At 28.4% G+C, this 215,710-nt stretch carries 216 protein-coding genes; 81 read left to right on the forward strand and 135 right to left on the reverse strand.

The features are described 5' to 3' along the window. Positions 1-407: 407 nt before the first annotated feature. From FDK22_RS07165 to sucD, 3 genes are all read left to right on the forward strand, one after another. Positions 408-1,436 (forward strand): TRAP transporter substrate-binding protein, encoded by a 1,029-nt coding sequence (locus FDK22_RS07165; protein ID WP_138152241.1) that lies wholly within the window; start codon positions 408-410, stop codon positions 1,434-1,436. Between the two features lie 135 nt (positions 1,437-1,571). After that, positions 1,572-2,741 carry an ADP-forming succinate--CoA ligase subunit beta gene (gene sucC, locus FDK22_RS07170; RefSeq protein ID WP_138152242.1) on the forward strand — a complete coding sequence of 390 codons (1,170 nt, stop codon included), beginning with the start codon at positions 1,572-1,574 and terminating at the stop codon, positions 2,739-2,741. Continuing rightward, entirely contained in the window at positions 2,741-3,613 is an 873-nt protein-coding gene (gene sucD / locus FDK22_RS07175) for a succinate--CoA ligase subunit alpha (RefSeq protein WP_138152243.1), read from the forward strand. Before sucC ends, sucD begins: the two co-directional genes overlap by 1 nt. Before the next feature lie 37 nt (positions 3,614-3,650). On the opposite strand, the gene FDK22_RS07180 is transcribed toward sucD, so the two are convergent. Further along, positions 3,651-4,073, reverse strand: coding sequence for a DsrE family protein (locus FDK22_RS07180; RefSeq protein ID WP_138152244.1), 423 nt, complete (start codon positions 4,071-4,073; stop codon positions 3,651-3,653). 148 nt (positions 4,074-4,221) lie between these two features. Between FDK22_RS07180 and FDK22_RS07185 the strand changes: the two genes are divergently transcribed. Together FDK22_RS07185 and FDK22_RS07190 are read left to right on the forward strand one after the other, a co-directional pair. Further along, positions 4,222-4,956 carry a phytanoyl-CoA dioxygenase family protein gene (locus FDK22_RS07185; RefSeq protein WP_138152245.1) on the forward strand — a complete coding sequence of 245 codons (735 nt, stop codon included), beginning with the start codon at positions 4,222-4,224 and terminating at the stop codon, positions 4,954-4,956. Further along, positions 4,949-7,054 (forward strand): helix-hairpin-helix domain-containing protein, encoded by a 2,106-nt coding sequence (locus FDK22_RS07190; protein WP_138152246.1) that lies wholly within the window; start codon positions 4,949-4,951, stop codon positions 7,052-7,054. Before FDK22_RS07185 ends, FDK22_RS07190 begins: the two co-directional genes overlap by 8 nt. 21 nt (positions 7,055-7,075) lie before the next feature. Here FDK22_RS07190 and FDK22_RS07195 read toward each other — a convergent pair whose 3' ends face one another. The 9 genes from FDK22_RS07195 to FDK22_RS07235 form a co-directional block, all read right to left on the reverse strand. Continuing rightward, complete coding sequence (locus FDK22_RS07195; RefSeq protein WP_138152247.1) at positions 7,076-7,450, reverse strand: phosphate-starvation-inducible PsiE family protein; 375 nt, start codon at positions 7,448-7,450, stop codon at positions 7,076-7,078. 164 nt (positions 7,451-7,614) lie between these two features. Next, entirely contained in the window at positions 7,615-7,998 is a 384-nt protein-coding gene (locus tag FDK22_RS07200) for a RidA family protein (protein ID WP_138152248.1), read from the reverse strand. Positions 7,999-8,013: 15 nt separating this feature from the next. Then, positions 8,014-8,709, reverse strand: coding sequence for a sensor histidine kinase (locus FDK22_RS07205; RefSeq protein ID WP_138152249.1), 696 nt, complete (start codon positions 8,707-8,709; stop codon positions 8,014-8,016). 244 nt (positions 8,710-8,953) lie between these two features. Continuing rightward, positions 8,954-9,709, reverse strand: coding sequence for an NUDIX domain-containing protein (locus FDK22_RS07210; protein ID WP_228711657.1), 756 nt, complete (start codon positions 9,707-9,709; stop codon positions 8,954-8,956). Between the two features lie 8 nt (positions 9,710-9,717). Further along, positions 9,718-10,335, reverse strand: a complete 618-nt coding sequence (locus FDK22_RS07215; protein WP_138152251.1) for a LysE/ArgO family amino acid transporter — start codon at positions 10,333-10,335, stop codon at positions 9,718-9,720. Then, positions 10,332-10,952: a MarC family protein gene (locus tag FDK22_RS07220; RefSeq protein ID WP_138152252.1), complete on the reverse strand. Its 621-nt coding sequence runs from the start codon at positions 10,950-10,952 to the stop codon at positions 10,332-10,334. The genes FDK22_RS07215 and FDK22_RS07220 overlap by 4 nt, the downstream gene beginning before the upstream one ends. Continuing rightward, positions 10,953-11,918 (reverse strand): amino acid ABC transporter permease, encoded by a 966-nt coding sequence (locus FDK22_RS07225; RefSeq protein ID WP_138152253.1) that lies wholly within the window; start codon positions 11,916-11,918, stop codon positions 10,953-10,955. It abuts the gene before it with no gap. Positions 11,919-11,921: 3 nt separating this feature from the next. Continuing rightward, on the reverse strand, positions 11,922-12,731 hold the full coding sequence (locus FDK22_RS07230; protein ID WP_138152254.1) for a transporter substrate-binding domain-containing protein: 810 nt from the start codon (positions 12,729-12,731) through the stop codon (positions 11,922-11,924). Positions 12,732-12,746: 15 nt separating this feature from the next. Further along, positions 12,747-13,475 (reverse strand): amino acid ABC transporter ATP-binding protein, encoded by a 729-nt coding sequence (locus FDK22_RS07235; RefSeq protein WP_138152606.1) that lies wholly within the window; start codon positions 13,473-13,475, stop codon positions 12,747-12,749. A gap of 159 nt (positions 13,476-13,634) precedes the next feature. Between FDK22_RS07235 and FDK22_RS07240 the strand changes: the two genes are divergently transcribed. Next, positions 13,635-14,513 (forward strand): DMT family transporter, encoded by an 879-nt coding sequence (locus FDK22_RS07240; protein WP_228711658.1) that lies wholly within the window; start codon positions 13,635-13,637, stop codon positions 14,511-14,513. Positions 14,514-14,546: 33 nt separating this feature from the next. Here FDK22_RS07240 and FDK22_RS07245 read toward each other — a convergent pair whose 3' ends face one another. Then, a complete protein-coding gene (locus FDK22_RS07245) occupies positions 14,547-15,713 on the reverse strand; it encodes an iron-containing alcohol dehydrogenase (protein WP_138152255.1) in 1,167 nt (388 codons plus the stop codon). Positions 15,714-15,863: 150 nt separating this feature from the next. Here FDK22_RS07245 and FDK22_RS07250 point away from each other — a divergent pair, with 150 nt between their 5' ends. Further along, the gene (locus tag FDK22_RS07250) at positions 15,864-16,976 is read left to right on the forward strand and encodes a glycosyltransferase (protein WP_138152256.1); all 1,113 of its coding nucleotides are present in this window, start codon (positions 15,864-15,866) and stop codon (positions 16,974-16,976) included. Between the two features lie 36 nt (positions 16,977-17,012). Here FDK22_RS07250 and FDK22_RS07255 read toward each other — a convergent pair whose 3' ends face one another. The 4 genes from FDK22_RS07255 to FDK22_RS07270 all read right to left on the reverse strand — a co-directional run bounded on the left by FDK22_RS07255 (position 17,013) and on the right by FDK22_RS07270 (position 20,326). After that, the gene (locus FDK22_RS07255) at positions 17,013-17,555 is read right to left on the reverse strand and encodes a dihydrofolate reductase (RefSeq protein WP_138152257.1); all 543 of its coding nucleotides are present in this window, start codon (positions 17,553-17,555) and stop codon (positions 17,013-17,015) included. Positions 17,556-17,564: 9 nt separating this feature from the next. Continuing rightward, positions 17,565-18,428, reverse strand: a complete 864-nt coding sequence (thyA, locus tag FDK22_RS07260; RefSeq protein WP_138152258.1) for a thymidylate synthase — start codon at positions 18,426-18,428, stop codon at positions 17,565-17,567. A 331-nt stretch (positions 18,429-18,759) separates the two neighbouring features. After that, complete coding sequence (locus tag FDK22_RS07265) at positions 18,760-19,332, reverse strand: TetR/AcrR family transcriptional regulator (RefSeq protein WP_138152259.1); 573 nt, start codon at positions 19,330-19,332, stop codon at positions 18,760-18,762. Positions 19,333-19,348: 16 nt separating this feature from the next. Continuing rightward, entirely contained in the window at positions 19,349-20,326 is a 978-nt protein-coding gene (locus FDK22_RS07270) for a hypothetical protein (protein WP_138152260.1), read from the reverse strand. Positions 20,327-20,503: 177 nt separating this feature from the next. Here FDK22_RS07270 and prpB point away from each other — a divergent pair, with 177 nt between their 5' ends. From prpB to prpF, 4 genes are all read left to right on the forward strand, one after another. After that, the gene (gene prpB / locus FDK22_RS07275) at positions 20,504-21,388 is read left to right on the forward strand and encodes a methylisocitrate lyase (RefSeq protein ID WP_138152261.1); all 885 of its coding nucleotides are present in this window, start codon (positions 20,504-20,506) and stop codon (positions 21,386-21,388) included. Between the two features lie 59 nt (positions 21,389-21,447). Continuing rightward, positions 21,448-22,596 carry a bifunctional 2-methylcitrate synthase/citrate synthase gene (gene prpC, locus FDK22_RS07280; RefSeq protein WP_138152262.1) on the forward strand — a complete coding sequence of 383 codons (1,149 nt, stop codon included), beginning with the start codon at positions 21,448-21,450 and terminating at the stop codon, positions 22,594-22,596. 87 nt (positions 22,597-22,683) lie between these two features. After that, positions 22,684-25,278: a Fe/S-dependent 2-methylisocitrate dehydratase AcnD gene (acnD, locus tag FDK22_RS07285; RefSeq protein ID WP_138152263.1), complete on the forward strand. Its 2,595-nt coding sequence runs from the start codon at positions 22,684-22,686 to the stop codon at positions 25,276-25,278. 129 nt (positions 25,279-25,407) lie between these two features. Then, entirely contained in the window at positions 25,408-26,583 is a 1,176-nt protein-coding gene (prpF, locus tag FDK22_RS07290) for a 2-methylaconitate cis-trans isomerase PrpF (RefSeq protein ID WP_138152264.1), read from the forward strand. A gap of 88 nt (positions 26,584-26,671) precedes the next feature. Here the strand turns inward: prpF and FDK22_RS07295 are convergent, their stop codons facing one another. The 6 genes from FDK22_RS07295 to murI all read right to left on the reverse strand — a co-directional run bounded on the left by FDK22_RS07295 (position 26,672) and on the right by murI (position 32,450). Continuing rightward, positions 26,672-27,058 carry a thioredoxin fold domain-containing protein gene (locus tag FDK22_RS07295; RefSeq protein WP_138152265.1) on the reverse strand — a complete coding sequence of 129 codons (387 nt, stop codon included), beginning with the start codon at positions 27,056-27,058 and terminating at the stop codon, positions 26,672-26,674. 12 nt (positions 27,059-27,070) lie between these two features. Beyond that, complete coding sequence (locus tag FDK22_RS07300) at positions 27,071-27,613, reverse strand: hydrolase (RefSeq protein ID WP_138152266.1); 543 nt, start codon at positions 27,611-27,613, stop codon at positions 27,071-27,073. A gap of 85 nt (positions 27,614-27,698) precedes the next feature. Next, positions 27,699-28,640 (reverse strand): hydroxymethylbilane synthase, encoded by a 942-nt coding sequence (gene hemC, locus FDK22_RS07305; protein WP_138152267.1) that lies wholly within the window; start codon positions 28,638-28,640, stop codon positions 27,699-27,701. A 1-nt stretch (position 28,641) separates the two neighbouring features. Further along, positions 28,642-29,478, reverse strand: coding sequence for a DsbA family protein (locus FDK22_RS07310; RefSeq protein WP_138152268.1), 837 nt, complete (start codon positions 29,476-29,478; stop codon positions 28,642-28,644). 64 nt (positions 29,479-29,542) lie between these two features. Next, positions 29,543-31,660 (reverse strand): DNA polymerase III subunit gamma/tau, encoded by a 2,118-nt coding sequence (locus FDK22_RS07315; RefSeq protein WP_138152269.1) that lies wholly within the window; start codon positions 31,658-31,660, stop codon positions 29,543-29,545. Beyond that, on the reverse strand, positions 31,653-32,450 hold the full coding sequence (gene murI / locus FDK22_RS07320; RefSeq protein ID WP_138152270.1) for a glutamate racemase: 798 nt from the start codon (positions 32,448-32,450) through the stop codon (positions 31,653-31,655). The genes FDK22_RS07315 and murI overlap by 8 nt, the downstream gene beginning before the upstream one ends. 92 nt (positions 32,451-32,542) lie before the next feature. Here murI and FDK22_RS07325 point away from each other — a divergent pair, with 92 nt between their 5' ends. Next, positions 32,543-33,208 carry a uracil-DNA glycosylase family protein gene (locus FDK22_RS07325; RefSeq protein ID WP_138152271.1) on the forward strand — a complete coding sequence of 222 codons (666 nt, stop codon included), beginning with the start codon at positions 32,543-32,545 and terminating at the stop codon, positions 33,206-33,208. Between the two features lie 219 nt (positions 33,209-33,427). On the opposite strand, the gene FDK22_RS07330 is transcribed toward FDK22_RS07325, so the two are convergent. The 5 genes from FDK22_RS07330 to FDK22_RS07350 all read right to left on the reverse strand — a co-directional run bounded on the left by FDK22_RS07330 (position 33,428) and on the right by FDK22_RS07350 (position 38,129). Then, the gene (locus FDK22_RS07330) at positions 33,428-34,249 is read right to left on the reverse strand and encodes a MetQ/NlpA family ABC transporter substrate-binding protein (RefSeq protein WP_138152272.1); all 822 of its coding nucleotides are present in this window, start codon (positions 34,247-34,249) and stop codon (positions 33,428-33,430) included. A 9-nt stretch (positions 34,250-34,258) separates the two neighbouring features. Then, on the reverse strand, positions 34,259-34,897 hold the full coding sequence (locus FDK22_RS07335) for a methionine ABC transporter permease (RefSeq protein ID WP_138152273.1): 639 nt from the start codon (positions 34,895-34,897) through the stop codon (positions 34,259-34,261). Then, positions 34,897-35,853: a methionine ABC transporter ATP-binding protein gene (locus FDK22_RS07340; protein ID WP_138152274.1), complete on the reverse strand. Its 957-nt coding sequence runs from the start codon at positions 35,851-35,853 to the stop codon at positions 34,897-34,899. Before FDK22_RS07340 ends, FDK22_RS07335 begins: the two co-directional genes overlap by 1 nt. A 163-nt stretch (positions 35,854-36,016) precedes the next feature. Further along, on the reverse strand, positions 36,017-37,363 hold the full coding sequence (rho, locus tag FDK22_RS07345) for a transcription termination factor Rho (RefSeq protein ID WP_138152275.1): 1,347 nt from the start codon (positions 37,361-37,363) through the stop codon (positions 36,017-36,019). A gap of 169 nt (positions 37,364-37,532) precedes the next feature. Then, positions 37,533-38,129, reverse strand: coding sequence for a peroxiredoxin (locus FDK22_RS07350; protein ID WP_138152276.1), 597 nt, complete (start codon positions 38,127-38,129; stop codon positions 37,533-37,535). 289 nt (positions 38,130-38,418) lie between these two features. On the opposite strand from FDK22_RS07350, the gene FDK22_RS07355 reads away from it, so the two are divergent. From FDK22_RS07355 to FDK22_RS07380, 6 genes are all read left to right on the forward strand, one after another. After that, positions 38,419-38,688 (forward strand): 4Fe-4S dicluster domain-containing protein, encoded by a 270-nt coding sequence (locus FDK22_RS07355; protein WP_138152277.1) that lies wholly within the window; start codon positions 38,419-38,421, stop codon positions 38,686-38,688. A gap of 119 nt (positions 38,689-38,807) precedes the next feature. After that, on the forward strand, positions 38,808-39,221 hold the full coding sequence (gene ndk / locus FDK22_RS07360) for a nucleoside-diphosphate kinase (protein WP_138152278.1): 414 nt from the start codon (positions 38,808-38,810) through the stop codon (positions 39,219-39,221). Between the two features lie 9 nt (positions 39,222-39,230). After that, on the forward strand, positions 39,231-39,614 hold the full coding sequence (locus FDK22_RS07365; RefSeq protein ID WP_138152279.1) for a hypothetical protein: 384 nt from the start codon (positions 39,231-39,233) through the stop codon (positions 39,612-39,614). Between the two features lie 13 nt (positions 39,615-39,627). Then, positions 39,628-39,780 carry a 50S ribosomal protein L32 gene (gene rpmF / locus FDK22_RS07370; protein ID WP_138152280.1) on the forward strand — a complete coding sequence of 51 codons (153 nt, stop codon included), beginning with the start codon at positions 39,628-39,630 and terminating at the stop codon, positions 39,778-39,780. Further along, positions 39,780-40,778, forward strand: coding sequence for a phosphate acyltransferase PlsX (gene plsX, locus FDK22_RS07375; protein WP_138152281.1), 999 nt, complete (start codon positions 39,780-39,782; stop codon positions 40,776-40,778). The genes rpmF and plsX overlap by 1 nt, the downstream gene beginning before the upstream one ends. Before the next feature lie 28 nt (positions 40,779-40,806). Further along, complete coding sequence (locus FDK22_RS07380; RefSeq protein ID WP_138152282.1) at positions 40,807-41,805, forward strand: beta-ketoacyl-ACP synthase III; 999 nt, start codon at positions 40,807-40,809, stop codon at positions 41,803-41,805. Between the two features lie 32 nt (positions 41,806-41,837). Here the strand turns inward: FDK22_RS07380 and FDK22_RS07385 are convergent, their stop codons facing one another. The 3 genes from FDK22_RS07385 to FDK22_RS07395 are packed head-to-tail and all read right to left on the reverse strand — an operon-like array spanning position 41,838 to position 43,288. Continuing rightward, complete coding sequence (locus tag FDK22_RS07385; RefSeq protein WP_138152283.1) at positions 41,838-42,158, reverse strand: branched-chain amino acid transporter permease; 321 nt, start codon at positions 42,156-42,158, stop codon at positions 41,838-41,840. After that, complete coding sequence (locus FDK22_RS07390; protein ID WP_138152284.1) at positions 42,151-42,840, reverse strand: AzlC family ABC transporter permease; 690 nt, start codon at positions 42,838-42,840, stop codon at positions 42,151-42,153. Before FDK22_RS07390 ends, FDK22_RS07385 begins: the two co-directional genes overlap by 8 nt. 10 nt (positions 42,841-42,850) lie before the next feature. Next, positions 42,851-43,288 (reverse strand): hypothetical protein, encoded by a 438-nt coding sequence (locus FDK22_RS07395; RefSeq protein WP_138152285.1) that lies wholly within the window; start codon positions 43,286-43,288, stop codon positions 42,851-42,853. A 49-nt stretch (positions 43,289-43,337) separates the two neighbouring features. On the opposite strand from FDK22_RS07395, the gene FDK22_RS07400 reads away from it, so the two are divergent. Continuing rightward, positions 43,338-43,982, forward strand: a complete 645-nt coding sequence (locus tag FDK22_RS07400) for a transglutaminase-like cysteine peptidase (protein ID WP_138152286.1) — start codon at positions 43,338-43,340, stop codon at positions 43,980-43,982. On the opposite strand, the gene FDK22_RS07405 is transcribed toward FDK22_RS07400, so the two are convergent. The 4 genes from FDK22_RS07405 to ptsP form a co-directional block, all read right to left on the reverse strand. Continuing rightward, positions 43,964-44,527 carry an aminotransferase class IV family protein gene (locus tag FDK22_RS07405; RefSeq protein ID WP_138152287.1) on the reverse strand — a complete coding sequence of 188 codons (564 nt, stop codon included), beginning with the start codon at positions 44,525-44,527 and terminating at the stop codon, positions 43,964-43,966. The two genes, FDK22_RS07400 and FDK22_RS07405, sit on opposite strands and share 19 nt — an antisense overlap. 62 nt (positions 44,528-44,589) lie before the next feature. After that, positions 44,590-45,981: a fructose-specific PTS transporter subunit EIIC gene (locus FDK22_RS07410; RefSeq protein WP_138152288.1), complete on the reverse strand. Its 1,392-nt coding sequence runs from the start codon at positions 45,979-45,981 to the stop codon at positions 44,590-44,592. A gap of 23 nt (positions 45,982-46,004) precedes the next feature. Beyond that, on the reverse strand, positions 46,005-46,949 hold the full coding sequence (gene pfkB, locus FDK22_RS07415) for a 1-phosphofructokinase (RefSeq protein WP_138152289.1): 945 nt from the start codon (positions 46,947-46,949) through the stop codon (positions 46,005-46,007). A gap of 5 nt (positions 46,950-46,954) precedes the next feature. Continuing rightward, a complete protein-coding gene (ptsP, locus tag FDK22_RS07420; protein ID WP_138152290.1) occupies positions 46,955-49,402 on the reverse strand; it encodes a phosphoenolpyruvate--protein phosphotransferase in 2,448 nt (815 codons plus the stop codon). A gap of 179 nt (positions 49,403-49,581) precedes the next feature. On the opposite strand from ptsP, the gene FDK22_RS07425 reads away from it, so the two are divergent. Beyond that, entirely contained in the window at positions 49,582-50,283 is a 702-nt protein-coding gene (locus tag FDK22_RS07425) for a CerR family C-terminal domain-containing protein (protein ID WP_138152291.1), read from the forward strand. On the opposite strand, the gene FDK22_RS07430 is transcribed toward FDK22_RS07425, so the two are convergent. Continuing rightward, positions 50,272-51,225, reverse strand: a complete 954-nt coding sequence (locus FDK22_RS07430; RefSeq protein ID WP_138152292.1) for an aminodeoxychorismate synthase component I — start codon at positions 51,223-51,225, stop codon at positions 50,272-50,274. The two genes, FDK22_RS07425 and FDK22_RS07430, sit on opposite strands and share 12 nt — an antisense overlap. Positions 51,226-51,228: 3 nt before the next feature. Beyond that, positions 51,229-52,116: an aspartate carbamoyltransferase catalytic subunit gene (locus FDK22_RS07435; RefSeq protein WP_138152293.1), complete on the reverse strand. Its 888-nt coding sequence runs from the start codon at positions 52,114-52,116 to the stop codon at positions 51,229-51,231. A 302-nt stretch (positions 52,117-52,418) separates the two neighbouring features. On the opposite strand from FDK22_RS07435, the gene FDK22_RS07440 reads away from it, so the two are divergent. Beyond that, the gene (locus tag FDK22_RS07440; RefSeq protein WP_138152294.1) at positions 52,419-53,603 is read left to right on the forward strand and encodes an aspartate aminotransferase family protein; all 1,185 of its coding nucleotides are present in this window, start codon (positions 52,419-52,421) and stop codon (positions 53,601-53,603) included. Continuing rightward, positions 53,581-54,768, forward strand: a complete 1,188-nt coding sequence (locus FDK22_RS07445) for a TolC family protein (RefSeq protein ID WP_171012944.1) — start codon at positions 53,581-53,583, stop codon at positions 54,766-54,768. Before FDK22_RS07440 ends, FDK22_RS07445 begins: the two co-directional genes overlap by 23 nt. A gap of 13 nt (positions 54,769-54,781) precedes the next feature. Here the strand turns inward: FDK22_RS07445 and pyk are convergent, their stop codons facing one another. After that, positions 54,782-56,242, reverse strand: coding sequence for a pyruvate kinase (pyk, locus tag FDK22_RS07450; protein WP_138152296.1), 1,461 nt, complete (start codon positions 56,240-56,242; stop codon positions 54,782-54,784). 182 nt (positions 56,243-56,424) lie between these two features. Between pyk and FDK22_RS07455 the strand changes: the two genes are divergently transcribed. The 3 genes from FDK22_RS07455 to FDK22_RS07465 all read left to right on the forward strand — a co-directional run bounded on the left by FDK22_RS07455 (position 56,425) and on the right by FDK22_RS07465 (position 58,988). After that, a complete protein-coding gene (locus FDK22_RS07455) occupies positions 56,425-57,162 on the forward strand; it encodes an OmpA family protein (RefSeq protein WP_138152297.1) in 738 nt (245 codons plus the stop codon). Positions 57,163-57,329: 167 nt separating this feature from the next. After that, on the forward strand, positions 57,330-57,926 hold the full coding sequence (locus FDK22_RS07460; protein WP_138152298.1) for a peroxiredoxin: 597 nt from the start codon (positions 57,330-57,332) through the stop codon (positions 57,924-57,926). A gap of 51 nt (positions 57,927-57,977) precedes the next feature. Continuing rightward, on the forward strand, positions 57,978-58,988 hold the full coding sequence (locus FDK22_RS07465; protein ID WP_138152299.1) for an SAM-dependent methyltransferase: 1,011 nt from the start codon (positions 57,978-57,980) through the stop codon (positions 58,986-58,988). A 6-nt stretch (positions 58,989-58,994) separates the two neighbouring features. Here the strand turns inward: FDK22_RS07465 and FDK22_RS07470 are convergent, their stop codons facing one another. Together FDK22_RS07470 and FDK22_RS07475 are read right to left on the reverse strand one after the other, a co-directional pair. Further along, positions 58,995-59,372: a DUF779 domain-containing protein gene (locus tag FDK22_RS07470; protein ID WP_138152300.1), complete on the reverse strand. Its 378-nt coding sequence runs from the start codon at positions 59,370-59,372 to the stop codon at positions 58,995-58,997. A 171-nt stretch (positions 59,373-59,543) separates the two neighbouring features. Continuing rightward, entirely contained in the window at positions 59,544-61,037 is a 1,494-nt protein-coding gene (locus tag FDK22_RS07475) for an aldehyde dehydrogenase family protein (protein WP_138152301.1), read from the reverse strand. A gap of 212 nt (positions 61,038-61,249) precedes the next feature. On the opposite strand from FDK22_RS07475, the gene FDK22_RS07480 reads away from it, so the two are divergent. After that, positions 61,250-63,142 carry an FIST N-terminal domain-containing protein gene (locus FDK22_RS07480; RefSeq protein WP_138152302.1) on the forward strand — a complete coding sequence of 631 codons (1,893 nt, stop codon included), beginning with the start codon at positions 61,250-61,252 and terminating at the stop codon, positions 63,140-63,142. Next, positions 63,139-63,801 carry a response regulator transcription factor gene (locus FDK22_RS07485; RefSeq protein WP_138152303.1) on the forward strand — a complete coding sequence of 221 codons (663 nt, stop codon included), beginning with the start codon at positions 63,139-63,141 and terminating at the stop codon, positions 63,799-63,801. Before FDK22_RS07480 ends, FDK22_RS07485 begins: the two co-directional genes overlap by 4 nt. 9 nt (positions 63,802-63,810) lie before the next feature. Here FDK22_RS07485 and pqqE read toward each other — a convergent pair whose 3' ends face one another. From pqqE to FDK22_RS07535, 10 genes are all read right to left on the reverse strand, one after another. Further along, the gene (pqqE, locus tag FDK22_RS07490; RefSeq protein WP_138152304.1) at positions 63,811-64,941 is read right to left on the reverse strand and encodes a pyrroloquinoline quinone biosynthesis protein PqqE; all 1,131 of its coding nucleotides are present in this window, start codon (positions 64,939-64,941) and stop codon (positions 63,811-63,813) included. Continuing rightward, positions 64,931-65,200, reverse strand: a complete 270-nt coding sequence (gene pqqD / locus FDK22_RS07495) for a pyrroloquinoline quinone biosynthesis peptide chaperone PqqD (protein ID WP_138152305.1) — start codon at positions 65,198-65,200, stop codon at positions 64,931-64,933. The genes pqqE and pqqD overlap by 11 nt, the downstream gene beginning before the upstream one ends. Next, entirely contained in the window at positions 65,169-65,927 is a 759-nt protein-coding gene (pqqC, locus tag FDK22_RS07500; protein ID WP_138152306.1) for a pyrroloquinoline-quinone synthase PqqC, read from the reverse strand. Before pqqC ends, pqqD begins: the two co-directional genes overlap by 32 nt. Positions 65,928-66,007: 80 nt before the next feature. Continuing rightward, complete coding sequence (pqqB, locus tag FDK22_RS07505) at positions 66,008-66,925, reverse strand: pyrroloquinoline quinone biosynthesis protein PqqB (RefSeq protein ID WP_138152307.1); 918 nt, start codon at positions 66,923-66,925, stop codon at positions 66,008-66,010. A gap of 95 nt (positions 66,926-67,020) precedes the next feature. Next, a complete protein-coding gene (gene pqqA / locus FDK22_RS15960; RefSeq protein WP_138152607.1) occupies positions 67,021-67,095 on the reverse strand; it encodes a pyrroloquinoline quinone precursor peptide PqqA in 75 nt (24 codons plus the stop codon). A gap of 31 nt (positions 67,096-67,126) precedes the next feature. Beyond that, on the reverse strand, positions 67,127-68,905 hold the full coding sequence (locus FDK22_RS07515; protein WP_171012945.1) for a methanol/ethanol family PQQ-dependent dehydrogenase: 1,779 nt from the start codon (positions 68,903-68,905) through the stop codon (positions 67,127-67,129). A gap of 72 nt (positions 68,906-68,977) precedes the next feature. Further along, complete coding sequence (locus tag FDK22_RS07520; protein ID WP_138152308.1) at positions 68,978-69,760, reverse strand: ABC transporter permease; 783 nt, start codon at positions 69,758-69,760, stop codon at positions 68,978-68,980. A gap of 2 nt (positions 69,761-69,762) precedes the next feature. Then, on the reverse strand, positions 69,763-70,485 hold the full coding sequence (locus tag FDK22_RS07525) for an ATP-binding cassette domain-containing protein (protein ID WP_138152309.1): 723 nt from the start codon (positions 70,483-70,485) through the stop codon (positions 69,763-69,765). A gap of 16 nt (positions 70,486-70,501) precedes the next feature. Continuing rightward, positions 70,502-71,461, reverse strand: a complete 960-nt coding sequence (locus tag FDK22_RS07530) for a PQQ-dependent catabolism-associated beta-propeller protein (RefSeq protein ID WP_138152310.1) — start codon at positions 71,459-71,461, stop codon at positions 70,502-70,504. Between the two features lie 24 nt (positions 71,462-71,485). Next, a complete protein-coding gene (locus FDK22_RS07535) occupies positions 71,486-71,905 on the reverse strand; it encodes a cupredoxin domain-containing protein (RefSeq protein WP_138152311.1) in 420 nt (139 codons plus the stop codon). A 146-nt stretch (positions 71,906-72,051) separates the two neighbouring features. Here FDK22_RS07535 and FDK22_RS07540 point away from each other — a divergent pair, with 146 nt between their 5' ends. The 4 genes from FDK22_RS07540 to FDK22_RS07555 all read left to right on the forward strand — a co-directional run bounded on the left by FDK22_RS07540 (position 72,052) and on the right by FDK22_RS07555 (position 77,586). Beyond that, on the forward strand, positions 72,052-73,197 hold the full coding sequence (locus FDK22_RS07540) for a type 1 periplasmic-binding domain-containing protein (protein WP_138152312.1): 1,146 nt from the start codon (positions 72,052-72,054) through the stop codon (positions 73,195-73,197). Continuing rightward, positions 73,197-73,652 (forward strand): hypothetical protein, encoded by a 456-nt coding sequence (locus FDK22_RS07545; protein ID WP_138152313.1) that lies wholly within the window; start codon positions 73,197-73,199, stop codon positions 73,650-73,652. Before FDK22_RS07540 ends, FDK22_RS07545 begins: the two co-directional genes overlap by 1 nt. Positions 73,653-73,738: 86 nt before the next feature. After that, the gene (locus FDK22_RS07550) at positions 73,739-75,865 is read left to right on the forward strand and encodes a DctP family TRAP transporter solute-binding subunit (protein ID WP_138152314.1); all 2,127 of its coding nucleotides are present in this window, start codon (positions 73,739-73,741) and stop codon (positions 75,863-75,865) included. Beyond that, positions 75,862-77,586, forward strand: a complete 1,725-nt coding sequence (locus FDK22_RS07555) for a HAMP domain-containing sensor histidine kinase (protein WP_138152315.1) — start codon at positions 75,862-75,864, stop codon at positions 77,584-77,586. Before FDK22_RS07550 ends, FDK22_RS07555 begins: the two co-directional genes overlap by 4 nt. Here the strand turns inward: FDK22_RS07555 and FDK22_RS07560 are convergent. Genes FDK22_RS07560 through FDK22_RS07575 form a run of 4 tightly spaced genes read right to left on the reverse strand, consistent with a single transcriptional unit; the run spans position 77,583 to position 80,386 of the window. Next, complete coding sequence (locus FDK22_RS07560) at positions 77,583-77,978, reverse strand: DUF411 domain-containing protein (RefSeq protein WP_138152316.1); 396 nt, start codon at positions 77,976-77,978, stop codon at positions 77,583-77,585. The two genes, FDK22_RS07555 and FDK22_RS07560, sit on opposite strands and share 4 nt — an antisense overlap. After that, on the reverse strand, positions 77,978-78,676 hold the full coding sequence (locus FDK22_RS07565) for an ABC transporter ATP-binding protein (RefSeq protein ID WP_138152317.1): 699 nt from the start codon (positions 78,674-78,676) through the stop codon (positions 77,978-77,980). Before FDK22_RS07565 ends, FDK22_RS07560 begins: the two co-directional genes overlap by 1 nt. A gap of 1 nt (position 78,677) precedes the next feature. Continuing rightward, positions 78,678-79,409 carry an ABC transporter permease gene (locus FDK22_RS07570; protein ID WP_138152318.1) on the reverse strand — a complete coding sequence of 244 codons (732 nt, stop codon included), beginning with the start codon at positions 79,407-79,409 and terminating at the stop codon, positions 78,678-78,680. Between the two features lie 17 nt (positions 79,410-79,426). Further along, on the reverse strand, positions 79,427-80,386 hold the full coding sequence (locus FDK22_RS07575) for an ABC transporter substrate-binding protein (RefSeq protein WP_138152319.1): 960 nt from the start codon (positions 80,384-80,386) through the stop codon (positions 79,427-79,429). A 144-nt stretch (positions 80,387-80,530) separates the two neighbouring features. Between FDK22_RS07575 and pedF the strand changes: the two genes are divergently transcribed. The 4 genes from pedF to FDK22_RS07595 are packed head-to-tail and all read left to right on the forward strand — an operon-like array spanning position 80,531 to position 83,483. Beyond that, positions 80,531-80,950, forward strand: a complete 420-nt coding sequence (gene pedF, locus FDK22_RS07580) for a cytochrome c-550 PedF (protein ID WP_138152320.1) — start codon at positions 80,531-80,533, stop codon at positions 80,948-80,950. A 4-nt stretch (positions 80,951-80,954) separates the two neighbouring features. Beyond that, the gene (locus tag FDK22_RS07585) at positions 80,955-81,824 is read left to right on the forward strand and encodes a substrate-binding periplasmic protein (protein WP_138152321.1); all 870 of its coding nucleotides are present in this window, start codon (positions 80,955-80,957) and stop codon (positions 81,822-81,824) included. Positions 81,825-81,837: 13 nt separating this feature from the next. Next, the gene (locus FDK22_RS07590) at positions 81,838-82,581 is read left to right on the forward strand and encodes a quinoprotein dehydrogenase-associated SoxYZ-like carrier (protein WP_138152322.1); all 744 of its coding nucleotides are present in this window, start codon (positions 81,838-81,840) and stop codon (positions 82,579-82,581) included. After that, entirely contained in the window at positions 82,578-83,483 is a 906-nt protein-coding gene (locus tag FDK22_RS07595) for a quinoprotein relay system zinc metallohydrolase 1 (RefSeq protein WP_138152323.1), read from the forward strand. Before FDK22_RS07590 ends, FDK22_RS07595 begins: the two co-directional genes overlap by 4 nt. 24 nt (positions 83,484-83,507) lie before the next feature. Here the strand turns inward: FDK22_RS07595 and FDK22_RS07600 are convergent, their stop codons facing one another. The 5 genes from FDK22_RS07600 to FDK22_RS07620 form a co-directional block, all read right to left on the reverse strand. Beyond that, positions 83,508-84,923, reverse strand: a complete 1,416-nt coding sequence (locus FDK22_RS07600; RefSeq protein WP_138152324.1) for a leucyl aminopeptidase — start codon at positions 84,921-84,923, stop codon at positions 83,508-83,510. A gap of 79 nt (positions 84,924-85,002) precedes the next feature. Further along, positions 85,003-86,643, reverse strand: coding sequence for a PAS domain-containing sensor histidine kinase (locus FDK22_RS07605; protein ID WP_138152325.1), 1,641 nt, complete (start codon positions 86,641-86,643; stop codon positions 85,003-85,005). 12 nt (positions 86,644-86,655) lie between these two features. After that, entirely contained in the window at positions 86,656-87,393 is a 738-nt protein-coding gene (locus FDK22_RS07610) for a CHASE domain-containing protein (protein ID WP_138152326.1), read from the reverse strand. Positions 87,394-87,479: 86 nt separating this feature from the next. Next, complete coding sequence (locus tag FDK22_RS07615) at positions 87,480-87,830, reverse strand: ArsR/SmtB family transcription factor (RefSeq protein ID WP_138152327.1); 351 nt, start codon at positions 87,828-87,830, stop codon at positions 87,480-87,482. Positions 87,831-87,838: 8 nt separating this feature from the next. Beyond that, a complete protein-coding gene (locus FDK22_RS07620; protein WP_138152328.1) occupies positions 87,839-89,014 on the reverse strand; it encodes an SO_0444 family Cu/Zn efflux transporter in 1,176 nt (391 codons plus the stop codon). A 128-nt stretch (positions 89,015-89,142) separates the two neighbouring features. Between FDK22_RS07620 and thiS the strand changes: the two genes are divergently transcribed. The 3 genes from thiS to FDK22_RS07635 are packed head-to-tail and all read left to right on the forward strand — an operon-like array spanning position 89,143 to position 91,770. Next, positions 89,143-89,343 carry a sulfur carrier protein ThiS gene (thiS, locus tag FDK22_RS07625; protein WP_138152329.1) on the forward strand — a complete coding sequence of 67 codons (201 nt, stop codon included), beginning with the start codon at positions 89,143-89,145 and terminating at the stop codon, positions 89,341-89,343. Between the two features lie 29 nt (positions 89,344-89,372). Then, on the forward strand, positions 89,373-91,451 hold the full coding sequence (locus FDK22_RS07630; protein ID WP_138152330.1) for a molybdopterin oxidoreductase family protein: 2,079 nt from the start codon (positions 89,373-89,375) through the stop codon (positions 91,449-91,451). Next, positions 91,438-91,770 carry a YraN family protein gene (locus FDK22_RS07635; protein WP_138152331.1) on the forward strand — a complete coding sequence of 111 codons (333 nt, stop codon included), beginning with the start codon at positions 91,438-91,440 and terminating at the stop codon, positions 91,768-91,770. The genes FDK22_RS07630 and FDK22_RS07635 overlap by 14 nt, the downstream gene beginning before the upstream one ends. A gap of 34 nt (positions 91,771-91,804) precedes the next feature. On the opposite strand, the gene FDK22_RS07640 is transcribed toward FDK22_RS07635, so the two are convergent. Both FDK22_RS07640 and FDK22_RS07645 read right to left on the reverse strand, forming a co-directional pair. Next, a complete protein-coding gene (locus tag FDK22_RS07640) occupies positions 91,805-93,232 on the reverse strand; it encodes a chloride channel protein (RefSeq protein WP_138152332.1) in 1,428 nt (475 codons plus the stop codon). A 114-nt stretch (positions 93,233-93,346) separates the two neighbouring features. Then, entirely contained in the window at positions 93,347-94,018 is a 672-nt protein-coding gene (locus FDK22_RS07645) for a DUF502 domain-containing protein (protein WP_138152333.1), read from the reverse strand. 92 nt (positions 94,019-94,110) lie between these two features. Between FDK22_RS07645 and FDK22_RS07650 the strand changes: the two genes are divergently transcribed. The 7 genes from FDK22_RS07650 (at position 94,111) to mqnE (ending at position 99,696) form a co-directional block, all read left to right on the forward strand. Next, complete coding sequence (locus tag FDK22_RS07650) at positions 94,111-94,479, forward strand: diacylglycerol kinase (RefSeq protein ID WP_138152334.1); 369 nt, start codon at positions 94,111-94,113, stop codon at positions 94,477-94,479. Positions 94,480-94,532: 53 nt separating this feature from the next. Next, positions 94,533-96,134 (forward strand): cation:proton antiporter domain-containing protein, encoded by a 1,602-nt coding sequence (locus tag FDK22_RS07655; protein WP_138152335.1) that lies wholly within the window; start codon positions 94,533-94,535, stop codon positions 96,132-96,134. Between the two features lie 182 nt (positions 96,135-96,316). Next, on the forward strand, positions 96,317-97,411 hold the full coding sequence (locus FDK22_RS07660; RefSeq protein WP_138152336.1) for an aminotransferase class I/II-fold pyridoxal phosphate-dependent enzyme: 1,095 nt from the start codon (positions 96,317-96,319) through the stop codon (positions 97,409-97,411). Beyond that, entirely contained in the window at positions 97,408-97,650 is a 243-nt protein-coding gene (locus tag FDK22_RS07665) for a hypothetical protein (RefSeq protein WP_138152337.1), read from the forward strand. Before FDK22_RS07660 ends, FDK22_RS07665 begins: the two co-directional genes overlap by 4 nt. Continuing rightward, positions 97,651-98,307, forward strand: a complete 657-nt coding sequence (locus FDK22_RS07670; protein ID WP_138152338.1) for a carbonic anhydrase — start codon at positions 97,651-97,653, stop codon at positions 98,305-98,307. Beyond that, positions 98,291-98,620, forward strand: coding sequence for a hypothetical protein (locus FDK22_RS07675; protein WP_138152339.1), 330 nt, complete (start codon positions 98,291-98,293; stop codon positions 98,618-98,620). The genes FDK22_RS07670 and FDK22_RS07675 overlap by 17 nt, the downstream gene beginning before the upstream one ends. A gap of 14 nt (positions 98,621-98,634) precedes the next feature. Further along, positions 98,635-99,696 carry an aminofutalosine synthase MqnE gene (mqnE, locus tag FDK22_RS07680; RefSeq protein WP_138152340.1) on the forward strand — a complete coding sequence of 354 codons (1,062 nt, stop codon included), beginning with the start codon at positions 98,635-98,637 and terminating at the stop codon, positions 99,694-99,696. A gap of 9 nt (positions 99,697-99,705) precedes the next feature. Here mqnE and FDK22_RS07685 read toward each other — a convergent pair whose 3' ends face one another. Genes FDK22_RS07685 through FDK22_RS07695 form a run of 3 tightly spaced genes read right to left on the reverse strand, consistent with a single transcriptional unit; the run spans position 99,706 to position 102,440 of the window. Next, positions 99,706-100,986 (reverse strand): response regulator, encoded by a 1,281-nt coding sequence (locus tag FDK22_RS07685; RefSeq protein ID WP_138152341.1) that lies wholly within the window; start codon positions 100,984-100,986, stop codon positions 99,706-99,708. Continuing rightward, the gene (locus FDK22_RS07690; RefSeq protein WP_138152342.1) at positions 100,973-101,713 is read right to left on the reverse strand and encodes a response regulator transcription factor; all 741 of its coding nucleotides are present in this window, start codon (positions 101,711-101,713) and stop codon (positions 100,973-100,975) included. Before FDK22_RS07690 ends, FDK22_RS07685 begins: the two co-directional genes overlap by 14 nt. Before the next feature lie 43 nt (positions 101,714-101,756). Beyond that, positions 101,757-102,440, reverse strand: coding sequence for a helix-turn-helix domain-containing protein (locus FDK22_RS07695; protein WP_138152343.1), 684 nt, complete (start codon positions 102,438-102,440; stop codon positions 101,757-101,759). 173 nt (positions 102,441-102,613) lie between these two features. Between FDK22_RS07695 and FDK22_RS07700 the strand changes: the two genes are divergently transcribed. From FDK22_RS07700 to FDK22_RS07715, 4 genes are read left to right on the forward strand one after another with little or no spacing between them, the layout of a single operon-like run. After that, on the forward strand, positions 102,614-104,410 hold the full coding sequence (locus FDK22_RS07700; RefSeq protein WP_138152344.1) for a response regulator: 1,797 nt from the start codon (positions 102,614-102,616) through the stop codon (positions 104,408-104,410). Beyond that, positions 104,407-105,531, forward strand: a complete 1,125-nt coding sequence (locus tag FDK22_RS07705; protein ID WP_138152345.1) for an FIST signal transduction protein — start codon at positions 104,407-104,409, stop codon at positions 105,529-105,531. Before FDK22_RS07700 ends, FDK22_RS07705 begins: the two co-directional genes overlap by 4 nt. Next, a complete protein-coding gene (locus FDK22_RS07710) occupies positions 105,525-107,084 on the forward strand; it encodes a sensor histidine kinase (protein WP_138152346.1) in 1,560 nt (519 codons plus the stop codon). Before FDK22_RS07705 ends, FDK22_RS07710 begins: the two co-directional genes overlap by 7 nt. Then, complete coding sequence (locus FDK22_RS07715) at positions 107,084-108,199, forward strand: hybrid sensor histidine kinase/response regulator (RefSeq protein ID WP_138152347.1); 1,116 nt, start codon at positions 107,084-107,086, stop codon at positions 108,197-108,199. Before FDK22_RS07710 ends, FDK22_RS07715 begins: the two co-directional genes overlap by 1 nt. Before the next feature lie 3 nt (positions 108,200-108,202). On the opposite strand, the gene FDK22_RS07720 is transcribed toward FDK22_RS07715, so the two are convergent. From FDK22_RS07720 to FDK22_RS07735, 4 genes are read right to left on the reverse strand one after another with little or no spacing between them, the layout of a single operon-like run. Then, a complete protein-coding gene (locus FDK22_RS07720) occupies positions 108,203-109,786 on the reverse strand; it encodes a hypothetical protein (protein WP_138152348.1) in 1,584 nt (527 codons plus the stop codon). Between the two features lie 13 nt (positions 109,787-109,799). Continuing rightward, the gene (locus FDK22_RS07725) at positions 109,800-110,414 is read right to left on the reverse strand and encodes a lysophospholipid acyltransferase family protein (protein ID WP_138152349.1); all 615 of its coding nucleotides are present in this window, start codon (positions 110,412-110,414) and stop codon (positions 109,800-109,802) included. Beyond that, the gene (gene miaB, locus FDK22_RS07730; RefSeq protein WP_138152350.1) at positions 110,414-111,730 is read right to left on the reverse strand and encodes a tRNA (N6-isopentenyl adenosine(37)-C2)-methylthiotransferase MiaB; all 1,317 of its coding nucleotides are present in this window, start codon (positions 111,728-111,730) and stop codon (positions 110,414-110,416) included. The genes FDK22_RS07725 and miaB overlap by 1 nt, the downstream gene beginning before the upstream one ends. Before the next feature lie 21 nt (positions 111,731-111,751). After that, positions 111,752-111,994 (reverse strand): HP0268 family nuclease, encoded by a 243-nt coding sequence (locus FDK22_RS07735; RefSeq protein ID WP_138152351.1) that lies wholly within the window; start codon positions 111,992-111,994, stop codon positions 111,752-111,754. Positions 111,995-112,148: 154 nt separating this feature from the next. Between FDK22_RS07735 and nusA the strand changes: the two genes are divergently transcribed. Both nusA and cysS read left to right on the forward strand, forming a co-directional pair. Further along, positions 112,149-113,324 (forward strand): transcription termination factor NusA, encoded by a 1,176-nt coding sequence (gene nusA / locus FDK22_RS07740; RefSeq protein WP_138152352.1) that lies wholly within the window; start codon positions 112,149-112,151, stop codon positions 113,322-113,324. A gap of 5 nt (positions 113,325-113,329) precedes the next feature. After that, positions 113,330-114,724 carry a cysteine--tRNA ligase gene (gene cysS / locus FDK22_RS07745; RefSeq protein WP_212744997.1) on the forward strand — a complete coding sequence of 465 codons (1,395 nt, stop codon included), beginning with the start codon at positions 113,330-113,332 and terminating at the stop codon, positions 114,722-114,724. Positions 114,725-114,768: 44 nt separating this feature from the next. Here the strand turns inward: cysS and FDK22_RS15825 are convergent, their stop codons facing one another. The 5 genes from FDK22_RS15825 to FDK22_RS07765 all read right to left on the reverse strand — a co-directional run bounded on the left by FDK22_RS15825 (position 114,769) and on the right by FDK22_RS07765 (position 117,094). Then, positions 114,769-114,990: a HepT-like ribonuclease domain-containing protein gene (locus FDK22_RS15825; protein WP_228711682.1), complete on the reverse strand. Its 222-nt coding sequence runs from the start codon at positions 114,988-114,990 to the stop codon at positions 114,769-114,771. Between the two features lie 3 nt (positions 114,991-114,993). Then, positions 114,994-115,140: a hypothetical protein gene (locus FDK22_RS15830; protein WP_228711662.1), complete on the reverse strand. Its 147-nt coding sequence runs from the start codon at positions 115,138-115,140 to the stop codon at positions 114,994-114,996. Further along, positions 115,133-115,429, reverse strand: a complete 297-nt coding sequence (locus FDK22_RS07755; RefSeq protein WP_138152354.1) for a nucleotidyltransferase family protein — start codon at positions 115,427-115,429, stop codon at positions 115,133-115,135. Before FDK22_RS07755 ends, FDK22_RS15830 begins: the two co-directional genes overlap by 8 nt. A 133-nt stretch (positions 115,430-115,562) precedes the next feature. Then, on the reverse strand, positions 115,563-116,294 hold the full coding sequence (locus FDK22_RS07760) for an HNH endonuclease (protein ID WP_138152355.1): 732 nt from the start codon (positions 116,292-116,294) through the stop codon (positions 115,563-115,565). Between the two features lie 236 nt (positions 116,295-116,530). Next, on the reverse strand, positions 116,531-117,094 hold the full coding sequence (locus tag FDK22_RS07765; protein ID WP_138152356.1) for a 3'-5' exonuclease: 564 nt from the start codon (positions 117,092-117,094) through the stop codon (positions 116,531-116,533). 164 nt (positions 117,095-117,258) lie between these two features. Here FDK22_RS07765 and rraA point away from each other — a divergent pair, with 164 nt between their 5' ends. Next, positions 117,259-117,765, forward strand: coding sequence for a ribonuclease E activity regulator RraA (rraA, locus tag FDK22_RS07770; protein WP_138152357.1), 507 nt, complete (start codon positions 117,259-117,261; stop codon positions 117,763-117,765). 84 nt (positions 117,766-117,849) lie between these two features. Further along, a complete protein-coding gene (locus tag FDK22_RS07775) occupies positions 117,850-118,647 on the forward strand; it encodes an ion transporter (protein ID WP_228711664.1) in 798 nt (265 codons plus the stop codon). Positions 118,648-118,649: 2 nt separating this feature from the next. On the opposite strand, the gene FDK22_RS07780 is transcribed toward FDK22_RS07775, so the two are convergent. The 11 genes from FDK22_RS07780 to FDK22_RS07830 all read right to left on the reverse strand — a co-directional run bounded on the left by FDK22_RS07780 (position 118,650) and on the right by FDK22_RS07830 (position 128,488). Continuing rightward, positions 118,650-119,432: an AraC family transcriptional regulator gene (locus tag FDK22_RS07780; RefSeq protein ID WP_138152358.1), complete on the reverse strand. Its 783-nt coding sequence runs from the start codon at positions 119,430-119,432 to the stop codon at positions 118,650-118,652. Positions 119,433-119,438: 6 nt separating this feature from the next. After that, a complete protein-coding gene (locus FDK22_RS07785; RefSeq protein WP_138152359.1) occupies positions 119,439-120,008 on the reverse strand; it encodes a GNAT family N-acetyltransferase in 570 nt (189 codons plus the stop codon). A 66-nt stretch (positions 120,009-120,074) separates the two neighbouring features. After that, positions 120,075-121,079, reverse strand: a complete 1,005-nt coding sequence (locus tag FDK22_RS07790) for an ABC transporter ATP-binding protein (RefSeq protein WP_138152360.1) — start codon at positions 121,077-121,079, stop codon at positions 120,075-120,077. A 1-nt stretch (position 121,080) separates the two neighbouring features. Next, positions 121,081-122,661: an ABC transporter permease gene (locus FDK22_RS07795; protein ID WP_138152361.1), complete on the reverse strand. Its 1,581-nt coding sequence runs from the start codon at positions 122,659-122,661 to the stop codon at positions 121,081-121,083. 6 nt (positions 122,662-122,667) lie between these two features. Then, positions 122,668-123,669, reverse strand: coding sequence for a Fe(3+) ABC transporter substrate-binding protein (locus FDK22_RS07800; protein ID WP_138152362.1), 1,002 nt, complete (start codon positions 123,667-123,669; stop codon positions 122,668-122,670). A gap of 146 nt (positions 123,670-123,815) precedes the next feature. After that, the gene (locus tag FDK22_RS07805) at positions 123,816-124,823 is read right to left on the reverse strand and encodes a Fe(3+) ABC transporter substrate-binding protein (RefSeq protein ID WP_138152363.1); all 1,008 of its coding nucleotides are present in this window, start codon (positions 124,821-124,823) and stop codon (positions 123,816-123,818) included. A gap of 160 nt (positions 124,824-124,983) precedes the next feature. Beyond that, a complete protein-coding gene (gene rpsR, locus FDK22_RS07810) occupies positions 124,984-125,241 on the reverse strand; it encodes a 30S ribosomal protein S18 (RefSeq protein ID WP_138152364.1) in 258 nt (85 codons plus the stop codon). A gap of 16 nt (positions 125,242-125,257) precedes the next feature. After that, positions 125,258-125,806, reverse strand: a complete 549-nt coding sequence (locus FDK22_RS07815) for a single-stranded DNA-binding protein (RefSeq protein ID WP_138152365.1) — start codon at positions 125,804-125,806, stop codon at positions 125,258-125,260. Between the two features lie 22 nt (positions 125,807-125,828). Next, positions 125,829-126,182, reverse strand: coding sequence for a 30S ribosomal protein S6 (gene rpsF, locus FDK22_RS07820; protein ID WP_138152366.1), 354 nt, complete (start codon positions 126,180-126,182; stop codon positions 125,829-125,831). A gap of 77 nt (positions 126,183-126,259) precedes the next feature. Beyond that, positions 126,260-127,240: a DNA polymerase III subunit delta gene (holA, locus tag FDK22_RS07825; protein ID WP_138152367.1), complete on the reverse strand. Its 981-nt coding sequence runs from the start codon at positions 127,238-127,240 to the stop codon at positions 126,260-126,262. Positions 127,241-127,267: 27 nt separating this feature from the next. After that, positions 127,268-128,488 (reverse strand): glycosyltransferase family 4 protein, encoded by a 1,221-nt coding sequence (locus tag FDK22_RS07830; protein WP_138152368.1) that lies wholly within the window; start codon positions 128,486-128,488, stop codon positions 127,268-127,270. A 100-nt stretch (positions 128,489-128,588) separates the two neighbouring features. Here FDK22_RS07830 and FDK22_RS07835 point away from each other — a divergent pair, with 100 nt between their 5' ends. Both FDK22_RS07835 and FDK22_RS07840 read left to right on the forward strand, forming a co-directional pair. Further along, positions 128,589-128,990, forward strand: coding sequence for a DUF2721 domain-containing protein (locus FDK22_RS07835; RefSeq protein ID WP_138152369.1), 402 nt, complete (start codon positions 128,589-128,591; stop codon positions 128,988-128,990). A 30-nt stretch (positions 128,991-129,020) separates the two neighbouring features. Next, a complete protein-coding gene (locus tag FDK22_RS07840; RefSeq protein WP_138152370.1) occupies positions 129,021-129,359 on the forward strand; it encodes a DsrE family protein in 339 nt (112 codons plus the stop codon). Here the strand turns inward: FDK22_RS07840 and FDK22_RS15965 are convergent. Together FDK22_RS15965 and FDK22_RS07850 are read right to left on the reverse strand one after the other, a co-directional pair. Further along, positions 129,356-129,763: a class I SAM-dependent methyltransferase gene (locus FDK22_RS15965; protein ID WP_138152610.1), complete on the reverse strand. Its 408-nt coding sequence runs from the start codon at positions 129,761-129,763 to the stop codon at positions 129,356-129,358. The two genes, FDK22_RS07840 and FDK22_RS15965, sit on opposite strands and share 4 nt — an antisense overlap. Before the next feature lie 85 nt (positions 129,764-129,848). After that, positions 129,849-131,696: an RNB domain-containing ribonuclease gene (locus FDK22_RS07850; RefSeq protein WP_138152371.1), complete on the reverse strand. Its 1,848-nt coding sequence runs from the start codon at positions 131,694-131,696 to the stop codon at positions 129,849-129,851. Positions 131,697-131,753: 57 nt separating this feature from the next. On the opposite strand from FDK22_RS07850, the gene FDK22_RS07855 reads away from it, so the two are divergent. The 5 genes from FDK22_RS07855 (at position 131,754) to FDK22_RS07875 (ending at position 137,621) form a co-directional block, all read left to right on the forward strand. After that, positions 131,754-132,515 carry a substrate-binding domain-containing protein gene (locus FDK22_RS07855; RefSeq protein WP_138152372.1) on the forward strand — a complete coding sequence of 254 codons (762 nt, stop codon included), beginning with the start codon at positions 131,754-131,756 and terminating at the stop codon, positions 132,513-132,515. Positions 132,516-132,519: 4 nt separating this feature from the next. Further along, on the forward strand, positions 132,520-134,544 hold the full coding sequence (locus FDK22_RS07860; protein ID WP_138152373.1) for a sensor histidine kinase: 2,025 nt from the start codon (positions 132,520-132,522) through the stop codon (positions 134,542-134,544). Between the two features lie 47 nt (positions 134,545-134,591). Next, positions 134,592-135,614 (forward strand): ketol-acid reductoisomerase, encoded by a 1,023-nt coding sequence (ilvC, locus tag FDK22_RS07865; protein WP_138152374.1) that lies wholly within the window; start codon positions 134,592-134,594, stop codon positions 135,612-135,614. Between the two features lie 48 nt (positions 135,615-135,662). After that, positions 135,663-136,790, forward strand: coding sequence for a divergent polysaccharide deacetylase family protein (locus FDK22_RS07870; protein WP_138152375.1), 1,128 nt, complete (start codon positions 135,663-135,665; stop codon positions 136,788-136,790). A gap of 63 nt (positions 136,791-136,853) precedes the next feature. Beyond that, positions 136,854-137,621 (forward strand): DNA-processing protein DprA, encoded by a 768-nt coding sequence (locus FDK22_RS07875; protein ID WP_138152376.1) that lies wholly within the window; start codon positions 136,854-136,856, stop codon positions 137,619-137,621. Here FDK22_RS07875 and FDK22_RS07880 read toward each other — a convergent pair. Further along, positions 137,613-138,512, reverse strand: coding sequence for a DMT family transporter (locus FDK22_RS07880; protein WP_138152377.1), 900 nt, complete (start codon positions 138,510-138,512; stop codon positions 137,613-137,615). The genes FDK22_RS07875 and FDK22_RS07880 overlap by 9 nt on opposite strands. Positions 138,513-138,597: 85 nt before the next feature. Here FDK22_RS07880 and FDK22_RS07885 point away from each other — a divergent pair, with 85 nt between their 5' ends. After that, positions 138,598-139,185 carry a Crp/Fnr family transcriptional regulator gene (locus FDK22_RS07885; RefSeq protein ID WP_138152378.1) on the forward strand — a complete coding sequence of 196 codons (588 nt, stop codon included), beginning with the start codon at positions 138,598-138,600 and terminating at the stop codon, positions 139,183-139,185. A 41-nt stretch (positions 139,186-139,226) separates the two neighbouring features. On the opposite strand, the gene murC is transcribed toward FDK22_RS07885, so the two are convergent. From murC to FDK22_RS07950, 13 genes are all read right to left on the reverse strand, one after another. Next, positions 139,227-140,531, reverse strand: a complete 1,305-nt coding sequence (gene murC / locus FDK22_RS07890; RefSeq protein WP_138152379.1) for a UDP-N-acetylmuramate--L-alanine ligase — start codon at positions 140,529-140,531, stop codon at positions 139,227-139,229. Next, positions 140,531-141,112 (reverse strand): hypothetical protein, encoded by a 582-nt coding sequence (locus FDK22_RS07895; RefSeq protein WP_138152611.1) that lies wholly within the window; start codon positions 141,110-141,112, stop codon positions 140,531-140,533. The genes murC and FDK22_RS07895 overlap by 1 nt, the downstream gene beginning before the upstream one ends. After that, positions 141,105-142,235 carry a succinyldiaminopimelate transaminase gene (locus FDK22_RS07900; RefSeq protein WP_138152380.1) on the reverse strand — a complete coding sequence of 377 codons (1,131 nt, stop codon included), beginning with the start codon at positions 142,233-142,235 and terminating at the stop codon, positions 141,105-141,107. The genes FDK22_RS07895 and FDK22_RS07900 overlap by 8 nt, the downstream gene beginning before the upstream one ends. A 24-nt stretch (positions 142,236-142,259) precedes the next feature. Then, positions 142,260-143,687: a COG3400 family protein gene (locus FDK22_RS07905; RefSeq protein WP_138152381.1), complete on the reverse strand. Its 1,428-nt coding sequence runs from the start codon at positions 143,685-143,687 to the stop codon at positions 142,260-142,262. 45 nt (positions 143,688-143,732) lie between these two features. Further along, positions 143,733-144,581 carry a hypothetical protein gene (locus FDK22_RS07910; protein ID WP_138152382.1) on the reverse strand — a complete coding sequence of 283 codons (849 nt, stop codon included), beginning with the start codon at positions 144,579-144,581 and terminating at the stop codon, positions 143,733-143,735. Continuing rightward, positions 144,578-145,426: a hypothetical protein gene (locus FDK22_RS07915; protein WP_138152383.1), complete on the reverse strand. Its 849-nt coding sequence runs from the start codon at positions 145,424-145,426 to the stop codon at positions 144,578-144,580. The genes FDK22_RS07910 and FDK22_RS07915 overlap by 4 nt, the downstream gene beginning before the upstream one ends. Positions 145,427-145,429: 3 nt before the next feature. Further along, on the reverse strand, positions 145,430-147,031 hold the full coding sequence (locus FDK22_RS07920) for a HAMP domain-containing sensor histidine kinase (RefSeq protein ID WP_138152384.1): 1,602 nt from the start codon (positions 147,029-147,031) through the stop codon (positions 145,430-145,432). Next, positions 147,021-147,917: a PhnD/SsuA/transferrin family substrate-binding protein gene (locus FDK22_RS07925; protein WP_138152385.1), complete on the reverse strand. Its 897-nt coding sequence runs from the start codon at positions 147,915-147,917 to the stop codon at positions 147,021-147,023. Before FDK22_RS07925 ends, FDK22_RS07920 begins: the two co-directional genes overlap by 11 nt. Further along, positions 147,904-149,292, reverse strand: a complete 1,389-nt coding sequence (locus FDK22_RS07930) for a TolC family protein (RefSeq protein ID WP_138152386.1) — start codon at positions 149,290-149,292, stop codon at positions 147,904-147,906. Before FDK22_RS07930 ends, FDK22_RS07925 begins: the two co-directional genes overlap by 14 nt. A gap of 5 nt (positions 149,293-149,297) precedes the next feature. Continuing rightward, on the reverse strand, positions 149,298-150,584 hold the full coding sequence (locus FDK22_RS07935) for a diguanylate cyclase (protein WP_138152387.1): 1,287 nt from the start codon (positions 150,582-150,584) through the stop codon (positions 149,298-149,300). 135 nt (positions 150,585-150,719) lie between these two features. After that, a complete protein-coding gene (locus FDK22_RS07940) occupies positions 150,720-151,586 on the reverse strand; it encodes a response regulator transcription factor (protein ID WP_138152388.1) in 867 nt (288 codons plus the stop codon). Further along, positions 151,573-153,144, reverse strand: a complete 1,572-nt coding sequence (locus FDK22_RS15835) for a HAMP domain-containing sensor histidine kinase (protein ID WP_228711665.1) — start codon at positions 153,142-153,144, stop codon at positions 151,573-151,575. Before FDK22_RS15835 ends, FDK22_RS07940 begins: the two co-directional genes overlap by 14 nt. Beyond that, a complete protein-coding gene (locus FDK22_RS07950) occupies positions 153,144-154,043 on the reverse strand; it encodes a PhnD/SsuA/transferrin family substrate-binding protein (RefSeq protein ID WP_138152389.1) in 900 nt (299 codons plus the stop codon). The genes FDK22_RS15835 and FDK22_RS07950 overlap by 1 nt, the downstream gene beginning before the upstream one ends. Before the next feature lie 139 nt (positions 154,044-154,182). Between FDK22_RS07950 and tgt the strand changes: the two genes are divergently transcribed. The 3 genes from tgt (at position 154,183) to FDK22_RS07965 (ending at position 156,016) form a co-directional block, all read left to right on the forward strand. Next, on the forward strand, positions 154,183-155,307 hold the full coding sequence (gene tgt / locus FDK22_RS07955; protein ID WP_138152390.1) for a tRNA guanosine(34) transglycosylase Tgt: 1,125 nt from the start codon (positions 154,183-154,185) through the stop codon (positions 155,305-155,307). A gap of 65 nt (positions 155,308-155,372) precedes the next feature. Next, entirely contained in the window at positions 155,373-155,663 is a 291-nt protein-coding gene (gatC, locus tag FDK22_RS07960) for an Asp-tRNA(Asn)/Glu-tRNA(Gln) amidotransferase subunit GatC (protein ID WP_138152391.1), read from the forward strand. 8 nt (positions 155,664-155,671) lie between these two features. Further along, positions 155,672-156,016 (forward strand): arsenate reductase family protein, encoded by a 345-nt coding sequence (locus FDK22_RS07965; protein WP_138152392.1) that lies wholly within the window; start codon positions 155,672-155,674, stop codon positions 156,014-156,016. A 14-nt stretch (positions 156,017-156,030) separates the two neighbouring features. Here the strand turns inward: FDK22_RS07965 and FDK22_RS07970 are convergent, their stop codons facing one another. The 3 genes from FDK22_RS07970 to serB form a co-directional block, all read right to left on the reverse strand. Further along, on the reverse strand, positions 156,031-157,383 hold the full coding sequence (locus FDK22_RS07970) for a class II 3-deoxy-7-phosphoheptulonate synthase (RefSeq protein ID WP_138152393.1): 1,353 nt from the start codon (positions 157,381-157,383) through the stop codon (positions 156,031-156,033). 94 nt (positions 157,384-157,477) lie between these two features. Beyond that, the gene (locus FDK22_RS07975) at positions 157,478-158,473 is read right to left on the reverse strand and encodes a transaldolase (RefSeq protein WP_138152394.1); all 996 of its coding nucleotides are present in this window, start codon (positions 158,471-158,473) and stop codon (positions 157,478-157,480) included. A gap of 10 nt (positions 158,474-158,483) precedes the next feature. Beyond that, positions 158,484-159,104, reverse strand: coding sequence for a phosphoserine phosphatase SerB (gene serB / locus FDK22_RS07980; RefSeq protein WP_138152395.1), 621 nt, complete (start codon positions 159,102-159,104; stop codon positions 158,484-158,486). A 67-nt stretch (positions 159,105-159,171) separates the two neighbouring features. Here serB and ruvX point away from each other — a divergent pair, with 67 nt between their 5' ends. Next, complete coding sequence (gene ruvX / locus FDK22_RS07985; RefSeq protein WP_138152396.1) at positions 159,172-159,555, forward strand: Holliday junction resolvase RuvX; 384 nt, start codon at positions 159,172-159,174, stop codon at positions 159,553-159,555. On the opposite strand, the gene acpS is transcribed toward ruvX, so the two are convergent. Continuing rightward, the gene (gene acpS / locus FDK22_RS07990; protein ID WP_138152397.1) at positions 159,552-159,914 is read right to left on the reverse strand and encodes a holo-ACP synthase; all 363 of its coding nucleotides are present in this window, start codon (positions 159,912-159,914) and stop codon (positions 159,552-159,554) included. The genes ruvX and acpS overlap by 4 nt on opposite strands. A 31-nt stretch (positions 159,915-159,945) precedes the next feature. Here acpS and FDK22_RS07995 point away from each other — a divergent pair, with 31 nt between their 5' ends. Together FDK22_RS07995 and panC are read left to right on the forward strand one after the other, a co-directional pair. Beyond that, the gene (locus FDK22_RS07995; protein WP_138152398.1) at positions 159,946-160,905 is read left to right on the forward strand and encodes an ABC transporter permease; all 960 of its coding nucleotides are present in this window, start codon (positions 159,946-159,948) and stop codon (positions 160,903-160,905) included. A 20-nt stretch (positions 160,906-160,925) separates the two neighbouring features. Then, positions 160,926-161,744, forward strand: coding sequence for a pantoate--beta-alanine ligase (panC, locus tag FDK22_RS08000; protein ID WP_138152399.1), 819 nt, complete (start codon positions 160,926-160,928; stop codon positions 161,742-161,744). Between the two features lie 30 nt (positions 161,745-161,774). Here panC and FDK22_RS08005 read toward each other — a convergent pair whose 3' ends face one another. Next, positions 161,775-162,155, reverse strand: coding sequence for a SpoIIAA family protein (locus FDK22_RS08005; RefSeq protein ID WP_138152400.1), 381 nt, complete (start codon positions 162,153-162,155; stop codon positions 161,775-161,777). A 122-nt stretch (positions 162,156-162,277) separates the two neighbouring features. Here FDK22_RS08005 and rimO point away from each other — a divergent pair, with 122 nt between their 5' ends. Both rimO and tilS read left to right on the forward strand, forming a co-directional pair. Beyond that, entirely contained in the window at positions 162,278-163,630 is a 1,353-nt protein-coding gene (gene rimO / locus FDK22_RS08010) for a 30S ribosomal protein S12 methylthiotransferase RimO (protein WP_138152401.1), read from the forward strand. Between the two features lies 1 nt (position 163,631). Beyond that, complete coding sequence (gene tilS / locus FDK22_RS08015) at positions 163,632-164,606, forward strand: tRNA lysidine(34) synthetase TilS (protein WP_138152402.1); 975 nt, start codon at positions 163,632-163,634, stop codon at positions 164,604-164,606. Here the strand turns inward: tilS and FDK22_RS08020 are convergent. From FDK22_RS08020 to FDK22_RS08070, 11 genes are all read right to left on the reverse strand, one after another. Continuing rightward, positions 164,595-164,864 (reverse strand): hypothetical protein, encoded by a 270-nt coding sequence (locus FDK22_RS08020; RefSeq protein WP_138152403.1) that lies wholly within the window; start codon positions 164,862-164,864, stop codon positions 164,595-164,597. The genes tilS and FDK22_RS08020 overlap by 12 nt on opposite strands. Beyond that, a complete protein-coding gene (gene fliS, locus FDK22_RS08025) occupies positions 164,840-165,196 on the reverse strand; it encodes a flagellar export chaperone FliS (protein ID WP_138152404.1) in 357 nt (118 codons plus the stop codon). The genes FDK22_RS08020 and fliS overlap by 25 nt, the downstream gene beginning before the upstream one ends. A 107-nt stretch (positions 165,197-165,303) precedes the next feature. Continuing rightward, a complete protein-coding gene (gene fliD, locus FDK22_RS08030) occupies positions 165,304-166,989 on the reverse strand; it encodes a flagellar filament capping protein FliD (protein WP_138152405.1) in 1,686 nt (561 codons plus the stop codon). 10 nt (positions 166,990-166,999) lie between these two features. Continuing rightward, positions 167,000-169,273 carry a FlgK family flagellar hook-associated protein gene (locus FDK22_RS08035; RefSeq protein ID WP_138152406.1) on the reverse strand — a complete coding sequence of 758 codons (2,274 nt, stop codon included), beginning with the start codon at positions 169,271-169,273 and terminating at the stop codon, positions 167,000-167,002. A 65-nt stretch (positions 169,274-169,338) separates the two neighbouring features. Further along, the gene (locus tag FDK22_RS08040; protein ID WP_138152407.1) at positions 169,339-170,037 is read right to left on the reverse strand and encodes a flagellar basal body L-ring protein FlgH; all 699 of its coding nucleotides are present in this window, start codon (positions 170,035-170,037) and stop codon (positions 169,339-169,341) included. Next, positions 170,027-170,455: a hypothetical protein gene (locus tag FDK22_RS08045; RefSeq protein WP_138152408.1), complete on the reverse strand. Its 429-nt coding sequence runs from the start codon at positions 170,453-170,455 to the stop codon at positions 170,027-170,029. The genes FDK22_RS08040 and FDK22_RS08045 overlap by 11 nt, the downstream gene beginning before the upstream one ends. A gap of 5 nt (positions 170,456-170,460) precedes the next feature. Further along, entirely contained in the window at positions 170,461-170,991 is a 531-nt protein-coding gene (locus FDK22_RS08050; RefSeq protein ID WP_138152409.1) for a flagellar basal body-associated FliL family protein, read from the reverse strand. 3 nt (positions 170,992-170,994) lie between these two features. Further along, positions 170,995-171,492 carry a MotE family protein gene (locus FDK22_RS08055; protein ID WP_228711667.1) on the reverse strand — a complete coding sequence of 166 codons (498 nt, stop codon included), beginning with the start codon at positions 171,490-171,492 and terminating at the stop codon, positions 170,995-170,997. Next, complete coding sequence (locus FDK22_RS08060; RefSeq protein WP_138152410.1) at positions 171,489-171,905, reverse strand: hypothetical protein; 417 nt, start codon at positions 171,903-171,905, stop codon at positions 171,489-171,491. Before FDK22_RS08060 ends, FDK22_RS08055 begins: the two co-directional genes overlap by 4 nt. A 1-nt stretch (position 171,906) precedes the next feature. Beyond that, complete coding sequence (locus tag FDK22_RS08065) at positions 171,907-172,167, reverse strand: flagellar biosynthetic protein FliQ (protein ID WP_138152411.1); 261 nt, start codon at positions 172,165-172,167, stop codon at positions 171,907-171,909. A 1-nt stretch (position 172,168) separates the two neighbouring features. After that, positions 172,169-173,095, reverse strand: coding sequence for a hypothetical protein (locus tag FDK22_RS08070; protein ID WP_138152412.1), 927 nt, complete (start codon positions 173,093-173,095; stop codon positions 172,169-172,171). Between the two features lie 84 nt (positions 173,096-173,179). Here FDK22_RS08070 and FDK22_RS08075 point away from each other — a divergent pair, with 84 nt between their 5' ends. After that, positions 173,180-174,241 carry a flagellar basal body P-ring protein FlgI gene (locus FDK22_RS08075; protein ID WP_420836715.1) on the forward strand — a complete coding sequence of 354 codons (1,062 nt, stop codon included), beginning with the start codon at positions 173,180-173,182 and terminating at the stop codon, positions 174,239-174,241. Position 174,242: 1 nt separating this feature from the next. Then, positions 174,243-175,340, forward strand: coding sequence for a flagellar motor switch protein FliM (gene fliM, locus FDK22_RS08080; RefSeq protein ID WP_138152413.1), 1,098 nt, complete (start codon positions 174,243-174,245; stop codon positions 175,338-175,340). A 12-nt stretch (positions 175,341-175,352) separates the two neighbouring features. Here fliM and pyrC read toward each other — a convergent pair whose 3' ends face one another. The 5 genes from pyrC to amt form a co-directional block, all read right to left on the reverse strand. After that, complete coding sequence (gene pyrC / locus FDK22_RS08085; protein ID WP_138152414.1) at positions 175,353-176,369, reverse strand: dihydroorotase; 1,017 nt, start codon at positions 176,367-176,369, stop codon at positions 175,353-175,355. Position 176,370: 1 nt separating this feature from the next. Then, on the reverse strand, positions 176,371-176,709 hold the full coding sequence (locus tag FDK22_RS08090; RefSeq protein WP_138152415.1) for a P-II family nitrogen regulator: 339 nt from the start codon (positions 176,707-176,709) through the stop codon (positions 176,371-176,373). A gap of 86 nt (positions 176,710-176,795) precedes the next feature. After that, entirely contained in the window at positions 176,796-177,983 is a 1,188-nt protein-coding gene (locus FDK22_RS08095; RefSeq protein WP_138152416.1) for an ammonium transporter family protein, read from the reverse strand. Between the two features lie 139 nt (positions 177,984-178,122). Then, the gene (locus tag FDK22_RS08100) at positions 178,123-178,461 is read right to left on the reverse strand and encodes a P-II family nitrogen regulator (protein ID WP_138152417.1); all 339 of its coding nucleotides are present in this window, start codon (positions 178,459-178,461) and stop codon (positions 178,123-178,125) included. Positions 178,462-178,481: 20 nt separating this feature from the next. Continuing rightward, positions 178,482-179,696, reverse strand: coding sequence for an ammonium transporter (amt, locus tag FDK22_RS08105; protein ID WP_138152418.1), 1,215 nt, complete (start codon positions 179,694-179,696; stop codon positions 178,482-178,484). A gap of 275 nt (positions 179,697-179,971) precedes the next feature. Between amt and FDK22_RS08110 the strand changes: the two genes are divergently transcribed. The 8 genes from FDK22_RS08110 (at position 179,972) to FDK22_RS08145 (ending at position 186,390) form a co-directional block, all read left to right on the forward strand. Beyond that, positions 179,972-180,832: a hypothetical protein gene (locus FDK22_RS08110; RefSeq protein ID WP_138152419.1), complete on the forward strand. Its 861-nt coding sequence runs from the start codon at positions 179,972-179,974 to the stop codon at positions 180,830-180,832. 28 nt (positions 180,833-180,860) lie between these two features. Next, positions 180,861-181,619 carry a DNA-binding transcriptional response regulator gene (locus FDK22_RS08115; protein ID WP_138152420.1) on the forward strand — a complete coding sequence of 253 codons (759 nt, stop codon included), beginning with the start codon at positions 180,861-180,863 and terminating at the stop codon, positions 181,617-181,619. After that, positions 181,612-184,146 (forward strand): [protein-PII] uridylyltransferase family protein, encoded by a 2,535-nt coding sequence (locus FDK22_RS08120; RefSeq protein ID WP_138152421.1) that lies wholly within the window; start codon positions 181,612-181,614, stop codon positions 184,144-184,146. The genes FDK22_RS08115 and FDK22_RS08120 overlap by 8 nt, the downstream gene beginning before the upstream one ends. 107 nt (positions 184,147-184,253) lie before the next feature. Further along, entirely contained in the window at positions 184,254-184,568 is a 315-nt protein-coding gene (locus tag FDK22_RS08125) for a hypothetical protein (RefSeq protein WP_138152422.1), read from the forward strand. 12 nt (positions 184,569-184,580) lie between these two features. After that, positions 184,581-185,117, forward strand: coding sequence for a DUF2589 domain-containing protein (locus tag FDK22_RS08130; RefSeq protein ID WP_138152423.1), 537 nt, complete (start codon positions 184,581-184,583; stop codon positions 185,115-185,117). Positions 185,118-185,185: 68 nt separating this feature from the next. Continuing rightward, positions 185,186-185,665: a hypothetical protein gene (locus FDK22_RS08135; RefSeq protein ID WP_138152424.1), complete on the forward strand. Its 480-nt coding sequence runs from the start codon at positions 185,186-185,188 to the stop codon at positions 185,663-185,665. Beyond that, entirely contained in the window at positions 185,652-185,891 is a 240-nt protein-coding gene (locus FDK22_RS08140; protein WP_138152425.1) for a hypothetical protein, read from the forward strand. Before FDK22_RS08135 ends, FDK22_RS08140 begins: the two co-directional genes overlap by 14 nt. Before the next feature lies 1 nt (position 185,892). After that, positions 185,893-186,390: a hypothetical protein gene (locus tag FDK22_RS08145; protein ID WP_138152426.1), complete on the forward strand. Its 498-nt coding sequence runs from the start codon at positions 185,893-185,895 to the stop codon at positions 186,388-186,390. A 50-nt stretch (positions 186,391-186,440) separates the two neighbouring features. Here FDK22_RS08145 and FDK22_RS08150 read toward each other — a convergent pair whose 3' ends face one another. The 5 genes from FDK22_RS08150 to FDK22_RS08170 all read right to left on the reverse strand — a co-directional run bounded on the left by FDK22_RS08150 (position 186,441) and on the right by FDK22_RS08170 (position 193,888). After that, positions 186,441-189,917 carry an acyl-[ACP]--phospholipid O-acyltransferase gene (locus FDK22_RS08150; protein WP_138152427.1) on the reverse strand — a complete coding sequence of 1,159 codons (3,477 nt, stop codon included), beginning with the start codon at positions 189,915-189,917 and terminating at the stop codon, positions 186,441-186,443. 2 nt (positions 189,918-189,919) lie between these two features. Beyond that, on the reverse strand, positions 189,920-190,555 hold the full coding sequence (locus tag FDK22_RS08155; protein WP_138152428.1) for a MerR family transcriptional regulator: 636 nt from the start codon (positions 190,553-190,555) through the stop codon (positions 189,920-189,922). 128 nt (positions 190,556-190,683) lie between these two features. Next, complete coding sequence (locus tag FDK22_RS08160) at positions 190,684-192,189, reverse strand: hypothetical protein (protein ID WP_138152429.1); 1,506 nt, start codon at positions 192,187-192,189, stop codon at positions 190,684-190,686. 14 nt (positions 192,190-192,203) lie between these two features. Further along, complete coding sequence (locus tag FDK22_RS08165) at positions 192,204-192,983, reverse strand: hypothetical protein (protein ID WP_138152430.1); 780 nt, start codon at positions 192,981-192,983, stop codon at positions 192,204-192,206. A gap of 215 nt (positions 192,984-193,198) precedes the next feature. Next, a complete protein-coding gene (locus FDK22_RS08170; RefSeq protein WP_138152431.1) occupies positions 193,199-193,888 on the reverse strand; it encodes a response regulator in 690 nt (229 codons plus the stop codon). Between the two features lie 205 nt (positions 193,889-194,093). Here FDK22_RS08170 and FDK22_RS08175 point away from each other — a divergent pair, with 205 nt between their 5' ends. Next, complete coding sequence (locus FDK22_RS08175) at positions 194,094-195,269, forward strand: hypothetical protein (protein ID WP_138152432.1); 1,176 nt, start codon at positions 194,094-194,096, stop codon at positions 195,267-195,269. 57 nt (positions 195,270-195,326) lie between these two features. Here the strand turns inward: FDK22_RS08175 and FDK22_RS08180 are convergent, their stop codons facing one another. The 9 genes from FDK22_RS08180 to FDK22_RS08220 form a co-directional block, all read right to left on the reverse strand. Beyond that, positions 195,327-196,733, reverse strand: coding sequence for a PepSY-associated TM helix domain-containing protein (locus tag FDK22_RS08180; RefSeq protein WP_138152433.1), 1,407 nt, complete (start codon positions 196,731-196,733; stop codon positions 195,327-195,329). Positions 196,734-196,784: 51 nt separating this feature from the next. After that, positions 196,785-197,672: an EamA family transporter RarD gene (rarD, locus tag FDK22_RS08185; protein ID WP_138152434.1), complete on the reverse strand. Its 888-nt coding sequence runs from the start codon at positions 197,670-197,672 to the stop codon at positions 196,785-196,787. Between the two features lie 68 nt (positions 197,673-197,740). Beyond that, a complete protein-coding gene (locus FDK22_RS08190; RefSeq protein WP_138152435.1) occupies positions 197,741-197,968 on the reverse strand; it encodes a thioredoxin family protein in 228 nt (75 codons plus the stop codon). 79 nt (positions 197,969-198,047) lie between these two features. Further along, on the reverse strand, positions 198,048-199,007 hold the full coding sequence (locus tag FDK22_RS08195) for a permease (protein WP_138152436.1): 960 nt from the start codon (positions 199,005-199,007) through the stop codon (positions 198,048-198,050). After that, entirely contained in the window at positions 199,007-199,468 is a 462-nt protein-coding gene (locus FDK22_RS08200; protein ID WP_138152437.1) for a rhodanese-like domain-containing protein, read from the reverse strand. The genes FDK22_RS08195 and FDK22_RS08200 overlap by 1 nt, the downstream gene beginning before the upstream one ends. Positions 199,469-199,485: 17 nt before the next feature. After that, positions 199,486-199,887, reverse strand: coding sequence for an arsenate reductase ArsC (locus FDK22_RS08205; RefSeq protein ID WP_171012946.1), 402 nt, complete (start codon positions 199,885-199,887; stop codon positions 199,486-199,488). Between the two features lie 11 nt (positions 199,888-199,898). Further along, positions 199,899-201,152 (reverse strand): arsenic transporter, encoded by a 1,254-nt coding sequence (locus tag FDK22_RS08210; protein ID WP_138152439.1) that lies wholly within the window; start codon positions 201,150-201,152, stop codon positions 199,899-199,901. A 71-nt stretch (positions 201,153-201,223) separates the two neighbouring features. Then, positions 201,224-201,577 (reverse strand): gamma-glutamylcyclotransferase family protein, encoded by a 354-nt coding sequence (locus tag FDK22_RS08215; protein WP_138152440.1) that lies wholly within the window; start codon positions 201,575-201,577, stop codon positions 201,224-201,226. A gap of 287 nt (positions 201,578-201,864) precedes the next feature. Then, positions 201,865-202,170 carry an ArsR/SmtB family transcription factor gene (locus tag FDK22_RS08220; RefSeq protein WP_138152441.1) on the reverse strand — a complete coding sequence of 102 codons (306 nt, stop codon included), beginning with the start codon at positions 202,168-202,170 and terminating at the stop codon, positions 201,865-201,867. A 122-nt stretch (positions 202,171-202,292) separates the two neighbouring features. Between FDK22_RS08220 and FDK22_RS08225 the strand changes: the two genes are divergently transcribed. Next, positions 202,293-204,206 (forward strand): sensor histidine kinase, encoded by a 1,914-nt coding sequence (locus tag FDK22_RS08225; RefSeq protein WP_138152442.1) that lies wholly within the window; start codon positions 202,293-202,295, stop codon positions 204,204-204,206. 40 nt (positions 204,207-204,246) lie between these two features. Here the strand turns inward: FDK22_RS08225 and tkt are convergent, their stop codons facing one another. Beyond that, entirely contained in the window at positions 204,247-206,157 is a 1,911-nt protein-coding gene (gene tkt, locus FDK22_RS08230; RefSeq protein WP_138152443.1) for a transketolase, read from the reverse strand. A 132-nt stretch (positions 206,158-206,289) separates the two neighbouring features. Further along, a partial coding sequence (locus FDK22_RS08235; protein ID WP_138152444.1) for a DUF5801 repeats-in-toxin domain-containing protein occupies positions 206,290-215,710 on the reverse strand: 9,421 nt, incomplete at its 5' end.

Genomic DNA, 215,710 nt, shown 5'->3' on the forward strand with positions numbered 1-215,710 from the left:
AGTTGACTGGATGCCTTTTGGTGGTGCTAAAACTTCTGGTTTAGGTCTTGGTGGTATTCCTGACTCTATGCACGAAATGCAAAACCAAAAGCTTATGGTTATCAAATCGCCTTCTTTATAATAAATAAGAGGTTTTAATCCTCTTATTTACACCTTTTTTTTCCATCTCCTTGCTTGAGATTTTTCCAATAATAAACTATTGCCAAAAAATAATATTTAGAATAATTTAAAACTCTACAAATACCATAAAATAGCTATTTTATATACAATTTTATTTACACTAAATACCCATTTATCATTATAATTTTTAACATAAATATATCATAGTTAATAAACAAAGAGGAGGCGTTAGTTTTATATAACTATTAGTATTTAAAAATGAATAAAAATAAAAGGAGATTAAATAAATGATAAATTTATTTAAGAGCGTTAAGAGAAACTTTTTGACAACTACAGTTGTTGCGTTATTAGGTATTATGACTTTAGTAGACACAGTAAGTGCGGCTGATCATAATTGGAGATTTGGTAATTTATATGGTAGAGGTACTGCCTTTGGTGAAGTTTATAAAAATCTAGCTGATGGGATTGAAAAAAGAACTGGTGGAAAAATTAAGGTTGATATGAGATTTGCTGGTGAGGGTGTAGGTCAAGCAGGTTTATTAGCGGCAACAAAATCTGGACTTATTACTATGGCAGCTCCATTTCAATCAATGCATGCTGGTGAGTTACCTGCAGGTGTAGTTGAAATTGGTTTACCAGGTGGTACTTCAGATACAGACGAACTATATAAACTTTTCCATGAAGATGGTTGGGATAAGATTCTTAAAAAAGCATACGGAGCACAAGGTTTAGTTTGGTTAGAACCTTATATTCAAACTCCTGTATATATTATCACAAAAAAACCTATCAACTCAGTTGAAGATTTCAAAGGTTTAAAAATTAGAGCTCCAGGTGCATATGGTAAATTCTTAAGAAACTTAGGTGCTACTCCTGTTTCATTATCTTGGGGTGAAATCTATACAAGTTTAGCAACTGGTGTTATTGATGGTTCAATTGGTAGTAACCTAATTGACCATAGAGATGGAAACCACGTAGAAGTTGCAAAATATATGTATAAATTACCATTAGCAGGAGCTCAGGTTTTACCAATTGTTGTTAATAAAAGTGCTTGGAATAAACTAACTCCCAAACTACAAGAAGCTGTTCATGCTGCAACAGTTGACCATGCAAAAGAGCAATTAGAAAAATCTAAAAAATGGGAAGCAGAAGCAGTTGCTCAAATGGAAGCAAAAGGTTTAAAATGGTCTCCAGAACCATCTGCTGCTGATAAAAAAGCTTGGAAAGCTGCAGGGGCTAGTCTTTGGGATGAATACTCTTCTAAAGATAAATATTGTAAAGAATTAATTGATGTGTTAAGAGCACAAGCTAGCAAATAAATTTAAGAGGGGAAATTCCTCTCTTAAAACCTTTTTTAAAAACTCCATAAACAGCTATTTAAGCACATTTACATCAACATTTTGGTATAAGCTTTTATTAACAATAAATACAAACTATAATAGGAACAATTCATTATGAATTTACATGAATACCAAGCAAAAAATCTTTATAGAAAATATGATATCCCTACAACAAAAGGAAAACTTCTTACACATCCATCTCAATTAGATGATATATTAAGAACCTTAGGTGGAGATAAATGGGTTATCAAAGCACAAGTTCACGCAGGTGGACGGGGAAAAGTTGGTGGAGTAAAATTAGTTGAATCAAAAATTGAAGCCAATGAAGAGGTTAGACATCTTCTAGGAAGTAGATTAGTTACTCACCAAACTGATGAGAAAGGACAACCTGTTAACTCAATTTATATAGAACAACCTTGTGATATTGTTGATGAGATATATTTAGCATTTACAGTTGATAGAACATCTCAAAGGATTATGATAATCACATCAGGTGAAGGTGGAATGGAGATTGAAGAAGTTGCAGAAAAATTTCCAGAAAAAATTTTAAGAAACCCAATTAACCCTGTTGTTGGTATTATGCCAGCACAATGTAGACAAATTTGTGATGACTTAGGATTAGACAAAACTTTAAGTGCACAAATGATTGATATTATGCAAAAAATCTATAAAATGTTTATAAAAAATGATTTATCACTTGTTGAAATTAATCCATTAGTTGTAACAAAACAAGGTCACATCTTATGCCTTGATGGGAAAGTACAAATTGATAATTCAGCACTTTATAGACAGCCAAAGATGAATGAAATTAGAGATGAATCTCAAGAAAATGAACTAGAATTAAAAGCTGAAAAACTTGATTTAAATTATGTATCTTTAGATGGAAATATTGCTTGTATGGTAAATGGAGCAGGTCTAGCTATGGCAACTATGGATTTAATTAAAACCCATGGTGGAAATCCAGCAAACTTTTTAGATGTTGGGGGAAGCGTAAATGAAAAAAGGGTTATTGAAGCCTTTGAAATTATTCTTTCTGAAAAAAATGTAAATGGTATTTTAGTAAATATTTTTGGTGGTATTGTAAGATGTGATATCATCGCTTCAGGTATTATTAGTGCTGCACAAAAAATGCAATTGGATATCCCAATTGTAGTAAGACTTGAAGGTACTAATGCAAGTGAAGGTTTAGAATTAATTAGAAACTCAGATGTAAAAGTTTTCGAAGAAGCAAATCTTGATAAAGCAGCACAAAAAATTATTGAACTATGTGGAGGGTCAAAATAATGGCTATTTTAATTGATAAAAACACAAAGGTATTAGTTCAAGGTTTAACTGGTGCACAAGCAAGTTTTCACACACAAAGAGCATTAGCATATGGAACAAGTGTTGTAAGTGGTGTAGTTCCTGGTAAGAGAGGTCAAAGACATTTAGACCTTCCAATATATAATACAGTTGAATGCGCAAAAAGATTAACAGGAGCAAATGCATCAATTATCTATGTTCCAGCTCCATTTTGTAAAGATGCAATTATTGAAGCAAGTGAAAATGGTATTGAAACAATTGTGTGTATTACAGAAGGTATTCCAACAATTGATATGCTTGATGTAAAAGCAGCTATTGATTTAAATGGTTCAACACTTATTGGTCCAAATTGCCCAGGGATTATCACTCCAGGTCAATGTAAAATGGGAATTATGCCAGAATCTATTCATATGCCAGGAAGTGTTGGTATTATCTCAAGGTCAGGTACTTTAACATATGAAGCAGTTAACCAATCGACACAAGCAGGATTTGGTCAAAGTACTTGTGTAGGAATTGGTGGAGATCCAGTTCCAGGAAGTGACTTCATTGATATTTTAAGAAGATTTCAAGATGATGATGAAACTAAAGCAATTGTAATGATTGGAGAGATTGGTGGAGCTAAAGAGGAAGCTGCTGCTGAATTTATAAAAGAATATGTAACAAAACCTGTTGTTTCTTATATCGCTGGAGTTACTGCCCCTAAGGGGAAAAGAATGGGACATGCAGGAGCTATTATTGATGGAGGAAAAGGAACTGCAGAAGAAAAATACCAAGCTTTAGATAGAGCTGGTGTTTGTACTGTTAAAACTATTACTCAAATTGGTGATGCATTAAAAGAGGTTCACCCAAAATAAACCTAATTAAAGTAAGAGGATTACTCCTCTTAATTTATTAATAACTTAATGTTGCAAAATCATCATTTAAAAGTTGTGCTGCTACTTTTGGTGGTTTAGCTACAGTAATTCCTTCAAGTAATACTGAGTTATCTAAACCGGCATTAGGTAAAAATAGTGGACATACTTGAACATTAGCACCTTTTTTTATTAAACCTTGAAGTAACATTTTTGGACTTACATCTTTTGGTTTTAATTTAGGACTAGGAGCACCTTTAACAGCTAAATTACCAGCTTCTGAACATAATGTAACGTTAACCATTTTCTTTTGTTTTAATGTCATAGTTGACAAAACCATTGCCATTAATTGAGTTTGAGCGTCAGCAGCAGTAAGAACTACATTTAGTCCTTTTTTTTCACTAGCCATTGCACCAGTTGTTAATAAAGCTGAAATAGCAGCGATAGAAAGTAATTTTTTCATATTTTCTCCAAAATATTAGTTTGGATTAATTTTCATGCTAGCTGATTATAATAGATTGTACTTAAATAAATTATAAATTACTTTTTTAATTAAACTATGTGATATTAAAACTAAAGTAAAATTACCAAATTTAAACCCGTAGGAAAATATGCAACTAACTCAAAAACAATTAAATGATTTTCAGAAAAATGGCTTTTTAGTCCTTAAAAATTTTGCATCCCATGAATTATGTGATGAAATTACAAAAAAAGCAAAAGAACACCTAGAAAAAAAAATTGCCCCAATAGAATCAGAACAAGAGTACTTAAATTTTAACGATAATAAAATTACAATTAGAAGATTAAGACAAGTTTATGATAGAGAAGATATTTTTAAAGAATGGATGACCTACAAAAAAATAAGACCTATTTTAAAACAGCTTTTAAATGATGATGTAGTTTTAACTTTGGCTCACCATAACTCAATTATGACAAAACTTCCCAAAGAGAGTACTAGAACTTATTGGCATCAAGATAGAAGATACTGGAGTTTTGAAAATGATAACTTAGTATCAGTTTGGCTATCCCTTGGTGATGAATTTTTGGATAATGGATTATTAGAGTTTATTCCAGGAAGTCATAAAATGAATTTTGACTCAAATAGATTTGATGAAAATTCAAACTTTTTAGATGAAAACAATGAAAATATAAAACTAATAAAAAATAAAGTTTCAACACCCCTAAAAAAAGGTGATGTGGTTTTATTTCATTGTAAAACTTTACACCACGCAAATAAAAACAATACAGAAAATGCAAAAATCTCTTTCGTATACACAGTAAGAGGAAAAAAAAATAAACCACTTTTAAACACAAGAAGTGATTTCAAGGAAATAGAACTTGACTAAAAATTTAATTTCACTATTAGAAGAGAAAACTGCTCTGTCTACAAAAGTTATAAATAATATAATTAAACTACTTGATGAGGGTTGTACGATACCTTTTATAGCAAGATATAGAAAAGAATATACAAATGGTGCAACAGATGTTGAGCTTAGAATTTTTGAAGAAACATACAACTATTTTCAAAAATTTTTATCAAGAAAAGAAGAGATTGAAAACCTACTAAAAGAAAAAAATTTCTTAAATGAAAAGGTTTTAAAAAACCTAAATGAAGCTAAAACACTACAAGCTTTAGAAGATATTTATACTCCTTTTAAAGATAAAAAATCTTCAAGAACATCTGATGCTATAGAAAAAGGCTTAGAACCTCTTGCAAATATTATCCAATGTATGAAATACTCAATTGATGATGTGGAATATAAAGCCAAATCTTTTTTAAATAAAGAAGTAAAAAGTATAAATGAAGCAATAGATGGTGCCAAGGATATTATTGCTCAAAGATATGCTGATGATTTTAAATCAAAAGAGATTATTAGAACCCTAATTGCTAATTGGGGAAGTATTGAAATAAAAGAGGGAAAGCAGTTTGACAAAAATGGACTTTACACCGCTTTTGCAAATACTACAGAAAAATTAAAATATATAAAATCACATAGAGCCTTAGCAATTTTAAGAGCTGTAAATGAAAAACAATTATCAATCAAAATAGAGATTGATGAAAAACATATTTTAGAAAATATCAAAAAATACAAAATCCCCTCACAGGCTAACACTTCAAAGAGTATAGTATTTGAAGCATATAAAGATGGATTAAAAAGACTTTTACTTCCAAGTTTAAAAAGAGAAGCCCTAGCAAATCTAAAAGAAAAAGCAAGCAATGAAGCAATAGAACTTTTTGGTAAAAACTTAAAAGAGTTACTCCTAACTGCACCATTAGTTAATCATGTAATCTTAGGTATGGACCCAGGATATAAAACTGGTTGTAAATTAGCAGTTATAGATAAAAATGGAAATTTCTTAGATAGTGCAGTTATTTATCCTACAAAACCCAAAGAGGATATAATAAATTCATCTAAAACCATTCTAAACCTGATAAAAAAATATAAAATCACTTCAATTGCCATTGGAAATGGAACAGCATCAAGGGAAACTGCAACATTTATAGATGAGCTAATCAAAAAAGAAAATCTTGATATAAACTATGCAATTGTTAGTGAAATAGGTGCAAGTGTTTATTCTGCTTCAAAAATTGCACAAGAAGAATACCCAAATCTTGATGTTACTATTAGAGGGGCTATATCTATTGCAGGACGTCTTAGAGACCCAATGGCAACACTTGTAAAAATAGACCCTAAATCGCTTGGGATTGGACAATACCAACATGATGTAAACCAAAAAGAATTAGCACAAAAACTTGAAAATATCACAATTGACCTTGTAAATAAAGTAGGTGTTGATTTAAATTCTGCCTCATATAAACTTCTTTCATTTGTTTCAGGTATTAGTGAAAAACTGGCAAAAAATATTGTTGAACATAGAACTAAAATCAATAAATTTGTTTCTAAAGAGCAACTACTTGAAGTAAAAGGAATTGGAGCAAAAGCATATGAACAAGCTGTTGGCTTTTTAAGAATAAAAGAAGGGAAATCAATACTTGACAATACAGGAATCCACCCTGAAGATTTCTCCTTAACATCAAACCTGCAAAAAAACTACAAGATAGAAGAGATAAAAGATTTTGAAAAAGTATCAATAGAATTGAATACAACACCTCTAAAACTAAAAGATATCATAGCTGAACTATTAAAGCCTGGATATGATGTAAGGGTTGAGTTTAATCAAGTGAAATTTTCAAAGGATATTTTAAATATTGAAGATTTAAAAGAGGGTTTTACTTTAAGTGGTATTGTAAGAAACATAACTGACTTTGGAGCTTTTGTGGATGTGGGATTAAAAAATGACGCCCTACTTCATATTTCACAAATATCAAATAAAAGAATTTCACACCCAAGTGAGGTTTTAAGTATCAATCAAAATTTAGAAAATATTAAAGTACTAAGTGTTGATTTAGAGAAACAAAGAGTTGGGTTAACATTAAAATAACTAAGAATGTTAACCTTCTTTTTACTTACTTTCAAAAATTGATGGGCTAAATTTAAGTAAGATTACCCTAAAAAATATTAGAATAGCTATAACTGCTAATATAATAAAAATCTTTTTTGAATCAAACGTATCGTTTACAATTAGCATTATATCTCTAATAAAAAATATGATTGTTGAATCAATCATCAATCTCATTCTAATTCTATTTTCATCACTAAACATAAATTCAATTAGCATCCTAACTAATTCTAAAATAATTATAAATTCTAGTAAAGCAACTGCAAGTTCTGAGAACTTGTCAATTTCATCCAGGTTTTTAACATTTAAAAATAAAACTAATGTAATTAAAAACTTTACAGTAGGTACAAGATTTTTCATTCTGAAAATTTCATTCAAAAATTATCCTTAATTTTTTTGCGAATTATAATTCATTAAATAAAGTTTTACTCTTAAAAAATACTTAAATCTTAGAAGTTTTGATTTTTAAAATTTTGTAATGTAAATATACTAGAATAATTGATAGAAAAAATGTTAGTTGAATAAAAACTAGAAGAGTCCTTCTAGTTTTTAAATGCAATTGCATCAACTTCAACTAAAACATTTTTAGGTAAAGTTTTAACTGCTACAGTTGCTCTTGCTGGTGCTGTTTCACCATCAAAATATTGAGCATATACTTCATTGAAAGCTGCAAAGTTATCCATATCAGATAAATAACAAGTTGTTTTTAAAACATTCTCAAAAGAGCTTCCACCCTCTTCTAAAACAGCTTTTAAATTTTCCATAACCTGTTTTGTTTGAACTTTAATATCACCCTCAACTAATTCCATTGTTTCAGCAATTAACGGAATCTGACCAGATAAAAATAATAAGTCTCCAAAAGAAGTTCCTTGATTATATGGACCAATTGCAGATGGTGCTTTTGATGTTGATATAATTTTTTTCATTTGTTTCCTTTAAAATTAAATTACATAATCAATATTAAGTGGTAATTCTATAAAAAACTTAGCTCCATGCTCAGTATTTTCCACAAAAAGTTTTCCACCTAATTTGTTAACTACAATATCATAACTAGAATATAATCCTATACCTGTACTATATTCATAATCTTTTGTTGTAAAATATGAATCAAAGATTTTATCTATGATTTTTTCATCTACCCCTCCAGCATTATCTTCTATTGTAATTTGCAGAGAATACTCTTTTTTTATTAACTCATACTTAATCCACTTATCTTTGATTTTATTTTCCAATAAGGCATCTTTTGCATTTGTTAAAATTGAGATAAGAACTTGTAGTAATTCCCCTAAAATCAATCTAAAAGGAATTTTTTCTTTTTCAACAAAACCTTCAATAATTTTAATATTATGTAAAGAGAAAGATGATTCAATTAAGCTAATTGCCATTTTTAATCTATCTTGAATAATAATCTCTTTTTTCTTATTTGTAAACTCTATATAATCTCTAAATTCGTCTATAGTTTTTGAAAGGTATACTGAATTTTCAAGAATTGATTCTGAATAATTTAAAAAATCTTTATCATTTAAAACACCCATCTCTTTTTTTAATTTCATACCACTTGCAGCAGTAGAAATCACACATAAAGGTTTTCTCCATTGGTGGGCAATATTACCAATCAATTCTCCCATTTGAGACATTTTAATTTGCTCAAAAATCTTTTTTTCTTTTTGAGAATTTTGTTGTTTTATTTGATTTATTTCAGCTTTAAGATCTTTTATTATTAATTCTAATTTCTTATTTTCTGTTTCTAACTCGTATAATTTATCGTTTAAGATATTAAGCTCCCTCGTTTTGTCGCGTTAGAATATTATTATATATATTAATTTTTAAGTCCTTATTAAAATTAATTTATTTATTAAAGGGATTTATTAAAATTACTTATTATAAATATAATTCAATATTCTTTTTAAAATTTTTTAGGAACTCAGGTTCATTTAGATTTAAGCCATTATTTTTTATTGCAGCTCTTACAATATTCTTTGAAAATTCTGGCATTGAGTTATCATTTAAGTACAAAGATACATCAATCCATTTTGCTTCTTCAATCTCATTAATATCTTGTATATTAATATCAAAACTTAATGGTTTTGCTAAACAAGCAATATATAAATTTGATTTATGAAATTGATGGGGATATAAATGACTTATTGAGATTACAGATTTAAACTCTATTTTTATACCAGTTTCTTCAAAAACTTCTCTAATACAAGCTTGGGAAATCATCTCTTTATTATCTATATGCCCACCTGGGAGTTTAAATACCTTTGAATAGAGCTTTTCTTTTATCACTAAAAGTTCATTTTTTTCATTTATTACAACTGCCCCAACACCTAAGGTATGGTTTGCTGCCGTTGGAATAATTGAGTTTTCTTTTAATCTTTTTACAACTAATACATAGTTTTCATCACAAGAGTGGAAGAAAAAACCATTTTTAGTTGCAATTGGTATAAAATCTGATTTTGAAATATCGATATATATCCAAATCAAATTTCTTCTTTTTATAGTTTGTTTTATTAACAAATTTAAATTTTTTTCAAACTCTTCTTTTGAGTTTGGTAATGATTCTATCTCTATTGTTATTCCATTATATGGGTCTAAAATAGTTTTAAAACACCCAATAATCTCAACTGATTCCAAAATTTATCCTATTTAATTAAATCAATTAAAGAAAATGCTATAAATAGCATAAATATTCCAATTGTAATATCAAGTATTTTCCATGTTATAGGCTTTTTAAATAAGGGAATTAAAACCCTAGCTCCAAAACCTAAAGTTGAAAACCAAATTGCTGAAGCACTTACAGCACCTAAAAGAAAATACAATTTCATACTTGATTCAATATTAGCACCAATTCCACCAATTAAAAGTACTGTATCTAAATATGTATGTGGATTTAAATAAGTAAATACAAAAAGCATTGTAAGTACTTCTCTAATAGGATTCGTTTTAACATTATCATCTATTTGTAATGATTCATTTTTAAAAGCACTTTTAAAAGATTTAAAAGCGTAAAAGCATAAGAAAACAATCCCAAAAATAGCAATACTATTTATAAAAATTTGTTTTCCTTGGATAAAAAACCCTAGTCCTAAAACACCTGCACTTATAAGTATAAAATCTGAAAAAGTACAAAATAAAACTGCTTTTAAAACATGTTGTCTTAAAAGTCCTAGTTTTAGTACATAAGCATTTTGAGCACCTATTGCAACTATTAAAGAAAAGGTTACAATAAAACCTTTTATCAGGATATCAATCTCACTCATAGATAGCTTTTCCCTAAGTGAACAACCCCTGAGATTATAAATTGAACTGCAATAGCCCCTACAATAAGTCCCATAAGTTTTGTAATAATATTTTGACCTGTTAATCCTAAATATTTTTTAATATAAATTGAATTTTTCAAGATTACATAAAACAATAAAGCATTTACACAAAAAGCAGAAATGATTGATAAAACATCTAAAAAAGTTTCTGCTTGGTGTTTAAAAATTACAATAGTTGTAAAAAGTCCTGTCCCAAAAGCAATTGGAATACCAATGGGTATTACAGCTAACTCTTCATCATTTTTTGTTTCATCATCTTTTTTAGTTTCGCCACTTCCACTAACCATTGATATTGCCATTAAAAGTAAGATTATTCCACCCATAACTTTTAATGAATCTTCACCTATACCAAATAGTTTTAAAACTAAATCACCGGTTATTAAAACAACAGTAAATGCAATTAAAATAGTAAATGTAGATTTCTTTGCAATTGTAGAAATTTGACTTTTTGTGATGTTTGTACTTAAAAGAGATAGTGCTATTGCACTAACTCCTATTGGGTCCATAATAGCAAAGAAAGTAATACTTTGTTGAAGAAAATTTTGAATAAGTTCCAATTAACTCATTCCACCTTTTGCTTGCATATTTTTTTCTATTCTATGACCAATGAAACTTAAAACAGATGTAATACATAAATATAAAAGAGCAACTACAATCCATGTTTCAAAGGGAGAAAAGGTATTTGCAACAATCTCTTTACCAACTTTTGTTAAGTCTGTAATTGATATAACAGAAACTAAAGATGAATCTTTTACAAGTGCAATCATCTCACCTACAAGTGTTGGTAAAGCCCTTTTAAAAGCTTGTGGTAAGATAATATAACGCATAGCTTGAAAATTTGAAATACCAAGTGATCTTGCAGCTTCAAGTTGCCCTTTATCAATAGATTGAATAGCACCCCTTAAAATCTCTGCCATATAAGCACCAAAGAAAATACCAAGAGAAAGTACCCCTGCTACAAATCTTTCTAATTCAAATATATTTGCAACTATAAAATAAAATAGAAATATTTGAACAAGTAATGGTGTACCCCTAACAACTGTAATATAAACAGTTGCAATACTTCGTAAAAAGCTTAAAGAAGATAATTTCATAAAAGCAACAATAATACCTATAAAAAAAGTTAGAATAGCTGAAAAAAATGAAATTTTTAAAGTAACCCAAAGACCATTTAATATAGGACCTGCTTTAGTTTCCTTTTTTGAAGCAATATAATCATATTGATAGATATTGTCTCCAACTTTATATTCAAATGAAAAACTACTATCCAATTTAGGTAAAGCTACTTTCTCGTCACCATCTAAAAAATATTTACCATCTTCTAATACTAGTTTTCCATCTATTGGTGCTTCTACATTAGTAATCTCTTCATATGCAAAATATTTAGGAACAGAATTCCATTTCCAAACATAATTCATATTTGAAGCTGCTACATAAAAGAAATATCCTACTGCGATATAAAACACTAGGGCAATTAAATGCCCTGTGTTTTTATTTTGTGTCCATGATTGTTTTTTAGCCATGAATTATTGAACTCTTTTTAACCAATCAGTATCTCTTAGCCATTTTTGATTTAAGTTATCGTAGAAACCAACAACTTTATCTTCTTTTACTTGTCTTAAGAAATTATTTAACCAGTTAAGAAAATCTGGGTCACCTTTTCTAATAGCCCATCCTAATGGTTCATATGTTAATGGTGCATCTAAGTGAACTAATTTACCCTTACCTTTATCACTCATAAATAAAATGTTATAAGGTTGGTCATAAACAAAAGCGTCAGCTTTACCATTTAATACTTCTGCAGCAGCATCAGCTTCAGTTTCAAAAGTTACAATTTTTGCATTTTTAAAGAATTTTTTTGTAGCAATTTCACCAGTTACACCAAGTTTTGTAACAATTGTATATTCTGGTTTATCTAAATCTTTAGCAGTTTTAGCTGGAAGACCTTTTTTCATTAAAATAGTTTGTCCTACAACAACATATGGATCAGCAAAGTTAATTTTTAAATTTCTTTGTTGAGTAATTGTCATACCAGACATGATAATATCACATTTACCAGTAACTAATGCAGCAATAATACCATCCCAAGCAGTTGGAAGAAGATTTAATTTAACTCCCATATCTTTAGCCATTCTTTTAGCCATATCTACATCATAACCAATGATTCTACCTTTTTTGTCTTTCATTTCAAAAGGCATATAACCTGGTTCTAAACATACTTGTAATTCACCTCTTTGAAGAATCTGGTTTAATGTAGACTTCTTCCATAAATTTATGTCATCAGCAAATAAATTTGCCGTAACAAACACCATAAGTGCTAAGATTAATTTTTTCACATTTACTCCTTAATATTAGTGTGTTAAAATTTCTTTTAAAAAGTTTTTTGCCCTATCAGATTTTGGGTTCTCAAAAAATGCTTTTGGTGTATTCTCTTCAACAATTACACCATGATCCATAAATACAATTCTATCCCCTACTTCTTTAGCAAATCCCATTTCATGCGTTACACATACAATAGTAAATTTTTCTTTTGCTAAATCTTTCATAACTGATAATACATCTCCAATTGTTTCAGGGTCTAAAGCTGATGTTGGTTCATCAAATAAAATCACTTTAGGTTTCATAGCAAGACTTCTTGCAATTGCAACTCTTTGTTTTTGCCCACCAGATAAATCTGCTGGATATGAATTAGCTTTATCAGATAACTTAACTTTTTTTAAAAGTGACATTGCAATTTTTTCAGCTTCATCTTTTTTTACATTTTTTACTAACCCAGGGGCTAAAGTAATATTTTCTAATATAGTAAGATGGGGAAAAAGATTAAAATGTTGAAATACCATACCAACTTCACTTCTTATTGATTGCATATTTTTCTTGCTTGCATGAATATCAATATCATCAACAATAATAGTTCCATCATCAATATCTTCAAGACCATTAATACATCTAATTAATGTAGATTTACCTGATCCAGATGGTCCACATACAACCACAATTTCACCTTGTTTTACGTAGAAGTTGATATTTTTAAGAACATGAAAATCATCATAAAACTTATTGATTTTTTCCATATTTATAATATTGTTATTACTCATAGTCTCTCTTTTTTAAGTCTCAAAGTTATTATATTATAACAATTACAATTAATCTAAAATATAAATGTGTAACAATTATACAATTTTTGTGAAATTTTTATCTTCTTTTAAATATAATCCTTTCTTTTAAAATAGGAGATATTATTGACAAAAAGTAAATTACTTGAATTTCGTGCAGATTTTCTTTTATTAACTGTCGCAATTGCTTGGGGTGTAACTTTTTTAATGGTTCAAGATGCTATTAAAACTGTTCCAGTTTATGCTTTTTTGTTTTACAGATTTTCACTTGCTACAATATTAATGGGAATAATCGCCTTTAAATTTTTTAAAACAATAAATAAAGAAACTATTCTTTTTGGAATAATTTTAGGATTTTTTTTATTTGGAGGTTTTGCTACACAAACCTTTGGTTTAGCATATACTAAAAGTTCTATTATTGCTTTTTTAACCGGACTTAATGTAATTATTGTACCGTTTATTGCCTATGTAATATTTAAACAACATGTTAGACCTATGGTTTTTATAGGCTCTTTATTAGCAGTAGCAGGTTTATATTTATTAACTATGAGTGGTGAGTTAAGTCTTGCATTTGGTGAAGCTTTAGGTTTGATATGTGCAGTATTTTTTGCCTTACAAATTGCCTATACAGATATTTTTTCAAAAAAAGTAAATGTCTTTTTATTAGTTTTTTTCCAATTTTTAACGGTATCAATTCTATCTTTAGTTTTTTCACTATTTGTTGATGATGTTACTTTTAATGTAGGATTAGATTATACATTTTTAAAAGCATTAATAATCACTGCAATATTTGCAACTGTTTATGCTTTTTTAATCCAAACATATATGCAACAATTTACAACTCCAACTAAAACAGCAATAATATTTACAATGGAACCTGTAAGTGCAGGATTTTTTGGTTATTTTGTTGGTAATGAGTTATTAACAATGACACAAATCTTTGGCGCAACATTAATCATATTTGCTGTTTTATTAGCAGAGATAAAATTTAAAAGAAGTAAATAAACTAAAATAGATTTCTCTATTTTAGTTTAAAGTTTAAAAATCAACCTCTTTTTTATAATAAGTACATATAAAAAGTTTTTTCATCTTTTCATCATCAATCTCTCTAGGATTTGCCCCTGTACAAGCATCTAATACGGCATTATGAGATATAAACTCTAAATGTTCATTAAATTCACTCTCTTCTATTCCATACTCTTGCATAGAATGCGGAATATCTAATTTATTATTTAAGTCATCTATTAAAGCAATAAAAGAATCAACTAACTCTTCTTTAGTTTTTCCTTCTAATTCTAAATATCTTGCAATATCTGCATATCTATCTTCACATGCTTTTCTATTATATGAAATAACATAAGGTAAAAATATTGCATTTGCACATCCATGGGGAATTCCAAATACTGCTCCAACTTTATGAGCCATTGAATGGGTTATACCAAGTAAAGCATTTGAAAAAGCCATTCCTGCTAGACATTGTGCTTCATGCATAATCTCTTTTGCTTCTTCATTATCATTATATGAATCAACTAAACTTTTCTTTATCATAGCCAAAGCTTTTAAAGCTAATGGATCGGAAAAATTACTATGTAATGCTGCAACATATGCTTCTGTTGCATGGGTCAAAGCATCCATACCTGTATGAGCTATAAGTTTTTTTGGCATAGTTTTTGCAATATTAGGGTCAATTATTGCAATATCAGGAGTAATATTAAAATCTGCCAAAGGATATTTTATCTTCTCTTTATAATCAGTAATTACTGAAAAAGCTGTTACTTCTGTTGCAGTACCACTTGTTGAAGGGATAGCAACAAAGATTGCTTTTTGTCTTAATGTTGGTAAATTAAAAGGAATAACTGCTTCTTTAAAAGTAAAGTCAGGATATTCATAAAATATCCACATAGCTTTTGCTGCATCAATAGCTGAACCACCACCAATTGATACAATAATATCAGGTTCAAAATTAAGCATTTTTTTTGCTCCATCCATTACTGTATCAACTCCAGGATCAGGTTCAACCCCTTCTATTGTTTCAACTTCTAAACCTGCTTGTTTTAAGTAATCTATAGTTTTATCAAGAAAACCAAACTTCTTCATAGAACTTCCACCCGTAACAACTATTGCTTTTTTACCTTTTAAATTTTTTAATTCTTCTAAAGAGCCTGCACCATGGTATATATCTCTTGGTAAAGTAAAACGTAACATTTATTTATCCTCCTTATAATTAATATAAGAGTATTATATCTTAATTTTAATTTAATTTAAATATTTAATACCATTATTTTATAAATAAAAATGCTTTGTTATTGCGACTATTTGGTAATATAATTTCTAAAATACTTTTAGGAGTTATGCATGGAAAAAATTTTATATATTACAGACCAAGATGAATATACAGATCACAGTTTTATAGGCCCACTTTTTGAAAAATATTTAAAAGAGTTTTATGAAGTTAATATTGTATATTTTAGTGAATTTAAAGCGGAGTTTGAAAAAAAAGATGAACATAGATTTATTTTACCCATTGCAAGAAAAGATAAATCTATACAGGAATTAAATAATAGAGGTATTGATATCTCTTCTTATTCATATGTATTTGTTAGAAACTCAGCACAAATACTTAAAAATGTACTTTCTTTAAGTGGTCAATACAATTATAAAGTTGGATATAGACTATCTTTCCCTAAAAGAATAGCAAAAATACAAGTAGATGAAGCAAACAATAAATCAAGCTTTCTAGGATATATAAATAATAAACTTTCAACATTTTCTGAAACAAGAATGATAAACCAATGTGATATCTTTTTGCCAACTTCAAAAGGGATGCAAGAGGAATATTTTAGTGGCGTAAATATAAAAACTTTTATTTGTCCACCAGCAATAGACCCAGAAGTTTTACATAAAAATATCCAACATGAAGGGGAAGAAAAAAGATTTTTTTATGCTGGAACATTAGATAAATTAAGAGAATTTGAAACAGTTTTAGAAGCCTTCAATGAATTAGAAACAACAAACTGGAAACTAACAATATCAACTAAAGATCCAGAATATGCAGTTGATGTAGTTCATAATTATTCAAATATTGCAGCAAATGTAGAGATTAACAATGCGAAAACAAAAAAAGAATTATTAGAGTTTATTGCTAAAGCAGATATTGGGATATCAGTTTTACCAGAAATTGCTCTGTTTAATACCTCAACACCAGTTAAAATAATGGATTATTATTCATCTGCTGTTCCATGTATCATGACAAATAATGCAAACAATAATACAATCTTTACAGATGAACATGATGCTTGGTTTTGTAAATTTGACAAAGATTCTATAAAAAAGAAACTTGAATATATTATAGGACTTTCAAAAGAAGATGTAGCAAAAGTTGGTGAAAGAGGTCAAGAAAGACTTCTTGATATTAGAAACTACAAAAGAATTGCTGCTGATTTAGCACACCAATTAAATGTGCTTTAGTCTATTTAAAAAGGGATATATCCCTTTTTAAAAAAATTAATCTTTTTTAATCCAAACTTTAAATTTCCAAGCTGGAGTTTTAACACTACCATCTTCATTTAAAATTGCATCATAATCTTTTTGTTCAGTTAAGTCCCAAGTAGAAAAGTCAATCTCTTTCAAATAAGCATCAGCTTCACCGTCATAATCAACTTCAGATAAATACATTTTATCAACATATGGGAAAAGTGTTTCATAAATATTTGCTCCACCTATGATAAATAATTCCTCTTCTGCATTAGCACGTGCAAAATTAAATGCTTCTTGAACATCAGAAAAGGTATAAACGTCATCATGTTTAAATTCACCTCTAGTTAGAACTAATGAAGTTCTATTTGGAAGTGGTTTTCCAACTCCAGAACTACTGTGTTTTGCAGAAATACTAAGAATAGATTCAAAAGTTTTTCTTCCCATTAATATATGATGACCTGAGGTAATAGCTTTAAAGTTCTTAAAATCTTCTGGAATATGCCAAGGCATCTGATTGTTAATACCAATCTTCCAGTTTTTTCCATATGCAACTATCATTGAGATTTTCATTCTTTTTCCTTACACAGCCATTACAGCTTTAATTGGTTCATCACACTCATAACCAACAAGTTCAAAATCACTCATTTTAAAATTGTTTATATCTTTGATATCTGGATTTATCTTCATAGTTGGTAGTTTATGTGGTGTTCTACTTAATTGTAAATTTACTTGCTCCATATGATTTGAATAAATATGTGCATCCCCAAAAGTATGTACAAAATCTCCAACTTCTAAATCACAAACTTGAGCAATCATCATTGTTAAAAGTGCATAAGAAGCAATATTAAAAGGTACCCCTAAAAATACATCCGCACTTCTTTGATAAAGTTGACAAGATAATTTTCCATCAGCAACATAAAACTGGAAAAAAGTATGGCATGGTGGTAAAGCCATGTTTTCAATCTCAGCTACATTCCATGCATTTAATATAATTCTTCTTGAATCTGGATTTGTTTTTATTTGATTTATAACATCAGCAAGTTGATCATAAGATTTTCCATTTGCACCTTTCCAACTTCTCCACTGAGCTCCATAAACAGGACCTAATTCTTTTATTGTGTCAGTATTTGTATAACCTAAAGCTTTACCTTGAGCATCTGCATTTGCTGTCCAAACTGTATTTTTACCTATAATGTTTGATGCTTTGTCACCATAATGAATTTCAGCAAGTCTTCTTTCATCAGTACTACCTTCTATAAACCATAAAAGTTCACTTATGATACCTTTTAAAAAAGTCTTTTTTGTAGTAACTAATGGAAAACCTTGGCTTAAATCAAATCTCATTTGATATCCAAAAACTGAAGTTGTTCCTGTTCCTGTTCTATCCTCTTTTGTAGTTCCATTGTCCAAAATATATTGCAGTAAGTCTAAATATTGCTTCAAGTTTTTTCCTTGATTTTATTAATTTGAATTGTTTATTGTATTAAAATAATTTGTAAGAGCGGTTTAAGTAGGAGATAAAATTAAATATTGAAAATTCTAAATTTTACGAATAAAATTTAGAACCTTCTGATAACATCATTGCAACTAATGTAGCAAGTGTAAAACTATAAACTACAATTCCAATAAATTTTTTCATGGCATATCCTTTTAAAATTGTTTTCATAAAGCTCTTGACTAACCAGTCAATTTTTGAGACGAAAGAAGATCTTGACTGATTGGTCAAAGAAATTATAACAATTTTTGACTATTTAGTCAAGATATTTTAAAAATTTTATGATTTAATTTTTATTTTTTCAAAATAGTAGGCTAATTGCTCTATACAATTTGCAAAGATCTTTCCATCTTGACTCTTTTTTGAAGTTGATAAACACCCCTCAATAGATGCAACAACGAAGATAGCAAGTTCTTTTATATCTGGATGTTCTATCTCTTTATTTTGCTCAGCTTTTTTTAAAACTCTATAAATAATATCTTCAAAATTTAAATAAACTTTTTCTAAAGCTTTTTTAAAATCGTCATCATGGTGAGATAATTCTTGAACTAATGAGTTTAATCTACACCCCAAAGTATGATTAAATGAATCTGTGTTTCTTAAAACATTAAACATAGAATCAATATAGTTTTCTTCTACATCTAAGATTGCACTATATTTTTTATCAATATAACCATAAACATGTACATCAATAACCGCTAAAACCAACTCTTTTTTTGATTTAAAATAATGATACATACTACCTTTATTAAGTTCCGCTTTTTTTAATATTTTGTCAACTGAGACAGAATAATACCCATTTTTATATATCTCCTCAAAGGTTACAGCTAACAATTTTTCCTTTGTTGTCATTATCTCTCCCACCTAATTAATTTCTTTTTTGTCCTGGTTTTGGTTGACTTACTTGTTTTTGTAAGTCTAATGATAAGTTATTATAAAATAGTTCACCATAATCAGTTGTTCTATTAATAGTTTCATATGCTTGAATAATACTATTGTTATATCTTACTGCATCTTGTAATACCTTTAAAATCTTAACTGATTCTAAAAAGTTTACATGAGATGGTGCTTCAATTGGTGATGAATAATATTTATGCATCCTTTCAACTAAATTTTTATTTCTAATTTCAATAAAAACAGATTCAATAGGCGATTTGAAAAATAAAATCTTCTGTTTTACATTAATAGATATATATGTAGTGTCCATACCATATATTTTTCTTGAAAAGGAATCAAATAAAAACAATTTTTTATTATAGTTATTATTAAACAATTCATACATCAATTCTAAAATCTTGATTTTTTCCTCTTTTGTATAAAAGTTACCAAAGTTAGCAAAACAGAAAATTAGAACTGATTTAATTGAATACCACTCTGTAGTATCATAATCATATCTTAACATCTGTTCAATTCTTAACTGTTTTAATTCTTCTATTTCCGTTGATGTTCTTGTTCTATAAACTTTTTTTACAGCAGTATCTCTATACATTGGTCCAGGGAATTGCGCTTGAATTACAAATCTTCTATTTTTTTCAAGATCCATAATATATTTTAATCTTCCCTCATAGTCTTCGTCAATAATTCTTACCTCTTTTTGAGGAATCTGACTAATTGACTTTATAAACTCTTCCCCTGTACATCCTTCTTCCCAGATAAAATCTGGATATCTAAACACCTGACAAATTTTGTTTTTAACATCATCGTTTGGCTCAATATCAGAAACATGATCTATCCAAGACGTAACTGTACGTCTATCTTTTTGTATTAAAGAGGCAAATTTTGATATACTTAAATTTGATCTTTTAAAAATCTCTATAAATTTTTCTATTCCATTTTTATATGTCATTTTAACGCCCTAATAATTTTCTTGAAATTTATTGTACCATTAGTATACATAAGAACAAATATTGTACAAATTTTCTATTTATTAAAAAAAATTGTAATTTCTAAATCAAAAACTATACAATCCCACCTTTACAAAGAGTAGTATAATTATTATCACTTAATTTATATAAGGATTCATATGAGCGCAGGAAAAAAATTTAGAGAGGCATTAAAAGAAGAATCTCCACTACAAATCGTAGGGACTATCAATGCTTACCAAGCATTACAAGCTACTAAAGTTGGATACAAAGCTATCTATTTATCAGGTGGTGGTATTGCTAACGCTTCATACGGTTTACCAGATTTAGGTATGACTATGATTGAAGATGTATGTATTGATATTAGAAGAGTTACTTCTATTTGTGATACTCCACTAATTGTTGATGCAGATACAGGTTGGGGACATGCATTCAACGTAGCTAGAACTGTAAAAGAATTTATCAGATCTGGTGCTGCTGGATTACATATCGAAGATCAAGTTGCTGCAAAAAGATGTGGTCACAGACCTAATAAAGAATTAGTTTCTACTGAAGAGATGTGTGACAGAATTAGAGCTGCAGTTGATGCTAAAATGCAATTAGACCCAGATTTCTACATTATTGCTAGAACTGATGCACACGCATCTGAAGGTCAAGAAGCTGCAATCGCTAGAGCTAAAGCATATGTTGAAGCTGGTGCAGATGCAATTTTCGCTGAAGCAGTTCACACTTTAAAAGAGTATAAAGAATTTACTGATCAAATGGATGTTCCAGTATTAGCAAACATTACTGAGTTTGGGGCAACTCCAATGTTTACTACTGAAGAATTAGGTTCAGTTGGGATTGAAATGGTTCTTTATCCATTATCAGCATTTAGAGCGATGAATAAAGCTGCATTAAATGTATATAAAGAACTAAGAGAAAAAGGTACACAAGAGAGTGTTCTTGATACTATGCAAACAAGAATGGAACTATACGATATGTTAGGATACCATGACTATGAGCAAAAAATGGACGAGTTATTTTCTAAGGGAAAAGCTAAGTAATTAGGCTTAAAAAAGTAAAAATAAAAAAACTAGGGAAAAGTTTACAAAAGGAGAAATTTATGAGTACTACTACGGGATTTAAACCAAAAAAATCTGTTGCTTTATCAGGGCACGCTGCAGGTAACACTGCTATTTGTACAGTTGGAAAAAGTGGAAATGACTTACACTATAGAGGATATGACATTTTAGAATTTGCTAAAACAGCAGAATTTGAAGAAATTGCATACTTAATTGTACATGAAAAATTACCTAATAAAGCAGAATTAGCTGCTTATAAAGAAAAACTACAAGGGATGAGAGATATTCCAGATGGTGTAAAAGTTGCATTAGAGCAATTACCAAAAACTGCACACCCAATGGATGTTATGAGAACTGGTTGTTCAGTTCTTGGAGCGATTATGTCTGAAGATGAATCTCACCCAAAAGATGAAGCTCAAAATATAGTTGACAAATTAATGGCTTGTTTTGGTTCTATGTTATGTTACTGGTACCACTATGCATATAATGGAAAAAGAATTGATGTAGTAACTGATGATGATTCAGTTGGTGGACACTTCTTACACCTATTACATGGTGAAAAACCAAGAGAATCTTGGGTTAGAGCTATGCATACATCATTAATTTTATATGCTGAGCACGAATTTAATGCATCAACATTTACTTCAAGAGTTATCTCTGGTACTAACTCAGATATGTTCTCATGTATCACTGGTGCAATTGGAGCATTAAGAGGTCCAAAACATGGTGGAGCAAATGAAGTTGCATTCTACATCCAAGAAAGATATTCTTCAGCTGATGAAGCAGAAAAAGATATTAGAGAAAGAATGGCTAGAAAAGAGATTATTATCGGTTTCGGTCACCCAGTTTATTCAATCTGTGACCCAAGAAACGTTGTAATTAAAGAAGTAGCTAAAACATTATCAGAAGAAAACAATAATACATTAATGTATGATGTTGCTGAAAGAATTGAATCTGTAATGTGGGAAGAGAAGAAAATGTTCCCTAACTTAGACTGGTTCTCAGCAGTTTCTTATAACCAAATGGGAATCCCAACAGATATGTTTACTCCAATCTTCATTATCTCAAGGGTAACTGGATGGGGAGCACATGCAATTGAGCAAAGAGAAGATGGAAAAATCATTAGACCATCTGCAAACTATACTGGTCCAGAAGGTTTAACTTACGTTCCTTTAGAAGAAAGAGAATAATCAAAAGATTATTGAAGACTTAAAAGCCATCAATTCTTTTGATGGCTTTTTTTTATAGATTACAAAATATATTAGATAGGTATAAATATGACAAACGAAAAATATCTTAAAGACCTTCCAGGTGTTGATGGTGTTAAATTCTACGATGTTAAATCTGCTGTAGAAGACATTACTCCTGGTTCATTTGAAAAATTAAACTACACTTCAAGAGTTTTAGCAGAAAACTTAATTAGAAAGTGTCCAAGTGAAGATTTAGAAGATTCATTAGTACAATTAATTGAAAAAAGAACAGACAAAGATTTCCCTTGGTTTCCATCAAGAGTTATTTGTCACGATATCTTAGGATTAACTGCATTTGTTGACTTAGCAGGTCTTAGAGAAGCAGTAGCTTCAAAAGGTGGTAATCCAGATAAAGTTAATCCAGTTGTTCCAACTCAATTAATCGTTGACCACTCATTAGCAGTAGAGTGTGGTGGATTTGATCCAGATGCATTTCAAAAAAATAGAGATATCGAAGATAGAAGAAATGCAGATAGATTCCACTTTATTAACTGGACTAAAGAAGCATTTGACAATGTTGATGTTATTCCTCCAGGTAATGGTATTATGCACCAAATCAACTTAGAGAAAATGTCACCAGTTGTACATTTAAATGATGGAGTAGCATCTCCTGATACATTAGTTGGAACTGATTCACATACTCCTCATGTTGATGCACTTGGTGTTATCGCTGTTGGTGTTGGTGGATTAGAAGCTGAAAACGTAATGCTTGGAAACCCATCTTATATGAGAGTTCCAGAAATTATTGGTGTTGAAATTGTAGGGGACAGAGCTCCTGGAATTACTGCAACTGATATTGCATTATCTATGACTTCATTCTTAAGAGAAAACAATGTTATCTCTGCATATTTAGAATTCTTTGGACCTGGTATTAAATACCTTAACTTAGGGGATAGAGCAACTATTGCAAATATGACTCCTGAATATGGAGCATCTGCTGGTATGTTCGCTATTGATGAACAAACTATTTCTTACTTAAAAGTAACAGGTAGAGAGCAAAAACAATGTGAGTTAGTTGAAGCTTATGCAAAAGCTAATGGTTTATGGGCAGATCAATTTGAAAATGCTACATATGCTAGAACAATCCAATTTGACTTATCTAAAGTAACTAGATCTTTAGCAGGTCCTTCTAAACCACATAAATTAGTTCCAACTTCTACTTTAAAAGAAGAAGGTATTGTAAAAGAGTGGACTCAAGAGGGTGATTTAATTCCTGATGGTGGTATTTTAATTGCTGCTATTACTTCATGTACAAATACTTCAAACCCAAGAAACGTTATTGCTGCAGGGCTTTTAGCTAAAAAAGCAAATGAGCTTGGATTAACTAGAAAACCATGGGTTAAGTCTTCATTGGCACCAGGTTCAAAAGTAATTGAAGTTTATTTAAAAGAAGCTGGTTTATTACCTGAATTAGAAAAATTAGGATTTGGTGTAGTTGGTTTTGCATGTACTACTTGTAATGGTATGTCAGGTGCTTTAGATCCAAAAATCCAACAAGAAGTTATTGATAGAGATATCTATTCAACTGCAGTTCTTTCTGGAAACAGAAACTTTGATGGTAGAATCCATCCATATGTAAAAGAAGCATTCTTAGCATCACCTGCATTAGTTGTTGCATATGCATTAGCTGGTACTGTTAGATTTGATATTGAAAATGATTCTTTAGGTAAAGATGCAAATGGAAATGAGATTAAATTAGCTGATTTATGGCCATCAGATGCCCAAATTGATGCAATTGAAAAAGAGTATGTTAGACCTGAAATGTATAATGCTATTTATGAGCCAATGTTTGCTAGAAATCCATTAGGTGATATTAAAGTAGATCCATTCTATAAATGGAATACAAATTCAACATATATTAACAAACCTCCTTATTGGGAAGATGAATATATGCAAATGCCAGCACTTAAAGGTATGAGACCATTAGGTGTATTCCCTGATAACATTACAACAGACCACTTATCTCCATCAAATGCGATTTTACCAACATCTGCATCTGGTGAGTATTGTTTATCAAAAGGTCTTCCAGTTGAAGACTTAAACTCATATGCAACACATAGAGGGGATCACAATACAGCAAGTAGAGCTACTTTAGCAAATCCAAAATTATTTAACGAAATGGTTAAAAATGAAGATGGAACTGTTAAACAAGGTTCATTAACTAAGATTATGCCAGAAGGTAAAGAATCTAGAATGTGGGAAGCTATTGAAGAGTATACAAATAGAAAACAACCACTTATTATTATTGCTGGAACTAACTATGGTCAAGGTTCATCAAGAGACTGGGCAGCTAAAGGTGTAAGATTAGCTGGTGTTGAAGTTTTAATTGCTGAATCAATTGAAAGAATCCATAGAACTAACCTAGTTGGAATGGGTGTATTACCATTACAATTCAAAGAGGGTGATACTAGATTTACTTATGAAATTGATGGAAGTGAAACTTTTGATATCGAAGGTGAAATCACTCCAAGATGTGACTTAACAGTTGTTATGACTAGAGCAAACGGTGAAGTTGTTAAATTCGATGTTTTATGTAGATTAGATACTTCAGCTGAAGTTGAAGTTTACAAAAATGGTGGTATTTTACAAAAATTCGCTAAAGATGTTGTTGCTGAAGGGTAATAAAAACTCACGCAATATCTACACTTATTCCCAAGTTACAGCTTGGGAATGAGATTAAAAATATAAAGTTTTTTCTAGAGAATCAAAAGTATGATTTTTTAGTAAGAATTTACAATAAGGGAAAAGATTATGGCTTACAAACCACAATTTAAAGTTAAAGCTACATATATGAGAGGTGGTACATCAAAGGGTACATTTTTCAATATTGCAGATTTACCAGAAGAAGCAAAAAATGATCCAAGAAAAAGAGATAAATTATTGCAAAGAATAGTTGGTTCTCCAGATTTATATAAAAAACAAATTGATGGTATGGGTGGAGCAACTTCATCTACTTCAAAAGCTATTTTAGTTGGGAAATCTGATGTTCCAAATCATGATGTTGATTACTATTTCTGTCAAGTAGCTATTGATAAAGACTTTGTTGATATGAGTGGGAACTGTGGAAACTTATCTTCTGCAGTTGGTCCTTTCGCTATACATGAAGGATTAGTAGATAATGTGCCTGAAAATGGTGTATGTTGTGTAAGAATTTGGCAAGCAAATATCAAAAAAACTATTCTATGTTATGTAACTATGGAAAATGGAATGGTTAAAGAGATGGGTGATTATGAAATTGATGGTGTTGCATTCCCTGCTGAAGAAATCGTATTAGAGTTTGTTGAACCAGTAGATCCAAGTGAAGAGTTATTTCCAACTGGAAACCTAGTAGATGATTTAGAAGTAGAAGGTATTGGAACTTTTAAAGCTACTATGATAACTGCTGGTATTCCAACTGTATTTTTAAATGCAAATGAGATTGGATATAAAGGAACTGAACTTCAAGGTGATATTAACTCTGATGAAGAAGCACTTGAGAGATTTGAGAAAATCAGAATTGCAGGTGCTCTTAAAATGGGTGTGATGAAATCACCAGAAGATGCAGTAACTCAACAACATACGCCTAAAATTGCATTTGTATCTCCAGCACAAGATTTTACCACATCTTCAGGAAAAGAAGTAAAAGCAGAAGAGATGGATTTACATGTAAGAGCATTATCTATGCAACAATTACACCATGCAATGATGGGAACAGCTTCAGTTGCTATTGGAGTTGCTGCTTGTATTCCAGGAACATTAGTTAATATTGCTGCAGGTGGTGGTGAAAAAAGTGCTGTTACTTTTGGTCATCCAAGTGGTGCAATTAAAGTTGGTGCAACTTTATCTAAAGATGGTGATAAATACATTGTTGAAAAAGCTAGTATGAGTAGAAGTGCTAGAATTATAATGGATGGAAATGTTCATGTTCCAGCTGGTACTATGGACTAAATCTCTTTTCTCTACTAAGGACGTTTAATTAAAAGGGGTAAGAGTACATTCTCTTACCCCTTTTTTTATATATAAAAAAAGGATAGTTTTAAAAACTATCCTCATCATTTAAAACCTTAAGAATATTCTCTTTTTTTTGATACCCTTGAAACTCATATAAAATGATTAACTCACCATCACTTTTTTCAATAACATAAGAAGTGGGAAAATATTTTATAGAAAAAGAATATTTTTTTAAAAGTTTTTTAAAAATATCACTTGAATCATTAACATAAAACATATATAAATCATCTCTAATTATGTCAATCTCTTCAAGTACTCTTTTTTGTTTTGCGCACCAAGGGCAATAATCTGTACTAAACATAAGAAAGTTTTTTTTATCTTCTTTAATATCATCAAAAGTTTTTAACTCTTTAATTTCTGAAGAGATTAAAAAACTTGATAACATAAAAATTAAAAAAACAATCTTTCCCATAATCAAGCCCTTTTATTTTACCAGTTTTGAAATCTCTTTAAATACTGGATTTTTCGCATTTACAGTTAACTCAAATAATAATGATTCATAAGTTGTTGGAATCACTCCTGCTTGAATCATTCTTTGTATTGCCATCTCTTTATCTTTTTCTTTTCTAGAGTTAACACAATCAGTTACTAAAACTACTTGTAAGCCCTCTTCTAATAAATCAAGTGCTGTTTGTAAAACACATACATGAGTCTCAATACCAGCTAAAATAACAATCTTTTTACCTGTGTCTTTTATTGCACAAAGTCCATCTTCATTTCCACAACATGAAAAAGTTGTCTTTTCAAAATGGGGATAGATATCAGTTAACTCTTTTAAACTAACTATTGTTTCACCAATACCTTTTTTATATTGTTCATTTACAATCATAGGAATTTCATGTAATTGTAAACCTTTTACTAATGTTACTAAGTTTTTTTCTAACTCTTCATTGTTTTGAATATGAGGGAATAATCTTTCTTGTACATCAACTTGAACAAATACACAATCTTCTGCTTTAATTCTCATTAACTACTCCTAAAAATAGCCCCTATTTTTTAGGGACTTAAAATTTATTTTATATTACCAAAACTTCGTAACATTAAACTAGCATCTAATCTTCAAATGCTACTTTTTCAGCACGAGCTAATAACTCTTTTGCACCTTGGTCAATAAATATTTGAGCTAAATTTTTACCTACATTTTCGAAATCTTCAATGTTTGCAACGATATCTTCTTGAATATATTCACTTCCATCAGGCATACCAACTATTGCTTTTACATCAATAGAGTTTTCATCTAAAATAGTTGCTTTTACACCAATTGGAACTTGACAACCACCCTCTAAGGTTCTTACAAAATCTCTTTCAATAGTTGATTCAATATGTGCATTTTTATCATGTAAAACAGAAACTAAATCGATAATCTCTTTGTTATCTAAAGTTTCAATACCTAGTGTAGCTTGTCCCATAGATGGAATCATATCATCAGTTGAAATAGGTTTGAAATATTTCACTTCATCTTCTATTTGAAGTTTTTGTAATCCAGTTGCGGCAAGAATAATTGCATCATACTCACCATCTTTTAACTTAGCAATTCTAGTATTAATATTTCCCCTTAAATCTTTTAAAACAATATCAGGTCTTAATAACTTTAATTCTAATCTTCTTCTTAAACTTGTTGTACCAATTACTGCACCCTTCGGTAAATCATGAATACCTTCATATTTTTCACTTAAAAAAGCATCCCTTGGGTCAAATCTTTTTGTAACTGCTGCTAGTGCAAAACCCTCTTCAAAATTAACAGGAACATCTTTTAAACTATGTACTGCAATATGAGCTTCTTTTGAAGCAAGTGCAATCTCAAGCTCTTTAGTAAATAATCCCTTACCACCTATTTTAGCTAAAGGAACATCTAAAATCTTATCAGCCCTTGTAGAAAATGTTTTTAACTCAACTTCCATATCTGGGTAATGTTTATTTAATTCAGCTTTTATATACTCACTTTGCCATAGGGCTAATTTACTTTTTCTTGTTGCAATTATTAATTTTTCCATTTTAATTTCCTAACATTTCATATTTTAATTTTGATTTATCTTGCTCACCATTTACAAAAATAGTTGGTGTTCCTTGAACCATCACATTATCCCCTTTAGAGATATCAGCTGATAATTCATCTCCAATTTTTTCATTTTTTATATCATTTATTGTGTAAGCTGTATTAAACTCTTTATTAAATCCATCAATAACTTTTTGAGCATCTGTTTCATTTGATTTAAAATATTTATCCCAATCTGCTTTATATACTTTTAATTCAATATCTGCCATCCCATCTTTTTTAGCTACTATCATAAGAGCAGATAAAGGAGCAGACGCTGGATGAATTCTTAATAATGGAAAATGATAATAATATAAAGCTATACTATCGTTGTTTTCTTTCACATAATTTATTACATCAGGTAAATAGTCCATACAAAAAGGGCATAAAGGGTCTGAAAATACAACTAATTTATCCTTTGCATTAGGATTTCCTGCAATTAATTTTTTTTCATCATAATAATCTTTAGTTAATGTTGGATTCATCAAATCTTTTAATGCCATACCAGTTTTTATATCAAAAAGTTCTGGGGCGATCAATTCACCATTTGAAAAAATCACATCCTTAGCTTTTATCTCTTTTCCTGCCATTTTTGCATCTAAATCTATAATATATCCATACCAACCTTTTTGTGGCATCTCTTTTTTTGTATTTATTTTTACACTATTAATTTCTACTCTTTTATTTTTTGAAAATCTTTCTTTTTCAAATTTAAGTACTCTATCATCAACAGTATCACTAGCTAGTATAGTTCCAAACATTAGTGCAGTTGCACCAATAATTGATATTAATTTCATTTATATCCTTTCATAGTCTTTTCATATCTTAAGCCAAGAATTATATTCTTAACAAACTTAAGAGTTAAGTTTTGGTCTTAACTGTAATTTTTTTAATATGAAACAATTCTTTTGTTGTATTTAATTGACTAGAATTTAGTATATCATTTAACTGTAATTCTTTTTGAGAAGCAGTTGGATTAGCTGTTTTTTGCATATCTGCAACACAACCTGAACCAATCTCTATATCTTCAATCATTGAGCCTGAATCATTATTTGTTTCTTCCAAAGTATCAGGCTTTTCATTACTTTGGAAGTTATCCTTTTTTGCAACAGTTTCCGGTTTTGATTCTTCTTTTATAAATTCGATTTCAATATTTTCACCAAAAATATCATATATAAAAAGTTTTAATATCCCATAATGTTTTAATAAAAACTTTCTTTCATCACCTTGCGCATAAGAACTGATTTCAAGTTTATTATCTGAAAAGTTTTTATAAACAAAGTTCTTTTCAAATGCTTCACCTAACTCATCGTCCCTTTCATAAACCTTAGCAATTAGTTGTTTATATGCCTTTGTATTTTCATCAATTATTTCAGGAACACTTTGTGGTATTGGTTCATAAACTGGTTCTTCTACAATTGGCTCTTGGACAATCTCTTGAACTGTTTCATTAGGTATTTCATCTATTGTTTCAGAACTTATTTCTACTTGTTCTTCTTGTTTTTCCTCTACTGCAGAAGCCATATTTGAAACAGGCTCTTCAATCATCTGATTATGTTCTTTTTCTAAAGGTGCATTAAACTCTTCATCAAAAGGGTTTGGAAAAGGGTTGGTGTTTTGTTCAACAACTTCAATAGGTTCAACGGTAGGTATTGCATTTATACTATCTGTTGAAATAGTTGTCTCAGTTTCAATCTCTATTAGTTCTTCAATTTCATCAATTTCATCAACTACTTCAATTTCATTTTTTTCAATTTCTATTGGTTTGCTTTCATTTAAGGCCTTTTTATTTTCCATAAAAGTTTCATCAACCTTCACCACTACATCATCATAGGCATGGTTAATATCATTATGTGCATGTTCTACAACTTTTTGTGTTGAAATAACTTCTTTCATAATTGGCTTAACTTCAATCTCTTGAACTTGATTTATAATCTCATCAATAGTTTTTAAATTTGTTGCTTCAACCATTTTTGATAAGGTTAAAATTAATACAAATCCTCCATCAGAATTTATTGCCAACAAATGTTTTGCATCACTTAATATTCTAAAAAATCTATCAAATAAAAGAATATTAAATTTTGCATCTTTTTCAAGCATTTTTTGTTTTAAATAAATTGTCATTTCATCACAAACTTGTGATATCTCATAGTTTTCTAATTCTTGTACTAATTTTGTAAAATCTTGTTTTTTTAATATAGTATCAAAAAGTTCATCCATTAATTTTGGTTCAATAAGTCCCAACATATCAACAACTGCTGTTGTAGTAATTTTTCCCTTTGAAAAGATAATTGCTTGGTCTAACAAAGTTAAAGTATCCCTTAAACTTCCTTGTCCAGTTCTTGTTAATATCTCTAAAGCATCAGTTTCAAAATCAATATTTTCTTCATTTAAAATATGTGATAAATGATGCATCACATCAGAATTTGCAATTTTATTAAATCTAAAATGTTGAGTTCTACTTAAAATAGTTGCTGGTAGTTTAAGTGGATCTGTTGTTGCAAGTATAAACTTTACAAAACCTGGAGGTTCTTCTAGTGTTTTAAGTAAGGCATTAAATGCTTGAGTTGTAAGCATATGAACCTCATCGATTATAAACACTTTAAATCGGGCACTACTTGGTTTATATTTTGTGTGTTCAATTAAATCTTTAATATCATCAATACCTCTATTTGAAGCGGCATCCATCTCTATAATATCAAGATGTTTATTTGTGTTTGCACTTTGACAATTTTCACACACTTCACAAGGTCTTGAGGTAGGTCCATTTGAACATAAAAGTGCCTTTGCCATAATTCTAGCAGTTGAAGTTTTACCACTTCCCCTTAATCCACTAAAAAGATATGCATGGGATAATCTACTTGAATCTAAAGCTAAAGATAAAGTTTGAGAAATTGTTGTTTGTCCAACTAAATCCTCAAATCTTTTTGGTCTATATTTTAATGCTAACACCCTATTCTCTACAATTTTTTCATCCATTAATATCCCTTACTTTTATCTTTCCACCAATTGTATATTTATCTAAAATTAAATTAACCATATTTAAATTTATATCTTTTGTATAATAAAGTTTGATATCTAATTCTCCCTCATTTATATGCCCTTTTTTAGAGCTTAAATCTTCAAGTCTTTTTGCTATTGCAAAACCAGTTTCAATTAAATTTATATCTTTGCCCATATAATCTTTTATAATATCTGAAACTAATGGGTAGTGAGTACAACCTAAAACAATTGTATCTACCCCACTTTTTTTCATAGGCTCTAACCAGCTTTTTAACATTTCGTGGGTTTTATTATCTTCAATCATTCCATTTTCAATCTTCTCAACTAAACCTGGACATGCTTGTTCAAATAATCTTATCTCTTTTAAAATAGCTAAATCATTAAGTAACGTTTGGTATTTTTGCCCCTTTAAAGTAGCACTTGTTGCTAGAACTCCTACATTATTACTTTTTGTCATTGTTATAGCAGGTTTAATACCAGGTTCTGTGCCAATAACAATTAAATCTTTGAACTCCATTCTAAGTTCTTTTACTGCAGCTGATGTAGCTGTATTACAAGCAATAATTAAAGCTTCTATATTATGATTTTTTATCAAATATTTAGTAATAGATAAAGAGTGTTCTAAAATCTCATCTTTACTTTTTTCTCCATATGGAGCATATTCAGTATCAGCTATATAAAAAATTTCTCCACCTTTAAAAAGCTTTGAAATCTCTTTTACAACTGTTAAACCACCAAGACCTGAATCAAAAATCCCAACTTTCAATAAATACCTTTATTTAAATTAGCAAAGATTATATCAAAAAAGTTATAACTAATTTGTTAAAATAAAATATATAGATGTACTAAAGGAGTTTTATGTTTTTTCATTTTCATCCATATAAACCTTTTTTGAATAAAGATACTAAAACTATAATAATGGGAACTCTACCACCACCTAGATTTTGTAAAGGGGAATACAAAAAAGAAGATGTGCTTTTTTGTTATGGTTCAAAAGACAATCTTCTTTGGAAAGTCCTTAATGAAATTTACAATTTAAATCTACTTTTCGATAATTCAAATGAAGCAGTAGAACAAAGAAAATCATTTTTGCTAAAAAACAATATTGGTGTCTGTGATATAGTAGAGTCATGCCAAAGAAAAAAGATTGATGCTAGTGATATAGGTATGGAAAATATTGAGCTAAGAGATATTTTATATTATCTTCAAAAGTTTGATAAAATCACAAGCATTATTTTTACAGGAGGCTTTTGTAAAAACTCTCCAGAATATTTTTTAAGAAAAATTTTTAAAGAAAACAATATTGATTTTAAAAAAATAAAAGAAGATATCCCAAAAATTCATAGCTTTGAATTTGAGAAAAGAATAATAAAAACTATTAGCTTAACATCACCATCTAATGCAGCCAATAGAAGTATTGGGGCAAATAATAAATTTAAAGAAAAAAAGAGAGTTAATGAGAATTATTCAACCTTTGATTTTAGAGTTGAACAATATAAAGAGGTTTTTAAATTAGTTAAATAATTTAAATTTTATTTAAGTATAAGTTTAATTTTTTTTTATTATAATTATGAATGATTATTCATTAACATTTAGGAGAGAGAAATGTTTATACAAGAAACACTGTTATTCGTGGTATTTGGACTAGCCGTTTTTACTGCAGCTTCGTGGTTAATTACTTTTTTTGTGAAAGAAAATTAATTTTTAAGAGCCATTTGAAAAGCTTCCAAATGGCTCTTTACTTTAAAATGCTTCTACAATAGCCCCATTATATTTTTCAAGGATGAATTTTTTAATATCTTCTGAGTTTAATACTTCATCTAAAACTTTTATATATTCTTTATTTTCATTACCAGCTTTTACTGCAACAATATTTGCATATGGAGAATCTTTTGATTCAATAACTAATGCATCTTTTAATGGATTTAAATTTGCAGCTAATGCATAGTTTGTATTAATAATTGCAGCATCAACTTCATCAATAACTCTTGGTAATTGAGGTGCATCTAATTCTTTAATTTGTAAATTCTTTGGATTTTCTATAATATCAAGTGCAGTTTTAAACTCTACATCTTTAAATTTTAATAAACCTTGTTTAACTAAAATATCCAATGCTCTACTTCCATTTGTTGGGTCATTTGGAACAGCAATAGTTGCGCCATCAGCTAATTCAGAAATATCTTTGATTTTTTTTGAATATAATCCCATTGGTTCTAAGTGAACGTTTACTGTTTTTACAATATTAGTATTTTTGTTTTTATTAAACTCTTCTAAATATGGCAAGTGTTGGAAAAAGTTAGCATCTAACTCACCCTCATCAACAGCTATATTTGGAGTAACATAATCAGTAAATTCAACAATCTCTAAATCATAACCTTTTTTCTTTAATAAAGGTTTCGCAGCTTCTAAAATCTCTGCATGAGGTACTGGTGTAGCACCAACTTTGATTACAGTTTTTTTCTCTTCAACTTTTGCAACTTCTTTTTTTTCTTCACCACCTGTACAAGCAGTTAAACCTAAAGCAACTGCACCAGCAATTGCAAATTTTAAAATATTTTTTATCATTTATATCCTTTATTTTTTAGTTTTTTTATAAATATAATCACCAGCACTTTGACATACTTGCACTAAGGCAATTAGTATTAGTACTGTATAAATCATAGTTTCAGTTTGGAATCTATAATAACCATATTTAATGGCAACATCTCCTAAACCTCCACCACCAACAGCTCCAGCCATAGCAGAAAATCCAATTACCGTAATCAGAGTTAATGTAATTGCAGAAATAATACTAGGCAATGCTTCAACAAGCATTACTTTAAAGATTATTTGAAAATCACTTGCTCCAAATGATTTTGCAGCTTCTATTACCCCTTGGTCTACTTCTTTAAAAGCACTTTCAATAAGTCTTGCTATAAAAGGAGCAGCTCCAATTGTAAGAGGTATAATTGCTGCTGTTGTACCAATACTTTTTCCTATTAAAAATTTTGTTAAAGGAAATAACACAATCATCAAAATAATAAAAGGAAATGACCTTAAAGTATTAATTACCACATCAAGAACTGAATAGATTTTTAGATTCTCTTTTAAACCACCTTTTGAAGTAAGAATTAATATGATACTTAATAAGAATCCAATCAATACCGCAAAAAATGTAGATACAAAAGACATATAAATTGTTTCACCTAAAGCAGGTAATAAAATATCAACCATTATAATACCTCCCAGATAATGTCATGATTTTTAATATAATCAGTAACTATTTTTTTATCTTCTTCATTTATATTTATAACCATATTTCCAACAATATGAGTATTTATCTCTTCAAGTTTTCCCCAAACAATATTAAAATCCATATTTAATTCTCTAGCCATTTTTGTAATAAATGATTGATACGCATTATCCTTTGGAAAGTAAAGTTTTATATTTACTCCATTATTTGGTATCACTTCATTTTCCCCAAGAAAATGTTTCATTTTCTTATCAGGTTTCAAAAACAACTCTTCTGTATCATCAAATCCGATAATATTTCCATGCTCAAGTAATAATGCTTTTTGGGCAATTTGTTTAACAACATCCATCTCATGAGTAACTAAAACTATTGTAATGTTTAGTTTTTCATTTATCTGTTTTAATAGATTTAAAATAGATGTAGTAGTGTTTGGATCAAGTGCAGAAGTTGCCTCATCTGAAAGTAAAATATCTGGCTCTAGTGTTAATGCTCTTGCTATAGCAACACGTTGTTTTTGTCCGCCACTTAACTCTTTTGGATAAGAATTAAATTTTTGTTCAAGTCCAACCAATGTTAATAACTCTTTTACTTTTTTATCAATACTACTTTTATCGTATCCCCAAAGTTGCATTGGTAAAGTAACATTTTCATAAACAGTTTTTCTTTGAATTAAAGAAAAATGTTGAAAAATCATCCCAATATTTTTTCTAAACTCTTTTAGTTCTTTTTTATTTAAAGACTTAATCTCTCTATTATTAACCTTTAATGAACCATCACTATATTCTTCAAGACCATTAATACATCTAAGAAGTGTAGATTTTCCAGCACCACTATGTCCAACAATAGCAAATATTTCACCTTTTTTTATATCAATTGAAATATCATCTAAAACTTTTGTTTTTCCATAATACTTATTTAAATTTTTAATATTAATCATAATAGATCCTTATAAGCTCGGAATACTATTAAAAAAAGAATAAGTTTTAAATTAAATGAGCAATTTATATGCAACTTTTTAAAAAATTTACAAAATTAGAAAGATTGGAGAAAATAGCAGTTTTCTTTTTAAAGAAAACTGCTATTAAAAAAAGGTATTTAAACTATTCGTTCATAGAAGCAAAAAAATCTTCATTGTTTTTCGTTTTTTGCATTTTTGAATATAAGAATTTTAATGCTTCAACTTCATCCATTTGTGAAATTGCATTTCTCAATATCCAAGTTTTTTGTAAAATATCAGGAGACAATAATAACTCTTCTTTTCTAGTACCAGATTTAATAATATCAAGAGCTGGGTAAACTCTTCTATTAGCTGCATTTCTACTTAATACAACCTCTGAGTTACCAGTACCTTTAAACTCTTCAAAAATAACTTCATCCATTTTTGAACCAGTTTCAATAAGTGCTGTTGAGATAATAGTTAAAGAACCACCCTCTTCAATATTTCTAGCAGCACCAAAAAATCTTTTTGGTTTATGTAGTGCATTTGCATCAACTCCCCCTGAAAGAACTTTTCCAGAACTTGGAGTAACTGTGTTGTACGCTCTTGCTAATCTTGTGATTGAGTCAAGTAAGATTACTACATCTTTTTTCATCTCAACAAGTCTTTTCGCTTTTTCAATAACAATTTCAGCAACTCTTACATGGTTTTGTGCAGGAAGGTCAAATGTAGAAGAATAAACTTCCCCTTTTACACTTCTTTGCATATCAGTTACCTCTTCAGGTCTCTCATCAATTAATAAAACCATTAAATGTGTATCAGGATGATTTCTACTTATACCATGAGCTAACTCTTTTAAAAGTTCTGTTTTACCAGTTTTAGGAGGGGCAACAATAAGTCCCCTTTGACCTTTACCCATTGGAGCAAAAAGGTCAAGCATTCTTCCTGTCATTCTATTTTGATCATACTCAAATGTAAATCTTTCAGTAGAATATAGTGGAGTTAAGTTATCAAATAGTGGTCTGTTTTTTGATTCATTTATAGGTAAGTAATTAATCGCTTCGATTTTTAATAAAGCATTATACTTTTCACTATCTTTATTTGGAGGTCGAACTTGTCCTGTAACAATATCCCCTGTTCTTAATGCAAACTTTCTAATTTGTGTTGCAGATACATAAGAATCATTTGAAGTATCAGAGAAGTTTCCATCAATTGCTCTTAAAAATCCAAATCCACCCTCTTTGATTTCAAGGATTCCAGTAAATAGAATAAATCCACCAGCATCGATTTGATGTTGTAGGATGCTAAACATTAAATCTTGTCTTTTTAATTCTTGAGGATTTTCTACATCTAATTCTTTTGCAATTTTAAGAAGATCATTTAAAGGTAGTTCTCTTAGTTGTTCGATTTTGTAACCTTCAACAGGAACATGAGTTCTTGCTTTTCTAGAGTTCCCGTTTGAGTGCGAGCCTCTTGCTTTAGTTTTAGTTTGAGTTTTTGACTCTTCCATGAGTTTATTTTGCCTTTTTTTGATTTACATATTAAGTTATGTGTTTTGTAGTTTCGTCTAGTATATTTTTTTAAGTCTTGTAATTTTAGTGTTTATTTAAAAAAAAGTCAATTAATTAACTTGAGTTGAGGGTAAAAAGCGCCATATGGCGCTTTTTAAGGAAAAGATATTATAAGTTACCTTCGTTTTTACCTAAGTATTCAGCTACACCTTCAGTAGATGGCTTCATACCTTCGTCACCTTTAGTCCATCCAGCAGGACAAACTTCACCATGCTCATTAGTAAAAATCATTGTATCTACCATTCTAATCATTTCATCAATGTTTCTACCTAATGGTAAATCGTTAATTACAGCGTGTCTTACAGTTCCATCTTTGTCAATTAAGAATGAACCTCTTAATGCAACAGAATCACCAAATAATACATCATAGTCTCTTGAGATTTGTTTTGAAAGGTCAGCAACTAGAGGGAATTTAACTCTACCAATACCACCATTTTCAATTGGAGTTTCTCTCCATGCAAAGTGAGAGAATTGTGAATCTACAGAACAACCAATTACATTGATTCCTCTTGAAGTGAACTCTTCAATTCTTTTTGAGAATGCAATAATTTCTGATGGACAAACGAAAGTAAAATCTAGTGGGTAGAAAAATAATACCGCACCTTTTTCACCAATATTGTCATATAAATTAAAATCTTCAACGATTTGACCATCTGCAAGTACAGCTGTTGCTGTGAAATCTGGAGCTTTTTTTGTAACTAACATGTAATTTCCTTTATTATAAATTGTTTTGTGAGTGAAAGTATAGTATAATTTTTTTAAACAATATTATGTATAAAATATAAATTTTTAAATTTAAGATAGATTTTATTTTTGGAAAAATTTTATCCCTTAATAGATAATAGTTCAATTTTATTCTTGATAACTGTAATTACTTTCATTATCTAGAAATACCTATTTTTGGGAATTATAAAGCCAGCTTATAACAATCCTCATTTAAAGTTAAATTTATTTTTTGTGTGATAAAGTTGAATAAATTTTTCAAGGAGTTAGAATGGCAGTAAAAATTACTGATATTTGTATTAACTGTGATGCTTGTTTAGATGAGTGTCCAACAGAATCAATTGTTGATAACGATGAGAATCCTACAGGTGAAGATATTTATTATGTAAACCCAGAAACTTGTACTGAGTGTATCGGTGATCATGACGAGCCAGCATGTGCTGAAGCATGCCCTACTGAAGGATGTATTGTTTGGGACGCTAGAGAAGGTGATAATATTAGAGAAGGAATGACTGCTGGTGAACCAGTTGTAGAAGACTAATCTTTATATCATTTTAATTAATTTTAACAAAAAGGTAAGTAATTATTCAAATTGCTTGCCTTTTTTTATTTTTTTAGGTATAATCCGCGGCTTAAAAAATAAAAGAGGAATGAATACCTATGGAACAAACACTTTCAATCATTAAACCTGATGCAGTGGCAAAGAACGTTGTTGGTAAAATCTTAGATAGATTTGAATCTGCTGGATTAAGAATTGCAGCTACAAAAAAAGTTCAATTAAGTAAAGCTGATGCTGAAGCATTTTATGCAGTACATGCAGAAAGACCTTTTTTTGGTGAATTAGTAGACTTCATGATTTCTGGACCAGTTGTAGTTTCAGTACTTGAAGGTGAAAATGCAATGACTAAAAATAGAGAATTAATGGGTGCAACTAATCCAAAAGAAGCAGCAGCTGGAACAATTAGAGCAGATTTCGCTGACTCTATTGATGCAAATGCAGTACACGGTTCTGATTCATTAGAAAACGCAGCAATTGAAATTAAATTTTTCTTCTCAGACAGAGAGATTTGCTAGTATTTTCACATGAAAATAGAATTTAGAAAAGTACCTTTTACTCCAAAAGAGTTTAAAACTGAATCTAATTCAGTTAAAATTGAAGGTACTTTTTGTAAAATATCGCCATCTTTAGTCAAAATTGACAGTAAACTTACAGGGAACACCACTGTAAATTGCATTAGATGCGGTGAAGAAGATACAATTACATTAAATGAAAATATGAATTTTTTACTTAGTGATGGTATCTATAAGTCTGATTCACATAACGATGAAGAATTAGACATCATAGAAATAGATGATAATATTATTGATTTTGATGAAATTATTGAAAGCGAAATATCATCTATTTATACAGATTATCACATTTGTTCAAATTGTGCAGATAGTGATTTTATCGAAAAAGAATATTAAATAAGGAGAAAACATGGCAGTACCTAAGAGAAGAGTATCACATACTAGAGCAGCTAAGAGAAGAACTCACTATAAAATTACTTTAAAAAGACCAGTAAAAGATAGTGATGGAACTTGGAAAATGCCTCACATGGTTAACCCAAATACTGGTGAATATAAAGCATAATGCTAAGAATAGCAATTGATGCAATGGGAGGGGATTTCGGTCCTCAACCTATAATGGAGGGACTTATTTCAGCCCTTCGACATAATACTACGTTTACTGCAATAGCAGTAGGTGATGAAAAAGAACTTAAACCTCTTATCCCTCCATACTTAATTGATAGAATTGAAATATTACATACAACTGATGTAATTAGTATGACTGATTCAGCTACAGATGCACTTAAAAGAAAAGAATCTACAATATTTAAAGCAATAGAATTGGTAAAAGAAGGAAAAGCAGATGCTGTTGTTTCTGCTGGACACTCTGGAGCTTCTATGTCTTTAGCAACACTTAGAATTGGTAGAATCAAAGGTGTAAGTAGACCTGCAATTGCAACATTAATGCCTACAAGCGAAAATCAAAATACTTTGGTTTTAGATGTTGGAGCAAATGTTGATTGTGATGCTAAAAACCTATTTGAATTTGCAATTATGGGACAAGTTTATGCACAAGATGTATTACAACTTGATGAACCTTTAGTTGGACTACTAAGTAATGGTGAAGAGGAAAGTAAAGGTAATGAGATTACAAAAGAAGCATTTACTATGCTTTCAAAGATTCCTAATTTTGCTGGGAATGTTGAAGGTAGCGATGTATTTAAAGGTACAGTAGATGTTGTTGTTTGTGATGGATTTATTGGTAATATTTTACTAAAAACTGCTGAAGGTGTTGCAGATACAATTGGTAAAATTATAAAAAAAGATTTAAAAAGATCTCTTATCTCTATTGCTGGTGCAGTATTGATGAGAAAAGTATTCAAAAATCTAAAAGTAAGAGTTGATTATGCAGAATATGGTGGAGCTCCATTATTAGGAGTTAAAGCCCCAGTTATTATTGCCCATGGTAAATCAAATAATAAAGCAATTCAAAATGCAATTTACCAAGCAATTAATGCAGCTAGCTCAAACTTAGACTCTGATATTGAAGAAAGATTAAAACTATACGCAATTGAAAAATAGCGTATTAGTTTTTTAAGGAAATTTTATAATGGCATATGCAGCATTTAGATCAATAGGGGCTTATGTTCCTTCTAAAGTTATGACCAACGTTGACTTTGAAAAAATCATTGATACTAATGATGAATGGATCACAAAAAGAACTGGTATAAAAGAAAGAAGATACGCAGAAGAGAATGAAAACCCTTCTGATATGGGTGCAAAAGCGGCTTCTCAAGCAATTGAGAGAGCAGGTATTGCTAAAGAAGATATTGATTTAGTAATCTGTGCTACAGTAACTCCTGACTATTTATGTATGCCTTCAACGGCATGTCTTATTGCTTCAAAACTAGGACTTCCTCCTGCACAAGCTTTTGATATAAGCGCTGCTTGTACAGGTTTTGTTTATGCAACCTCAATTGCAAAAGCATTTATTGAAGCAGGTATGAAAAAAAATGTACTTATTGTTGGTGCTGAGAAATATACTTCTATTTTAGATTTTACAGACCGAACAACTTGTTTTATCTTTGGAGATGGAGCAGGTGCAGCAATTATCTCTGCAACTGACAAAAAAGAAGAAGCAATTATAGATGTAAATTGTTCAAGTGATGGAAACTATGATGATTTAATAAAAACTCCAGGTGGAGGAAGTAAACATCCTTGTTCTCAAGAAGTACTTGATGCAAAAATGGCTTGTATTCAAATGAAAGGGAATGAAACTTTCAAACTAGCTGTTAAAACTTTAACATCTGATGTTGAAGATATGTTAGAAAAACACAATATTCAAAGTGAAGATATAAATCACTTTATTCCTCATCAAGCTAACTATAGAATTATTTCTGCAGTTGGAAAAGCATTAGGCTTTAATGAAGATCAAACTGTTGTAACTGTAGATAAATATGGTAATACATCAGCTGCTTCTATTCCTATGGCTATGAATTATGCTTATGAACAAGGTAAAATAAAAGCTGGAGATAAAATTTTATTTGATGCCTTTGGTGGTGGACTTACTTGGGGTTCTGCACTTTTCCCTTTTTCTCCAAAAAAGTAATTAGTTAAAGAGGTTTAAACCTCTTTGCACTTTTATAAATACTGAACTAATCCCATATAAAATATTGTTCCAAAAAATATTGAAATCAAGTAGTTTTTAACACTTAAATGTAAAACCAAAGTGAAAAATATCCCACAAATCTCTTTTAAACCATATGGATATAAAGCAAAATCAACATCCTTTAAAGTATAAAAAATCAAAATTGTCATAATTGTAGGTGGAAAGAATTTTTCAATAAAAACCAATGGTTTTGGTAATTCATTTTTCCTAAAAAACAAAAAAGGGAAAACTCTAGTAAATAGGTTAACTAATGACATAACTAAAATAGCTAAAAATAATTCTAAATTACCCATTGTCTTCCAACTTTCTTCTAAAAGTAAACAATAAAACCAATGATAAAAAGATAGAAACCACTAACATCTTATCTGAAGGTATAAAAATCAAAGAGATAATAGAAACAAAAGCACCAATAAAAAAAGGTATTGGATTTTTTAAACTTTTATATTGTTCTACACATAAAACTACAAATAATGCAGTTAAAGAGAACTCTAAGCCAGCTGTATTAAATTTTATATTAGAGCCAACAATTGCACCTAAGGTAGAACCTAAGAACCAATAACTTTGATTAAAAGCTGCAAGGAAAAAGTAGTACCAATGTTTTTTTAAATTTTCATCATCTTTTAAAGTTGTTAATAAAGCATAGGTTTCATCTGTAAGTGCAAAAATTAAATAGGGTTTTAATTTACCACTTTTTTTAAATCTTTTTAATAAAGATAGTCCATAAAAAGATTGTCTAAGATTTACAAACCATGAAGCAATTGCTATATCAACTAAACCAGCTTTTACATTAAAAAAGTTTATGGCAACAAATTGTAAAGCTCCAGCATAAATAAAAAGACTCATAATAGGAGCTAAGTACCAACTATAATTAAAGGAAACTAATAATAATCCAAAGGCAAACCCTAAAACTCCATAACCCATCATAACAGGAATAGAGACTTTAAAAGCAGCCCTAATTTCTCTTTCGTATCTCAATTAAAAACTTTTATTTAATTAATTTTTTATTATTTGGATTGTTTTTAAAAATATTGTATGATTTTTCTTTTGTATTTTTATTAAACTTATCCACCGTAGCAACAGAGTTAACAAAAAGTATTGACTCTTCAACAACTATTTGAAATACTGCATGATATGGTATTTTTACAGTTGAACCAAAGTTTTCACTTCCAAAACCTGCTTCAAAGGTTAAATATCCATCCTCTAAGCTAATTGTTGAGTAAGTATAGTTAGATAGGATAAATAAAGAAAACTTTGATAACTGTTGAAAAGTTGCACTTGGCAATTCAGGGTTGAATCTTACCGCATCCAAATTTGCAGTTATAGCAAACTCTTGATTTTGATTTAATAAAAATTTCATAGTCTCTTTTACTTGTGAACTTACTAAATCTTTATATTCACTATTTTCAATAATATTATTTATCATTTTTAATCCTAAGTTCATTTTCGCTTAGTTATTATAACGTATGAAACAAATGCTTTTACTTATTTTTCTATCATCAATATGCTTACATTCAAAAAGTATTACTTTAAATGAAAATGATTTAAAAACAATTGATAATTCTAAGGATTCAAAAGCTATTAAAATAAGACTAGTTAAATATGTAAACCTAAAACAGAAAGTAAGACCTTTTACAAACACATTAAAAAAGCTATCCCATGTAAATTCATTTTATAACAAAATACTTCCTGTTAATGACTCAACAAAATATAATGTTGATGACCACTGGGCAACCCCAAAGGAGTTTTTAATAAATGGTAAAGGGGATTGTGAAGATTATGCAATTGCTAAATATTTCACTTTATTGGAAGTAGGTATTCCAAAAGAAAAACTTTATTTTGGTATTGTAAAAGTAAAAGGTGAAACAAACTACCATATGGTTTTATTATATTTTGAAAATAAAAAATCTATACCATTAGTTTTAGATAATCTAAGTTTTAAAGTTGTTCCTTTTGATATTAGGAAAAGACTTGAACCCAAGGTTGTCTTTAATGAATTTGCAAGTTATACATTAAAAAATAAAAAAATTTATAAAAAAGTAAGAATCAATTGGGGTAAAAATAAAGATGATAATAAATGGGAAAAACTATTAAATAGAGTTTATTCAAAAAATGAATAATCCTCTAAAATATCAAAATCTATCATAGCATTCATCAAGGCTATTTTTTTTGCATTTTTTAACATATTTAAATCAATATTTGACTCGATAATATCTTTATTCTCAAGTAATCTATTTCTTGTAGTACCTTCAAGTAAAGGCTTTTTAGGTGTTAACCAATTATCACCATCAAATATAGCTATATTAGCAATAGAGGTATCAGTTAAAAAACCATTTTTAAAAATCATTATCTCATCAGCAGATTCTTTTTCTAAAAATAATTTATCAATACAGCTTCTATCTAAAAACTTTTTTGAGTAATCAATCCCATCATCAAATAGAAGTTTAAAACTTTTAATTTCCCTTTTTTTATACTCAAAAAACTCTACATTAATAACTTCATTTTCATCATAAATGAGTTTACATCTTAAAAGTTTGTTTGATGGTGGATAGATATAATCTTGTAGATTTAAATTTAAGCCCACTGTTTTAGCAACACGATTTTCATGGAAATGAAGATTGAAAATTTCATAATCTTCACATTTAATAGTTTCAAAATATTTCATAAAAGTATAATATCAAATTTTTTATTTTAATAATATCTTGTGAGGAGATTCCTCACAAAATATTAAGAAGGTATTGGTTTTTTAAGAATCATTAACATAATAGCAGTAACTAATGCACCTGCTGCAATTGATAATCCATACATTGCTAAATTTGTAACTGCATTTGGAATTGCAAGTACAAAAATACCTCCATGTGGAGCTGCTAATTTACAACCAAATGCCATACTCATAGCACCAGCAACTGCAGAACCAGCCATTAGAGATGGGATAACTCTTAATGGGTCTTTTACGGCAAAAGGAATAGCACCTTCAGTAATAAAACAAATACCTAAAACACCTGCTGCTTTTCCAGCTTGTAGTTCAGATTTTTCAAATCTATTTTTTGCAATCATTGTTGCTATAAAAATACCAAGGGGCGGAGTCATACCAGCTGCCATTGCTGCAGCAATTGGTCCGGTAACACCACTTGCAAGTAATCCAACTGATACAGTATATGCTGCTTTATTAACAGGTCCTCCCATATCAAAAGCCATCATCAGACCAATAATAAGTCCAACTAAAACAGCATTTGAACCACTCATACTCTCTAGGAAATTTTTTAATGAATCATTGATATATCCAACTGGTCCACCAACAATATAAATCATCACTAAACCAACAACTAAAGTTGCTAGCAATGGTACAACTAATACAGGCATTAATCCTTCAAAGTTTTCAGGTAGTTTGATATTTTCAACAATCCATTTTGTTACATAACCTGCTAAAAAACCAGCAACAATACCACCTAAGAAACCAGCAGCTATATTAGAAGCTAACATACCACCAATAAGTCCAGGGGCAAGTCCAGGTCTATCAGCAATAGAAAAGGCAATATATCCAGAAAGAACTGCTACCATAATATGGAAAGCTGCACCACCTCCAATATCCATTAAAGCTGCTGCTAATGTACCTTTTTCTTTAAAAGCTTCAATACCAAAAATAAATGATAATGCAATTAAAAGTCCACCAGCAACAACAACTGGAAGCATATATGATACGCCAGTTAAAAGATGTTTATATGCACCCGTAGTTTGTGCTTTTCTTTCACTTTTAATCTCTGCTACTTGCTCTTTTAATACAGATGAATCTTTACCACTATTTGAGTGAACTGTTGTTGAGGCAAGTGCACTACTAATTACCTCATTAGTATTTTTTATTGCTTCACCTGTTGAAGTTTCATAATATTTTTTACCTTCAAATCTTGTCATTTCAACATGAGTATCTGCTGCAATTAATACAACATCTGCATTTGAAATTTCCTCTTCAGTTAGTGTATTTTTTGCTCCAACTGAACCTTGTGTTTCTACTTTTATTTCATGTCCATTGTCAGCTGCAATCTTCTCTAATGCGGAAGCTGCCATAAATGTATGTGCTATACCTGTAGGACAAGCTGTAATTGCCACAATTTTTGCCATAATTTTCCCCTTTTGTAAAATTTTTAATCCAAACTTATTGGCATAATGTCAAGATCATTACTTAGTTTTTTCAACTCCTCCTTGGATGATAGGTAGGCACCTATAGTTTTTAATGCATTTAATGAATAAGTTGATGCAAGTTTAATACTCTCTTCTAAAGACAATTTATTTATTTTTGAATATACAAGTCCTGAAAGTAAAGCATCCCCTGCACCAACTGTTGTATTAACCTCAGCTTTTAATGCTACAGCATGGAAAGCTTCTTTTTTATTTACAATTAAAGAACCCTTTTCACCCATAGAAACACATACAGTTTCAATTCCATCATTAATTAAATCTCTTGCTATAGGTAAAATCTCTTTTATATCACATGAAATATTTTTTGATAAAAGTTGTGAAAGTTCATGATTATTTGGTTTTATTAATTCAGGTTTTGCTTTTATACCATATATCAAAGCCTCACCACTTGCATCAAAGGCAACTTTTACACCTAAATCGTGGGCTTTTTTTATCCATTTTTCATATATATTATTATCTATTCCCTTTGGTAAACTTCCTGAAAAAACATACCATGAGGCTTCTTTTTTTGAAAAAAGTTTTTTCTCTAATTTATTTAAATTCTCTTCGTCTATTTCAAAACCCATTTGATTTACATCAGTAACTGTTTTGTTTTTTGAATCAACAATTTTAACATTCACTCTAGTTTGAGTATCTAAATATATAAACCTATTTTCTATATTTTGTTTTTTAAAAAACTCTTCAAAAATCTCGCAGTTCTTTGAACCTAAAAAACCCGTTGCTCCAACTTTTAAATCTGAACTTGCTAAATATGAAGCTACATTTACACCTTTTCCAGCCGCACTATTTTGGAGTTTTTCAACCCTATTTACATTATCAATTTTAAAATCATTAATATTTACTGTTTGATCAATTGCTGGGTTTAATGTTACTGTTAATACATCTAACATAACAATTACTCTTCTAAAGATCTTACTTCATCAGAAGTTTGAAGACTTAATGCTTTTAAAGCAAGCTCTTCACACTCTTTAAGTGAAGTTTTTCGAATCTCTGATTTTATATTTGCTATAGAAGAAGCAGTTACAGACAACTCTTTTACGCCAAGTCCTGTTAAAATTTTAGCAGCAAGTGGATTTGCGGCTAAATTTCCACATACACCAACCCATTTATTCTCTTTTTTTGCAGCATCGCAAGTCATTTTAATCATCTTTAAAACAGCAGGATGTAAAGCATCTGCTTTTTTTGCTAAACCTTGATGACCTCTATCCATTGATAACACATATTGAGTTAAATCATTTGTTCCAATTGAAAAAAAGTCAGCTTCTTTTATAAAATGTTCAGCCATTAAAACTGCACTTGGAACTTCAATCATCATACCAATATCAATTTTTGAAGCACCAACTTCAACTCTAACCTCTTCAGCTATTTTTGAAGCTTCTCTAAACTCTTCTAATAATCCTACCATCGGGAACATAATTTTTATTGGACCATATTTACTAGCTTGATATATAGCTCTTAATTGCTCTTTAAATAAGTCTTTATACTCAAGACATAATCTAATTCCTCTAATACCTAAAAATGGATTGTCTTCCTTAGGCATATTTAAATAAGAAACCTCTTTATCTCCACCAATATCTAAAGTTCTTATAATTAAAGGTAGTCCATTTAAATGTTGAACCATTTTTTTATAAGCTTGAAATTGTTCTGTTTCATTTGGAGCACTATCTCTTTCTAAAAATAAAAACTCTGTTCTTAAAAGTCCAACACCCTCAGCTCCATTATTAACTGCTTCTAAAGCGCCATCTGCATTGGCAATGTTTGCAACCACTTCCATTCTATGTTTATCAGTTGTAACTGCTGGTGCAAACCTTTTAGAAAACTCTTTTTCTTTTTTAATATCTTCTTGTTCTCTTATTTTTTTAGCTAAGTCTAAATCATTTTTTGTAGGATTTATAACTAAAATTCCTGAATCACCATCAGCGATTGCATTTTTTGAATTGATATTTAAAACACCCTCACCTGCACCAGCAATTGATGGTATCCCCATAGATCTTGCTAAAATTGCTGTGTGGGAAGTACTTCCACCCTTTGCAGTTACTATTGCTAAAACCTTTTGTTTATCAAGTTTTGAAGTTTCAGATGGTGTCATATCTAAAGATATTAAAATTGAAGGTTCTTTTATATCAACTTTTGTAGATTTAATTGCATTTTCATCTAAATATCTTAAAACTCTTTTACCAATATCTTTAATATCATTTGCCCTTTGGGATAACCTTAAATCATTTAATGAACTTAATGCTTTCATTTCATCTTTTATAATTTCCCACCATGTATACTCAGCACTTACTCCATCAACAATAGAGTTTAAAGCTTTGTTTTGAAGTTCTGGGTCTTTTATTAAAGCCAAATGGGCAATAAAAATATCCATTCTATTTTTATCAACTGTTTCATGTTTTTTATGTAACCATTGATTTAAATCATGGGCAGCTTTATCTAGTGCATTTCTTAGTTTTTTTCTTTCTTCGTGAGAAGTTTTTCCCTCTTTTTTAATCTCAATTGTATCTTCATTTAAAACAACAACGGGACCTATTGCCATACCAGGAGCTGCTGGGATTCCTTCTATTTTTTCACCTTGGTATTCTCTTTTTGAGATTTCCATTTTAACTTCTTCAGAAGTTTCTTCACCCATTCCACTATTTACTAAATTAACTAAAGCTTTTAATGCTTTATCTTCATCATTTCCTTTTGTTGCTATTGCAAAGGTACTTTTCCCTGTAATTCCCAATTTTAAAATAGAAGCTACAGATTTTCCATTTGCAACTTTTTTATTAAACTCTATTTGAACTTCACAATTGTATTTATTAGCTTCTTCAACAAATAAAGATGCAGGTCTTGCGTGAAAACCAACAGTGCCAGGGAATATAACTTCTTTTTTTGTTTCAAAATATTCTACTACTTCATTATCTTCTTTTTTTTCATTTGAATTTAAAGTATTTAGTATAAGGTTGATATCTTTTGTAGTAGCTAATTTTTTTGCTTCTTCTTCATCCATTAAAAGATTTGTAAGTTGCGATAAAATCTCAATATGTTCATCACTTTTTGCTGCAATTCCTACTATTATATGTGCTTTTTCATCATCTTTCCATATTACACCATTGGGAATTTGTAAAACAGCAATTCCAGTTTTTAATATAAGGTTTCTATTTTCTTGAAGCCCATGGGGGATACAAATACCATTTCCTAAATATGTATTAGAAATCTCTTCCCTACCGAAAATTGAATCAATATAAGCAGTTTTTATATAACCACCATCAACAAGAAGTTTCCCAACCTCTTCTATTGCTTTCTTTTTTGAATCAATATTTGATCCTAATTTGACCATATTTTTTTCTAGTTTAAGCATCTCTTTTCCCTCAATTTACTAAAAACTTATAAAACATAACTTTAATTATAACGTCTTATATTCAAATTATGACAACAATGAATTTAATAGAAACTTAAACAAACGTTTGAATTAAACAATTGTTTATATAAACTTTTATTTGATATAATCGTAAATAATAAACAAAAAAGAGAAAAAAATTGTTTGAAATTAAAGATAATCATTTAAAACTGTTCGAAGAATTTAATCTTGAAAATACAAGAGATAGACTTATTAAAACTGCTATGGAGATGTTTGCTGAACAAGGTTTTGATAAAACCTCTGTTAGAGAACTTGCAAAAAAAGCAAATGCAAATATTGCAGCAATAAACTATCACTTTGGTGGGAAAGAGGGACTTTATCAAGCTGTACTTGAATATATAATAGATTATATGGATTCTTGGGCAATGCCACTTGTGGATGCCTATGATACTTTTTTAAAAGAGCAAAATGGAACTTTTGAGATGAATAAAACAATCAATTGGATTGAAGAGTTTATTGATACTTTTATAACAAGAGCTTTTGAGTCATACGAATCAAATATCTTACTTCATAAAATCATTGTTAGAGAACAATTAAAACCAAGTTTAGGCTTTAACAAAATTTATAGTATGGCTTCTTTGAAATTAGCTGAACATATTATTAGTGACTTATTAAATAAAATTTCAGATACAACAGATACAGATAAAATTATCATCTATACAAATTCTATAATAGGTCTAATGCATAGATTTGTTTCTGCAAATAGTTCTGTTAGAGCAGAATTAAATGTTAAAGATTTTACTGAATCTCAAAAAAAAGATATTAAAGAACTTATTATCTATCAAGTAAAAAATACCCTTTTACAATTTTTAAAAGGGTAAATATATTTTATCAATAAGTTCTTCAAACTCACTTGTAGCATCGGAATCACAAGTTATTCCTCCCCCACTTTTATAAAAAAACTCCCCATCTTTATTTTTTTCAATAAAACGAATCATAACTGCACTATTTAAAGTTTTATTTTCATAAACACCAAAAACTCCAGTATAAAAATCTCTTTCATAGTTTTCACAATTTTTTAAAATCTCAACTGTTTTTTTCTTTGGGCATCCAGTAATAGAGCCAGCAGGTAAAATAGAAGTTAAAATATCCCCTATTTTTTCATTCCAATTCTCCTCAAGATGTCCTGAAATTTTTGAACTTACTTGTAGAAGTTTTTTCTCCCCTGCATTGATTTTTTCGATATATCTAAACTTATCAACTCTTATTTTTTTTGCAACAATTCCTAAGTCATTTCTTAGTAAATCTACAACCATAGTATGTTCAGCCATCTCTTTTTTATCACCTAAGATCATAGCTTCTGCATTTGGGATTTTTGAATCAATTGTCCCTTTCATTGGGTGAGTATATATTTTATTTTTTTTAATTTCGATGAATTTTTCAGGAGAAAAGCATACAAAATCATCAAAAAATTTTAATTTAAACTTCGCTCTTGATTTTTCATAAATCTCATCAAGGGATAGTTTTGGATCAATTTTAGTTTGAGAGGTTAAGTTTAAAAGATATGAATTTCCAGCTTTAATATGCTCTTGTATAAAATCAAATCTTTTTTTATACTCTTCATAAGATATTGGTTCTTTTATAATCCTATGTTTTTTTGCAATTTTAGAAGAAACTTTTTCATTAATACTATATTTTATATCAGGAGGAAGTTCTTTTAAAGGTTTTACAAAAAATTTTGATAAGTCATATGAGATACAAAAAAAGAATGGCTCATTTAAAGAGCCATTCTTATTTAATATATTTTTTAGTTCTTCGTTCAAATCTTATTTTTTTTGGTCTACAACAAGCTTTTTTAAAACTGCCATTCTAACTGCAACACCATTTCTAACTTGCTCTAATATTTTATTTCTTGGGTCTACTAACATCTCATCCGAGATATCAACATTTCTATTTACAGGACCTGGGTGAAGAAGTAAAATATCTCTATCTCCAAAAGTATCTTTTGTAATACAGTAATCTTTTGCATAATCATGTAAAGACTGGAAATATATCTCATTATGTCTTTCTAATTGTGTTCTTAAACTCATAACAACATCAATCTCATCTATAATCTCAGAGATATTATCAACTTGTCTATATTCTGTATCTTCAGATTTAAAACAATCAGGAGCAACAAAAACAACTTCCATACCAAATCTTGGTAATAATTTTTTATTTGACCCAGCAACTCTAGATGATTTTATATCTCCAACAATTGCAACTTTTTTACCTTCTGTTTGACCATCAAAGTGTTCTGTAATTGTAAAAAGGTCTAATAAAGCTTGAGTAGGATGAGCATTTTTACCTGCACCGGCATTAATAATTGGACAATCAACATAATCTACAAGTGTTCGATGAAAGTTACAATCAGAGTGTCTAATAATAATAGCATCAGGCCTCATCGCATTGATATTCATAACTGTATCAAAGATAGTCTCACCCTTTGCTGTTGAAGAAGTTCCTACATCCAAAGAGATTACACTTGCACCTAATCTTTTAGCGGCCATTTCAAAAGCGCCTCTTGTTCTTGTAGAATTTTCAAAGAATAAATTAACTATTACTTTACCCTTTAAAACTTCACTTCCTTCCATATCTAGGAAGATTCTAGCGTCATCAAATAGCTTTAAGATTTCATCTTTTGTAAAATCTCCTGTAGAAATTAAATGCTGCATTTTTCACCTTTAATTTTGATTTTGATTTTATCAAAATGCAGTTTAATAACAATTTACATAAATGGTATTTTAATAAATAAATTTAATTATTAATGTACCAATAAATTCATTATTTTCTAAAATTGATAAAATAATTCTAAATAATAGATTTAAAAGGAAACTTTATTTTGCCATTTTAAATATTTAAATGTTTTTTATAGTTATAACTACATAAATTAAATTCATTATATTGTTCATCAATTGATTAACATTTTGTTTAAATAAATTAGATATAATTTCACTTAATTAAATAAGGACAATTTATGTTAGAACAATTAGATAAACAGTATGTATTAAATACCTATCCTAGAAATTACGTAAATTTTAAAAAAGGTATAAATGCAACACTTTATGATGAAAACAATAAAGATTATATAGATTTTACTTCAGGTATTGGAGTTGTATCTGTAGGTCATGGAAATAAAGAAGTAGCTGATGCAATTTATGAACAAGTAAAAAATATCACACATATTTCAAATCTATATGCAATAGAACCACAAGCTAAATTAGGTGAAAAAATAGCCAAATTATCAAATATGGATGTAGCAACATTTTTTGCAAATTCAGGAGCTGAAGCAAATGAAGGTGCTATTAAATTAGCAAGAAAATATGGTGAAACTAAATTTGAGAATAAAAGATATAAAGTTATCACTTTAGAACATTCATTTCATGGAAGAACAATTACAACTGTAAAAGCAACTGGTCAAAGCTCTTTTCATAGTCCAAGTTTTGCACCATACCCAGATGGATTTTCATTTAATCCTGCAATTGAAGATATTTATAACTCAATTGATGATGAAACTGTTGCAGTTATGATTGAACTTGTTCAAGGAGAAGGTGGAGTTCAACCATTTGATAAAAAAGAGATTCAAGAATTAGCAAAATTTTTAAAAGAACAAAACATACTTTTAATTATAGATGAAGTACAAACAGGTATATATAGAACTGGTGAATTTTTAGCAACTAACCTTTATGAGATTGAACCAGATATTATAACTTTAGCAAAAGGTTTAGGTGGTGGTGTTCCAATTGGAGCAGTTGTAACTAAACACAAAGATATATTTACTCCTGGTGACCATGGTTCAACATTTGGAGGAAATTACCTTTCAACTGCAAGTGCAAATAAAGTTTTAGATATTTTAGAAGATTATAAAAATACTGGTGCTTTAGATGAAGCTATAATCTATTTTGGGAACAAATTATCAGAAATATACAAAAAATATCCAAATATATTTACTGCCCAAGTTGGTTTAGGATTAATGAGAGGATTAAGAGCAAAAGATGGTGAAACTCTTCAAGAAGTTATTAAAAAATGTTTTGAAGAGGGTGTTCTTGTTCTAAAAGCAGGGAAAAATACTATGAGACTTTTACCTCCATTAACAATTACAAAAGATGAGATTAATATAGGATTTGAAAGGCTAGATAATGCACTCTCAAAAATTAAATAGTCTATTTTTAGTATCTTTTTTAACATTTTCTTTAGGCTTAAACGCCCAAGATAAATTAGATGAAAATATACTTTCAGAAGATAGGCTTAATCTTTTTGAATATAATAGTAAAAAAAACGAAGAGAACAGTTCAAAATTAAAAAAAGATTGGGTTAATCCTATAACCCTATCTTATGCGAAAAGTTACACCGATACAAACAACACTACAACTAGTTCTATAAGTATAAATCAACCTATATTTAAAAGTGGAGGAATCTATTCAGCTATTAAATATGCAAATGCAAATTATGAGTATAATAACTTTGATATAGAACTTCAAAAAAAAGAGTTAATTAAAACAGCAACTACTTTACTTTTTAATTTAAATATTATTGATTTAAATATTCAAAAAAATGAGCTTTTATTAAAAAATGCAAATATAGATGTCCAAAGGAAAAAAGAGCAAGTTTTAACGGGCTTTTTAGATACGTCTACTTTAGATAATGCTATTATTGATGCTAACTCAATAAAAAACAATCTTGCAGACTTGTATTACCAAAAACAGGAATTAAACTATAACTTTACAAATATTGCAAGCGGTGATTATAGAAGTTTTGAACTTCCAGTTTTATCTTTAAATGATGAAAATACATATTTACAAAACAATTTAGAATTAGCAAAAGCAAAGGCAGATATTAAACAAAATGATAATTTTGTAGATATGACTATCTCAAAATATTTACCTCAAGTAAATGCAAACTTTAACCATAAACAAAACCATGAAAAAGATAATGGACTGCCAATAAATGAAAATGTTAATAGCTATGGTTTTTCAGTTTCAATCCCTTTAGATATTAGAACTTTTAATGATATTGAAACACAAAGAATAAATTATCTAAGTTCGAAATTAAACCTAAAGAATCAAGAGTTAGAAGAAAAAAACTTTTATAGAACTAAACTTTCTAAAATAAAAATGTATGATAATAAAAAAGAGATTGCAAAAAGTGATTATGAACTTTACAGTTCTTTATTAGAAGTTATTATTGAAGAAAAAAATGCAGAATTAAAAACACAAAGTGATGTTAATATTTTGAAAAACTCTCAAGAGATTAGATCAATAGAGTTAAAAATTTTAGAACTTCAAAAACAAATAGAATTGCTTGAATTATACGCTAAAATGAGCTAAAGATAAGAAGTTGTTACTTCTTATCTTTTGGTAATTCTAAATAATATTTCAACTCTGATGGAGTTAAAATTTTAATAGTATTTGTACTTCCTGGAACACCAACTGGGTATCCAAATGTAGCAATATATGTTGCTGATTTATCTAAGTAACCTTTTTCATCTAAAAGTTTTAACATTTTTTGTATCATTTTTGAAGCACCAGCTTCTTTAATTTTTGCAATTGGTTCAACACCCCATAATCCACACATTGGATTTAATACTCTTCTTTGATGTGTAAACATATAAATATTTGTTTTAGGTCTATATCTTGAGATTTTTCTACCAGATAAACCTGAACTTGTTAATGCAATAATACCTTTAGCACCAATATCATCAGCTAGTTTTGTTGCTGTTCCTTGAATAACATCAAAACTATCATGATAAGATAATTTATTGTGTTTATCATAAGGATAAATCTCTTCAGTTTTTGCAATAATATTTGCCATTGTTCTAACTGTATTAATTGGATCTATACCAACTGCACTCTCTTCTGAAAGCATAACAGCATCAGTCCCATCAAGTACGGCATTTGCAACATCTGAAATTTCTGCTCTTGTAGCTCTTTCATTGTGAGTCATTGATAAAAGCATTTGTGTTGCAGTAATTACAGGAATGCAAGCTTCATTTGCTTTTTTAATAAGTGTTTTTTGGATTGTTGGAACCTCATAATAAGGAACTTCAATTCCTAAGTCACCCCTTGCAACCATTAGTCCATCAGAAACTTCAATAATCTCATCAATATTTTCAACGGCATCAAACTTTTCAATTTTTGCAATAAGTTTACCTTGATAATCTCCAAGAAGTTTTCTTGCACTTAACATATCGTTTTTATTTTGTACAAAAGAAATTGCAAAGTAATCAACTTTGTTTTTAACACCCCATGCAATATCCTCTTCATCTTTTCTTGTAATTACATTAATATCAATTACAGTATTTGGGAAGTTAATACCTTTTTTTGATGTTAAAGTACCATGATTTTCAACAACTGCAACTACTTTTTCACCTGTTTTAATAACTTTAGCTCTAATTGTTCCATCGTATAAATAGATATATTCGTCAACTTTTACTTTGTCTAATAGTTCTGGATAGTTTGTAGAAACAATATATTTTTTATCTGATTCTTTATATCCTACAATCTCTTCTTTTAAAAATGTTATTTCATCACCTTGAAAAAGTTCAAACTTCTCTTTTAATTCACCAATTCTTACTTTTGGTCCTGAAATATCTTGTAAAACTCCAATTGTTACATCAAGTTTATTCATTACAGTTCTAATATTTTTTAAAGTTTCTTCATGATATTCATGTGAACCGTGAGAAAAATTCAATCTAAACATATTTGCACCAGCTTTAACTAGTCCTTCAATTACCTCTACACTATTACTTGCAGGTCCAAGTGTAGCCAATATCTTAGTTTTTTTATAGCCTGTTTTATACACTTTTGGCTCCTTTTAAATTTTCTAAACCATATTGTACCATAATTAAACTAGTATATTAGTTATATATATTAGTTTAATAACTAAGTTTAATTACATACCAATTACATCTAATTAATTTTTTTCACTTTTATTTCACAATATGATTGTTATAATAATCTTATACAAAAAAAAGGATACATACCATGAAAAAGTTATCACTTTTTAAACAAATCAGTTCAATCTCAGTTGTAGTAGCAATTTTATCAGGATGTGCTGCAACACAAGGTACAAACACATCATCAAATAGTACGTCAATGAATAAGACCCAATCAGGAGCACTAATTGGTGGTATTTTAGGAGCTGTTATTGGTGCTTCTACATCTGGAGGTGGTACAAAAAGAGCTGTAATAGGTGGTGCAATTGGTGCTGCTGTGGGTGGTGGTATTGGTTACTCTATGGACCAACAAGCAAAAGAAGTTGCACAGGAATTAAATACTAATGTAAATAATAATCCAAATGCCGCATTAGACCCAAATTCAGATTTAATTGTTTCAAATACCGATAAATATGTAAAAATTATGCTAAGAGATAGTATGGTGTTTGAAACAAACTCTGCTATACCAACGGCAACAGCAGCGAGAAAAATCTCTAAAATTTCTGATGTATTAAGAAAATACCCAAATACAATTGTTCAAGTTGTAGGTTTTACAGATAATAGAGGTTCATATGAATATAATCAGAAACTGTCAAATCAAAGAGCAGCAAATGTTGGAAATACAATCTATAATAGTGGTATACAAAATCAAATATTTTCAAAAGGTTGTTCTTACAATAAACCAATTGCTCCAAATAATACAGCTCAAAATATGGGTCTAAATAGAAGAGTAGAGATTTACCTCTATGCAAACCAACAATCTATTATTGATGCTTGTGTGGAATAATCGTAAATAAAAAGTAAAAGGGATTTTTTCCCTTTTACAATACTTTCAAAGAATCTTTCTTCACAAAGGAAAAAAATTATCCTTTACTAAAATTTATTAAGAATAGTTTAAATTTATATGTGTACAATTACACATCTTAAAAGAAAAAAATTATTAAAGGAAATAAAATGTTAGTAACAAAGAAAGCTCCAGATTTTACAGCAACAGCTGTAATGGCAGATGGTCAAATCAAAGAGGATTTTAATTTATATAATAATATTGGTGAGAAAGGTGCAGTTTTATTTTTCTGGCCTTTAGATTTTACTTTTGTTTGTCCATCAGAAATTATTGCATTCTCAAAAAGAGTAACTGATTTTGAAGAAAGGGGAATTCAAGTTATTGGGTGTTCAATTGATTCGGAATTTTCTCACTTTGCATGGAGAGAAACAGCTATTGAAAATGGTGGTATTGGTAGAGTAAAATTCCCAATGGTAGCAGATATCACAAAACAAATTTCAAGAGATTATGATGTATTATTTGGGGAATCTGTTGCATTAAGAGGTTCATTCTTAATTGACAAAGATGGGACAGTAAGACACGCAGTTATAAATGATTTACCATTAGGTAGAAACATCGATGAAATGATTAGAATGGTTGATACTATGTTATTTACTAATGAACATGGTGAAGTTTGTCCTGCTGGATGGAGTAAAGGTGATGAAGGTATGAAAGCATCTACGGAAGGTGTTGCTGAGTATTTAGGTAAAAATGAAAATAAACTATAATATTTTTTAAACAAAAGTGCCTTTTGGGGCACTTTTTGCTAAACTAAATTTATGAAAAATCAAAAATTTAGTGAATACTTTAACTCTTGGCTATATGGCAAAGATGGTTATTACGCAAACTACAAACAAATAGGAAAACAAGGAGACTTCTACACCTCAGTATCAAGTTCTTCTTTTTTTGGTGGTAGTATTGCAAAAAGAATAGTTGACAAGATTAATTCTGATGAGCTTCCAAACAATACAACAATCTTAGAGATTGGTGCACATCATGGTTATTTATTGGCCGATATAATTCAATTTATTTATACTTTAAAACCTGAACTTTTAAGTACTCTAACCTTTGCTATAATTGAAAGATTCGATTCTTTAAAACAAAAACAAAAAGAATACTTACAACAATCCTTTGGTGAAGCTATAAAGTTAGTTCATTATGATGATATTAGTAAGGTTAAACTACCCCACGCTTTTTTAGTAGCAAATGAGATATTTGATGCCTTTCCTTGTGAACTTGTTTTCACAAAAAATGATCAACTTCAATTAGCATATGTGCAAGATCATAAAATAGATTTTAAAAAATGTGAAGATAAAAATATAATTGAACATTGCAAAAAATATAAAATTACAAAAGGTGAAATTGGGATTGGATACAAAGAGTTTGCTAATACAATATGTACTAATATAAAAAAATTTGAATTTGTAACTTTTGATTATGGAGATAATTATCCTAGAAATGATTTCTCAACTAGAATCTATGCAAAACATGAAGTATTTCCAATATTTGAAAAAAATCTAGAATTAAGTTCATTGTATGCAAATTCAGATATTACTTACGATGTAAACTTCAAATACTTAGAAGATATTTTTAAAGAATTGAATGTTGAACTAGTAGAATACAAAACCCAAATGACTGCACTTGTAGATTTTGGTATTATAGATTTATTAGAAATATTAAAAATAAACAGTGATGAAAATACTTACTTAAGAGAGTCTGCTAAAGTAAAAACTTTACTCGAACCAACTGGTATGGGTGACAGATTCAAAGCTTTAATAATAAGAAAATAGAAAGTTTTAACCTTCTATTTTCTTTAACTCTTCATACTCTTCATCAGTAAAAATTCTTGACCGTGTTAGAAACTGATACCCCTCATCAATCTCTAATGAAAAAGAGTTTCCAAAGGCACCTTTTTCCTCTTTCACATCAACAATTATTTGAGAATGTCTAAAATATTCAAACTGTTCATGGTCAATAAAAAACTCTACCCCACAAATTTCACCAAGTTTTACATTTCTACTTGGAACATAAAAGTCAGCTTTTTCATAACACATTGGAGCTGTTCCATCACAACAACCACCGCTTTGATTAAATACTAATTCCCCATTTTTTTCAATTAACATTTCGATAACTTTTTGTGCTTCAGGAGTTGCTATTACTCTTCTAATATCCATAACTAATCCTTTGTAATTTTTTAATTGCGGGAATTTGTAGAAAATCCCTTTAAATACAATTTTAGTTAATTTTATTTAAAGAGACTTGAGGTTATAAAATTAAGGCCAGGGAGGCTGAGGAAAGTAAAAATGGAGGGGCCTCCCTGGCCCGAAAATAAAGTTTAAAATCTATTAAAAGAATCCTAAAGCATTTTTGCTATAAGAAGTTAAAATATTTTTAGTATGTCTGTAAGAGTTTAACATCATCATGTGAGTTTCTCTACCAATACCAGATTTTTTATATCCACCGAATGATGCATGTGATGGATACATGTGGTAACAGTTAACCCAAACTCTACCAGCTTCGATTCCTCTTGAGAAATAATGTAACTCATGAGCATCTCTTGACCATACACCTGAACCTAATCCATAGATTGTGTCATTTGCAATTTCTAATGCTTCTTCTGCAGTTTTAAATGTAGTCACTGCTAATACAGGTCCAAAAATCTCTTCTTGGAAGATTCTCATTTTGTTGTGACCTTTGAATAATGTTGGTTGAATATAAAATCCATTTGGATATTTTTCAGACTCATAAGCATCACCACCGATTAAACACTCAGCTCCTTCTTCTTTACCAATTTTAATATATTCCATAATTTTTTCTTTTTGGTTAGAAGAACATTGAGCACCCATCATATTTGCAGGATCTAAAGGATCACCAAGTTTAATTGCTTTAACTCTTTCAAGTACTCTTGCAATAAATGGCTCATAGATATCTTCGTGGATTAATGCTCTTGAAGGACAAGTACAAACTTCACCAGAGTTAAATGCGAATAATACTAAACCTTCGATTGCTTTATCAAAGAACTCATCATCTGCATCCATAATTGATGGCATGAAGATATTTGGAGATTTACCACCAAGCTCTAATGTAGAAGGGATAATATTCTCAGTTGCATATTGCATAATTAATTGACCAGTAGTAGTTTCACCAGTAAATCCTACTTTTTTAACATCTGGGTGAGTTGATAAGAATTTACCAATTTTTCCACCAGAACCATTAATAATATTTACTGTACCAGCTGGTAATACTTCTTGAATTGCTTCCATCATTAATAAAATTGACATTGGAGTAGCTGATGCTGGTTTCATAACAACACAGTTACCTGCTGCTAATGCAGGAGCTAATTTCCAAGCTGCCATTAATAATGGGAAGTTCCATGGAATAATTTGAGCAACAACACCATATGGCTCATAAATTTCTTGAGAAATTGTATTTTCATCTAAATCTGAAACAGTACCAGACTCAGCTCTAATTACTGATGCAAAATATCTAAAGTGATCAACAACTAAAGGAACGTCAGCAGCTAAAGTTTCTCTAATAGTTTTACCATTATCTAGAGTTTCAGCAATAGCTAAAGTTTCTAATTTAGCTTCAATAGCATCAGCAACTTTAAATAACATTGTAGATCTTTCTACAACTGAAGTATGTTTGAATGATTCGAATGCAGTTTTTGCAGCTTGAATTGCTAATTCAACATCTTCTTCGTTTGATCTTGGAATTTTTGTAAGTACTTCACCATCAACTGGAGAAATATTATCAAAATACTCACCACTTTTTGGAGCAACCCACTCTCCACCGATAAAATTCTCATATTGAGCTTTATATTCTGGTTTACTATACATATCTTTTTTCCTTTTATTTATTATGTAAAAACAAATACTCAAGGCATCTATTTTTTGAATATTGAAATCTTACATGATAATTATAGCGTCAGTTTAGCAGTTGCGTAGCATTAACGTAGCAATTATAAATAAATGGTAACATTACCATAAAATAGGGGTTCCAGCAATTAATTTTTTGACAAAAAAATAAAAAATTATGCTACACTTTTTTTATGAAAACATATAACTACACATTTTTCAATAACAATCTAAGTGATTTAATTGATTATAATATATATAAAGATGAAAAAAATATTCTAATTCAGATATTTTGTGGACATGATTTAAGTGCATTAGAATTAATTACTAAAACATTAATGACAAATATTCCTCAAGCAGTTTGTTTAGGAACAACAACAGATGGAGAGATATGTGAATCAAAAATCTCTACACTTAAAACTATTATATCAATTTCAGTTTTTGATAATACCTTTTTAAAGGCACACTATTTAAAAGGTGATGATGCCTTTAATATAGGATATGAAATTGCAAAAAATATAGTAACTGACAATACAAAATTAATAATTACTTTTACTGATGGAACAGGAACAAATGCCGAAGAGTATTTAAAAGGTATAGAAAAATATGATAATTCTATAATGGTATGTGGGGGAATGGCAGGAGACAATGGAGTATTTAAACAAACATTTATCTCTTTAGGTGATCAAATATATCCAAAAGGTCATATAGCAGTTTCTCTTAACTCAGATGTATTAAAAGTTACAAACGCAAGAAAATTTGACTGGGTTCCTATTGGTTTAGAACATACAATAGATGAAGTTGAAGGAAATAGAATATATAAAATCTCAGGAATGAGTCCTTCAGAGTTTTACAAAAAATATTTAGGAGAGAGTGTTGCCCAAACAGAATTTCCTTTAATAGTTGAAAGAAATGGAATACCAACAGCAAGAGCAGTTTTAGAACAACACAAAGACGGAAGTTTAAGTTGTGGGGGAAATTTAAGAAAAGGGGATATAGTTAGACTTGGGTTTGGTGATGCTGAATCTATTATGAATAATCCACTAAGTGCTTTAGATACAAGTTTTGATCATCCAATAGAAACTTTTTTCTTATATTCTTGTATGGCAAGAAGAAGATATCTAAGGGAATTAATAAAACTTGAAACTCAACCCTTTGCAGTAATTGCTCCAACTTCTGGATTTTTTACTTATTCTGAATTTTTCCATAGAGATGGACATAATGAATTACTAAATCAAACATTAACAGTAGTAGCATTAAGTGAATATGATGAAAAGGTTAATGCATTAGAGATTTATCCAGAAAAACAAACAAGTTCAAAAAAAGATGCTGCCTTTGCTAGGACTTTAAAATCTTTAACTCACTTGGTACAAAAAAGTACCGATGATTATCAAGAGCAATCAAAAAGTTTAAAGGAATCAGAAGTATATGCACAAAATCTGCTAACTTCACAAAAACAATTTTTAAAACATGCAGTTCATGAAACAAATACTCCACTTTCTATAATAATGGCAAATATTGAATTATACGAAATGGAAAATGGCAAAAATAAATATTTGTCAAATATTGAAGTTGCCATGAAAAATCTTTTTTCTATATATGATGATTTAAGCTATTTAGTAAAAAAAGACCAAATAGATTATCCTGAACATAAAATCGATTTTAAAGATTTTGTTAGAAGTAGAGTTGAATTTTTTAATCAAGTTGCAACAAAGGTTAAATCAAAATTTGTTTTTAAAGCACCAAAAGAAAAAATGATACTTTTTTTCAATGAATCAAAACTACAAAGAATAATTGATAACAATCTTACAAATGCAATAAAATATACCTATGAAAACGAAGATATTTTTGTAACATTAAAGAAAGAAGAAGATTATTTAAAACTTATGGTTTCAAGCCATTCAAAAAAAATCCAAGATCCAGATAAAATATTTAAAGAATATTATCGGGAAGAAAAATCAAAAGATGGATTTGGATTAGGATTAAATTTAGTAAAAAGAATATGTGATGAAGAAGGTGTTGAAATATATTTAGAATCTAATGAATATTTCACATCATTTGTTTATCTATTTAAAGGGGAAAGATGAAAATTTTATTATTAGAAGATGATATTATGTTAAATGAGGCAATAACTCAATATTTAGGAACAATAGGTCATTCTGTTCAATCTGTAAAAGATGGAGATGAGTGTCTAAAAAAATTAGATGAAGAGAAATTTGACCTTCTAGTTTTTGATATTAATGTTCCAAGTATTGATGGTCTTACTATTTTAGAAGATTTACACAAAAAGAAAAGAATGGTACCAACTATTTTTATCTCTGCACTTATAGACATTGAAGATATCTCAAGAGCTTTTGATATTGGATGCCATGATTATTTAAAAAAACCTTTTCATTTAAAAGAGTTAAATCTTAGAATAGAAAAAATCCTAAAAACACGAACTGCACCAATGAGCCATAAAAGATTATCAAAATCGTATAGTTTTGATAGTGAAAGTATGACTTTATATTTTAACAATGAACCTCATATTTTACCAAAAAGACAACTTCAAATTATTGAACTACTTACAAATAATAGAAGTTTAGTTTGTAACTATGATATGTTTAGGGATTATGTTTGGAATGATGACTTTATTGATAATGCAACAATTAGAGCCGAAGTAAATAGAGTTAAAAAAGTTTTAAAAGAGGATTTTATTGTAAATGTTAGGGGTATTGGATATATGGTTGAAAGACCTAGTTCTTAAGTGAAATACTTAAGAACAACAGGTTTTATTTTCAATAAATTTTAAAGAGTTTTGTTTATTTCTATAAATTGGTAATTTATCACTTTTATTTGCATTTTCAACTATTTTTTTAACAACTCCATGATATGCTGACTTATCACAAACAGGATCAGCTTCATGCATATCTTTAGTTAAAGCATATGCTTGACATCTACATCCACCAAAATCTTTCTCTTTTTCAGGGCAAGATCTACATGTTGGATTCATCCACTCATCACCTCTAAAAAAATTAAAAGCTTTTGATTCATACCAAATCTCTTTTACAGAAGATTCCTTTACATTTGGAAATTCAATTGGTAAAGTGTTAGCAGTATTACATGGTAGGGCTAATCCATCTGGATTAATTGTTAAAAAAGTTGTTCCCCAACCATTCATACATGCCTTTGGTCTATTTTCATAATAATCTGGTACTACAAAAAATACCTTCATGTCTTTTCTTTTTTCCCTATAAAAGTTGGTTACTTCCATAGCCTTATCAAGCTGTTCTTTACTTGGTAAAAGGGCATCAACATTTTCTAATGCCCAACCATAATATTGAATATTTGCAATCTCTAAATAGTTTGCCCCAAGCTCATCACAAAACTCAATTATCTCACCAACTTGCTCAATATTTTGTCTTGTGATACAAGTATTCACAATAAGTTGCATACCAAGCTCTTTTACCTCTTTAGCAAAGGCAATTTTATCTTTCATAGCTGATTTATTATTAGTAATTAGAGTCATAGTATTTTCATCATGGGATTGAATACCTAATTGAACAGTTTTAAGTCCAGCTTCTTTTAACTTCTTTAAAACTCCCTTTTCGCCACCAACACCAGAAGTGATTAAGTTTGTATAAAATTTTAAATCATTTGCATATCTTACTATCTCAACAATATCTTTATTTAATAAAGGTTCACCACCTGAAATTCCTAATTGAACTGCACCTAAAGCTCTTGTTTCATCTAAAACTTTAAACCAATCTTCTTTACTCATACCATCTTTTGTATTTGCAAAATCAAGTTGGTTATAACAATAAGTACACTCTAAAGGGCATTTGTGAGTTAACTCTAAAAGTACCCACAAAGGTGGTTTAATTGCTGACTTTTCATTAGTTGACATAACTTACCCACTTTCTATCAAAGGCTTCATCAAAAAATGCCTCAATATCATTTGATAGATTTGGCATATTAAACTTCTCTTCTAATGTTGAAACTATTTCATTAAAATTTTTAGTTCCATCACATTGATTCATAATTTCACCAGCACTTTGGTTTAGTTGAACCATACCTTCAGGGTATAATAAAACAAAACAATCTTGTGCCTGCTCAAATTGTAACTGAAAATGTTCATTCACTACAATTAATTTTTCTTTGTTCATTTTCATAACCTTCAATATTGAAATATGGTGGTCTTTTTAATTCGTATGCCAAATATAAAGCATCACACATAGTCCAAAGTATATCAAGTTTAAACTGTAAAATTTCAAAAGCTTTATTTTGAAGTTCAACTGTATTAAACTCTTCTAAAGTGATTGAAAGTCCATGTTGAACATCTCTTCTTGCTTCACTTAATCTTTTTTGAAAATATCTTAAACCTTTTGCTTCAATCCATGGATAATTATCTGGCCATGTATTTAATCTTTGTTGATGAATTTGAGGTGCAAACATCTCAGTTAAAGATGACATTGCAGCTTCTTTCCAAGGTCTTTGTTTTGCAAAGTTAATATAAGCATCTACTGCAAATTTAACTGCAGGTAAAACATATTTATGTGAAATTAAATCCTCTTTATTTAATCCCACTGCTTCACCTAATTCAAGCCAAGCTTCAATTCCTCCACCAACACTATCATGGTCAGTAATTCTATCAATCCATTTTCTTCTATCTTCTAGTGGTGGATTATTTGACATAATCGCTGCATCTTTAATTGGTATTGCTGTTTGATAATAAAACCTATTTGCTACCCAACCTTGAATTTCCTCTTTTGTACACTCGCCTTTATACATTCTAATATGAAAAGGATGGTGAATATGATACATATCACCCATACCTCTTAGTTTTGCTTCAAACTCTTCTTTACTTAATAATTCACTCATTTTTTTTGTCATTCTTCTTCTCCTTTTTTATTAATCCCTTTTAAAATGCAAATTTTAAAAGATTAAGCTTTTGGGCTTTAAGAATAAAGCCTTTATATATCTATTCTCATTCCATCATAAGATACTTCAATCCCATGGGAAATAAGCTCTTTATATTCAGAACTTTCTTCATCTAATATTGGATTTGTATTATTAATATGAATTAATATTTTTCTAGGTTTCTCTAAGGTATCTAAAACTTTAATCAAACCCTCATCTCCACTTAAAGGGATGTGTCCCATATCAGTTCCTAATTTTGTAGAAAACTCACCTTTTATCATCTCATCATTTGTCCAAAGTGTACCTTCTATTAGAAGAACGTCTGCATTTCTCATTTCATCAAAAACATGATCTTCCATTACACCAAGACCTGGAAGGTAAAATAATCTTTTTCCAGTATTTTTATTTACAACTGTAATTCCAATATTATCACCACGTCTAGGCTTATCTCTATATAATGAGTATGGAGGTGCATTTGAAATAAGTGCATGGGCATAAAATTCATAAGAAGGCATTACAGGAATTTCAAATTTTGTAGTTGAATCTGGCAATATTTCATGCCAAACTGTTCCACCACCATCCCAATGTTTTAACATTTTCATAGTTGGAAATGATGAATTTAATTCTTCATTTACCTCTTTTGTGCAATAGATTTGGTGAGGACAACCTTCCCTTAACATAAGTAATCCAGTTGTATGATCAATTTGTGCATCATTAAAAATGATTGCTTTAATTTTTGTTTCTCTTTTTTTTGTTGGATGTAAAAAAGGTGAATTATGAATTTGCTCTAATATATCTGGGCTAGTATTAAGTAAAACCCAGTTTTCACCATCTTCACTAATAGTAATTGAACTTTGAGTTCTTCTTTTTATACTTTTTTTACCATCTCTGTAACCTCTACAATTGTCACAGTTACAATTAAATTGTGGTAAACCACCACCTGCTCCTGAACCTAGAACTTGAATCCTCACAACATATCCTTTCATTTTTCCTCAAAGAAAAAAATTCCCACATTTTTTTCTTTGAAAAAAAGACTAGAGCCTAAGCTCTAGTCTAGTTTAAAGAATTACTTTGTACAAATATACATAGTAACTTCAAAACCAAATCTGTTATCTACGAATGTAGGTGTTTCCCATTTCATTTTAGTTACCTCCTTTTTTGATTTTCAAATACTATTTTTTAAATAGTTTAAATACGTGAACAGTTCCACCTTGGTTGATGTTCTTAATAAGTTTTGCAACTTCACCACCCCATAAAGGAACAGCTCCACCCCAACCTGAAACGATTGCTATGTATTGCTCACCATTTTGCTCCCAAGTAATTGGAGAAGAAACAATTCCTGAACCAGCATTGTATTTAAATAAAATTTCACCAGTTTCATCATCAAATGCTAAGAATTTACCTTCAGGAGTTCCTGTAAATACAAGTCCACCAGCAGTAGTTAAAACTCCACCCCATAGTGGTGCAGGGTTTTTATATTCCCATTTGATTTTTCCAGTTAAAGGCTCAATTGCTTTAAGTGAACCAATGTGATCTTCGAAAATTGGTTTAATTGTAAATCCAGCACCTAAGTAAGCAGCACCTTTTTTATACGAAATTGGTTGATTCCAAATATCCATTCCCCACTCATTTGAAGGAACATAGAATAATTCAGTTTTCTTAGAATAAGCCATTGGCATCCAGTTTTTACCACCTAAGAATGAAGGAACAGAGAATACTGCCTTACCTTTTGAAGCATCACCAGGATTTCCAGGTCTTCCATCAGGAGTTAACATTGGTCTACCGTTTTTATCAATTCCAGTTGCCCAAGTAATATTTGAAACAAATGGATTTGCAGTAATAAACTTACCATTAGTTCTGTCTAATACATAGAAGAAACCATTTCTATCTGCAGTTGCAGCATATTTTTTACCATCTTTATTAAATGAAACTAACTCATTAACACCATCGAAATCCCATCCATCATGTGGAGTTGTTTGATAATGCCAAACAATTTTTCCTGTATCAGGATTAATTGCTAATCTTGAAGAAGAGTATAAGTTATCCCCTGGTCTATTGTGTGAATTCCATGGTGCAGGGTTTCCTGTTCCGAAGAATAATAAATCAGTCTCAGAATCATATGTTCCACCAAGCCAAGTTGCAGCTCCACCAGTTTCCCATAAATCTCCAGGCCATGTTTTACCAGCTTCACCACCAGTAATTCCATTTTCTTTTCCATTTAAGTAACCCATGTGACCTTCAACAGTTGGTCTAGTCCAAATAAGTTTACCAGTTTTAGCATCATACGCTTCAACTTTTCCAACAATACCAAATTCACCACCAGCTACACCAGTGATAATCATATCTTTAACAACTAATGGAGCAGCAGTAATTGAGTAACCATCTTTATATTCTGCTACTTTTTTCTTCCATACTGTTTTTCCAGTTTTTCTATTTAATGCAACTAATTTAGCATCTAATGTTCCAAAAATTACTAAATCACCATAAATTGCAGCACCTCTATTGATAACATCACAACAAGGTAAAATTCCACTTGGAAGTCTTGCATCATATTGCCATAACTCTTCACCTGTAGCTAAATCAATTGCATACATTCTAGAATAAGAAGCAGTTACATACATAACACCATCTTTTACTAGTGGTTGAGATTCTTGTCCTCTTTGTTTTTCTCCACCAAATGAGAAATTCCATACAGAAACTAAATTTTTAACAGTCTCTTTATTCACCTGAGTCAGAGGTGAAAATCTTTGACCATTTTGTCCATGTCCATATGTTAAAACATCCCCAGTTGTTTTATCATCATTTAAAATTTCATCATATGATACAGGTGCATATGATGGTTTTGTAACCATAGATTTGTCATTCATCGTAGTGTTACTAGTTGCACATCCACTAATTAATGCAGAAAGTGTAACAGCTACTGCACTAGTTAGTAAAAAACTCTTTTTCATGCTATCTCCTTTTATAATTGTCAGACTGAAAATTGTCTTAAGAGAAGTATATATGAGAAAAGTAGCAACAGTTTAGCTATTATTAACTTTTTTTGATTTGAACCCTAAAAATGCCATAATTAAAGTTATAACTAGAGATATTACTAGTACTAGAAGTGCCTGTACATCGACCTTTAAGTAAAGTGAGAACCTAATAGATTCTACTATATAAGTAAAAGGATTATATGAAGAAATTTCATATAAAAGTATAGAAGAATCTTTAATTTTCCAAAGTGGGTATAAAGCTGAACTTAAAAAGAACATTGGAAAGATAACAAAGTTCATCACCGTTGCAAAATTTTCCAATTGTTTTATAACTGAAGAGATAAAAAGTGCAAAAGCATTAAGAATTATAGATGAGATTATAATAATAGGAATGGTTACTACTATTGCTAAATATGAAATATCCACACCATAAAATTTTGCAATTAATAAAAAAGTGATTGCTTGTATTGTTGAAACAATTGAGGTTGCAAACATTTTACAAAAAAGTAAGAAATTTCTATTTATATAAGAAGATAAAAGTATTTTCATACTTCCCATTTCCCTATCAAATATCATAGTTAAACTACTTTGCATACCATTAAAAAGTAACACCATCCCAACAAGTCCAGGAACTATATATGTTTCATAGGTAATATAAGTTTCATATGGAGGTGTAATTGCAAGGCCTAAAGCTGTTTTAAACCCAACGGAAAAAATAAACAACCAAAGTAAAGGTCTAACAAGAGCTGAGAAGAATCTACTTTTTTGTTTAACAAATCTAATTAACTCTTTGTAGATAATACCTTTCATACAATTAAAATATATATTCATGGTTATTTTACAATTTGATTGAAAGTATCAACCAAATTCTCCTTTTGATATTTTTCCATAATAGAACTAACAATGCCATTTTCTACAATTTTACCATTTTTGATAAATGAAATTTCATCATCTTCATTTACCTCATCAAAAAGGTGGGTAATCCAAAGAACACTTAATTTTTCCCTTTTTACTAAATCTCTGACATACTCTAAAATATCAAATCTACTTTTTAAATCAAGTCCAACTGTAGGTTCATCAAGTAAAAGTAGTTTTGGCTTGTTTATTAAAGCTCTTAAGATTTCAACTCTTCTTCTATGTCCACCGTTTAGTTTTCTAGCTGTAGTATCTAAATGTGGTTTTAGTTCAAGTCTTTCAATCTCATTTTCAATAGATTTTATTGTTTGAACAAAACCTAATCCTTTTAAAGAACCATAATAATACAAATTTTGTCTAACAGTTAAATCTAAATCTAAAGTTGGTTCTTGAAAAACAATACCTATATTTTTTAAAGCTTCACTATAGTTTTTTATGGAGTGATTATTTATATTGATTTCACCAACTTCAAGTTTAAGTAGTCTAGTTATAAGTGAAAAGATAGTTGATTTTCCAGCTCCATTAAGTCCTAATAAAACCGAAAATTCACCTTTTTTTATATTAAAAGAAACCTTATTTAATACTTGTTTTTTTCCATAGGAAAACTCTACGTCTTTTAATTCTAAAATCTTTTCACTCATATTTATCCAAGTTTTTTTATTTTGAAGGAATTACTGCTAATCCCCAAGGATATCTTCCAACTTTTATTGTCTTTTCTACTTTTAAAGAATCAACATCTATAACAGATACATCACCACTTACACCATTTGTAGTATAAAGTTTTTTCTCATTTTGAGCAAAATCTAATTGCCAAACTCTTTTTCCAACTAATAAATATTTAATTACTTTATAAGTTTTTGCATCAATTACAGCGACATGATTAGCTGGTCCTAAAGCTACAAAGGCATATTTTCCATCACTTGTTAGTTTAATACCAACTGGCTGAATTAAATCTTTAAAAATTCCAGGTATTTTAAAACCTAATTTTGCAACACTCTCTTTTGTTTTTGTATTTACAACAACAATAGTTCCACCAATTTCAGATGAAGCCCATATCATATCACCATTTTTTGAAAATTCAATATGTCTTGGTCTTTGATCAACTAAAGTATTATGAATGATTTTTTTTGTTTTTGTATCAATCCAATGTAAAAAATTTGATGTTTCAGATGTATTAATAGCTACACTTCCATCTGGACTTACAGCCATTCCTTCAGGTTCTAAACCAACTTCAATTTGAGAAATAACAGCTTTTTCAACAGTATCTACAACTGTTACAATTCCATCATTTTCATTTGATATATAAAGCTCTTTCCCATCTGGATGAAGTGCAAATTGTTCTGGGTCTTCACCCGATGGTAAATTATATAAAATCTCACCTGTTTTAGTATCCATAGCTTGAACTGTGTCATCATCACTAGCACAAATATATAGTTTTGAGTAATCTTTTGTAAGTAAAATACCTCTAGGTCTTTGCCCTACTTCATATGTTTTTACAACTTTGTTTGTAACTGAATCAATTACACTAATAGTGTTATCTTTTTCATTTGATACAAATATTGTGTCTGCATTCAAAATAGACGCAGTTAAAATAGATGTTAAAATTAATTTCTTCATCACGAATTCCCTTTTAATAAAAATTTATTCAACAATAAATGTAGCTCTTTCTCTATCACTTTTAGCTGATGGTAAGCCTAATGTATAAGTTCCTGGTTTAATAGGGATAAAAGTCATTTCAATTTCACCTTCATCATCAAATTCAAATCCATCTAAACCTAATGGTCTTACTTCAATATCATTAATAGATACTTGATTTACCCAAATATTTCTAAAAAATTCTGCCCCTACAATTGGAATTTCCCTTGAACCATCACTTTTTAAAACAAGTTCATAATATTTACCAGCTTCTAACTTATATGGTTCACTTGCAAGTGGTTGACCTACACTAATAGTAATAGGAGTCAGTTTAGTTTTAGAATGTAACAAACCCTTTAAATTTTTTGCAAATGCAAACTCCCCTGATATAAGTAGCATAGCTACTAGTAATAGAATTTTCTTCATACATAATCCTTTTTTAATTTAATTTTTAAATTGTAATGAAGCTTTATAGCTAGAATATAGCATATTGATTTTTATTCTCATTTTGCTAGATTGAGGCTATACTTCTTATATATACTTCTAGAATATAATCAAAAAAGGAATATCAAATGAAACAACTATTTAGTTTATTTTTAATGTTAAGCTTCGTAAATGCCTTTACATTAGAAGTAAATATTTTATACCTAGAACAAAAGATAAAAAAACCTCCTGTGCTTTCAAATATAATTGAAGATCCTGAAGATTTAGGTCTAAAAGGGGCACAAAAAGCGATAATTGATTCAAATAAAAGTGCAAGATTCTTAAATCAAAAATATAATCTAATTGAAAAAATTTCATACGATAAAGAACAATTAAAAAAAGATTTTGAAGAGTTTATAAATGCAGGTAACTCTTATGTGGTATTAAATGTTGAAGATGATTTTTTAAAAGTGTTACTAAACAACCCACTTTCAAAAAAAGTTTTAATGGTAAATGCAAGTAGTCCAACTACATCTTTGCGGCAAAACTATTGTTTACCAAATTTACTTCATACAGCTCCTTCAAATGCTATGCTTTATGATGGCTTAGTACAATTTTTAGTAAAAAGAGATTTTAAAGATATCTTTTTAATTAGTGGAGAAAATGAAAAAGATAAAGAGATATTAAAAGATATAAAAAGAGCAGTTAAAAAGTTTAATGCAAAAATTGTAAAAGAAAAGATTTGGGATAATAATAGTGATATCAGAAGAAAAGCAAATGCAGAATTTCCAGTATTTACACAAGCAAATGATTATGATTTAATTGTTTTAGCTGACCATTATGGAGATTTTGGTGAGTTTATGTATTTTAATACCTGGCTTCCAAGACCAATTGCAGGAACACAAGGATTAACTCCAACTGCTTGGCATAAAGTTATTGAAGCATGGGGAGCAGCTCAAATGCAAAGTAGATTTGAAAAGTTTGCAAAAAGATGGATGCAATCAAAGGATTATACAAACTGGACAGCTGTTAGATCAATCATTGGTGCCATTACAAAAACAAATAGTGCTGATTTAAAAACAAATTTAGATTTTATTCACTCAGATAAGTTTGATTTAGCAGCTTATATGGGAAGAAAACTATCATTTAGAGAATATAATGGACAATTAAGAATGCCTATCTCATTAGTTCAGCCAAGAGCTTTAATCACAACTTCACCACAAATTGGGTTTTTACATCCTAAAACAGATTTAGATACTTTGGGTATTGCACCCTTTGAGATGAAGTGTAAATAATGATTAAATCTTTTTTTACACTTATCATTCTTACTTTAAGTATAAATGCTTATGAGATAATAGATAATGATAATAACTTTATAGTGAAAATACAAAATAAAAATTTTTATGAACTATATGTGAATCTAAAAGATGAAATAAATTTTAATTCATATGTAATAGTTCATGAATTAAATTTAGCAAAGTCTACTAAAGCTGTTGCTGATGCATTAGAAGAAAAAGCTGTTGTAAAAAATGGGATAAATCTTCTAATTTGCAAAACCTCATTTACCCTTAAAATGCATCAAGAAAATATTCATAATATGAGTTTTTGCCCGATGGTCATTTCTGTATATGAAGATAATAATTCAAATTATATATCTTTTAGGAAATATCACCCACTAAATGAAAATGACAAAATAGCACTTACTATAAATAAAAGATTAAAAACATTAATTTTAAACTCCCTTGATTAAAAAACTTTCACTTTAATTAGAAAATTACTTTAAATTACTATTTAAATATATAATAATATAATAGTTCCAGTCATAGGGAGAAAATTATGAAAAATAATTTAATAATACTATTAATAATTATTAGCTTCTCGATATTTTTATTTCTAACTTTAAATATAGAAAAAAATAATGTAACAAATATAGAAAAAAAAGTTACTAAACCCAAGATTGAATTAAAACTTGCCCATAATCTACCAGAGAATAGTGCCTTACATGAAGCTTCTGTTTTATATGCAAAAAAAATTGCTGAACTTACAAACAATAAAGTAAAAATCAATATCTTTCCTAAACAAGAATTAGGAAATGATTACCAAATGATAGAACTTGCAAGTCAAGGTAAAATAGATATTATAGTAACCCCAACTGCAAAAATGAGTGTATCAGTTCCCTCAATGCAATATGCAGACTTGCCATTTTTATTTCCAACAAGAGAGGATGCCTATGAACTTTTAGATGGGGAAGTGGGTAAAATGATTCTAAAAGATTTAGACAAAATTGACCTTTTAGGAGTTGCCTTTTGGGAAAATGGTTTTAAACATTTTACTGCAAACTCAAAATTAATTAGCCCAAAAGATTTTGAGGGTAAAAAAATTAGAGTTATGAAAAGTAGAATTATAATGGAACAATTTAAAGCTTTGGGGGCACAAGCAATTCCTATTGATTTTCATTCTACAAAAAAAGCCTTAGAAGATAAGGTTGTAGATGGTCAAGAGAACCCTTTAGTTGCAATTGTAAACATGCAATTTCATAAGGTTCAGTCACATTTAACAATTAGCGAACATGCTTATTTACCATACGTATTTACAATGAGTAAAAAAAGTTTGCGAAAAATGCCCATAGAGATTCAAAATATTTTAACTACTAGTTTAGATGAAATTACAAAATGGGAAAGAGAGGAAACCCAAAGAAGGGAAAAAGAGTTTCTTGAGACAATAAAAAATGAAGGTGTAAAAATACACTATTTAACAAAAGAAGAGAAAGAAGTTTTTAGAAAAAAAACTAAATATATTATAAAAATGTATGAAAGAGTAATTGGTTCACATATAATTTCAAAAACAGAAGAGATATTGAATAAAAAATATGGTGAAACAGAAGATATATATTTTGGTTTAGATGTAAATCTTTCAGTTGGAAATAAAGACTCAGGATTATCTTTAAAAAGAGGAGTAGAGTTAGCAATTGATGAGATTAATTCAAATGGTGGATTATTGGGTAAAAGGGTCAATCTTTTAGCTAAAGATAATGAAGCAATTACTACTAAGGCTTTGAAAAATTTTAAAGAGTTTTCAGAAAATGAAAATGTGAAAGTAGTAATAGGTGGCAAAAAAAGTTCAATAATTTCAAAAGAATTAGAAGATATTCAAAAAAGTAAAAAACCTTATTTTTCACCTTGGGCATCTGCTGATAAAATAGTTAATAATGGTTATGAAGAAAACTATATTTTTAGAGTTTCTACAAATAATAAATTTATTATAAATAAACTTTTAAATGAATCTTTAAAAGAGGATAAAAACCCAATAATAGTTGTTGAAAATTCTATTTGGGGAAGAGGTGCCTTGGAACTTATAAAACAAGACAAGAAAGAGTTTAACTTTCTTATTATAAACCAAGGTCAAACTAATTTTAGTAATTTGATATCTCAAATAAAACAAAATAATATAAAATCAATGTTAATGGTTTTAAATACTTTAGAAGCATCAAATATTTTAAAAACCCTAAATGAAAATAAAATAAAGATGTCAATATCTTCACATTGGGGTATTTTAGGTGGAGATTTTTATGAAAAAAATAAAGAGTATCTTACAAATATTGATTTGAAATTTATTCAATCTTTTAGTTTTTACAAAAATAAATCAAAAAAAGCAAAAGAGTTTGGATTTAGATATATAAAAAAATATGCAGAAAACTCAATTTTTGATATATTATCTCCATCCTCTGTTGCACAAGCATATGATTCTACTATGCTAATTGCACAAGCAATAAAAGATGCTAATTCCTTTGATGGAGAAAAAATAAAAGATGCCTTAGAAAATTTAAAAGAGTATAATGGCTTAATAAAAAAATATATAAAACCATTTAGTAAGACTGACCATGAAGCTTTAGAAAAAGATGACTTTTTCTTTGCAAAATATAATGAAGAAGGGAAAGTGATTCCAATAGGTAAATTAAAATGATTAAACTTAAACCGATAAAAAATAGTATAAAAAATAAAATCATAATTCAATTTACCCTTATAATATCTGTTTTTTTATTGCTAATCTCTTTTTCTATAGGATATTTATTTATCAAAAACACAGAATCCCATGCACAAGATTTATTAAAAAATAGAGCCTTATTAATTGAGGAAAAAATACAAGAAAGACTTTATTATCTTATAGAACAAACAAAACTTCTTGCAAAAAATTCACTGATGATTAATTCTTTAATCGATGATGATAATAAAGAAGAATACCTTTTACCATTAGCTTTAAATTTTATGGAAGATAAAAATGTAAAATATCTAAATATTATAGATTTTGATGGAGAGATAATATTTAAAACTACAGAAAATATTCCAAAATATAATAACTCAATATACATTAGAAATGCACTAGCCTTAGGACAAACAACATTTTATTTAGAAAAAAATAAAAATGAATTTATTGTAGTTTCACCTGTAAAATATTATGAAACAACGCAAGGAGCTTTAATAGCTACTTTTAATCTTGATAAAATTTTAAGTAAATATATAATTAACTCAAATGATGAATATATTGAGATACTAGATACGCAAAATGACAAACTTTTATATATAAATAATCATGATAAAAATCAAAAATATTACTCGTATAGTCTAAAAAATCAAAATTTATCACTTTTTGATGAATTAAATATTACTTTAAATATCGGGAAATTAGAATCAACATACTTATTTCCAATACAAGATGCTTTAAAAAAAGTGATTATTATGAGCTTTATCCTAATTTTAATAGGAACTTTACTCTCTTATTTATTAGCTGAATCAATCACTAAACCTATTATAGAACTATATAAAAAGATAGAAAATAATGAATTTAATGAAAAATATCAACCTTTAGGTACAAATGATGAGTTAGAGGTTTTATCTTTAGCTTTCCATGAAAAAGTAAAACAATTAAATCAATTTAAAAATGAAGAATTAGAGAACCAAAAACTTTTACTTGAACAGTCAAAAATGGCAGCATTGGGTGAAATGATTGGAAATATTGCCCATCAATGGAGGCAACCTTTATCTGTTATATCAACTGCTTCAAGTGGCTTGAAAATGAAACAAGAATATGGAATTTTAGAAGAAGATGAGATGTTTTCTGTTCTTGATTCTATTAACGAAAACACTCAATACCTATCAAAAACAATTGATGACTTTAGAAACTTTATTATTGGGAAAAGGGAAAAGAGACTATTTAATTTAAGTGAACAAATAGATAGTTTTTTATCTTTAATGATAGGCAGTATAAAAACACATGATATACATCTAATACGTAATGAACAAACAAATATTGAAATCAATGGATATCCAAATGAATTAACACAATGTTTAATGAATATAGTTAATAATTCAAAGGATGCTTTTGAAGAAAAAGGGATAAAGGAAAAGTATATTTTTATAAAAACATATACCAAAAACTCTTCAATATTCATAGAGATTAAAGACAATGCAGAAGGTATTAAGGAGGATATAATCCCAAAAATATTTGAGCCCTATTTTACAACAAAACATAAATCTAGGGGTACTGGATTAGGACTTAGTATGACATATAGATTAATTACAGAAGGGATGAAAGGGAATATAAAAGTAAAAAATACATCTTTTAAATATAAAGACAACAATTATAAAGGGGCAGAATTTACTATTACTCTACCCATAATAAGCTAGTATTTCCCATACTCTTTGTAACTTTTATCCTCAAAAAGGATATAAACAGTTTTAGGAGTTTTATCATTTTCATAAGCTGGAAGTGATAATCCAATGGCATTTTTAGGTTTTTCTTTTAAAAAATCTTTTATAGCTTGATAAGGAACATTCCCCTCAAAAACATAATCACCCATTATTGAAGTATTACAAGATTGAATATCATAGGGAATTCCTATTTGTCTTTTTAAATTTTTCACATTCATAACAGTAATAATATCAACCTCATTAGCAACTTTTTTCATATCTGTAAACCAAGATTTAGGGCAAGTACTTGTTGGCGGTTGAAAAACTTGGAGTTTTAAGTCACTTGCAAAAAGTGAAACTGTCAATAAGCAAAAAGCTAAAATTTTCATTATAATTCCCCTTTTAAGATATTAGGATATTTTTCCAATAGATTATTTTTTATTTGGTCAATATTTTTTATATCAAAACTTTGATTATTAGGATTATTAAACTCTAAAACTATTTTCGCTGGCTTATTAGAAAAAAACAAAATTCTATTAGAAAATAAAATTGCTTCACTAATATCATGTGTTACTAAGATAACAATTGGTTTAAACTTATTGCATAGTTTTAGAAACTCTTTTTTTAATTCTTGAGAAGTAGGAAAATCTAAAGAGATAAAAGGTTCATCTAGAAATATCACCTCAGGCTGATTTATAAATGCTCTAGCTAAGGCTACTCTTCTTTTCATACCACCAGATAAAGCATTGGGATACTTATCTAAAACATCTTCTAAAGCAACTAATTTTAAAATATCATTTATCTCATTTAAATCATTAGATTTTGAAACTAATAAAAGGTTATCTTTAATACTAAGCCATGGAAGTAATCTATCATCTTGAAACATAAAAGATATATTTTTATAAGGCATTGAAATATCACCTTTAAAATCAGTTTCTAGATTAGCTAATAAATTTAAAAAGGTACTTTTTCCACAACCACTAGGCCCTACAATTGATATAAATTCCTCTTTTTGAATTTTAAATTCTATATCTTCTAAAACTTTTAATTCATTAAAACTTTTATTTTGAATATTTATATTTATCATCTTATTTCCATTCTAACATCTTATTTTCTAAGGGTTTTAAAATAGCCATCTCTATAAACATAACAATAAAAATAAAAGCTAAAGAATAAGCTAATATAGAAGTTATATCAAAAAACTGGAAAAACATTGAGATTTTAAAACCTATCCCATCACTTCTTCCAAGCAATTCAACAACTAAAACTATTTTCCAAATTAATGATAAAGACAATCTAGCAGAAGCCATCATATATGGATAGATTTGAGGTAAGAATACTTTAAAAAACACTTGTTTTTTTGGAACTTTATAAACCTTTGCTAAATCCATATATTTAGTTTCTATTGCTCTAGTTCCCTCTCTTATATTAACAATTACAATTGGAACTTTATTTATAATCACAGCTAAAAGTGCTGCAAAATCAGTTAATCCAAACCAAATATAACAAATAACAATTACAACTAAAGCAGGAATATTTAAACCTAAAACTAATAAAAAATCAAAAACATCATCTATTTTTTTTGATATTCCCATTATAATTCCAATAAATACTCCAATTATCATAGTGATGAAAAATGTTATTACAACTCTAATTAGTGTAATTTTTAAATCATCTAAAAGTTCCCCTTCTACTAAATGTTCAAATAGTTTTATACCTATATCAACTGATGAAGGGAAAACTTGTGATGCAAGGACAATTGATAAAGCTTGCCAGATAATAATAAAAGCACAAATTGATAATAATCTAGTTTGTAACAATACTTTTCCTAATATTTTTATTTATTAATTTCCCAAAAAGTTTTAGGGTCTAACTCTTTGCTATTTTTAACTAATTTTTTTCCACCTTGTTCTTGTAATACCTTAAATATTTTTTTTGAATCTTCAATATTTTTTTCATCAAATTTAAGTATCACACCATTTTTATAACCCTCTTTTAATGAGTTAAAAGTTGCTTCGTCCTTTACCTTCATAAGTGGTTTTATTCTATCCCATTCTTTATCATCTTTTAACAAGATTTTTTTAGCACTTTTACTTGCATTTATAAATGAATCATATAGTCTTGGATCCATGAGAGCTAAATCTCTTCTAAATGTCCATCCAATTAAAGGTATATCTTCAACTATTCCAAAACTTTTAAAAACCTCTTCCATTTCAATAAGTGCTCTTGCTCCTTTTGCCTTTGCTTTTGCATTAAAATGCCAAAAGTTCAATGCCCCGTCTAATGAGCCATCAAGTACTTTTTTTAGAAGTATTGGAGGGGCAGCGAAGGTTGGATTAATAATATCTTTGAAATCTTTGCCATATTTTAATTTACTGTATGCCCTTAAAATAAGCCATGTTTTATCAACAGGACCTCCAGCAACTCCAATATTTTTTCCTTCTAAATCTAATAAGGTTTTTGCATTATTATTTTTACTAAGATATAAAGTCCCTGTTGCCTTTGAATAAGGGTAAAGTGTATAATCTCCCCCATTTGCTCGTTGAGTATTTACCCAAACCCAATCTGTAACTATAATATCAACACTTCCAGATTGAAGAGCTATTGATGTAGCATTTTTTGAAGCTAATTTAACAACTTCAAGTTCAAAACCATTTTTAATATCAAGTTTATTATGTTTTAAAACATCTAATTCCCAATTAACAGTTCCAAAGGCTAAAACACCCACTTTTAATTTTTCCAAAGCATGTAAATTTGTAAACAAAAAACAAATTGTTAAAAATATGATTTTAAACATCTATCTACCTTTTAATTATTTTTTATATTGTATATCAAGTAAATAGCATCAATTTAGCATAAAAAAAGTTTTTTCAATTGCTATAATCAAGCTATAGAAACACCTTATAATTCCATCATGCAAAAAATTTCGCAAAGGATATACATGAATAAAATCGAAAAATTAACACTTGCAGTTTTGTTTTCTGCAATAACTGCATTTGGGCATGGAAGTGTTACACCACAAAAAGTTGACACAACAGGTTTAAAACAATTAGGTGATACTTGGGTATCAGAGAACCCATATAGTACAGATAATCCAAAAGCTGTAGAGATTGGAAGATCTGGATATAGTGAAAACTGTGCAAGATGTCACGGACTTGACGTTATCTCTGGTGGTATTGCACCTGATTTAAGAGAATTAGATAAGTTTGAAGATGAGTACTTTTTAGGAAAAGTATTAAGTGGTGTTACAAGAAATGGTAATGTTTATATGCCTTCGTTTGCTGATGTTTTAAGTCAAGAAGCAATTTGGGCAATTAGAACATATATTATGGATAGAAGAGCAAAAGACGGCATAGAGTAATATCATGAAAATTCTTAGATTATCAGTTTTATTTGCACTTTTAATAGTTTTTGCAAATGCAAGAAGTATTGAAGAGATTCAAGAAAGTGGTTATATAACTATTGCCGTTTATAAAGATTTTCCACCTTACTCATTTACAGAAAACAATGAGATAAAAGGGATAGATGTAGAGTTAGGTAAACTACTTGCAAAATCTCTTAAGGTAGAAGCAAAATGGCAATTGACAGGTTCAGATGAATCCTTAGCTGATGATTTAAGAATTAATATTTGGAAGGGCAATCTAATTCATAAAAACTATGCAGACGTAATGTTTAGAGTTCCATACGATTATGATTATTTAAGATTAAGAGATAAACAAACAGGTGAACTTGAAACAGATATGGTTTCTATTAAAGGGCCTTATCATAGTGAAAAATGGGTAATAGCAACACACAAGGAAAAAATTCCAAAGATAACAACTTTAGGAATTTTTGCTTACCATACCATAGGAGTTGAATTAGATACCCTTGCAGATAACCATTTAACAGGATTTGCAAGAGGTTTAATTAATAAAAATGTTAAACACTATTTTCACTTTAAAGATGCAATAAAAGATTTCAAAGAGGGAAAACTTGATGCAATTGCTGGATTAAAATCTCAATTGGAGTATCTATTAGATTTTAACAACAATAAAGATAAGTTTTATATGACAACAAAAATTCCTCAAGCAAAATCACACTGGGATATTGCAACGGCAGTTCATACTAGTTATAGACCACTAAGTTATCATATTGATGGATTAATTTCTGAAAATTATGAGAATAGAAATATTAAAAAAATATTTGAAAAGTTTGGAGTTAATTATTTACCCCCAATAGCAAGAACACAACAATAAAAAAGGAGTTGTCATGAAAAGTATACTCATTTTCGCTACATTAATTCTAACAATGTTAAACCTAGAAGCAAAGAATCCTATAGTATCTCCCACTTTTGATGATATAATCAAAATTACTATTGGCGAGGATGAGTATACCTTTGATGACAAAAATATTCAAGTAAAGGTACCCTCTTTTGCTGATAATCCTGTCCAAGTTCCAATTTTTGTTGATGCATCAAAAATAAAAAATCCTAAAAAGATGATTCTTTTTGCTGATTTAAATCCTATACCTGTTATTTTAACAATGACACCAAATGATTTTCTACCAATTATCTCAACAAATATAAAAGTTGCACAAGAAACCCCTTTAAGAGCATTAGTTTTAGACGAGAACAATTTATGGCATGTAGGAAGTGCAAATATTCATAGTAATGGTGGAGGATGTGACGTAACAAGTTTAGCTGCTGCTAATGGAAATGTTTCAGAAAACATAGGAAAAAGTAAAGGGAAAATATTTGATAAAAAAGATCAAAAAAGAGTTAAATTCTCAATATTTCACCCTATGGAAACGGGATTAGTTTTTGGAGCTAGTTCATTTTTTATAAATAAGATTGAGATAAAAGATGAAAATGACAAACTTTTAACTACATTAGATACAAGTGCAGCAATCAGTGAAAATCCAAGAATAACATTAGAAACAAAAAAAGAATTTAAAGAATTAAATATTAATTTTTTAGATACTGATGCAAATCATTTTGAGTTAAATATAAAATGAAAATTTTATTTTTAATAATACTATTTTTAAATTCACTTTTTGCCTTTGAGTATAACTTAAAGCCAGAGAAATTAGCTGAAAACAGCTACTATTTTTATGGGAAAGAGGAGTATTTTTCAAAGCAAAATGGTGGAGACATTGCAAATTCTGCTTTTATAATTACCAAAAAATCTGTTATTGTAATAGATACTGGTACAACAGTTGATTATGCTAATAGTATGAAAAAAGAGATTTCAAAAATCACTAAAAATCCCATAAAGTTTGTAATAAACACCCACCATCACCCTGACCATTTTTTAGGAAATAAAGCCTTTAAAGATGCAAAAATTTATGCAACAGAACATACCATTGAAGATATAAAATTAAATGGGGAAAAATATGTTTCTAATATGGTAAATTTAATTGGAGAAGCTGTTTACTCAACAAGAGCCTTAGCTCCTAATAAACTACTTGAAACAAAAAAACTAGTTTTGGATAACTACGAATTAGATATATTATATTTAGATGGTCATACAAAAAGTGACATTGCTATACTAGATAATAAGACAAAAATACTTTATGCTTCTGATTTAATTTTTAATCAAAGGGCTCTTGCTACTCCCCATGCAAATTTAAAAAAATGGATATTAGCACTAGAAGAATTAAAAAAGCTTGATTTTAAAGTTTTAGTTCCAGGGCATGGAAAGGTTACTTATTCAAAAAATGTTATTGATGAAAATATAAGATATTTAAAATTTTTAGATAAAACATTAAAAGATGCTTTAGAAAATGGTCTTGATACCTTTGAAGTTTTAGAACAAGAGGTTCCTAAAGAATTTAAAAACTACTCAATGTTTAAAGAGGAATATGAAAGAAGTATTATAAATTTATATAAAAAATATGAACTTCAATTCTCTTATTAAAAGATAAATAGCCTTTTATGCTATTTATCCTATTTTTTTAATATATTCAACTAGTAATCTAACACTAGCACCAGTTCCACCAAAATTATTATACCCCCAAACCTTTTCTCTATAAGCAGCTCCTGCTATATCTAAATGAAGCCATTTATTTTTATTCTCTTTTTTTATAAATTTATCTAAAAATAAAGAAGCAGTTATGGAACTACCTGCCCTTGACCCTGGAGAGTTTACTACATCTGCAATAGAAGATTTTAACATTTCAGGTAAATATCTATTATAGGGTAAAAATCCAACTAACTCGCCACTTTTATTTGAAGCTTTTTGTATTTGTTTTTTCATCTTTTCACTATGTCCCATAACACCAGTTGTATATTCACCTAAAGCAACAATGCAAGCTCCTGTTAAAGTTGCAACATCAAAAATAGAATCAATATCTTCTATCTCATCTTGTGCATAACATAAACAATCTGCTAAAACCAATCTACCTTCAGCATCAGTATTTGTAACCTCAATAGTAACACCATTTTTTGCTTTTAATATATCATCAGGCTTATAAGCATCACCGCCAATCATATTTTCAACTGCACCAATAATTCCATGAACCTCAACATCAAGTTTTAGTTTAGACACAGCTTCTAAAATACCTAAAACTGCACTCCCCCCACTTTTATCACATTTCATTGAAACCATATCTTGTTTTAAACTTAGTCCCCCTGCATCATAAGTAAGACCCTTACCTACAATAACAACTTTAGCTTTTGCCTTTTTAGGCTTATAAGTTAAATGAACTAGCTGACTTTCATGTCTTGATGCACGTCCAACTGCAAGCATTGCATTCATGCCATTATCAAGTAAATATTCTTCACCATAAATCTTACATTCAAGATTATTCTTTAAAGCTATCTCTTTTGCTTTCTGTGAAAAACTTTTTGGATAAAAATCTTCAGGTGTAGTATTTACAATAGTTCTTACCATGTTTACACTATCGCATATTTTTTTAGTTTCTTCAAAATCTTTTTTTAACTCTTCTAAAGTTTTTTTAGAGCCTTTTACATCTATAAAAATATTTATTTTTGATTCTTTTTTTTCACTTTTATAATCTTGAAAAGAGTATGCTCCAAGAATTAGCCCTTCAGTTAAATCTTTAATATTTAACTCTTTTTCCCCTACTAAATTTATTAAAATATTTTTGAATTTTGTTTTTTGTATGCTTCTTATTGCATTAGCAAAAGCAATTTTTAAATCCTCTTTTTTTAAACTTGTTGCACCAATATAAAGTTTATTTTCAAAAAAACATTCTTGAGATTCTTTCCCTTCAAAACCAATTTTTTTCAATTTTTTTGATATTTTTTTATCAATATTCTTTAGATTTTGTAAAACTATAAGTTCTAAATCATCATTAATATTTTTATTATTTGAATTAAATAATTTTATTTCCATTTCCATCCCTTTACTTAAGAGAATAAGGATATCAAAATTGTTATTTTTTTTAGTTAAAGAATAAAACTAATTTTAAACTTTATTTTGTTGGAATTATTATAGTAAATAAAGCTCCCATAAACTCTTCGCCATCATGTTCATATTTAACATTTTTTGCCAAGATATTACCTTTTAATTGTTTTACAATAATTTGATGACTCATATATAAACCTATACCTGTTCCTTGAGATTGATGTTTAGTAGTAAAATAAGGATCAAATATTTTTTCAATATTAGAAGAAGATATCCCTCCACCATTATCTTTTATACTCAATGTTGTATTAAAATCATTCTTTTTTACAGATATAAAAAGTAATCTTTTACCCTCTATTTCTTTTAATACATCAAGGGCATTGTTATAAATATTTATCAAGGCTTGAATTAATAAATTTTTATTTGCTAAAATAAATACTTCTTTTTCAATATCATAATATACTTGAACAAAATTGATTTTAAAAGAATCTTTTGTTAAATCATTTACTTTGTTAATTGCTTCAGTTATTTCAAATTCAAATACCTCAGACATATCTTCACTAAAAAAACCTCTAAAATCTTCTATTGTTCTTGATAAAAATTGTGTTTGAGAATTTATTTTTTCAAGGGATTCAATAGTTTCCTCTTTTGAAATCTCCATATCCATTTCAAGTTGAACTTTTAATCCAGTTGAAGCAGTTGAAATTGCAGATAGTGGTTGTCTCCACTGATGGGCAATATTACCAATCATCTCACCAATTGCAGAAGTTCTTGCTTGTTGTAAAATCATTTTTTCTTGCTGCTTCAAAACTGAAACATCAGAAAAGATACCTATATAATTAATAACTGTACCATCATTATTTTTAATAGTATTAATATTTAAATACTCTTCATATAATTCACCATTTTTCTTTTTATTTGTTATTTCACCATGCCATGAACCATTATCTTTTAACTCTTGCCACATCTGTCTATAAAAATCAGACTCTTTTATATTTGATTTTAGGATAGAAGGATTTTTACCAATAACCTCTTCATAACTATAACCTGTAGTTTTACAAAAAGAATGATTTACATCTATAATCTCATTTTTTGAATTAGTAATCATAATACCTTCATTGGTATTTTCATAAACAATTAAAGCCTGTTGCATCTTAAATTCAGTCTCTTTTCTAAGAGTAATATCAGTATGAGTACCAATAAGTCTAGTAGGTCTGCCTTTTTCATTTCTTTGAACCACAATACCTCTATCATGAACCCATTTATAAGAACCATCTTTACACATCACGCGATGTTCATTGGAATAAACTTCTGTTTCACCATTCATGTGAGAATTTATATCTTCATAAACTTTTTCTAAATCATCAGGATGAACTCTTTTTTTCCACTCTTCAAGAGAACCTTGAATCTCATCTTCTTTAAATCCAAGCATCTCTTTCCAAGCTTTTGAGAAATAAACTTCATTTGTATCCACATTCCAATCCCAAAGTCCATCACCTCTTCCATCAACAGCAAATTTCCATCTAAATTCACTCTCTTCAAGTTGTTTTTTTTGTTTATTTAATTGGGCTGTTCTTTTTTTCAATTCACTTTCTAATTCTTCATTATAATGTTCTAGAATTGCATTATTTCTAATAACTAGTTTTTCATATCTAAAAGCTAGATATGCAAATAAAAATGAAGCTAAAGTAATAAGAAAATATGCCATATAAAAATCTTTTTATTTTTTTTCTAAGGTAAAAATCCATTTTCCATTAGGTACATTAACATCAAATTCTAAAGGATTTTTACCAGTAAAATAATCACTTTTACTAAATAAAGGTCTATTTTTAGCATCTGGGTTAAAACCTTCAAGTTGATACTCAAAGCCATTATCTTTAATCTTATCTTCTAAGGATTTCATAATACCATCAACATATATAATTACAGTAGAAAATCCCCAAAATTTTTCTTTACTATTAATCTCTTGAAAAACGGGTTTTCTAGCAATTAATGCATATTTTTCATTTTGTATTAATTTAATTGGGCCTACAAATGTTATATCTCTTTTTTCAATAGCTAAAAGTGCTCCATCATCTCTTCTTTTATCTTTTAAAAGATCATGTCCCATAGCTATTTTATGCTCTTCATAGGGGTAAATATTTGTTACAATACCATCCTTTGCTAACTGTAAACATGCAATTGAATCTTTCCCTTTCATTATTTCAAATGCCCATTTATCAAAATCTTTGGTATTATAATTATTTTGCTTAAGTAAAAGTACTTGTGAGTCTATTGCTGTTACACCTTGTGAGATTTTCGTTTGAATCTCATTTACAACATTTAACATCAAAAGATTTGCTTTATTAGATATCTCTTTATCCTCTTTTTCTTTATAAAACATATAAAAACTAAGTAGGGTAAAAAATACAATAAGAAAGGTAATAACAAAAGTTACTATTGGTTTATTAATTTTCATTTCTAAAACTCATTATTTGTTTGAATTAATGTTATCATAATATGATTTAATAATCATTTTAAATAAAATCTCTTGATTATTTCTGATTATATAAAATTAAATAATTTTTTTAACTCACTTTTATATGAAGATGAAATGTAATAATTAATTTGAAGTCCTTCTCTTTTTGAAATAAAAATACCAGCATCTTTTAATTTTCTAAGATGTTGAGAAACAGGGGACTGTTTCATTTTTATCATATCGCTTATATCGCATACACAAAGTTTTTCATGTTTTAATAGAAGATAAACAATTTTTAACCTAACCTCACTTCCTAAAAGAGAAAAAATCTTTGCTTCTTTTATGAATACATCATTTAATTTTGAAATCTCTTTTCTTTCATTTTCAATGAGTTCCTCATTTATTTCAGTTCTTAAACAGCTAGTATCGTTTTTCAAAATCTTCCTTATTTTTTACTAAAATCAATTTTTGTTGCTAAATTTGGTTTTGACATATTTGGGTTTAATGGACTAAATGAACTATTTTGAGTTGTTTTAAAACTTTCTTTAGGAGTATTAGTTTCACAACAAGATTTATTTTTACTAAACTTATCTTTTAATAGATGGTATAGAATTAAAGCAATCATAATAAATGATGCTATCCAATTTATAATAGATATATCTTCATGATTTGTTACAATAGTTAAAACACTTAATTCTTTGAAAAAAGTATCATAAATAAAACCAAAAGCTAAAGATAAAACTGCAATAACTGATAAATATACTATTAATGCCCCTCTTCCTAACATCTTATAAACTACACTCATAGTTACCATACTTGTTGCAGGACCTGCTGTTAAAAATATAAATACAGCTCCAGGTGACATACCTTGCATCATAAAAGCAGCTGCAAAAGGTAATGATGCAGTAGCACAAGTATATAAAGGTATTGAAAAAAGCATAATTACAATATATGTCAAAAATTGGTTTTCAAATAACATTTGTGTATACTCTTTTGGAACAACCGATATAAAAAGTGCCCCTAGTATAAGCCCTATAATAAGAGCCTTTGCCATATCATTAAACAAAGTTACATATCCATATTTTAAAGCCCCTTGAAAAGAAAACTTTTTTGAAGCTTTTTTTGAACTGCAACAACTAGATGAAGAGCAACAAGAACTACTTGATTCTTCTTCAACATTTTTTTCACTAAATTTATTTTCTTTCTTCTCTCTAAACACAAAATTTTGTACTAGACCAACACTTATAGCAATAATTATTGAAGAGACTACTCTAAATGCTGTAAAGACAAAGCCAAATAAAGAATAAGTTGCCAAAATAGAATCAACACCTGTAATAGGAGTAGAAATTAAAAAACTCTGAACAGCACCTTTAGAAGCCCCCTCTTTTTTAAGACCTTGTGCTATTGGAATAACAGAACAAGAACAAACAGGTAAAGGAAGGCCAAAAATAGTTGCTTTCACAACAGAACTTGTTGAATCATCACCTAAATGTTTTGCCACAAAATCATCGGGGATAAATTGTTTTAAAACTCCAGCTATAAATAAACCAGCAATAATATAAATTGACATTGCATTTAACAAAGATAAAAAGTTTTCAAAAAAATTTAATACAATTTCCATTGTAACTCCAGTAGTATATTAGAATATGCTAATATACTATAATTGCCTTAATTAAAAATAAGTTATCTCGTGTTTTAAAATAAATTTGACTTAATTTAGATAAAATCTAAAAAAACTAAAGGTAAGGAATGAAATTAATAATAAATGGTGAAGCAAAAGAGTTTGAAGAAAACTCTACACTACAAACCATAATTACAAATCTAAAAATTGAAGATAAAGTTATGGCAGCAGCTGTAAATATGGAAATAGTTAAAAAAGATGAGTGGAATACTTATGTAGTAAAAGAGGATGATAAACTAGAGTTATTGCAGTTTGTTGGTGGTGGTTGATTAGATTAATTTAAAGTAGGGAGAGGGAAATGATTGCTGATATAAATTCAGTTTGTACTTACTGTGGTGTAGGTTGTGACATTACAGGTCAAGTACAAGATAATAAAATTTTAAAAATTTATGCACAAAATGATGGATATGTTAGTCAAGGTAAACTATGTATCAAAGGTGCAAAGGGTTTTGATTTTGTTCATAGTGAACAAAGAATTAGAAATACAAGAGTTAAAAAATCTTTTATTGAAAAAAACTTTGATGAGATGCCAAGGGAACTAAAAGCAAGGGCTAAAACCTTAAAAGATTTTGATGAGGAGTATTTTGAAACTCCCTATGAGTTTACAACATCCCTTGCCGCATGGAAACTTAGTGAAATTAAAGAAAAATATGGAAGACATAGTTTTTGTGGTATGGGAGGAGCTAGAACTTCATGCGAAAGTTCTTATATGTTCCAAAAGTTTGTAAGAGAGGGGATGGATTCACCCCATGTTGATTGTTGCGCAAGGGTTTGCCATAGTCCAAGTTTAAAAGGGATGAAGCCACTTATTGGTGAAGGTGCTGCTACAAACCCATTTGATGATATTTATAAAACTGAAAACATTATTATCATGGGTTCAAATACAACAGAAGCTCATCCAATTGTTTCAAATAGAATTATTAAAGCGTCTAAAGCAAAAACGGCTGAAGTTACAGTTATAGATGTAAGAAATATTCAAATAGGAAAATATGGTAAAGAGTTAGTAATTCCATATGAAGCAAATCTACTTGTTTTAAATATGATGGCTTATGTAATTTTGTCTGAAAAACTATATGACAACAAATTTATTGATTCAAGATGTGAAGGTTTTGAAGAGTACAAAGAATCGATTTTAAATGACCCATATGCAAATCCGCAATTTTTGAGAAGTATAAAAGGTTATGAAGAATTAGCTGATCAAATCCCTGAAGTAGCACGACAATATGCAAATAAAAAATCAATGTTTTTCTGGGGATTAGGAATAACAGAGCACCTTGATGGAAGTTTTGCAGTTATGGCAATTGTTCATTTAGCACTTTTAACAGGTAATATTGGAAAAGAGGGAACTGGACTTATGCCTTTAAGGGGACAAAACAATGTCCAAGGAGCCTGTGATACAGGTTGTTTACCATATTTTGACCCTGATTATGCAACTCCAAAAGAGATAGGTCTTATGACACCAGAGCTTATTGATGAGATGTTAAAAGATAATATCAAAGCGATGTATGTAATGGGTGAAGATATTGCCCACATTCATCCAAATCAAAATAAAATTCACAAAGCATTAGAGCATTTAGAATTAATTATTTCAAATGAACTATTTATGAATGAAATCTCTAAAAAAGCAGATATTGTATTTGGTGTAAAATCAGCCTATGAAAAAACTGGTGTTTATGTAAATGCCATGAGAAGACTTCATCTATCTCAACCCCTTGTGGAGAGTGATTTACCTGATGATTGGGAAGTATTAAGGGATATTGAAAATAAAATAAATGGTGAGTTTATTTATGAAACAAGTGAAGATGTATGGAATGAAACTAAAGAAAAGGTTTATTCTAGATTTCATGGGGCAACATACCATAAACTATCAAAAAATAGAAACAGAGGTATGCAGTGGCCAATCACAAAAGAAGATACTCCAATTTTACACTTAGAAGAGTTTAGAACTGAAAGTGGAAAGGGATATTTTCAATACCACCAATATAAATTAAGAGAGCAAATTGAAAAACTAGTTAAAGATATACCATTTGAAAAAAATGAATTTTATCTAACAACAGGAAGAACAATAGTTCATTATAACAATTCAGCCCAAACAAGACATAGTGATGCTCTAAATTCAAGATATGACAAAGATGTAGTTTTAGCATCAAAAGAGGATTTTGAAAGAATAGGAAGTGATCAAATTATAATGAAAACCCAATATGGTGAAACAGCAATTTTACCAGTTAAATATACAAGTAAAATCAAACCTGGAACACTTTTTACGACTTTCCACCATCCAGAATCAAAGATTAATTATATCTTTGGTGATGAAGCTGATGAACTAATTCTAACTGCTAGATTTAAATCTTTACGAGTAGAAGTTGAGTCGGCATAAGGGTGATATTGCTGAAAAAAAAGCTTGCGATTATTTAAAATCGCAAGGCTTTATTATTATTGAACAAAATTTCTATGCTAAAAAGCTAGGAGAGATAGATATCATTTGCAAAAAAGAAAAGGTATATCACTTTATTGAGGTAAAATCAGCAGATGATTATGAAATTGCTATAAACAATGTTACACCTTCTAAACTTTCAAAGTTAAAAAGAAGTGTTGATTATTATTTACAAAAAAAATCTTTAGATACTGATTTTTGTATTGATGTTATAATTGTAGTAAAAGAGAAAATAGAACTTTTAGAGAATATTACCTTTTAATAAAGCACAATTATTAAAAATCATTCTAAAGAATTTAAAGTTTAGAGTCACTATCTCTTCTTCTTTTTTTCCTTATAGAAGACCTTTTTGATTTTATATATAAAATTCTAATTATTCTTTTTACATTTATAAAAAATCTAGTTGTATAAGAAGCTTCTGTATGTTCAATCTCTTCACCTAAATTTACATTTAAAGCATCACTTTTTTTAACAGATAAGATTTGTGAAGGGAAAACACTTCTATGACCTGTCATTAAAAAAGCAATAATAATTGATAAAGCTGCATAGTGAGCTACATTAATACCAAATAACTCAACAGCCATAATCATAGCAGCAATTGGTGCACTTGTTGTTCCTGCTAATACACTAACAAATCCTAAAGCAGCAAATAAAGGGATATAACTATCAACTAAACTTCCAAAGAAATTACCACTTGTAGCACCCATATAAAAAATTGGAGTAATAACCCCTCCACTTCCACCAAAACCTAATGTTAAAGCAGTAAATAAAGTTTTTAAAATAAAAGCATACCAAGGAACACTTTCATGGTCCATTGAGCTTGCGGAAATAGAATCTTTTATAGTTTCAAAACCTAAACCTAGATATTCATCTCCAAAAATTAAAGCAAGAATTACAATTAATACTCCACCTAAAAAAGCTTTTATAATATAATGTAGATTAATCGATTTTGCAAGATTATGAATATATCTTAAAGTTGTAATAATAAAATCAGAAACTAACCCAAAAAATACACCTGCTAAGATAACTTTTGCTATTAAAACATAATCAAAATCAAAGCTTACATAATAGGCAATATCAAAGTAAGTATAACTTATTCCAAACATTTTAGCCACAAAAAAAGCAGAAAATCCAGCAACTATTGAAGGTAACAAAATATCATACATTAAAGCACCAACAATAAGAATTTCAACCCCAAAAATAGCTCCAGCTAAAGGTGTTCCAAATACAGATGCAAAACCTGCACTAATACCACAAATAACCATTTTTTTTCTATCTCTTTTAGAGAATTTAAACATCGTTGCAATAAATGAAGCAGAAGCAGCACCAATTTGTGCTCCAGGTCCCTCTTTACCAACTGAACCACCAGAAAATATTGTAATAACTGTTGCCATTAGTTTAATAGGCACAACAGCAATATTCATTTTTCCTTGATTTTTATGAACTGCTTCAATAACTTTTTCAGTCCCATGTCCCTCAGCACTTGGCGCAAATTTTTTTACAATTACCACTGTTAAAACTAAAGCAAAAGGTAAAGTATAATAATACTCAAAAGGTAATTCACCCCTTTGATTTTCAAAGTATTCTAGAATTTTTAAAAACCCAGCAACAATCGCTCCAATGATGCCTCCAATAAGGGAAGATAGTAAAATCCATTTTGTGATTGATGCGAACATTACAGTTTGTTCTGTAATGTGAGTTGTTACTTTTTTATTATTATCCATACTGTGTGCTTTTTATAAGAATCTTTAAAAGGATTCTAACATAAAAGTTTTAATTTTCCGTTATAAAAGTGATGCAAAAATAGCTTTTTTCTAAATCTTTTGGACATATGTTCATTATTTACACTCTAAATGTTCCCCTAGTGTTTTATACTCTTCAATACACTTAGGTTCAACTTTTAAAATCTCAGGTAATGATTTTACTCCCATAGATAAAAGATATTGTAAATTTGAATCAAAAGTCGCCTCTTCTATAACCCAAATATTGTCCTTGTGTGTTTCAAACATATATCCACCATTTGGAATGGGAGTCATTGATAAAACAACTGTGTAGTGGTCTTTTACAATAGATTCTTTTGTAGAATACATAAGTCCAACATTGTATTCATTTTTTGAAAAACCACGAATTAAAACAACTAAAACCTTTTTCTCTCCAGATTTTGAAGTATTAAAAATATTTATAAGCTCTTTAATAGTCTCATACCCAGGGATTTTTGAATAAAGTTTTTGGATAAAATCCATCATACCAGTTTCTACAAAAACACCTAATACATATGCTAAAAAACCCAATGAAGCTAAACCTATAAATGTCCATAATATTGGATAATTATTTGGTTCAAAACCAACTAAATGAAAAAGCTGTCCAGTTAATTGATTTACATTTTCATAAAGCCATAAAACAATCATTGTAATTGCAGCAATAGGAGCAAGCCAAAATAAACCTTTTAAAATAACAGTTATTATATGATCTTTACCATGGGCAAAAAACTCTTTTATTTTTTCAAGCATTAAAAAACCTTTTTTTAAATTATATATTTGTATTATAACCTTTTGGTAACTGAATTTAATTAAAATCTATACAATATTAAAAAAGAGAGAAAATGAGAAATCAACCTAGGTATCATTTTATAAAAAATACTACTTATGCTTTAAAAGGTTTAAAAGATATTATAAAAACAGAAAATTCTTTTAAAATAGAATTAATATTTTTTATTATTGCTCTTGTTTTGTTATTTTACATAGATACTACACTTACAAATAAAATTATACTTTTTTCAACAATTTCACTTGTGCTTTTAACAGAAGCTATAAACTCTGCCATTGAAAGGGCGATAGATTTAGTAACCTTAGAACATGCAGTTTTAGCAGGCAAAGCTAAAGATGCAGGAAGTGCAGCAGTTTTTATTTCAATAATAATAGCCTTAGTCTCATGGAGTTTAATCTTATTAGATAGTTTCCATTTAATATAAAACTTATACAAAAAGCTAGATTATTTTTCTATTTTTTTGGATAAAATCTATCCATGGAAACAACACTATTAATAATATTTTTATCCCTTGCTTTAGCAACTGTATTAAATTTAATTTTAAAAAAATTATCAATTTCACATATTATTGGGTATATCTTAACTGGTGCCATAATGGCACCTATATTTGATATAGGGGCTCATAATGATGTACTTTTATTAATTGCAGAATTTGGTATTGTATTTTTAATGTTTACTATTGGATTAGAGATGCCAATTGATAAACTTAAAAAGATGAAAGAGCTTTTATTTCTTAATGGCTCACTTCAAGTTGGTATTAGTGCTATTATAATTTTTCTAATCTCAAAGTTTATATTTGCAATTGATACAAACTCCTCAATTATAATTGCCCTTGCTTTTTCACTTTCATCAACGGCAATTGTTTTAAGTTACTTAAAACAATCAAAGGATATCTATACTCCATATGGAGAAAGTTCAACTGCAATTTTAGTTTTCCAAGATTTGGCAGTAATTCCAATACTTCTTTTAATCTCATTTTTATCAAATGAGACATTAAGTATGAGTGAAATAGTTTTAAAAACAGTTTTATCTGCTGTAATAATTATAGTATTTATGTTTACAATTGGTAAAAAAGCCTCTACATGGTTATTACAATTTTCATCAAATAGTAGACTTGAAGAATTATTTCTTGGTTCGGTAATGTCAATTTTATTTGGAGCATCAATTTTAGCTCATTATTTAGGATTTACCTATTCTTTAGGGGCGTTTATAGCCGGAATGATTATTGCAGAAACAAAATATCACATAAAAGTAGAATCAGATATTGTTTCATATAAAGATTTACTATTGGGAACTTTTTTCTTTTCTGTTGGTACAAAAATTGATGCGAGTTTTTTAATTAGTAATATCCACTATGTATTTTTAATATTTATTGCTGTAATGCTCATAAAAGCCTTGGTAATTTATGCCATTATGAGAAGAAAACTAAATAAAAGTGATTCAATAAAATCTGCTTTAGCTTTGTGTCAAGTTGGTGAATTCTCTTTTGCAGTTTTTGCCTTAGCTAGTACCGATGGATTATTAGAAAATGATACTGCGAAATTTTTGATACTAGTTACAACTTTATCTATGATTTTAACCCCTTTTATTGTTAATAATATCTATAAATTAGCTTCATATTTTGTTGTTGAATTTTATGAATCAGATAAAATCACACCTATTAATAAAAAAGACCATATTGTTATTTGTGGATACTCAATGCTTGGAAGAATTATTGCTATGCAATTAAATGAAAAAGGTAAACCCTTTGTAATAATTTCAGATAATTTAAAGCATGTATTGTTAGCAAGAAAAAATGGTTATATGGCTTATTTTGGACATATTGAGAAATTACCAGTTTTAGAATCACTTAAAGTTGATGAAGCACAATCTATAATAGTAGCTTTATCAAATTTAAAAGAGAAAAGATTAATTTGTGAAGCGATTTTAAACTTTAAAGCAGATTCAAAATTAATTGTAAAAATTGATTCTTTAGATGAAAAAAAAGAATTAAGGGATTTAAACATCAATCAATTTGTTCATTCTCAACTTGAAACTGCAAAATTAATTGTTGATAAAGCTTTAGATATCCAAAATTAAAAGCAAAAAAAAAGAGCAAATCACTTTGCTCTTTTCTCTACTATGAAGGACGTTTAATTAGTAGGTGAAGAAATTATAATAAAGCATAATAGCAAAACAGTAGCATTTAAAATAAATTTAACAATTTTTAATAGCTTTTTCAATAAAATTACAAAATTTAACCAAAAAAAGAGATATCTGACTTGTATTCCAAAGAGCTAAATTCAATAAAAAAATCAAACCGCTATAGAAAAAGAGAAATCTATGATGAAAACTTAATTGACCTTGCATCAAATGATTACCTTGGACTATCCACAAATAAAGAGCTTTTTGAAAATGCTTATAAAAAAATTTTAAAAGAAAAATACTCCTCGCCAAAAGCATCCATGCTTGTAAATGGCTACTCGAAAATACATAAAGATTTTGAAGATGCTTTAAAAAAAGCAAATAATTTTGAAGATGCTTTAGTTGTAGGAAGTGGTTTTTTAGCTAATATCTCTATGATTGAAGCACTTGTAAGAAAAGGTGATGTTTTATTCCTTGATGAAGACTACCACGCAAGTGGGATGTTAGCAAGTAAATTACTAGATGAAAAACAAGTTGTTATTTTTAAACATAACGACCATAAAAATTTGGATGAAAAAATCAATTCAACTATAGTAAAGGGTAGAAAAATAATTGCCATTGAAGGTGTTTATTCAATGGGTGGAGATTTGGCTGCTAAAGAGATTTTTGATATTGCCCAAAAACAAAATGCACTTTTAATTGTAGATGAAGCACACTCCTCAGGAGTTTTAGGTGAAAATCTTCTTGGTATTTTTAGCCACTATAAAATTAAACCACAAAAAAATCATATTAAAATGGGTACTTTAGGTAAAGCCTATGGAAGTTATGGTGCATATATTCTAGCTTCAAATGAGATTATTGAATTTTTACTAAATCGTGCAAAGGCAGTGATTTATACAACTGCCCCATCACTATTTGATATTGCTTTAGGGCATGAAGCTTTAAATTTTATTTTAAAAAATACTGATTTTTTAAAAAATAGAATTAATTCCAATTTACAAGTAATAAATGATATTTTAGGTATAAATTCAGATAGTTTAATTATTCCAATTGAAATTGCGGATAATAAAAAAGTTATTGAGATTCAAACCCAATTGAAAGAAAAAGGTTATCTAGTTGGTGCAATCAGGCAACCAACAGTTAAAAGTGCAATTATTAGACTTATTGCAAAAATTGATATTAGTACAGATGAGCTTGCAAAAGTTTGTAGATTAATTAAGGAGTTAAAATGAAAATATTATTACTTATCAGTTCTTTAGTTTTATGCTCCCTAGCAAATGAAAATTTTACAAATATGAAAAAATGTGAAGTGATTAAATTATCAAAGTTTACAACTTTGGTATCTTGTCACAAAGTTGATTATTTGATTAAATATAAACATCAAGAAGATGAAGAAAAAGATAATATCAAAAAAATTACTGTTATAACAACAAAAGACCAAAAAATAATATTAGGTGAAGAGAGAGATTAAATGCCTTTAGAAAAATTAATTGAAGGAAATGCTTACTTTGTAGAAAAGAAATATCCCCATATGGAAGAAGAACTTTTAAACTTAGTAAAATATGGACAACATCCAGAAGTGATGTTTATTGGTTGTAGTGATAGTAGGGTAACTCCAGACCTAATGTTAAATACAAAACCTGGAGATATGTTTATTTTAAGAAATGTTGGAAATTTTGTTCCACCATTTAAACATGATGAAGATTTTCATGGAAGTGCAGCTGCAATTGAGTTTGCAATTGCAGTTTTAAAAGTAAAACATATTATAGTATGTGGTCATTCACACTGTGGAGCTTGCAAATCTTTATATCAAGAGATACCTGAGAACGGATCGTATGTTCACATAAAAACTTGGTTAAAACTTGGTCAAAAAGCAAAAGAAAGAACCCTAAAAAATAAACAATTCACAACTGAAGAAGAGATGTATAGAGTAACAGAGAGAAACTCTATTAGACATCAACTTGATAATCTAATGACTTATCCAGATGTAGTAAAATTAGTAAATACTGGGAAACTTCAAATCCATGGTTGGTATTATGATATAGCAACAGGTATTATTAATTTTTACGAAAAAGAAACAGATACATTCAAACCATTAAGTGAGTTTAACTATGAGCCAACAAAATAATATAGAAGTTAGAAAACTACCAAAGAAAACTGTAATTATTATAGTAATTATGAGTGTAATTTGTTTTTTAGGTTTTCTTTTTATAATGTTTACGAAAAATTTAAAGATGGAAGAGGTTTTACATGACCTTGGACATAAAAACATTACAAATGTAAAAGTAATTAATAAATTAAGTGTAGAAGATAAAGAAACAAAAGTTAAAAGTACAGTTTACAAAGTTATGTTTCTAGATAAAGATTTAAATAAAGAGTGCATAGGTTTCGTTCATAGAAGTAACCATGGAAAATATAATGAAGATTTTGACTGTAAATAAAAGAAGAGAAATTTATGAGTATTTTAGAAAAATTAAAAAATAAAGAAAGATTATCATACGAGGACGCAATAAAGCTTTATGATTTAGAGCTTTTTGAACTAGCAGAAATTGCAAATGAAATTAGATTAGAAAAACATGGTAAAAAAACATATTTTAATATCAATAGACATATAAATCCAACAAATATTTGCAAAGATGTATGTCAATTTTGTGCCTATAGTGCAAGTAGAAAAAACCCAAACCCTTATACAATGAGCCATGAACAAATTTTAGATATTGTTGAAAACTCAAAGAAAAATGATATTAAAGAGGTTCATATTGTTTCAGCACACAATCCTGATACTGGATTAGAGTGGTATCTAGATGTATTTAGAAAAATCAAAAATAAATTCCCTGATATTCATGTGAAGGCATTAACTGCTGCTGAGATTCATTTTTTAGCCCAAGAGTATAATTTAACATATGAACAAATTATTGAAAAAATGATTGAAAGCGGTGTTGATTCAATGCCAGGTGGTGGAGCAGAGATTTTTGATGAAAAGGTGAGAAAAAGAATTTGTGGAGGAAAAGTAACTTCACAGCAATGGCTTGATATTCATAAACTTTGGCATAAAAGTGGACATCAAAGTAATGCAACTATGCTTTTTGGACATGTTGAAAATAGAGAGCATAGAATTGACCACATGTTAAGATTAAGAGATTTACAAGATGAAACAGGAGGATTTAATGCTTTTATTCCACTTGTTTATCAAAAAGAAAATAACTTTTTAAAAGTAAAAGATTTTTTAACTGGTCAAGAGATTTTAAAAACTATGGCTATTTCTAGAATTTTACTTGATAATATTCCACATATTAAAGCTTATTGGGTAACCTCAACAATCAAGCTTGCCCTATTAGCTCAAGAATTTGGTGCAAATGATTTAGATGGTACTATTGAGAGAGAATCAATTCAAAGTGCAGCAGGTGCAGCAAGTAAACATGGTATGCCACTTAGTTCTTTTGTTGATTTAATCAAAAATACTGGATTTGATCCAGTTGAAAGAGATTCAGTTTATAATGAAGTAAAGGCTTGGTAATCCAAGTCTTTACTTAAAAATACCACCTTTTTTTACTCTTAATTCACCATTTTCTTTTTGTAAATTTGAAACTAAATCCTTAAGCTCGTTTATTCTTTTTTGATTTTCAATCTCTTTTTCTATTAGATTTGAAACCTCATTATTTTTTGAATCATACATTGCTTGCATAGTTTTTAAATCATTTTCTAACTTTAAGTTTTTAGTTTTTAAGGCATTTAAAGATTTATACATATCATCAAATTGTTTTGACTTATCTTGTTTTGCCATTATATCCATTTTATTGTGTTGTAAATTACTACTTTCATATGCTTCTAACTGCTTTAATAATGATTTTCTTTTATCTTCCGAAACTCTTGCTTTTTCTTCTAGTACACTAAAAGTTTTTTGAGTTTCAATTAATCTTTTATCTAGATTTTCTTTATCTGTTTTTAATTTTCCAATTGTTTTTTTATACTCAGTTAACTGCTCAATAAATCTTTTAAAGTTTTTTCTTTTCTCTTGTTCCTCTTCAGTTACTAAAAATCTAACAGCCATATATTCAATAATATTTTTTCTATTTATATCAAAAATCGGAAAAATTTTTGTATTTACAAAATATGTAGTTCCATCTTTTGTTAAGTTTTTATGGGTACCATTCCAAATTTTACCCTCTTTTATAGTAGTCCACATATCTTCAAAAAAAGATTTATTTACATCAGGGTGACGAACAATATTATGAGAAGCACCAATTAACTCCTCTCTTGTATATCCTGAAACCTCGCAGAAACCATCATTTACAAAGGTGATTTTCCCTTTCAAATCAGTTTTTGAAACTAATGCCTCTTGGTTTATAATATCTAAGTAGTTGTCTAATTCTGACTTTTGAGCTTTAAATTTTTTCTCTAAATTTAGATTATTGCAGATTTTGTCTAATTTTTTAGTAATCTCTTCTAGGTCAATAGGTTTTAAAATATATTCAGTAACTTGTAAAGAGATAGCTTTTATAAGGTTTTCACTCTCATTTCTTGCTGTAATAAAAGCGCAAGGGATTTCATTATCAAACTCTCTGATTTTTTCAAGCATCTCAAGGCCATCCATTTTTGGCATATTAATATCACTTAAAATTAAATCAAATTTTTTTCCACTAGTAAATGCTTCTTGAAATTTCAAAAAACCATCAAGTCCATTTTCACATAATTCAACTTCCTCAAATCTACGTCTAAGAAATTTCCCTAATTTTTGTCTAGCTAAATCTTCATCTTCTACAAATAAAACTTTTATATTTTCTTTTTCTAATTTAAATTCTTCCATCTTTCATCCTTAGCTTGTATCCAAAGCCATACATATTTTCAATATTTAAATCTGGCATTTTAACCCTTAATCTTGAAATAAGATTTTTCAAATTTGCTATTGCAGATTCAAAATCTTTTATCTCATCCCAAATAAAGTTAATAATATCATCTGTATTAACTACTCTATTAATATTTTTACACAAAATATCAATTAGTTGTAACTCTTTTTTTGTTAATTTAACTGTACTGTTATTTTTATATAAAACTTTTTCTTCAATATCCCATTCAAAACCATTTTCTAATAGTATAGAACTTTTCTCCCCTATTAAAAAATTCTTTTTGTAGTTTTTATTCAAAACTTTTTCAATACTTTGAAGTAAAGGCTCCACATCAATAGGTTTTAGAATATAATCATTTATATCAAGTTTTACTACATCTAATAACTGTTTAACATCAAGTTGAGCAGTTAAAAAGATAAAAGGCAAAAGTTCATCAATATGTCTTACATTTTTTAGTAAATCAACGCCATCCATTATTGGCATATTAATATCACTAATCACCAAGTCAAAATTTTTACCTCTTAAATAGAAGTCTCTAATTATCATTAAAGCATCATCACCATTTTTTGCTACAATAATATTATTATAAACTCTATTTAGAATCTTCAACAACTTAGCTTGAGTTTCATATTCATCTTCCACAAGAAGTATTCTTGCATTTTTTTTGTAACTTTCTATATTTTCCATAACCTAATTCTATTAATAAATCGTACTATAATGGTATCATAAATCAGTAAATTTTATAATCATTAATTATATATCCTTGATTTGATATATTTTTTATTATTTCATAGTATGATTTTTCTCTAATTTTATTAACAACATTTCTCATACTATAAATTGAACATTTTTTTCCTTCCCATACACTTTCTATTATTTTTTCATAGGGAACAATTCTATTTTTATTTTCAAGTAAAACTTTTATAAAGTTAGTTTCAAGACTTGTTAAATTAACTTCTTTGTATTTAAAATAAAATCTATTTTTTCTCATACAAAAAGAATAATCATGATTAAAATATATCTTGCTATTTTTTTTCATTGTTATAGCAATGTAAATATCAATATATTCTAATTGTTCATTTTTCAAGATAATATTGTTTAAAGGGACATTATCAATATATTCTAATATTGAAAACTCTAAATCAGAAGAGATATAAATAATTGGTATATTAAAATTCTTCAGTTTATCATTAAATAATGAACTATCAAGATATTGAATATCAAAATAATCAATATCAATAATAATCATATCATATAATAAAAAATCAGAATTATAAATAGAATTATTAATATGAAAACTTTTTAATAATGGAGTAAGTTTTTCATTCATTCTATCTATTACCTTATTATCTTTTGTTAATAAAAGTACCCTCTTTGTATTTAAAAAATTAGCATTATAAATTTTTTTAGTCATAAAAACTCCTAATTATTTTAGATTATTATAACAATAAAAGATATTTTAATAATATCTTTAGATATCTTAAAATAATACTTTTTTAATACCTTTATAAATTAAATCAATACAAAAATACAATGATACTATTAGAATACCCTTTTATTCTATAATTGCATTATAAGGAGTATAAAATGATTGAAAATAATTATTTAAAAAGTTTGAATATATTATATGTAGAAGATGAACCTACTACTGCAAAAAAATTTTCATCTATTTTAAAAAAAATATTCAATGAGGTTTTTTATGCTCCAAATGGAAAAGAAGCCCTTGATATTTTTTATAACAATAATATTAATATAGTTATAAGTGATATCAATATGCCAATTTTAAATGGTTTAGAATTAGCAAAAGAGATTAGAAAAACAGATATAAATCTCCCTATAGTATTAATTTCTGCTAGAAATGAAAGTGATACACTTTTAGAAGCAATTGATTTAAATATTGATAGTTATATTTTAAAACCAATCTCTTTAGATGCTTTTATAGAAAAAATCAATTCTATAAGTAAAAAAATTGAAGCAAAAGAGAATCAAAAAATATTAGACCAATATAAACAAGTTATTGATGATGCTTCAATTGTAGTAAAATTTGATTTAGATGGGAAAATAACATATACAAATAATCTATACTCAAAAGTAACTGGTTTTAATTTTGATGAAGTAAAAGATAAATATTTTAATTTTAATCAGCATATTGAAGAAAAATCAAGTGTATATTTAGAACTTTGGGAAAAATTAAGAGATAAAGAGCAATGGAAAGGTAGATTAAGAAACTACACAAAAGATAAAAATGAATATATTATTGACTCAATTATTATTCCAATAATAGATATTAACAACAATACTAAAGAGTATATTTCAATTTCAAATGATGTTACTGACCAAATTTCATTAAATAATCTTTTAAATATTGAAATAAAAAACTATAAAGATAATCTTACAAGTAAAAGCCATTTCTTAACAGAATATCAAAGGGGATTAAATGAAATTACCTCTATTGCAAAAACAGATAAAGACTTTAATATCATTACTATAAATACAAAATTTTTAAAAATTTTAGAATTACAAAGAAAAGAGTTAATAAACAGAAACTTTTTTAATTTTATTAATTTAGAAGAGAATAATTGTGTTGAATTTTTAGAAAATCTAAAGAACAAAAAAGCTTCTGAACAAATAATCATCTTTGATACAAAAAAAGAGAAAAAACATATTGATATTAATATTTCACCAATTCTAGATTCTAATAAAAATATTATTGAATATTTAATTGCTGCAAATGATTTAACTTCAAGTATAAATTTACAACATGAGATTGAACTTACACAAAAAGATGTAATTTTAACCTTAGGAGAAATAGGTGAACAAAGAAGCAATGAAACAGGGAATCATGTAAAAAGAGTTTCAAAATACTCATATCTTTTAGCAAAAAAACTAGGATTTACTGAAGAGGAAGCAAACTTAATACAATTGGCAGCACCTATGCATGATATAGGGAAAATAGGTATTCCTGATTCGATTTTACATAAAAAAGGGAAACTAACTAAAGAGGAGTTTGCGATTATGAAAACCCATACAACAATTGGGTTTGATATGTTAAAAAACTCTAAAAGAAAGATTATGAAAGCAGCTGCAATTATTTCCCATGAACACCATGAAAAATGGGATGGGAGTGGATACCCTAGAGGTTTAGCAGGGGAAGAGATTCATATATATGGAAGAATTTTATCAGTTGTTGATACCTTTGATGCTTTAGGGAGTGAAAGATGTTACAAAAAAGCTTGGGAATTAGATGATATTATAGAGTATTTAAAAGAAAAAGCAGGAAAAGATTTTGACCCAAAAGTTGTAGATATCTTATTAAATAATATTGATGAATTTTTAGAAATAAAAGAAGAACTTACTTTTGAAGTTCAAGGAGAAGTGGCATGAAAAATATAAAACTATATAAAAGTCTAGAAGAGTTTATATCTTCTAATCAAAGTAGTAAAAAAGAGTATTATCTTCTTGTAGCTGAAAATTGTGAATTTGATTATAAAAAACTAAAAGAAACAAATATTTCATTTTATGGGGCAATTGTTACTCAAGTAATTTTTAATGACTCAAATTATGATAATGGTTTAATTTCCTGTGAACTTGAAGATGAAAAAATAAATTTAATTGAAGACCTAGAAAATCCACAATTAAAGGAAAAGGATTATAAAGATGCTAATTCATTAATGGTTTTATTAGATGGTCTAAGTTCAAATATAAGTACGTTTCTTGATTCACTATTTAATGTTTTACCTTTAAATGTTGAAATTTTAGGTGGAGGAGCGGGAAAACTTACACTAAAACAAGAGCCAGTAATATTTAGCAACAAAGGTATATATGAAAATGCTGCTTTAACTATCTCAAAAAAATCAAAACTGTTTATTGGTGTAGAAAATGGTTGGGAGTTTTTAGAAGGCCCTTTTATGGTAACCTCGTCAAATAAAAATATTTTAAAATCTCTTAATTTTATGGATGCCTTTGAGGTTTATAAAAGTGTTGTAGAAGAAGATTCAGGACTTAAATTTAATAATGCCTTTGAAACCTATAAAAATGTTGTTGAAAAAGAATCAGGGAAACAAATTACAGAAGATAATTTTTTCGATATAGCAAAATCATATCCCCTTGGAATTGTAAAATTTAATAAAGAGATAATTGTCCGTGATCCAATAGCAAAAGATGAAAAAGGGAATATGATATTAGTTGGTGATTTAGAACAAAATTCAACTATTAATATTTTAAAAGGTAATAAAAAATCTTTAATTGCCTCATCAAATAATGCCATTAAAAAAGCACTAGAATCAAATACTGAAAAATTAGAAATTAAAAATGTAGTATTATTTGATTGTATTTCAAGATGTATTTTTTTAGAAGATGATTTCAAAAAAGAACTTAATGAAATTAAAAAACAAGTTAATGATGAAACATTATTTGGGGCTTTAACTTTAGGGGAAATTGCAAATAATGGAAATGAATATATTAACTTTTATAATAAAACTTGCGTAGTAGGTGTATTATGTTAGTACAAAACCTCGCCATAACATACAAATGTTATAGTTCCATTGGAAACTCTTTAGACTTAAAAGAGATGATGGATGAAACGTTAAAAACCTTTGTAAGTGAGACTTATGCTATTTTTGCTCAATACTGTATAAAAAACAAAGATGGCTTTTTAGAAAAACTCTCTTCATTTGGTAAGATTGACGATTTTAATCCAAATGATTATTCTCACTATGAAGATGAAATTAAATTAATAGTTGAAGAGAATAGAAAAATACTTATAATAAAACTTCATTTTGGTTCTTTATTTCTAGTTACAAAAAATATGGAAGTTCAATGTTCATTTTTTATCTCAATGTTTGAAAGTTTTTTACAAAAATTAAATATGAGTGTACAAGCTTGTTTAAATGTTGAAAAACTAAAAGAAACAAATAAACTTTTAAAAGAGCAAAAAAAAGCATTAAGGGAAGCAAATAAAGCAAAAGATGATTTCATGGCAAATATGAGTCATGAATTAAAAACACCCCTAAACTCAATTAATGTAATCTCATCGGTAATGAAAAAAAATAAAGATGGTTCATTAAATGAAAAACAGATTAAAAATCTAGAAATTATAAATAGTTGTGGGAATTACCTTCTGACATTAATAAATGATGTCCTTGATATTTCTAAACTTGAAGCAGGAAGAATTAATACAATTTTTACAAAAGTAATATTGAAACAAACCTTAACAGAAATTTATGAAATGTTTTTACCTCAGGCAAAAGAGAAAGGTGTAAAACTATTTTTTAATTTTGATGATTCAATCAATCATATTTATAGTGATGACCATAAAATTAAACAAATAGTAAAAAACCTTTTAAGTAATGCCTTAAAATTTGTCGGAGATGGTTCAATTTATTTAGATGTAAAAGATGAAGATAAATATGTGACTATAAGTGTAAAAGACGAAGGTATTGGAATACCTAAAGAAAAACTTGAAAATATTTTTGACAGATTTAAACAAGCAGATAATACTACAACCAGAAAATATGGTGGTACTGGACTAGGTTTAGCAATATGTAAAGAGTTACTTGACCTTTTAAAAGGTACTATTTATGTAAAAAGTGAAGTTGATGTTGGGACAACTTTTTATGTAACTATTCCTAAAAATTTAGATAACTTAGAACATATGGATTTGTTAGATTTAAATAATGACCATGATTTAAATAACTCAACTCTTCCTTTAAATATTGATAAGTCAACTGAAAATGAGATTAAAGAGAAAGTTATAGTTTATAATACAAATCCCTCAGAGTTTTTCAAAATGATAATTGACCTACAAAAAGATTTTGAGATAATTCAAGTTTTCAAAAAATATGAAATTCAAAAAGTAGCAAATAATGAGATTAAAAAAATTATTATTGATATAGATACAGTTGATAAAGATGAATTAAATGGTATTATTTTAGAATATAGTGAGAAACTGATTATTTTAACAGAAGATGAAAATCTCAAATTTTCAAATGATATTGAAATAGATGTTGCTTTAAAAAATGAAATAAATTCTATAAATAAGAAAATAAAAGGAATATAATGGAAAATAGATTCTCTATACTAATAATTGATGATGTTGAAGAAAACATATATTCATTAAAACTTCTTATTGAAGAGTTTGATGTTGATATTTATAGTGCCTTAAGTGCTAGTGAAGGGATTTCTGTTTTAACAAAACACCCCGTAGATTTAATCCTTTGTGATATTCAAATGCCAGATATAGATGGTTTTCAATTTGCTGAATATATAAAAGGTATAGAGAATCTAAAAAATATCCCTATTATTTTTGTTACGGGGATATATGATAAAGACTCATACCAACAAAGAGGTTATGACCTTGGGGCTATTGAATATATTACAAAACCTATAGATGATGTTTTATTAACTTCAAAACTAAAAGTCTACATTGACCTATTTAATAAAAATAAAGAAACAAAAGAATCTCTAGAATTAGCAAATAAACTTGTTGTTCATAATACAAAAATGGCAAGTATAGGGGAGATGATTGGAGTTATTTCCCACCAATTAAAACAACCATTAAATGTCCTTTCTTTATATTGTGAAGATATTAAATATTCATATGACTATGGTGATTTAGATAAAGAAACAATTGATGATTTTTCTGTAAATACAAAAAAGCAAATTCATCATATGAAAGATACAATTGATGGGTTTTTAGGTTTTTTCAATCCAAATAAACCAAAAGAAAACTTCTCTGTTATAGAGTCTTTGAAAGATTCATTGGCACTAATGCATTCACATTTAGATAAAAATAAAGTAATACTTCATGAAAAATTTGAAGATGATTTTTTATTAAATGGTATTACTATGGAACTTTCTCAAGTGGTGATGAATTTTATTACAAACTCTATCCAAGCTTTCAATGAAAGAGAAATTGAACAAAGAAACATAGAGATTAGATGTTATAGTGAAAATGGTAAAAACTATATCACTTTTACAGATGATGCAGGTGGAATTAAAGAGGATAATTTAGAGAAAATCTTTGACCCATATTTCACAACAAAAAGTGAAGGTAGTGGGATTGGATTATATATGGTAAAACTTGTAATTACAAAAACATTTGGTGGAAAATTAAGTCTTGAAAATTTTGAGAAAGGTGTAAGATTTATATTAGAATTTGACAAAGTAGATTAGTTTCTACTTTGGTTGATGAAATTGTAATATAAACTCCACTTCAATTCCAGCTTCAGTTTTAATAAAATTAATAGGATATGAGATATTTATTGAATATAACTCATTATTTAATCTATTAATCAATTCAAAAAACTCCAATGGCTTTTGTATAACTACATTAACTAAATAATTAAAAGTTACAACCTCAGATTTAAAACTTGATTTAAAAGTTACAATTGCATTTTCAGGGAATAAAATTTTTATTTGTTCTGTAACTCTAATAATTGGCATAAACTCATTTTGAATATAAATATCTTTATAATCTTTTAATATAACTTTCTCTTTTTCTTTTAAGCCCTCTGCACTAAGTGTAGCTTCTAAGATAGGTGATTTATTTTCCTCTTTAAATTCAATTTGTGAAATATTATAAGATTTTAGTAATTCAGGCTGTAAAATTTTAATATAAGTGTCTTTATTTAAAAGATTTATATCCATTTTTAAATAATTTCGTTCAAGGCTTAATTCATTTAAAACAACATCATAAGGGATTAATTCTAAAGCTTTTAAAACCCTTGTTTCTACATATGAATTTTTTTCAATATGATCAGGTAAATTTATTGGCTTAATAGTAGGTACATTTTGTTCTTTTATATTCTCTTGAATATTTATTTTTGAAATTTGATTATATAACTCTTTTACAGGTAAAAAGTAATATCCTACACCTAAAATTAGTGCAATCATAACAATAGATATAAAAAAAGTTTTTAAAGAGCTTTTAGGTTTAACTCTAGGTTTTATAAAACTTTTTGAACCGTGTGAATCCTTAGAAAGTTGAAAAAGTTCTTCATCAACAGAGATAGGATGATAAGAAAGTTCTATCATAAAATCATCACTCATTTGTTGAATTTGTTCTTCAGAAATAAGTTTTAAATTATAAAGGATAGAAATCTTTTCTATAAATACATTTTTAGTAATAGAATAAAACTCTTCAATTGTGTTTTTAATAAGTTCATAAATCTCTAAAGCATAAACCTCATCATAAAGTTTTTGCCCCATAATCTCATTTTCATAAAATTCACTTTGTTTTATCTCTTCAAAGGCTGTAACATCAACCCTTTTATTAAATATAATTTCGCCCTTTGAATTTAAAATAAAACAAAAAGCTTGGTTATTAAATAAAAGAATTACAAGATTATTTTGGCAAGGGTTTTGCTCAATATGTAGATTTAAAATATGATATGCTGAAAAGATATAATCAATACCACATTTTTCAAAGAAATTTTTAGATTCAAATAATGTGTTTTTAGATACAGCTATATTATACTCATCATTTAATGGTGAAACCACATAATCTTTTGGTTTAGGTTGATTTTTTTTAATTAGTCTTGTTTCATCTTGTAAAAGAAGTGTTGAGATAAAACTGTTTTCAGTCTCTTCTTGTTGTGCATTAATCTTTGTTGCTATATCTCGACCAAGAATATCATCTTTTACAACAAAGGTTGAACTATTGGTCTCAACTATATCATTATTACTTAATTTTTTATAATTTATTTTTAGTTGAGTTTTATATTTTATAGCATTTATATACAAAGACTCTTTAGCAAACATAAAACTTTTTATCCTAATTTATGGCATTAATGAGCATTTTGTTTTTTATAACCTCTTTAGCTTCTTCGTTTTCAAGATCACTAACATCCAAAGGCTCACTTATAAAAAATTCCAATGTACCAAATGGCTTTGGCACAACAAACTTGTCCCAAGAGTTAAACTGCCAATATTTTGTACACTTACAATTAAATATCAATATTTTAGCATTTGTTTTCTTATGAATAGCGACTATTCCATCTGCAACAGAATGTCTAGGTCCTCTAGGGCCATCAGGAGTAATAGCTATATCATCTCCACCTTTAATCTCTTTAATTGCAGCAATTAGTGCTTTTGCTCCACCCTTTGAACTCGAACCTCGAATTGAATCAATTCCTAAATACTCTACTGTTTTTGTAATTGCTTCACCATCTTTATGCTCACTAATCATAGCACTTACTTTTCCCGATGGTTTTAATTTTTGATAGTTAAAGGGTTGCATAAGAAGCTCTCCGTGCCAAAAGGCTACGATGAAAGCTTCATTTTTATCTATATTTGGATGGTGGTAAACTTTTTTACTAGTAAGGTAGATTATTCTTACGATAAGTTGCATTATAAAAGGTACAACTTTTGTTACTAAAAAAAGTTTCATTAATTTACCACATCACCTTTTAAAGCAGTCCTTGTTGCATCTGTGATTTTTACATCTACAAGTTTTCCTAGAAGTTCATCACTTCCTTTAACAAAAACCTGACAATAGTTATCTGTAAATCCAGAAACTTCTCCATTTGGTTTTAAACTATCAAATAAAACCGTTACAGTTTTACCAATATTTAAATCCATCAGTTCACTTTGATGCTCTTTATGAAGTTCAATCACATCAATTAATCTTTTACTTCCAATATCATCAGGAATCTCTAAATCTTTTAATTCTAAAGCTTCTGTATTTGGTCTTGGAGAATATTTAAAGTTAAAAATTTGGTCAAATTTAACTTCTTTGATTACATCAATTGTATCTTGGAAATCTTCTTCAGTTTCTCCCGGAAAAGCTACAATAATATCAGTTGTAATTCTAACATCTGGTACCATTTCTCTAATCTTTTTTGCTCTTTTGATAAAACCTTCTTTAGAATATCCTCTTTTCATAGCTTTTAAAATAGATGTTGAACCACTTTGTAATGGCATATGAATACATTTTGAAATCTTTGGATTTTTTGCAAACTCTTCAATAAATTCATCATCCATATGTAATGGGTGAGGAGAAGTAAATCTAATTCTTTCAAGTCCTTCAATTTTTGAAACCTCTTGAAGAAGTTTAGTAAATGAAGTTTTTTCTCTTTTATCAGAGAATCTTTTACCATAAGAATTTACATTTTGTCCTAATAAAGTAACCTCTTTGGCTCCTTTAGCAACATCCTTTTTAACTTGTTCAACAATCATTTCTGTAGGGATTGAAATCTCATCACCCCTTGTTGCTGGAACAATACAAAAAGTACACTTCTTATCACATCCAATAGAGATGTTTACAGAAGTTTTATATAAATTGTGTCCACTTTGTGCAAATTGGTAAGTTGAATCATCATAATCAATATCAATCTCAACTGCACCTTTTTTATCAACAACATCTTTAATCTTTGAAATATTTCTAGCACCTAAAACAAAATCAACATAAGGTGCTCTTTTCATAATATCTTTACCTAAATGTGAAGCTGTACAACCACATACTCCAATTTTGGCATTCTCTTTTTTCTTTACATTAAATTGACCTATTTCTGAAAAAAGTTTAGAAACAGGCTTTTCTCTAACTGAACAAGTATTAATAATAATTAAGTCTGCTTCTTCCATATTGTCAGTTGTAGAATAATTTTTATGCTCTTTTAATTCAGCAATAATATGTTGGCTGTCAGTATCGTTCATCTGACAACCAAGTGTTTGTATAAATAGTTTTTTCTCTTCTTGTTTACTCATTAAGTTTTTTAATTCCTTATCTTATAAAGCATGAACCTCATACATATACTCATCGTCTGCAAGTCCATATTTAACTTCTCTAAAATACACATTAAAACCTTCATCTTCCAAAGAGTCAACAAGCGCCATCATGTCTTTATGAGAATTATCTTTATCAAAATAAAATATTTTTTCACCTAAGTTTTTTAATTCTTCTTTAACTTTGTCTAGTTGTACTTTTTTTGGCTTTTCACTTAACTCATTTCTTGCAAGTAATAATTCCATCTCAATAAACCCTTATCTTTTTAAATTAGCTAAATAGTTTATCTTAAAATTGCTTTAATTTCTATAAAAGCTGTTTTTAGATAAAATATCATCCTACTCTCACATTGAAAATCAAAACATTACATTTCAATGTTAAAAAAACAGAAGGTTACTAATGGACAAAATAATAGATATTTTAGACTCTATTGCCTATGAAAAAGGTCTAAAAAATGAAGATGTTGAAACAGCATTAAAAGAATCGTTAATTAAAACTGCCGAAAAAATGGTTGATGCAACTCTTAGATATGATGCAGAGATTGACAGAAAAAATAAAAAATTAGAACTATTCCAAAAAATTGAAGTTGTTGAAAATGGCGACGAAAGATTACTTGAAGATGGAGTTGATGAATATGATAACATCATCAGTAAAGAAAATTATATCTCAATTGATGAAGCAAAAGAGATTGATGACAGTCTAGAAATTGGAGACTTCGTAAACTATGATTTAGAATTTGAAAATATGGGAAGAAACGCAGCAACTATTCTTCACAATAATTTTGAATACAGAGTTCAAAGATTTTTGGAAGAGTCACTATTAAGCAAATATAAAAATAAAATTGGAAAAACAATTAGTGGTACAGTAACAAGGGTTGATAGACAAGAAAATACCTTTGTTGAAATTGGTGAAGTTAAAGGTATGCTTCCAAGAAAATCAAGAATTAAAGGTGAATCTTTTAGAGTTGGAGATACAGTAAAAGCTGTTGTTAGAGCTGTAAATATAGATAAAACAAATGGTTTAATTGTTGAAATTTCAAGAACATCTCCAAAATTTTTAGAGTCACTTTTAGCTTTAGAAGTTCCAGAATTAAAAGATGGAATTATCTCAATTGAAGCAAGTGCTAGAATCCCAGGAAGTAGAGCAAAAATTGCCCTTTTATCAACAGATTCAAATGTAGACCCAATTGGTTCAATTGTTGGGGTAAAAGGTGTTAGAATTGGTGCTGTTTCAAAACAATTAAGTGGAGAAAATATTGATTGTGTTGAATACTCAACTATTCCTGAAATGTTTATCTCAAGAGCTTTATCACCTGCAATTATTTCAAGTGTAGTTATTGAAAAATACGCTGAGGGTAATGAAAAAGGTAAAGCAATAGTTACAATACCAAGTGATCAAAAAAGTAAAGCTATTGGAAAAGCTGGTTTAAATATCAGATTAGCTTCAATGCTTACAAAATATGAAATTGAGTTAAAAGAGATTGGTGGAGCTAGTGTTCAAAGTGGAGAACAAAACAATTCACTAGAACAAGAAAAAGTAACAGATACAGCAAGTTTAGAGGCACTATTTAAATAATGAAAATTGAAATCTTTGATTCAGTAAAAAAAGAAAAAGTTCTATTTGAACCAATTAAAAATGATGAAGTAAGAATATATGTTTGTGGTCCAACAGTTTATGATGATTCACACTTAGGACATGCAAGAAGTGCAATTGCTTTTGATTTACTTCATAGGGTTTTAAAAGCTAATGGCTATAAAGTTATAATGACAAAAAACTTCACTGATATTGATGATAAGATTATCAAAAAAATGCACGAAACAAAAAGAAGTTTAGAAGATATTACAACTCTTTATATCAATGCTTATAAAGCTGATATGGAAACTTTAAATATCTTACCAAACTCACTTGAACCAAAGGCAACACAAAATCTTCAAATAATGATTGAGATGATTGAAGATTTGATGTCAAAAGATATCGCCTATAAAATCTCAGATGGTGTTTATTTTGATGTTTCAAAAGATGAAGAATATGGTTCTTTATCAAAAAGAGCAAGTGATGAAAACTCAATTGCTAGAGTTGAAGCAAATACTGAAAAAAGAAACCCTAGTGATTTTGCACTTTGGAAATTTGAAAAAGCTGAAGATGTTGCCTATGAATCTCCTTTTGGAAAAGGAAGACCAGGGTGGCATATAGAGTGTTCAGCTATGATAAATAAACATCTAGCCTATAAAGATGAGCCTTTTCAAATAGATATTCATGGTGGTGGTGCCGACCTTCTATTTCCTCACCATGAAAATGAAGCTGCTCAAACAAGATGTTCAACAAAGTCACATCTAGCAAAATACTGGATGCACAATGGATTTGTAACTATTGATGGAGAAAAAATGAGTAAATCTTTAGGAAACTCATTTTTCCTAAAAGATATTTTAAAATCTTATTCTGGTGAAGTTGTTAGATTTTATTTATTAACTGCACAATATAGAGCAAACTTTAACTTTAATGAAGAGGATTTAATCTCTTCTAAAAAAAGACTAGATAAATTATATAGAGTTAAAAAAAGGGTTTATGGTGGTGGAAAATCTGCTGTAAATAAAGAATTTAAAGAATCACTACTAACTGCATTAAATGATGATTTAAACTCTGCAAAAGCAATGGCAACTATTGATGAGTACATCAATAAAGCAAATGAAACACTTGATAAAGAACCAAAAAATAAAGCTTTCAAAAAAGAGCTTGTAGCTACTTTAGAATTTATTGATGAAGTTATTGGAATAGGTGGAAGTGATGCTTATTCTTATTTTCAATTTGGAATTTCAGAAGATGATATTTCTAAAATTGAAAAGCTTATTGAAAAAAGAACTGAGGCTAAAAAAGAAAAAGATTTTGAAACTGCTGATAAAGTTAGAGATGAATTAACAACACTTGGGATTTCTGTAATGGATACGCCAAATGGTGTTGTTTGGGAAAAACTATAAGTTTTAGTTATTCCCTTAACTAACATTTGAGTTTACTGATAGGTTTACTTTTGGTGATAGAATTTGTTATCCAATTTTCTTAGCATATCATTGATGACTTTTTCAAACTCTTCAAAATCTTCTCCCAATGTATCCCATAAAACTTTGTCATCAACTCCAAAATAATGATGAGTTAAAACATCTCTCATTTTGGCTATTTCGCTCCATGGGATTTCAGGGTATTCTTCTGTAAGCTCTTTTGGTATATTTTTTACAGCTTCCCCTATATTTTAAAAAGCTTTTGCAACAGCATAAACCTTTTCAAGATTTTCTGTAAATTCATTGTAAGTTATATTTTCAACAAATTTTTTAATATTTTTACACTCATTAGATATGTCTTCAATATAAAGCTTATAACCTCTATTACTTTTAAACATAACTAATATCTTTTTGAATATAACTTTTTATTTGCGGTTTTAATGTTTCGTCTCTTACTAGGTCAATTTTTTTGTGAAAAAAATCTTCAAGTTGTTTAGTAAGTTTAAGGTACTTAAACATTGAGAGCTTTTTATCTTTTTCGATTTTATATAAAATATCTATATCGCTATTATCATTTGCCTCATCTCTCGCAAATGATCCAAATAAACCGATAAATTGTATTCCAAATTGCTTTTGATAGTATTCTTGATTTGATTTCAAATAGCTTAATATATCTTTTTTGTGCATTATTCTATATCCTCGAGATTTTTCAAAATTTCTTTTTATATTGTATCAAATTTAATTTCAGTAAATACTTTAGTAATATTTTGGATAACGTTTAAATACACTAATAAAGTGCCGCAGATACTTTATTAGTGTACTATGGTTTGTTATGTGCTTCATTTTCGTTTAAGTTTACTTTTATTATTTCTTCATTATCTTTTCTTTTTATTAATAAAGTTGCAATGGAAAAATTTTTGACACCTCTATACTCTTCAACATTTTTTTCACCAAATATAAAATAACCTTCCTCGTCAAGTTTTTTTATTTGGTTATCAAACTCTAAGCCTATATTAATTTTATCTTGAATTTCTAAATCACTACTGATTTCACCATAATCAATAAATGTTTGTAATGTACTTCCAATATAGTCAGCTTCATCTTTTGAAATTATATTATCGTAATCGACCCTATATCCCATCACATCAGATAAGATATTCATTAACTCTTTCCCAGATGAGATTCTTATTAAAAATTTTATTTCTTCTATATTTTTATTGCTATCAAGTTCTTTTTTTAAAGTCTTTTGTACCCAGTTTTCATGATTTTGTTTCATATATCTTAGTATTTCTTCTGGAAAAGAATCTATTAAAGTATCAATTTCTTTATGATGATTTCTACATAATAAAATCAAGTTATCAAATGTATCATAGTCATTTAAATTCGGCTTATGTCTTGGTCCTTTTAATTTACTACTTATAATATGACATTCTTCACCAATATTTAGTTTACTATCTGTTTCTTGTTCTGTAATTAGTTCGATTTTACAGATAGCACATCTATTACCTGATTTTGCCCAAAGCATTTTTCTAGTTTTTTCTGATATTGCCAATCTACTAATTCCTATTTTATTTTTAAATCTCACATAACTATTTATTGAATATACATTATATAAATAAAGCACTTAAATCCACTTATTTATTATATATTTTAAAAGAGCATATTTTAGGTATAACTTCTAAAATATGGGCTTTAAAGACAATGGAAAATTCATATTTTTATTAAAATCAAGGCAAAGAGAATTTTTTATGAAGGAGTTTACTGTAGTAAATGACTGATTAAAAAATTTTATTTAACGCTGAGTTTATCAAAAAGATGAATTTTCTTTTCCCGATGCATGCATTTTAATATCTCATAAGTCTTAGACACATCATAAGTCGCACTATGATAACTCTCATCATCAAAATCTATATTATAAAAAATACAAGTCTCATCCAACTTTGGATTTTTGATTCTCCCATTTTTATTTAAAGCTTTTACAATATGCTTATTCTCTTTCATGGTACAAATATGATTTTCAAAAGAAGCCAAGCCTTCAACTCTTGCAAGCTCAAAACTTATATTATGGGCAACTAAAGTTTTTGCATCTTTACAAAACTCTACAAAGTCTTCATCCTCTTTAAAATAAGAAGCATATTTTTCTTCACTTTTATTTCTATGTTCAAGTATTAACTCTGGAGTTAATCTATGTACTTGAAAGGCGTAATAATTAACTGGATATCTTGAAAGATAATACCGATGAAATTTATCTACTACAACTAGTTCATTATCTTGAATCTTAATTTTTACAGCTGCAGCTTCTATAACATCATATGGATTTAAAGTGTTTGTTTCAAAGTCTAAAATAATCATGTGGAATTATAGTGTATGAATTTGTAAATATCTCTTTTAAAATTTGAAAAAAAACTATTTTTAATTTTCAATTTGATTAATTTTTGATTTTTTTTCACAATACTATCCTCTTGTATTGTGCCTGACTAGCACCAATGGTTAAACAAAAAAGGAAAAGGACAATAATGTATTATCAAACTGCAGACTTATGTGATATGAATCAAGATAAAAAAATTCAGGTATTATCCCCAAACTTTAAATCTTTTGGAGGGAAAAAAGGTTTTCAAGGAAGGGTTATTACTATAAAACTTGATAAAAGCAATTGGGATTTAATTGATATTTTAAAAAATGAAGATGGGACAGGAAAAGTAGTTGTAATTGATGTTGAAGAATCTTATTATGGTGTTGTTGGGGACAAGCTATCAGCATTTGCAGTAAAAAACAACTATATAGCTATGATTATAAATGGATATGTTAGAGACACTAGAGAAACTGTTAAATTTGATATTGGTTTATATGCTTTAGGTACATGCCCACTTAGAAACTTTGAAAAAACAAAAGGGATTAGAGATATTGAGTTAAACTTTGGTGGAGTAACTTTCAATAATGGAGATTATATATATGCCGATGAAGATGGGGTAATTATCTCATCTGTTGAACTTGATACAAGTGATGTTCCTATAATCTCTTAATAGTTTAAAAGAATTATTCAAGTTTTTCTTATTAAATATAAAAATTTTTAGTATAATTCCAAAAAATTTTAATAGGACAAAAACTTGGATAAAATCAAATCCCTTGTAGAAGCAAAAAAGTTTCAAAACTTTATTATTATACTTATCATTTTAAATGGTATATCAATGGGTTTAGAAACTTCAAAATCAGTTATGGAAAGTTTTGGTAGCATAATTCATGCTTTTGATATCTTTGTAATTTCTGTTTTTACTATTGAAGTTACACTTAGAATAATTGCCCATAGAATCTCTTTTTTTAAAGACCCATGGTCTTTATTTGATTTTTTTGTTGTAATTATCTCGTTAATCCCATCAAGTGGAAGTTTCCAAGTTTTAAGAATCTTAAGGGTTTTAAGACTTTTTAGACTTATTACAGTAGTTCCTCAAATGAGAAAAATTGTTGCTGCTTTAATAAGTGTTATACCAGGGATGATTTCAATAATTGGACTTATGAGTTTAATTTTTTATGTTTTTGCCATCATGGCGACATCTTTGTATTCAGAGACTTTTCCCCAATGGTTTGGAACACTTGGAGAATCATTTTATAGTCTATTTCAAATTATGACTTTAGAATCTTGGTCAATGGGAATTGTAAGACCTCTAATGGAGCAACACCCTTTAGCATGGACATTTTTTATTCCATTTATATTTGTTGCTACTTTTATTATGATTAACCTTGTTGTTGCAATAATTGTAGATGCAATGAGTATCATAAAAGAAGAAGAGATTGAAAAAATCGAGGAAGTAAAAGTTTCTGAAAATGAATTAAAAAACGAAATTAAATCTTTACAAAATGAGATTCAAGAACTAAAACAATTAATTATAAAATCACATAGAAAGTAAGTTTAAGAGCTTACTTTCTTAATCAAAGATGGTGTATAACCTGAATATTTCCTAAAAACTTTTATCATATAAGACTGGTCAGAAAAACCACTTTCATAAGCAATAGTTGATAAAGACATATCAGTTTTTAAAAGTTCTCTTACTTTATTCACTTTTTTTATTTGAACAAAATGGGAAGGGGAAATACCAAAATTTCTTTTAAACTCCCTAGAAAAATGAAACTTTGACAATCCTGCATTTTTTGATAAATCATCTAAGGAGATGTTTAAATCTCTTATATTTGCATCAATAAAATCTATTGTTGAAGAAAAACTTTTTGTTGTTTTTTTATCTTCAATTATTTGATTCTCTTTAATTGTTGAATGGTATTTTAATATATAATCTAAAAAATCAAATATTGCATTATCAACTGCTAAATCATTTATCTCTTTAGATTCAAAGGTTTCAAACATAGTTATAAACAAATATGAAGCTTTTTCATCATTTATAAAACTATTAAAATGAATCGTCTCTAAACTATCTTTTTTAAGTATATCTTTTGCAATAGAATTAACCAAAGAAACAGTTGGCATAATATTTAGATGGGACCATGTACTATTGTTTGTAGTATGTATCTCATATGGATTTACAACTTGAATTATTCCAGGCACTATTTTATGTTTTTCTTTTTCATTTGCAAAAAAATGTGCACCTTCATATACTAAACTAATAGTATATTCTTCATGAAAGTGCTTATTTAAAGTAACATTTTTAAAGTTGTTATTAACATAAAATATATCGCTCATGTGTTCCTATTTTTCTTTTAAAACTCTTTTTGAAGTATCAAATACAAATTCATAATAGTTATTATTGTTAAACTGAAACTCTTGGATAACTTCAAGTCCCATTTTTCTTTTGTGGGCTTCATATGACCTTGGATTTATTTTATTTACAAAGGTAACTAAAATCTCATATTTTTTTGACATCTCTTCAATTGCAAAATCAAAAAGTTTTTCCAAAAGTCCTGAGCCTCTATATCTTTTATCAATACAAACTGGTCCATATTGGTATGAATTATCAATTGTAATTTGTTTTCCTTGATATTGAAGCTTTGGCAAATCTTCAATCATAAATGCAAACATTGGCCATTTTGACCAATACTGCCAAGATGCAGACATAACATATCCAACAACTTCATCATTATCAATTGCTACAAAAATACCTTTTTCTTTTTTTATAATATCTTCTAATTGTTCTTTTGTAAAAGAAGTTGTAACAAAACCATCTTTTTTGTCTTCTTCTTTTATAGTATCAACTTGATACTTACTGTGTAAATTTAAGATACCTTCTACATCATTATTGTCAGCTATTTTTAAAATCACTGTAAATCTCCTCTAACTAAAAAAATATTATAGTGATTTTAAAATTTAATGTATAGTAATATTTTGCTATTTCCTAACTAGTTTTATATCTTTTATATCAATATCTAAATAACAAATTGAACTCTCTTCTAAACAATCAATACAAAAAGTTTTTACTATAATCTCTGTATTTTCATAATCATCTAAAATCACATCCAACTCATAAAAATCACCACAATAAGATACATCTAAAATAGTTGCTTTGATTTTAGATTTATCAGCTACAACTTTTATTTTGTCAATTGGAACAATCCCTACATAGTCTTTTGGAACACTACATCCAATTTTTTCAATCAATCTTTCTGGAAGTTTATTAATTTTATTTAAAAAATTTGCTACATAAAAAGAGTTTGGCTCTTCAAATAGTTTTTTAGGTGTTCCAAATTGCTCTACTCTTTTGTTGTTAATTATTGCAATTTTATCAGACATACTAAGAGCTTCTTTTTGGTCATGGGTTACAAGTATTGCACTAAGCCCTAACTCTTTGATTAATTTTTTTAACCAAACTTTTGTTTTATTTCTTAGAAGTGTATCTAAATTTGCAAATGGCTCATCAAGTAATATAACCTTTGGTTCATAGGCTAAAACTCTAGCAATAGAAACTCTTTGTTGTTGTCCTCCACTTAATTCATGGATTTGTTTATGTCTATGGTCAACTAAATCAAATTGTTTTAAAAGTTTATCAACTCTTCTTTGTCTTTCTATTTTGTTTAGTTTATATAAGGCAAATTCAATATTTTGTCTTACGTTTAAGTGTGGAAACAATGCATAATCTTGAAAAATATAACCAATATCTTTGTGACACTCCCTTTTTCCATTTGCTATTAAGCAATGTTCATTGATAAATATTTCTCCGGTATAATTTTCTTCAAGTGATGCGATTGATCTTAAAATTGTACTTTTACCACAACCACTTGGTCCTAAGATAGTTACAATCTCCCCTTGCTTTACACTTAAAGATACATCATTTAAAATTTGAGTATTACCAAAAGCAATTGAATAATTTTTTACACTAATACCTACGTTTGTCATCCTAATCCTTCACCATCTTTTTTACAAGTACTAAAACTGATACCATACCAAACAATACTATAAACATTGCAGGGACTGCTGATTCTATAACCTGAGCTTGAGTTACAAGTTCATGGGATAATACAGGTAAAGTATCAAAATTAAATGGTCTTAAAATCATTGTTAGAGGTAATTCTTTTAATGTCTCAATAAAAATAACTATAAAACTTGTCATAATTGAACCTTTTAATAAAGGAAAAATCACTTTAAAAAAAGTATAAAAACTACCAACTTGCATAGTTTTACATGCATCATCATAACTTTGAGGAATCTTACTAAATCCAGATTCATAATTATTTATTGAAATAGCAATAAACCTAACGATATAACCAAAAATTACAGCAATAACTGTACCACTTAATAAAATATCAAAACTTTTATCTATATATGAGAAAAAACTTAATACACCAACAGCTACAACAGCACCTGGAATTGAATAACCTAGTTTTGCTATTTGTACAAGATTATCTGCAATTTTACTTTTATGAATTCTCACATTATAAACAATTATAAAAGCTAAGGCAGTAATTATAATTGAACTAGAAATTCCTAAACCTAATGTTTGGTAAAGTATAGTTAAAAAGTCTTCATCAATAATCTCTTCATAAGAGATATAAAACCAATAACTCATTTGAGAAAAAGGTAATAAAAATCCAAAGAAAAATGGAATAAAACAGGCAAAAAATGCTAAAACTGCTTTAAATCCAGTAATTTTTTCTTTTACAATAGGTTTAAAATCTTTTCCACTACTTTTGTACCTTTTGTTTTTTCTTTGAAACCTCTCAAGAAAGATAAGTAGAAAAACAAAAAGCATCAACATAGATGCTAATTTTGAAGCATCTTCAACACTTCCCATTCCAAGCCATGTTCTAAAAATACCAGTTACAAAGGTTGAAACACCATAATAATCCATAACACCATAATCAGCAACTGCTTCCATAACTGCCAAAATTGCCCCAGCTACAATTGCAGGTCTTGATATTGGTAAAATTACTTTATAAAAAATCTGGAAATTTGTTAATCCCATAGTTTTAGAAGCTTCTATAATTGAACTTGATTCAGATTTTAAATATGTTTTTGAGATTAAATAAACATAAGGATATAAAACCAAAGACATTACTATAATAGCACCTTCAATAGACATAATATCAAAGAAATATACTTCATTTAAAGTTTTACCCATTAAATCTAAAATAAAAGTTGTAACTGAACCGGTAATATCAAACATACCCCCATAGATATACGACATAATATATGTAGGGATTGCAAAGGGTAAAATTAAACCGTAGTGGAAAAAATGTGAGCCAAAAAATTTAAAAAAAGTTGTTATATAAGCTGTTGTAAAACCTAAAAAAATCGTTAATATAGCAACTCCAAACATGATATATAAAGAGTTATAAATATATTCAAAAAGTACAGTATCAACTAAATGTGTCCAGTTATTACTGTCCACAAAAACATTTGAAATTAAAATTAAACCTGGAATAGAGATGAATAGTGTTAAAAAAATACTACTTACTGTTAACTTATTAAAAATCTTCAATTTTTCTTATTTCCACCCTGCTTTATCAAATATTTTAACAGCATTTATATTATATTTTCCCATAGTATTTATTGAAATATTATCTTCTTCAAAAGTTCCCCATGAAGATACTACATCATTTTTCTTAACACCCTTTGCCACAGGATACTCAAAATTTCCATTTGCAAATAAATCTTGTGCTTCAGGACTTAATAAAAACTCTATAAATTTTATAGCATTTTCTTTATTAGGAGCATATTTAGCAACCCCTGCCCCACTAACATTTATATGTGTTCCACCATTTTCAAACTTTGGAAATATAATTTTAACTTTTTTAACAGCTTCACTTTCTGCAATATCTTTATTACCAATCATTTTACCAACATAATAAGTATTTGCAATAGCAATTTTTCCAATTCCATTTGCAACTGCTTTTACTTGGTATCTATCATTTCCTCTAGGTTTTCTTGCCATATTTTTTACAACACCTTGTGCCCATTTTAAAGCATACTCTTCACCATGGTGAGCAATAACAGCGGCAAGCATTGATTGGTTGTAAACATGGTTTGAAGATCTAACCATAATCATTTTTTTATATTCTGGTTTTATTAAATCTTCATAAGTTTTAATCTCAATGTTACTATCAATTGGAACAATAAAAGCTCTTACTCTTTTTGTTAAAGCAAACCATTTATTATCTTCATCTCTCATATTTTCTGGTACAACTTCCATTAAATATTTTGACTCAATTGATTGAATTAATTCTTTTGATTTTGCTTGATAAAGTCTTCCTGCATCAACAGTGATTAAAACATCAGCAGGAGATTTTTCACCTTCACTTTCTAATCTTTTGATTAAGGCATTGGCATCTGCATTTACAACATTTACTTTAATACCCATTTTTTCTTCAAACATCTTATATAATTGTTTATCTGTATCATAATGTCTATGGGAATATACATTTACTTCACTTGAAGCAAAAACAAAACTTGTAAAAATAAAAAAACTTAAAATAATTTGTTTAATCATATTCATTCCTTTTAAAAGTGTAAATTATACCACTATTGAAGTAAAACATATCTTATAGTAATAATTGTTATCAAAATTATAAGAGGAGATAAAAAAAGGGAGTAGCAAAAACTATTCCCTTTCTTTTTTATAAATGTTAGATTATATTATTTCCAACCAGCTTTATCAAATATTTTTACAGCTGCTGCATTGTTTTTTCCAAGTTCATTAATTGAAATTGTGTCATCTTCAAAAGTTCCCCAAGATTCAACTATAGGATTTCTCTTTACACCTTCAATAACTGGATATTCAAAGTTTCCTCCAGCAAATAACTCTTGTGCATCTTTGCTTGCTAAGAACTCAATAAATTTAATTGCATTTTCTTTATTAGGAGAATATTTTGCAACACCAGCACCACTTACATTTACGTGTGTACCACCATTTTCAAATTTAGGAAAGAAAATTTTAACTTTTTTTACTGCTTGGGCTTGTGATTCATCTTTGTTATCAACCATTTTACCAATATAATAAGTGTTTGCAATTGCAATTTCACCGATACCATTTGCAATAGCTTTTACTTGATATCTGTCATTACCTTTTGGAGCCATTGCCATATTTGCAACTACACCTTTAGCCCAGTTTAAAGCATACTCTTCACCATGGTGAGCAATCATACCTGCTAATAATGATTGATTATATTCATTATTTGAAGATCTAACCATAATTTTACCCTTAAATTTTGGATCTGCTAAATCTTCATATGTAGATAATTCTTTTTCTACTCCTGATCCTAATTTATAAACTGTAACTCTTGCTCTTTTTGTTAAACCAAACCATTGGTTATCTTTATCTCTTAATTTTTCTGGGATTGAACTTATTAATTTTTCTGATTCAATTGCTTGAAAAAGACCTTTTTCTTTTGCTGTATATAATCTTGCAGCATCAACAGTAATTAAAACATCAGCTGGAGATTTTTCACCCTCTGATTCAAGTCTTTGTACTAAAGCAGAACCTTTTGCTTTTACAACATTTACTTTTATACCTGTTTTTTCTTCAAACATTTTAAATAATACTTTATCAGTATCATAATGCCTTGTTGAGTAAATATTAACCTCGCTTGCAGCATATATCGAACTTGTCAACATAAATGCACCTAAAAATAATTTCTTTAGCATACCTATTTTCCTTATTGATAATTATTATTGAAATTATAATGATTGATTCCTTAATAATAACTTATACTAAGAATGATTATCAAAATAGTTTTTGGGCAATAAAAAAGGGAATAGTAAAAACTATTCCCTTCAATTAAATTTTTATGTAAATATTTAAAAATTATCTAGCGTAAGCTGCGTCAGTTACATCTTGAGTATCAACAATATATGGAACTAATGCCATATGTCTTGCTCTTTTAATAGCTTTTTCTACCATCTCTTGAGCATTTTTAGAGTTACCTGTAAGTCTTCTAGGCATAATTTTACCTCTTTCACTCATAGATAGTTTTAATAACTCAGTGTTTTTATAGTCAATGAAATCAATTTTCATTTCGCTATATTTACAAAATTTTTTTCCGTATTTTCTTCTTTCTGCCATCTTTAATCCTTATATTCTAGAAAGGTATTTCATCATCATCAATATCGATTTCAGGTATTCTATGTTCAGCTGCTTGACTAGCTTGATTATTCATACCACCATAATTATTTTGACCCATGTTGTTTTGAGGTGCTTGTTGCTGGTTGTATTGATTTGATTGAGGATTATAACCACCACCTTGGCTATTATAAGAGTTTTGCGCTCCTTGAGCTTGTGGCGCCCCCATATTTTGTGAATCTGCTTTAGAATCTAACATTTTCATACTATCTACTCTTAAAGCATGTTTACTTCTGTTAGTTCCATCTTGCGCAGTCCATTGTTCAAAAACCAGTCTACCTTCTAATAAAACTTTTGAACCTTTTCTTAAGTATTGATTAGCAACTTCAGCACTTCTACCAAAAATATTGAAATCTAAAAAACAAACCTCTTCTTTTTGTTCACCAGTTTGTGATTTATATCTATGGCTAGTTGCAATAGCAGATTTAGCTAATGCTGAACCATTTGGCATATATCTTAGTTCAATATCTCTTGTTAAGTTTCCTACCATTACTATTTTATTATACATAAGATGTTCCTACAAAATTTAATTAGTTAGCTTTTTTAGCTGCCTCATCGCTCATTTTAGTCCATGCAGCGATCTCTTTTTTACTTTCATATTTAATGAAAATAAATCTCATGATATTTTCGTTGATTCTATATTGTCTTTCAATTTCAAGAATTCCAGAAGGCTCACCTTTGAAATATGCTACAAAATAGTAACCTCTTTTGTTTTTTTCAATTTCATAAGCTAAAGGTCTAGTTCCCATATCATCACAAGCAACGATTTCACCACCGTTTTTTGCAATGTCAGCTTTTACTTTTTCGATTTGTGCCGCAGTCTCTTCTTCAGTAAGAGTTGGCTTTAAGATAAACATTGTTTCGTAATGTTTTAATTTTGACATCAGTTCTCCTTATAGTTTGTGCCGGTATCTTTACAAATTGTTAATATCAGCAAGGATTTTTTGTAAAGTGGGAGATTTTATCTAATAATAACTGATAGTTTTCTTAAAGAAGCCTGAAGATAGATATTAGAATCACTAATTTTTGAAGACTTTAGTTCTAGTTCTAAATTTAATAAATATTCTAAAATCTCTAAAAATTTTTCAGGTTTAATACTTATTGCAAGTCTAGATTTTTTCTCCCAAACATTTTTAGGGGGAACAAAACCTAAAATCTCTTTTGCATTTGCACTTCCAAAAACCCTTGCATAAGAACTTATCATAAAAAGTTGTTGAACAAATGAGGTGATTTGATTTAAAAGGTAAATTTCATTCATCCCCTCTTCTAGCAATAGTTCTAGATCATCACTGATATCTAAACAAGATAAAAGATTATGTAAAAAATCTTCAAAGTTAACAGCGCCAATACCAAAACAGTGTCTATTTACTGTATTTGCTGAAATCTTTTCATCTAAAATAGAAAGTTTTTTTAAATCATTCATACATAAAGACAAGTCTTGTCTATGCATAAAATATAGATGATTAAGTGCTGAAAGTTCACAATTCATATTTAATTGTTTTGCTTGATTTTCTATCATTTTTACAGCTTCATTTGGGAAAGGAGAAAACATCCTAACACTAACTGCATTAAGTTTTTTTGTAAAATAACCACCCATAGTTTTAAAATCACCATCTCCCATACAAGAGAAAATAACTTTTGAATCTGGATTTGTATTACAAGCTTCAATTAATTCTGTACACTCTTTTTTATTTAATTTTTTTTCTAGTTTAATAATAAGAATATTATTAGCTGCAAAAAGTGAAGATTGAAGTAGTTTATTTTTCGCATATTTAAAATCAAAATCGTCAAAATAAAGTTTTTCTATCTCATCAGGCGATCCCAATGAAGAAGCTACTAACTCTGTATAGTGTTCAACTAAATAATTAGATTGCCCAAAAAACATATAGGCATTAAATTTTATATTTTGATTTAAAAGATTATCGAATTCGTTTTTATACATGATGGAATATTAGCTAATTATTGCTTTTTAAAACATTTTCTCAAGTCTATTAAAAAGTCCAGACCATGTTTTATCCTCTAAAAGTTTTATAACCTCATCTATATCATATTTTTTACCCTCTAAAATTTCACAAGAGGCCTCATCAATAGTTTGTGAGAGTCTATCTTCAAACTCACAAACATCCTCTTCATATGGGGTATCAACATTTTTTAATCTCGGCATTTTTATATATCTAATAGCACCAAGTTCTTTTAATCTTTCACCTAAAAAATCATCAAGTCCTGGTAAATCTGTACAAATAACCTTAGCGCCACTAGCTAAAGCTTCAATAACAACTAAAGGTAAACCTTCAAAAAATGATGGAAGAATAAAAAGATCACAAGTTCTTAGTAGTTTTTCAAGTTCTTCTTGAGGTACAATCCCTAAATAATTTACCTTTGCTTTTCTATTATCAATACTTTTTATAATCTCGTCACTTTCAAGGGCACTTCCACTTCCTATTAGATTTAATTCAATATGCTCATATTTTTTACAACTATCAATTGCATTTAAAAGATGGGGAACCCCTTTGGCATTACACATTTTTCCCACATATGCAATTTTTACATTATCGTTTTTTTCTCTATTTTTATTTGGGAAAAACATATCTGGGTTATAACCACTTCCACTCACAATTACTTTTTCTTCTTCCACATCATAATACTCTTGGATTGTTTTCGCTTGGGCAGAGTTTAAGGCAAATAGATATTCACATCTTGAAACCTTACTTTTTACTATTGAAGCTAACTTGGGTGAAAGTTTCATTTGTCTTAAATCTGTTCCATGGCATAAAACCAAAGTTTTTAAATTTGGATATAAATCTTTAAAAAAAGTACTTAAAAGCCAAATATGATTACAAATTACAACATCAGGTTTAAACTCCTCAATTACACTTGTTATAACTTTTTTAAACTCTTTTTCATATGATTCATACATAGTTTCATTTATATCACTATATTTTGTACTTTTATAAGGCATTACATCACTCATCCCAACAACAGGAAAAGGAAGGTTTTCACTCTCAAATAAAACAGGATAAAAATTTTTTAATTCAAGATTATCTATATCTGGGTCTTGTTCTAAAAGAGGTACTCCTGCAAGTACAGCTTGTTCATAACCCTTTTCATATCCAGCTTTAAATAATTGTTGTAAAAATACTCCACTTCCAGTTCTTCCTGGTCGTTGAGCTAATGCGTGTAATATTCTCATAAATTGCCTTATTTTAAATAACTTAATGAAATAATATCCAACAATTACTTTTCATAAAATATCAATTTAGTTACAATATCAAAAAAACAAAAGGTTCTTTATGGAAATTGAGATATCAACACCTGCCCTACTTTTCCCTGCTATTTCATTACTATTATTAGCATATACAAATAGATTTTTAACAACAGGACAATTAATTAGATCACTAAGTAAGCAATTAAAAGATAATAAAAGCTCAAACCTTAGTGGACAAATCAAAAATCTGAAAAAAAGAGTTGAACTTACTAAATGGATGCAGTTTTTCGGAGCTTTATCAATGCTTTTATGTACCTTATCTATGGCATGTTTGTTTTTAGAATATTATGATTTAGGTAAAAAAATATTCGGATTAAGTCTTATTGCTATGACTGGATCATTATGTATTTCTATATGGGAAGTTTATATCTCATCAAATGCTTTAAATTTAGAATTAAAAGATTTAAATGACAAATACAAAAGCTAAATAACTTATAATTTTAAAAAAGGAGTTTTCATGCAAAAAGAGGCAAAAATTTTATGGACTACGGACAACAAAGAAACTGCCGAACATATGGTTTTACTTTATGCACATAATGCGAAACTAAAAGGGTGGATGGAAGAAGTTTCTGTTTTAGTTTGGGGTGCATCCCAACAATTAATTGCAAAAGATAAAGAGATACAAGAAAAAGTAAAAGCTATGATAGAAGATGGTGTAAATGTTGTTGCATGTTTAAAATGTGCTGAAAATATGGAGATAGAAGATGGTTTAAACGCTTGTAATATTGATGTATTTTATACAGGGGAGTTATTAAGCCAGTGGATAAAATCTGGAGATACTATAATCACTGTTTAAGAGATTCTCTTAAACAGTACATATAAATATAATCTTGTATCTTCCCAAGGCATTGTGTATTCAAAAACCTCATTATCAATTAATTTAAAACCATCACCTAATAGTGAAGAAAATTTTTCAACATTGTAATGTTCTAGTGGTAAATTTGCACAATACTTAACATCTTGCTTTGCAAACTCTGAAAATAAAACATATCCACCTTTAGAAAGTGAGTTTTTTAAATTTTCAAAATAGATATTTTTTTCTTCTTCACTTAAAAGAAAATGTAAAACTGCCCTATCAAACCAAACATCACATTTTTTTTGAAAAGTTTTTGAAACATCATATTCAAAAAACTCTACATTTTTTTCTTCTATTCTATTTTTTAAAGTTTCTAATGCTTGTGGACTAATATCATTTAAAATTGTTTTACCAACTCTTTTTCATACCAACCTTGATTGGTATATTCTACATTTTTAAAAATGTTATCCCAATGATTTTGTGTTTCCATTATTTAATCTTTCCAATTATCACTTTCGAAATAATATCAGCTGATTTTATTATAACTTTAACATTACTAAATAAAACCTGTCCTCTGTAGTTTTCTATGTGTATCTTAGCTCCGGGAATTTGACCACTTGTTACACATATTCCTCTTTCATTATCACTAATCCTTGCTTTTAGTTCTAAGCCTATATTTTTTAAAGCCCATCTTGCATATTTTCTATCCTCATAATCCCAAACCATCTGATCTATTTTTCGCTCTTGAATAGAGATATGTTCACAAATCTCATCGATGTTTTTTGGAGTTTGTTTTGATTTTAAAATTCTATGTAACACTAAATCTGAATATCTTCTAATAGGACTTGTAAAATGGGAATATGATTTAAAACCTAAACCAAAATGGCCTAAATTTCTAGATGAATATTTTGCTTGGGTTTGAGCATGAATAATTAAATCATCAATCTCTTCCCTTAAGCTAGAGTGTTTTGCTTTTTCTTGAATATGAGTGATAGTATCATGTACATCATTTTGTAATTTTGCATTTATCCCTAAAGCATTAACATCATCAATCAATTTTGAAATTGCTTTAAAAGGTGGTTCTTCATGTATTCTAAAAATCCCAACAGTATTTACTTTTTTACTAGCTTCAATATTTGCTAATAACATACACTCTTCAACTAATTGATGAGAAGCAGAAGAGGTTTCAACTTCAATACTTTGTATCTCACTTTTATTATCAAGTTTAAGTCTATATTCGCTAGACCTAAAATCGTAACCCTTTTCTAATCTTTTTTTTCTAAAAGATTTTGTTACTTCATATAAAGGAATTAAATAATCAAAAATATCTTTTTCTAACTTTGTAAAAGTATCAAGTTTATCATCTAAAACTCTATCTATCCTTCCATAAGAAAACTTTCGATGGGAGTTTATAATAGCTTCAAAAACTTCACTTTTTTTGATACTCATTTTCTCTACATCCAAATATATTTTAAAAACATAAGAGTATCTATCAACACCCTCTTTTAATGAGCACATATCTTCACTTAATTCACCTGGAAGCATAGGTAAAACTTTTCCAGGCAGATATGCTGAAACACTCTTTTTAAAAGCTTCTTTATCAATTTCACTTCCCTCTTTTACAAAATAAGATACATCTGCAATTGCCACATATAAAATATTTTCAATAAAATCAAAATAGATTGCATCGTCATGATCTTTTGCACTAGCGGGGTCAATAGTACAAAAAGGAAGTTCTCTTAAATCAACTCTTTGATTTGTATCATCCATTTTTGCATCAACATCAAGTTTTTTGTATCTATAATCTTCCTTAAAAAGAATTGTTGAGATTTTTTCATCGATTTTAGCATCACTAATATTCCCAAGATTTTGTGAAACTTCAAGGGATTTGGAATCAACCAATAAAACATCACCTTCATTAGCATTAATTATTGTTTTGGTTTGAAGCATAATATTTTCTTTGATTGTAAAGTAATTATCATTTTTTACATAAACTAAAATATCACTTTTGTTCCCATCAAATATTTTTACTATTTTTGCTTTGATTTTACTTCTTGGATTAAAAACTCTTTTTGCTAAAACAAAATCTCCATCATAAGCTCCATTTAACTGTTCAAAATCTAAATTTAGATTTTTATGTTCATTATCTAAATCTTCTAAAACCGCTTTATTTTTTTGAACTTTTATTGTACCTACACGATATTTTGAATTAAGTTCCAGTTTATTTTCTTTTTCATTTACAACGTCATCTTTTATAAATTCATTTAATATTATTCTTTCTTCTTCTGTGAAGTCTTGGCTATTATTAACTAATTTAATAAATAAGTTCTTTATCAATTTTTTACCTTATTTTTTCTACATTTATTGTATAATTATTATTACGAGGATATTAAAATGCAATATAGAATCATACTCTCATTCATCTTAACATTTTTATTCATAAATAACCTATTTGCTCAAAAACCAACTTTGATATTTTATTGTGGAATTACAATGGTAAAACCAATTACAGAGATGGCAAAAATTATAGAAAAAAAACATAACTGTATAATCAAAATATCCCAAGGTGGTTCAAAAGATTTATATGATTCCATTAAATATTCAAAAAAAGGTGATTTGTATCTGCCTGGAAGTCAATCATATAGAACAAATAATTTAAAAGATGGATTATTAGGTGATTTTGTTGAAATAGGTTTTAACAAAGCTGCAATTTTTGTCAAAAAAGGAAATCCTTTAAAAGTTAGTTCTTTGAATGATTTTTCAAGTGAAGAGTATGCATCAGTTTTATGTGACCCTGAATCAGGAAGTGTTGGTAAAATGACAAAAAATATTTTTATAAACTTTAAAGATATCCATTTTTATGAGGAAGTTTTAGATAATACCGTTGAGATAGGAACTGATTCAAGGAATTTAAACAAAGCATTAATAGATAATAGAGCAGATATTTCAATAAACTGGAGAGCAACCTCTTTTTGGAAAGAGAACAAAAAATATATTGATATTATTGAAATTGATGATAAATATGCACCAAAAAAGAGACTTATAATTTCCCTTTTAAAGTTTTCAAAAAACAAAAAAATTGCAAAAGATTTTATGAATTTTGCTATTTCTAAAGAGGGTCAAAAGATAATGAAAAAATATGGGTTTTTAAAATAAAACTATGACTAAAAAAAATAAAGACAATACCTTACAACAACTAATTTTATTATTAGCAATATTTATTTTAGGTATTTTTTCATTAATTTCAATTCATATATTTTTCTTAAATTTAGTGGATAGTCTTGATAAAAAAACTAATAATCTAAAAGCAAAAATAGCCATTGGGGAATATATTGTAAATGATATAAATATGATTCGTTCTGACTTTTATGAACTTGCTACTACAGCAACAAATAAAAGGGGAAGGGAGATAATAAACAATAGAATTATTGAAAAAGTAAAACTAATGGAAAATGCCTTAGATGTACTTAGAAATGGTGGAACAATAGAAAGAATCATTAGATTAAATGTAGTTGAACATAATAGTATTACAAAAAAAATTGTTTATAAAAAAGACAAAAATGATATCTCCTTAGAAGTTATAGATTTATCTCCAAAAATTTACCAATTTAAACAAATGCTACAAAGACTAAATATTATGTTGCAAACACAATATTTTTATAAAAAAAACAAAGATGTAAATAATTTTATGGAATTAAATACTCAAATAAAAAGGTTTTATAAAAGAACTCCAGCTTTTTTTATAAGAATATCTGAAAATGCAAGTAGGCTTTTATATGAAGGGTCACTAGAACTTGAAGAACTTGAAAATCACATTAAAAAACAAAAAGAGTATTATACTAATATTGAACTTACTGTGATTTTCTTAATAGTTTTATTATCTTTAATAATAGGTTCAATAATTGCATTTAGAATAAATAAAAACACTAAACTTTTAAAAAGACAAGAGAGTTTTACTAGAGGAACATTAGATTCTCAAGAGAATATTGTAATTGTAAGTGATGGAGAGAAGATGATAGGTGCGAATAGTGCCTTAATCAACTTTTTTGATAATTATAAAAATTTTAATGAATTTGAAAAAGAACACAAATGTATATGTGATTTTTTCGAATATGGTATGGGAGAAAACCTAATTACAGGAAAGTATGTCAATGAAATGTTATGGTATGAATATATTATCTTAAATCCAGAGATAAACCATAGAGTTATTATGAAAAAAAATGGGAAAAGCCATTATTTTCTAATCACTGCAACAAAAAAAGATTTAGACAACAACGACTCAATTATAATTGTTACACTAAACGATATTACAAAAGAGATAGAGATTCAAGAAAGACTAAAACATCTAAATGAAAACCTTGAGGATTTGGTTGATGAAAAAACAAAAGAGTTACAAGTTCTAAATGAAAACCTCGAAAAAAGAGTTCAACAAGAACTTGAAGAGAATAGGAAAAAAGATAGAACATTAATCCAACAATCAAGATTTGCAGCATTAGGAGAAATGCTAGGGAATATCGCCCACCAATGGAGACAACCTTTATCTGCAATTAGTTCTACTGTTAGTTCTATGAAAATTCAATTAGAGCTTAACTTAGCATCAAAAGAAGAGATAATTAAATCCTATGATTCAATTACAAAATATGTTGATTTTTTAGATCAGACTATTAATGATTTTAGAGGATTTTTTAGAAAAGATAAAGAAAAAGTAGAATTTAATATTCTAAAAAAAATAGAAAACTCAATAAGTATAACAAGTGCTACATACAAAAATAACTCAATTCAAGTTAAGATAAAAAAAGATAGTGACTCTTACATCGCCTTTGGTTTACCAAATGAATTAACACAAGTATTTTTAAATATTTTAAATAATGCAAAAGATATCTTAATAGAAAGAAAAGTAAACAATAGAATAGTTTTTATTGAGATAAGTCAGTCAACACAAGATTTTACTATCGAAATCTTTGATAATGCAGGGGGAGTTGATGAAGAGATTATCCCAAAAATCTTTGACCCATATTTTACAACAAAACATAAATCACAAGGTACAGGTATTGGACTTTATATGAGTAAATATATTATTGAAAAAAATATGAATGGTGAACTTGGCATCGAAAATAAACACTTCAAAATTGATGATGAAGAGTACTATGGAGCATGTTTTAAAATTAAATTACCTAAAATTTAGCTTTACTTAGATATAATCATCCACAAAATTTTCTAGAGGAATATTAAATGGCATTAAACGTTTACTACGATAAAGATTGTAATATCGAGTTAATCAAATCTAAAAAAGTTGCAATGATTGGATTTGGTTCTCAGGGACACGCACACGCAGAAAACTTAAGAGACTCTGGTGTTGAAGTAATAGTGGGATTAAGAAAAGGTGGTTCATCTTGGGCTAAAGCTGAAGCAAAAGGTTTTGTTGTTAAAACTGTTGCTGAAGCAACTGCAGAAGCTGATGTAATCGCAATTTTATTACCAGATGAAAATCAAGCTGATATCTGGAATAACGACATTAAAGATAACTTAAAAGATGGTGCTTATGTATCATTTGGACATGGTTTCAACATTCACTATGGAAGAATTGCACCAGCAGCTAATATCAACGTAATGATGGTTGCACCAAAAGCTCCAGGTCACACTGTAAGATCTGAGTTTACAAAAGGTGGAGGAATTCCTGACTTAATCGCAATTCACCAAGATGCAACTGGAGATACTAAAGATGTTGCTTTAGCATATGCTTCTGCAATTGGTGGTGGTAGAACTGGTATTATCGAAACTACTTTCAAAGACGAAACAGAAACTGACCTTTTCGGTGAGCAAGCTGTATTATGTGGTGGAGCTACTGCATTAGTTCAAGCTGGTTTTGAAACTTTAACTGAAGCTGGATATGATCCAATGATGGCATACTTTGAGTGTTTACACGAATTAAAATTAATCGTTGATTTAATGTATGAAGGTGGTATTGCTGATATGAGATATTCTATTTCTAATACTGCTGAATATGGTGATTATATTGCTGGTAAAAAAGTTATCAATGCTGAATCAAAAGCAGCTATGAAAGAATTATTAAAAGATATTCAAGAAGGTAGATTCGCTAAAGACTTCATCTTAGAAGGTCAAGCTGGATACCCAAGAATGAATGCTGAAAGAAAAATTTCAAGAGCTTCTTTACTTGAGCAAACTGGAGCACAGTTAAGATCAATGATGCCTTGGATTGCATCTAACAAAATCGTAGATCAAGACAAAAACTAATTTTTTAAAGTAAGGGATTTTTTCCCTTACTTTTATTACACTGCATTTATGACGAAAAGAAAAAATAGAAAAAGAAAATCTTCTAAAAAACATATAAAAACCCCTAGTAATACTAAACTTATAAATATACTTTTAGTTTTAATTATCCTTCTAATATTACTAATTGGATTTATACTTTTTAACCTTGATACAAAAAGATTAAAAGAGGTTAACTCTACAGCAAAACAAGTTAGCAATAAAGTTGAAAAAACTGTAAAAAAAGAGATTGATAATTTAACTAAAAAAACTAATACTGAATTAGATAAATATATAGATGAAATAAAAATAAAAAAAGATAAATTTGAAGAATATACTGATCATTTTTATGAAGAATATATTGATAAAGAAACTGTTCAAAAATTAAAAGAACAGGTTGATAAAGTTGAACAAGATATTAAAAAACCTGATATAAAACAAGAACCTAAAAAAGAGATACAAAAACAAGTTACTGTAAAAGATAAACCCAAAGCAGTATTAACACAGAAACCAAAATTAGCAATTGTAATAGATGATGTAACAACATCTTATCAATTAAAGTTAATTAATAAAATAGGATATACAGTTACTCCATCATTTATGCCTCCAACAAAAAGACATCCTGACTCTGCAAAAATTGCCCAAAATTTAGAGTTTTATATGATACATTTCCCACTTCAAGCAACATCATTTAATAATGAAGAAGCCCATACACTTCATATTGGTGATAGCTATGAAAAAATAGAAAAAAGAGTTGCCCAAATTAGACAATGGTATCCAAATGCAAAATATACAAATAATCATACAGGAAGTAAATTTACTGAAAATAAAGAATCTATGGATAGACTTTTTAAAGCTTTAGTAAAATATGATTTTATATTTATGGATAGTAGAACTACAGGTAAGACTGTTGGAAAACAAATGGCAGAAAAATATAATATGCCATATATTGTTAGAAATGTTTTCTTAGATAATGAACAGGACTTTAACTATATTCAAAACCAATTAAAAAAAGCAATAAGAATTGCAAAGAAAAATGGTTTTGCAATAGCAATTTGCCATCCACATTCAATTACATTAAAAACATTAAGAGAATCAAAACATCTATTAAATGATTTAGAAATGGTATATCTAAATCAATTACCTTTTTTAAATAAATAATACAAATTTTTATTTTAATTTATTTTAAGTATAATCTAAAAAATTATATTAAAAAAGATTATTATGACTAAAGAACTTTCAAATACTATAACTGAACTATCTAATATGAAAAAAACTCCAAAAACTTTATATTATAGGGGAGATTTAGAACTTCTAAAAAAAAGAAAAGTCTCCATTGTAGGTACTAGAAAACCTTCAAAATATACAAATTTAATCACCCATAAAATTGCAATTGAATTAAAAAATAGAGATGTTGCTGTAATTAGTGGTGGAGCAATTGGTGTTGATGCAATTGCCCATAAAGCAGCTTCAAGTGAAAATACCATTGCAGTGGTAGCAAATGGATTAGATATTAAATATCCAGCAATAAATAAAAAACTTCTTGATGAGATTGAAAAAAACGGTTTAGTATTAAGTGCTTATAAGGATGGAGAAAAAGCACGTAACTATACCTTTGTCCAAAGAAATGAGATTGTAGTTGCCTTAGGTGAAGTTTTAATTGTTACTCAAGCAGATGAAAAAAGTGGCAGTTTAACATCAGTAAAATATGCCCTTGAAATGGGAAAAAAGGTTTACACTATACCCCATAGATTAAATGAAAGTTTAGGTACTTTAAAGCTTGTGGAAAAAGGTTTAATTGAAGTGATTTATGATTTAGATAAATTTTTAGATAGATTTGGAAAAGTAAAAAAAGTAGAAGATGAATTCACTCTCTTTTTAAACTCTTTTCCAAGTTATGAAGAAGCAATAAGTAAATATTCTAATAAAATATTTGAGTATGAACTTGAAGGGAAAATCAAAATTGAAAATGGGAAAGTTTTTCTAATCTAACTTCTTATATCCATTTTGTTTTAATAAAGATATAGTAGCTAAAATAGACAATATAATTCCCATAAACATAAATATATTAATTTTCTCAGCCTCAAAAATATACATAAATAAGGCAACAACTGCAGGATTTAAATATACATACGCCATCACTTTATTTGGGCCAAGAGTTATTGTTGCTTTTTGATATAAAAACACAGTAAATAAAGTTGCCCCTATAGATAAATATAACATATAAAAAAGATAATTATCTTCAATCTTTTCCCACTGTAAAGATACATCTAAAACAAATAAAGCAATACTCATCCAAATAATTCCACCAAATAAAGTCATCAAAGTCAAAACTAAACTGTTGTCATTTTCTTCATAAAAATACTTTACACTAATAGAATATAAAGCCATAGATAAAACTCCAAATAAAAATATAATATCCCCATAATTAAAAGTAAGTTTAATCATAGCTTCTATACTTCCATCAAAAATAACTATTAGCGTACCAATCATACCCACAAAATATGTCATTAACTTATATATATTTAATTTGTCTTTAAATACAAATCCTGCAAAAAAAGCAGTTATTAGTGGAACTAACGTAAATAAAGTAGCTGTATTTAATGCACTTGTATATTCTAAAGCTTTAAATAAAAGAATAAAATATAAACTATAGAAAAGACTGATTTTAAGACCTTTTAAAAAACTATTTTTTATTTTTTCTCTTAATTTCTTTTTCATTAAAATAAAAGGTAATAAAGCAAAAAAAGCTAATACAAATCTAAATAAAGTAAGAGAGATAGGATGTATAACACCAGATAATTTCCCTGAGATTATAAATGACAAAGCTATTAAAACTGTTGCAATTAATACTAAAATATGTGCTTTTATATTTTCATTCAAATGAAATTCCTTTTTTTGATTAATTTTATAAAAAAAAATATATTTTGTCATTTACATATGTTGATAAATTAGATAATCTTTCAAAATGAAAAATGATGAGATACTTAACAGTTTAAAACATACTATGAATTCTTACTATCCTTTAAGTGAAGAAACTTGGAAGGAATTAAACAAAATACTTACTATTAGAAAAATTAAAAAAGATGAATATGCATTTCATTTCAATGAAAAAATAAATGCTATATCATATGTTTATAAAGGATTATTTAGAGTTTTTGCTGTAAATCAAAAAGGGGAAGAGTTTAACAAAAACTTCTTTTGGGAAACAAGAGTTTATGGTGATATGATTGCACTATTACAGGATAAGGAGACTCAAACCTCAATACAAGCATTGGAAGACTCAATTGTTGTTGAAATTACCCATGATAAATATAGACAATTACTTTATAAATATGATGATTTAAAAATGTATCACATTTATTATTTAGAGAAACATTGGATATTTCAAAAGGATAATATCAGTTATTCTTTAGTTTTAGAAGATGCCTATGATAGATATAAGAGGTTTTTAAAAGAGTATGGTCATATAGAAAAAAGATTATCTCAATACCATATCGCTTCATATCTTGGAATTAGCCCTACTCATTTAAGTAGGATAAAAAAGTATTCTTAAATAAAGTTGCCCTATTTATTATAACTCACAGGGCAATCTTTTTAGTGTCTTAATTGATAAGTAATATCTCCTGCACCAACTCCTAAAATAATACCTTCAGAATATTCATGTATTATTTTACCATCTTTAATAAGTTCAATTTTCCCCTTTGAGGTTTTTAAACTATCTGCAAAAATTGGATTATAATATTCAAACTCTTTTTCAAAATCTATCTCAATTTTTTGTTCACCTGCAACTGTCCAAATTGGTAAAATTACAAGTTCATCACATCTTCTAAAACATTTTTTAAAACCTTCAAGGTTGTCATTTGTTCTTGAATATTTGTGGGGTTGCCAAATCACTATTCTTTTATTCATATTTGTTAAATTATCATAAAGTTCAACAGATTTCATAGTTGCATCTATCTCTGTTGGATGGTGGGCATAATCATCAATTATGGCCATTTTTTCATTTTTTTGAACCACATCAAATCTTTTTTTAATACCCTTATAATTTGCTAGATTTTCTCTTATTTCATCAATTTCCAGTTCATTTAAAGCTGCAAGAATTGCTAAAGAAGCATCAACAGCAATATGGTATCCAAATCCCCAAACTTCAAAATAGCCTAAATCTTTTAATTCAAATTTTGTAAAAGGTTCACCATCTTTTAAAAGATAAGATAAATTTTTAATATCAACACTTGGATAAAGATAAGTTGCATCTTTTATTTTAAGTTTTTTGATATCTTTATCTTCACCATTTAAAACTTTTTTTTGTGCAAGGTCTATAAATGTTTCATAAGCTCCATAAAACTTATCTAAGTCATAATGGTAATATTCCATATGCTCAGGTTCAGCATTTGTAACAATAGAACAATATGGATTTGAAAGTAAAAAAGAAGCATCTGATTCATCTGCTTCAAAAGCTACTAAATCATTTACATATCTAAAGTTTGAACCAAAGTCTTTAGAGATAGCTCCAATTAAAGCTGAACTTTCCAAGATTGAAGCTAAAATTGCTGTTGTAGTAGATTTACCATGAGCTCCTGCTACACAATAATTTTTCTTATCACCTAAAATAATTGGCAAAGCTTCTTTTCTTGATAATGTTCTTATTTGTTGAAGTCTAGCTTCAATCAATTCTGGGTTTTCATCTGTAACTGCAGCTGAATAGATTACCAAATCTAAGTCATCTGTGATATTTTTTGAATCTTGAGGACAAGATACTTTAATCCCCTCTTTCTCAAGCTCTTTTGTAATTGGTGAACTTTTCATATCAGAACCACATACTTCATGCCCATCATATTTTAAAAATCTTGCTAAGGCAGAAAGTCCAATTCCACCAATTCCTATAAAATGTACTTTCATTAACCTTCCAATAAATGTTTTAAATTGTCATACTCTTTTTGTAAAATATCTTTATTTTGTTCTAAATGAGTATCTAAATCGTATTTAAAATTTGAGATAAAATATCCATATTTTTCATCATCATTTGATGCTTCTAAATCCACTTCTTCTTCATAAAAACTATCTAAGTCTTTGTTTTTTGAAAGAGCAATAATATGTGTTTGTAAACACTTAGTTAAAAAGGAATCATCAATTATATTTGATAAAACAAATAAAAGTTGTTTTGCTCCATCAATATTTTCATAACTATATTTTTCAATTCCATGTTCATAAAAAGCTCTAATATAACAAAGGTCATCACCCTCTAAACTTAGTTTTTTGTTTTCATTTACTATTTTTTCTACATTTTCAAAGGAGATTTCTAAAATATTTTGATAAATCTCATTTATCTTATCTTCCCCTAAATCAAGAATTAAATATGAATCTAAAACCTCATAAAGTGCAGAAATATTTTTTGTAGCAATGGCATCAGTTCTTGTCTCTTCTAAATATTTCAAAAAATCTGGATTTGTTCTTGCTTGAAAAAGTTCCTCTTTATCCATCAATAAAATCCTTTAATCTTTGTAAAACTTCTCTTGTTTTTGTTTCATTTTCTACTAATGCTATTCTTACATAACCTTTTCCAATACCATTTCTTCCTAAGAAACTTCCTGGCAATACTTTTATATGTTTCTCTTTAAAAAGCTCTTTTGTAAATTCTAGCTCATCTTCAACCTCTAGCCAGATATAAAAAGTAGCTTTTGGAGGAGTAATCCCTAAAATCTCTTGAGCTATTTGAAAATTCTTTCTATAAATTTTTCTAAACTCTTCAACATGATTATCATCATTCCAAGCAACAGCAGCTGCTTTTTGAAGAGGAACAGGTGCAGCACATCCAATATATGTTCTATATTTCATATACCCTTCTAAAATCTCTTTGTCACCTGCAATAAACCCAGATCTTAAACCTGGTGCTGAACTTCTTTTAGAAATTGAATTCATTACAATCACATTTTTAAATTCACTATTTCCAGCTTCAATTGAAGCTTCTAAAAGAGAAGCTGGTTTTGTTGCTTCATCAAAATAAATTTCAGAATAACACTCATCATTTACTAAAATAAAATCAAACTCTAGTGCTTTTTTTACCCATAAAGCTAATTCCTCTTTTGTCATCTCTGCAGATGTAGGATTATTAGGATAATTTAAAATCACTAAATCACATTTTTTTAGTTCATCATCACTAAGACTTGCTTTAAAATCATTCTCTTTTGTTAAATCAATATGTATAACCTCAGCCCTACTAGCAATTGCAGCACCTTCATATATTTGATAAAAAGGATTAGTAAAAGCTATAATTGGATTTTTTTTGTCAAAAAGAACATATTGAGGGAAATTAAATAATACCTCCCTTGTACCAAATGTTGGTATTATTTGGTTAAGTTCTAAACTTACATTAAATCTATTTTTAACAAAATTTACCATAGCTTCTTTTAAATAGTTTTCCCCTGCACTTGCAGGATATTTTTGTAATAAAGATGTATTCTCTTTTAATTCAGATTGGATAAAATCCGGTGTTTGGAATTTTGGCTCACCAATTGTTAAAGCTGATAATTCATACTTTTCATTTGGTGTAATTCCCTCTAATAATTCATTTAATTTCTCAAATGGATATTTTTCAAAATTCATTTATTTCCTTTTAATAGTCCCTATTTATTCTTCAATAATTGGTATCAGCAATTGATTAAATTTTCTCATATCAAATGATATTAAATCTGGATTTGTATATAAAAATTTCCAAGAAAGTCTTTTGTTTAACATACCCTCTTTTAAAGGTAAGATTTGTAAGATATTTTCTTGTTTTTTTAATTCTCTAATTGGATTTTTATCATTTGAGATAATCTCAATTTTTTCATTAAATATTTTTGATAGATTTTCAAAATGATCAAGTAGGTGAGTTTTATCCTCATCTTCACCAACAGGGTCCATATCAAAAATCTTTGTTTTTGTTTTAAATTGACTTGCAACATCAAATACAACAGGAGATATTTGCTCATAAGAGTTTATATCATTTAGAATAATAACTGTTCTTTTAATAGAAGCATTTAAATTTTCCCCTAACTTAAAGATTGGTAGTTTTAAATCTAATAGGTGTTTAATTTTTGATTTATCTTTAAAGTTTTCATTTGCAAGAATTATCATCCCAATATCTAAAGTTTTTGTATCAGATTTTAATAGTTTTTCCATCCCAATATCATGGTAATCCATTTTTATCTCAACGGCATCATTTTTCCCAAATACATCTTTAATATATTCTAAAATACCTACATTTGTAGGTCTTGTAATTCTAATAAAAAGTTTACTATTTTTTAATCTTTTATTTAAATATTTAAGCTCTTCAACAATATCCAAAACTCTTTTTTTAGAAAGTATAAACATATCAAGATATAAATAGATATTGTGACCAAAAGGCATTGGAAATTGTCCTTGAGACTTTCCAATTGCATTATAAATTTGCATCAATACAGTTGGTTTCCCAATTACTAAAATAATATCATTTGGTTTTAAAATCAAAGAGGGCTTGATATTTACTAACTGGTCATTTCTATATAAACCAAAGATTTTCCAATCTCTTTGTTCAATTGAACCAATATATCTATAGGCATAAGAACTACCAAAAGGTATTTTAATTTCCATAATCTCACCTTGTTTTAGCCCAATATTTTGTGCCATAACAGGAATATTAGGAAGCCTCTCAACCATCCCATTTGCTAAAACTTCAATACCTTTATAAATATTTAAATAAGGGTCACTTAATTCAATCCCCCAATAATCTAAAATTGAAATTGGCAAATTACTTTTTCTACTTCTTATATTTTTAATTACATTTAACATCTCATCTTTTGAATTAAGTGCAACTAATACTTGACTGTGTATATCTTTATCTAAAACCATTGCGAGTTTAGACTCAGAAGTGGGGTCAAATTTATAAAAAGTAAAATTGGAAGCTTTGTTTTCAGGAACAATGGAATCATTCATATAAACTACATCATAATTGTTGTCTCTTGTATTAGTTTCAACAATTCTTTTCATAAGTTTTTTAGCAACAATACCATCTAAAATTACTAATATTTTTTTCATAGGGTATTATATCAAAAAGTACTAAATATAATATTGCTTATTTGATTAGTTTTTTCCTATAATTTTCAAATAATCTTTATAAAATTCATCAAGAGGCTTTAGCTCATGATCTGTTAAAACTTTTATACCATTTACATCAACATGTTTAAAACTTTCAAGTTGAATATTATTTTCATTTATATCTTTTTTTATATTATCATGTATATAAATATATTTTTCAGCAAAATCTTTTCTATCTAATCCCATAGATACTGGAAATATTTTATTAGACTCTTTTATAATCTCAACTTTTGTTTTTATTTGAGGATTTAATTTAACCATAGTATCATACAGTTCTTGCCTTACAACAGAAAATTCGTTCTTAAAAAAAACATTAAAAACCAATTTATTATCTTTTTCAATTTTTTTAAAATCTATATTTTTTATATTATTTTTTAAAGTATAATACTCAACCCAATTTTTAGCCATCTCTTCTTTATATAAAATTGTTAAATTTTTTACATTTTTTATATCATCTTTGAAATTTTTGTTTTTTATTAAATAAAATTTTGAAAAAGTGTTTTCACCTCTAATAAAACCCCATTTTAAATAAGTGATTTTGTCAAGTTTTTCTTTATTTGAATAATATTTTCCTGGAGTTATAATTATTGAATATAACTTTTTATTATCATATAGATTTATCATTTCATCAAAGTCATCATAGATTTTAAGAATCACTTCATTTTTGTATCTATTATCATTATTGACTTTTGTATTCCAAATTTTAGCAGCAACCATTGCTTGTTTTTTAGAAATAAAAATACCTTCAGGATAAATACCCATATTAATAACATCATCTTTGGCATTTAAAAAAGAAAAAGATATGATTAATCCAATTAAAATTAGTATTTTCATTTTAAAACCTCACCATAATTTTTATATAAAACCCCTAACTCTTCTAACTCATTATTCTCTATTAAAAAAACATTTTGAATTTGTACATAAGATAAGACACTTAAATCCACTCTATTATTGTTGATTTTATCATTTATATCTTTATATATTTTGTCCAAAGTTTCTCCTACTCCATCTCTTGTAAAACCTATAGCCCTAAAAAATATTTTAGGGGATTTTGCAACAATTTCTGTTTTATTTTTAAATTGTGAGTTATACTGCAACATAAGTTCATATATCTCTTTTGGTATTACTACTACTTTATCTTTATGAAAAAATGCATCTAAAGCTACAATCTTTTCTGTTTCCTTTTGTATATAATTAATTTTACTTTTTTTATTTTCTATTTCTTTTCTTAATACACTATGTGCCCAAACTTTTTCTAAATCGTTTTTATAGGAAACCTTTATATTTTTAAAACCTTTAATATCAAAATCTGACTCTTTATTTTTAATCATATAATACTCTATAAATTTAAGTTTATCCCTACTTAATACCCATTTGTATTTAGAGTATTTTTCAAGAAACTCTTTATTTTTAAAAAAGAAGGTCCCCGTTGTAATAATATTAGTAATTTTTTTGTCTTTATAATCTTTTAATACATCCTCTTTATTTTCATAAAAAAATACCTCTAATTCCACACCAAGATTTAGTTTTTCAATATTTTTAAGCCAAAGTTTTGCACCTAGTTTTACTTCTTTTTCTGAGAAATGTATATCTCCATACAATAAACCAAGAGCTATTTTATCTTTAGCATTTAAGTAAAAAGATAAAAGTAATAAACTTAAAAATATTTTTTTAAACATATTTTATACCATTGGTATTTTTATAGTAAAGATAACGCCATCATTAATATTTTTAGCCGTTAATTTCCCTTGCATATTCTGTTCAACAATTACTTTTGACATATAAAGACCAATTCCTGTCCCTTGGGATTGGTGTTTTGTAGTATAGTATGGTTCAAATATTTTTGGTAAAACCTCAGTATCGATTCCTCCACCATTATCCTCTATTTCTAAAACTCCACAGTTGTCTTCCTCATAAATTCTAATAGTAACAAGTGGATTATCTATTTTTCTTTCAACTAAAATATCTTTTGCATTGGTTAAAATATTCATAACAGCTTGTGAAAATTCATTTGGTAGACCATAAACTTTACCACATTTTTCAAACTCTTTTTTTACTTCAATATAGTTAAATTTTAAACTTGCCCCAACTAAAGTTAAAGCCCTATCAAGTTCAATTTCAATATCAAATTCTTGTTTTGTTTTATTTGGTCTAAAGAAATTACTAAAATCATCTATTGTTTTAGATAAATAATTAGAAGTTTTTACAATAGTATCAAGTTTGTCTAATTCCCTTTCATCATCAGACATTCCAAACTCTTTTTCTAATCTAATTCCTGAAGCTGATGTTGTAATTGCAGATAATGGTTGTCTCCATTGATGTGAAATATTTGCAATCATCTCACCCATTGCAGCTAGTCTTGATTGCTGTATCATTAGCTCTTCTTGTTTCTCTCTTTTTTTAAGTTCCTCTTTTATCCTAGAATCAAGACTTCTATTTAATTCCTCTAAAGCTTTAGTTTTATCTTCAAGTTCTTTATTTGTTTCATACAACTCTAAAGTTCTATCTTTTACCTTAATTTCTAAATCTTCCCTAGATTTATGTAAAGCTTTTTGCGATCTTTCAATTGTTGCAATCATCTCATTAAAACTTGTAGAGAGTTCACCTAATTCATCATTTGATTTATAATCACTTCTAAGTTCTAAATTCCCTTTTTTAATCTTTTTTGCAACCTTATTTAATTTTATAACTGGCATTGAAAGTTTTTTTGCAATAAGATATGAAACAATAATAATTGTTAAAACACTAAAGATAAAAAAAGCAATAAACTCAAGGTACATATTCTTTAAATTTGAATTGTACTCCGCTAAAGAGAGGCTCATATGTAATTCACCCCATTTTGTATTTGATAAAAAAATAGGATAGTTATATAAAAAAACATCTTTTTTTAAATTTTCGGAATAAACGATTTTATAGGAACTTTCATTAGAATTCTTATTATCATAAATCTCATGAAGTTTTTCTTCATAGCTCCAGTTATTGTCTCTAACAACATATGAATCCCCAGTGCTTCTAGAAAAAATCAGCTCTTCAACCATTGAGTTTTGATTTAGAAACTTATCAAAAACTTCAACAATAATAGAACCATCATTTAAAATAATTGCATCAGAAGAGATATAAATAAGCATTTTTGACATATTTGATGCTTGAGTATCTAAAGCTTTAAGAATTTGTGATTTTTGCTTTGATAGGGTATATATAGAATATATAGTAGTAAAGAACATTATAGAAATAAACATTGTTACAAATATTTTAATAAATATTTTATTACTTCTAATTAACATTATACCTCTTTTTCAAATACTCATATTCTTCAAAAAAGTTTACCATATCTTTCATTTCTTCTTTAGTAATTCTTTCTAAAGAAGATTGATCTAACAACCTATAAATGTACTCCAACTTCTTCATAATTTTAAGATTTTCAGTATATTTAAAAAATTTTTCTGTGACTTCATTAGGTGTATCTTTATGAAAAGCTCCAACCCCATATAAAAATATTTTTTTTGATTCATCAATTATATTTAATCTTTTTTTCAAAGCAGGATTCAGCTTAACCATATTATCAAAAACATTTTTTTTCACTACCGTAAAATCTGCTTTATTAAAATATAAATTCAAAATTGCTCTACTTGCCTTTTTTACATTAACTTGTTCTTTAACTAAAGATTTATATGGTTTTTTAAATTTTTCTAAACTTTTATAATCTAACCATGTATGAAGATTATCATCACCTAAAAAATTTACATAGACTTTATTTTTGATATCTTTTATAGATTTAATTTTTGATTCATTATTAGCTAAAAGTACATAACTATGAAATTTATCTTTAGAAGAAAATGCAAAATATTCTTTAGTATACTTATCTATTATTTTTCTATTTTTTAGATAATAGTTAAGATAGAAAACTGCATTATTAAATCTCTTGTATTCTATATAAGATTTAAGCATTTCATCTTCACTATCAAAAAATTCTATATTTACTTCAAGCTCATTTCTTAAAACTTCAGCTAATAAAGTTTCAACCTTATAAACTGAACTTTTTATTTTATTTTGCTGAACTTTATCAAAGCTATGTATTGTACAAGCTAGACTATAATTTTTATCTATAAATTCATCTGCATTTAAAAACAATGCCAGAAACAATAGAAAAAATAGTCTAAAAGTTTTCATCTACCTTGCTTCCAACAAGTTTATCAATAGTAGCTAAAGAAAGCATATAATCATGAACACTTTTTAAATATGCAGATTTAACATACACTTCCATTAATTGAGATTTAACTAAATCTTCAGCTTCAACCATTTCATATTGGTATCCTTTAAAGTTCATATCACTACTTTCAATTGCAGTATTTACTGCATCCTTTAAAGTTTGAACTTGTTCATATCCAATTGAGCTTTTCAAAAACTCATTTTTAAGTTGTAAGGCGATTCCTTCTTCTAAAAGAAGTTTTTGTTCATTCATAACTTTTTTATCTAGTTTTTTCTCCATTACTTCATTTGTAGTTTTAAAACCATTAAATAAAGACATTTTAACAGCAAGTCCTAAACTCCATCTATTTTCATCATCTTCATTTAGATACCCATATTCATATGAGTTATATGTATGACTTACATTTCCAAAAAGATTAACCATTGGGTAATAATCAGATTTTGATTCTTTTATTTGTTCATCTTTTATTTTTAAAGCAATATTTATAGTATTAATCTCTGGGTTTAATGAAGAAGCTTTTTTTACTAAGTCCTGAAGTTGTCTATTGCTTTTTAAAATTTCTTGTTGGTTGTATTCAATTTTTAAAACATCATCATGTTTTAACCCCATAGTATTTGCTAAAGCTGATCTTAACATCTCTTTATTTAATTCAATAGTTGACAAAGCTGATTTAATCATTGATGTTAAAAGTTTAATATTTAAATAATCACTTCTATTAATTTTTAGTTCTGTACCATTTTCTAAAAACTCTTTAGTTATATCTCTACTAAACTCCATATTTTTGTAAATACTTTCTATTAAAGTATATAACTCATTTGTAAGAATATATCCATAAAAATACTTTTTAATATCATAAACAACATTTGCTTTTTCCCTTACTATTGCTTGTTTTTTAACCTCTTTATTTAATCTAGCTTGTTCAATAATAGCTGAGATTTTGCCACCTGTAAAAATAGGATAATTAACTTCAACTTGACCTCTAATGGTATCTCTACCTTTTGCAATAGTATCAATATCAGCATTAATAGTAGTAGAGCTTAAGCCAAATGGAGTTAATAAAGCAACCATGTCAGCAGGAAGATTAAATTCCCCTCTTTGCTGATAAATAGTATCTTTACTATCTCTATTCACGTATAAAATGGCATCTATACTTGGATAGTTTGCACTTAAGGCTTGCTCATATTGAGCTTTTGCAATATCTAAATTTAATTTTGAAATTCTATTTAATGCATTATTTTTTAATGCAGTTTCAATCGCTTTATCAAGATTTACGCTCACCTCGTTTGCACATAAACTTCCCACTAGCAAACTTACTAGAACTAGATTTTTAAACATTCTAATTAATCCTTCTTATTGAAACTAGATAAAACTACTTGATTTCTTCCATTTTCTTTTGCTTCATATAAAGCTTTATCGGCTAATCTATACATATCTTTTGAATCTAATAACTTTTCAGAATTTACAATAATTAAACCTGCTGAAATAGTTACATATTCACTGCATAAACTATTTTCATGGGCAATTTTTAAAGACTCTATCTCTTCTATAATAGATTCTAAAAACTGAAAAGACTCTTCAACACTGTTACTAGTAAATATAAGTCCAAACTCTTCTCCCCCAAGTCTAAAGGCATAATCACTAGCCCTAGAAGATTTAAGTTTTAAAACATTTGCAATTGCAACTAAAGCTTCATCACCCTTTGGATGTCCATAGGTATCATTATAGCTTTTGAAATAATCCACATCAATAATCGCTAAAGAAAGAGTTGTTTTTTCCCTTGTTAATCTTCTATTTTCTTTTTCAATAATTGTATTAAAATATCGTCTATTATAAATATCTGTTGTTTCATCTTTAATAGCTAATTGTTCTAGTTTTTTCTTATTTGTAATATCTTCTCTAATAGCTAAAAAGTTTTCTATTTCACCCTCTTGATTTAAAACAGGTGTGATTGTTAAATTTGACCAAAACTCTTCTTGGTTTTTCTTTCTGTTTTTAATTTCAGATTTAAATATCTTCCCTTTTTTTATCTCTTCCCACATTTCTTTATAAAATTCATCTGGGGTATCTTCATGTCTAAGTATACTATGAGTATTGCCAATTAGTTCCTCTTTTGTGTAACCAATTAATTCACAATAAATACTACTTGCATCAATTATGTTACCATCTTTATCTGTAACTGACATCAATACGTTTTCATCTAAAATTTTAAGTACATTCTCTTTTTCAAATAATCTATCTTGTAATCTTTTACTTACAACTGATTCTTGAATATTTGTAAGTAACTCTTTTAAATCAACTGGTTTTATTATAAATTTATTAACTTTTAGTTCTATTGCATATAAAAAATATTCTATATCAGAAAAAGCAGTGGTAATAATAACGGGTGTTGTAGTTTTAAGTTCCCTTAACATATCAATACCATTCATTTTAGGCATTTGTATATCTGTAACTATTACATCAGGGTTAATCTTTTTATAAACCTCTATACCCTCAAGACCATTTGAAGCAACATGAAAATTTGGAATAAATCTTTTACAGAAAAAAGAGACCTCTTCTTTTATCATCTCTTCATCTTCAACATAGAGTACAGTTAGAGATTCTAGTAAATCTTTATTTAACTTTTTCATAAAATTTATCCTAAATTTTTATCTTGTATTTTCAAAATTGAAACTACTGATTATCATAAGTTTATTATTTTTTTAATTTATTTTATATTAAATAATTTTATAATAGATGTTTACAATATTACATTCATGTTATTTTTATAAAGCACAAATTTTATTTATTTTTTCTAAACCATTTATATAATCTTTTTTTTCTAAATTTTTATTCAATATCTGATTTGTAATATTTTCAATTTTTTTTAATTTCTGTTCTTGGGTATCTATAAAAATAAGAACACTTTTATTTGTACTTTTAAAATACTTATGGGTAACAAAAAATTCACTTTTTAGATTATGTCCAGTTTTTTTTACTGATATTAAATGACTTTTATCGCTATTTTTAACAATATAATCAATCCAGTTTTCATCTTCTTCTAAATTTTCAAGGGTAAAAATATCTTTACATAACTTACTTGCTTCTTTTAATGAATTTATATTCTCATGACCTAATTGCTTTAAAAAATTTTTGTTTGCATATTCAATCTCTTCCCCATGAAGAATAAACATAAAAGATGGATTACTATCAAGTAAAAACTGCACATAATCATCAAAGTCATCACATAGCTTATTTTGCTTGCCTAGGTTTAATGATTTTTGAATTACAGCTAACATTTCAATCATATTAATTGGTTTTAAAAGGTATTTTTCAATTCCAAGTTCAATTGCCTTTATTAAATAATCACCATCACTATATGCACTTGTTAAAACTATAGGGAAATCTTCTTCAATTTTTAAAATCTCTTCACACATATCTAAACCATTTTTAATAGGCATTTGTATATCAGAAATCACAATATTAGGCTTGTGAGCTTTAAATAAATCAATTCCCTCTTGGCCATTTTTAGCAATAAGAAGTTTTTTTACATATTTTTTAAGAAAAAAACTAATCTCCTCAACTGTCATATCATCATCTTCTACATAAAGAACTGTTAAATTTTCAAATAGACTTTTATCAACTTTTTTCAATTTTAAATTCCTTATATAGTGGTATTTTAACGATAAACTGCGCCCCATTTTCAATATTTCTTACGCTTAATTTACCCTCCATATTTTGTTCAACTATAATTTTTGACATATATAATCCAATACCAGTTCCTTTACCCTCTTCTTTTGTAGTAAAATATGGTTCAAAAACTTTATTTATGATATCTTGTGGAATTCCTCCTGCATTATCTTCAATAGAAACGATTCCATAATCTTTATCATTTTTTACTGTAATAGTGACTTTTGCATTAGGTATTGAGTTTTCACTAAAAGCATCTTTTGAATTATTCATAATATTTAAAATAGTTTGAGAAAACTCATTTGAAAAACCAAATACTTTAATTTTACTCTCAAATTTTTGTATTATCTTAATATTATGATGTTCAAAGGTTGAATCAACAATATCTAAGGTTTTTTTAACAATATCATTTAAAACAAAAACCTCTTTTTCTTTATTAGGTTTAAAAAAGTTTCTAAAATCATCAATTGTTTTTGACATATTATTAGCCAGAAGATTTACTTTTTTTACTGATTTTTCCATAAACTCATCATCTAACTCATTTAATTCATATGCAAGCTGAACATTTTGCATCACTAAACTTAATGCATTTAAAGGTTGTCTCCATTGATGTGCGATATTTCCAATCATCTCACCCATAGAAGCAAGTTTTGATTGTTGTATCAACAACTGCTCTTGTTCTTGTCTTTTTCTAATCTCAGAATCAACCCTTTTTTCTAGATTTTCATTTAAATCATTAAGCTCTTTTGTTCTTTGTTCAACCCTCTCTTCTAATTTTGAATGGGACTCCCTTAATCTTTTTTGAGTCTCATTTAATGCAGTAACCATTTTATTAAAATTTTGGGCTAATTTTCCTATCTCATCATTAGTTTTAATATCAAGTTTCATAGATAAATTACCCTTTGATATCTCTTCCGTAATAGAGTTAAACTGGATGATAGGTGCTGTAATCATTTTTGCTAAAGTATATGAAATAAGCAAAGAGGTGAAAAGTAAAATTACACCTAAAGTTATAGCATTATTATCAATATTCTCAACTTGTTTTTGGTATTCCACTAAATCTAATTCTAAAATCAAATCCCCCCAAATAATATCATTAAAATATACTGGAAAAATATATTTAAAAATCTTTTTATTATATTCGTCTGAATCAAAAATTGAATATGAAAAATCCCTCGCAATATTTACATTGCCTAACTGCTCTCTTTCTACTAAACTCCAATTGTCTTTTTTTACAATTATTCTACTTCCCTTTTCCCTTGTAATTGTAATAGATTCTAAATCCTCATTTAATGAAACAAAGTCTTGTACTGATTCCAAAAGGGTAATCTCATCCTCAACTACCATAGCATCACTATTTGAGATATAAATATTTTGTGCAATACTTTTTGCTTTTATTTGTTGAGCACCTAAAATAGATTCTTTTTGGGTAAAAATAAATTGATAAGTAAAAAATACAAAAATTATAGTCATTGTAAAAAATATTAGTACAAAGATTTTAAGAAATAAAGTTGATCTCATCAGTTATATCTCTTTTCTAATTCAAAATACTCTTTGAAAAATTTATTTAAATCTTTCAAACTCTCATCTTCAATTATAAAAATCGAATCGATTTTTAAAAGATTAATTAATCTTAATGCTTTTTTTGATTTTAATTCTTGAGGATTAGCACCTTTTGTTAAGAAAAATTCCCTTGATGTAGCATCAGAAGTTTTTGAATACATAGCTAAATTATCAAAAAAAATCTCATCTGACATATCGATTATTTTTACTTTTTTCTTAATTGCAGGATTAAAACTAACTATAACATCCCAAGCTCTTTTTGTAATAATTCCATAATCTGATTTTCCAAAAAACACACTAAAAACAACTCTTCTATCATTTTTCTCTTTCTTTAATTCTTCTAAAAGTTTTTTTGATGATTTTTTATTTATAGTTAAAGAGTTTTTTTCAAGCCAAACATTTGCATTTTTATCTTCACTTTTTAAAACTAGTTTTTTATTTTTTAAGTCTTTAAAACCTTTTAGTTTTTTTTCACCATCTGCTATAAGATAATATCTTGACCTTTTCTTTTTACTTAAAGAAACTCCCCATTTTTTGTATGTTAAAGGATCTAATAAATCTTTATTTCTATAATAAGTAAGGGCATCTAAAATAATTGTGTCCAGTTTTTTATTTTTATAATCTTTTAGAATTTTTTCTTTTTCATAATAAATATTAATATTTATTTTCATTTTTTCGAATTCTGCAAGTTCTGTTACCCACGAGTTTAATGCAACATTTCTATCTTTAAATTTTGATAAAATCCCTGCTTCATTTGAGATGCCAATATTAGCATAATATAAGTAATCGATTTTTTCAGAGGCAGACAAAAATATATTTAAAAAAATTATTATTAAAAAAACTCTAATTATTTTCATCTCTTCTCTTTATTCATTTTAGAAAAAATTATAACATTTTTGAGATTATAAATATTCATTCATATATTATTTATGTAGTGAAATAATTTTTAAATTGAAGATTCGATATAATATTTTTTTATAATAAGGGATAAAATTAATGCAATTTAATATTGATGCAACTTCAAATAAAGCAAGAGCTTGTACAATAAAAACAGCTCATAGTACAATAGAAACGCCAGTTTTCATGCCAGTAGGAACACAAGCAACAGTAAAAGCTCTTGATGCCAATGATATGTTGAGCTTAGGAGCAAAAATTATACTTGGAAATACTTATCATCTTTATCTAAGACCAGGAAGTAAACTAATAAAAAAATTTGGGGGACTTCATGGATTTTCGAAATTTCCTAACTCATTTTTAACAGATAGTGGTGGATTTCAAGCATTTTCTCTAAGTGATAATAGTAAGCCCGATGAAAATGGAATCATGTTTAAATCACATATTGATGGAAGTAAACACTATTTCACTCCTCAAAGTGTACTTGATACACAGTATGATTTAGGAAGTGATATTATGATGATTTTAGATGATTTAGTTGCCCTTCCAAACACAAAAGAAAGAATTCAAAAATCTATTGAAAGAACAACAAAATGGGCGAAAGAAGCAATTGAATACCATAAAAGTCAACAAGAAAAAGGTATTGGGGTAAATCAAAATATTTTTGCAATAATCCAAGGTGGTACAGATAAAGAGTTTAGAAAAATGAGTGCCGAACAACTTTGTGCTTTAGAGGATTTCGATGGTTTTGCAATTGGTGGACTAAGTGTTGGTGAACCAAACCAAGATATGTATGATACAGTTGAATGGACAACGCAATTTATGCCAGAAAATAAGCCAAGATATCTTATGGGAGTTGGAACACCTGAAGATTTAATAGAAAATATTGAGCGTGGTGTTGATATGTTTGACTGTGTAATGCCTACAAGAAATGCAAGAAATGGAACACTATTTACTAGTTTTGGAAGGGTAAATATCAAAAAAGCAAGCTTTAAAGAGGATGAAAAGCCAATTGATGAAGAGTGTAGTTGCTATACTTGTCAAAACTTTACAAGAGCATATATGAACCATTTATTTAGAGCAGGAGAGATTACATATTTTAGACTTGCATCATTACACAATATCCATTACTATTTAAACTTAATGAAACAAGCAAGAGCTGCAATTTTAGCAAATAAGTGGGATGAATTTAAAAAAGAATTTTATTTAAAAAGAGGCGTAAATTAAAGCTTTAATCTCTTTTTCGATAAAATATTAGCCATTTTAATACTTAAGAAGTATAAAGGAACATAATGACAGTTGATGATAAGTTAATTGATAAATTAGCAAAACTTTCAAGTTTGGAGATTGATGATTCTAAAAAAGAGGGTTTAAAATCAGAACTTGCTGATATTATTAATTTTGTTGAAAACTTAAACGAGATTGATGTATCAGATATTGAAGCTACATTTAGTACGATTGAGGGTGGTACCCCATTAAGGGAAGATGAATCTAAACAAGATTTAGAGATGTCTGAGCATATTTTAAAACATGCCCCAAAAAGTGAAGAAGGGTATTTTATAGTACCTAAAATTATAGAATAGGCCTAAAAATGAATATTACTGTTTATGGAATTAAAACATGTGGTAGTGTTAGAAATGCACTAAAGTTTTTTAAAGACAATAATATAGAAGTAGATTTTTTTGATTTTAAAAAAGAAACACCAAGTGAAGAAAAAGTAAAAACTTGGACACAAAAAGCAGATATAAATATTCTATTTAATTCAAAAGGTACAAAATATAAAAACCTAGGATTAAAAGAACTTAATCTTGATGAAAATGGTAAATTTGAATGGTTGGTAAAAGAACCTATGCTATTTAAAAGACCAGTAATTGAATATGATGATAAGGTTTTAGTTGCTTGGAATGAAGAACTTTATAAAGAGACTTTTTTATAGTCTCTTTATATGTTTTATTTTCTAGCTTCTTTTAAAGTCTCTGCTATCATAAATGCTAACTCTAATGATTGATCTGCATTTAACCTTGGATCACATTGGGTATGGTATCTACTAGGAAGCCCATCTGCTGTAATCGCTGAACTTTTACTTCCAGTACACTCTGTTACATTTTGCCCAGTCATTTCAAGGTGAATACCACCCGCAACTGTACCTTCTGCTTTATGAATTTGGAAAAACTGCTTTACTTCACTTAAAATATTATCAAAATCTCTTGTTTTATATCCATTTGGAGCTTTTTCAACATTTCCATGCATAGGGTCTGATGACCAAACTACATTTTTACCCTCTTCTTTTACTCTTTTTAAAAGATTTGGAAATTTATCAGCAATTTTATCATGTCCCATTCTAACAATAAGATTTAATCTTCCTGCTTCATTTTCTGGATTTAATGCATCAATTAATTCAATTAATTCATCCTCTTGCATAGATGGTCCAACTTTACAACCAATTGGATTATTTATACCTCTAAAATATTCTAAATGTGCACCATCTAATTGTCTTGTTCTATCTCCAATCCATAACATGTGAGCAGAACAATCATACCATTTACCACTTAATGAATCTTTTCTTGTAAGAGCTTCTTCATAATTTAATAATAAAGCCTCATGAGAAGTATAAAGCACTGTTTCTCTTAATTGAGCTGTATTTTCACTAGTGATTCCACACGATTCCATAAATTTTAAAGTTTCAGAGATTTTAGCTGCTAATTGGTCATATTTTTCACCAAGGGCATTATCTTTTACAAAATCTAAATTCCATGCATGAACTTTATGTAAATCAGCCATTCCACCTCTTGCAAAGGCTCTAAGTAAGTTTAATGTTGCAGCACTTTGATTGTAAGCTTTTAAAAGCCTTTTTGCTTTTGGTGTTCTATCTTTTTGAGTAAAATCTACATTATTGATAATATCACCTCTATATGAAGGTAAGGCAATACCATTTATCTCTTCAAAATCTGCAGATCTTGGTTTTGCAAATTGTCCTGCAATTCTTCCCACTTTTACAACTGGTTTTCCACCAGAAAAAGTTAAAACAACTGCCATTTGCATCATTACTTTAAATAAATCTTTTATATTATTTGCATCAAAAGCATTAAAAGATTCAGCACAATCTCCACCTTGAAGTAAAAAAGCATCACCTCTAACTACATCTGCAAGTTTTGATTTTAAAGTTTCAGCCTCTCCAGCAAAAATAAGTGGAGGATATGTTGCTAGTTCTTTTTCAACTTTAGCAAGTTTCTCTAAATCTGTATATGTTGGTTGTTGTTTAATTGGAAAATCTCTCCAAGAGCTAGGATTCCAAGTATTCATAGCTTATCCTTATTTTTAAATAGGGATGATTTTATCTAAAATATTCTTAAGCTAAATAGTACTAAACCCAAAGCTTGGCCTTGGGTTTTATTAATTAATTTTTTTGAAGTTTTTGTAATAGGTCTTTAAAAGAATCTTTAAATGACTCAAGCCCATCATTTAATAGTTGCTCGTAAACAGCTTCGATATCAATTTTACTTGATTTTATTGTTTTAAAAAACTCATCACATTCACTTTCTGTAATGATTTCACTAGGCTCTTTTGAACCATTTTCAATCCACTCATCAATTGTCGCTAAAGGAGCAGTATTAACAGAATTTGGATAGATTAAACTATCTACATAATAACTTCCTGGTAAGTCATCACCTTTTACACCTGTACTTGCAAATAAAGTTCTAATATTTTCATTAGCAAATCTTTCAACTTCATGATAACATTTAGCTGCATTTACAATTCCAAGTTTTCCTGTTTTTAGACCCTTTGCCCTAAATTCAGAATCACACATTCTATCAAATCTAGAAACAAATACAGAGATAACTGCTTTAATATCTTTATTTGATGCTTTTATCCCTTCGTTTAAAGCTTTTGCACACTCTCTTGCTTGTTCTGGTGAGAATATCAAAGTAGCATTCACATGAATTCCTGCACTTGTTAATTCTCTCATAGCTTCATACCCAGCTTTAGTTGCTGGAACTTTAATCATCACATTTTCAGCACCAATTTGAGAATTTAATCTCATACCCTCTTCAATAGTTGCCTTTGCGTCATCACATAAAGCAGGATCCACTTCAATTGAGATAAATCCATCATTAGTATTATCTAAATAAAGGTCATTTAATAGTTCTGCCGCTCTTTTAATATCTGTTATTGCAAGCTCTTCATAAATAACTTTTGGCTCATTAGCCTTTAACATTTCAAACTGTTGTCCATAAGCAACAGAGTTTGTAATTGAAGATTCAAATATTGCAGGATTTGATGTTGCACCATGAATAACTTCATCTTTAATAAGAGCCTGAAATCTATTTTCTAAGAAATCTCTTTCTATAAAATCACACCATAATGAAAAATTTATATCCTCTTTTAAACTCATATTTTATCTCCTATATATAGTCTAATATTTTTGTTAAATCTTTTTCATCAACAATTATATTAGCCTCTTTTTTTAAAATATCTTTTGCACAAAATGCAACTCTTTTTGATGCATATGGGAACATCGAAACATCATTTGCCCCATCCCCAGCAACTAGCGTATTCTCTTTTGATACACCAAGCATTGATTGAACCCTTTGAATCATATCACCCTTAGAAAAACCAAACATCATATCTCCACCAACAAGACCAGTTAAAATCCCATCTTTTTCGTGTAAAATATTTGAAAAATCTGCATCTAAACCTAATTTTTCTTTAGCTGGTGAGGTTCCAATTCTAAAACCACCTGAAAAACAAACTACTTTATAATCTTGTTTTTTAAGTTCACTAATTAATTCATAAGCACCTGGCATTAAAGGTAAATCTTTACAAATCTCTACAGCTTTAGAATACTCTAAACCTTTTAATAAAGATACCCTTTCAACTAAAGACTCAAAAAAATCAAGTTCTCCAGCCATTGCTTTTTCAGTAATACTCGCAACTTTTTCTTCAAGACCTAAAGGCTTTGCTAAAAAATCGATAGTTTCACCATCCATAAGTGTTGAATCAAAATCAAAAACAGCTAATTTCATACTAAGTTTTCCTAGATTTATTTTTTTAAAGGTATAATAGTATCTAAATTTATCTAAAGGATCCTATTTGAAGCTAGCTTCCATTGATATTGGACTTAAAAGAATAGGTGTTGCCATATCTCTTACAGGTACAATTGTTACACCCCAAAATGCCATTTTAAGAAAAAATAGAAACCAAGCAGCCAATGATGTAAATAGTTTTTTAAAAGAGTGGGAAATAGAAAAACTTATTGTTGGATTTCCTAGTGCAAGTCCTGATATGCAAAAAAGAGTTGCTCACTTTGTAAAACTGCTTGAACTTGAAATTCCCTATGAGTTTCAAGAAGAAAATATGAGTTCTATTGAAGCAGAAGAGATGATGAAAGGTGAGATAAAATACAAAAGAGATGGAAGAGTAGACTCCCTAGCTGCAAAAATAATACTTGAAAGGTTTTTATCTAAAAAAAGTTAACTTTTTTTACTCTTTTTTTCTATATTAACTACAGCTATTGCAAAATCTGAATCATGACTTATTGATAGGTATGATTTTTTTATATTAAATTTTTTTCGAATCTCTTTTTTATATTTGATTTTAGGAGCACCATTTTTATCTTTTTTTATTTTTATATCATGAAAAGAGCATTCTTTCCCAATCCCTGTACCAATAGCTTTACTTGCTGCTTCCTTTGCAGCCCAAAAACCTGCAGCAGTCTCAGGTCGTTTGATTAATTGTATCTCATCCTCATCTAAAAACCGTTGATAAGCTTTTAAACCAAACTTTTCATACATATTTTTTATTCTATTTATTGAAGTTACATCTATTCCAATCATTATTAACCTGTCTTTTTGTATAATCTGCTTTATGAATTTATTTATTAGAAAAGTATTATACCTTATCATCATGTTATTTATTATTAGCCTTATTTCTTTTTTGGCTATTCATCTTGCACCTAATTCGTTTTTTGCAAGTGGGGAATTAAATCCTAATATTACAGAAGAATCAATTGAGCAATTAAAAGCTATTTATGGTCTAGATAAACCTTTATATATTCAGTTTTTCTCTTGGATAGCAGCTATAATTCAACTTGATTTTGGTATCTCCTTTGCAAGTGGAGAGATGGTTAAAAATGAGATTCTTGATAGAATTCCAATTACTTTAACTATAAATATAATTTCAATGTTTTTAATATTTATCATCTCTTTATATCTTGGAATAAAAGCAGCACTTAATAAAGATAGTAAATTAGATAGAGGAATTGGACAATTATCACTTTTAAGTTTTTCGATGCCATCATTTTATCTAGCACTACTTTTGGTTTTAGTCTTTGCCATAAACTTTGAAGTTTTGCCAATTGCAGGACTTCATTCAGTACCAAATGATGGAAGCTTGACTTATTATTTGGATTTTGCATGGCATTTGATTTTACCAATTTTTATAATAGTATTTGGTGGCATTGGAAGTTTAGTTTTATATATTAGGTCACTTACTATCGAAATATTAAAATCAGATTATATATTTTTTGCAAAGTCTAGGGGATTAAATAATAAAAAAATTTTAAGATATTATATTTTACCAAATTTATACCCTCCTGTTATAACCCTACTTGGACTTTCACTTCCAGGAATTATTGGTGGATCAGTAATTTTGGAATCAATTTTTTCAATTGATGGGATGGGATTATTATTTTATCAAAGTGCCTTAAGTCATGATTATCCAGTTATTATGGGGATTTTGATAATTGGTGCATTTTTAACACTGCTAGGAAATATGCTAGCAGATTTAGTTTTATTAAAATTAAACCCAAATTATGATGGGAAATAAATTTATTTTGAGGAAAATAGTTGATTATAATTAAGACAGTTGAGCAACTGCAAGAGATTAGAAAAAATATAAATGGTACTGTTGGTTTTGTACCAACAATGGGTGCATTGCATAATGGCCATATCTCTTTAATAAAAAAAGCAAGAGAAGAAAATGAGATTGTAGTAGTTTCAATTTTTGTAAACCCTACACAGTTTTTACCAGGGGAGGATTTAGATGCCTATCCTAGACGCACTGAGGCGGATAAAAAAATTTGTGAAATGTGCAAAGTAGATTATCTTTTTATGCCTGAAATCTCTACTATGTATAGAGAAGAAGAGGTTTTAATTAAAGCACCAAATAAAAGCTTTATATTAGAGGGTAAAAGTAGACCGGGGCACTTTGATGGTGTTTTACAAGTGGTTTTAAAACTATTTGGAATAGTACAACCAACAAATGCATACTTTGGGAAAAAAGATGCGCAACAATTAAGTTTAATACAACAAATGGTAAAAAATCTATTTTTGCCAATTAATATAATTGCATGTGATATTGTTAGAGAATCTGATGGCTTAGCACTTAGCTCTAGAAATGTTTATTTGGATGAAACCCAAAGAAAAGATGCCCTTTTAATTTCAAAATCACTTTATAGTGCCGCTTCATTAATTGCAAAAAATGTCTTTGATGTAAATGTTATCAAAGATAGAATCTATGAAGTTATGGAAAAACTTGATGTTGAGTATGTGGCAATAGTAGATAGAGAATTTAATGAGATAAAAACTATTCAAAGGGGAAATAGTATAATTTTAGTTGTTGCAAGATTTGGCAATACTAGATTATTAGATAATATCTGGCTTTAAAGAAAACTCCTTAAGAGTTTTCTTTAATAGTTAATTTTTTAGCCATTTAATAGCTTCATCTTCATTTTCAAAAAACTTCACTTCTCCACTTATAAACCAAGAAGCAATTTTTGAAATATACTCTTGCCACTTTTCGTTTCCATAAATTGCAATTTTTTCAAACTCACTACCATGTTTTAATCCAAGTTTAAAATCATCCCAAGCAGCTCTTAATTCCCAACCTTCTAACTGTGTTGCATCAATTAAAGCTTTTATCTTTGCTTCCTTTATCCCAAGCAATGCATTATCAATCATTGGATTAATTTTTTCATAATCCTCGTGACTTAATTTGCCAATAGCTTTTAAAAATAAAAAAAACTCATTATCAACTCTATTTATACCAATACTAAGGCCATGTTTATATGATTTCATAACGTCCTCCCTATTAGTTTTTTCTTTATCTAATTATATCTAAAGTAGTAAATTTTTTATATAAACTTATACATTAAAAAAATATGATAAAATTGCGAAAAAATTAAGGCAATATTTTATTTATGAAATTTACAACAGATAAACCAACTAAATCTTTACACCTTGTAAGTCTAGGTTGTACAAAAAACCTAGTAGACTCAGAGATTATGTTAGGTAAATTAAAAGAATATGAAATTACAAATGATGCTTCAAACGCTGATGTTATTATTGTAAATACATGTGGATTTATTGATAGTGCAAAAGAGGAAAGTATCAATACAATTTTAAATCTCCATGATGAAAGAAAAGAGGAATCAGTTTTAGTAATGGCTGGTTGTTTAAGTGAAAGATATAAAGAGGAGCTTCAAAAGGAGTTACCTGAAATTGATATTTTCACTGGTGTTGGGGATTATGACAAAATTGATACCCTAGTTAATGAAAAAAGAAGTGCCTTTACAGATGAAGTATTTTTATTAAATGAAGAGAATGATAGAGTTATTACTGGTTCTTCTTACCATGCATATGTAAAACTAAGTGAGGGGTGTAATCAAAGTTGTTCATTTTGTGCAATTCCATCATTTAAAGGGAAATTACACTCAAGAACTTTAGAATCTTTAGTAAAAGAGGTTAAAAACCTTGTATCAAATGGATATAGTGATTTCTCTTTTGTTTCACAAGACTCTTCATCATTTTTAAGAGATTTGGGGATTAAAGATGGTTTAGAGCAACTAATTGAAGAGGTTGAAAAAATTGATGGTGTTAAAACTGCAAGAATTTTATACCTTTATCCTTCAACTACAACATTATCATTAATTGATAAAATTGCAGATTCTAAAAAGTTTGTAAACTATTTTGATATGCCATTACAACACATTACACCCTCAATGCTTAAAATTATGAAAAGAGGAAAAGGTGTTGAACAATTAAATGAACTAATGAATCATATGAAATCAAAGCCAAACTCTTTTGTTAGAACAACTTTTATTGCAGGTCATCCAGGTGAAACACAAGAAGATTTTGAAATCTTATGTAAATATTTAGAAGAGTTCAAATTTGACAGAGCAAATGTGTTTTCATATTCTGATGAAGAGGGAACAAGTGCAGCTAGCCTTGAAGAAAAAATTCCACAAGAACTAATTGATAGTAGAGCTGAAGCCTTAGGTGAAATTATTTCTAAAACTACTCAAGAATCTTTAGAAAAGGATGTAGGAAAAGAGTTTGAAGTTTATATTGATGGAGAAAGCCAAGAGCATGAGTACTTATTAAGTGCAAGAAAAACACTTTGGGCACCTGACATTGATGGAGAGATTTATATCAATGATAATGAACTTTTTGAAGAAAATGGTGAACAACAACAGTTAAAATTTGGACACAAATATACTGTAAAAGTTACTGAACTTGTTGGAGATAAATTACTAGCAACTGTAATTGCATAAGATGAATCTTCAAATTTCAAAAATCAACACTGAAAAAAACCTACTAGCCTTTAGTGGAGGTGTTGATTCCTCAGCTTTATTTTTTCTACTTCTAAAAAACAATATCCCCTTTGATATTGCAATTGTTAATTATAATATTAGAGAACAATCTAAGAAAGAAATTTTATATGCAAAACAACTTGGAGAAAAATACAAAAAAGAAGTTTTTATAAAAGATATCACAGAGGAAATATCATCTAATTTTGAAAAAAAAGCTAGAGATTTAAGATATGCTTTTTTTGATGAAATTATTGAACAAAACTCTTATGAGAGTTTAATTACCGCCCACCAATTAAATGATAAATTAGAATGGTTTTTAATGCAATTTTCTAAAGGTGCTGGATTGGTAGAACTTTTATCATTTGAAGAGTTTAGTATACGAAAGAGCTATCAAATAATAAAGCCTATGCTGAATATATCAAGGGATGAAATTTTAAACTTTTTAGAAGAAAATAAAATAAAATATTTCATTGATGAAAGTAATATAGATACTAAATATAAAAGAAACTATTTTAGAAAAAACTATTCAAATAAGTTCTTAGATGAGTATAAAGATGGTGTAAAAAAGAGTTTTGAATATCTTAAAAAAGATAAAGACTCATTATATAAAGAAGAATTAGTTTTTCAAAAAAAAGAGCTTGAAATATTTAAATCTTCAAAGGATTTTAATATAGATATTAGAACCATTGATAAAAGTTTAAAAAGAAGAGGAATATTACTTTCTAAAGCATCAAAAGATGAAATTTTAAAACAAAAAGAGTGTGTTATTTCCCATGAAATTTCTATTGCAATAAATGAAGATTTTATTTATATTTGTCCATATATCAAAGAAATAATGCCAAAAAAATTTAAAGAAAAATGTAGAATCAAACATATTCCAAAGAACACAAGAGCTTATATTTTTAAAGAAAATTTGCTTGAAGATTTAGTTATTTAAAAACCTTTTCATTTTTCTATTTTCAACCATTGTTTGTCTAACATTTTCTTTGTGTTTTTTTAAGAAGTCTATATTTTTATAAAAAAGTTCTGATAATCTAAGTAAATCATCATGTTCTAAGTCAAAGTCAGTTATTTTTGTTTCAGTTAGATATTTGTTATACCATCTAACTAGGGCTTGAGCCCTTTCTTCGTTATCTAGAGAATCAAGATAAATTAATTCTTCTAGAGCTTTTAAAGACCAGTCTCTTCTTTCCATGCGTCAATCAAACCTTGAACAACTTTCATAACTTGATTGATAGAATTAACGTTATCATCAATACCTGCACTAAATAGAGTTTCAATTTGATAAAGATATAAACCATCAAGATAATATGCTACATCTCCACCATCAAAATCTAAAACATTTCTAAGCTCATCAAAAATTGCAACAGATTTATTTATATATGTAAATTTAGACTCAATATCTCCACTTTCCATAGATGCTTTAACAAATGAAAGATACTTTAATAAACCTTCATAAAGTTTAAGTACCAATACATAAGGGTCATCAGATACTGCATTATGTTGTTGATAGGCTTCAATTCCCATATATTAACTCCAATTAATTCATTTGAGGAAAAGTATATTATATCTTTACTTAAAGAAAGTTATGAAAGAAAAGCCAATACTACGAATGAGTATTGACTTTATAATTTTTAGTTACTTGCTACTGATTGTTCTATCATTAGACTTAAACCTGAGAATGAAGATTCCATTTGTGTTATTATGGTTGCATAAGAAGCAAACTGTTGTGCTAATAAAGAATATTTACTCTCTAAAGCTTTTTCAGCTTTTTCTTTTTCCTCTTCTAAGGTTTCTTGTCTTTCAGTAAGACGCTCTTCATAAGTATAAAGTATACCCTCAAATCCATCTAAAGCATCAATATACTCTTTAAGTTCAGATCCTAAACCCATTATAGTCTGAGATTCACCATTTGCATCTTTTCCATAAGAATCAAAAAATAAACTTTTCAAACTTTCATAATCATCTGCAATAACTTCATTTAATCTTTCAGTATCAACTGATAAAGTACCTGATTTATCAAGATCTAATCCTAGATTAAAAATATTAAATTCACCATTTTCACCATAATTTTTGAAAATTTTATCTTTAATACTTTCCATCATAGTTCTTAATGAATCAGTGTCTCTCATAGGTGAATCAGCACTATAAAGTTCTGTATTTACTAACTCAACTAATTCATTATATTTATTCACGAAGTTTTGTAGGTAAGTCTCTACATATGTTGAATCTTCTTCAATAGAAATAGTTGAATAATCGTTTGGGTCATTTGGGTCATTTGCTTCAACAGCAGTTATTTTTAATCCCCCATCAACTGTAATTACATTTGAAGAAATATCATATTCAACTCCATTTACAGTTGCATTTAGATTTTGAGCTTGGATAGTTTGCCCATTTTTACTTGAGGCAAGACCAAAATTAAAATCATCTTGTGTAACTGAAACTTCAGCGCCATCAACTCTACTAATAATAAGTTTATCATTTTCATAAGATGCATTAAATGTAGCACTAGCGTCAATTTTAGTAGCTAAATCTTGATAACTTTCAGTAGTTCCATCTAATGTAAAAGTTTCACCATCTATAACTATTGAACCAGTACTTGGGATATCTGTTGATGTATAACTATTTGCAGCTGTACTTGTAGTTCCAAATCCTAAACTTTGTGAAGTACTTTGAGAAATTTTTAAAGCATTTGCTTCACCTGAATTTGCACTTTTTATAACAATTCTATATGAATCATCACTAACTTTTTCTAATGATGCAGTAATATTTGCATTATAATTAATCTCTGTAACTAACTCTTCATAATTTTTGTTAGCTGTATTAAAAGTATAATTTTCAGAAAATAATCCATCATCACCTGCAATTGCAATAGTTAATTCACCATCATTTATATCATTTTCAAGATTTGCACTATTAATTAATACAGATTGATAAACATCTCTTGTTGCTAATTGATCAACTTTTACAATTGTTGAACCTGTATTAAGTGAACTTTCACTTGCTGCATCAAAAACTACAGATGTTCCTGTTGTATTAGCCGATTTTAAATCAAAAACTGTAGTTCCTGAACTTGTAAATTGGTAAAAAGGCTCAACTGCCTCTAAAAGTTCATTTGCCTTAGCAGTAATAGCAGCTAATTTAAGTTTTTCACCGTCACTAGTTTCACCATCTTCACTTGCAACCCTTGTAATAGCATCAAGTCTATTTTCAATAGGTTCAACTGTTGATTTTCTTTCTGCATCTTTTAATTTATCAATTAACTCTTGGTTTAGTGTTGAGGCTTGTCCACTTCCAAGTCCTAAAATACCATCAGCCATAATAAACCCCTTATCTTCTTATACCAAGTAAAGTTTGAAGCATCTCATCAACCACAGTAATAATTTTTGCATTTGCTGTATAGGCTGCTTGAAATTGAATCAAATTTATCATCTCTTCATCACTATCAACTTTTGTTAATTGTTCATAACTAGCTTCAAGTGATTGAACAACTGCAGTTTGCGTTTCTTTTAAGAAATCATTGTTTTCTTTATCCGATGAAATATTTACTCTTACTTCTTGAAAAAATTCACTAAAAGATGATTTCTCTTGTGTACTTCCATCTTGGGCAAACCCATCAAAATCAATATCATCTTTCCACTGCATAGAACTAATATAATCTAAATCTTCTTGATCTAAATCATTTACCATCTCTTCATTAAACACTAATGTTTTTACAGTACTTCCACTAAAAAGCCCTAAGGTTTCTACAGTTTTCGTACCATTATATGAATCTGTTGAAATATTTCCATAGGTATAACTTCCATTATCTTCAACAACATACTTACTATAAATATCACTTAATGCGGAAGCTAATGAATCTAATTTATCCTTATAATCTATGATTTTGTTATTTGGTGATGTAGTAGTTAAATTTTCTAATTGTGCTTTTATAATACCCGAGTTTACATTCACCTCGCTATCATAAACTGCTAAATATACTTTATTTTCGGCATCCACACTTTGATAGTCATCTTTAAATATTGTATCATTTCCATCTGTAGCTGTTGTGATTGAAATTCTTCCTATAAAAGAACCATCTGTTCCATCTTGGTTTGCTTCAACTACTAAAAACTTATCAGATGAAAATAAATCTATTTTATTTCCATCTTCATCAACTTCATAATTACCATTAAAAGCAGTAACTTTTTCAGAAATATATGTATTATGATTTATTTCATATTTAAGGGCTCTAATAAAATTAGTTTCATCAATTTGATCTGCAACACCATCATTATCTAAGTCAACTTGATTTCCATTTGCATCAAGAACATAATCTCCAAAAGTTACTGAAACTTCATGGGTGTTATCAAATTTATAAGTTATAGTTGTATCAACATCAGATAGACCTGTTCCTACAGTTCTTTGCACATTTATACTATCACCGGCATCGGGAAAATTAACTGTATTATCAGAATTTGCAGTGTATGTTCCATCCCCATTGTCAGTCCAGTTTGCACTTCCTGAAATAAATGTTGTTAAATCACTATCTGCATCTGTTGTAATTGTTATTGTATCACCAGTTTTAAAATCAAAACTATCACCATTAGATTGTGCAGTAACTTCAAAAGTTAATACACCCTCTTGGGTAATTTTAAATGGTTCAGTACCATTTATTCCCCCATCGATTAAAACTTTTCCTTCAGTTTCATCATAATCAAGAGCTATTGCTGACTCTCCATTTGGAGTAAATGTGATTCCTGAATCAAGAATCATATTGTTATTAGATGCACCTGTTAAAACCAATTCTTGGATTTCAAAAGTTCTTCCATTTGCAATACTATCAATTGCAGTTCCATTTGCATCTTCAGTTGCAAATCTATCGATTTGAGTTGTGTTATCTTCTACTAGATTAACTTCTCTAATATTTGTATTATATCTAACAGCTATTGCTCCACCAATTTTTAATTGATAATCACCATCTGTTCTATCAACATCTATATCAACTAAAGCAGATAACTCTTTTTCAAGCTGATCTCTTTTATCAAGTAAATCATTTGTAGAATTATTAGATAATCCCATTTGTTGATTTAACTCACCAATATCATTTAATATTGCATTTATCTCTTGAACATTATCTTCAAGTCTGTTATAAGTAATACTTTCTTGTTGCTCTATATTTTCATATAAATTTTGTAAAGAATCTACTAAATTACTACCTGTAGTTTTAAGTGTAGTTTTATAAAGCTCAGAACTTGGTGTTGTTCTTAAATTTTCTACTGCTTGAAAGAATCTATTTAAATCGTTTGAGAAACCCGAAGTATCAGTTTCTTTAAACATCTGTTCTACATTTCCAACAATAGATGAGATTTCATCATAATAACTATTTTTAGTATTCTCTTTCATTATGTTATTAAACATATATTCTGAAGTGATTCTATAAGCATTGTCTGCTCTAACACCACTTCCAGTAAATCTAGAGTCTCCTAAAGTTAATTCACTTAGTTGGACTACCCTTTTTTTGTAGCCAGGAGTGTTTTCATTAGCTATATTATTAGAAACATTTTCAACAGCTATTTTCGCTGCACTAAGCCCAGTTTGGGCTACATTTAAAGATTTTAGCATATTACCTCCTTGACTATTATGGGCATATTATTACTTATTATTACATTACAATTCTTAAAATTAGATTAAAAGGGATAGAAGAAAAATTTCAGTATTTTCCAACCAAAAGGTATATGCATAACATCTTGCTCTTCACCCTCTTTTTCATAAAGTATTTTTAAATTAGCAACTTGTGAAGAATCTACACTATTATCAGGTGTAATATCATAAGGTCTTATAACTCCAGTGATTGTTATTGATTGCTTTTGACCATCAACTAAAATCTCTTTAAAACCCTTTACAAAATAATTACCATTTGCGTATGTTTCTTCAATTATAACTGAAACAGTAGTTGAAAAATCTTCACTTAAACTTGTAGTTACATCACCTTTATTACTAGAAGAAGAACTTGATTCATACCCTAAATTTGTAATTGGATTTATAAAATTAGCAACTTTTTCAGCAACTCCGCCAGCTGTACCTGCAGTTGCAGATAATCCTGTGCTTGAAGCGTTTCTATCTGAAGTAGTTTCCCTTGAATTACTAGTGTTTGACGATAAAGATTCATTTATTTTAATTTGAAGGATATCTCCTATTTGTAAATCTTTTTTATCAGCAAATAAAGATGGACCCTTTAGAGTATATAAAGAACCTTTGTTTCTTTTTACAACAGGAGCAGGTTTAGGAACTTGCATCTCTGGTTTTTTAAAATCTATTTTTGGTTCTTGAGAAACACAACCTAAAAAAAGAAAAGGCATTAAAAAAATTAGTAAACTATTTTTCATTATATTTACTTTCAATAATATATTTTAAATCTAATGCAATTTTGATATCTTTTAAATCTTTTTTGATAAGTGCAGTTGTTCCATATCTAACTTTTAATGCATCTAAATTAGTATCTGGGTCAACAACTATAAGTGCTTTGTTTGATATAAGTTTTACATCAATAACTTTTCGTTGACCTATTAAATCAACTGCAGTTTCAATTTCACGATAGATAATTCGCTCAATTTTTCTACTTTTTTCTTCTTCTTTATTTTTCTCAATTAATTGTAGCTGCTTTTGATTTTCTAACTCTTGCTGTTTTGCATATTCTTCACTCATATGAAAATAGTAATATACAAACATACTTACAACAGCAAGAGCTGAAATAAGCTTAATAAGATTCCGTTTTTTATTATTTCTTTTTACAGCTACAATCATAGTTTTTATTTAATCACAAATGTTGTAAATAATATTTTTTTAATATTATTTCTTTTTATATCATCATTATTTGCTGTAACTTCATTGATAATGTTATTAATATCTTCCATTAACTCTTCTTTTAACAACTCTTTTCCACCAACAGTTAACAATTCTTCAGAACTTCTTGCACTAATTTGTCCAATTACTACATCTACAATTTCTGCCTTATACTCTTCTACTATTGATTCTATTGTAGGTTCTGTACTTTTTAAAGAAAAAGAAAGTTTCATTAATTTTTCTCTTCCTTTAGCATTAGTGATATTTAAAACCAAATCATTTATTGCAGCTTTATATGTTTCGTTAGAATCACCAGCTTCCTCTTTTTTAACCTGCTCAGTTCCTTGTTGCTGTTGACCTGATAATACTCCACTTGAATACAATAAATATCCTCCAGCACCAACTGCAATTAATAATATAACTATTAATGCAATAAGAACTATCATTAGTCCTTTTCCACCGCCAGATTTTTTTACTTCTTCGTTTTCTTCAGCCATAAATCACCCTTCATCTTTATTATTTATTTTATACTCTTGTAACATCTGTGTCAATAAAGAAGCATTTTTAGGACTTAAGTACCTCATAAAAGATGTTACCTTCGCTTCTTTTAATCTTAAGATTATATCGAAAACTCCCTCAAGATTTCCATCACTAATCATTTGATTAAAAATTTCTGCAGCAATTTTAGGCTTCATTTTATTATAAATTGTTGAAATCTTACTATCAACTTCACCTTTTATATCAGATAAAAGTTTTTTATTTTCATCCCGTAAAGCTTCAATTTGTTTCTTTTCGCTTTCTACTTTTTTTAGTAATGTTTCTAACTCTTTTTTTCTTTCTTGATACTCTTTTTCTTTTTTATTATAAAAATTGTTAAGTTCTTTTTTTAATTCTTTAACTTCTATTTTTTGCTTAATTAATGCGGCACTACTAACTCTTTCCTCTTGGGCAAAAGAGAATGAAAATAATAAAATTGTTGCTAATATTAACCTATTCAAAAATTCTCCTGTTCACTAATATATTTACTTTGGATATATTCACTTGCGGCTTCCTCTTCCATATAAAGAACCTTTCTAAAAGCTTCATCTTTTTGCTCTTTTAGAATATAAGCATATTGTTCTGTTTGCTTTTGCAATTCAACAATTTCTATAACTAAACTCTCAACTTGTTTTTGTAAAACAATTTTTTCATTATTAAGCTTTACAATATGCTCTTTCATAGTGTTTTTATGAATTGCTAATACTGCAAAATCTGATATAGCACCATGTTTTTGAACTGAAGTTGTATTAATTTTGTTTTCTGTAAACATAATCTCATCCTCAATACGAGAAATTCTTGCCATTAATTGACCCTTTTCAATTAATTTCTGATCAGTTTGCATTTTTTTTAATTCATGGAGCTTTTTTATCATATTACTGTCCAAAAGTTAATATCAAACCCCACAAATCTGTGGTATAGGTTTTGATATTATCACCTATCCAAGGTAATGAAATAAGAATAAAAACTGAAACAAATATAACTTTTGGAACAAAAGTTAATGATGCATCTGAAACTTGTGTTACTGCTTGAAAAATTGAGATTATAAGACCAATAACCATACTTACTATAAGTGATGGCAAACCAAGTATTAAGATTATTTTTACTGTATTTTCTGCAATACCAATTAAATCCATACTAATCTTTAACTTTTACTGTAATCTCCAGCGTTTTGTTATTTAATAACTGTGAGATTAGTTTTGCTATATCATCTACACTTGAACTACCAATATCAATACTTTCTGATTTATTATCTTTTTGTAATTCAGTTGTTTGTACTTTGCTTGGAAGTGGTTGAGTTGACAACTCTTCATTATCTAAACCATCTAAAGCTGCTAAAATATCAGCTTCATTTAATGCATCAAATTCTGCAAATTCATTGGGCATGTCAACTCCTTGAGTATTCTCTTCTTTTTTTTCTTCTATAATATCAAAATCTTCTTCAAAACTCAAATCTTTAATGGAAGATAAAATATCTTCATCTTGATTATCTTCTGAATTTTCAATCTCTTTTTCATCTATTTGTTCAATAAATGAAGATAAATCATCAATCTCTTCTATTACTGGTTCTATTGAGGATTTTTTTTCATTCCTATTAGATAATAGATTACTTAGTTCATCATCTAATTGAACATAATTTTTTTCATCACCCTCATCTTTTTCATATGCATCTTCAACAATCTCTACAATTGAATCTTGAATATCATTTGATTCTTGTACAAAGGCTTCAGTTTCAAGTTTTTTTATAATATGTTTTGATAATTCTTCCATTGAATCAACGGAGATATCACCAATTCCATGATCCAATAAATACTCTTGTTCTATACCATCTTTTGGTTTGAAAAAATTTATTTTTTGATTTAAAGTATTTTTTTTGATAATTTTTGAATCATCAATTAAATAGATGTTTTTTGGATTATCTTCAATAGCATTCTTTAAACTTTCTAAAGTTTTTAATTCTTTGATTTCACCGTTTTCATCGAGTCTAAACTTTATGTTTGAATGATTTAGTAATTCTTTTATCTCTTTTGTGAAGCTTTCACTTCCATAAATATATATAATCAAAGATAACCCTAAAATTATTTTTTGAAAAAATTATACCTACATTTTATAAAATTTTAGATAAAATATTTCAACAATCTAAGAGGTGTGAAATTGAGGATACTAATAACTTTTTTTTTAATTGTAAATTTTTTAAGTGCCATTACAATAAAAGATATTTCTAATATAGTTGGGATTAGAGACAACCAACTTATTGGATATGGTCTTGTTGTTGGGTTAGCTGGTACTGGAGATAAATCACAATTTACTATGCAATCTTTACAAAATTTACTTAGAAACTCATATATTAAAATACCAACATCATCAATAAAATCAAAAAATATTGCAGCTGTTATGGTGACAGCAGAATTACCCCCTTTTTCAAGACAAGGGGATAAAATAAAAGTTAAGATATCTGCAATTGGTGATGCAAAATCAATCGACCATGGGCAACTTTTATTAACTCAACTTAAAGCTGTAGATGGTCAAGTTTATGCATTAGCACAAGGGGCAATTGTATCAGATTTAGAAAACCCTACAACAGGTTATATCTACGAGGGGGGAACTATAGAAAATGAGGTTGATTATTCTTTACAAGATGAAGATTCTATTACCCTAAGTTTATTTAAAAATGATGCTAAACAAGCCTTTACAGTAGAAGAAAAAATCAATAAAAAATTTGGTCAAAAAATTGCTATGGCTGTTGATACAAGAACAGTACAAGTGAAAAAACCTGCAAATATTTCAACTGTAAAATTTATATATGATGTTCAAAGTATTCAATTAGATTCTGATTTCAAAAAGAAAATTGTTATTGATATGAATAGAGAAACAATAATTGCAGGTGCAGATATACCAATTGACCCTGTTACAATAGCAAGAGAAAACTTTACAATTAGAATAAAAAAATCCCCTTTAAATGAAAATCAATGGGATGATAATAAAGTAAATCCAGGAAAAGATATTGGGGATGATGTAAAACTAGATAATAAACCAATTGCTGTAAATATTGATAACACTTTGATGAACTCTAAAGAAGCTCCAACAGTTTCTGATTTAGTTAGAGCTATGAAAGTTATGAAACTTCCTATGACTGATATAATTGAAACAATTAAAATTATCAAAGAGATGGGCGCATTAAACAATGTTGAACTGGATATAAGAGGATAAGATGGCTGAATTTTTAAGTCAAGATGAAATTGATGCACTTTTAGATATTGCCGAAGCTGGAGAAGATATAGATGCTTCTACAGAAGAACAGATAATATCAAAAGAAAAAAACTACTCTATTTATGATTTTAAAAAGCCAAATAGAATCTCAAATGAGCAATTCAAAGCTTTTTCAACTTTACATGATAAGATGTTAAGGGATTTAATTACTGACCTTTCAGCTATGCTTAGAAAAATAGTTGATATTAAACTTTACTCAATTGAACAAATGACTTATGGTGAGTTTATCCTTTCTATTCCTCAATTAACTTCACTTAATACCCTTTCAATTAAACCCCTTGAAGGGAGAATTGTTATTGAGTGTAACCCTGGTATTTCCCATAAGATTATTGCAGAATTATTAGGAAGTGGTGCAGTTGCTGCAAGTGATAATTTAGATAGAGAATTAACAGAAATTGAAGTAAATATTTTTGAACACTTCTATAAAATGTTTATAAAACATCTTTATAGAGCTTGGGATGAAGTTACAACTTTAAATTTTAAAATTGAATCTAGAGATACAAATGCAAATGCAATTCAAATTATCTCAGACCATGAAATTGTATTACTAGTTGTACTTGAAATAACTATTGATGAAGAATCAGGTTTCTTATCTATTTGTTATCCTATTTCATATATTGAAACCCTATTAAATAAAATTGTTGAAAAGATGTTTAATGAGGGTAAAAATAAAAAAGCTAGTAGAAAAAAAGATATTACAACGCTAATTTCTGGTGCAAAAATGAAAGTTGAAGCAATTATGGCTGAAACAGAATTAACAGTTGAAGAGCTACTAAAAATTAAACCTAATGATGTAATAGTATTTAATAAAAATGCAAGCTCTTCATCTTCAAAACTTTATGTAAATAGAACTGAAAAATTCTTAGGTGTTTCGGGGATATCAAACAATAGAAAAGCTGTTCAAGTGAAATCTAATTTAGACCATGAAAAACAAGAAACTTTAGAAATTTTAAGATTAATGAGAGAAGATAGAATTAAAAAATCACAAGAGTCTAAAGAGAATATCAAAAGACTCTTAAGTGAAAGAGGAAGAAAGTAGTAAAATTTAATTTTACCCTTCAATACTCCAAGCTAAAGTTTCACCTGCATACATTGGTACTACATTTTCACTATTATAAGTGTAAATTTGAGGCACTACAAAATCTTTTTGTACTAGTTTAATAGTTTTCTCTACAGGTTTAAAATCATATATGTTTTGTGCATTTAAACTAACAAATGCATTTAAATTTTCCAGTTTACCATTTTTATCAAACAGTTCAGTTAATACTTGTAAAGCTATAGGAGATGTAAATACTCCAGCAGCACAACCACAACACTCTTTTTTGTGTTTTGGATGGGGTGCACTATCACTTCCAAACATCAATTTAGGATGAGCTTCAAGTGCAGCATTTAATAAAGCATCTCTATCTTCTGGTCTTTTTGCAATTGGTTTACAAAAAAGATGAGGCTGTAACATACCCCCTGCTACATCATCTAAAGTAATTAATAAATGATGTAAAGTAACTGTTGCATATAGATTGTCGTATTTATCTAATAACTCAATAGCATCTTTTGTTGTGATATGTTCCATAATAATTTTTAGATTAGGGAATGAAGAGGCAATAGACTCATAAATAGGCATAAACTCTTTTTCTCTATCCATAACAAATCCATTTGTTTCACCATGGATACATAAAGGGATTCCAAGTTTACTCATTGATTCTAAAGTTGGTCTTAAATTTTCAATATCCATCGATGATACACCAGTTTCAGAATTGGTTGTAATCCCAGCAGGATAAAGTTTAATTGCAATAATTTCATCTTTTATATCTTCTAAAAAAGAGAAAGAATAATCGTCTTTAAAAAATAAAGTTACATAGGGTTCAAAATCATCACCATTACAAGATTCTAAAATTCTTTGTTTATATGATAAAAGGGCTTCCTTTGTGGTAATAGGTGGTACTAAATTAGGCATTATTAGTGCACCTGAAAAGGTATTTGAAGTAAGTGGCCCCACAAGTTTTAACATCTCACCATCTCTTAGGTGAAGATGCATGTCAAGTGGAGAATTAATTTCAAAAGTACGCATATTAAATTGCGTCCTCGTCTTGCTCTCCTGTTCTTATTCTAACAACTTTTTCAACTGTAGAAACGAAGATTTTACCATCACCAATTTTTCCAGTTTTTGCTGAATTTACAATAATATCTATAGTTGAGTCAACTTCTGTTTCTGAAACAATTAATTCTAATTTGATTTTAGGTAAAAAATCAACAACATATTCAGCACCTCTATAAAGTTCTGAATGTCCTTGTTGTCTACCATAACCTTTTACATCAGATACAGTCATACCTGTAATACCAGCTTCCGTTAAAGCATCTTTAACATCTTCTAGTTTAAACGGTTTAATTACTGCTTCAATTTTTTTCATATATCATTTCCTTTTTTTGATTGTCATATTTTAGCAAAACTTAGTTAAATCTAAATTATTACACTCTTTTATATCTAAATTATTAATTAAAATGCTCTTTTGAACTCAGGATAAGCTTCAACACCACATTCATCTACATCAAGTCCTTGCATCTCTTCATCATCTGCTGCTCTTAATGCAACTATTTTATTTATAATAAACAATACAACAAAAGAAACACAAAAAGCAAAAATACCAACTACTACAACACCTTTTAATTGTCCAATAAATGTTATATCATCTCCATTGCTTGCAAAAATTCCAACTGCTAATGTTCCCCAAATACCATTTAATAAGTGAACAGATAAAGCACCAACAGGGTCATCAAGTTTTAATTTATCAAAGAAAGATACTCCAATAACAACAATAACACCACCAATTGCACCAATTAAAATTGGAGTATAAATGTCATATAAATCTGGTCCTGCAGTAATTGCAACTAATCCACCTAAAGCACCATTTAATACCATTGTGATATCAAGTTTTTTATATTGGAAGTACATAATTATTGAAACAATAATAGCACCAGCAAGTCCAGCTGTATTTGTATTCATAATTGTTAAAGCAACTGCATCTGCATTCTCTTTTGAAGCTATTGAACCAACAGAACCTCCATTAAATCCAAACCAACCAATCCATAAAAGAAAAGCACCTAAAGTTACAAGTGGGATATTTGAAGCAGGGATTACTCTAACTCCACCACTTTTAGGGTATCTTCCTTTTCTAGCACCAATTATAATAATAGCAGCTAATAAAGCCCATCCACCAGTACTGTGAATAACTGTTGATCCAGCTAAGTCATACATTGATAAATCTAAAAATGTTCCATCAAGCATATCTGCTCCCCATGACCAATTTACAACAGTTGGATAGATAAAACCACCCATAATTACTGTAAAGATTGCCAAAGGAATAACCTTTGCTCTTTCACTTACACCACCTGACATAATATTAATTACTTTACCAACAAAAGCCATTTGAAAAAGAAAAGCTGCCCATTTTGACATTGAATCACTTCCAAAATCACCAAAAGCAATTGAGTAACCAACAAGTAAAAATGCCATTGATGCAATTGCATAAATCATAGTGTTTACCATTAATACCGCTGAAACATTCTTTGTTCTAACAAGTCCAGCTTCTAGCATAGCAAATCCAGGAACCATAAAAATAATTAACGTCATTGCAAATAGTGCAAAAAACGTATCAATAACATAACTAACTGATTGTAAATCCATATTCAACCCTCAACAATTTTTTTGTAAAGAGCATTATATAGTTTAATAAGATATTTTCAATGATAAGTTTGTATAAAAAATATACAGCGAGATAAATTTTATATCAGTGAAGAATAATTCTCCACCGATATAAAGGGGCTTATACAGCTTCTGAACCTCTTTGTTCAGTTCTAATTCTAACAACTTCATCAACTGGTGTAACGAAAATTTTACCATCACCAATTTTTCCAGTTTTAGCTGATTCAACAATTACTGCTATTGTTGAATCAACATCTTCATCATTTACGATTACTTCAATTTTAATTTTAGCTAAGAAATCCACAACATACTCAGCACCTCTATATAACTCAGAGTGACCTTGTTGTCTTCCGTAACCTTTTACATCAGACACTGTCATCCCTGCGATTCCATTTTCTACTAAAGCCTCTTTAACATCTTCAAGTTTAAAAGGTTTGATAATTGCTTCTATTTTTTTCATTATTTAAATCCTATTCTCTATTAAGCTTTTTTGAACTCTGGATAACACTCAAGACCTGTTTCGTGAATATCAAGACCAGTGATTTCAGTTTCTTCATCAACTCTTAGTCCAACAACTAAGTCTAAAATCTTCCAAACAATGAATGAAACAATGAATACGAATGCACCAATTACAACAATACCTTTGATTTGAGCCATGATTGTTACATCTGGATTAAAGATACCAACTGCTAATGTTCCCCAGATACCTGCTACTAAGTGAACAGATAAAGCACCAACTGGATCATCAATTCTTAACTTATCGAAGAATGGAACAGCAAATACAACAATCGCACCACCAACAATACCTTCAATAAATGCAACTAACATACCTAAGTCTGGACCAGCAGTACAAGAAACAAGTCCTGCTAAAGCACCATTAAGAACCATAGTTAAATCAACTTTTTTGTATAGAAGTTGAGTTAAAATAGCAGCCATTACAGCACCAGCTGCAGCAGCCATATTTGTATCAGCAACAACTAAAGCAATCCCATCAATATCAGCTTTTGAACCTAAAGCTAATTGAGAACCACCATTAAATCCAAACCATCCCATCCATAAAATGAATGTACCTAAAGTTGCAAGAGTTAAGTTTGAACCAGGAATTGGTCTTACTTTACCATCTTTAGTATATTTACCTTTTCTAGCTCCAAGGATTAATACACCTGCTAATGCAGCCCATCCACCAACAGAGTGAACAATTGTAGAACCAGCGAAGTCAGAGAAACCAGCTATTAAACCACCAAGCTCAGTTCCACCCCATGTCCAGTGACCTTGAATTGGGTAAATTACACCTGATAAAACAACAACGAAAATTAAAAAAGGCCATAATTTCATTCTTTCTGCAATTGTACCTGAAATAACAGATGCAGCAGTAGCAACGAACATAACTTGGAAGAAGAAGTCTGCTGCAGCTGGATATCCAGAGTCAGGACCATTTTCCATAGAAATTGTTGAGAAACTTCCCATGAAAGAAGAACCGTCACCATACATTAAGTTATACCCAATGAAGTAATACATAATACAAGAGATTGCAAATAATGCAATATTTTTTGTTAATACCGTAGCATTATTCTTTGATCTTGTAAGACCAGATTCTAGCATAGCAAAACCTGCTGCCATCCACATTACTAATACACCAGAAAATACAAATAGAAATCCATCTAATATGTATTTTAAGTCGTTAAAATTTTCCATATTTTTCCTTTTCAAAAAATGTATGACGAAATTGTAACAGATAAAAACCTGAGTGAATACATATACAGTGTATATTTTTTATACATATATTCCTTAATAATTAGTTAGTGTACATATGTAAGTCTGCTTTTTTTGGTCTCTCTAGATAATTTTATTGAAAAAATAAATTTTAAACGATTTTTTATTAATTTTACATATTTGTATTTTTTAAATAATTGTATATTTTTTATACATTCATTTTATATACAGTGTGTTATAATAAAAAAGGAGTATAAATGAAAGAATATTTAGATGTATATTTTCAAAATAGAAATAAAATTGAAGACTTTATAGAAGAGACTTTTCTAAAAATTGGAGAACTTAAAAATTTAAGAGAAACGGGCTTTAAAGATGTATTTAAACTTTTCCCATCATTGGAACTTGTTTATATTATTGATAAAAAGTCAAAGATGCAAATTTCTCCAAATTATTTTAGAAACTATGAAGATAAAAAAGCTTTAGATGTTTCTAGGGATTATCTTTTAGGAAAAATTAATTTTGATCAAAAAACAAACTCTGCTTTTACCTCAGCTTATGTAAGTAGTGCCACAAAAAATTCTTGCATAACTTTTTGTGTAAAAGAGGAAGATTATATAATATTTTTTGATTTTAAAATAGAAACTATTTTGGAAAGATTAAGTTTAATAGAACTAAATAAACCTTTTCATACTATAACTAAGACTTTTTATTCCATTGCGGGTTATTCGATGTTTGCTTTGTCTTTATTTATAGTTTGTTATTCAATATATGATTTTAGTCATTCATTTTTGATAAAAGGTATTTTCGATTTAGACACAATTTTTAAACCTATTATTGCATTAACTTTAGGTATTGCAATATTTGATTTGGCAAAAACAATTTTAGAGCAAGAAGTGTATTTTAAAAGTTATTCAAAAAACTCTAAAGTTGAAACAAAAATGATTACTAAATTTTTAATTTCAATTATTATTGCTTTATCTATTGAAGCTTTAATGGTTGTATTTAAAATTGCAATTAATGATTATGACAAAATGATTAATGCATTTTATTTGATTGCAGGTATATCACTGATAATGATAGCATTATCAATATTTATTCATTTAACAAAAAAGAAATAAATTATAGTATAATTTAAGAAGGTGAAACATGGAAAACTATATAGCAATATCTAAAAACTCAAAGGAGATTTTAAACTCTGCACATTTACTTCAAAGTGTAGAAGTTAATGCTTTAATCTCAGGTGAAGCAGGAGTTGGTAAAAAATCTCTTGCTAAATATATATTACCAAAAGCTCCTCTATTTAAGGCAAAAAATCTTCAACAAGATATCGCTGATAATATTATCAATCTACAAAACTGTTCAATAATTATTGATAAAATTGAAAATATTACTAATATCGATTTACTAATTAATTGGGTAAACGAAAATGGTATTAGAGTTGTTGCTACAACAATGAAAGATGATTTAAATACGAAATTAGAAGAACTTTTTTCTATTACTATAGAGCTACCCCCTTTAAAAGATAGAGAAGAAGATGTAAAAGCTTTAACATCTAAGTTTTCTAAAGAAGCAAGTAGCACATTAGATTTAGATTTAATAGTACCTTCTAGATTAATGATAAATATTTCAAATAATGCACACAGTTTAAGAAAATCTATATATTTTTCATACCTTTTTGAAACTATTGGTGAAGATGAAATTTTAATGTTTATGGAAAACTATATGTTCTCAAATATGGAAGGGGAAAACTCATATAAAGATTTTCTATATTTATTAGAAGTACCTATGTTAAAAGCTGCTACAAAAAAATATAAATCACAAGTACAAATGGCAAAACATTTAGGGCTAAATAGAATCACTCTTCGAAAAAAATTAGACAGTCACAAGGAATTTTTAGATGGTTAGTGAACTAAATATTGAAATTGAAGAACTTATATCTCAAGGAGCACAAGATTTTGAAATCTCAAAAATTTTTAGAAATTATTTTAAAAAATATGTAGACTCTATTGATACTACCCTTGAAACTACAGGTGGAAAAGACTTCTTTGTTCAACATACAAAACACACTGATAAATTTTTAATCGCTTTATACAAATATATACTAAGAAAACATTTTAAAAACTACCAACCAATGAGTACCTCAATACCTATTACATTAATTGCCTTAGGAAGTTATGGAAGGGAACAATTATGTATCTACTCAGATGTAGATTTAATGCTTTTATATGAAGATGTTCCAGGTTATAACTTAAGAGCTATTATGGAAGATTTTATTACATTAGCTTGGGATTGTGGATTAAAACTTGGTTCAAGAGTTCATGAATTAAAAGATATTGCAGAGAGTGTAAAAGAGGATATTACAATTAAAACCTCTATTATTGAATCAAGAATGATTTATGGTTCAAAATATCTTTGGTATGGATATGAAAATGTATTAAAAAAGATAAAAGAAACAGATCAAAAAGAGTTTGTATTAGAAAAACTTGAGGAGCATAAACAAAGACTTCAAAAATTCCCACTTAAAATGGAACCAAATATTAAAGATGGTTATGGTGGAATGAGAGAATCTAATATGGTATTTTGGATGGCAACAGTTATCCATGGAGTTTATGATACAAAAGAACTAATTGGCCAAGAGTTTACAGAAGATGAATATAAAAAATATAGAGCAGCTTTAGAGTATATTTTTCAAGTAAGAAATGCATTACATAATATTTCAAAGAAAAAACTTGATGTTGTAAATTTTGATGTCTTACCAGAACTTAGTACAAAACTAGGTTTTAATCATACTCCTCGTTTAACAAAAGAGCGTCAGTGTATGTCTAAAATCACTGAATCTTTACATAGAATTCACCATTTTTCATGCACCATGGTTAAAAAATTTACAAGACAGGTTTTATTTGAAAAAGAGAATATATCTAAACTTAAAAAATATAGATTTAAAAAAAATCTTTATATTATTGATGATAAATTATACTGTTCTTTTTCAAATAAACCAAAAACCTTAAATGCCTTAATTAAAGAGTTTATTGAACTTCCAGATACGATAAAAGCTTTTGATAGATCATATCTTTATTATGTAAGCAGAACTAAGATTCCAAGTAAACAAACTAAAGAGTTAAAAAAGAATATAAAAACACTATTATACAAACCAAATTTATATCCACTTATAAAAATGATTTATAATGGTAGGCTTTTCCAAGCAATTTTACCAATTGGGAAAAAGATTGTAAATCAACCACAATTTGATGGATACCACCAACACCCCGTTGATATACATTCAATAAAAACATTAAAAAAACTTGAAGAGATTAAAGACCCTTATGTTCAAGAAGTTTATGACTCAATGGATGAAAAAGATAGAGCTTTAGTTCGGCTTGTTGCTTTACTACATGATGTGGGGAAAGGAAGAGTTGTAGACCATCATATTGCAGGGGAAAAACTATTTAAAAATATGACTAAAGCCTTTGATTTTGATCCTATTCATATTCAAAGGGGTGCAGTACTAGTAAGATACCATAATATGATGAGTAAAGTTGCAACTAGCAAAGATATTTATTCTGAAAAAGTGATTCTTGCCTTTACTGCATTATTAGAAGATGAGCTAACTCTAAAGATGCTTTATGTTGTTACATATGCTGATATTTCTGCTGTTGGAGATAGTGTATATAAAAGTGCAACCTCTTCACTTTTAAGACAATTATATCTTCAATCTTTACCTGCTTTTGAAAATAAAAGTTTATTAAATGAAAATGTAAGAAGACACAAAAAAGAAGAAACAATTAAAAAATTAAAAAGATATAAAGAGTTGTCTCAAATTAAGAAGAAAAAACTTATGTATATCTCTTCAAATCAAATTTTCTTACAACTTAGAGCAAGTGAAATTATGGATATTGCCCTTGATGCATATGAGGTAAAAGATTTTAAATATGAGATAGATAATACAAAAAATCTAAGAATAAAAATTATTAGAGCAATACCTCTAAACTTAGGTTACATGCTTGGTAAATTAGAGTTTTTAAATATCTCTACATTAAATATTTTCAAACTTTATGATGATAAAAAATACTTTGAAATTAGGTTTGATGAAGGGGTTGATGAAGGTGATTTAATCTATATAGATAGTGTTATAAAAGATTCATTTGATATGACTAGAAAAACAAAACTTTTATCACCTGAAATAAAAAAAGAAAATATCACTATTGATTGTAATCACTCAGCATATCTTGCTTCGATGCATGTAGTTGCAAAGGATCAAAAAGGTCTTTTTGCTTATATTGCAAAAGTGTTTGATGACTTTGAAGTTGAAATTGAAAGTGCAAAATTAAGCTCAATGAAAAAAGTAGCAAATGATTTATTCCTTATTGAAAAAAATGGAAACTTCTGCGCAAACCAAGATAAAATCATAGAATCCCTTTGCAGTAAAAAATAATCTTAAAACAATTAAGTAAATAACTTAATTATTTATTAAGATTTGTGCCATTATAATTTGATTAAAGGACATCAAGCTACTTTAGATGTCCTTTAAAAGGATGTGTGGTGAAGATGCAGCAAGCTTTTGGGGCAAAAGTTACTACTTTAAAGTTCGAAAATAAAATCGCAACATATGCTGTATTTTTAAAAAAGACAGCAAATAGAGATCAAAAAATATCACTATTTAACAATTTAAAAAAATTAGTGTCAACTGAAATATGGACAAATGAGAATATTGATTTTATTATTATTGAATTAACTTTAAGTAAAAAAAAGTATATTCAAAATAATAATCTAATCTCCTATATTGGCGAGGTACAAATTGATTTAAATAAGTTAAATAGATTAATGACAGGAGACTTCTCTTTAGCTGAAATATAAAAAGGATATACAATGAGCGTAGGACAAGAACTCTTAGATGTACCATTACCACAGATGGTATCTGACTTAGCAATGGGTGTAGCTACAGCACAAGAAGCTTTAGACAACAATTCACTACAAACAACATTAGAACTTGCAAAACCAGAAAATGCCATTAGTTTTGTTCCAAAAATTGTTGGAACAATTAATCCTGATACGGGAGAATCAAATATAACTCAAGTAGAAGCAAAAGATATCCCACTTATTGCTTTTATACGACCGACATGGTATCAATTCTCTGAAACAACTATTGAAGTTTCTATGGATATAAAAACTTCAATGCAAAAGGAAACTAATGTAAAAGTTGGTTTTAAAGCAAAAGCTGGATGGGGTCCATTTTCTGCTTCCATAAAAACAGATGTAGAGCATAATAGAAAGTTTGGTAAAGAAGTACATGGGACAAGTAAACTTACTGTAAAAATGGTTCCAGTACCTCCACCACCTTTATTATTGCCAGAGGTTGATATACAGGTTTTACAACCGGCTAATCCAACACCACCTGTTAATTAATAGTTTTATTCATAGTAGAATTTTCTACTATGAATTAAAACCTTAAACATAGATATAAGGAATATATCATGCCTATACCAAAAGAATATAAAGAGATATCAGCAAGCTTATCTGATTTTGTGGAAGAGATGTCTTTAGCTATTGCTCAATCTAAAAAAAGCTTAGATGAAAGTTCATTAAATACATTAAAAGAATTAGCGAAAACTGATATTGAAATCCCAATTTTGAAACAAGAAATAACTCAAAATGGTGTAAAAGATAAGATTTCATATGTAAAAGTTTCAGCTTTATCTTTAGGTATGAAACCAACTTTTTATGAATTTAGTGAAACAAAAATAGAAGTTTCAATGGATTTAAGTGTAGCAGAGGAAGTAACTTCAACAACAAATACTAAAAAGAAAAAATTGTTTGTTAATACAAAAGATATAAAAAATGAAAGGCGATTTGAATCAAATCTGAATGCTTTTAGTAAATTATCTATAACAATGGTACCAGTACCAGCACCTAATAATATACCTGAGATAATCCAAGAATATGAAAACAAATGATTTCTTTGAAATAGTTTCAGATTCTTTATTAGATGCCTATAAGATTAACAAAAAAATTGAGAAGGATAAGCTTTTAATAAAAGATATTGAGTTAGAAATTAGTTTCTCTCCTGATTCTGAACTTAAAAATATATCTTTAGCAAAGTTGGAAAATAAATTTATGGATAAATATAAAGAGACAAGCTACTTTAATATTTGTATAAAAGCATCTGCAAAAAGGAAATAAAATGCCAAATTTTGAGAAAATTACGGAGATAGAAAGAAAACTTAATACAATTGATAAAAAGCAATTGCAAAGTTTTAAACAAAGTTACAAAATTCAGGAAACAAAAGCTACAAAATTAAGCGATGAAAATAAAACCTTGAAAATGGAAGTCAAAAATATAGAAAAGGAAAAAGTAAATCTTCAAAAACTTTTAGAAAAGCAAGAGATTCAACTAAGACAATTTGAAGAGTTAAAAAGAATCAAGCCTTTATACCAAAATGATTTCAATAATTTCATAGCTAGCTCAGTAAAAGCACTTCAAAATAATCTAGAATCAGATGATGATAGTGATTATGAATTTATGATTAGGGATGTACAAATTGAAGCTCTTGTTTCCACAGAAAATAGAAATGGAAAATTATCATATGTGATTCCTACTTCTACTCAGTTAAAAGAGATTGATGGCAATAAATTACAAAGATTGAAATACTCTTTAAGTGTTGTACCAAAAAGTAGATAGTTTTATAAAGGAGAAGAAAAGTTTAATTCTTCTCCAAAGTAAATTGATTATTAACTTTCTAAAGCCATTTTAGAAGCTAATTTAAAATCTGTTTTTCCACTTCCTAATTTTGGAACATTTTTAACAATTTTATAAACACTTGGTATCATTAAATTATTATCAAATTCATCTTTTATCTTCTTTTTCAAACTAAATAGTTCTTCTTCATTTATGTTTGAAATTAAAGCAACAATTTTTTCACCTTTTTTTTCATCTTTAATTGAGGTTGTAACAACATCAATCTCATCATTTGGTAAAACTCTTCTAATATTCTCTTCAACTGCTCCAAGACTAACCATTTCTCCGCCAAGTTTTGCAAACCTTGAATACCTATCAACAATAGTTAAAAAACCATCCTCATCAAGTCTGCCTTTATCACCTGTTATATAATAAGTTTTACCATCTAATTTTTTTAATACCTCTTTTGTTTTTTCCTTATCTTTTAAATACCCTTTCATAACCTGAACACCAGAAATTAAAATCATCCCCTCTTCATTTGTTTCAAGCTCTTTAAAAGTATCTGGGTCTACTATTTTAAATGTTGTTCCAGGGATTGGCATACCTACAGTTCCATTTTTATGTCCAATTTGAACTGTTCCATCAGGAGCTTTTACTTCTGGAAGATTACATGAAGCCACAGGTGTAGTTTCAGTTACCCCATACCCCTCTAAAATCTCTTTTTCAAATTTTGTTGTAAAATCTTCCCTAACCTTTGATGATAGTTTTTCAGCTCCTGCAACTACAAGCCTAAGACTAGTAAACATCTCTTTTTTAAGTTTTGCATTTTTTGTATAAAGCCTAAAAAAAGTAGAAGTTCCGAGTATAATTGTCCCTTTATATTTTTCTACTAACTTACCAATTGCATAACCATCAGTTGGGTCAGGATGGGATACACATCTAATCCCTTCAATAAGAGGTAAGAAAAGGGTTACAACTGTTCCAAAAGCGTGAAAAAATGGTAAAGAACCAACAAAAACATCTTCATCATTTACATTTATAATTGCAGCAATTTGTTGACAATTTCCAACAACATTTTGGTGGCTTAATTCAATCCCTTTAGGAATACCTTCACTTCCACTAGAAAACATTATTAAAGCTGTGTCATCTTTTTTAGTTCTTTTTATATGCAAATCTTTTAGTAAAAAAGTAGGTAAAATAATTACACTTAAAAGAGTTAATAAACCTTTAACTTTTGTAATTTGACTTTTCATATCTTCAACATATAAAATCTCACATATATCCAATACCTCATCAATATCAACACCTTTTTCTTTTAATTTAACTATAAACTTTTTAGAGGTGATTATTGTTTGAATTTCTGCTTTTTTAACACTTTCAACTAAAGCTTGTATTGATGCAGTAAAATTTAAATTTATCGCCGTTTTACCTAACATTAAAACTGATGTATTTAAAAAAGCTCCACCGGCACTTGCAGGGAGTAGAAGTCCAATATTTTGTCCTTTTACTTTTCTTTTCATAATATTTTTAAAAAGAATTGAAGCTGTTAAAAATTTATATGCTGTTAATTCAACTCCAGTTGAATCTGCAAAAATCAGGTCCCCTTTAATCTGTTTTAATCTATCAAATATCATTTCAGGAATAGTATCAAGAGTTTTAGTGTGTTCTTTCCATGAAACTGCAGATAAAGTTTTAACAGCTTTTTTAACCGTAACTACATTTGCTTTATCTTTCTTCATTGCCCTTGAAAAAGATACTGTAACACAATTAATTCTTTTACTTTTTTTATATTTTTTGTTTGCTCTACTAAACATAGACTCCCATAGTCCTCTAATATAAAAGGCTATTACAGGTACATCAGTTTTTGTTTGTTTCAAAATTAATTCAAAACCTCTTTTAAACTCGCCTAAATGTCCATTTCTAGTAATTCCACCCTCTGGAAAAAGTACAACTACACTTCCTTTATCAAGCTCTTTTGCTACTTTTTTAATGGTCTGTTTACTTGCATCATTAGATATAGGAATTGCTTTAAAAAGTTTTAAAAGCCAATTTAAATACCATTTTTCATAGATTGGTTTATGCATTACAAATTTTATCTGTCTTGGGCTACTCATTAAAATCACTGCCCAATCTATCCATGATACATGATTTCCTAAAAGTAAAACTCCACCTGAAGAGGGGATATGCTTAAGCCCTTGAACCTCTAAATTGTATTTTAATCCAACAATAAACTTCATAAATAATAAAACCAAAGATTGTGGCAACATATAAATGGTATATGCCATTCCTACTATTGTTATAAATAGTATTAAATATATTGTATTTAAAGGATCAAGATTGTTTAAAGACACAAATGTTGTGATACTAAGCATCAAAAACATTGCTAATGAATGAAACCAATTGTTCCCAGCTAAGATTGTCCCTAAATTTTTCTTTTTTGCATTAAATTGAATTAAAGAGTTTAAAGGGACTACAAAAAGTCCACCAAAAATACCAAAAGTTAAAAAGCAAAGAGCTAATAAAGTACCACTATCAACCAATGTAGAAAGATACATCATAACAGCCATACCAATAGCTGCAAGGGGAATTGTTCCTACTTCAATATAATGCCTTGATAGTTTAGAATATATAATTGAACCAATTGCAATACCAATTCCTGATGCTGCTATTACACCATTTATAACAAATACATCTGTTATATTTAAATATTGTTTTGCAAAGGATGGAAAAACAGCCATAAGACCTTGGGACACTCCCCAAAAAACCGATAAACCAATAACTGATAAAAATATTACATTATTTGAATAGATTATTTGAATATTTTTCTTTAAAATCTTCCCTTGAAGAAACGCCTTTCTTTCAAGCTCTAAACTTTCATTTTTTACATATAATGTTTTTAATCTTCTTAAAACAACTAAAGATACTAACATCTCTAAAAAAGCAACTGGAACAATATAATAAGTTAGTGGTAAAATTGCATCTAAGAGTTGCTCTTTTGTTTCTAAAACTTGTAAATTATTTGTATTATAAAAAGATTCAAATACAAAAGACCCACTTGCTATTGAAAATAAAATTGCTATTATTGATACTGCTTGTAAACTAGCATTTCCTTTTGCTAAGTTTTTCTTTCCCCAAATATCTATAATAATACCAAATTTAGCAGGGGAATAAATTGCGCTTTGAACTGCTAATAATACAAGATTTAACATAGCCAAATAGAAGTTTCCACTTAAATATGAAAATACCATTAAGACTGATAAAGAAAAAGATGAGATTGCTCCATAGATTAATATATTTTTTTTATTATATTTATCTGATAAATATCCACTTATTGTAAAAAGAAGTATAAAAGGGATAATTATCATTGCATTTATAACAGATATCCAAACAACTTGCTCACTTCCATCAAATATTTTAAAAGCAATATTTTGTAAAAAAACTTTATGTGCAACATCCACAATTACATTACAAAAAACAACAAATAAAAACGCTAATTTTATAATTAATAAATTACTTGATAACCTACTCATAATTAACTCTTTTTAAACTCAATAATTGTATGTCTGTTAAAAATATAAGGCTTAAAAGAGTTTAATATATTTAAAACTAAAACCTCTGGTAAAAAGCCAGTTTTTTCTAAAACCTTTGTACTAAGTTGCCTTTCAAGTAAAGCTAATTTTTTACTTGTTTTTACATATTCATTTATAAGTTCATTAGCAATTTCATAACCTCTTAACTCTTCATATACTTTTAAAACTTCAACTTCTGTTTTGAAATATATATCTTTATTATCAACTAAATCTAAATCAATCGCTTCTTTTATAATCTCTTCATCTAAATCTTTTTTTGAAATTGGATTTTTAATCTCACTTGATAACATCTCAATCGATTGTAATATAAGTTCAGACCTTTCATCAAAATTTATATTATAGTAATCAAAAAGCTCTTTTATATAGTCAATAGAGAAACTAAGATTATCTTTAAAATATTTAATCATATTCAAAACAGATACAGTAATCTCAGGATAATATTTCATATTTCTTGAAGTATTTACAGTATTTGGAAGTAAGCCTTTTTTACTATAAAATGATATAGTATGGTTAGAAAGATTAGTTTCTTCTACCAACTCACTCATCTTATAATATGGTTTTTCATCAATAATTTTCATCTTTAATCCCTAAAAGTGAAGAGTTATACTCCTTACTTTTGAAATTATAGAGAAATTTAAAATGAAAAACAAGAGTATTACTCTTTAGTTTTTGCTTATGTAACTGTTTAGTAATTTATAGTTTTAGCCTAAGCGTTACTAAACTCTTTTATCATTGCTAAAACTTCTGATTTAGTTGCAGCATCTTCTCTAGCAATAAGTCCTTTTTCTAGAGTTTTTAGTTTTGTTAATGCTGTATCTATTCTTTCTAAGAATTCTTGTGTAGGGTTTTCTTCAGTTTTTGTATCGTTTTGTTTTAAATTACCTTCTTCTGATTTTACGATAGCTTGCCCGTTAACTCTTTTTTCCATAGCAGCTACTTCTTTTTCAATTTTACTTAATAACTTTTCAATCTCATCTTCATTGTAGTTTCCATCTTTTATTTCTTCTTTTAACTTTCTAAGAAGCTCTTGTAAAGATTCAAGTTCAGAAACGGTAAAACCTGTTTTAATTAAAGAGAATATATCTTCAACCATAGCCCTTAGCTTTTCTATATCTTCTTTTTCATTTTTTTTAGAGTTTATATTATTGTTTTTTTCATCATCTTTATTTTCATTTTCCTGATAATTATTAAAAAAATTTAAAACCCTATTTAAAAAACTTATCATTTCTGATGCATCTCCACCAAATTTTCTTGCCCCCTCTTCAAGGTCATCGATTTCGCCTTTAAAATAGTTTTTTATATTTGCCAAAGTTGAAAACTCTTTTTTTGGATTCTTTTCATGATTTCCTGGAACTATATTTCCATTTTCATCTTCCATAAGTCCACTTCCAAAAGAAGACCATAAATTGGCACTTAATTTCATATATTCACTTACATCTAAATTTGATAGAAATTTAACAAATTCATGTTTTAAATCTGCATCTTTTGAAAAAACAGAATTTTCAAACCAGAAATCATCACCTGCTTTAAAACTATTATATCTTTGTAAACCCATACTGTATTTTTCATCTATTATAGAACTATCCTCTAAAGAATTTTTATATGAAGTTAAAATATTTTTATAGGCATTTGCATAAGGCATTGCTTGCTCTTTACCCACCACACCTGAAAGTGCTATATGGGAGTTTGACATTGTTGAAAAGAAAAAATCAAATTCAGTAGCAGTCATATTTTTAAAATATTCACTTGTATTAACATCATCTAATCCATAATTAATATAACCGTTTTCTACATCTACGCTATAACTTGCTTTTAATTCCATCCCTGAAAGATATCTACTAGCCCCCATACTCATATCAAAAGAGAAAGTTAAAATTTCACTTTTTGACATAGTTGAAGTTGTTTCAAATACCGCTTTTTGCATATCTATATCTCCAAATGAAGCAGCCATCCCAAAAGCTATAGATTTTTCAAATCCAGACTCTTCACCAATAAGCTTTAAATGAGCACTTTTTTCATCATCACTTAAACTATTGAAATACTCAAAATCAAATAAATCAACTTTTTCAGACGTTGAAGGCTCATCTTTTTTATTAGATGTTTCAGCTAGTGTTTGTTGAAAACTATTTGTTTCATTTTGAGACTTAGCAACTTTTCTATAACTTATACTTTCATAGCTACTATATGATACGTGTGTTGATGAAACTGTCATAATATCTCCTATATTTATATTGTAAGTTGTTTTGTAGTTCTAGTATAACTATTTAATATTGCATTATTTTCTTCAATTCTTTTTGCATACAATTCTTTTATCTCATCCATATTTTCAAATACTTTATTCATATTAATTGCACCAGTCCATGACTTTTTTGTTTCTTCATAATATTCTCTAAATCTATCAAAATCTGAAAATAATTTATCTTTTGTAGTAAATGTATCAGTGGAATGATTTGAATTATCTATTAAGGTATTATTTTCTAAATCTAATATGATTTTATCACCATTATTATGAATATGTTCAGACATCTCCATAAGAGAAACCATTGCCAGAGTAAAAAAATAATCATCTTTTTTAGTATCTTTTTTAGCGTCTAATTCATTATCAAAATAGATTTTATTTAATATATCATCATTTGTTAATTGAGATAAAGCCATTAAACCTGATGCTTTGCCAATTTTTTCTGAATCTGCATTAAATATCACTTCTAAAGAGCTGTAAGTCATCTTTTTATAATCTTCATAAGCAATATCTGCTGGTTGCAAGTTTTCAATATCATTATAATTGGTTGATAAACTATTTAAAATATTTTGCACATCATGAGGATCTATAGTACTTGTACTACCTGAAAAATCTGTTCTTTGTTCATATATAGTTTCAATTCTCTTATTAATATTTTCTAAAGAATAATAAGTTTTTGAAACAATTTCTTTTTGATTATAATTAGAAGTTTTGTTAGTCTTTGTTACTTCAGATATCATATTTATATAGCTAGTCCCAACATTCATATCCAAACTCCTTATTTATTCATATGAAATTATAACACTAGAAAAACTCTTAATCACATTTTTTTCTACCACAAAAAATTATATTTTTTTTAAATTTTAAAAGAAACACTAAAAATACGTAGATAAAAGAATATAATAAAATTTTATACTTTTAAAAAAGAGTAGAATTTGTGACAGAGGGTGTGACAGATAAAAATTCTATTAAACTGATTACTTTAAAAAACAGGTGTTAATTTAAATCCTTGAGGAGGAACAGCTTCTATTAATTTATGCTCCAATTTTGCCCTTAACCTGTAAACTAAAGTTCTAATTGCACCATTTGTTACTTGTGATTGAGGCCAGATAATATATTCAATCTCATAAAAAGAAACAGGACTTCCCTTTGCTTCAACAAGTATACTTAATAGTTTTCTCTCTTTTACACTAAGTTTTATTGGAGTTGTTTTAAAAAAAAGTGATTGAGTTTCCATATCAAAATAGTAATCAAATCCTAAAGGGGTACATCTTTTATCTATAATTAATTGATTTAATCTATTTATTTTAAACATTGCCAATAATAAAGCTGATTTTAGTTCATTTTTATTAATTGGTTTTAAAAGATAACTTATTGGGTTTGTTTCAATTGCCCTTGTCATGGTTTCATCATCATCACAAGTAGTAAGATAAATAATAGGTATATTTTTTAATTTCTGTATCTCTTTTGCAAGCTCAATTCCATCTTCTCCATTTTCTAAATTTATGCCCATAGTAATAATATCGGGGAATTTCATATCTATTACTTTAAGAGTATCTGTGTAGTTTGAAACGATGTTAATAACTTCATAACCAAACCCAAGAATAGTATTTTTTATATTAATAGCTTCTGCATTTTCTTTTTCTACAATTAAAATCTTTGCTTTATTCATATTAGACCTAAAAAAATATAATAAAATTATAGTAAAATAATCTTATTCTTTATACTTTAGATTTTTAAAATTCTAAAAATCATAATCTAGACACTAAAGAATAGAGTCTTAAAATTAAAAAAAGTTAAAACTGTGACTGTAGTTGTGACACTCTTTAGGTATACTTTTCTTGTTTACAATATTAAAATGTTAAAAGGCTTTTTAAATGCAAATTAAATCATCACTAGATAGCTTGAATAAAAACTCCTTTAAGGCACAAAATAATAATGAAAGATTAGAAAACTCCTCTTTTCATAAACTTCTAATTAAAGAAAATTCACAAAATAATATTCATAAAGAAGTTCCTGTTCATCTAGAAAAATATGATGATTCAAAACTAACTCAAGAGCAATTTGATAAGTTAATAGATAAACTTGATTTAAATTATTTAACCCAAGATGAAAAAGAGCTTTATAAATCAATCATTGATAATGGATACATTAGCAATGAAGAGATAAAAGGTTTATCCTATGAAGAGATGAAAACCTTAGGTAAATTTGTTTTCAAAAAGGATGAATCAGGTGAATATATAGATGAAACCCTTTTAAATAGTGATATAAAAGCTGGAACTCTTTTAAGTACTGCCGTTATTAGTGACAATGATGAGTTTAATGAATCTGTATTTAAAATGGTTGAAAACCTTGAAAAAGATGAAGATATTACAAGCTTCATGTACTTAATTACTGGAACATTCCACAGTAATAAGCTTATTGCATTTCCCCAATTACAAGAAATAGACTACAAAGGTAAGGATATTAAAGAGTTTTTAGAGGATAAAATTTCTACTTTTGAGGGTATGCTTGAAGTTTCTGCAAATAATGAGCTAAGTAAAGTACTTAAAGGTGTTATCAATCAATTTGATGACTTATTAAGTCTTTTTAATAGTATCTCAAAAAATAAAGATGAACCAACTACAAAGAGTTCTTATGAAGTAGATATTACCCAAAAACTTATAGATGATTTAATCTCTTTAATGGAAACAGGATTAACTAAAACTGAACTTGAATCCATAGAAAAACTAATGAATCAAATAAAAGAAAAAATAGAAGATTCAAAAGAAAAAAAAGTATCAGAGGATAAAATAAAAGAACTTATTAAAGAGCTTGAAGACAAAATAAAACAGATACAAAAAAGAGTGATAGGTAATGATAAGATTGAAATTGAAAAGGACTCAAAAAATATAAAGGATGATGAGTTATCAGTAAATATGCAAGAGTTCAAATCAATTCTACAAAGTCTGAAAATTGCCCTTGAAGAAACGAAAGAAAAGGCTGCAAATAAAACCAATCCTCTTTCTAGTCATGAAGAGTTGAGATTAAGAGAACAACTTAATCAAAACTAATAATGGGTAAAAGTTTACCCATTATATTGCTATATTTATCTATTAATCATCTTCAAGTTAAACAAATACTTTTCTAAGTACTGAAACCCTAGACAAAATTAAAAAGTCAAAGACTAAAACAGCTATTAAAGTAAGCCCTACTAATGGGAAAAATAAAGATACAGCTAGCATTAGAAACATTGCATTTTTCCAATGGGGTAAATTTTTTGGCATTGGTGGAGCAACTAGTTTAAATCCTGAACCCGTTGGTCTTCTTTTCCACCACATTATAAGTCCTGTGATACTTAAATCAATTACAGATAAACATATTATAGTATTTATAAGTAGATTCCAAATAGTCACTAAGCCCATATGTAAAGGAATAGATACAGCCATTGTCTTTCCAGCAAAAGAATAATCATCAAAGGTAACTTTTGCAAGAACTTTTCCCGTATACCTATCAATATGAACTGTTTTATCATCAAATGGATTTTTTGCATCACTATTCATGGTATCTTGATTTAAAGTCCATACTCCTGTTTCACCTTTAGGAAAAGAGACTCTATATCTTCCTTCAAAACCTAACCTTGTTGCTAATCTTTCAATACTATCTATATTTACTTTTTCACCTTTTAATGTTCCTTTTACCCCTTCTTTTGAACCTGAAGCTGGTAATGGGGTATGTTCAATAGCCCATGGCATTCCTTCACTAGGACCATGATTTAAAGAAGCATGAGTTTTATCTGATAAAGGGATTTTATCCCATTTTTGAGCAGGGAAAGTACTCCAAGCTTGAACTAACTTTGCACCCCAAACTCCAGTCCAAGACATTCCAGAAAGTAAAAATAAAAAGAGAAAAATAGTAACATAAGCTCCTAAAACTGAGTGAAAGTTCTTAAAAAACTCCCTACCTTTTAAAGAAAAATCAAAAGCTAATACTTTATTTATTTTTTTACCTCGAGGCCACCAAAGATATAAACCAGTAATAATTAAAATAATAGCAAAACCAGCAGCAATTTCTAATATCCTATCTCCAGTTTTGCCTATAAGTAAATCACTATGGATATTGTCTGCTAAGTCATACCAACCTTGCCTTCTTTTCCAGTCTTTTACAATCTCTCCTGTATAAGGATTTACTGCAACCATTGTTTGAGAACCATCTTTTAACTTCAATCTAAAAACATTTACTCTATCTTTTTTAGGAGCCATAATTAGTTCTACTAAAGTAGAATTAGAAATTGTACTTTGAGCAAGTTTTGACTGTTTTTCTAAACTAATCATAACAGCATCTTGAGGGACAGGAACAATTACTCTTTCACCATCTCGTCCATCAAAGAAACCTATATACATCATCATAATACCAGTTATAGCCAAAATAAGCATAAAAGGGACTACAAAAACACCAGCATAAAAATGCCATCTCCATACCGCTTTATAAAAAACACTATCTTTGTTTTCTATATCTTTTTTTTGATTTAATTTCATCTGCACATCCAATTAAGAAAATAACTGGAGAGTTTATAAAAAAAGTGTTAATTATCTATTAATTAAAACTTTCTTTATAGAATCAAAAGAGAAGATAACTAAAGCAAACCAAATTAAAATAAAAGTGATTAACTTATCATTATTAAAATCTTCATTGTAAATAAAAATTGCCAATAAAAAAGAAGCTGTTGGACCAATATATTGAAAAAAACCTAAGGTTGTAAGTCTTATTCTAATTGCAGCACTATTAAAAAGCAAAAGAGGTATTACAGTTACAAATCCGGCTAAAAATAACATAAAAGATATATATGAAGAACTATTTTGAATAAATGATAAATTTCCATATAGATATAAATATATTAAATATCCAATAGCAAAAGGGAATAAAAGTAAAACCTCAACAAACAATCCAACTTGAGAAGAAACATTTATTTTCTTTCTAAGAAGTCCATAAAATGCAAAACTAAAAGCAAGAGAAAAGGCAATATATGGAATATGTCCTAAGGTTAAAAGTTGATAAATTACAGCTAATAAAGCAATAAAAATAGCAAAATATTGACTTATACTTACTCTCTCACTAAAAAAGAAATAACCAAATACAACATTTACTAAAGGATTAATATAATATCCCAAAGATGTTTCTAAGATTTTACCATTTGACACTGCCCAAATAAAAATAAGCCAATTAATTGATACAAAAAAAGTTGAGGCTAAAAGATATTTTATTTTTCTCATATCCTTTATGGTAGTAAAAAACAAACCTATCTCTTTTTTATAAAAAATCAATGGCAAAAGGATAAAAACAGAAAAAACAATTCTATATAATAAAACTTCTGTAGAGTCTATTGTTGCGACTTCTTTAAAATAAATTGGTGATAATCCACCCCAAAAAAGAAAAGCAAAAGTTGCATAAAAATAACCTTGAGCTTCTTTACTCAAAATAACTCCTTAAAAAAGGAATTATTTTATCCAAACTTCAATTATTAATATAGTAAAAAATTGCTCTTTTAAAAAAACTTCTTAATCTCTTCTGGATTTAGTAATTTTCCCGTACTTTTTACTTCACCATTGATAACAAGACCTGGTGTACTCATAACACCATATTCCATGATTTTTACCATATCTTCTACTTTTTCAACTTGTGCAAAAACTCCAGCTTGGGCAACTGCCTTTTTTGCATTCTCAGTCAATGCCTGACACTTTGAACAACCTGTTCCTAAAATCTCTATTTTCATTTTTTCTCCTATAAACTGCCTCAGATTACAAAGGGCTAAATTATTAATATTTCTTAAACTACCTAAAGCAATTTATTCTTTACAATATTGCATTAAAGATATAACCAATTAATATTATACCACTACCTATTATTGCAAAAAATATTGCAATTAATTTTATATGTAAAACTCTTTTTAAAATCATAGCTTCAGGAAGAGATAAAGCTGTAACTGCCATCATAAAAGATAAAGCACTTCCAAGTAACATCCCCTTTGAAGTTAAAACTTCAACAAGAGGCATAACACCTGCGGCACTTGAATACATAGGAATTCCTAAAACAACTGCTAAAGGAACAGTATACCAAGCATCCCCACCTGTATATTTTACTATGAAATCTGTAGGAACGTATCCATGAATAAAAGCACCTACTCCTACCCCTAAAATCACATAAATATAAATCTTTTTAAAAATATCCATTGTGTAATCCCAAGCTTCTTTTATCCTTGATTTTGAATCAAAACTAATCTCAGGATTTTCACAACACCCTTCCATAGGTTTTACATCAATTAGTACATATTTTTCTGCATTTGTTTTACCAATTAAATATCCACCAATAATCGCAATTAAAAGTCCAAATCCTATATAAAGAGCTGTTATTTTCCAACCAAAAAGACCAAATAACATTGCTATTGCTATTTCATTGTTTAATGGTGCAGAGATTAAGAAAGAAAAAGTTACCCCAATAGGGATTCTAGCTTGTAAAAACCCTAAAAATAAAGGAATTGCAGAACATGTACAAAAAGGGGTAATTATTCCAAAAAGTGAGGCTAGGATATTACCTGTAAACTGCGATTTTCCTTGCAAATAAGCTCTTACTTTTTCAACATTAAACCAAGTTCTTAAGTATGAAACTGCAAAAATAATAGTAATTAGAAGTATAAAAATCTTAACTGTATCATAAATAAAAAAATGTATTGCACTACCCATAGTAGTATTTGCATCTAATGCAAATACACCATAAACTAAATAATCAACAATTTTTTCCCACCATGAAAACATCAGTTATCCTTTTTTAGTTCTTGTAGAAATTCTACAGCGTTATCACCCCTTAGAAAATCTGCAACTTTTAATAAGCCATCACTTAAATATCTAACATTATAACCTTTTGTTTTAAGATAAATTCTTGCAATATTTGCTCTATCATTATGTGGACAAGCAGTTATAATTAATTTATCTTTTGGTAATTCATCAAGTCTATTTGGTAATTCATTTAATGGAATATTTTTTGAAAATGGCATATTCCATACTTCATACTCCTCTTTAAATCTAATATCAATAAGGACGGCCTCTTTTTCTTCAAGTAAAACCAGCATCTCTGCTGTTTTTACCTTCATTTTTGTTCGCTCCTTTAAATCAAAAGATTTAACATACTCTTCTAAGTTTAATGGTTTTAATTCACTAGCTATTAATGATGATACTAAAGATGTTAATGTTAGCATCAGTACAATTGTTTTTTTCATAATTTGCTCTTTTCGTCTTATAGACCAAGTTCTTCTTTTACCTTTGGAAGTAAAGTTTCATATATTTCATTATATGTTGTTTCAAAGGCATCAAAACCTTTTCCATCTGGATCTTCAAATCCAACATGAATAACTTTTACTGCTTTTGGGAACATTGGACAAGTTTCATTTGCATGGTCACAAACAGTTACGACCAAATCGTATTGATTATCTATTACTTTATCAATAGTTTTTGAATGATATTCATCCTTCCAAATTCCCTTTTGCTCCAATAATTTTTGAGCATTTGGATTAACTCTTCCACTTGCTTTTACACCACTACTATCACTTACTGCACCCTCAACAAAAGCATTTATTTGTGCTTCTGCAATAATACTTCTACAAGAATTTCCTGTACATAAAATCAATACTTTTTTCATAATATTCCTTTTTAAATTAATGTTAATAACACAATAAATAATACTGGTGGCGTTACTATAAGACCAAATTTACTATATTGCCAGAAACCAATTTTTACACCCTTTTGACTTAGAACATGAAGCCAAAGTAGAGTCGCTAAAGAACCAAATGGTGTCATTTTAGGACCTAAGTTACATCCAATTATATTTGCATAGGCTAAAGCTTCATTTGGTATATCTTTCATTGCAATATCCATAACCATAATCGTTGGCATATTGTTCATAATTGCACTTAATACAGCACTTAAGAAACCAGTTCCTATAATGGCAATTGCATCACCTCTTTGAACTAAATCATTTAAAATTAATGTTAAATAATCTGTTAAACCTTCATTTTTTAATCCATATACAACTATATATAATCCAATAGAGAACCAAACAACCTGCCAAGGAGCTGTTTTAATTATCTCTTTTGCATTGGCATGTTTTGAAACACTTGCAATAATTAAGAAAAGTAATCCTCCCCCTAAAGCAAAAACAGAAACAGGTAAATCAAATCCATCACCAATAAAATATCCAGCTAATAAAAGTGCTAAAAATATCCATGAAAATTTAAATAGTGTTTTACTTTTTAGTACATCATCAGGATTTTTAAGTAAATTAACATCAACAGTTTTAGGGATATCATGTCTAAGAATCACCCATAAAACAATTATAGAAACAATAGTACTAACAATATATGGAATAATCATATTTGATAAATACTGCATAAATCCTATATCAAAATAGTTTGCCGTTACAATATTTGTAAGATTTGAAAATACAAAAGGAAGAGAGGCAGAATCACTAATAAATCCCCCTGCAAGTAAAAAGGCTAAAATTGTTTTTGCATTTAATTGTAAGATTCTCATTTTAGCAAGTAAAATTGGAGTTAAAATTAGTGCAGCTCCATCATTTGCGAAAAGTGCTGATACAAAACTTCCAAGTAATAAAGCATAAACAAACATCAAATGCCCATTTCCCCTTGATAACTTTGCCATTTTTATTGCACACCACTCAAAGAAACCAATCTCATCTAAAACCATTGATAAAATTATAATTCCAATAAATGCTAAAGTTGCATCCCATACAATATCTGTAACGATTAAAACATCATCTAAACTTACAACACCCACAATTAAAGCAATGATAGCTCCAATTACTGCAGTTGTTCCTATTTGTAAACCCTTTGGTTGCCAAATTACAAAAATAAGTGTTATCAAAAATATAGCACTTGCCAAAATCATTTTTTATTCTCCTATGTTTCTAATATATCAAGATATGTTGATATATTATCAAAGAAAGAGTAACTAAACAGTTACTCTTCTGCTAATTCATAAATTTCCGGTTTTAATGTATAAATAAAAGTATCAACTTCTATCTCATCATATCTTTCAACTGTAACTGGAGTCCGGACAAACTCTTCCCCTTCAAACTCATCTAAAAAATCCCAATGATTAATCAAGTTTGATGAATAAAAAAGATACCCATGTATAGTATCTCTATCAATATCAAGTCTAATTCCAGGGTATCCCATCCCTGCAGACCAACCAGCGTCTATTAATTTCCCTCTTACAGTTGCTGGCACAAACTTACCAACAATATTTTCCAAAACATGTCCATTTGGACAGTTTGGCATCAATGTTCCATATACAAAAAGTGTTTCAGTCAAGTGTAATTACTCCAATAGTAAATATATTATTAATAGAAGTTTTAATCCTCAAAATGATGTTTAAAAAAATTTTAGACGTACATTGTACTTCGAAATTTTTTTATATATTAGTTTGAGAGATGAAAAGTTAAACTTTAATCTCTCAAAACTATTGCAAAATTATAACTCTCTTTTAAACACTATCTTCAAGTATTTTTTTTCATTACCAATAGGTAATTTCAAAAAACTTCTTCTTGATATTGCTTAAAATAAAGTTACTATTAATAGCATATTTACTACTGGCGTAATTACTGACAAACCTTTACTAAATTTGGTAATTCAATATCTAAAGTCATAATCTCTTTTATAGCACCTTGACGAAACTCATCTAAAGGTGTTCGAATAGAGTAATATGCCCATCGACCAACTCTGTCAACCCTTAAAAAACCTGCTTCTTTTAAGATTTTTAAATGTCTTGAAAGTCTAGATTGAATCATATCAAAAGAGTTCTCTAAATCACATACACAACATTTACCATGGATATTTAAAAACTTGATTATCATTATTCTAGTTTCATCATTTAACGCTGAAACAGACTTTAAGAATATATCCATGTAAACTCCTTATTTAATATATTTGGAAGTATATCATAAAATTTTTAACATATCAACATATCTTGATATATTAGAATAAACTATGATATATGATTTCATTGAAAAATTTAGTATAATATATAATGAATTACAAAAATGAAAAACAATTATTAATTTTTATTCGGTTTGCCTTACCGATATTAGCTCTATTATTTACTATTGCTATCACAACTTTTTTATATATTGAGAAAAAAACAAAATTTAATAAATTAACAGAAGAGATTCAATCCACTTTTATAAAAAATAAAAAACAAACAATTAAAGAACAAATTGACAATCTTTATTATTATATTGTGTCTGAACAAAAAGACTTACAAGAAAATCTTGAAAAATCTCTTTCTTATGAGGTTAAACAAACTCACAAAATTGCAAAAAATATTTATTATAGATATAAACACAATCACTCAAAAGATGAAATAAAAGAGATGATAAAAGCTGCTATAAGAGAGATTAGATTTAACAATGATAGAGCTTACTTTTTTATTATTGATAAAGAGGGGAAAAATCAATTACATCCAATAATGCCAGAATTGGAGGGAAAAGATGTTTATAATACAAGAGATTCAAAAGGTTCTTATATTGTAAAAGAACCCCTTGAACTATTGAAAAAAAAGGATGAAATATTCTATAACTGGTACTGGGTAAAATCGCAAGAAGATAAGAAAGAGTATAAAAAAATAGGATTTATTAAAAACTTTCATGAATTAAATTGGGTTATTGGAACGGGCGAATACCTAGAAGAGTTTTCTAAAGATACTCAAGAAAAGATTTTAAAACAAATTGAAAAATTAAGATACGGAAAAAACAGTTATTTCATTGTAACTAACAAAGATGAAAAATATATAAGTCATGTAAATAAAAATTTGATTAATAAAGATGTTTTCAAAATTCTTGAAGAAACAAATACCACTGAATCAATAGATACAATAAAAAAAATATTAAAAACAAAAGAGGGATTTGTCACTTTAGACTTTTTTAAACCAAACTCTAATGTTGTATCTTCAAAAATAATCTACTTAAAAAATATTCCTAATTGGGGATGGACTATTAGTACAGGTTTTTATGTAGATGATGCTTCAAAAGCTATTGAGGATGAGAAGAAAAGAATTGAAAAAGAGTATCAAGAGAATTTAAAAAATCTACTTTTTATCTTTTTGATTTCAATTATTATCTTAGTTCCTCTATTCTTCTATATTTCATTTATAATTGAAAAGAAATTTAAAAAATATAAAGATAGTATTCAAGAACATATTGATGAAAATCAAAAACAATATAAACTATTGGCACAAAAAAGTAAATTAACTGCAATGGGAGAAATGTTAGCAAATATAGCCCATCAATGGAAACAACCTTTGTCTCTTATTACAACTTCTACAAGTAGTATAAAATTAAACAAAGAGTTAGGAATTAAAGATGATGAATTTTTATATAAATCAATTGATAATATTCAAATTAATGCTAATCACTTAGCTGAAACTATAAATGATTTTATGGACTTTTTTAGACCAGATAAGAATAAAAATAAATTTTTCATGAAAGATGTTATCGCTAAAACACTTAAACTTTTATCATCACAATTTCAAGCTAAAAAAATAGAAATAATACAACAAATACAAGATATCTCTATTATAAGCTATGAAAGGGAATTATTACAAGTTTTATTAAATATTATAAGTAATTCAAAAGATGCCATACTAGAAAATAGTATAGAAAATGGTTTGATTTTTATTGAAATATATAAGAATGAAAACAATGTAATAATTGAGATAAAAGACAATGCAAAAGGTATAAATGAGAATATAAAAGAGCGTATTTTTGAGCCATACTTTACTACAAAAAATAAAGCACAAGGAACAGGGATAGGTTTATATATGTCTCAAGAGATAATTACAAAACACATGAATGGTACAATTGAAGTGGATAATATCCAGTATGAGTATAACAAACAAATAGAAAAAGGTGCCATCTTTAAAATAACTCTTCCAATATCAAATTAGAAGAAATAGATGGGGAGTTTTCCCATCTATTTATTAAATATTATAAATCGTTTTTGATTTTTGCTTCTAAAGCTTCTGTTGTGAAACCAAAGTGTTCAAATAATTTTTCAGCTGGTGCACTTGCTCCAAATGTATCCATACCATAAACTACATCAGCAAACTTATAATATTCTAATCCTCTTGCTGCTTCAACTGCAAATACTTTTGTATTTGGTTTAATAATTGTATCAATATACTCTTTATCTTGCTCAATTAAAAGGTCAAAACAAGGAACAGAAACAACGTTTGCTTTAATACCTGCTTTTTCAAGATTACAAGCTGTTTGAAGTGCTAACATAACCTCAGACCCAGATGCCATAATAGTAACTGTCGCATCTTCTCTTTCTTTTAATAAATATCCACCATTTGAAACATTACCAAATGCTTTTTCTGGTTTTAATACTTCAAGATTTTGTCTTGAACATACAAATGCAGTTGGTGCATTCATTTTTAAAGCAACTTTCCAAGAATCAACATTTTCACTTGCATCAGCAGGTCTAAATGTATAGAAATTTGGTAAAGCTCTAAATTGAGATAAATGCTCAATTGGTTGGTGAGTTGGTCCATCTTCTCCAACACCAATAGAATCGTGTGTCCATACGAAGTGTTGTGGGATACCAGCTAATGCTGCAATTCTAGCACTTGGTTTTAAGTAATCTGAGAATACAAAGAATGTAGCTGAGAATACTCTAAATAAACCATATAAATTCATTGCATTTGTCATAGCTGCCATTGCATGTTCTTTAATACCAAAGTGGATATTTCTTCCATTTGGGAAATCACCCATATTTTCTAATTCAGTTTTATTTGAAGGAGCAAGGTCAGCAGAACCACCAATAAATCCTGGAACTGCTTTAGCAATTGCATTTAAGATTTTATGATTAGATGATCTTGTTGCTACAGATGAACCTGGTTCAAATGTTGGGAATTTAATAGCATCAAAATTTGGATTTTGAAGAGCTTCAATTTTTTCTTTTGCTTCAACAGATAAAGATGCATTCCATGCATTTTCAGCTTCAAGTCCAACGATTAATTTATCAAAAGAACCTTTAATATCATAAGGTACTACAAATTTCTCTTCTGGATTAAAACCAGCTTTTTTCTTAGAAGCTTTAATTTCATCTTCACCTAATGGAGCACCATGAGTATGATGACTTCCTTCTAACGTTGCTGCACCTTTTCCAATTGCTGTTTTAGCAATAATTAAAACAGGTTTATCACAAGATTTAGCAGTAACAATAGCTTTGTCTATTTGATCAAAATTATGCCCATCAATCTCTAATACTTCAAAATTAATTGCTTGGAATCTTTTCTTAACATTTTCAGACCAAGCAATTGAAGTATCACCTTCAATTGTAATATCATTTGAATCATAAATCACAATTAAATTATCTAATTCTAAGTGTCCTGCAGTTGCACAAGCTTCGTAAGAGATACCCTCTTGTAAATCTCCATCACCACAAAGGCAATAAACTTTATGATTGATAACATCTTTTCCTAAAGTATTTTGTGCATATTTTGCAGCCATTGCAAAACCAACTGCATTTGCAATACCCTGACCTAAAGGACCAGTTGTAATCTCTACACCATGTGTATGACTATATTCTGGGTGACCTGGAGTTTTAGAGTTATATTGTCTAAACTCTCTCATATCTGGGATACTAACATTAAATCCCCAAAGGTGTAAAAGTGAATATACTAAACCTGTAGCGTGGCCTCCAGAGAAAACTAATCTATCTCTGTTTAACCATTTTTCATTTGTTGGGTTTAAGTTCAAGTGTGAACTTAAAACTGTAGCAATATCAGCCATACCCATTGGTGCACCTGGGTGTCCTGAATTTGCTTGTTGAACCATATCAGCTGCTAAAAATCTAATTGTATCAGCTTGCTTTTGAAGTAATTGTTTTGACATAATGTTCCTAATTATCGAAGTTTTGTTCTTGTAAATTTTGTGGATTATAGCTAAAAATAGTTAAATAGTTTTTGAAGCAAATTTTTACAAAAGATTAAGAAGAAAAAGGAAATTCCTTTTTCTTCTTAAATATTAAAGGTCTGGGTCAATTGATACATCTTCATCTATTAAGATTTTAATATTAGAAGCTCCATCTGTCCCTTGGTAAACATTAAATACTTCACCATTTATTTCCTCTTTACCTTGAGAAGTCCAGTTAGAATCTCCACCTTCAAGAGTTACCTTATCATCACTATCACCGAAGATTTTTAGTTCTTTGTCATCATCAATAACTAAATCATCTACATTTATTTCTAAATTATTTGTATGTGAATTAGTCATATCAACGGCATCAGTATTTGCTGATAAAACTCCTGATAAATCAATAGTATCGGCATCTATTAAATCAATAACATTCTCAGTTTGTGTCGGTGTAAGATCAACTTCAATTGTTACATCTACCGTAGTACTATCTCCATCTTCGTCAGAAGCTGTTACACTAAATAGTTTTGAGGTATCATTAGTAAACTCTGAAGATTTAGCAGTATATGTATAATCTCCTGATGTAAAATCAAATCTTAGTGTACCATCGCCATCTAATTCTACTCCAGAAGAAGGGAAGTTTGCACTTGTATATGTATTTCCATCAACTTCAATACTATCAATTGAAATTTCACCATTTCCTTCTGAAATATTTTCTAAGACATTTCCATTAACAGAGGCTGTAACTGTTCCTGCTAGTACATTTCCAAGTGTTGAATCATCAGTTACCATAAGAACTTCATCTCCATCTTGAACTTGAACAATTTTAAGTGGTCCCTCTGTTGCTCCTGAACCTACGCCAATTACATTTAATTTATCAATATTATTTGATACATAATTAGACCATTCAACTATTGTATGATCAGAATCTTCATCAATTCTCCAACTATCGTTATTTGGATTACCATCAGATAAGAAATATGCAATAGTTGAATCAGCATCATGCCCATTAAAATCAACATCCATAGTTTTTTCTAAACCTAGATAGTAATTTGTAGCATGTTCAGATAAATCATGACTAACTAAATGTGCAAATGTATTGTTTGAGCCAGAATATACTAAATCATCATGATTGTTCATTGATAAATCATTTAAAAATGCAATAGCTTGAGAAGTACTCATCCATCCAAAATTTGCAGAACAAGAGTTAAATAGTGTTAAGTTAACTTCAGTTTCACCATTTGCTGCATAGGCTTGAATTGTTGAGATAACTGATGCTTTCGCAATTTCAAATCTTGTAGTCCAATTATTATTACTATCTTTTACCCCATCATTCATCGAACCAGAAACATCTAAAGTGAATAATAGATTCGTAGTAGCATCGCCAAATACTAAGCTATTAGTTTCATTATAACTCACTGGTAAACTATCAGGAACAATCAACTTAAACTCACTACTTATTTGTGTTTCAAGTGGACAATTATCTGGATCTGCAGGGGTAAATTCTCCATTTAAGCTCTCTTCCGATTTAGCAGTAATTGTTAAAACATACTCGTCAGGAGTAATTCCATCTGGTACTGAAACTTTAATAGCATCCATATCCCATGATTTTACATCTACGTAATCAAGTGCTGCAGTTGCAGTAAAGGTATGTGCTCCATCAGAAATAGTAAACCCTTCAGGTAAATTATCAACAATTATACTTTTAAAGCTTTCTGAGCCATCTAAATCAACTAATTGTGATGATATTGCAAAATATGCATCATTTCCACTTTCAATAGTTAATTCTGTCTGACTAGATACCAATTCAGTAAATGTCACATCATGAATTAAAAAGTCATCACCCTCTTGTTTAGCTGAAATTCTAATCTCATCAAAACTTCCACCATTTGGTAATGAGAAAGTATATGGACCATCAACAGTATCAGTTTGTGATGCATCATAATGTTCTTGAGAACCTATTTTTACACCATCTTTATAGAATTCTACAATTGCAATTTCACCATCACCATCACCATTATCATAGTTATGTTTCCATGCATAACTAACATCTACACTAGTTAATGCATTTTCAAATTCAATAGCAATAACCTCAGACCCTTCTCCTGGGTGATAGCTTATCTCTGTTTCGTTACCTGGATTTTCACCACTTGGAGTAGTTGATTGAACACCAAAACCATCATGACTTGTACCTGTTACAATTGAAATTGGTGCTTCATCTAATTTTCCATCTCCATCATTATCATAATGGTAATATGCTTTAACTATATATCCACCACTTGTGTCATTTACATTAGTTAAATCAATTGTTGTAGTATTTTCAGTACTTCCTAAAACACTTAATGTTGGAGCATCTGCTACAGGTGAAACGTCAATAGTCATAACTGAAGATGTAGAAGTCCATGTTGCAGTATTATCTGTAGAGATACTAAAGTTAAACTGTGCATAATCATTTTGTTGGTCACCAGTTCCTGCATCATGATATTCATCCCTTCCTGATTGATGTAAATCAGGTAAAAATGTAAGTTTTCCATTATCTATATCAGCTGAACTAATCTCAAGTGGTGTAGATATTGCTACTCCATTTAATAATATAGTCCCAAGTACTGGTAAAGAATCTATTCTTACAGTAGTTGCATTACTATCAAAATCATCTAACGTAAATGTATAGCTTATATCTTCACAAGTTATTACATTTGTATCAATTGGTGTATTAATTGTAATATTTAAATTTGCAGTTGCACTATCTCCATCTCCATCAGTAACAGTATAAGGAATAGTTAATGTCTCAATTCCAGAATCTTTATCAAGCTGTGAAATTGTATATCCTGGTGTTGCTGTATCTAATCCTGTAGCTGTAAGTTTAATAATTGTTTCACCTAAACTATTTTTACCAATTAAAGTTGTAAAATCATCAGATACTCCATCATTTGCATAACTCCAAGTAATTGTTCCAACTGAACCACTTACAATTATCTCATCAAAACTATCAGATAAGTTTTCATCTCCCCAATTAAAAGCTTCTTTATCACCATCAAGTTTAATTCCAGTTCCATCAGCTGCTCCATCTGCTCCAAAACTAAAGTCAAATGTTCCTGATGCACTTATTACAGTTCCTTGTAAAGTAGATGATAAATCTGCTGGATTATCAACTTCAATTACATTTGATGAAATTAATGATAAATATGTTGTACTTACATTTGTCCCTATCCCTACTGAATATACACCTGCAATATTATTTGATGAATCATTTACAAATGTATTCCAACTATTTAATGTAGGTGAATCTACATATGGTGTACCATCATGATCTTCAAATCCATCTGTTGTATTTCCATTTGTATAGTCTGTTGTATTATAAGTTGTAGAGTCATTCATTTCTACAGTTGGATAACCATCTGATAAGAAATACACATATGTATCTCCTCCATTTGGTGAAACTGAATAACTACTTACTGTTTCTTGTAATGCATCTTCATAATTTGTCCAACCACCATCACTTAATTTAGTTAAGTATGTAGCAACTTCAGAAGCACTCATCCAAATACCATTTCCAAATGCAGTTGTACTAAATGTATTGATTTGAACTAAAACATCTCTTCCTTGTGATTCATATTCTGAAATTAAATCTTCTATTGAATCTTTTGCGATTTCTAATCTAGTTTGTGATGTTCCTGATACATCATTACCCATACTTCCTGAGATATCTAATGTAAATACTAAATTAACAGGTTTTGTGTCTACTTCTACTATTTTTAAAACATCATTAGCAGATGCAATATCATCAGCTATTTCAATATTAATTGTATCTGTTGCAACATCTCCATCAGAATCAGTAATTGCTACTTCAAAATCTAATGTTTGTAATAAATCTTCTGATGACATATTAGGATGGTCTACACTATCTAATAATTCAAATTTATAACTGTATGAACCATTATTTTCAATGATTTCTATTGTAAACACATCTGAATCTACTGTGCTACCTGTTATTTTTGTACCATTATCTGTTACAGAAAGAGAAATTGCTTTTCCTTCTGATGTTAATGAAGTAGTAGAACCATCTTGTGCTGTAAATTTAACTGAACCTGCTCCATCATTTCCAAAGTCAACTGTAATTGCTTCTTCAACAACTTTTACATCTGGGTCATAATTATCATCATCAGATGTTCCCAATAAAGCATCTTCATCCACTAAACCATCAATAACTGAAATTGTTGGCTTAGTATCTTCAGGAATATTTATTTTTATGCTCTCTAAAACATAATCACCATCACCATCTGTTACTTTAAAATCAATATCTAAGATATTTGTACTTGAATTTTCAATTTCGAAGTTTTGGTATTTGTAGAATTCCCATTTTCCTGTTGAAGGTGTTAATTGTACTTGGAATACTAAATCTCCATTACTATCTTTTGCAATAATTGAATTATTTGTATTTTCAAATGTTACTGCATTTCCATCAACAGTGATAGTTTCTGTAATTCCAGTTAGAACTACTGAACCTGCACCATCAGCTCCATATGCATAATCAATTGTACCTTCAGCATAAGAATCTGGAGTAGCAGTAGAGCTTCCTAAGAACTCGATTCCTGAAACTGCGAAATCACTATTATCTCCATGAGAATAACTCTCACCATTATCTAATGCTCTAATAACTATTGTATCAAATCCACCATCAACTACTTGGAAATCTTTTGCATAATCTCCACTTGTTGCATCAGAAGTAAATCTTTGAGTTGAAACTAACACACCATCTCTATAAAATAATGCTTCACCAACTTCTTCTTCTCCTCCATACATGAATGAGAAGCTGATTTTTGCTCCATAAGAAATCTTTCCATCTTCTAATTCAATAGTTAATTCCTCTGAACCAGTTTCACCACTTGATGTTTTTCTAAAATCAACTTCGCTTGCTATATTATGGTATGGAGAGCTATCACTTGCAACTCCTAAACCACCTGAATTTTGATTTACATCTGTATCAGTCAATGTTAAATCATTACTTGAAGTGAATCCTTGTGCAGTAGCTGTTACGGCACCATTTGCAAATGTATAACTTTGATTATTTCCACCACTTCCAGTGAAACTTACATCACCAGTAAAGATTTCAGGAATTCCGACATCTGTAGTATTAACTACTGATGTTACAGTTACCTCTGGCATATCATCTTCAACAACAACATTTAATATTCCTGTATCTGATGCTCCTTTAACATCCTCTACATATACCCCAACATCAAATCCTACTACATCTTCAACTGAATTTGTTGGGTGATCTATTTGATTTGATTGTGTTACTGTATAATCTCCAGCGCTATCTACTTCTATTTTGATAACCTCTTGCCAGTCTGGATTTGCTACTGTTCCATTATTGATTTTACCAATTAATGTATCTGTATCTTCACCACTCCATACTACTGTTTTACCTTCTGATGTTAAAGCTGTTGTTGGTGCTGTTAATTTTACTGTTAAGGCATCACCATCTGGATCTGATGCTACACTTCCTGTTGTAACAACTTTATTTGTTGTATCATCTCCTGGGTTTTCACCTGTTGTATCTTTTAATCCATCAACTAAACCTTCATCTGATACTCTTGCACTTGCATCTGTTACTACTGGTGGAGTATTATCTGTTTTACCTTCTATTGTAATTGTTAATGTTGTTGTGCTTGTATCCCCATCACTATCTGTAATTGTATATGTGAACTCTTCTGTTAATGTTTGTCCATCATCTAATGCTAATACTCTTGAATCTGCATTATCTAAGTCATATGTATATGAACCATCTGCATTTAGTGTAATTGTTCCATACTCACCATCAAATGAAGTTCCTACATTTCCTGATACAGGGTTTGTTGTATCATTACCTTTTGCAACTCCTGTTACATATGTTGGTGCATCATCACTATCTGCTCCAATATCATCTGCCACATCACCATTTTGTCCATTTCCATAAACATTACCACTTAAAGTATCTGTTTTCTCATTCATAGATCTTACATCTGCATTTGCTACTGGTACATCATCAACAATTGTTACTGTTAATGTTCCTGTTGCTTCATCTCCATCTGGATCTACAATTTTTAATGAAATATCATCTTTTATCTCATTATTATTTGTTGGATGATCTAAGTTGTCTTTTAATGTATATTCATAGCTAACTAATCCTGTGTTCTCATCAAACCCTGTAATAACTAGTGTTCCTTCTACAGTATCAATTGGCGAAGAATTCGTATTATTTGTATCTAATAATTCTGCTTTTGTAAATGTTGTTCCACCAATTTCAACTTGTGCAATTCCATCTGGAGAGGTAATTTTAAATACTCCTGTATCAATCTCACTATCATCAGTTGAATCATCTAAACCTTTCTCATAAACAATTGATTCTGGATCATTTAAATCTGGATTTGGATTAATTGTTGGTTTATCATCAATTCCAATATTTAAATTAGCACTTACACTATCTCCATCTCCATCTGTTACAGTAAATGGCATTACTAAATCATCAATTCCACTATCTTTATCTAATTGTGTTATTTCATATTTTGGATTAGTTGTAATATCTTTCGCTTCTACTTTAATTACTACATCACCATTGATTTTTCCAATAATTGTTTGTTCATCTGACGATACAGTCCAATCTACACTTACATCATTTCCATCTACATCTTTTGCAGTTGGAGTATTCCATGTAAATGCCAATTTATCACCATCAAGTTTAATTCCAGTTCCATCAGCTGCTCCATCTGCTCCAAAACTAAAGTCAAATGTTCCTGATGCACTTATTACAGTTCCTTGTAAAGTAGATGATAAATCTGCTGGATTATCAACTTCAATTACATTTGATGAAATTAATGATAAATATGTTGTACTTACATTTGTCCCTATCCCTACTGAATATACACCTGCAATATTATTTGATGAATCATTTACAAATGTATTCCAACTATTTAATGTAGGTGAATCTACATATGGTGTACCATCATGATCTTCAAATCCATCTGTTGTATTTCCATTTGTATAGTCTGTTGTATTATAAGTTGTAGAGTCATTCATTTCTACAGTTGGATAACCATCTGATAAGAAATACACATATGTATCTCCTCCATTTGGTGAAACTGAATAACTACTTACTGTTTCTTGTAATGCATCTTCATAATTTGTCCAACCACCATCACTTAATTTAGTTAAGTATGTAGCAACTTCAGAAGCACTCATCCAAATACCATTTCCAAATGCAGTTGTACTAAATGTATTGATTTGAACTAAAACATCTCTTCCTTGTGATTCATATTCTGAAATTAAATCTTCTATTGAATCTTTTGCGATTTCTAATCTAGTTTGTGATGTTCCTGATACATCATTACCCATACTTCCTGAGATATCTAATGTAAATACTAAATTAACAGGTTTTGTGTCTACTTCTACTATTTTTAAAACATCATTAGCAGATGCAATATCATCAGCTATTTCAATATTAATTGTATCTGTCGCTCTACTTCCATTCCCATCTATTATCTCTACTTCTAAAGATAAATTAGACAATAAATCTTCTACATTCATTTGTGGATGGTCAACATTCTCATGTAATGTAAATGTATACTCACTATTTGCTGGGTCTAATGAAATAGTAAATATTGGTGTCCCATTCTCATCTATTCCTGTAATTGTTTGATTATTATTAGAATACTCTAATGTTATATCAAGACCTTCTGCTGTTAATGATGTTGTTTGATTCCCTGTAAATTGAATGCTTCCTGCTCCATCATCTCCAAAGTCATATGTCAATGCTTTTGTTTCTGTATACACATTATTATAGCCATCTGTATCAGTTGTATTAATTGATGGCAATGCATCTTCATCTACAAGTGCATCTTCAACCGTAATAGTTGGAATATCATCTACTGGAATAATTACAGCAATATCTAAGTTAGCTGTTACACTATCTCCATCTCCATCTGTTATTGTATATGGTACTTTTAAGCTTTCTATACCACTTTCTTTATCTAACTGTGTTACTACATATTTTGGAGAATTTGTATAAATATCTGTTGCTTCTATTTTTACAACTACTTCTCCATTACTATTTGTACCTGTGATTAATGTTCCATTAGCTGAAACTACCCAAGTGATATTTGTAATATCATTACCATTTGAATCTTTTACTATTGGTGTTTCCCATGTAAATGCTAATTTATCACCATCTTGTTTACTTCCTATTCCATCTGCAGCTCCATCTGCTCCAAATGAGAAATCTAAACTTCCTGTCTCATAAACAACTGTCCCTTGTAAAGTTGAAACTAAATCCGCTGGATTATCAACAATTGTTACATCACTTGAAATTTGTGTTAAATAAGTTTCATTTACATTTGTTCCTATTCCTACTGCGAATACTTCTTCTATATTATTTGCTGGATTTGATACAAAGGCATTCCATGCGTCTAATCTTGCTTCATCTATATATCCTGTATCTGCAGTTGTTCCATCTACACCATCTTGATGATTCCCATCTGTTACATCACCTACTGTTGAAGTTGAATCATCCATCTCTACTGTTGGGTATCCATCTGAAATAAAATATGCATATGTTGTCCCTGTTGGAACTATTGAACTTTCATATGCTGTTTGAGTAACGGCTAATGCATCTTCATAATTTGTCCATCCATTATCATTTAATGTATTTAAAAAGGCTGACAATTCACTCGCTGTCATCCATTTCCCATTTTCTGCTGAATCTGCACTTGTACTAAATGTATTTACTTGTATCAATACATCTCTTCCTTGTGCTTGATAATCTGCTACTACTTGTTCCATAGCTTCTATTGCTATCTCTAATCTTGTTTGTGATGTCCCTGCTACATCATTACCCATACTCCCTGATACATCTAATGTAAATACTAAATTTACTGCCTCTGGATGTAAATCTATTGTTCTCTCTGTATCATTAGCTTCTGGTGTATCGTCATCAATATTAATATTTAAACTTCCAGAAACTTTATCCCCATCTGCATCCTTTACATCATATGTAATGGCAAAGTTTACATTGTTTTCTGTATCATCTCCTGCCAAACCATCTAAGGTTGGGTGAGATATTGGAGCCTTTTGAGTAACAGAGTAATCACCTGTTGCAGAATCAACTGTTATTGTAGCAACTAAAATAGGATTTGCTCCACCTTGATCTTGATAAACTGATAATAAAGTTCCATCAGCATTAGGAGTTGCTGTTAATCCATATGAATTGCTATTAATACCTGTAAGTTCAACACTTCCTGCTCCATCTGTTCCAAAATCAAAATTTAATGTACCTATTGTATTTGAAGAGTCTATATCATCATCAACTCCTCCAGCATTTCCATTTGGCATAGTATCATCATCTAATTTCACTAAATCATTTACACTTGTTGATGGTCCATCATCTTTTATATTAAATACACCTACATCTACACTTGTATCACTTGATGCTAATGCTACTGTTGCTGTATCTGTATCTCCATCTGCATCTGTTACTGTTTGTGTTAAGTTTATTGAT

Origin of the sequence: Arcobacter arenosus, assembly GCF_005771535.1 — a bacterium.
Lineage (GTDB): Bacteria > Campylobacterota > Campylobacteria > Campylobacterales > Arcobacteraceae > Halarcobacter > Halarcobacter arenosus.

Excerpts from the sequence above, each read along its gene's own strand:
- FDK22_RS07165 (WP_138152241.1), top strand. The coding sequence starts at position 408 with ATGATAAATTTATTTAAGAGCGTTAAGAGAAACTTTTTGACAACTACA.
- sucC (WP_138152242.1), top strand. The coding sequence starts at position 1,572 with ATGAATTTACATGAATACCAAGCAAAAAATCTTTATAGAAAATATGAT.
- sucD (WP_138152243.1), top strand. The coding sequence starts at position 2,741 with ATGGCTATTTTAATTGATAAAAACACAAAGGTATTAGTTCAAGGTTTA.
- FDK22_RS07180 (WP_138152244.1), bottom strand. The coding sequence starts at position 4,073 with ATGAAAAAATTACTTTCTATCGCTGCTATTTCAGCTTTATTAACAACT.
- FDK22_RS07185 (WP_138152245.1), top strand. The coding sequence starts at position 4,222 with ATGCAACTAACTCAAAAACAATTAAATGATTTTCAGAAAAATGGCTTT.
- FDK22_RS07200 (WP_138152248.1), bottom strand. The coding sequence starts at position 7,998 with ATGAAAAAAATTATATCAACATCAAAAGCACCATCTGCAATTGGTCCA.
- FDK22_RS07205 (WP_138152249.1), bottom strand. The coding sequence starts at position 8,709 with ATGTCTCAAATGGGAGAATTGATTGGTAATATTGCCCACCAATGGAGA.
- FDK22_RS07215 (WP_138152251.1), bottom strand. The coding sequence starts at position 10,335 with ATGAGTGAGATTGATATCCTGATAAAAGGTTTTATTGTAACCTTTTCT.
- FDK22_RS07225 (WP_138152253.1), bottom strand. The coding sequence starts at position 11,918 with ATGGCTAAAAAACAATCATGGACACAAAATAAAAACACAGGGCATTTA.
- FDK22_RS07245 (WP_138152255.1), bottom strand. The coding sequence starts at position 15,713 with ATGTTACGTTTTACTTTACCAAGAGATATATACCATGGTGCAGGCTCT.
- FDK22_RS07250 (WP_138152256.1), top strand. The coding sequence starts at position 15,864 with ATGGAAAAAATTTTATATATTACAGACCAAGATGAATATACAGATCAC.
- FDK22_RS07255 (WP_138152257.1), bottom strand. The coding sequence starts at position 17,555 with ATGAAAATCTCAATGATAGTTGCATATGGAAAAAACTGGAAGATTGGT.
- FDK22_RS07265 (WP_138152259.1), bottom strand. The coding sequence starts at position 19,332 with ATGACAACAAAGGAAAAATTGTTAGCTGTAACCTTTGAGGAGATATAT.
- FDK22_RS07270 (WP_138152260.1), bottom strand. The coding sequence starts at position 20,326 with ATGACATATAAAAATGGAATAGAAAAATTTATAGAGATTTTTAAAAGA.
- prpB (WP_138152261.1), top strand. The coding sequence starts at position 20,504 with ATGAGCGCAGGAAAAAAATTTAGAGAGGCATTAAAAGAAGAATCTCCA.
- prpC (WP_138152262.1), top strand. The coding sequence starts at position 21,448 with ATGAGTACTACTACGGGATTTAAACCAAAAAAATCTGTTGCTTTATCA.
- acnD (WP_138152263.1), top strand. The coding sequence starts at position 22,684 with ATGACAAACGAAAAATATCTTAAAGACCTTCCAGGTGTTGATGGTGTT.
- prpF (WP_138152264.1), top strand. The coding sequence starts at position 25,408 with ATGGCTTACAAACCACAATTTAAAGTTAAAGCTACATATATGAGAGGT.
- FDK22_RS07295 (WP_138152265.1), bottom strand. The coding sequence starts at position 27,058 with ATGGGAAAGATTGTTTTTTTAATTTTTATGTTATCAAGTTTTTTAATC.
- FDK22_RS07300 (WP_138152266.1), bottom strand. The coding sequence starts at position 27,613 with ATGAGAATTAAAGCAGAAGATTGTGTATTTGTTCAAGTTGATGTACAA.
- hemC (WP_138152267.1), bottom strand. The coding sequence starts at position 28,640 with ATGGAAAAATTAATAATTGCAACAAGAAAAAGTAAATTAGCCCTATGG.
- FDK22_RS07310 (WP_138152268.1), bottom strand. The coding sequence starts at position 29,478 with ATGAAATTAATATCAATTATTGGTGCAACTGCACTAATGTTTGGAACT.
- FDK22_RS07315 (WP_138152269.1), bottom strand. The coding sequence starts at position 31,660 with ATGGATGAAAAAATTGTAGAGAATAGGGTGTTAGCATTAAAATATAGA.
- FDK22_RS07325 (WP_138152271.1), top strand. The coding sequence starts at position 32,543 with ATGTTTTTTCATTTTCATCCATATAAACCTTTTTTGAATAAAGATACT.
- FDK22_RS07330 (WP_138152272.1), bottom strand. The coding sequence starts at position 34,249 with ATGATAAAAAATATTTTAAAATTTGCAATTGCTGGTGCAGTTGCTTTA.
- FDK22_RS07335 (WP_138152273.1), bottom strand. The coding sequence starts at position 34,897 with ATGGTTGATATTTTATTACCTGCTTTAGGTGAAACAATTTATATGTCT.
- FDK22_RS07340 (WP_138152274.1), bottom strand. The coding sequence starts at position 35,853 with ATGATTAATATTAAAAATTTAAATAAGTATTATGGAAAAACAAAAGTT.
- rho (WP_138152275.1), bottom strand. The coding sequence starts at position 37,363 with ATGGAAGAGTCAAAAACTCAAACTAAAACTAAAGCAAGAGGCTCGCAC.
- FDK22_RS07350 (WP_138152276.1), bottom strand. The coding sequence starts at position 38,129 with ATGTTAGTTACAAAAAAAGCTCCAGATTTCACAGCAACAGCTGTACTT.
- FDK22_RS07355 (WP_138152277.1), top strand. The coding sequence starts at position 38,419 with ATGGCAGTAAAAATTACTGATATTTGTATTAACTGTGATGCTTGTTTA.
- ndk (WP_138152278.1), top strand. The coding sequence starts at position 38,808 with ATGGAACAAACACTTTCAATCATTAAACCTGATGCAGTGGCAAAGAAC.
- FDK22_RS07365 (WP_138152279.1), top strand. The coding sequence starts at position 39,231 with ATGAAAATAGAATTTAGAAAAGTACCTTTTACTCCAAAAGAGTTTAAA.
- rpmF (WP_138152280.1), top strand. The coding sequence starts at position 39,628 with ATGGCAGTACCTAAGAGAAGAGTATCACATACTAGAGCAGCTAAGAGA.
- plsX (WP_138152281.1), top strand. The coding sequence starts at position 39,780 with ATGCTAAGAATAGCAATTGATGCAATGGGAGGGGATTTCGGTCCTCAA.
- FDK22_RS07380 (WP_138152282.1), top strand. The coding sequence starts at position 40,807 with ATGGCATATGCAGCATTTAGATCAATAGGGGCTTATGTTCCTTCTAAA.
- FDK22_RS07385 (WP_138152283.1), bottom strand. The coding sequence starts at position 42,158 with ATGGGTAATTTAGAATTATTTTTAGCTATTTTAGTTATGTCATTAGTT.
- FDK22_RS07395 (WP_138152285.1), bottom strand. The coding sequence starts at position 43,288 with ATGATAAATAATATTATTGAAAATAGTGAATATAAAGATTTAGTAAGT.
- FDK22_RS07400 (WP_138152286.1), top strand. The coding sequence starts at position 43,338 with ATGCTTTTACTTATTTTTCTATCATCAATATGCTTACATTCAAAAAGT.
- FDK22_RS07405 (WP_138152287.1), bottom strand. The coding sequence starts at position 44,527 with ATGAAATATTTTGAAACTATTAAATGTGAAGATTATGAAATTTTCAAT.
- FDK22_RS07410 (WP_138152288.1), bottom strand. The coding sequence starts at position 45,981 with ATGGCAAAAATTGTGGCAATTACAGCTTGTCCTACAGGTATAGCACAT.
- pfkB (WP_138152289.1), bottom strand. The coding sequence starts at position 46,949 with ATGTTAGATGTATTAACAGTAACATTAAACCCAGCAATTGATCAAACA.
- ptsP (WP_138152290.1), bottom strand. The coding sequence starts at position 49,402 with ATGCTTAAACTAGAAAAAAATATGGTCAAATTAGGATCAAATATTGAT.
- FDK22_RS07435 (WP_138152293.1), bottom strand. The coding sequence starts at position 52,116 with ATGCAGCATTTAATTTCTACAGGAGATTTTACAAAAGATGAAATCTTA.
- FDK22_RS07440 (WP_138152294.1), top strand. The coding sequence starts at position 52,419 with ATGTTAGAACAATTAGATAAACAGTATGTATTAAATACCTATCCTAGA.
- FDK22_RS07445 (WP_171012944.1), top strand. The coding sequence starts at position 53,581 with ATGCACTCTCAAAAATTAAATAGTCTATTTTTAGTATCTTTTTTAACA.
- FDK22_RS07455 (WP_138152297.1), top strand. The coding sequence starts at position 56,425 with ATGAAAAAGTTATCACTTTTTAAACAAATCAGTTCAATCTCAGTTGTA.
- FDK22_RS07460 (WP_138152298.1), top strand. The coding sequence starts at position 57,330 with ATGTTAGTAACAAAGAAAGCTCCAGATTTTACAGCAACAGCTGTAATG.
- FDK22_RS07465 (WP_138152299.1), top strand. The coding sequence starts at position 57,978 with ATGAAAAATCAAAAATTTAGTGAATACTTTAACTCTTGGCTATATGGC.
- FDK22_RS07470 (WP_138152300.1), bottom strand. The coding sequence starts at position 59,372 with ATGGATATTAGAAGAGTAATAGCAACTCCTGAAGCACAAAAAGTTATC.
- FDK22_RS07475 (WP_138152301.1), bottom strand. The coding sequence starts at position 61,037 with ATGTATAGTAAACCAGAATATAAAGCTCAATATGAGAATTTTATCGGT.
- FDK22_RS07480 (WP_138152302.1), top strand. The coding sequence starts at position 61,250 with ATGAAAACATATAACTACACATTTTTCAATAACAATCTAAGTGATTTA.
- FDK22_RS07485 (WP_138152303.1), top strand. The coding sequence starts at position 63,139 with ATGAAAATTTTATTATTAGAAGATGATATTATGTTAAATGAGGCAATA.
- pqqE (WP_138152304.1), bottom strand. The coding sequence starts at position 64,941 with ATGTCAACTAATGAAAAGTCAGCAATTAAACCACCTTTGTGGGTACTT.
- pqqD (WP_138152305.1), bottom strand. The coding sequence starts at position 65,200 with ATGAACAAAGAAAAATTAATTGTAGTGAATGAACATTTTCAGTTACAA.
- pqqC (WP_138152306.1), bottom strand. The coding sequence starts at position 65,927 with ATGACAAAAAAAATGAGTGAATTATTAAGTAAAGAAGAGTTTGAAGCA.
- FDK22_RS07515 (WP_171012945.1), bottom strand. The coding sequence starts at position 68,905 with ATGAAAAAGAGTTTTTTACTAACTAGTGCAGTAGCTGTTACACTTTCT.
- FDK22_RS07520 (WP_138152308.1), bottom strand. The coding sequence starts at position 69,760 with ATGAATATATATTTTAATTGTATGAAAGGTATTATCTACAAAGAGTTA.
- FDK22_RS07525 (WP_138152309.1), bottom strand. The coding sequence starts at position 70,485 with ATGAGTGAAAAGATTTTAGAATTAAAAGACGTAGAGTTTTCCTATGGA.
- FDK22_RS07530 (WP_138152310.1), bottom strand. The coding sequence starts at position 71,461 with ATGAAGAAATTAATTTTAACATCTATTTTAACTGCGTCTATTTTGAAT.
- FDK22_RS07535 (WP_138152311.1), bottom strand. The coding sequence starts at position 71,905 with ATGAAGAAAATTCTATTACTAGTAGCTATGCTACTTATATCAGGGGAG.
- FDK22_RS07540 (WP_138152312.1), top strand. The coding sequence starts at position 72,052 with ATGAAACAACTATTTAGTTTATTTTTAATGTTAAGCTTCGTAAATGCC.
- FDK22_RS07545 (WP_138152313.1), top strand. The coding sequence starts at position 73,197 with ATGATTAAATCTTTTTTTACACTTATCATTCTTACTTTAAGTATAAAT.
- FDK22_RS07550 (WP_138152314.1), top strand. The coding sequence starts at position 73,739 with ATGAAAAATAATTTAATAATACTATTAATAATTATTAGCTTCTCGATA.
- FDK22_RS07555 (WP_138152315.1), top strand. The coding sequence starts at position 75,862 with ATGATTAAACTTAAACCGATAAAAAATAGTATAAAAAATAAAATCATA.
- FDK22_RS07560 (WP_138152316.1), bottom strand. The coding sequence starts at position 77,978 with ATGAAAATTTTAGCTTTTTGCTTATTGACAGTTTCACTTTTTGCAAGT.
- FDK22_RS07565 (WP_138152317.1), bottom strand. The coding sequence starts at position 78,676 with ATGATAAATATAAATATTCAAAATAAAAGTTTTAATGAATTAAAAGTT.
- FDK22_RS07575 (WP_138152319.1), bottom strand. The coding sequence starts at position 80,386 with ATGTTTAAAATCATATTTTTAACAATTTGTTTTTTGTTTACAAATTTA.
- pedF (WP_138152320.1), top strand. The coding sequence starts at position 80,531 with ATGAATAAAATCGAAAAATTAACACTTGCAGTTTTGTTTTCTGCAATA.
- FDK22_RS07585 (WP_138152321.1), top strand. The coding sequence starts at position 80,955 with ATGAAAATTCTTAGATTATCAGTTTTATTTGCACTTTTAATAGTTTTT.
- FDK22_RS07590 (WP_138152322.1), top strand. The coding sequence starts at position 81,838 with ATGAAAAGTATACTCATTTTCGCTACATTAATTCTAACAATGTTAAAC.
- FDK22_RS07595 (WP_138152323.1), top strand. The coding sequence starts at position 82,578 with ATGAAAATTTTATTTTTAATAATACTATTTTTAAATTCACTTTTTGCC.
- FDK22_RS07600 (WP_138152324.1), bottom strand. The coding sequence starts at position 84,923 with ATGGAAATAAAATTATTTAATTCAAATAATAAAAATATTAATGATGAT.
- FDK22_RS07605 (WP_138152325.1), bottom strand. The coding sequence starts at position 86,643 with ATGGCATATTTTCTTATTACTTTAGCTTCATTTTTATTTGCATATCTA.
- FDK22_RS07610 (WP_138152326.1), bottom strand. The coding sequence starts at position 87,393 with ATGAAAATTAATAAACCAATAGTAACTTTTGTTATTACCTTTCTTATT.
- FDK22_RS07620 (WP_138152328.1), bottom strand. The coding sequence starts at position 89,014 with ATGGAAATTGTATTAAATTTTTTTGAAAACTTTTTATCTTTGTTAAAT.
- thiS (WP_138152329.1), top strand. The coding sequence starts at position 89,143 with ATGAAATTAATAATAAATGGTGAAGCAAAAGAGTTTGAAGAAAACTCT.
- FDK22_RS07630 (WP_138152330.1), top strand. The coding sequence starts at position 89,373 with ATGATTGCTGATATAAATTCAGTTTGTACTTACTGTGGTGTAGGTTGT.
- FDK22_RS07640 (WP_138152332.1), bottom strand. The coding sequence starts at position 93,232 with ATGGATAATAATAAAAAAGTAACAACTCACATTACAGAACAAACTGTA.
- FDK22_RS07645 (WP_138152333.1), bottom strand. The coding sequence starts at position 94,018 with ATGCTTGAAAAAATAAAAGAGTTTTTTGCCCATGGTAAAGATCATATA.
- FDK22_RS07650 (WP_138152334.1), top strand. The coding sequence starts at position 94,111 with ATGAGAAATCAACCTAGGTATCATTTTATAAAAAATACTACTTATGCT.
- FDK22_RS07655 (WP_138152335.1), top strand. The coding sequence starts at position 94,533 with ATGGAAACAACACTATTAATAATATTTTTATCCCTTGCTTTAGCAACT.
- FDK22_RS07665 (WP_138152337.1), top strand. The coding sequence starts at position 97,408 with ATGAAAATATTATTACTTATCAGTTCTTTAGTTTTATGCTCCCTAGCA.
- FDK22_RS07670 (WP_138152338.1), top strand. The coding sequence starts at position 97,651 with ATGCCTTTAGAAAAATTAATTGAAGGAAATGCTTACTTTGTAGAAAAG.
- FDK22_RS07675 (WP_138152339.1), top strand. The coding sequence starts at position 98,291 with ATGAGCCAACAAAATAATATAGAAGTTAGAAAACTACCAAAGAAAACT.
- mqnE (WP_138152340.1), top strand. The coding sequence starts at position 98,635 with ATGAGTATTTTAGAAAAATTAAAAAATAAAGAAAGATTATCATACGAG.
- FDK22_RS07685 (WP_138152341.1), bottom strand. The coding sequence starts at position 100,986 with ATGGAAGAATTTAAATTAGAAAAAGAAAATATAAAAGTTTTATTTGTA.
- FDK22_RS07690 (WP_138152342.1), bottom strand. The coding sequence starts at position 101,713 with ATGGAAAATATAGAAAGTTACAAAAAAAATGCAAGAATACTTCTTGTG.
- FDK22_RS07695 (WP_138152343.1), bottom strand. The coding sequence starts at position 102,440 with ATGACTAAAAAAATTTATAATGCTAATTTTTTAAATACAAAGAGGGTA.
- FDK22_RS07700 (WP_138152344.1), top strand. The coding sequence starts at position 102,614 with ATGATTGAAAATAATTATTTAAAAAGTTTGAATATATTATATGTAGAA.
- FDK22_RS07705 (WP_138152345.1), top strand. The coding sequence starts at position 104,407 with ATGAAAAATATAAAACTATATAAAAGTCTAGAAGAGTTTATATCTTCT.
- FDK22_RS07710 (WP_138152346.1), top strand. The coding sequence starts at position 105,525 with ATGTTAGTACAAAACCTCGCCATAACATACAAATGTTATAGTTCCATT.
- FDK22_RS07715 (WP_138152347.1), top strand. The coding sequence starts at position 107,084 with ATGGAAAATAGATTCTCTATACTAATAATTGATGATGTTGAAGAAAAC.
- FDK22_RS07720 (WP_138152348.1), bottom strand. The coding sequence starts at position 109,786 with ATGTTTGCTAAAGAGTCTTTGTATATAAATGCTATAAAATATAAAACT.
- FDK22_RS07725 (WP_138152349.1), bottom strand. The coding sequence starts at position 110,414 with ATGAAACTTTTTTTAGTAACAAAAGTTGTACCTTTTATAATGCAACTT.
- miaB (WP_138152350.1), bottom strand. The coding sequence starts at position 111,730 with ATGAGTAAACAAGAAGAGAAAAAACTATTTATACAAACACTTGGTTGT.
- FDK22_RS07735 (WP_138152351.1), bottom strand. The coding sequence starts at position 111,994 with ATGGAATTATTACTTGCAAGAAATGAGTTAAGTGAAAAGCCAAAAAAA.
- nusA (WP_138152352.1), top strand. The coding sequence starts at position 112,149 with ATGGACAAAATAATAGATATTTTAGACTCTATTGCCTATGAAAAAGGT.
- FDK22_RS15830 (WP_228711662.1), bottom strand. The coding sequence starts at position 115,140 with ATGTTTAAAAGTAATAGAGGTTATAAGCTTTATATTGAAGACATATCT.
- FDK22_RS07755 (WP_138152354.1), bottom strand. The coding sequence starts at position 115,429 with ATGCACAAAAAAGATATATTAAGCTATTTGAAATCAAATCAAGAATAC.
- FDK22_RS07765 (WP_138152356.1), bottom strand. The coding sequence starts at position 117,094 with ATGATTATTTTAGACTTTGAAACAAACACTTTAAATCCATATGATGTT.
- rraA (WP_138152357.1), top strand. The coding sequence starts at position 117,259 with ATGTATTATCAAACTGCAGACTTATGTGATATGAATCAAGATAAAAAA.
- FDK22_RS07780 (WP_138152358.1), bottom strand. The coding sequence starts at position 119,432 with ATGAGCGATATATTTTATGTTAATAACAACTTTAAAAATGTTACTTTA.
- FDK22_RS07790 (WP_138152360.1), bottom strand. The coding sequence starts at position 121,079 with ATGACAAACGTAGGTATTAGTGTAAAAAATTATTCAATTGCTTTTGGT.
- FDK22_RS07800 (WP_138152362.1), bottom strand. The coding sequence starts at position 123,669 with ATGATTAAACAAATTATTTTAAGTTTTTTTATTTTTACAAGTTTTGTT.
- FDK22_RS07805 (WP_138152363.1), bottom strand. The coding sequence starts at position 124,823 with ATGCTAAAGAAATTATTTTTAGGTGCATTTATGTTGACAAGTTCGATA.
- rpsR (WP_138152364.1), bottom strand. The coding sequence starts at position 125,241 with ATGGCAGAAAGAAGAAAATACGGAAAAAAATTTTGTAAATATAGCGAA.
- FDK22_RS07815 (WP_138152365.1), bottom strand. The coding sequence starts at position 125,806 with ATGTATAATAAAATAGTAATGGTAGGAAACTTAACAAGAGATATTGAA.
- rpsF (WP_138152366.1), bottom strand. The coding sequence starts at position 126,182 with ATGTCAAAATTAAAACATTACGAAACAATGTTTATCTTAAAGCCAACT.
- holA (WP_138152367.1), bottom strand. The coding sequence starts at position 127,240 with ATGTATAAAAACGAATTCGATAATCTTTTAAATCAAAATATAAAATTT.
- FDK22_RS07830 (WP_138152368.1), bottom strand. The coding sequence starts at position 128,488 with ATGAGAATATTACACGCATTAGCTCAACGACCAGGAAGAACTGGAAGT.
- FDK22_RS07835 (WP_138152369.1), top strand. The coding sequence starts at position 128,589 with ATGGAAATTGAGATATCAACACCTGCCCTACTTTTCCCTGCTATTTCA.
- FDK22_RS07840 (WP_138152370.1), top strand. The coding sequence starts at position 129,021 with ATGCAAAAAGAGGCAAAAATTTTATGGACTACGGACAACAAAGAAACT.
- FDK22_RS07855 (WP_138152372.1), top strand. The coding sequence starts at position 131,754 with ATGCAATATAGAATCATACTCTCATTCATCTTAACATTTTTATTCATA.
- FDK22_RS07860 (WP_138152373.1), top strand. The coding sequence starts at position 132,520 with ATGACTAAAAAAAATAAAGACAATACCTTACAACAACTAATTTTATTA.
- ilvC (WP_138152374.1), top strand. The coding sequence starts at position 134,592 with ATGGCATTAAACGTTTACTACGATAAAGATTGTAATATCGAGTTAATC.
- FDK22_RS07870 (WP_138152375.1), top strand. The coding sequence starts at position 135,663 with ATGACGAAAAGAAAAAATAGAAAAAGAAAATCTTCTAAAAAACATATA.
- FDK22_RS07875 (WP_138152376.1), top strand. The coding sequence starts at position 136,854 with ATGACTAAAGAACTTTCAAATACTATAACTGAACTATCTAATATGAAA.
- FDK22_RS07885 (WP_138152378.1), top strand. The coding sequence starts at position 138,598 with ATGAAAAATGATGAGATACTTAACAGTTTAAAACATACTATGAATTCT.
- murC (WP_138152379.1), bottom strand. The coding sequence starts at position 140,531 with ATGAAAGTACATTTTATAGGAATTGGTGGAATTGGACTTTCTGCCTTA.
- FDK22_RS07895 (WP_138152611.1), bottom strand. The coding sequence starts at position 141,112 with ATGGATAAAGAGGAACTTTTTCAAGCAAGAACAAATCCAGATTTTTTG.
- FDK22_RS07900 (WP_138152380.1), bottom strand. The coding sequence starts at position 142,235 with ATGAATTTTGAAAAATATCCATTTGAGAAATTAAATGAATTATTAGAG.
- FDK22_RS07905 (WP_138152381.1), bottom strand. The coding sequence starts at position 143,687 with ATGAAAAAAATATTAGTAATTTTAGATGGTATTGTTGCTAAAAAACTT.
- FDK22_RS07910 (WP_138152382.1), bottom strand. The coding sequence starts at position 144,581 with ATGAAAATACTAATTTTAATTGGATTAATCATATCTTTTTCTTTTTTA.
- FDK22_RS07915 (WP_138152383.1), bottom strand. The coding sequence starts at position 145,426 with ATGTTTAAAAAAATATTTTTAAGTTTATTACTTTTATCTTTTTACTTA.
- FDK22_RS07920 (WP_138152384.1), bottom strand. The coding sequence starts at position 147,031 with ATGTTAATTAGAAGTAATAAAATATTTATTAAAATATTTGTAACAATG.
- FDK22_RS07925 (WP_138152385.1), bottom strand. The coding sequence starts at position 147,917 with ATGAAAACTTTTAGACTATTTTTTCTATTGTTTCTGGCATTGTTTTTA.
- FDK22_RS07930 (WP_138152386.1), bottom strand. The coding sequence starts at position 149,292 with ATGTTTAAAAATCTAGTTCTAGTAAGTTTGCTAGTGGGAAGTTTATGT.
- FDK22_RS07935 (WP_138152387.1), bottom strand. The coding sequence starts at position 150,584 with ATGAAAAAGTTAAATAAAGATTTACTAGAATCTCTAACTGTACTCTAT.
- FDK22_RS15835 (WP_228711665.1), bottom strand. The coding sequence starts at position 153,144 with ATGAGATCAACTTTATTTCTTAAAATCTTTGTACTAATATTTTTTACA.
- FDK22_RS07950 (WP_138152389.1), bottom strand. The coding sequence starts at position 154,043 with ATGAAAATAATTAGAGTTTTTTTAATAATAATTTTTTTAAATATATTT.
- tgt (WP_138152390.1), top strand. The coding sequence starts at position 154,183 with ATGCAATTTAATATTGATGCAACTTCAAATAAAGCAAGAGCTTGTACA.
- gatC (WP_138152391.1), top strand. The coding sequence starts at position 155,373 with ATGACAGTTGATGATAAGTTAATTGATAAATTAGCAAAACTTTCAAGT.
- FDK22_RS07965 (WP_138152392.1), top strand. The coding sequence starts at position 155,672 with ATGAATATTACTGTTTATGGAATTAAAACATGTGGTAGTGTTAGAAAT.
- FDK22_RS07970 (WP_138152393.1), bottom strand. The coding sequence starts at position 157,383 with ATGAATACTTGGAATCCTAGCTCTTGGAGAGATTTTCCAATTAAACAA.
- FDK22_RS07975 (WP_138152394.1), bottom strand. The coding sequence starts at position 158,473 with ATGAGTTTAAAAGAGGATATAAATTTTTCATTATGGTGTGATTTTATA.
- serB (WP_138152395.1), bottom strand. The coding sequence starts at position 159,104 with ATGAAATTAGCTGTTTTTGATTTTGATTCAACACTTATGGATGGTGAA.
- acpS (WP_138152397.1), bottom strand. The coding sequence starts at position 159,914 with ATGATTGGAATAGATGTAACTTCAATAAATAGAATAAAAAATATGTAT.
- FDK22_RS07995 (WP_138152398.1), top strand. The coding sequence starts at position 159,946 with ATGAATTTATTTATTAGAAAAGTATTATACCTTATCATCATGTTATTT.
- FDK22_RS08005 (WP_138152400.1), bottom strand. The coding sequence starts at position 162,155 with ATGAAATCATATAAACATGGCCTTAGTATTGGTATAAATAGAGTTGAT.
- rimO (WP_138152401.1), top strand. The coding sequence starts at position 162,278 with ATGAAATTTACAACAGATAAACCAACTAAATCTTTACACCTTGTAAGT.
- tilS (WP_138152402.1), top strand. The coding sequence starts at position 163,632 with ATGAATCTTCAAATTTCAAAAATCAACACTGAAAAAAACCTACTAGCC.
- FDK22_RS08020 (WP_138152403.1), bottom strand. The coding sequence starts at position 164,864 with ATGGAAAGAAGAGACTGGTCTTTAAAAGCTCTAGAAGAATTAATTTAT.
- fliS (WP_138152404.1), bottom strand. The coding sequence starts at position 165,196 with ATGGGAATTGAAGCCTATCAACAACATAATGCAGTATCTGATGACCCT.
- fliD (WP_138152405.1), bottom strand. The coding sequence starts at position 166,989 with ATGGCTGATGGTATTTTAGGACTTGGAAGTGGACAAGCCTCAACACTA.
- FDK22_RS08035 (WP_138152406.1), bottom strand. The coding sequence starts at position 169,273 with ATGCTAAAATCTTTAAATGTAGCCCAAACTGGGCTTAGTGCAGCGAAA.
- FDK22_RS08040 (WP_138152407.1), bottom strand. The coding sequence starts at position 170,037 with ATGAAAAATAGTTTACTAATTTTTTTAATGCCTTTTCTTTTTTTAGGT.
- FDK22_RS08045 (WP_138152408.1), bottom strand. The coding sequence starts at position 170,455 with ATGATTGTAGCTGTAAAAAGAAATAATAAAAAACGGAATCTTATTAAG.
- FDK22_RS08050 (WP_138152409.1), bottom strand. The coding sequence starts at position 170,991 with ATGGCTGAAGAAAACGAAGAAGTAAAAAAATCTGGCGGTGGAAAAGGA.
- FDK22_RS08060 (WP_138152410.1), bottom strand. The coding sequence starts at position 171,905 with ATGATAAAAAAGCTCCATGAATTAAAAAAAATGCAAACTGATCAGAAA.
- FDK22_RS08065 (WP_138152411.1), bottom strand. The coding sequence starts at position 172,167 with ATGGATTTAATTGGTATTGCAGAAAATACAGTAAAAATAATCTTAATA.
- fliM (WP_138152413.1), top strand. The coding sequence starts at position 174,243 with ATGGCTGAATTTTTAAGTCAAGATGAAATTGATGCACTTTTAGATATT.
- pyrC (WP_138152414.1), bottom strand. The coding sequence starts at position 176,369 with ATGCGTACTTTTGAAATTAATTCTCCACTTGACATGCATCTTCACCTA.
- FDK22_RS08090 (WP_138152415.1), bottom strand. The coding sequence starts at position 176,709 with ATGAAAAAAATTGAAGCAGTAATTAAACCGTTTAAACTAGAAGATGTT.
- FDK22_RS08095 (WP_138152416.1), bottom strand. The coding sequence starts at position 177,983 with ATGGATTTACAATCAGTTAGTTATGTTATTGATACGTTTTTTGCACTA.
- FDK22_RS08100 (WP_138152417.1), bottom strand. The coding sequence starts at position 178,461 with ATGAAAAAAATAGAAGCAATTATCAAACCTTTTAAACTTGAAGATGTT.
- amt (WP_138152418.1), bottom strand. The coding sequence starts at position 179,696 with ATGGAAAATTTTAACGACTTAAAATACATATTAGATGGATTTCTATTT.
- FDK22_RS08110 (WP_138152419.1), top strand. The coding sequence starts at position 179,972 with ATGAAAGAATATTTAGATGTATATTTTCAAAATAGAAATAAAATTGAA.
- FDK22_RS08115 (WP_138152420.1), top strand. The coding sequence starts at position 180,861 with ATGGAAAACTATATAGCAATATCTAAAAACTCAAAGGAGATTTTAAAC.
- FDK22_RS08120 (WP_138152421.1), top strand. The coding sequence starts at position 181,612 with ATGGTTAGTGAACTAAATATTGAAATTGAAGAACTTATATCTCAAGGA.
- FDK22_RS08130 (WP_138152423.1), top strand. The coding sequence starts at position 184,581 with ATGAGCGTAGGACAAGAACTCTTAGATGTACCATTACCACAGATGGTA.
- FDK22_RS08135 (WP_138152424.1), top strand. The coding sequence starts at position 185,186 with ATGCCTATACCAAAAGAATATAAAGAGATATCAGCAAGCTTATCTGAT.
- FDK22_RS08140 (WP_138152425.1), top strand. The coding sequence starts at position 185,652 with ATGAAAACAAATGATTTCTTTGAAATAGTTTCAGATTCTTTATTAGAT.
- FDK22_RS08145 (WP_138152426.1), top strand. The coding sequence starts at position 185,893 with ATGCCAAATTTTGAGAAAATTACGGAGATAGAAAGAAAACTTAATACA.
- FDK22_RS08150 (WP_138152427.1), bottom strand. The coding sequence starts at position 189,917 with ATGAGTAGGTTATCAAGTAATTTATTAATTATAAAATTAGCGTTTTTA.
- FDK22_RS08155 (WP_138152428.1), bottom strand. The coding sequence starts at position 190,555 with ATGAAAATTATTGATGAAAAACCATATTATAAGATGAGTGAGTTGGTA.
- FDK22_RS08160 (WP_138152429.1), bottom strand. The coding sequence starts at position 192,189 with ATGACAGTTTCATCAACACACGTATCATATAGTAGCTATGAAAGTATA.
- FDK22_RS08165 (WP_138152430.1), bottom strand. The coding sequence starts at position 192,983 with ATGAATGTTGGGACTAGCTATATAAATATGATATCTGAAGTAACAAAG.
- FDK22_RS08170 (WP_138152431.1), bottom strand. The coding sequence starts at position 193,888 with ATGAATAAAGCAAAGATTTTAATTGTAGAAAAAGAAAATGCAGAAGCT.
- FDK22_RS08175 (WP_138152432.1), top strand. The coding sequence starts at position 194,094 with ATGCAAATTAAATCATCACTAGATAGCTTGAATAAAAACTCCTTTAAG.
- FDK22_RS08180 (WP_138152433.1), bottom strand. The coding sequence starts at position 196,733 with ATGAAATTAAATCAAAAAAAAGATATAGAAAACAAAGATAGTGTTTTT.
- FDK22_RS08190 (WP_138152435.1), bottom strand. The coding sequence starts at position 197,968 with ATGAAAATAGAGATTTTAGGAACAGGTTGTTCAAAGTGTCAGGCATTG.
- FDK22_RS08195 (WP_138152436.1), bottom strand. The coding sequence starts at position 199,007 with ATGTTTTCATGGTGGGAAAAAATTGTTGATTATTTAGTTTATGGTGTA.
- FDK22_RS08200 (WP_138152437.1), bottom strand. The coding sequence starts at position 199,468 with ATGAAAAAAACAATTGTACTGATGCTAACATTAACATCTTTAGTATCA.
- FDK22_RS08205 (WP_171012946.1), bottom strand. The coding sequence starts at position 199,887 with ATGAAAAAAGTATTGATTTTATGTACAGGAAATTCTTGTAGAAGTATT.
- FDK22_RS08210 (WP_138152439.1), bottom strand. The coding sequence starts at position 201,152 with ATGATTTTGGCAAGTGCTATATTTTTGATAACACTTATTTTTGTAATT.
- FDK22_RS08220 (WP_138152441.1), bottom strand. The coding sequence starts at position 202,170 with ATGGATATATTCTTAAAGTCTGTTTCAGCGTTAAATGATGAAACTAGA.
- FDK22_RS08225 (WP_138152442.1), top strand. The coding sequence starts at position 202,293 with ATGAATTACAAAAATGAAAAACAATTATTAATTTTTATTCGGTTTGCC.
- tkt (WP_138152443.1), bottom strand. The coding sequence starts at position 206,157 with ATGTCAAAACAATTACTTCAAAAGCAAGCTGATACAATTAGATTTTTA.